The organism is Streptomyces sp. NPDC028910 (assembly GCF_055564955.1).
Window position 1 is genome coordinate 1 of sequence record NZ_JBVHVF010000008.1, and the last position, 229,739, is coordinate 229,739.

Consider the following 229,739-nt stretch of genomic DNA (forward strand, 5'->3'; position numbering starts at 1 on the left):
GCCCGGTTACATTCCGAACCCGGAAGCTAAGCCTTTCAGCGCCGATGGTACTGCAGGGGGGACCCTGTGGGAGAGTAGGACGCCGCCGAACAATCTTTCAAAGGACCCTTGGTCCAGCGTTCAACGCTGGACCAAGGGTCCTTTTTGTTTTTGATCTCTTTACGCCGAAGCGCGGCCATGGGTTGGTTGCGCGAGAATGACTAGCGGTACCCCGAAGACAGGAGTCACACCCATGTCCAACTCTCCCGACGATCGTCCGGAGCGCGAGCCTCGGCGCAACGACGGCGGTGACAGGGGCGGCTACCGCGGGGGCCGTGACGACCGTGGCGGCGACCGTCCCCCGTTCCGTCGTGACGACCGTGGTGGTCGGCCGACCGGTGGCGGTGGCGGCGGCTTCCGTCGCGATGACCGTGGCGGGCGTCCCGCCGGCGGTGGCGGCGGCGGTTTCCGTCGTGACGACCGTGGTGGCGACCGCCCCAGCTACCCCCGCCGTGACGACGACCGCGGTGGTCGTCCCGCCGGCGGTGGCAGCGGCGGTTTCCGTCGTGACGACCGTGGCGGCGACCGTCCCAGCTTCCCGCGTCGCGATGACCGCGGTGGCGACCGTCCGTCCTTCCCGCGTCGCGATGACCGTGGTGACCGTCCCTCCGGTGGCGGCGGCTTCCGTCGTGACGACCGTGGCGACCGTCCCTCCGGTGGCGGCGGCGGTTTCCGCCGTGACGACCGTGGTGGCGACCGTCCGAGCTTCCCGCGTCGCGATGACCGTGGCGGGGACCGTCCGTCGTACCCGCGTCGTGATGACGACCGTGGTGGTTTCCGCGGTGGTCGTGACGACCGTGGCGGCGAGCGTCCCAGCTACCCCCGTCGCGATGACCGTGGTGGCGACCGTCCGTCGTACCCGCGTCGTGATGACGACCGTGGTGGTTTCCGCGGTGGTCGTGACGACCGCGGTGGCGACCGTCCCAGCTACCCCCGCCGTGACGACCGCGCCGGCGACCGTCCGTCGTTCCGTCGTGACGACCGTGGCGACCGTCCCTCCGGTGGCGGCGGCTTCCGCCGTGATGACCGTGGCGGGGACCGTCCGTCGTACCCGCGTCGTGATGACGACCGTGGTGGTTTCCGCGGTGGTCGTGACGACCGTGGCGGCGAGCGTCCCAGCTACCCCCGTCGCGATGACCGTGGCGGGGACCGTCCCAGCTACCCCCGTCGTGACGACCGTGGTGGCGACCGTCCGTCGTACCCGCGTCGTGACGACCGTGGCGAGCGTCCCTCCGGTGGCGGCGGTTTCCGTCGTGACGACCGTGGTGGCGACCGTCCGTCGTACCCGCGTCGTGACGACCGTGGCGAGCGTCCCTCCGGTGGCGGCGGTTTCCGCCGTGACGACCGTGGTGGCGACCGTCCGTCGTACCCGCGTCGTGACGACCGTGGCGAGCGTCCCTCCGGTGGCGGCGGCTTCCGCCGTGACGACCGTGGCGGCGACCGTCCGTCCTACCCCCGTCGTGACGACCGCGGTGGCGAGCGTCCCAGCTACCCGCGTCGTGACGACCGTGGCGGCGACCGTGGCGGGTTCCGTGGTGGCCGTGACGATCGCGGTGGTGACCGTGGTGGCTACCGTGGTCGCGATGACCGCGGCGGCGACCGTGACTTCCGCGCGGACCGTGACCGGGACCCGGTCAAGCGGCTTCCGATCGACGAGGACGTCACCGGTTTTGAGATCGACGCCGATGTACGCCAGGAGCTGCTGAGCCTGCCCAAGGGCCTGGCCGAAGAGGTCTCCAAGAACCTCGTCATGGTCGCGCGGCTGATCGACGACGAGCCCGAGCAGGCGTACGCGTACTCGCGCATCGCCCTGCGACTGGCCTCCCGCGTCGCCGCCGTCCGCGAGGCCGCCGGTTTCGCCGCGTACGCCACGCAGAAGTACAGCGAGGCCCTCGCCGAGTTCCGCGCCGCCAAGCGCATGACCGGCTCGGTCGAGCTGTGGCCCGTCATGGCCGACTGCGAGCGCGGCCTCGGCCGTCCGGAGCGGGCGCTGGCCATGGCCGGTGAGCCCGAGGTGCAGAAGCTGGACAAGGCCGGCCAGGTCGAGATGCGGCTGGTCGCGGCCGGTGCCCGGCGGGACCAGGGGCAGCTCGAAGCCGCCATCGTGACCCTGCAGAGCCCGGAGCTGGCGTCCAACTCCATCCAGCCCTGGACCGCGCGCCTGCGGTACGCCTACGCCGACGCGCTGCTGGCGGCCGGTCGTGAGGACGAGGCGCGCGAGTGGTTCGCCAAGACCCTCGAAGCGGACAAGGACGGCGCCACCGACGCCTCCGACCGCCTCGCCGAGCTCGACGGTGTCGAGTTCGTCGATGCCGCGCTCGACCTGGCCGATGTCGACGTCGACGTTGACCTCGACCTCGACGAGGACGAGGACGAGGACGACGGTGCGGACGCGGCGGAGATCGCTGCGGCCGAGCGTGCCTCCGACGTCGCCGAGTACTACGACGAGGACGACGAGGAGTACGAGCCCCTGGAGCAGTCCGAGGCCGACGCCGATGTCGAGGACGACGAGCAGGACAAGGGCCGCGACAAGGCCTGAGGCACGGTCACGGTGAAGTGAGAAGGGCGGTACCCCGGTCGGGGTACCGCCCTTCTTCATGTCCGCGGGTTCAGTCCAGGCCCCGCAGGACCAGGCCGGTGGCCGGTTTCGGTCCGAAGGAGGTGGACTTCCGGGGCATGGTGACGCCCTGGCGGGCCAGGTCCCGTACGACTTCCTCCCGTACGGGATGCAGCAGGACCGCGGTGCCGCCGTGGCGTTCGGCCATGGCCACGGTGGACGCGGCGTCGTGGATGTACGTGATCTGGTCGGGGGTGTCCGGGACGTGCCAGAGGGCGTCGAGCAGGGTCGCGTGCAGGACGGTGGCGTCCAGCCGGCGCCAGGCCTCGGGGCGGTCGTGCCGGACCGTGCGGTCGAGGAGGGCCGGGTCGGGGTCGGTGACCAGGTGGAAGGTGCCGTCGCCGGTGAGGAGGAAGGCGTTGCCCCGTTCCGCCGCGTCCGCGAGGGCGTCCAGGGCCAGCGGGAGCGGCCCGTCGACCGGGCGCACCCGGAAGTGGCCGCCGAGGGCGGCCAGGGCGTCCGGGACCGGAAGGCGCCGCAGCATCCGGTGGATGGCGCGGACCTGGAGCGGGTAGCGGGCGGTGTCCACGAGGAGGACCAGGCCGAAGTCCCACGCGGTGGGGGAGCCGTGCTCCTCCTGGAGGCGCAGGTACGTCGCCCAGCGGTGGTGGCCGTCGGCGATGAGGGCCTGGCGGTGGCTGAGATCGGCCGTGACGGTGGCGAGTTCGGCCGGGTCCGTGATGGCCCACAGGCGGTGCTGGAAGCCGTCCTCGGTGGTGGTCGACAGGAGGGGGGCGCGCTGGGCGGTCCGCTCGACGACCGATGTCGCGCCCGAGCCCGGGTCGTCGCCCCGGTAGGTGAGGAGGAGGGGCTCCAGATTGGCGGAGGTGGCCCGCATCAGGCCCGCGCGGTCGGTGACCACCTCCGGCATGACGTCCTCGTGGGGGAGGACGATGCCCTCGTCGGCGGTGGACAGGGCGAGTGCGCCGATGACGCCGCGCTGCAGCAGACCGGCCTTGCGCTGTTCGTACACGTACAGCGCGGGCTCGGGATCGGCGCTGAGGATGCCCTCGGCGAGCCAGTCGTGCAGGGTGCGCGCGGCCTGTTCGTTGCGCGCTGCGGGAGTCCCCGCCTGGGGGAGGATCAGGCGGACGATGTTGTGCGGGTCGGCGGATTCGAGGTGGTCGACTCCGTCGGGTCGCACGACCACGTCGTACGGCGGCGAGGTGACGGCGGCGAGGCTGCCGACACGCTCGGGGACGTAGCGCAGGCCATGGAACGGGATGAGGCGCAGCCCATGGTCCGCGGTGCCAGATGTGGTCATTGGTGCATGGTAAAGCGCGTCTCGCCATGCGGGATGATCGGGGGAGTACGGAATCGGACAAGATCGAACTCCCCCAGCTACCGCTGGGAGGGGCCCCCAGGAGGAGCACAGGATGACCCGGCAGAGCAGGACCAGTCCCGCGGCGAGTGAGCGCAGTCTGCACCAGGCGTACGACACGGCCCTGCTCGACCTGGACGGGGTGGTGTACGCGGGCGGTCAGGCGATCGCGTACGCCGTGGAATCCCTTGCCGCGGCCCGGGCGGACGGGATGCACCTCGCGTACGTCACGAACAACGCGCTGCGGACCCCGGACGCGGTCGCGCGGCACCTGAGCGAGCTGGGCATCCCGACGGAGGCGGGCGAGGTGATCACTTCGGCGCAGGCGGTGGCCCGGCTGATCGCGGAGCAGGTGGAGCCGGGGTCCAAGGTGCTGGTGATCGGCGGGGAGGGGCTGCGGGTCGCGCTGCGCGAGCGTGGGCTGGTGCCGGTGGAGTCGGCCGACGAGGAGGGGCTCGCGGCGGTCGTCCAGGGGTACGGGGGTCCCGACCTGGCGTGGGGGCGGTTCGCGGAGGCCTCGTACGCGATCAACCGCGGGGTGCCGTGGTACGCGTCGAACACCGACCTGACGATCCCGGGGGCGCGGGGCATCGCGCCGGGCAACGGGGCCGCGGTGGAGGTCGTACGGATCGCCACGGGCGCGGAGCCGCAGGTGGCGGGCAAGCCGCTGCCCCCGATGCACCGGGAGACGGTGCTGCGGACCGGGGCGCGGCGGCCGCTGGTGGTCGGGGACCGGCTGGACACCGACATCGAGGGTGCTTTCAACGGGGACGTGGACTCGCTGCTGGTGCTGACCGGGGTCACGGACGCGGAGCAGCTGGTGCGGGCCGAGCCCAGGCACCGGCCGACGTACGTGGACCGGGACCTGCGGGGGCTGCTGACCGGTCAGCCGGCGGTGGAGCCGGCCGCGGAGGGTTTCCGCTGCGGCGGCTGGACCGCGGTCGCCGGGGACGGGGGCGTGCTGGAGCTGCGAGGGGAGGACGGGGATCCGGTCGACGGGCTGCGGGCGCTGTGCGCGGCGGCCTGGACGGCGGCCGGGGACGGGGTCTGCACGCTGGACGCGGCGAAGGCGCTGGCCAGGCTTGGTCTTTAGGCCCCTTCGGGGAACCGATAGGCGTGCAGGGTAGGCTAACCTAACCTGCGTGTTGGTCGAGAGTCCTCCTGAACCCGAACCGAGTACGGCGGCCGCGGCGCGGGCCGCCGTCACCGCCGCCGCGGCCCGTCCGCGCCGTGCCCCGCGCGTCGCCGGTCTGCTCGCCGCCCTCGCGGTGCTGGCGCTGATCGGGGTCCTGAGCATCGCCGTGGGCGCCAGACAGATGCCCCTGGACGAGGTCTGGCACGGCCTGTTCGACTACGCGGGGACGTCCTCCGACGTGGTGGTGCGGGACCTGCGGGTCCCGCGCACGCTCCTCGGACTGATGGTCGGGCTCGGACTGGGCCTGTCCGGTGCGGTGATGCAGGCGCTGACCCGCAACCCGCTGGCCGAGCCCGGCATCCTGGGCGTCAACGCCGGCGCCGCGGCGGCCGTGGTGTCCGCGATCAGCTTCTTCGGAGCGAGCTCGCTGAGCGAGTTCGTGTGGTGGGCCTTCCTCGGCGCCGCAGTCGTCTCGGTCGTCGTGTACGTGCTCGGCGGCAGCCGCAGCGCGACGCCGGTGCGCCTCGCGCTCGCCGGTACGGCGGCCAGTGCGGCCCTGGTGGGCTACATCAACGCCGTGCAGCTGATGGACAGCAAGGCGCTGGACAAGCTGCGCTTCTGGACGGTGGGTTCGCTGGCCTCGGCCAACATGGACACCGTCCGGCAGGTGGCCCCCTTCCTGCTCGTCGGCGCGGTGCTCGCGCTGTCGCTGGGCCGGCCGCTCAACGCGATGGCCATGGGCGACGACACGGCGCGGGCGCTCGGCGCCCACCTGACGCGCACCCGGATCGGCGCCATGCTCGCCATCACCCTGCTGTGCGGGGCGGCGACCGCCGCGTGCGGGCCCATCGTCTTCATCGGGCTGATGATCCCGCACCTCGTCCGGGCGTTCACCGGCCCCGACGTGCGCTGGGTGCTCGCGTACTCGGCCGTCCTGTCGCCCGTACTGCTGCTCGGCGCCGACGTCCTCGGCCGTGTCGTCACCCGGCCCGCCGAGCTGCAGGTCGGCGTCGTGACCGCGCTCATCGGGGGCCCGGTCTTCATCTACCTGGTACGGCGCAAGAGGATGGCCCAGCTGTGACCGTGACCGCCAAAGCCCGCCGGCTGAGCCTGCCCGGCGGGATATCGCTGCGCGTCGAGGGGCGCGCCCTGGCCGTCGGGGTCCTGCTCGCCGCCCTGGCGCTCGCGCTGGCCGTCCTGCTCATCGGCACGGGCGACTTCCAGATCGCGCCGGGGGACGTCGTACGGACCCTGCTGGGCAACGGCACCCCCGCCAACGACTTCATCGTCAACGACCTGCGGCTGCCGCGGGTCCTGGTCGCCCTGCTCGTCGGCGCGGCCCTCGGGATGGCCGGAGCCGTCTTCCAGTCCGTCTCCCGCAACCCGCTCGGATCCCCCGACCTGCTGGGCTTCGGGTACGGCTCGGTCGTGGGCGCGCTCGTCGTCATCATCGTGTTCAAGGGCGGCGCCACCGAGGTGGCCGTCGGCGCGCTGCTGGGCGGCCTGCTGGCCGGAGCCGTCGTCTACCTGCTGGCGTACAAGCAGGGCATCCAGGGCTACCGGCTGGTGCTCGTCGGCATCGGCGCCTCCGCCATGCTGATCGCCGTGATCCAGTACCTGATCACCAAGGCCCAGATGATCGAGGCCACCCGCGCCATGGTCTGGCTGACCGGCTCGCTGGCCGGCCGGGACTGGGCGCAGGTGTGGCCGCTGCTCGCGGTCTGCGCGGTGCTCTTCCCGCTGGTCCTCGGGCAGGGCCGGGCGCTGCGGATGATGGAGATGGGCGACGACGCCGCGTACGCCCTCGGGGTACGGGTGGAGCGCACGCGCCTGCTGCTGATGCTCGCGGCGATCCTGCTCACCACCGCCGCGAGCGCCGCGGCCGGGCCCATCAGCTTCGTCGCGCTGGCCGCGCCGCAGCTGGCCCGGCGGCTGACCCGCTCGCCCGGCGGGAACCTGCTGACCGCCGCGCTGATGGGCTCGGTGCTGCTGATGGTGTCCGACTGGGCCTCGCAGCGGGCCTTCGGCGCCGACCAGTTGCCGGTGGGCGTGGTGACCGGGCTCGTCGGCGGTGTCTATCTGCTCTGGCTGCTCGTCACCGAGCGCAAGGCGGGACGTATATGAACCTCAGGAGTGACCAAGTGCAGCGGCTGACCGCGCAGAACGTGACCCTCGGCTACGACCGGCGGATCATCGCCGAGAACCTCTCGGTGGAGATCCCCGACAACTCCTTCACGGTGATCGTCGGCCCGAACGCGTGTGGCAAGTCCACGCTGCTGCGGGCGCTTTCGCGGATGCTGAAGCCGACGGTGGGGCGGGTGCTGCTGGACGGGCAGGCGATCGGGTCGCTGCCGGCGAAGAAGGTCGCCCGGACGCTGGGCCTGCTGCCGCAGTCCTCGATCGCGCCGGACGGGATCACGGTGGCCGACCTGGTCTCGCGCGGCCGGTACCCGCACCAGGGGCTGCTGAGGCAGTGGTCGGCCGAGGACGAGCGGGTCGTGAACGAGTCGATGGCCTCGACCGGGGTCGCCGAACTCGCGGACCGGGCCGTGGACGAGCTGTCGGGCGGGCAGCGGCAGCGGGTGTGGATCGCGATGGCGCTGGCGCAGCAGACGCCGCTGCTGCTGCTCGACGAGCCGACGACGTACCTGGACATCCAGCACCAGATCGACGTGCTGGACCTGTGCGCGGAGCTGCACGAGACGCGGGGGCGGACGCTGGTGGCGGTGCTGCACGATCTGAATCACGCGGCGCGGTACGCCACGCATCTGATCGCGATGCGGGGCGGGGAGGTCGTGGCCGAGGGGGCGCCGGGGGAGGTGGTGACGGCGGAGCTGGTGGAGCAGGTGTTCGGGCTGCGCTGCCAGGTGATCTCCGATCCGGAGACGGGGACGCCGTTGGTGGTTCCGGCGGGGCGGAAGTCCCGTGCGGGGGCTCGCGCCGGCGTGTAGCGGGTGCGGCGGCGTTGCCGGGGGCTCTGCCCCCGGGCCCCCGCGCCTCAAACGCCGGCGAGGCTGAAAGATCGGGGCTCCGCCCCGGACCCCGCGCCTCAAACGCCGGCGGGGCTGGAGGCTAGAGGAGGCTCTTCAGGCGGAGGAGGTCGCGGAAGCCGGCTTCCAGTTTTACTCGGCCGGAGGCCCAGGCCTTGGCGAACTTCAGTTCGCCCGCGACCAGGGAGACGAGGTCGTCGCCGGTCATCGCGAGCCGGATCTCGGCCTTGCCGGCGGGTGGGCCGGGGGCGACCGCGTCCACGCGGATGCGGCCTCCGTCGAGGCGGCCCGTGAACGTCTGGTCCAGGTCCGTGATGTGGCAGCTCAGGGAGCGGTCGAGCGCGGTCGCGCCGCGCACGTCGCCGTCGGCGCGAGCGAGGTTGCCGGAGAGGTGGTCGAGTGCTTCGCGGCACTCCTGGATCGTAGCCATCGTGATCACGACCGTACCGCAGAGCCATGCGTGGTCGCGGGGCGCTACGGGGTAGCGTCGGGGCATGACCGACGAAGCTACCGAAGCCCCGGGCGAAGCCGGGGCCGGGCCCGCCGGGCCCGTGGCGCTGGGCGTCGTACGCACGCCCACCGGGCACGCCGGCGTGGACGCGCACCTGGCCCGGCTGGCGGACGCGGACCACCTCGCGGCGGGCGGACACGTCGAGGTGTACGAGGATGTCCACAGGGGGCTGCGCGAGGCGCTGACCGCGCTGGACGCACCGCCCGTCCCCGGACCGTACGAAAACAGGAGCTGAACCGAACGTGGCAGGAGTGGCACGCCGCCGCCTGGACGCCGAACTGGTACGCCGCAGCATGGCCCGCTCGCGCGAGCACGCCGCGCAGCTGATCGCCGCGGGCCGGGTGACCGTGGGCGGCACCACCGCGACCAAGGCCGCCACCCAGGTCGAGACCAGCGCGGCTCTGGTGGTGCTCAAGGACGACAGTGATCCCGACTACGTCTCGCGGGGCGGCCACAAGCTCGCGGGGGCGCTGGCGGCCTTCCAGCCGCAGGGGCTGCGCGTCGAGGGCCGCCGGGCGCTGGACGCCGGCGCCTCCACCGGCGGGTTCACCGACGTGCTGCTGCGCGCGGGCGTGTCCCACGTCGTGGCCGTCGACGTCGGCTACGGGCAGCTCGCCTGGTCGCTGCAGAGCGATGACCGGGTCACCGTGAAGGACCGTACGAACGTCCGCGAGCTGACGGTCGAGCAGATCGACGGGATTCCGGTCGACCTGGTCGTCGGTGACCTGTCCTTCATCTCCATCGGGCTGGTGCTGCCCGCGCTCGTACGGTGCTGCGCGCCGGACGCGGACCTGGTGCTGATGGTCAAGCCGCAGTTCGAGGTCGGCAAGGACCGGCTGGGCAGCGGCGGTGTGGTGCGCAGTCCGGAGCTCCGGGCGCAGGCCGTGCGTGAGGTCGCGGCGCAGGCGGCGAAGCTGGGTCTGGGCGTTCTCGGGGTGACCGCGAGTCCGCTGCCCGGGCCGTCGGGAAATGTCGAGTACTTTCTGTGGCTGCGGGCGGGGGCACCGGCACTCGACCCGGCGGATGTTGACCGTGCAGTGGCGGAGGGGCCGCAGTGACAGATTCATCAGCTACATCGGGGTCGGTTTCGGGGTCGGTTTCGGGTTCGGATTCCGTGACGGGGCGGACCGTCTTCCTGCTCGCGCACACCGGGCGGCCGGCGGCCATCCGCAGTGCCGAGCTGGTCGTGAAGGGACTGCTGCGGTGCGGGCTGGGCGTACGCGTCTTCGCGCACGAGGCGGCCGACCTGCCGCTGCCGCGCGAGGTGGAGCTGGTCACGGAGTCCACGCCGGGGGTGCTCGACGGGTGCGAGCTGCTGATCGTGCTGGGCGGGGACGGGACCCTGCTGCGCGGTGCGGAATTCGCGCGCGCCTCGGGGGTGCCGATGCTGGGCGTCAACCTGGGCCGGGTGGGGTTCCTCGCCGAGGCCGAGCGCGACGACCTGGACAAGGTCGTGGACCGGGTGGTGAGCCGCTCGTACGAGGTCGAGGAGCGGATGACCCTCGACGTGATCGTGCGCACGAACGGCGACGTGGTCCACCAGGACTGGGCGCTCAACGAGGCCGCGGTCCAGAAGGTGTCCCCGGAGCGGATGCTGGAGGTGGTCCTGGAGATCGACGGGCGCCCGGTGTCCGGCTTCGGCTGCGACGGGATCGTCTGCGCGACTCCGACGGGCTCGACGGCCTACGCCTTCTCCGCGGGCGGGCCGGTGGTCTGGCCGGAGGTGGAGGCGCTGCTGATGGTGCCGATCAGCGCGCACGCGCTGTTCGCGAAGCCGCTGGTGACCTCGCCGAACTCGGTGCTGGCGGTGGAGGTGCAGACCGGCACCCCGCACGGGGTGCTGTGGTGCGACGGCCGGCGCATGCTGGAGCTGCCGTCCGGGGCCCGGGTGGAGGTCCGGCGGGGGGCGGTGCCCGTGCGGCTCGCCCGGCTGCACCACGCCGTCTTCACGGACCGGCTCGTCGCGAAGTTCGCGCTGCCGGTGTCGGGTTGGCGTGGGGCACCTCACTAGGACCCTGCCCGGGTGTCCTGCCCGACCGCCTCATTAGCACATCCGTTCGGAGAACTCGGGACGGGTGACGTCACATGGCACCCGTGAAACCTCGGTATCGTCGTCCCGTGCTTGAGGAGATGCGGATACGGTCGCTCGGGGTCATCGACGACGCGGTGGTCGAGCTGTCGCCCGGTTTCACCGCGGTGACCGGCGAGACCGGCGCGGGCAAGACGATGGTCGTCACCAGCCTCGGGCTGCTGCTCGGCGGTCGCGCCGACCCGGCCCTGGTGCGGATCGGGGCCAAGGCGGCGGTGGTCGAGGGCCGCATCGTCATGCGCCCCGACGCGCCGGCCGCCGTACGCGCCGAGGAGGCCGGGGCCGAGCTCGACGACGGGGCCCTCCTGATCAGCCGGACCGTGTCCGCCGAAGGGCGTTCGCGGGCCCACGTCGGCGGCCGTTCCGTGCCCGTCGGGCTGCTCGCCGAGCTCGCGGACGACCTGGTCGCCGTACACGGGCAGACCGACCAGCAGGGCCTGCTGCGCCCGGCCCGGCAGCGGCAGGCGCTCGACCGGTACGCCGGGGACGCCGTCGCCGTCCCGCTGGAGAAGTACGCGGCCGCCTACCGGCGGCTGCGCGCGGTCGCCGTCGAACTGGAGGAGATCACCACCCGGGCCCGGGAGCGGGCCCAGGAGGCGGACCTGCTGCGCTTCGGACTGGACGAGATCGCGGCCGTGGAACCGGTGGCCGGCGAGGACACCGAGCTGGCGGCGGAGGCGGAGCGGCTCGGACACGCGGAAGCCCTGGCCTCGGCGGCGCAGGTGGCGCACGCCGCGCTCGCGGGCAATCCCGAGGACCCGGAGGCCATCGACGCGAACATGCTCGTCGCGGGCGCCCACCGGGCGCTGGAATCCGTACGGTCGCACGACCCGGCGCTCGGCGCGCTCGCCGAGCGGATCGGGGAGCTGGGCATCCTGCTGTCCGACGTGGCCGGCGAGCTGGCGGGCTACGCCGACGACCTCGACGCCGATCCGCTGCGGCTGGCCGCGGTGGAGGAGCGGCGGGCGGCCCTGACCCAGCTGACCCGCAAGTACGGCTCCGCGGGCACCGTGGACTCCGTACTGGAGTGGGCCGAGCAGGGCGCGGCGCGGCTGCTGGAGCTGGACGGCGACGACGAGCGGATCGCGGAGCTGACCGCCGAGCGGGACGGGCTGCGTTCCGAACTCTCGCTGCTGGCGCAGGCGTTGACGGACGCCCGGGTGGAGGCGGCGACACGCTTCGCCTCCGCGGTGACGGAGGAGCTGGCGTCGCTGGCGATGCCGCACGCACGGGTGACGATCGACGTCCGGCAGGCCGAGGACCCAGACGGCGTGGACGTGGACGGCCGGCCGGTCGCCTACGGTCCCTCGGGCGCGGACGAGGTCGAGCTGCTGCTGGCCCCGCACCCCGGTGCCCAGCCGCGGCCGATCGCCAAGGGCGCCTCGGGCGGTGAGCTCTCCCGGGTGATGCTGGCCGTGGAGGTCGTCTTCGCGGGCTCCGACCCGGTGCCCACGTACCTCTTCGACGAGGTCGACGCGGGAGTCGGCGGCAAGGCGGCGGTCGAGGTGGGCCGGCGGCTGGCGAAGCTGGCCAGGTCGGCGCAGGTCGTGGTCGTCACGCACCTGCCGCAGGTGGCGGCCTTCGCGGACCGGCAGCTGCTCGTCGAGAAGACCAACGACGGCTCGGTCACCCGCAGCGGGGTCACCGTCCTGGAGGGCGAGGCCCGGATCCGCGAGCTGTCGCGCATGCTGGCGGGGCACGAGGACTCGGTCTCGGCGCGGGCGCACGCCGAGGAACTGCTGGAGGCGGCGCGCGCCGACGCGTGAGGTGACGGCGCGACAGGCAGACAGGGCCCGGGAGGGCCTGGGACGGCCTGGGACGGCCAGGGAGGGCCCGGGGCGCACCGCGCTCCGGGCCCTTCGCCGTGTCCGCGCCCGCCGCGCGCAGGCGCCGGGGTGACGCGGCGATAGGCCGTGTGGGTGAGCATGAGGGGTATCCGGCGGTATCTCGTACGGGATCCGCACCCGTATGGTCCCGGAACGCGCGTGCGGACTGGCATTCTTGGCGACGTCTCTGACTCCCTCACCCTGGAGCTTCGGCCCGTGAGCAGCTCCCCGGTCTCCACCTCCGCCCCGGCCCAGCCCTACGGGCGGCCGCCGCTGCGCACCGTCCAAGTACTCGGCGGCGGTGCGGGCGCGGGCAGCAGCGCCCACGTGCGGTCGCTCGCGACCGGGCTCGCCGCGCGCGGGGTACGGGTCACGGTGTGCGCGCCCGTCCAGGCGGAGGGGGAGTACGACTTCACCGGCGCGGGGGCGCAGTTCGCGCCCGACGCGGTGAGCGTGCTGCGGGCCGCGTGCGCCGGGGCGGACGTCGTCCACGCGCACGGGGTACGGGCCGGGCTGCGGGCCGCGCTGGCCATGCGGGGGCGCCGGGTGCCGTTGGTGGTGAGCTGGCACGGCGACGGCCCGACGGCCGCAGGTGCGCTCGGGCGGCTGAGCCGGATGCTGGAACGGCACGTGGCGCGGGCCGCGGCGGTGGTGCTCGGGGCCTCCTCGGACCAGGTGGACCTCGCGCGGCGGCGGGGCGCCAGGGACGCGCGGCTGGCACCGGTGGCGGTCCCCGCGGTTACGGAGCCGGCCGCGGATCCGGACAAGGTGCGGGCGGAACTGGGCGCGGTGGAGCGGCCGTTGCTGATCGCGGTCGGGAGCCTGGTGCCGCACCGGGGGTACTCCCTGCTGCTCGACGCCGCGCGGGAGTGGCGGGAGCTGGACCCCGTACCGCTGCTGGTGATCGCGGGGGAGGGGCCGCTACGGGCCGAGCTGGCCCGGCGGATCGAGGCCGAGGGGCTCCCGGTACGACTGCTGGGGCGCCGCCGGGACGCGGCGCAGCTGCTGGCGGCGGCGGACGTGGCGGTGCTGGCGAGCCGGTGGGAGGCGCGGGCGTTGCTGGCGCAGGAGGCGCTGCGGGTGGGTGTGCCGTTGGTGGCCACGGCGGTGGGGGGCGTGCCGGAGCTGGTGGGGGAGGGGGCGGTGCTGGTCCCGTACGGGGACCCGCGGGCCCTCGCCTCGGCCGTGACCGGCCTGCTGGCGGATCCCCAGCGGCGGGCCGAGCTGGCGGCGGTGGGGCGGGCGCAGGCCGCGACGTGGCCGTCCGAGGACGACACGGTCGCGCAGGTCCTGTCCGTCTACGACGAGTTGATGGAACGGGGCCGCCGGTAGCGGGCATCCAGCCCCGCCGGCGTTTGAGGCGCGGGCGCGGAGCGCCGTAGGGGGTCTGGGGCGGAGCCCCGGGGAACGGGGGAAGGGCGGGTAGGGGACAGCCCCGCAGGGCGCCACTGCCGGGGCTCCGCCCCGGACCCCGCGCCTCAAACGCCGGCGAGGCTGAAGGAGGCAGGGGAAGAGCCCCGCAGGGCCACCCACTCGCATCTGGCGGGCGGCGGTGGCAGGATCCCGCCCGAGGCCCGACGGACGGAGTCCGGCGCAGCGGCGCGAAGCCGGAGAGGCCCGCCAGGGCCGAGCCGTGCGAGCGGCGCGTTCAAGAAGAGACCACGTGGCGGCGGGCGCGGAGGGCCAGGCTGAGGGAGAGGACCGTTTCGGGGTCGTCCAGGTCCGTGCCCAGGAGTTCCGAGATGCGGGCCAGGCGGTTGTAGAGGGTCTGGCGGTTCAGGTGGAGTTCACGGGCCGTCTCCGCCTTGCGGCCCGCATGGGCCAGGTACGTCTCCAGGGTGGGGAGCAGCGGCGGGCGGGAGGTCGTGTCGTGGGTGCGGAGGGCGCCGATCGCGCGGTCCACGAAGGCCGCCAGGTCAGGGTGTTCGCGCAGCCGCCACAGGAGGAGGTCGATGTCCAGCCTCCTCGCGTCGTACCAGGGCCGGGCCGGCAGGCCGTGGGCGGCCGTGGCGGTCTCCGCCGCGTGGCGCAGGCCCGCCGAGGCGGCCGCCCAGCCGCCCGCGACGCCGACGACCACGGCCGGCGGGGCGGCGGCGCGGTCCAGCCCGGCCCGTTCCACGCCCGCCCGCAGCGCGCCCGCGACCCGGTCCGCCACCGCCGTACGCTCCGACTCCGCGCGCAGGGACACGAGCAGCGGGACGCGGCCTTCGACCGGGCGCACGCCCAGCAGGACCGGGACCCCGACGGACGCCAGTTCCTCCAGGACCGCCCGGGCCAGCACGGCCCAGTTGCCGGACGGGCCGAGGTCCGAGGAGAGCCGCATGACCACCGGCAGCAGCGGACCGCCGCCCGGCTTGAAGCCCAGGACGCGGGCCTGCGCCGGGGCGTCCTCCGCGGAGATGCGGCCCTCCGCGAGGTCCGTCAGGAAGTCGCCGCGGCCGCGCGCCGCCAGCTCCTCCTCCTGCCGCGCCTGCATCAGGACCACGGCCAGCACGCCGGCCGTGCGTTCAGCCGCCATCCGGTGCACCGGGAGCAGCGGGGCCGAGACCCCGACGAGTACCACCCGGGCCCGGACCGAGCCCGTGCCGTGGCCCCCGCCCGGTACGTCGACGACCACCGTGTTCGCCGACGGCTCGGCCTCGCGCTGGCCCCGTAGGCCCTCCCACACCTGGAGCGGGTCCGCGCCCGCGTTCCCGGCCGAGCTGCCGGCCGCGTACAGCAGCTGGCCGTCGGGCGTCTCCAGGAAGACCGGGTTCGCCGTGAAGTCGGCCAGGATCCGCAGGACCTGCGGGATGCCCCCGCCGCCCAACAGGGCCTCCGTACAGCGCCGGTGGACCTCCTCGGCCCGCTGCAGCAGTGCGTAGTGGTGGTTGACGATCTCGGTGTGGACCTCCTCCGTGACCGTCACGAAGGGGACCTCCCGGTGGAGCTGGACCAGGGGGAGCCCCGCCGAGCGCGCGGTCTCCACGATCGTCGCCGGCAGCCGGGTGAAGCGCGGGCCCAGCTCGACCACCAGCGCGGCGATCCCCCGGTCCGCGAGGCGGCGTACGAAGGCGCGCTGCTCGGCGGGCCGGGTGCCGAGGCCGAGACCCGTGGTCAGCAGCAGCTCGCCGCCCTTGAGGAGGGAGGCGATGTTCGGTACCTCGCCCGCGTGCACCCAGCGGACGGTCCGGCCCAGGCGGTCGGCGCAGGCCATCACCTCCGGCAGCCCGCTGCGCAGCCCCGGCAGTTCCAGTGCCCGCTGAACCGTGATCCCGCCCTGGTCGTCCATATCGCGCGACGGTACCGGCCCGTCTCTTCCGAACACATCACCCACCGGTTACAAGTGTGGCGCGGCCCGACAACTCGTCGTCTTCGCAAGGTGATTATCGGACCACGTGCCGATTGTGGTCTGCGTCACGCGGGGAGAGAGTGGGCGCCCTCCACACAGAAGAGGACGCAATGAGCAGAGACATCACCGGCAGGTCGCCGCAGACGCCAGAAACCCCGCAGGTCCAGCGGCTGAAGGCCAACTCGGTCGGGCTGGTCGGCGTCGTGTTCATGGCCGTCGCCACCGCCGCCCCGATCACCGCGATGACGGGCAACCTCCCCATCGCGGTCGGCTTCGGCAACGGCACCGGCGCTCCCGCCGGTTACCTCTTCGCGACGGTGGTCCTGACCGTCTTCGCGGTCGGCTACGTCGCCATGGCCAAGCGGATCACCGCCGCCGGCGCCTTCTACGGATACATCTCGCACGGCCTCGGCCGCATCGCCGGAATGGCGTCCGGGATGCTCGCCGTCCTCGCGTACATCGTCTTCGAGGCCTCGATCGTCGGGGTGTTCTCCTACTTCGCCAAGACCACCGTCCACGACCAGCTCGGCGTCGACCTGCCCTGGATCGTCTACGCCGCGGGCATGCTGGCCGTCACCGCCGCCCTCGCGCACTTCGACATCAACCTCACCGCCAAGGCGCTCGGGGTGATGCTCGTCGCCGAGATCGCCGTGCTGTTCGCCGTCGCCACCGCCGTCCTGATCGCCGGCGGCGGCCCGGAGGGCATCCCGCTCGAACCCGTCAACCCGAAGAACGCCTTCACCGGCACCTCCGCCGGGCTCGGCCTCTTCTTCGCCTTCTGGTCCTGGGTCGGCTTCGAGTCCACCGCCATGTACGGCGAGGAGTCCCGCGACCCCAAGCGGGTCATCCCCAAGGCCACGCTCATCTCCGTGGTCGGCGTCGGCCTCTTCTACATCTACGTCTCCTGGATGACGATCGCGGGCAACGGCCTGGCGAAGTCCGCCGAACTGTCCGCCTCCACGAACCCCCTCGACCTGTTCTTCGCCCCCACCGAGACCTTCATCGGCGCCTGGGCCGTCGACGCCTTCCAGTGGCTGCTGCTCACCGGCTCCTTCGCCTGCGGCATGGCCTTCCACCAGTGCGCCGCCCGCTACCTCTACGCCATCGGCCGGGAGGGCTTCCTGTCCCCGAAGCTCGGCCGCACCCACGCCAAGCACGGTTCGCCCCACGTGGCCTCGGTCGTGCAGACCGCCATCGCCACCGCGCTCGTCGGCGGCTTCTGGCTCACCGGGCAGGACCCGTACCTGCACCTCTACACGCTGCTCGCGATCCTCGGCACGATGGCGATCCTGATCGTCCAGACGCTGTGCTCCTTCGCCGTCGTCGGCTACTTCCGCAAGAACCACCCGGAGGACCGGCACTGGTTCAAGACGACGACCGCGCCCCTGCTCGGCGGTGTCGGCATGATCGCCGTCGTGGTCCTGCTGGTCCTCAACATGGAGACCGCGGCCGGCAGCGCGGCCGGTTCCGTCTTCTTCACGCTGATCCCGTGGATCGTGGGCGCCGTCTTCCTCGGCGGCCTCGGCCTCGGCCTCTGGCTCAAGGCGAAGGCCCCCGAGCGCTACGAGATCATCGGCCGGATCGTCCTGGAGGACGCCGCCGAGCGCCCCGGCGACGACGACGCCGACGCTGCCGCCCTGCCGGACCGGGCCGCTGCCCCGTCCGACCCGACCGCCCCGTCCGACCCGACCGCCGCGAACGTCTAGGAGCCCCCGCCATGGCCCGTACGCCTGTCATGCACGCCCTGAGCCGGCTCGCCGCCGAGCACGCAGCCGCCCGGCGGCTCGCGCTGCCCGCCGCCGAGGTCCGCGGCTCCACCCGCCGCGAACTCCTCGGGCGCGCCGCCGCCCTGGGACTCGGCACCGTCCTCGCCTCCTCCGCGACGCCCGCCCACGCCGTGGGGGCCGCCCCCGCCAAGAGGCCCGTCGGCCCCGCCCGCGTCGCCGTGATCGGCGCCGGCATCTCCGGCCTGACCGCCGCCCTCACCCTGCAGGACGCGGGTGTCGCCTGCACCGTCTACGAAGCCAACCCGGCCCGCGTCGGCGGCCGGATGTGGACCCAGCGCGACCACTGGGCGTACGGCCAGACCTCCGAGATCGGCGGCGAGCTGATCGACACCAGCCACAAGAAGATCCTGGAGCTGTGCCGACGCTTCAATCTGCCCACTGAGGACTTCCTCGGCGGCGGCCCCAACGGGGCCGAAGAGGTGCTCTGGTTCAACGGCGAGTACTACTCCCGCACCCAGGCCGACGAGGACTTCAAGGCCGTCTTCCAGGCCCTGCACCGCGACCTCCAGGAGGCCGGCGAAGTCACCTGGAACAGCACCACGCCCGCCGGGACGGCCCTCGACAACATGACCCTGTACGAGTGGATCGAGACCCGGGTCCCCGGCGGCCACGGCTCGCAGCTCGGCCGCTTCATCGACGTGGCCTACAACGTCGAGTACGGCGCCGAGACCGACCAGCAGTCCGCTCTCGCCCTGGTCCTCCTGATGGGCTACCAGCCCAACCCGGGCCGCTTCAACGTCTGGGGCCTGTCCAACGAGCGCTACCACATCACCGGAGGCAACGACCAGCTGCCGAACGCCATCGCCGCGGCCCTGCCCGCCGGTTCGATCGTGATGGGCCGCGAGCTGGTCGCCGTACGGGCCAACGCCGACGGCACTCAGACGCTGACCTTCAACGACTCGGGGTCCGTCCGGACCGCCGTCGCCGACCACACCATCCTGTGCCTGCCGCTGCCGGTCCTGCAGCGCATCGACACCTCGCAGGCCGGCTTCGACCCGCTGATGCGGAACCTGCTGCGCGACGCCCGGATGGGCTACTGCACCAAGCTCAACATGCAGTTCACCGCGCGGCCCTGGCGCGGCACCGGACCCTGGCCGGGGGTCTCCGCGGGGGACTGCTTCACCGACAGCGAGGTCCAGCAGACCTGGGACACCACCAAGGTGCAGCCCGGCACCGGCGGGATCCTCCTCCAGTACGCCGGCGGCGCCCTCGCCGGCTCGCTCACCCCGGCGACCCCCTTCGCCACCGAGGCCGACCCGTACGTACGGGCCCTCGCCGGCCGGATGCTGACCGGCATCGACGCGTTCTACCCGGGCACCAAGGCCGTCTGGACCGGCAGGGCCCAGCTGTCCGCCTGGCACCGCAACCCGTACTCGCTCGGCGCGTACTCGTACTGGCCCACCGGCTACCTGCACCGCTACGCCCAGTACGAGGGGACCGCACAGGGCAACGTCCACATCGGCGGCGAGCACTGCAGCTACGACTTCCAGGGGTTCATGGAGGGCGGCGCCACCGAGGGCGAGCGCGCGGCGCGGGAGGTGATCGCCGCCCTCGCCTGAGCGGCTGGGCGGCTGAGGGGCTGGGCGGCCCGGCAGGTCAGGTCAGGTCGGCCGGATGTTGTGGTTGAAGCGGAAGACGTTGTCCGGGTCGTACCGCCGCTTCAACGCCCCCAGCCGCCGCATGTTCTCGGCGCCGAGGCCCGAGACGATCCGGTCCGGGCCCTCGTCCCCCGTGAAGTTGAGGTAGACCGCGCCGGTGCTCCACGGCTGGACATCGGCGCGGACGTCCTTGACCCACTGCCGGACCCGGTCGTCGTCGGCCGGCTCCTCCCAGATGCCGAACGGGTGCACCGCCCAGGGCGAGTCGCGGAACGGCACCGGGTAGTCGGCCGGGCCGGAGGCGACGGCGCCGCCCTGCGGAAAGAGCACGTGCTGGGTGCCGGTCGGCACCGGCATGCTGTCGGCGCGGGCGCAGAAGACGTCCACGAACGCGTCCGGGACGCCGGTGAGGTACTCCGCCGACCAGTAGTTCCGCATGCCCGCCGGGTCGTCGATCATGCACTGGAGATCGGCGTACGGGATGGCCGTGACGATCTCGGACTCGTGGGGGATCGCCAGCAGCGGCTCGGCCAGCTCGCGCATCTCCTCCTCGGGGCCCGCGTACGTCAGCAGCGCGCCGGCCAGCAGCAGGCCGACCAGGTGCGGCGGCACGAACTCCTCGGGCGGGCCGGTCAGGTAGAGGGCGGCGCCGGAGGCCTCCGGCGGCCCCGACTCGATGACGTCCCGGTACGTACGGACCACCTCGGGCCCGCGCTCCGGCAGGTACAGCACGAACGCGATCGACATGACGGGCAGTTCGTGCAGCTTCAGGGTCAGCGAGGTGGCGACGCCGAAGTTGCCGCCGCCGCCGTGCAGCCCCCAGAACAGCTCCGGGTGGTCCTCGGTGGTCGCGTGGACCAGCTCGCCGTCCGCGGTCACCAGATCAACGCCCAGCAGATTGTCCACCGCCAGGCCGAACTTCCGGTCCAGCCAGCCGGTGCCGCCGCCCAGGACGAAGCCGCCGACGCCGGTGGTGGAGGCCCGGCCGCCGGTGGTCGCCAGCCCGTACGGCTGGCAGGCTCGGTCCAGGTGGCTCATCGTGGCCCCGCCCTCGATGTGCGCGGCCCCGGCCGCCGGGTGGACCGTCACCTCGTGCATCCGGCGCAGGTCCACGACGAGGCCGCCGTCGTTGAGGGACATCCCGGCCACGCTGTGCCCGCCGCCGCGCACGGAGACGTTCAGGTCCAGGTCCCTCGCGAAGCGCACGGCGGTCACGACGTCCTCCGCGCTCTCGCAGCGGGCGATGACGGCGGGCTTGCGGTCGATCATCGCGTTGAAGACCGTCCGGGCCTCGTCGTACCCCGGGTCCTCGGGGGCGAAGACCTCGCCGGACAGATCCTCGCGGAGCGCGGTCAGGGCCGCGCCCGCCTTCGAGAGGGGAGCCATGGCTGCCCCCTTCCACCGGACGCAGGGCGTAGGACCCTTCCAGCGTAGGCGGAGGCGATCACCGGGGCACGGCGAGATCCGGCACGCCCTGGCCCCCGCGCGCCCCAGCCCTAGCCGCCGTACGCCCCGCTCGCCGTCAGACGCAGGGCCGTGTCGATCAGCGGAACGTGGCTGAAGGCCTGCGGGAAGTTCCCGACCTGCCGCTGGAGCCGCGGGTCCCACTCCTCCGCCAGCAGGCCCAGGTCGTTGCGCAGTGAAAGCAGCCGCTCGAACAGCCGCCGCGCCTCGTCCACCCGGCCGATCATCGCCAGGTCGTCGGCCATCCAGAACGAGCAGGCGAGGAAGGCCCCCTCGTCGCCCTCCAGGCCGTCCACGCCGGCCTCCGCGCCCGCGGTCGGGTAGCGCAGGATGAAACCGTCGGGCGTGGACAGCTCGCGCTGGATCGCCTCGATGGTGCCGATGACCCGCTTGTCGTCCGGCGGCAGGAAGCCCATCTGCGGAATCAGCAGCAGGGAGGCGTCCAGCTCCTGCGACCCGTACGACTGGGTGAAGGTGTTGCGTTCCTTGTCGTAGCCCTTCTCGCACACGTCCTGGTGGATCTCGTCGCGCAGCTCGCGCCACCGCTCCAGCGGGCCGTCCGCGTCACCGCTCTCGATCAGCTTGATCGTGCGGTCCACGGCCACCCAGGCCATCACCTTCGAGTGCACGAAGTGGCGGCGCGGGCCGCGCACCTCCCAGATGCCCTCGTCCGGCTGGTCCCAGTGGGTCTCCAGATAGCGGATCAGCTTGAGCTGGAGCAGCGAGGCGTAGTCGCTGCGGGCCAGGCCGGTCATGTGGCCCAGGTGCAAGGCCTCGGTGACCTCGCCGTACACGTCGAGCTGGAGCTGGCCCGCGGCGCCGTTGCCGACGCGGACCGGGCTGGAGTTCTCGTAACCGGGCAGCCAGTCCAGCTCGGTCTCGCCGAGCTCCCGCTCGCCCGCGATCCCGTACATGATCTGGAGGTTCTCCGGGTCACCGGCCACCGCGCGCAGCAGCCACTCGCGCCAGGCGCGGGCCTCCTCGCGGTAGCCGGTGCGCAGCAGCGAGGAGAGGGTGATCGCCGCGTCCCGCAGCCAGGTGTAGCGGTAGTCCCAGTTGCGGACCCCGCCGATCTCCTCCGGGAGGGAGGTGGTCGGTGCGGCGACGATCCCGCCCGTGGGGCCGTACGTGAGACCCTTGAGCGTGATCAGGGAGCGGACCACGGCCTCCCGGTAGGGCCCGTGGTACGTGCACTGGTCGACCCACTCGCGCCAGAACTCGGCGGTCGCCTCCAGGGCCGCCTCGGCGTCGGGGGCCTCCGGCGCGCCGCGGTGCGAGGGCTGCCAGCTGATGCTGAAGGCGATCCGGTCGCCGGGCCCGACGGTGAAGTCGGAGTACGTCGTCAGGTCCTGGCCGTACGTCTGCGCCTCGGTGTCCAGCCAGACCGAGTCGGGGCCGGCGACGGCGACGGTACGCCCGTCGACCTTGTGCACCCAGGGCACGACCCGCCCGTAGCTGAAGCGCATGCGCAGCGCCGAGTGCATCGGGACGCGCCCGCTGACGCCCTCGACGATGCGGATCAGCTGCGGGGCGTGGTCCTCGCGGGGCGGCATGAAGTCGACCACCCGGACCTTCCCGCGCGGGGTGTCCCACTCCGACTCCAGTACCAGCGAGTCACCGCGGTAGCGGCGGCGGGTGGCGTACGGGGCCTCGGAGCCGGCCGGGAACGCCGGGCCGATCCGCCAGAACCCGTGCTCCTCGGTGCCCAGAATGCTCGCGAAGATGGCATGGGAGTCGAAACGGGGCAGGCACAGCCAGTCCACGGCCCCGTCCCGGCAGACCAAAGCGGCGGTCTGCATGTCCCCGATCAGTGCGTAATCCTCGATGCGCCCGGACACGTTGCTCTCCAGTCGAACGGCCACGTCCGCCCCGAAGGGCGCTTGCATTGCGCGGTTGCGCGGTCTCCTGTGTGTGGGGATCCCCGCGTGAGCCCATGATTCCGTATGTCGGCTCGGTTGGGCCGTCCGACGGACTGCCCGGCGGTGATGTGTGCAATATCCGAGCAGGATATGACGGCACCCTAGTGATCTCCTTAAGGGCGGCAGCAATGGGGCTCGGCCGAACGGGTGAGCTGCGGGTACGCCGGTCCGGTGCACTTCGCGGCCCCCGGGCGGGGCGCCCGCGCCGCGCGGCCGGAGGCGGACCGCCCCGGGCGCTGATAGGCTGGTACCCCGTGGACCGGTGGTCTGCCTGTGCGAATCAGGAGCCCCGAAACCGCAGCTTCGGCGCCCCCTGAGACCCTTCCGGATCGACGGAGACCGGCGCCGGACGCACTTCACTTCGCGACCACGGGAGCCCCCTCTTGGCGATGCCGCCCGCTGCTTTTCGAAACAGCACAGCCATGACGACCAAGCACATCTTCGTCACCGGGGGTGTCGCCTCCTCCCTCGGCAAGGGCCTGACGGCCTCCAGCCTGGGTGCGCTGCTGAAGGCGCGCGGTCTTCGGGTCACGATGCAGAAGCTCGACCCGTACCTGAACGTCGACCCCGGCACCATGAACCCGTTCCAGCACGGCGAGGTGTTCGTCACCAACGACGGCGCCGAGACCGACCTGGACATCGGTCACTACGAGCGCTTCCTCGACGTCGACCTCGACGGCTCGGCCAACGTCACCACCGGCCAGGTCTACTCGCAGGTCATCGCCAAGGAGCGGCGCGGCGAGTACCTCGGTGACACCGTGCAGGTCATCCCGCACATCACCAACGAGATCAAGCACCGCATCCGTCGCATGGCGACCGATGACGTGGACGTCGTCATCACCGAAGTCGGCGGCACCGTCGGCGACATCGAGTCGCTGCCGTTCCTGGAGACCGTCCGCCAGGTCCGCCACGAGGTCGGCCGCGACAACGTCTTCGTCGTGCACATCTCGCTGCTCCCCTACATCGGCCCGTCCGGCGAGCTCAAGACCAAGCCGACCCAGCACTCGGTGGCGGCCCTGCGCAACATCGGCATCCAGCCCGACGCCATCGTGCTGCGCGCCGACCGTGACGTCCCCACCTCCATCAAGCGCAAGATCTCGCTGATGTGCGACGTGGACGAGGCGGCCGTGGTGGCGGCGATCGACGCCAAGTCGATCTACGACATCCCGAAGGTGCTGCACACCGAGGGCCTGGACGCGTACGTCGTGCGCAAGCTCGACCTGCCCTTCCGGGACGTGGACTGGACGGTGTGGGAGGACCTGCTCGACCGGGTCCACAACCCCGACCACGAGGTCAAGGTCGCGCTCGTCGGCAAGTACATCGACCTGCCCGACGCCTACCTGTCGGTGACCGAGGCGCTGCGCGCCGGCGGTTTCGCCAACAAGGCCCGGGTCCAGATCAAGTGGGTCACCTCCGACGACTGCAAGACCCCGGCGGGCGCGGCGGCGCAGCTGGCCGACGTGGACGCGATCTGCGTGCCCGGCGGCTTCGGCGACCGCGGTGTCAACGGCAAGGTCGGCGCGATCACCTACGCCCGCGAGAACAAGATCCCGCTGCTCGGCCTGTGCCTGGGTCTGCAGTGCGTGGTCATCGAGGCCGCGCGGAACCTGGCGGGCATCGAGGACGCGAACTCCACCGAGTTCGACGCCTCGACCCCGCACCCGGTCATCTCGACCATGGAGGAGCAGCTGGCCTTCGTCGAGGGCGCGGGCGACCTGGGCGGCACCATGCGTCTGGGCATGTACCCGGCGAAGCTCGCCGAGGGCTCGATCGTGCGCGAGGTCTACGGCGACCAGGCGTACGTGGACGAGCGCCACCGCCACCGCTACGAGGTGAACAACGCCTACCGCGGCGAGCTGGAGAAGAAGGCGGGCATCGTCTTCTCCGGCACCTCCCCGGACAACAAGCTCGTCGAGTACGTCGAGTACCCGCGCGAGGTCCACCCCTACCTGGTGGCCACCCAGGCCCACCCGGAGCTGCGCTCGCGCCCGACGCGCCCGCACCCGCTGTTCGCGGGCCTGGTCAAGGCGGCCGTGGAGCGGCAGCAGTCCGCGAAGTGAGGGCCTGACCGCATAACGTAGGCAGCCGGGGCACGGATCGTGCCCCGGCTGTCGCGTTTTCGGGAAGGTATCGGCCATGGCCATGGGCAACGACATCGTGGACACACCGGAGTCGTGGGAGGTCATCGCTTCACGGACCCCGTTCCAGGGGGCGAAGACGGCGGTCCGCTCGGACCAGGTCCGGATGCCGGACCGGTCGGTGGTGCGCCGCGACTACCAGGCGCACCCGGGCTCGGTGAGCGTACTGGCCCTCGACGAGGAGCAGCGGGTGCTGGTCCTGCGGCAGTTCCGGCACCCGGTGCGGCGCCGGCTGTGGGAGCTGCCGGCGGGGCTGCTGGACGTGCCGGGGGAGAACCCGCTGGTCGCGGCGCAGCGGGAGCTGTACGAGGAGGCCCACGTCAAGGCGGGGGACTGGCGGGTGCTGGTCGACTTCTTCTCCTCGCCCGGCGGGTCCGACGAAGCTGTGCGGGTCTTCCTGGCGCGGGACCTGGCGGAGGCGGAGGGGGAGCGGTACGTGGTCTCCGAGGAGGAGGCGGACATGGAGATCGCCCGTGTTCCTCTCGGGGACCTGGTACGCGGGATCCTGGCGGGCGAGCTGGGCAATCCTGGGCTGGTGACGGGGGTGCTGGCGCTGTCCGCCGCCCTTGCCTCCGAGGGCGGCCTCGAAGCCCTGCGCCCGGCCCTGGCCCCCTGGCCGGCCCGCCCGTACGAGGCCTAGCCCCCGCGGCTCCGCCCCGCACCCCGCGCCTCAATCGCCGGCGAGGCTGAAAGACCGCCTCAAACGCCGGCGAGGCTGAAAGACCGCCTCAAACGCCGGCGGGGCTGGATTTTCCAGCCCCGCCGGCGTTTGAGGCGCGGGTCCGGGCGGAGCCCGGGAAACGGTGAAAGGGCGGGGAGGGGAGAAGCTCCGCGCAGCGGCAGGCCCGCAGACAGCGGACGGACCCCACGCACGCACGGGTCCCGCCAGGACACCGGACGAAGTCCGGCACCGCGGGCGAAGCCGGTTTCACGGCCGCCCGGGCCGGACCGCGCGAGCGGCGCGTGAATAAAGGCCCGCCCGGGCCGGGCCGCGCGAGCGGCGCGTGAAAAGGCCCGCCCGGGCCGGGTCGCGCGAGCGGCGCGTGAAAAGGCCCGCCCGGGCCGGATCAGGCGGGCGGCGCGTGGAAAAGGGCCCGCCCGGCCCGCGCCGTGCGAGCGGCGCGTGAAAAAGAGGACCATCTGCTGATCCGATTGGGGGATTTGTCCGCCGCGCTCCACACGGGTCGTCGCTCTGCGTGAACTACGCTCGCCATCCGAAGGCAGGGAGAGGAGCGGATCCGTGACGGATTTCGTCGGGCGGCGGCGTGAGCTCAAGGAGCTGCGCGAGGACATCGCACGGACCGGGCTCGACACCCTCTCGGGCCGCAAGGCCAAGGCGCCCCGGGCGCGGGTCCTGCTCGTCGCCGGGCGGCCGGGTTCCGGCCGTACCGCGCTCGCCGAGGCGTTCGCGCGCGAGGTCGCAGGGCAGTATCCCGACGGGGTCCTCCGGACCCGGCTCACCACTCCCGGCGGGCGGACCGTGCCCACCGAGCGGGCCGTCCGCGGCCTGCTGGAAGGGCTGGGGCAGCCCACCCCGCCAGGGGCCGGCGAGGACGAGCTGAGCTCGGCCCTGCGCACCGCGCTCGACGGGCGGCGGGTGATCATCCTGATCGACGACGCCGCCGACCCGCACCAGGTGGACGCCCTGCTGCCGGACACCCCCGAGTGCCTGGTCGTGGTCACCGCCGAAGGGCCGCTCACGGGGATCCCCGACGTGCGCCCCTGCACCCTCGGCGGGCTCGACACCCCCTCCGCCGTGGAACTGCTCGCGCAGCGCATCGGCGACACCCGCGTCACCGCCGACCCCCGCGCCGCCGAATCCCTCGTCGAGGAGTGCGGCGGCCAGCCCGCCGCGCTCGGCCTCGTCGGCGGGTGGCTCGCCGCCCGCCCCAAGGCCTCCGTCGCCGACGTGGCCAAGCAGCTGCACGACATGCCGGCCAGCGCCGGCGGCCCGCTCGGCCGGGGTTTCCGGCTCGTCTACGAGTCCCTGCCGCAGCCCGCCCAGCGGACCCTGCGGCTGCTGCCGCTCGCCCCCGCCGGCGTCGTCGACTCGCACACCGCCTCCGCCCTCGCCGGCTGCTCCGTGGCCGCCGCCCAGGCCACGCTGGACGATTTCGCCGCGCTGGGCCTCGTCCACCACGCCCAGGACGGCCTGTTCCTGCTGCCGGGTTGCCTCGCACCCCTGCTCCAGACGCTGCTGGAGGCCAAGGAGCGCCCCGCCGAGGTCCAGCTCGCCCGGGCGCGGATGCTGGAGCGCACGGTACGGCTGCTGCACTCCTGCCGGGCCATGGCCGCGGTGGAGGGCGACGCCGGCCTCGACCCCGAGGTCCGGGAGGTGCTGGACGGCCTGCCGCGCGCCCTGCGGTTCCCCGACCGGCGCGCCGCCGCCACCTGGCTGGACACCCGGCTGCCCGCGCTCACCGCGGCCGCCTCCCTCGCCGTGGCCGACGGGGAGCTGGACACCCTGGCCCGCCGGCTGGTCGCGGCCCTCGTACGGGCCCTCGCGGAGCACCGGGGCACCGCCGAGGCCGCTCCCGAGCTGTACGGGCTGCACCGCCTGGTCCTGGACGTGGCCGAGCGCCGCGACCTGTACCGGGAACAGGCCGCCGCGCTGCTGAACCTGGCCGACCTGGACGCCGAGACCGGCCGGACCCTGGAGGCCCTGGAGCGCTACCGGGCCGCGCTGGACGCCGGAAGGGCGGCGAACGATCCGTACGCGACCGGCCGCGCGATGGAATCCGTAGGGGGTGCCTATCAGGAGCTGGAGGACTGGCACCGGGCTTCCGACTGGTTCGGCCGGGCACTGTCCCAGGCCCTCGCGCGGGGGGAGCGCGCGGACGAGGCCCGGCTGTACGGACGGCTCGGGAACGTGCACACGTACGCGGGCCGGTACGGGGACGCGCTGCGCAGCTGGCGGGCCGCCGCCGCGGGCTACCGGAGGCTGGCCGATGTCCCGGGCCAGGCAAAGGCGTTGAGCGAAATGGCGCGGGTCCAGGAGTACGCCGGCCGGCCCGAGGAGTCGCTGCACACCTGCCGCGAGGCGGTGGAGCTGGCGCGCAGGGCGGGGGACCAACGACTTCAGGCCGCGCTGCAGGTCCGGCTGGCCGACACGCTGGACCGATTGGGAGACCCCGCAGCTGCCAGGCTGCACCGCTCCGCAGCCGACAGATTGCTGGGAGACGACCCCGCAGCCTGCGAAATCCGCAGTGATTCCGACTGAGATTATTTGTTTGCAAGGCTAGACAGCGACTCATCCTTCATTAGACTGGCTTCACCACGTCATCTCGTGGTGCATCCCGTTGCGCGTTCTTGTGGGCGGGTATGTATGGAAGTGCCCCGAAATATTCCCTGAACCAAGGACCGTGATCGACGATGAAGGTCGGCATCCCCCGCGAGGTCAAGAACAACGAGTTCCGGGTCGCCATCACGCCCGCAGGCGTGCATGAGCTGGTCCGTAACGGCCACCAGGTCTTCATCGAGCAGAACGCCGGTGTCGGCTCCTCGATCACGGACGCCGAGTACGTCTCCGCCGGTGCCGAGATCCTCGGTACCGCCGACGAGGTGTGGGCGACCGCGGACCTGCTGCTGAAGGTCAAGGAGCCCATCGCGGAGGAGTACCACCGCCTCCGCAAGGACCAGACCCTCTTCACCTACCTGCACCTGGCGGCCTCCCGCGAGTGCACGGACGCCCTGCTGGAGTCCGGCACCACCGCCATCGCGTACGAGACGGTCGAGCTCGCCAACCGCGCGCTTCCGCTGCTCGCCCCGATGTCCGAGGTCGCGGGCCGCCTGGCCCCGCAGGTCGGCGCCTATCACCTGATGCGCTCGGTCGGCGGCCGCGGCGTCCTCCCGGGCGGCGTCCCCGGCACCCACGCCGGCGAGTGCGTCGTCATCGGCGGCGGCGTCTCCGGCTGGAACGCCGTGCAGATCGCCGTCGGCATGGGCTTCCACGTGACCCTGCTGGACCGCGACATCAACAAGCTCCGCGAGGCCGACAAGATCTTCGGCACGAAGATCAAGACGATCGTCTCCAACGCCTACGAGCTGGAGAAGGCGGTCATCGAGGCCGACCTCGTCATCGGCGCGGTGCTGATCCCGGGTGCGAAGGCCCCGAAGCTGGTCACCAACGAGCTCGTCGCCAAGATGAAGCCCGGAAGTGTCCTTGTCGACATTGCGATCGACCAGGGCGGCTGCTTCGAGGACTCCCGTCCGACCACCCACGCCGAGCCGACCTTCCAGGTCCACAACTCGGTCTTCTACTGCGTCGCCAACATGCCGGGCGCGGTGCCGAACACCTCCACCTACGCGCTGACGAACGCCACGCTGCCCTACATCGTGCAGCTCGCGAACCTCGGCTGGGTCGAGGCGCTGCGTCGTGACCCCGCACTCGCGCTGGGCCTCAACACCCATGACGGCCAGGTCGTTTACGGCCCGGTCGCCGAGGCCCACGGCCTCGAGACCCTCGAGCTGAGCACGCTGCTCGGCTGAGTCGTCAACGACTGACGTCAATCTCACGTATCCGGCCGGACCTTGCCCACAAGGTCCGGCCGGACGCGTTTGCGAGGTGCCCCGAGACCCCGCTCAACTCGCCTCGAACGTAACCCTTTAACCCTTTCGCGCACCCGCGAAACTTCGCAGCGACAGCTCGCACGCCCTTGACAGAGTGGTGTTCGGTTGCCGACACATCGTGCCGGGTCCGGCGGATTGTGTTGCCGCTGAGTGGTGACACGCCATAGAGTCGCCAACCGTCGGCATGGTGCCACGCTGACCTATCGATAAGTGTCCTGGTCACGTCCGAGGAGGTAAGACGACTTGTGAATGAGTCGACATTTGCTCCTGGGGGTGGTCGAGCAGGGATGCCTGAGCGGGGCGAAGGCCCTACCGGGCTCGAAGCTGTCGGCTCCGTCGCAGTACGCACCTTCGCAAACCACCAGCACATGACGACGCCCCAAAAGAGCATGGACGGCCTAGACGTGAACTCCAGGGCCGGCGACCTGAGCGGCGAAAAGCCCACTGGTTTCGCCGACTACGACAATGTGCCCGAGGGGCACTTCTACGACCCCGACGCGGAGTACGAACCGGACCCCGAGTACGCGGCCACCCTCGCCCCCGACGCTGCCCGCCAGCGCCGTGAGCGGATCGGCCCGACCGGACGCCCGCTCCCGTACTTCCCCATCCCGGGTCCGCTGACCGACCACGGTCCGGCGAAGATCATCGCGATGTGCAACCAGAAGGGCGGCGTGGGCAAGACCACGTCGACCATCAACCTGGGCGCCGCGCTCGCCGAGTACGGGCGCCGTGTGCTGCTCGTCGACTTCGACCCGCAGGGCGCGCTGTCCGTGGGCCTCGGCGTGAACCCGATGGAACTCGACCTGACGGTCTACAACCTGCTCATGGAGCGGGGCATGTCGGCCGACGAGGTGCTGCTCAAGACCGCGGTCCCCAACATGGACCTGCTGCCGAGCAACATCGACCTGTCCGCTGCGGAAGTGCAGTTGGTCAGCGAGGTCGCGCGCGAGTCCACCCTGCAGCGGGCCCTGAAGCCCCTGATGGCCGACTACGACTACATCGTGATCGACTGTCAGCCCTCGCTCGGTCTGCTGACCGTGAACGCCCTGACGGCGGCTCACAAGGTCATCGTCCCGCTGGAGTGCGAGTTCTTCGCGCTGCGCGGCGTGGCCCTGCTGACCGAGACCATCGAGAAGGTGCAGGAGCGGCTCAACCCCGAGCTGGAGCTCGACGGCATCCTCGCCACGATGTACGACTCCCGTACGGTGCACAGCCGCGAGGTGCTGGCGCGCGTCGTCGAGGCCTTCGACGACCACGTCTACCACACGGTCATCGGCCGGACGGTGCGCTTCCCGGAGACCACGGTCGCCGGTGAGCCGATCACGACGTACGCCTCCAACTCCGTCGGCGCCGCCGCGTATCGCCAGCTCGCCAGGGAGGTGCTCGCCCGGTGTCACGCCGAGTGAGTCTGCCCGGAGCCGACGAACTGTTCCGTACGACCGGGGGGATGGCGCTCCAGGCGTCCTCGCCGCGGCGCGGGGTCGAGGAGGCACCCGCCGCGGAACACTCGGCCGCCTCGGCCGAGGGGTCGGCGGGGGAGGGCCGCAGCCGGGAGGCTGAGGCCGGTACGGAGGCCGGCGGGCCGGTTGGGCCCGGTGGGTCCGGCGGGCCCGGTGTGGGGCAGCAGCGGCGACCGCAGGAAGGTTCTGCCAGCCCGGCGGGCCCGGCCGGCGCGGGCCGGCGGGGCAAGGGGCAGGGCCGGGGTGCGAACCGGCGGCCCAGCGGCCGCGAACGGCACGACGAGAAGATCACGGTCTACGTCTCCGCCGAGGAGCTCATGGACTTGGAACACGCGCGGCTGGTGCTGCGCGGGGAGCATGGACTGGCGGTCGACCGCGGCCGGATCGTCCGCGAGGCGGTGGCGGTGGTCCTCGCCGACCTCGAATCCCGCGGCGACGCGAGCATCCTCGTCCGCAGACTCCGCGGCCGCTGACCGCCCCACGGCCCGCTCCGTAGCCTGCGGCCTGCTACGCAGCCGACGGCCTGCTGGAGCGCCGCGACACGGTCCAGGCGGCGCCCGGGCCCGTCCGGGCCCGGCACGGCACCCTCTCCCGAGCCGCTTACGCGTCGCTGCCCTCCGCCTCGCGATGGACCTCGGGGGAGCCTCCACGCGGGTCTCCGGAGGAAGGCGGCGGGCGAGCCGCGGGCTCACCGGCACACCTTGCCGGTCACGGCACTAGGCTGCTCGTGGCCGCGTGTCACCCCGCCCGGCCGCCCCTACGCCGCCCCGCACCACCTGGACCGCGATGCCCCCGAAAGACGACGCCGCCCGCCCCCGGGTCCGCCGGACCCTGGGCCGCGGCCCCGGGGCAGGGCCTGCCGCACGGCCCGTGTCGCGCGAGGAGGCCCCCTCCCCCACCCTTGACGCGCCGACCGCGCCCCCGGAGCCCGGAACCGGCCCCGACTCCTTCCAGGACCGGACGACCTCCACAGCAGCCGACCCCGCCGCCGGCGACCCCTCCGGGGCCCCCGCCCCCAACGGTGGCGACGGCTCGGAGGGCTCGGCCCCCGCCGACCGGGCCGGGGTGCTGGATTCCGCCGAGCCCGCCGGGGACGATCGGGCGCGGGCCTTCGCCACCGCTGACTTCGCCGGCGGCACCCCGGCCGGGGTGCCGGACACCGCGGACCCCGCCGGTGGCGACCGGGCCTGGGAGCCCGATACCCCTGACCCTGTCGGTGGCGTCCGGGCGGAGGGCTCCGGTACCGCTGGCTTCACCTGTGGCGGCCGGGCCGGGGCCCCCGACACCGCCGCTGGCGGGGCCCTGCGTACAGCCGAGCCTGCCGGGGACGACCGGGCGCGGGCCTTCGCCACCGGTGACTTCGCCGGAGGTAACGCGGCCGGGGTGCCGGACACTGCGGGCCTCGCCGGTGGCGACCGGGCCGCGGCGCCCGACGCCCCTGACCCTGCCGGTCGCGGCCGGGTGGAGGGCTCCGGTACCGCTGGCTTCGCCGGTGGCGGCCGGGCCGGGGGTCCCGACACCCCTGCCCCCGCCGGTGGCGGCCGGGCGGAGGGCTCCGGTACCGCTGGCTTCGCCGGAGGCGACCGGGCCGGGGCGCCCGGTACTGCTGGCCCCGCCGGAGGCGATGGGCGGTTTACGTTGCGGCTTGCCAATTTCGAGGGGCCGTTCGATCTGCTGCTCCAGCTGATCTCGCGGCACAAGCTGGACGTCACCGAGGTCGCGCTGTCCAAGGTCACCGACGAGTTCATGGCGCACATCCGGGCCATGGGGGCCGACTGGGACCTCGACCAGACCACCGAGTTCCTCGTCGTGGCCGCCACCCTCCTCGACCTGAAGGCCGCCCGGCTGCTGCCGGCCGCCGAGGTCGAGGACGAGGCGGACCTCGCCCTGCTGGAGGCCCGGGACCTGCTCTTCGCGCGCCTGCTCCAGTACCGCGCGTACAAACAGATCGCGGAGATCTTCGAGCGGCGCGCGGAGACCGAGGGCAGGCGCTACCCCCGGACGGTGGGGCTGGAGCCGCACCACGCCGACCTGCTGCCCGAGGTCGTCATCAGCATCGGACCGGAGGGCTTCGCCCGCCTCGCCGTCAAGGCCATGCAGCCCAAGGCCAAGCCGCAGGTGTACGTGGACCACATCCACGCACCCCTCGTCAGCGTGCGCGAGCAGGCCGGCCTCGTGGTGCGCATGCTGAAGGCACGCGGCGAGGCCACCTTCCAGGAGCTCACCGAGGACGCCGAGGACACCCTCACCGTGGTCGCGCGCTTCCTGGCCCTCCTGGAGCTCTACCGGGAGAAGGCGGTCATCCTCGACCAGGAGGAGGCCCTGAAGACCCTCACCGTCCGCTGGAGCGGCGGGGACGGCGACGGCATGCCGACGGTGACCGACGAGTTCGACCAGATCGTGGAGGCGAAGGATTGAGCAGCGAAGCGAGCGCGGTGGCCGCGCTGGAGCTGAAGCCGGCCCTGGAAGCCGTACTCATGGTCGTGGACGAGCCCGCGACCGAGGCGCACCTCGCCAAGGTGCTGGAGCGCACCCCCCGCGAGGTCGCGGACGCGCTGCGTGAGCTCGCCGACGAGTACACGGCCGCGCGCAGGGGTTTCGAGCTGCGGCTGGTCGCGGGCGGGTGGCGGTTCTACACCCGGGCCGAGTACGCGCCGGCCGTCGAGGGCTTCGTACTGGACGGCCAGCAGGCCCGGCTGACTCAGGCGGCCCTGGAGACCCTGGCGGTCGTCGCGTACCGCCAGCCGGTGAGCCGGTCGAGGGTCTCGGCGGTCCGCGGAGTGAACTGCGACGGGGTCATGCGGACCCTCCTCCAACGCGGTCTGGTGGAGGAGGCGGGGACGGAACCCGAAACAGGTGCGATCCTATACAGGACGACGAACTACTTTCTGGAGCGGATGGGCCTGCGCGGCCTGGACGAGCTCCCGGAGCTCGCGCCCTTCCTCCCCGAGGCGGACGCGATCGAAGCTGAGACGCAAGAAGGTGTGCCGTCGTTCGATCCGGACGCACCGGACACCGATGAAGACGACAAGACGACGGAACTTTGATGCGAAGCAGCGGCAACGGCAACGGTGGCAACAGGAACAGCAGCGGCGGTGGCGGCGGCGGGCGCGGTAACGCCCGTGGCGGCGCCGGCGGCGGTGGTGGCTACCGCGGCGGCTCCGGCGGTGGCTCCGGCTCCGGCGGCGGTTACCGCGGTGGCTCCGGTGGCGGCAGCTCCAGCGGTGGCGGCGCCCGGGGCGGAAGCTCCGGCGGCGGTTACCGCAGCGGCGGCGGCTCCGGCGGCGGCTACCGCAGCGGCGGCGGCTCCGGTGGCGGCTACCAGGGCGGCGGCTCCGACTCGCGCGACCGCGAGCAGGCACCCCGCATCCGCAACCCGCGCCCCGAGGAGCGCCGCTACGACGTGGGCCCCGAGGGCGAGCGCAGCGGGCGCGGTGGCCCCAAGGCCGGTGGCGGCGGCGCCCGCGGTGCGGCTGACGGCGGCCGGGGCGGTTCGGGTGCCCGTGGCGCCGCGGCCCGCGGTGGCGCCAAGGGTGGTCCCAAGACCTCCAAGACCCCCGGCATCGGCGGCGCCGGCGGCCCGCGCCGCGGTCCGGGCAGCCGCAGCGGGCAGTCCCGTCCGCGTGAGCTGGACGCGCGGATCGAGGAGCGCGTGCGCGACCGGTACGCCGACAAGCCCGTGATCAAGACCCCCAAGACCTTCCCGGGTGCCGAGGAGGAGGGGGAGCGTCTGCAGAAGGTGCTCGCCCGCGCCGGCATGGGTTCGCGCCGCGCCTGCGAGGAGCTCATCGAGCAGGCCCGTGTCGAGGTCAACGGCGAGATCGTGCTGGAGCAGGGCAAGCGCGTCCTGCCGAAGGACGAGATCAAGGTGGACGGCCTGACCGTCGCCACCCAGTCGTACCTGTTCTTCGCGCTGAACAAGCCCGCCGGTGTCGTCTCCACGATGGAGGACCCGGACGGCCGCCAGTGCCTGGGCGACTACGTCACCAACCGTGAGACGCGTCTCTTCCACGTCGGCCGGCTCGACACCGAGACCGAGGGCATCATCCTGCTCACCAACCACGGTGAGCTGGCCCACCGCCTCACGCACCCGAAGTACGGCGTGAAGAAGACGTACGTCGCCGCCATCACCGGCCCGCTGCCGCGCGAGATCGGCAAGCGGCTCAAGGACGGCATCGAGCTGGAGGACGGCTACGCCCGTGCCGACCACTTCCGTGTCGTCGACCAGGTCGGCAAGAACTACCTGGTCGAGGTCACCCTCCACGAGGGCCGCAAGCACATCGTCCGCCGCATGATGGCGGAGGCCGGCTTCCCGGTCGAGAAGCTCGTACGGACGTCCTTCGGGCCGATCGAGCTGGGCGACCAGAAGTCCGGCTGGCTGCGCCGCCTGACCAACACCGAGGTCGGCATGCTGATGCGCGAGGTCGGTCTGTAGTACCCCCAGTACCCCGTACGCCCAGTACCGCCCGCCCGTTCCCGGGTGAGGGAAGCCCGCAGTGCCTCACGGCGCTGCGGGCTTTTGCCTTGCCCGGCGGCCCCGGCACTGTTTATAGTCAACCTGACTATTAAAGGGGGTCGGCATGAGCCGGACCGGGTACGCGGGCCCGTACGACCCGTCGGCCTTCGAGCCGTTCGCGGTGACCGTCGACCTGGCCGTGTTCACCGTGCGCCGCGGAGCCCTGCACGTGCTGCTGATCCGGCGCGGCCAGGAGCCGTACGCGGGGGCCTGGGCGCTGCCCGGCGGGTTCGTCCTGCCCCGGGAGTCCGCGGAGACAGCCGCGCGCCGCGAACTGGCCGAGGAGACCGGTCTGTCGGAGCGGGTCGTGGCGGCGCTCCACCTGGAGCAGCTGCGCACGTACAGCGAGCCGGACCGGGATCCCCGGATGCGGGTGGTCTCGGTGGCCTTCACGGCGCTCGTGCCGGACCTGCCGGAGCCGGCGGCGGAGGGCGGCGGGGACGCGGCGCACGCCCGCTGGCTGGCGCTGGGGGAGGTCGCGGACCTGGCCTTCGACCACGCGGTGATCCTGGCGGACGCGCGGGAGCGGATCGGCTCGAAGCTGGAGTACACCTGCCTGGCCACCGCGTTCTGCCCGCCCGAGTTCACCCTGGGGGAGCTCCAGCGCGTCTACGAGACGGTCTGGGACACCGCCCTCGACCGCCCCAACTTCCGCCGCAAGGTCCTCGCGACGCCGGGGTTCGTCGAGGCCGTTCCGGGCGCTGCCCGGCTGACCGGGGGCCGCGGCAAACCGGCGGCCCTCTACCGGCCCGGACCGGCCACCACGCTCCATCCCCCTCTGCTCCGACCGGAAGGAACCACCCGATGACGAAGCGAGCCGCGACGGGCGCGCTGATCGGCCTGGCCCTGGGCGACGCCCTCGGCTTCCCGACCGAGTTCAACGACGTGCCGTCGATCCTGGCCAAGACGGGCCCGTGGCGGGAGATGCCGCTGCCCCGCCCGGCGATCGTCACGGACGACACCCAGATGACCCTCGCCCTGGCACGCGGCATACGGACGGCCATGGACCGGGGCCGGGTGGGACCGCTGCGCCTCGCCCGCCCGGTCCGGGAGGAATTCGTCGACTGGTACCACTCGCCGGAGAACAACCGCGCCCCGGGCAACACCTGCCTGCGGGCCTGCTCCCTGCTGAACCACCCGGAGCGGGACTGGCGGGACGCCAGCCAGATCGGCTCCAAGGGCTGCGGGGCCAACATGCGGGTGGCCCCGGTGGGGCTGGTGCCGGGCTGGACGGAGGAGGAGCGGGCGGGCGCGGCCCAGCTCCAGTCGGCCCTCACCCACGGCCATCCGACGGCGCTCGCGGCCTCCGACCTGACGGCGCGGGCGGTGTACCTGCTGGCCGCGGGCACCGAGGTGACGGGCCTGGTGGGCCACCTGCGCTCGTACGCCCTGGAGAACCGCACCCGCTACCACGAGCGCTGGCTCGGGGACCTCTGGCAGCGGAGCGCCTCCGACGCCTCGCCGGAGTCCTTCATCGCGCGCGGCTGGGACGACTGCCTGGCGGTCCTGGACCGCCTGGCGGCCGCGCTGCGGTCCCCCTCCCCGGAGACCGACCCCTGCCTGACCACGGGCGACGGCTGGATCGCCGAGGAGGCCCTCGCCACCGCGCTGCAGTGCTTCCTCCTCTTCCCCGAGGAGCCCCTGCTGGCCCTGCGCCGCGCGGCCTGCACGGCGGGCGACTCCGACTCCATCGCCTGCCTCGCCGGCGCCTTCGCCGGAGCCCACCTCGGCGCGGACGTCTGGCCCCGCGACTGGGAGGGCCGCATCGAGTACCGCGACGAACTCCTGGCCTTCGGCGCCCTCTGGGACGCGTGACCCATGCTGGACGCACTGAGTCTCGACCTGACCCCCGTCGTGGCGGAGCAGCCCGACCCGTTGCTCTTCGCCACGGTCTCGGGCGCCCACCTGTACGGTTTTCCGTCCCGGGACTCCGACATCGACCTGCGGGGCGCCCACCTCCTCCCGGCGCGGGCCCTCCTGGGCCTGCGCGAACCGGAGGAGACCCGCACCCGCATGTGGGACCGGGACGACGTGGAGATGGACCTCGTCACGCACGACCTGCGCAAGTTCGTCCGCCTGATGCTGAACCGCAACGGCTACGTGCTGGAGCAGCTACTCTCCCCGCTCGTGGTGCACACGACGCCGGCGCACGCGGAGCTGATCGCGCTGGCCCCGGGCGTCCTGACCTCCCACCACGCCCACCACTACCGGGGCTTCGCCAACACCCAGTGGCGGCTCTTCGAGAAGGCCGCCGAACTCAAGCCGCTGCTCTACGCGTTCCGGGCCCTGCTCACCGGCATCCACCTGATGCGGTCGGCCGAGGTGCAGGCGCACCTGCCGACCCTGCTGGCCGAGGTGCCGGAGGCACCCTCGTACCTGGCCGCCCTGATCGAGGCCAAGGTGGCCGCCGAACACGGGGGCTACGAGGGTCCGGCCGTCGGCGGGGTGCGGGAGGACTTCCAGGCACTGCACGCGGTGCTGGACGCGGCGCAGTCCGGCTCCGCGCTGCCCGAGCACGGGTCGGCGTACGACGCGCTCGACGAGTTCGTCGTACGGCGGCGCGTGCTACGCGGCTGACGCGCGGCGGGTGCGGACGAGGAAGTCCTGCACGCGGGCGCGGTCCGGTTCCGCGGACAGGGGAGTACGGGCCAGGGCCGTCTCGGTCTCCTCCTGGAGGCGGGTCATCCAGGCGTCGACCTCGTCCCAGGTGAGCTCCCCGCGGCGGACCGCGAGGAGGCGGTCGCGGTGCGGGCGGGCGTCGATGGTCAGGCGGCCCGTGCGCAGGAGGTCGCGGCAGGACAGCAGCAGGCGCAGCAAGTGCATGGCGTGCTTCCAGCGCGGGGCGCCGTGGACGCGGACGTCCGCGAGGAGTTTGCCGCGCTGGGAGGCCGCGTACCGGCTGAAGCTGGTGTGGGCCCGGCGGGAGAGGAAGGCCCCGCGCAGGGAGATCAGTTCCTCGCCGACCGGGGTCAGCACCTCCACCAGCGGGGAGTGCAGGCACTCCAGGACGTTCGGGTTGGCCCGCAGGGCCAGTTCGCAGAAGCGCTCCAGCTCCCAGGAGAACTGCTCGTCCCGCGGGCCCTCCACGTGCGCGGGGGGCTTCTCGAACCGCCAGAACAGCGGGGTCGGGGCGAGGTAGACACCGCGCCGGTCGGTGTCGCTCGCCTCCGTCGCCAGCCCGAACGCCCGGGAGCCCATCACGCACCGGTAGACCGTGTGGTCCCGTACCAGCGTCAGATCGTCCATCCGGGGAGGGTATGCAGCACGCCCCGCGCTAGGCCAGCGAGATACTGCCGTCCGCCGCGACCTTGATCTCCTTCTCCGGCAGCGGGCGGGTGGCCGGTCCCTTGACCACCGCGCCGTCCGCGACCTGGAAGGTGCTCTGGTGGCAGGGACAGTCGATGGTGCCGTTCGCCACCTTGTTCACGAGGCAGCCCTGGTGGGTGCAGACCGCCGAGAAGCAGCGGAAGGACCCGGCCGTGGGCTGGGTGATCACGAGCTTCTGGTCCTTGAGGATCGTGCCGCCGCCCACCGGTACGTCCGCCGCCTTGGCGATGGCCGCCGAGGCTCCCGCGCCGGTGTCCGGGGCGACGGGCGGGGTGGCCGGGCCGCTCGGCTCGTTCCGGGGGGCCTTCTCGCCGTCACCGTCACCGCAGGCGGTGAGCGCGCCTCCGGCCAATGCGGCCGCGCCGGCCGCCAGTACCGTGCGCCGGGCGGTGTGCGTGGGGTCGCTCATGAGGGTCTCCTCGCTTGTGGCCGGATGGGGCGAGCAGCATCCTGGCCTGCGACCGGCTCCAGGAGAAGCTTGCCGCGCCGTTTCACCGGCCCGGTTGCCATGGGGCCAGTGAGGCAGGACTGCCCGGTGTGCGTACGACTTCCCACACGTGGACCACGGCGTCCCGGTTCAGCGGACCGTGGACGTGCGGGTAGCGGCCGCCCGATTCACCCTCCCGGCGGACCTCGTGGGCCAGTGCGGCCTCGTCGAGCTCCACCGCGAGCAGGGTCCCCGGCACCCCGCGGTAGTGGGCGTCGGCGATGTCGAGCGCCGTCGCACGGTCCGCCGAACAGTGCACGAAGCCCTCGGAGTCCAGCGAGGGCGGGGCGTACGGGAGCTCGGGCGCGGCGGTCCAGTCGGCGAGGGGGACGATGTGGAAGATCATGCCGATCGTTCTACCCCAGCGGCCGCGCACGGCCGCGCCAGGCGGCGGCGAAGATGCCGTCCGGTCGGCTGGAGGACATCATCGAGCAGCAGAACCGGTAGCAGCCGCCGCGCGAGGCCCGGCCGATGCCGATGTCCACCGGACGGGCCGCCGGGCCCTCGCGCCGTACGGGCTGGCTACCCTGGCCAGGCAGTCCCGTCGCCGTGCCGTACGCAACCCTGGAGCGCCCCGTGAGAACCGCCGTCGTCATCGGAACCGGACTGATCGGCACCTCCGCGGCGCTCGCGCTGTCCGCCCGCGGGATCACCGTGCACCTCGCCGACCACGACCCGGCCCAGGCCCGTACGGCGGCCGCCCTCGGCGCCGGCACCGACGAGGCGCCGCAGAGCCAGGTCGACCTCGCGATCGTCGCCGTGCCGCCGGCCCACGTGGCCACGACGCTGGCCGACCTGATCGGACGCGGGGTGGCACGGGCGTACGTGGACGTGGCGAGCGTCAAGGGCGGGCCGCGGCGGGAGCTGGCGGCGCTCGGCGTGGACGCCACCGCGTACATCGGGACGCACCCGATGGCCGGCAAGGAGCAGTCGGGACCGCTCGCCGCCACGGCGGACCTCTTCGAGGGCCGGCCATGGGTGCTGACCCCGACCCCGGACACGGAGCACGAGGTGCTGAACCTCGCGCTGGAGCTCGTGGCCCTGTGCCGGGCCGTACCGGTGGTGATGGACGCGGACGCGCACGACCGGGCGGTGGCGCTGGTCTCGCACACCCCGCAGCTGGTCTCCAGCATGGTCGCGGCCCGGCTGGAGGACGCCGACGAGACGGCGGTCCGGCTGTGCGGGCAGGGCATCCGGGACGTGACCCGGATCGCGGCCTCCGATCCGCGGATGTGGGTGGAGATCCTGTCGGCCAACCCGGGGCCGGTGGCGGACGTCCTCGCCGGGATCGCGGCCGACCTGGAGGAGACCGTGGAGGCGCTACGGGGCCTCCAGTCGGCCGACGTGGAGAAGCGGCGCGGCGGCGCGGCGGGCATCGAGGACGTGCTGCGGCGCGGGAACGCGGGCCGGGTGCGGGTGCCGGGCAAGCACGGCGCGGCGCCGATGGTCTACGAGACGGTGGCGGTGCTCATCTCCGACCAGCCGGGGGAGCTGGCGCGGATCTTCGCCGATGCGGGACGGGCGGGGGTCAACATCGAGGACGTGCGGATCGAGCATGCGACGGGGCAGCAGGCGGGGCTCGTGCAGTTGATGGTGGAGCCGCGGGCCGTGGCCGGCCTCACGGCCGAGCTGCGGGAGCGGGGCTGGGCGCTGCGGCAGCAGTAGCGGGTCGGGCGGGGCACCGTTGCCGGGGGCGCCGCCCCCGGACCCCCGCGCCTCAAACGCCGGCGGGGCTGGAGTTGCGCGGCGGGGCTGAAAGATCGGGGCTCCGCCCCGGACCCCGCGCCTCAAACGCCGGCGGGGCTGGATTTGCGCGGCGGAGCTGGATTTGCCGGGCGGGGTCGGGGGGTGTTCGGGGCCGGTAACCTTGGGGAGGGGCGCTTTGCCGCGCCCGGACACGTACGCGCAACCAGGAAGGTGCCCGCACCGTGGAAACCGTAGCTCCGTCCGCCGTGATCGTCGCCATCGACGGTCCCTCCGGCACGGGCAAGTCCAGCACCTCCAAGGCCGTGGCCGCCAAGCTCGGGCTGCGCTACCTGGACACCGGTGCCCAGTACCGGGCCATCACCTGGTGGATGATCACCAACGGTGTCGACACCGACGACCCGCAGGCCATCGCGGTCGCCGCCGGCAAGCCCTCCATCGTGTCCGGCACCGATCCGGCCGCGCCCACCATCACCGTGGACGGACTCGACGCCGCGGGGCCGATCCGGACCCAGGAGGTCACCTCCAAGGTCAGCGCCGTCAGCGCCGTCCCCGAGGTGCGCACCCTCATCACCGAGCTGCAGCGCTCCATCGCCGCCCAGGCGGCCGAGGAGGCGGAGGGCATCGTCGTCGAGGGCCGGGACATCGGTACCACCGTCCTGCCCGGCGCCGACCTCAAGGTCTTCCTGACCGCCTCCGCCGAGGCGCGCGCCGCCCGGCGCAACGGAGAGCTCCGCGGCAAGGAGGCCGCCGGTCTCGCGGCCACCAAGGAGGCGCTGATCAAGCGCGACGCGGCGGACTCCGGCCGCAAGACCTCCCCGCTGGCCAAGGCCGGCGACGCCGTCGAGGTGGACACCACCGAGCTCACGCTCGACCAGGTCATCGAGTGCATCGTGACCTTGGTGGAAGAGAAGCGGGCGGGCCGCAAGTGAGCGAAGCGCCCTCCCTCAAGGGTGCGGCGGTCGGCAGGCGCATCGGCGTCGGGCTCATGTACGGGCTGTGGAAGCCGCGCGTGCTCGGTGCCTGGAAGGTGCCCGTCTCGGGCCCCGTCATCCTTGCCGTGAACCACTCCCACAACATCGACGGCCCCATGGTCATGGGCACCGCGCCGAGGCCGCTGCACTTCCTGATCAAGAAGGAAGCGTACGTGGGCCCGCTCGGCCCCTTCCTCGAAGGGATCGGGCAGGTCAAGGTCGACCGCGCCGGCGTCGACCGGACGGCGATAAGCCGCGCGCTCGGCGTGCTCGACAATGGAGGGGCCCTGGGGATATTTCCCGAGGGCACCCGCGGTGAGGGAGACTTCGCCTCGCTGCGCGCGGGTCTGGCGTACTTCGCGGTCCGCAGCGGCGCGCCGATCGTGCCCGTCGCCGTCCTCGGCAGCACCGAGAACCGCGGAAAGCTGATCCCGGGGCTGCCGCCCTTCAAGAGCCGGGTCGACGTCGTCTTCGGCTCGGCCTTCGACGCGGGCGACGGCACCGGCCGCCGTACCCGTACCGCGCTGGACGAGGCCACCGTACGCATCCAGGACCGGCTGACCGCCCACTTGGCCGACGCGAAGCGCCTCACCGGGCGCTGAGCGAGACTTGACCTAGTAGTGGAACCGCGCTGCGCGGGCACCACCGATCACCACGAACGACGAGGAACGGACTTCATGAACGACCAGCACGACCACGGAGCACTTGGCGATGCCGAGTACGCGGAGTTCATGGAGCTCGCCGCGGAAGAGGGCTTCGACATCGAGGACGTCGAAGGCGCGATCGAGGCGGCGGGTCACGGGCCGCTGCCCGTCCTCGCCGTCGTCGGCCGCCCGAACGTCGGCAAGTCCACCCTGGTGAACCGGATCATCGGCCGCCGCGAGGCGGTCGTCGAGGACAAGCCCGGCGTCACCCGCGACCGCGTCACGTACGAGGCCGAATGGGCCGGCCGGCGCTTCAAGGTCGTCGACACCGGCGGCTGGGAGCAGGACGTCCTCGGCATCGACGCCTCCGTCGCCGCCCAGGCCGAGTACGCCATCGAGGCCGCCGACGCGGTCGTCTTCGTCGTGGACGCCAAGGTCGGCGCCACCGACACCGACGAGGCCGTCGTCCGCCTGCTGCGCAAGGCGGGCAAGCCCGTCGTCCTGTGCGCCAACAAGGTCGACGGCCAGAGCGGCGAGTCCGACGCGGCCTCCCTGTGGTCGCTGGGCCTCGGCATGCCGCACCCGGTCTCCTCGCTGCACGGCCGCGGTACCGGCGACATGCTCGACGCCGTCCTGGAGGCCCTGCCGGAGGCCCCCGCGCAGACCTTCGGCGCCGCCGCCCCCGGCGGCCCGCGCCGCATCGCGCTGATCGGCCGCCCCAACGTCGGCAAGTCCTCGCTGCTCAACAAGGTGGCGAAGGAGGACCGCGTCGTCGTCAACGAGCTGGCCGGCACCACCCGCGACCCGGTCGACGAGCTGATCGAGCTCGGTGGCATCACCTGGAAGTTCGTCGACACCGCCGGCATCCGCAAGAAGGTCCACCTTCAGCAGGGCGCCGACTACTACGCCTCCCTGCGTACGGCCGCCGCCGTCGAGAAGGCGGAGGTCGCGGTGATCCTGATCGACACCACCGAGAACATCAGCGTCCAGGACCAGCGCATCATCACGATGGCCGTCGAAGCGGGCCGCGCGATCGTGATCGCGTACAACAAGTGGGACGAGCTCGACGAGGAGCGCCGCTACTACCTCGAGCGCGAGATCGAGACCGAGATGCAGCAGGTCTCCTGGGCGCCCCGGGTGAACGTCTCGGCGCTCACCGGCCGCCACATGGAGAAGCTGGTCCCGGCGATCGAGACCGCCCTCGCGGGCTGGGAGACGCGCGTCCCCACCGGTCGGCTGAACGCCTTCCTCGGTGAGGTCGTCGCCGCCCACCCGCACCCGATCCGCGGCGGCAAGCAGCCCCGCATCCTGTTCGGTACCCAGGCGGGGAGCAAGCCGCCGCGGTTCGTCCTCTTCGCCTCCGGCTTCCTGGAGCACGGCTACCGGCGCTTCATCGAGCGCCGGCTGCGCGAGGAGTTCGGCTTCGAGGGCACCCCGATCCACATCTCGGTGCGGGTGCGCGAGAAGCGCGGCGCCCAGCACAAGAAGAAGTAGCCGCGAGGCGCCCCGTCAGGGTCAGTAACCTCGGCGCGGAGCGGGCGGCAGGGCCGCCGGGACGTGTGTCATCCCGGTCTGGTGCTGCCGCCCGCCGGCGTATCCGGGGCTGCCCGCGTACGAGTACGCCGGCTGCGGCTGCGGGGTGTACGAGGGCTGCCAGGCGTCGGTCTGCTGCCATGCGGAACCGTTCCAGCCGCTGCCGTACGCGCTGCCGCCGGTGGAGGCGCCCCCGTAGGAGAAGGCCGTGAACCCGAGGTCCTCCTCGCCCGTACGGTCGCCCGGCAGGGCCCGGAAGGCGCGCAGGTACTCCGAGTACAGCGTGTCGTAGATCGGGGTGTGCGAGACGGCCGGAGAGCTGTCCCGGTCGCGTGCCGGGCGCATCGCGGGGACGGTGCTCGGATAGGACGGGGCGCGGGAGGAGTCGTATGAATGCACGTATCAGCCAACGAAACCGGCGCCCTGCGGATGCGGGGTGACGGGGCAGGAAACGCAGATCGCCGGGGGTGCGCGGGACGGACCGCACACCCCCGGCGCACGCCGCCCGGCCCCCTCGGCGGGGGCTGAGCGGCCTTGAGGCCGCTTGGGCGGCCGTTCCGGGTCCGGCTGGGGATCAGGCGCCGGGCGTACCCGCCAGGGGCATCGCGGCGGCCACGAGCTTGCCGGCGGCGGCGGCCTTGTCCAGCGCGTCGCGCAGCAGGTCCTCACGGGGCTGCTGGCCGATGGAGCCGACCGGCGCGGCGTAGATGAGCACGCGCTGGGTCTTGTTGACGGCGGCCCGCCAGCCGTCGGTGACCGACAGCGCCTGGTGCGCCTGCCACCAGGCGACCTGGCCGCCGCCCTCGGTGCCCGGCTGCAGAACGGCGTGCAGCTGGCCGCCGGCGAGCAGGACCGACCAGCCGCCCAGGGTGGTGGGGAGCTCGGCGGTGTCGGTGACCGGGATGAAGCCCTGCTCGATGAGGAGCGGCAGGAAGTCGTCACCGGGGCCGTCGCTGCCGGGGCGGGCGATCGGCGCGGTCGGCTCGACGACCAGGGCGGGGTGCAGTTCGCCGCCGATCAGGATCAGGCCGCTGGTGATGCCGAGGACGGCCTGGCCGCCGGGCACGTTCTGCGGGACGTTCGCGCCGGCCGAGGCAGCGGCGGGGGCGGCGGTGGGGGCCGGGCTGTCGCCGGTGATGCTGCGGACGGCTCCCTGGAGCTGCTCCTCGGAGACGGAGACGACCTGCGAGGGGATGCAGGCGGCGTGGGCGAAGGCGAGGACGGCGGTCTCCTCGCCGACGAACAGCACCGTGCTGGTGCGGTCGCTCTCCGGGTCGCCCGGGGTGCGGCAGGAGGTGCAGTCGTAACTGCGCGGCGCGTCGTCGCCGACGAGCAGCCTGTCGGCTTCTTCGTCACCGATCTCGGCACGTACCTCATCACTGACGTCGAGCATGCGCGGCACGGGGTGACTCCTCGGCATAGGTGCGGGTCCGGGGGGCTCCCGGCTCGCCGGGCTCAACGGGGCAGTGGCGGCCCGGGTCACGCCATTGGAGGGAACGGATTCGAACCGGGCCCCCGGAAGAGTGAACCGTCCGACCGGAGCTTTCCTTTCGTGCCAACTCTTTTCTGGTTGTGCGCAGTTGATGGTCGGGTGTGCTCGTCTGGTCCGGGGTGACGGGTCGGCCGACCGGGTGGGGCGCCGTGACCAGCCGCGTGGTGGGCCGAGAAGGCGACGGGCGGCTGCGTAGCGTGACCCGATGCCCAACCTCCGGATCCGCCGGTCCGCCGGTGCAGCCGCCGCCACCGCTGTCGCCGTGCTGGTGCTCGCACTCCCCAGCGGCGTGGCGGCCTCGGCGCCGCCGCCTCCCGCGCCCGGGCCGGCGGGGGCGGCGCACCCCGGCTCTCCGGGTGTGATCGGGGACGGGCCGGGGGACTGCGGACCGGGCGGGGAGTGGCCCTGGGACTGCGTGGCCGACTGCGAGAGCGGCGGCCGGTGGGCCGTCAACACAGGCAACGGCTTCTACGGCGGGCTGCAGTTCCGGCAGCCGACGTGGGAGGAGTACGGCGGACTGGCGTTCGCGAAGCGGGCCGACCTGGCGAGCCGCGGGCAGCAGATCCGGGTCGCCGAGGACGTCCTCGACCGGCAGGGGTGGAACGCGTGGCCCGTGTGCTCGAAGAGGTACGGGCTGGCGGGGCGGATGCACCCGGTGCGGGCGGGGGACACGCTGGTGTCGATCGCCCGCGAGCACCGGGTCCGGGGCGGGTGGCGGGCGCTGTACGAGGCGAACCGGGCGCTGATCGGGCCGAGGCCGGGAGCGATCGCGGTGGGCATGCTGCTGGCCGTGCCGGAGCCCGCCCCGGAGCCGTCCGCTCCGCCGGTTCCGGCCGGGCCGAAGCCCCCGTCCCCCACGGTGCCGTCCCCCGCCGCGCCGACGCCGACGCCTCCGCCGGCTAAGGCTCCGACCCCGGCGCCGGCCGCTGCGTCGCCTCCCCGCTGAACACCAGCCGTCCGCGCGTTGCGCGATGCCGTGAAGACGCTGACTCTGGAAGCATCGAGCCGACGCGCTCGCTCGGACACCGGTGGTGAGCCAGATGGTCCAGAGCAGACACCCACGTGCCACCGCCTGGGCGGCGGCCGCAGTCCTGCTGGTCGTACCAGCCGTCACGGGATGTTCCGGAGACTCGGACCGGGGAGGACAGGGAGCCACGGGCCTGCCTCCCGCCGTGGCCCCCGTCACGCCGACCACCGACGGCCCCACGGCCCCCGCCGACCCCGAGGCCGCCAAGGAGCGGATCGAGGAGAACTGGACCACCGCCTTCGACCCGGAGACCTCCACGGAGGAGAAGGTCAAGGTGCTGGAGCAGGGCGACAGGCTCGCGCCGCTGCTGGTCCGCTTCGCGGCCGATCCCAACGCGGCCAAGGCCTCCGCCGAGGTCAGGGACATCGCCTTCACCTCGCCCACCGAGGCCCGGGTGACGTACGACCTGCTCGTCGACGGCTCCCCCGCACTGCCCGGCAGCAAGGGGACCGCGGTGCTCGAGGACGGAGTCTGGAAGGTGTCGGCCAAGACGCTCTGCGGGCTCGTCGAGCTCAGCGGCCATGCGGCGCCGGCGCCGTGCTGAGACCTGCTGCTCGCGGCGCTGCTGACGGCGAGTGCCGCCTGCGGGAGCCGACTGCCCGAGGCGCGTTCTTCAATGGCACGGCCCTCGACGGCACGGTCCGCCCCGCGCCGAGCCCGTCCGGGTCGGCGTCATCGCCAGCGTCACCAGTCCCGTCGGCGGTGACGCCTTCACCGGCCCCGGTGAAGGAGCCCGCGCGTACTTCGCCGCCCTGAACGCCCGTGGCGGGCTCGGCGGCTGGGGCGGCACCCTCTGCAACGGCACCGAGGTGTACCGGTACTTCAAGCACGAGCAGGGCACCCGGACGGCGACCGTGCTCTCCTAGGAGGCGCCCCGGCCGCGCTGGCAGACTCGGGGGATGCTCGATACCTCCGCACGACTGCTGCGCCTGCTGTCACTGTTGCAGGCCCGCCGCGAATGGACCGGGGCCGATCTCGCGGACCGCCTCGGGGTCACCGCGCGGACGGTCCGGCGCGATGTGGACCGGCTGCGGGAGCTGGGGTATCCGGTGAACGCCAGCCCCGGCACCGGGGGCGGCTACCAGCTGGGGGCGGGGGCCGAGCTGCCGCCGCTGCTGCTGGACGACGACGAGGCCGTGGCCGTCGCCGTCGGGCTGCGGACCGCCGCCGGAAACGGGGTCGAGGGGATCGGGGAGGCCTCCGTACGGGCCCTCGCGAAGCTGGAGCAGGTGCTGCCGTCGCGGCTGCGGCGCAGGGTGTCCGCGCTCAACGAGTTCACCGTGCCGATGCTGCGCGGGGCCCAGCGGTCCACCGTGGACGCCTCGGTGCTGACCGAGCTGGCCTCCGTCTGCCGGGACGGCGAGCGGCTGCGCTTCGCGTACCTGGACCACGAGGGCAACGTCAGCCGCCGCACCGTCGAGCCGCACCGGCTGGTGTGCACCGAGCGGCGCTGGTACCTGGTCGCCTGGGACGTGGACCGGGAGGCGTGGCGGACCTTCCGCGCCGACCGGATCGAGCCCAGAGCGCCGCACGGACCGCGCTTCACTCCGCGCCCGCCGCCGGCCGAGGACCTCGCCGCGTACGTCTCGCAGGGCGTGTCGCAGGGGGTGTACGCCGCCCGCGCGGTGGTGCGGCTGAAGGTTTCCGCGCAGGAGGCGGCGGGGGTCATCGGGCCGAGCGACGGAGTCCTGGAACCGGTCGACGGGCAGAGCTGCCTGCTGCGCACCGGGGCGGTGAACCTGGACGTTCTGGTGATTCACCTCATGTTGCTCGGTTGTGAGTTCGAAGTGGTCGAGCCGCCGGAGCTGACGGATCGGATCAGGGCCGGGCGCGATCTCCTGGCGAGGGCTGTGGACCCGGCGAAGTGAAGGAAATGTAGGGGACCTGAGGGGGATTCAGCTGGTCTGGTCCATGGGGCTCGTGGCAATGTCCGACAGGAATTGCGCGGTAACTCGGCGGAAATCCCGAACCGGCTGTTCGCCGGGCGTGTCGCGGACCGGAAAACAATTTGCGACTGTAGATATTCTGTGACACAAGCGTGACCCGGGACGGACGAACGTCCAGGCGTGGCGCTGACGAACGACGAAGGCGGGCCGGGTCAGTGACCCGGCCCGCCTTCGTCTCGCGGGGTGAGGTGGTGCGTACCGCCCCCGCGGTGGGAGCGTCAGCCGCCGGCGACCGGGCGTGCCGCGGTCCCCCGGGCGGTGGCCCGCTCGGTGTGCACCGGGCGGCGGCTGCCGACCGGGGTGACCGGGGTCCGCTCGGAGCGGATCAGGTGCGGCCGTCCGGCCGGGTGCGTGGCGGGCCGCGGCGCCGGGGTGTGCCCGAGGGCGCCGCCGGCCGGGGCGGGGATCACGACCGGCTCCTCGACGGTGTCGGCGACGCGCCGGAGCTGCCACTTGCCGCCCGCCGAGAGCAGCGGGGTGAGCGCGGAGACGACCGGCGCGGGCATCCGCCCGGTCTCGGCGCGGCGGCGCAGCAGCTCGCGGACGTCGAAGACGTAGGCCTCGGCCCGAGCGATGAGCGGCTCGAACCAGGGGAGGGCCAGCAGGATCAGCAGGCCCGCGGACCAGCCGAGCAGGACATCGCTGACCCAATGCGTACCGAGGTACACGGTGGTGGCGCCGACGCTCAGCGAGACGACCGCGGACACCACGGACAACACCCGCCGGGTGACCACGGTCGAGGCCAGGTAGGCCAGGATTCCCCAGGTCACGACGGCGTTGGCGGTGTGGCCGGAAGGGAATATATCGCCGCCCGCGAAGAGTTCGGCGGATCCGATCTCGGTGGCGTAGTGCGGGCCGAGCCGGCCGAGGCCGAGCTTGACGGACCCGACGGTGACGTTGAGCAGCAGCAGCGCCACGCCGAGGGTGATCAGCGGGCGCAGGGTGTGCTGGCGCCAGGAGCGCCAGCCGAGCCAGGCGGCGACCATGACCGCGGTGGGACCGCGCTGGCCGAGCACGACGAGGTAGTCGAGGAAGGCGTGCAGCTGCGGCCACTGTTCGTAGGGCCGGAAGAACATGACCTGCCAGTCCAGGCGGACCAGCCAGGAAGTGGTCAGTACGGCCACCACGATTGCGAGATAGAAGACGAGGGTCGATCCCAGGAGTACGACGCGATGCCGGCTCATCTGCGGGGTTTGCAGATGAGCCGGTCGCTCTGGTTCCCGGTCCAGCCGGGCGAAGACCCGCTCCAGACGGGTCAGGATTTGGTCGGTACGCACTCAATCGACGTTACCGCGCGTCGATGGTCGGCCCGGGCGAATCGCGGGCTTTGTGATGACCATGTGATGTGGAGTTGGTCTCACGCGGAACTTAATTCCCGGTATTCAGGCTGCGGTTGGACCCGTTTTGATCCACCGTCCCGGCAATTCCTTCGACCACTTACCCGGGATTTATTGCCCCACGTCATTTCCTTTGCCGAACGGTGGCTGGAAATGATCCGTTCCGTGATGTCGGTGCTCTAGGGAGGACCCGAGCCGTTCAGCCAGAACGCCCCGTAGAGCGCCGAAGCCAGGGCCGCCGCTGCCAGCACCAGGGCCGCCCGCCGGGTCCGCCACCGGGCCAGCGCCACCGCCGGCGGCAGCAGCAGCGGGAAGGCCGGCAGCAGCAGCCGGGGCTTGGAGCCGAAGTAGCCGGACGCGCACAGCGCCAGCGCCACGACGATCCCGCAGTACACGAGCAGCGGCGCCGGCTGCCGCTGCCGTACGCACTGCCCGTACAGCCACAGCACCAGCACCACCCCCGCGATCAGCCCCACCCCGGCGAGGAAGGCGGACGAGGCCAGCTTCGCCCCGATGAAGCGGGCGAAGGCCCAGCCGCCGTCGAAGCCGTTGCCCCAGCCGGCCTGCACGTCCAGGTACCCGAGGAGCCCGCCCCCGGTGCGCGCGCCGACCCACAGCACGTACGCCGCCATCCCCATCGGAGCCAGCAGCGCACCCGCCACCACCCGCCAGGACCGCTCCCCGCGCCGCCAGGCCAGTACGGCGGCCACCCACACCGCCGCGACCACCGCCGCGCCGACCGGGCGGGTCAGTCCCGCCCCCGCCGCGAGCAGGCCTGCCGTCAGCCACCGGCCGCGCAGGGCCCCGTACAGCGTCCAAGCGGCGAGTGCGGTGAACAGCGACTCGCTGTACGCCATGGACTGCACGATCCCGACGGGCAGCGCCGCCCACACCGCGACGGCGAGCACCCCGGCCCGGCGGCCGTGCAGCAGATCGGCCACCGCGAAGATCCCCCAGGCCGCGGCGAGCCCGGCGACCGCCGACACCACCAGGCCGGCGGAGCCGTACGAGAGTCCGGTCGCCGCCGACACCAGCCGTTCCAGCCACGGCAGCAGCGGGAAGAAGGCCAGGTTCGAGTGAACGTCACCGTTCGGGAGGACCACCTCGTAGCCGTACCCCTCGGCGGCGATGCGGGCGTACCAGAGCGAGTCCCAGCGCGCCGACAGCAGCGTGTGCGGGCTGCTGCCGACCACCGCACCCCACACCCCGAGCACGGTCAGCCCGAGCAGCCGGACCGCCGCGAACACGGTCAGCGCGGGCGCGGCCCGGCGAAATCCAAGATCTTTCACGGGCATGATTATCGGTGGCGCCGGACCCTGGCCGGGGCCGGGGACCACGGGCCGTGAGCGGGCGTGTACGCGGGGGAGGATGCGGGTGGGGGGAGTGGCGTACGACACACGGGGGCCGTCGCGGGGATGAGAGCTTGGCCACGTGTCGGACAGACGAACTCGCGTACGCTGACCGTTCACTCGCGTGTCGATGCCGGACCCCGTTGGACGCCGCACAGCGCACCACCCCCCGTGGCTCCACAAGACGCTGGTCCGCCGAGCGCGAGGGATCACCTGGGAGGTACATGCATGTCGGGGACGAACGCGGCCGGGGTCGGAACCCCTTCCCCCTGGCAGCGGCTCAGCGCGGCTTCCGGCGGGGCCAACCGCTGGGTCGTCCTGGCGGTTCTCTGCGTCAGCCTGGTCCTCGTCGCGCTCGACGCGACGATCCTGCACGTCGCCGTCCCCTCCGTCACCGAGGACCTGCGCCCCGGCCCGATCGAGCTCCTGTGGATCGTCGACGCCTACCCGCTGGTCTGCGCCGCGCTGCTCATCCTCTTCGGCACCCTCGGTGACCGGGTCGGCCGCCGCCGCGTCCTCCTCCTCGGCTACGGACTCTTCGGCGTCGCCTCCGCGATAGCCTCGCTCGCCGACAACGCCCAGGTCCTCATCGCCGCGCGCGCCCTGCTCGGCATCGGCGGCGCGATGATCATGCCCGCCACCCTGTCGATCCTGCGCCAGGTCTTCCCCGACCGGCGGGAGCGGGCGGTGGCCATCGGCATCTGGACCGCCGTCGCGGCGATCGGCGCGGCCGGCGGCCCGGTCCTCGGCGGCTTCCTCGTCGAGCACTTCTGGTGGGGCTCGGTCTTCCTCATCAACATCCCGCTGATGGCGCTGATCCTGCCGCTCGGGCGGTGGCTGCTGCCGGAGTCGCGCGGCACCGCGGACGGGCCGTGGGACGTGCTCGGCGCGCTGATGGCCGCCGCGGGTGTGCTCGGTTCGGTGCTCGGGATCAAGCGGCTGGGCGCCGAACGCCAGCTCCTCGATGCCGAGGCGCTGGTCCCTCTGCTGGTCGGGGCGGCGCTGCTCGTGCTGTTCGTACGGCGGCAGAAGCGGCGCGCGCACCCGCTGATCGACATGCGGATGTTCTCCCGTGTCGCCTTCTCCACCTCGGTGGGCTGCATCGTGCTCGCCATGCTGGCGCTCGTCGGCCTGGAGCTGATCGCGGTCCAGTACCTCCAGCTCGTGCTGAAGCTCAGCCCGCTGGAGACCGGCCTGCGGCTGTTGCCGCTGACCTTCGCCGCTATGGCCGCGGGCGCCACCGGGTCGTACACCCTGGGCCGGGTCGGGCCGCGCGCGATGGTCTCGCTGGGCTTCCTGCTGACGGCCTTCGCCGTGCTGCTGCTGACGCTGATGGGCCAGCAGGACCGGCCGCTGCTGCTGACGGTCGGTTTCATCCTGCTCGGCTTCGGGCTGCAGACGACGCTGTTCGCCGCGTACGAGTCGATGCTGAGCGAGGCCCCGGCGGCCACCGCGGGCGGCGCGGCGTCGATCGGCGAGACCTCGTACCAGCTGGGCGCGGGCATCGGCATCGCGCTGCTGGGCAGCGTGATGAACGCGGCGTACCGGCCGGGGCTCGTGGGGGTGCCGGGGGTTTCGGCGGCGGACTCGGCGGGCGCCGCGAACTCTCTGGGCGAGGCCTACCAGATCGCCGCGGGGCTCGGGGGGCCGGCGGGGGCCTCGCTGTACGCCGCGGCGCGGCACTCCTTCGTGCACGGGCTGCACGTGACGCTGCTGGTGAGTGCGGGGCTGCTGTTGGCGGGGGCGGTGATGGCGCTGAAGCTGCCGCGGGCGATGGACTGTGGGGCGGGGGAGAGTGCCGAGGTGGAGGCGGAGGCGGTCGTGGTGCGGTTGCCCGTGCAGGCGGCCGGGGAGCAGCGGGCGGCTTCGGTGGAGAGTGCGACGCGCTGACCGCGTGCGGTGTGGTGCGGTGCGGCGCGGCGCCGTTGCCGGGGGCGCTGCCCCCGGACCCCCGCGCCTCAAACGCCGGCGGGGCTGAAAGATCGGGGCTCCGCCCCGGACCCCGCGCCTCAAACGCCGGCGAGGCTCGATTTGCCCGGCGGGGCTGAGAGATCGGGGCTCCGCCCCGGACCCCGCGCCTCAAACGCCGGCGGGGCTGGATTGGTGCGGCGGGGCTGGGTTGGGGCGGGCGGGGCTGGATTTGGGGGGCGGAGGCGCATAGCGTCGGCTGGGCGTGAAAACTTGCGCTGCTAGGTTCTGTCTCAGGCCGCCGGGAGGCCCAGTGTCCGCGTTCCTGCCCCATGATCCGCTCGGGCTCGACGAGCTCCTCGGGCCCGAGGACCTCGCCGTCCGGGACACCGTTCGCCAGTGGGCCGCCGACCGGGTGCTGCCGGACATCGCCCAGTGGTACGAGAGCGGCGAGCTGCCGGCGATCCGGGAGCTGGCCCGGGAGCTCGGTGCCATCGGGGCGCTCGGGATGTCCCTCCAGGGCTACGGATGTGCCGGCGCCAGCGCCGTGCAGTACGGCCTCGCCTGCCTGGAGCTGGAGGCCGCCGACTCCGGCATCCGCTCGCTGGTCTCCGTACAGGGGTCGCTGGCGATGTACGCGATCTGGAAGTACGGCTCCGAGGAGCAGAAGCAGCGCTGGCTGCCCGGCATGGCCGCGGGCGAGCTGATCGGCTGCTTCGGGCTGACCGAGCCCGATGTGGGATCGGACCCCGCCGCGATGCGGACCTACGCCAAGCGCGACGGCGGCGACTGGGTGCTGAACGGGCGCAAGATGTGGATCACCAACGGTTCCGTCGCGGCGGTCGCCGTCGTGTGGGCGCAGACCGACGAGGGGATCCGCGGATTCGCGGTGCCCACCGACACCGCCGGGTTCTCCGCGCCGGAGATCAAGCACAAGTGGTCCCTGCGGGCCAGTGTCACGAGCGAGCTCGTGATGGACGACGTGCGGCTGCCGGCCGACGCGGTGCTGCCGGAGGTCACCGGGCTCAAGGGCCCGCTCGGCTGCCTCAGCCACGCGCGGTACGGGATCATCTGGGGATCCATGGGCGCGGCGCGCGCCAGTTTCGAATCCGCCCTCGACTACGCGAGGACGCGGGAGCAGTTCGGCAAGCCGATCGGCGGCTTCCAGCTCACCCAGGCCAAACTGGCGGACATGGCCCTCGAACTCCACAAGGGCATCCTGCTCGCCCACCACCTGGGCCGTCGGATGGACGCGGGCACCCTGCGGCCGGAGCAGATCAGCTTCGGCAAGCTCAACAACGTCCGCGAGGCCATCGACATCTGCCGTACCGCGCGGACCATCCTCGGTGCCAACGGGATCTCCCTCGAATACCCCGTCATGCGGCACGCCACCAACCTCGAATCGGTCCTCACCTACGAGGGCACCGTCGAGATGCACCAGCTCGTGCTGGGCAAGGCGCTCACCGGGCTCGACGCCTTCCGGTGAGGGCCCTGCCTAGCTCTGGTTGAAGAAGTCGCGCGAGCGGCCGCCGGGCTCGCCGCTCACGATCTGGGTGTCGGCCGGGGTCAGCAGGAAGACCCTGGTCGCCACCCGCTCGATCGAACCGCGCAGGCCGAAGGTCAGACCGGCCGCGAAGTCGACCACGCGCTTGGCGTCGCCCGGGTCCATCGACGACAGGTTCACGATCACCGGGACCCCGTCGCGGAACAGCTCGCCGATGCCCCGCGCGTCACGGAAGCCGTCCGGGGTGACCGTCGCGATCCGACGGCCGTGCTCCACGGCCGACTCGGATGCCACCTTGACCCGGGGGTCGGTCACCCACTGCTCGCCGGGGCCGGCCACCGAACCCTGCGCGGCCTCCGCGTAGTCGTCGTCGTAGTAGCGCTCGTCGTCGCTGTCCTCCACGAGACCCAGCCAGGCACTCGCCTTGCGCACCGAACCCATGGACTGCCTCCTTTCACCGCGGTCAGTCTGTCTTCTCTCCGCTGCCCCTATGCTCGTCCATGATGCTGACAACGCGCCAAGTGGATAGTCGCCGCGCAGGGGTTTCGTGACGGTACTGGTGCAGAACATCCGTTGCACGGTCAAGGGTCCTGGTGGCTACCACTGCTGACTGAGTGAAAATACGACCGCCGCCGCCGTGCGGGTGAGCGATGGGGACGTACGGGTGAAAGACGCGGGTCGATACGATGCCCCGCAGGTACGCGTACGACACACGGGGGAAGCAGCTTGTTCGGCATCGTCAGACCTTGCACGCACCGGCTGGGGGAGCGGTTCAAGGCGGAGTGGATGGCCCATCTGTGCGGGCTGTGTCTGGCACTTCGGGGGGACCACGGACAGTTCGCCCGGATCGTCACCAACTACGACGGGCTGCTCGTATCCGTTCTGACGGAGGCTCAGGCCGGTCCCGCGCCCGGTGCCCGGCGCACCGCGGGGCCCTGCCCCCTGCGCGGCATGCGCACCGCCTCGGTGGCCCGGGGCGAGGGTGCGCGGCTCGCGGCCGCCGTCTCGCTCGTCCTCGCCTCCGCGAAGGTGCGCGACCACGTGGCCGACCGCGACGGGCTGTTGGCCCGCGCCCCCATCGCCGCGGCCGCCCGCAAGGTGGCCCGCGGCTGGGACCGGGCCGGTGCCCGTACGGGGGCCTCGCTCGGCTTCGACACGGCGGTGCTCGTCGACGCCGTGGACCGGCAGGCGGGCATAGAGACGCTGGCGGGCCCCGGCACGCCGGTGCTCGTGGTGACCGAGCCGACGGAGACGGCGACGGCCGCCGCCTTCGCGCATACCGCGCAGCTGGCCGGACGTCCAGGCAACGCCCCCGCGCTGGCCGAGGCGGGCCGCTACTTCGGGCGGCTCGCGCACCTGCTGGACGCGGTGGAGGACCAAGGCGCCGACGCCGCGGCGGGCGCCTGGAACCCGCTCACCGCCACCGGGACCTCGCTCACCGAGGCCCGCAGGCTCTGCGACGACGCCCTGCACGGCATCCGGCTCGCGCTGCGCGAGGTCGAGTTCGCGGACGCGGGGCTCGCCCACCGGCTGCTCGTGCACGAGCTGCGCACCTCGGTGGACCGGGCCTTCGGGACCAGCAGCTGCGGCCACACGGCGACCGCCTCGGCCGGTCAGGGCGGCGGCCCGTACGCGGGCGGCCCGTACGCGGGCGGCCCGCACACGGTCGACAACCCCTACGGCGCGACGCCGTACGGTGCGAATCCGTACGGCGGGAACCCCTACGGCGGCAACCCCTACGCCCCGGGAGCCCCCCAGGCCCCCGGCGGGCCGGGCATGCCGCCGCCCATGGGGCCCGGCGGTGGCGGCGGCGGTGGCGGCGGTCTGCCCCCGCAGCGGCCGCGGCGCGGGCTGCTCGCGGGCTGCGCGGTGGCCATCGGGCTGTTCTGCACCTGCCAGATGTGCTGCACCGAGTACGAGGGTCCGTGGTCGCGCCAGCGGCGCGAGCCCCTCTGCGACGCCGGTGACTGCTGCGACGGGTGCGACTGCTGCAGCAACTGTGGCTGCGATGGGTGCTGCTGCTGCCCCTGCGACGGCTGCTGAGGTCCTTTCAGATCGCACAGGTCCGGACGGCGTACGCGGGGATTCCCGTCCGGACCGGCGTGGAAGGGTTCAGCGGCATGAACGATGACGCGGACGATCCGCACGCCACCCGGCGCCGCACGGGGCACCCCTACCCGGAAGGTCGAATTCCGGCCGTTCCGGGGCGCTGGCGCACGACCGGGGCCGGTGTGGCGCTGACCGTACGCGTCGCCGACCCCGGCTTCCCTTTCCCGAAGCGCGACATACCGGGCGCGCGGGGCGCGATCACCGCTGCCGCTCCAGGCGGCGGCGGGCGAGCGGCGGCTGAAAGGCGCTCTTGCGACCGGTAACCGACGACAGGACACTCCCGACAGCGCTTGTCAGGGGCACGGCCAAAGTTTATGCGCCCGCCGTGCCCCCGGCTGCGCCTCACGGGCTCTGGCACCCCCACATCCGCCGGGCCCCCGACCCTCTCCAGGAGGACGAGAAGTGAGGATCAAGCGCATGACCCGTACCAGGCTGCTCGCGGTGGCCACCGGCCTGGCCGCCGCCGCAGCGCTCGCCGTCCCCACCGCTGCGAGCGCGGACGCACAGGACGGCGGTTTCAGTGCCGCCCAGCTCGCCTCGGCCGGCGCAGCCGTCCTGCGCGCCGACGTCGCGGGCACCGCCTGGCACACCGACCCCGCCACCGGGACCCTCGTGGTCACCGCCGACTCCACCGTCCCCGCCGCCGGCATCGCGAGAATCAAGCGTGAGGCCGGAGCCGAAGCCGGAGCGCTGCGCATCGAGCGCATCCCCGGCAAGCTCACCAAACTGGTCTCCGGCGGAGACGCCATCTACGCGTCGAGCTGGCGCTGTTCCCTCGGCTTCAACGTGCGCAGCGGCAGCACGTACTACGCCCTGACCGCCGGGCACTGCACCGACGGCGCGGGCACCTGGTGGAGCAACTCCGCCCGCACCACCGTCGTCGGCTCCACCGTCGGTTCCAGCTTCCCGACGAACGACTACGGTCTCATCAAGTACGCCAGCAACTCGCCGGTGCCCCCCGGGACCGTCGGCGGCCAGGACATCACCAGCGCGGTCAACGCCACCGTCGGCATGGCCGTGAAGCGGCGCGGCTCCACGACCGGCACCCACAGCGGATCGGTGACCGGTCTCAACGCCACCGTCAACTACGGCGGCGGCGACATCGTCTACGGCATGATCCGCACCAACGTGTGCGCCGAACCCGGCGACAGCGGCGGCCCGCTCTACTCGGGCACCCGCGCCGTCGGCCTCACCTCCGGAGGCAGCGGCAACTGCTCCTCGGGCGGGACGACCTTCTTCCAGCCCGTGGTCGAGGCCCTCAACGCCTACGGGGTCAGCGTCTACTGACGGTGGCGCACGCGCCCCCGTTCGCACCCTGGACGTCCTCCCGCCTTCTGGGAGGATGTCCAGGGTGTCCGCGTCCATGGGGGAGCAGGTCTCTGTATGAAACGCATCGGCGTGACCGGGCACCGGTCCCTTCCGGACTCGGTGCTCGGCCATGTGGAGAGCGGCCTGCGGGCCGTACTGGACGGCCACGAGGGGCCGTTGGAGGCCTTCTCCAGCCTCGCCGAGGGGGCGGACCAGCTGTTCGCCGCCATCGCGCTCGAATACGGCGCGTGCCTCACCGTGGTGGTCCCCAGCGAGGACTACGAGGAGGCCTTCGAAGACGCCGGGGCCCTGGCCCGCTACCGGCGGCTCAAGCTCCGGGCCACCGAGGAGATCCGGATGGGCTTCGCCCGCTCCACGGACGAGGCCTACTACGCCGCCGGCACCTACATCGCCGAATCCTGCGACCGGCTCGTCGCCGTCTGGGACGGTCTGCCCGCCCGCGGGCACGGCGGCACCGCCGAGATCGTCGCCTACGCGCGGGCGCTCGGCAAGCCGGTCACCGTCATCTGGCGGGCGGGCGTGACCCGGGACTGAGCCACGCCCCTTACGGGCCCCGCCTCCTCAACTGCTGTGCCGGGCCAGCCAGTCCGTGTGCTGCGGAGAGACGTACCGCTCCGTCTCGTACACCGACGAAGGCCACTGGGACTCCGTGATGGTCGTCTGCATCACCACCATCATCGTCGCGAGATCCTGCTCGATCAGGGTGTGCGCCTCGATCAGCGGATGGTGGCGGCGCACCTCGTTCCAGGCGATGCCGGCCGCCGCCGCGGCGCTCAGCAGCCCGGTCAGCTTCGGGCCCGGACCCGACCCGAACGACCCCAGCAGCGCGAACAGCAGCGCCAGGCAGGTCAGCAGGACGATCGTCCACGACCACAGGTTCGTCGCCCGCCGGGACACCTCCGTCCGCCGCCGGTACCAGTTGCGCTGCTCGATCAGCCGGTCCCGGACGTACGTCTCCCGCCGCACCTGGTAGTCCATGCCGCGCAGCCGCTGCATCGCACCGGTGATCTCCCCGCCCTCCGGGACGGTCCCGGCGGTCCGCGGATCCTCCCAGCCCATCTTCCGCAGCTCGTCCAGGCCCGCCTCCAGCCGGGTACGGTACGTCGCCTCGGGAGCGGCGACCTCACTGCCGAACGGCGCCCCGTGCACCGCGTACCGCCAGGCCAGGGACTTGATGAACTCCGCCGCGCTGCGGTTGAGCTGCCACTGCGGGCGGGCCCGGCGCCTGGTCGCCCGCATCCCCACGCCGAGCACCCCCGCGTACGCGAGCACGCTCAGCAGCCCGAAGAGGTGCAGCGAGCCCAGCTCGGGCCCCGAGGGCAGCGCGGCGGCCGCGGCGGCGGCGACGAGCAGCAGCAGCTGGGCCCGCGTGGCCTGGGTGGACTCCCGCTGCCGGGAGATCGCCGCCTGGTCGGTGTGGTGGAAGAGGGCCGGCAGGTCCTCGTTTCGAAAGGTCATGCTGTCGGTCACAACAACGCCCCCCTGATGTCGGGTGGCGGGCGGCGGGACCCCCGTCGTCGCGAGGGCCCCGCCGTCCTCCGTCGGATCACACGGCGAGAGGCTCCAGATCGCGGTGGATCCGCCGCTCGTCGCGGGCGTAGCGGGTCAGGCTGTGCTCCTCGCCGAGCAGCCGGGTCAGCTCGGCCACCGCCTCCGCGCGCACGCGGGCCGCCTCCTCCTTGCGGCCCATCGAGTCCAGGCTGACCGCCATGTTGGAGGCGCTCGCCAGGGTTTCGGGATGGTGCGCCCCGAGCGCCTCGCGCAGCCGCATCACCGCGAGGCGCTCCAGCTCCAGGGCGCCTTCCGGATCCCCCAGGTCGGCCCGGGTGTTGGCCAGGTTGAGGTGGGCGAAGACCGTGTGCGGATGGTTGTCGCCGAGGACGTCCCGCATCAGCCGGATCGTCTGGCGCAGCATCGTCTCCGCCGTCTCCGCCGCGCCCGTGCCCCAGTGGAAGACCGCCAGGTTGTTGACGGCCGCCAGGGTGTACGGGTGCCGCTCGCCCGGCACCTTCATGTACTCGTCCACCACTTCCTGCGCCAGGTCCCGCGCCCCGCCCGGATCCCCGGTCGCGAACAGGTCCGAGGCCAGGTTCAGCTCGCAGGACAACAGGTCCGGGTTGACGGAGGTGTACTTGGCCCGGTAGCGGGCCCGGGTGGCCGTGGTCAGCCGGAAGGCGTCCTCCAGCTGGCCCGCCCGGCGCAGCGACACCGCCAGGTTCTTCGCGGCCGACAGGGTGCCGGGGAAGGCCCGTCCCAGCGTGCGCTTGTAGGTCTCGTACGTCCGGCTGAGCAGCTGTACCGAGTCCTCGTACCGGCCCACCTCGCGCAGGTCGCGGGCCAGGTTCTGGGCGGAGGACAAGGTGTACGGGTGCTCCGGGCCGAGCACCTCCGTACGCAGGTCGTGCACCTCCTGGTCGATCTCGCGGGCTCTGGTGTACTGGCCGACCAGCCGCAGGTTCAGCGCCAGGTTGTTCGCGGCGGCCAGGGTGCGCGGGTGGGCCTCGTGGAAGATCTGGCTGAAGCCCTCGTGCGCGTCGGTCGCCAGCTCCATCGCCTGCGTGTAGTGGCCGAGCGCGCCCAGGGTGTTGGCGAGGCCGCTCATGGTCATGTAGGTGTGCGGGTGCGAGGGGCCGAGCACCGCCCGCTGCCGCTCCAGGGTGACCTCGTCGAGCTCCTTGGCCTCCACGAACCGGCCCTGCGAGCGCAGGATGTTCGACAGGTGGAAGCGCAGGTACAGGTACTGCAGATCGTCGTTGCCGAGCATCTCCTTCCACGCCTCGCGCAGTTCCTCGCCGAGCTGGTAGGCGGCCTTGAAGTCGCCGCGCTTCCAGAGATAGCGCACCCGGTCGATCAGCAGCCGGCGGGTCTCCGGCTCCTTGCAGTACCGGGCCTCGGACGGGGTCAGGTGCGACCAGATGGTGTTGAACCGCGGCCAGGTCTCCGGGTTGTCGATCGGCTCGTCGTCGTCGGGCCGGGCGCCGGCCAGGATCCGGTGGACGGCGTGCCGGGCCTCCCGCTGCTCCTCCTCGCTCAGCTGGGCCCGGATCACGGCCTGGACCAGCCGGTGCACCTGGATGCTGTTGCTGACCTGGTCGACCTTGGCCAGGGCGAACCGGCCGATCTCCCGGATCACCCGGCCGAGCACCAGCTTCTCCTGCAGCGAGGAGTCGTAGGGCTTGAGGGCGTCGATCATCTCCTTGCTGTAGAGCAGGTTCGCGGAGATCGGTTCCGGCGCGAGGAAGGCGCAGAGCTGGAGCAGCCGGACGGCGGCCGGGGAGCGGGACTGCAGCCGTTCTATGGAGATGTTCCACGTGGCGGCCACCGGCTCCGGGTAGCCCGGCGGCTGGTTCAGTGCCAGGACGCGGGCGGCCTGCTGGGCCAGCTGCTCGAGGTACGCGGACACCGGGGTCGCGGTCTCCGCGATCCAGGCGCCCGCCTGCTCGACGGCCAGCGGCAGGTCGCCCACCGCCACCGCCACCTGCTCGGCGTCGTCCTTGCTGAGCCCCGGAGCCCGGCGCTGGAGGTGCTCGATGGACTCCTCGCGCAGGAACACGTCCACCGGGAGCGCGTCACCGTACTGGGACCAGGACTGGTTGCGGGAGGTCACCAGCACATGGCCCGGGCCGCCCGGCGGGAAGAACCGCTTGAGCGTCTCGGGATCGTCCGCGTTGTCGAAGACCAGCAGCCAGCGGGCGGAGGGAACCCCGCGCCGCAGCAGGTCGATCGCCTCCTGAGAGGCGGCCGCCATGTCCTCGCCGGTCTGCGCCCCCAGGCGTACGGCCAGCTCCGCGAGGGCCGCCACCACGTCGTCGGTCTGCTCCGAGGAGATCCACCACACCAGGTCGTAGTCGGCCATGAACCGGTGGACGTACTCCAGCGCCACCTGCGTCTTGCCGACACCGCCGAGACCGAACAGGGTCTGCGGCTGCGGAAGCACCACGGCCATGCCGCCGCCGAGCTGGTCGCGCATCCGCTCCAGCACGATGCTGCGCCCGGTGAATCCGGGGTTGCGGGGCGGCGCGTTCCAGATCTTCGGGACGGTCCCCGGGAAACGGGGGCCGGGCTGGGAGGCGGTGCCGACGCTGTCGGGCAGGGCCATGGGCCGCTCCACCGCGCGCAGCAGGGCGGCGGTGGCGTGCACCTCGTCGAGCCGGAAGAGGTCCACCGGATTGCGGTCGATGTAGGGCGTGGAGAGCCGTACGTCACCCACCCGCAGCGGCACCAGGTGGCGCCGGCCCCCGGTCGGGTCCTCGGCCGCCGCGCGCTCCCACACCTCCACGGCCCGGGCGGACTTGAGGTAGGCCGTGGACAGGAGCACCACGGTCCGGGCGGCGGTGTCGAGGCTGAGGCCCGCGCCGCCCAGGGTGTCGCCGGAGGTGCCCGCGCCGGTCGTGGCCGGCGGCCGCTCGGCCGAGACGTCCTTGGGCACGACCCGGAAGCCGGCCCGGGTGAGCACCGACTCGATCCAGTCGGCCCACATCCGGTTCTCGGCGACGTAGGACAGGAAGAGGTCGGCGGGCAGCGCCGGGCGGCGCCGGGTGAAGGCGTCCCTGATGCGCAGGCGGACCTCGTCGCCGATGGCAGGCATGGAGGTGATCTCGCCCTCGGTGACCACCGTGGTGAGCCGCTCGAAGGCGGAGAGCAGGGAGTTGGTGAGTCCGGCCTCGTCGCCGAAGGTCGCCAGCGTCTCCTCGTAGGCGTAGTAGGGCCGGTACGGGATCTCCACCGCGCCCCAGTACGAGGTGAGCTCGTCCCCGACCAGGCCGTTCGGGAAGCGGTCGAACTTGATCCGGGCCAGCGCGCGGCCCGCGTCGGCCTTCTCCTTCTCGCCCTCGTCGATGCGCATCGGGACCGGGTAGATCTTGATGCCGCGGTCGTTGAAACGCTCGTCGATCTGGCGGGCGACGGACGCGGCGCCGTCGATGGACTGGTCGGACAGGGTGAAGCAGTCGACGAGGACGTCCGGGAGGTGGACGGTGCAGATGTCCGCGATGTCGGAGAGACCGGTGCGGCTGTCGATCAGGACGTAGTCGTAGTTCCTCTTCATGTCGGCGCGTAAGGCGTCGAAGAAGAGCCCGCCGCCGAGGCGGTCGTAGAAGTTGTCCCAGTCGAAGGTGGAGACGGTCGCGGAGTACTCGCGGTTCTGCCGGCCCGCCGAGACGAAGTCCAGGGTGCCGCCGTCCGGGAACTCCCAGCCGTGGGTCTCCGGGGTGAGCGAGACGGCGTGCGGCTGTATCCGCGCGTAGTCCTTGTGCCAGTCGTCGGGGCGCTGCACCGGACTGGTCGCGGCCCAGGCGTACTCACTGATCAGGTCGATGACCCCGGTGGTGGCGCCGAGCGTGGAGGGGTCCAGGAAGGGGTGGAAGAAGCGGTGCAGGCCGGGCGCCTCCAGGTCCCAGTCCACGGCGAGGACCCGCTTGCCGTTGGCCGCCAGGATCCAGGCCGTGTTGGCCAGCGCCATGGTGCGGCCCGTGCCGCCCTTGTACGAGTAGAAGGTGACGATGCGTCCGTCACGGCTGTCACTGTCACGACTCGCTGTCATCCGCGTCCCCCCGGTCGGTGTCGTTGTCGTCGTTGTCGTGGAGGCCGGCGTCGGGCGGGAACGGAACACGCGGCGGTGGCGGCGCGGGCGGCCCGTTCATCCCCATCGGCCCGAGCAGCCGGGGCCGTTCGGTGGTGTCGCCCTTCGGCGGGTACGGCTGGGCGTGTCTGAGGAACTGCTGGGCGGCGGCCTCGACCACCTGCGGCAGGATCTGGCCGAGGGTCTCCATGTTGGCCACGCCGTTGGCGGCGGCCCGGCAGGCGGCCCGGCCCTGGCTCATCGTCCTCGGCATGGTCTCCTCCAGCCGGTCGGCCAACTCGCTCTCCTTCGACCGGCTCTGGTGGTCGTAGCGGTTCCACGGCACGACCACGTTGATCCACGGCCGGGGGTCCCTGTCGAAGGCGGCCAGGCGCTGGCGCCGCTGCTCGTCCTCCACCGCCCAGCGGTCGACGATCAGGATCTCCGGCCGGGTCGGCAGCTGCTTGCTGTCGACGTGCCCGGCCTCGTCGTCGAAGGAGGACATGGTCGTCTGGTAGTTGAGGTTCTTGACCAGGTCCTCGGCGACGTAGGCGATGGGCCGCTGGGCGACCGGATGGTACGGATTCCACTCCAGCGCGGTGTCCCCGTAGTACTCGGGCGTGCGGCCCTCCGGCAGATCGTGCCGGGTGGCGGCGGCCACGGTCACGTGCAGGGAGCGGGCGGGGCTGCCGCTGGCACCGAAGGCGCTCGGCACGTTCCGGTAGTCCAGCGGGCGGATGGGGTCGAGGTGGACGGTCTCGGCGACCTGGACGATGCGCCGGGCGAGCTCGTACACGGCCTGCTCGTACTGGTCGGCGTAACCGCGCAGTTTGATCAGGCCGTACAGGCCGTCGGTGACGTAGCGCTCGCCGAAGGTGTTGTGGTTGAACTGCAACCGCTCGGCCGGACCGGGCAGTTGCTCCGCGGGCACCGGCACCCATAACGCGGGCACGATGGCCTCGGCCTGCTTGTTGCTCACCGCGCCGTGCCGGATGGCGCGCTGCGCGAAGGCGAACCACTCCTTCCCGCACATTTCGCTGGCGAAGTAGCGCGGCGAGAACAGGGGAACGAAGACCCGGCAGTTGGCCAGTGCCCGGGCGAGCCGTTCGGACCAGCCCTCGCCGCTGCGTATCTCCCGGTCCATGAACCCGACGTCGTACCCGGCGCGCAGATCCGTCAGCGCCATGACATGACCGCAGAGGTCACGGAAGAGGCGCTCGACCCACATGTCGGGATCGGGTCCCCCGGCCCCGAACCTCGGTGTATGCGCATAACTAAGAAAAAAGTACGGCTCCCCTGATGCGGGCACACGACCCCCGTCCCGAAGATGCGAGCGAAGAAACATCATTCCGGAGCTGCTTCGCCACATCCCCTCATCGTTCAGTCAATCAGCGTCTGTTTTCGGTCATCCACTCAAGAGCGTGATCGACGGCATCCGGGAGGGAGAACAGCACGGTCGACGCCCCTCCCACCCGCCCCCTGCGCACCCGGGATTCCGGGAACGTCCTGCCGATCTCCGCGAAATCGCTGTCGTCCAGCGCGACGTCCTCGTACGCGGTCCACTCCCCCTCCTGCTGAGGCCCCTGCCGCCCCTCCGGAAGGTTCACCTTCACCACACACTCGTACATGCGCAAGGGGGGCTTCGGAATTCGATACTCCGCGAGATGGAAAGCGGTGCAGACCGAAAACCCCACATTGATCATGAGTACCTGCCCGCCCTCCCAGCACAGCTTTCCCAGGGGTGACTCCTCACCCAGGTGGCTTTCGAGACGGTGCCCGGAGCAGAGCCGCCGCGCGTCCGCGCCGACGGCGGCGAAGGACGTCTGCGGGTGGGCGCTGCGCGCGGCGCCCGGGGCGGTGCGGACGGCCTCGGCGAGGGAGCCCATGCCCTGACTCGGGGTGCTCGCCGGGTCGAAGGCGGGCATCCGGTCGCGGAAGGCCCGCACCTCGGACTCGTCCAGGCCGGCGATCCGCTCCAGATGGGCGCGGGAGGTCCTGGAGTTCTCCGGGGTGAACGTCGGGACCACCAGCGTGCCGCGCGGGCCGAGAACGCCCGTCAGGGCGTCGCGCAGCTGCTCGGCGCGCAGCCCGGTCCCGCCCAGGGCGCAGTGCACCATGAGCCGCATCCCGGGCCGGACCCCGAGCAGCCGCAGCTGCACGGCCAGCTGGAGGGTCCCGGCGCCGCGGCGGGCCCGGCGCGGCCCGGCGGGGTCCGGCGCCGCGGCGGGAGCCGTCACGCGTCGACCGTCTTCAGCTCGTAGCGGAGCTCCGCGACGAGGCGCTTGCCGGTGATGGTCAGTTCGGCCGCCTCCGAGAGGCGGTCCAGGGCCTGGTGGATGCGGTCCGAGCCGCCCGGCTCGCGGGCCGCCGTGGCCCGCCGGTACGCCTCCACCGCCACCCGCTCGTGCACGTCGGCCAGCAGCCGGGACACCGGGACCGGGTGCTCCCGCCACGGCGAGGGGTGCTGCCACTCCCCGTCCAGCGCGTACAGGTCGGCCACCTCGGTCAGGGCCCGCAGCCGGGTCCGCCGCCGCCCGGTCAGCAGCGCGAGCGCGGTCTCCCGTACCCCCGCCGCGTACGGCACCCCCAGCGCCCCCGGCCCGTGCCGGCCCGCCTCGCCCCAGCCGCCGGCCCGCGGGCCGCCCGCGAGCGGAGTCAGCGTGGTCAGCCCGACGGCCGCCGCCCGGGCGAACTCGGGCACCGCCTTGTGCAGCAGCGCCCACGCCCGGCCCAGCCTGCCCCGCCACTCCTCGGCCTCGCCGGCGCCGAGGCGGAGCCTGGGCGGGCGGGCGAAGCAGTTGCGGTAGGGGTCGAGGTCCTCCAGCGCCACCGGGGCCGCGTCCGGCCCGGGCGACCAGGTGCGTACGGGCTGCCAGCGGGCGTCACCCGCGGCGGGCCCGAAGCGGTGCTCGGCGCGTCCGTCCCGTACGGCGTACCCCTCGTCGGTGACCCGCAGCGCGGCCCTGCCCTCCGTGCCGGGCTCGCCGAGCCGCAGCAGCCCCAGCGTCGGCAGGTACACCTCGCCGTCCCGGTAGGCCACCTCGGCCGGCAGGTCCAGCCCGCCGCGCAGTACGGCCGCGACGGCCAGCGCGGTCAGCCGGCGCGCGGCCTCGGGACCGTCCGGCCTGCCGTCCCGGGCGGCGTCCAGTGCCGCCAGCACCCAGGTCCGGGTGAAGGGGTGGTCCAGTACGGCGTCCAGCGCGTCCACGCCCGCGTCCCCGGCCTCCTCCACCGCGGCCAGCAGGTCCCAGGCGCGAGCCCAGTCGGGCTCGGCCGCGAGGTCCGCGTGCAGCCGGGCCAGCAGGATCCGGGTCAGCTCCTCCTGGGAGCGGGCGAGTTCGGCCGGGTCGGACAGCTGCGGCGCGGTGTCCCGAAGTGCCGTACGCCCCTCGACCCCGTCCACGAGCTCGCGCAGGTCGGTGCAGTACACGGAGGGGTTGCCGAAGCCCGCGGCGGCGTTCCCGGGGTCGCCCCCGTCCCGGTAGCGGTGGGTGTAGAGCCCGCCTCCGCACGAACGTACGACGGGGCAGCGGCGGCACGAATCGCTGACGCCCGCGAGGCCCAGCTGCCGTGCGCGGACCCCGGGATGGGCCGCGACCTGGTCCAACGTATGGTCGAAGACGTTGAACCCGGTGGCCGCGGCCCCCTCGAAAGCGCTCTTGAGCGAGTCCACCTGCTCCAGGGTCCCGTCGGTCTCGACGACGACGAGGTCCGTGGGCGCGAGGCCGAGCGACTCGGTGAGGCTGGGTCCGCCGCGCAGGGTGGAGAACAGGGACTCGAAGAGCCGTACGGGCACCGGGCGTCCGAGGCGCTCCCAGTGGTCGAAGACCCGCAGGAGCCAGCGCGCGTACGCGTCGGGGGCGCCGTCGGGACGGGCCGGGGGCGTCTCCCAGGTGGCGTGCGGGAGGAGGAAGTCCACGCGCGGGGGTTCGAGTTCGACGAGCGCGTCCAGTACGGCGACGGGGTCGTTGGCCACGTCCACGGTGCAGAGCAGACCCTGGTAGAGGTGGCGGTAGGGCTCCGAGCGGAGCAGCGCGACGGCTGCCAGGACCAGCGGGTGGCTCGTACGGCCGTCCGCGAAACGGCGGTGGCGGTCGTTGGCCGCGCGGTCCCCGTCGAGGGAGATGCCGACCCCTACGCCGAACTCGTCGAAGAGGTCCAGGTAACGGGTGCTGAGCTGGAGCCCGTTGGTGTGGATCCGCAGATCGAGGGCGGCGATCCCGGTCAGCGCCCGGCTGAACTCCTCGCACACGAGGCGGAGCCGGGCGGTGCCCGCCAACAGGGGTTCCCCTCCGTGGAGAATCACCGTGACGGAGGGGAGTGCATGGTCACGGGCATGTTCGGCGAGCCGCGACGCGGTATGTGAAATGACCTCGGGGGAGATCACTTTAGGCCGGGCTCGCCAGCTCTGATCTGCGTGTTCGTAGACATAGCAATGATCACAAGCAAGATCGCATCTGCTGTGAACTTTCAGGACGATCTCGCTGAATGCGATCAGGCCGGTCATTCCACCAGTCTAGAGCGCTTACTTCGGTGTCAGAGCGCGGAGTTGAAGATGGGTGCCTGAACCATGCGACCCGATTCGGCCGGCAGCACGCGACCGAGCGTCGTGGCCGCGGACGCGGTGTGGACGTCGATCTTGGTGAGCGGGACCCGGCGGGCCTTGACCGTGCTGGTCGCGGGGGTTGCGGAAGTGTTCACGACACCGTCCTTGGGGGAGCCATGTGGAATGGGCATGTGAATGACAACAGCGACGCGCTGCCGTCAAGCGTGGACTTTACTCGGCCACACCCCATTGGCAACCGAGACATGACGCCTGGTCAACCGTTCTATAGCAAGCGCGGCGTATTTCCCGAGGTGGCCCGTTCCGCCGTTCGCCGGACGGCAAGATCCATTTCTCCCGGCGCGCCGGAACCCGGGGTGGCGGGGGCGGCTACGCGGGCTGCTGTTCGCTGAGTCCGGGCGCGGGCGCGTCGCGCAGCAGCCAGTTCAGTACGTCGGGCAGCGCGCGCAGGGCCGCGAAGTGCGCGGCGGCCGGCTCGATCGTGGTGGTGGCACCCGGGATGCGGCGGGCCAGCCAGCGGGAGTGGCCCACGGGGGAGAACACGTCGAGCTCCCCGTGCCAGATCAGCACCGGGCAGCGGATGTCGGCCGGGTCGAAGCCCCAGGGGCGACTGAAGGCGAGGACGTCGTCGATCCAGCCGTAGGCCGAATGGCGCAGCCCTTCACGGTAGTTGCGCAGCAGCATCGACCGCAGGCCGGCGTCCGCGACGATCATGCGGTCGTTGTCGGTCAGCTCCCGGCGCAGTTCGTCCAGCAGCCGTCCGGGGTCCTTGCGGATGCCGTCGGCGCGCGGGATCAGCCGGGCCGCCAGCTCCTCCGGGTCGGCGGAGGCGGTGGTGTACTCCTGCACGTTCGACGCGGCCATCCCGGCGAACCAGTCCAGGTCCTCCGCGTCCCGCGGGGCCAGGCCGACCATCGCCGCGGTACGGGTGACCCGGTCCGGGAGCAGGGCGGCGCAGGCGAGGGCTCCGGCGGCGCCGCCGGAGCGGCCGGCCACCGCGAAGGTGTCCAGTCCGAGGGCGTCGGCGACGGCGGCCACGTCCTGGGCCACGTCGGCGACGGTGCGGCCCGGGTGGCGGTCGGAGCCGCCGTAGCCGGGTCTGTCGTAGGCGATGAGCTGCATCCGGCGCTGGTAGAGGACCATGCCCCGGGGGGCCGGGCCCAAGCGGCTGCCCGGCATGCCGTGGAGCAGGAAGACGGGCTTGCCGTCGGGATCGCCCCAGCGCTCCACGGTCAGAGCGCGCCCGTCCGCTGTGCGCACCTGATGGCGCACGCGCTCCCTCCTTCACGTTCGATGCGGGTCGTCACGGCGATTGTGCTCGCTGGGGGAGGAGCGCGGTAGGGCGCACTTCGCGCGCACTTCTCGTGAGGGCTTTCACGAGGGCCCAGGGGTCTTTGGCCCTTCCCCGTGTGCCCAGGTCAAGACGGTGGCCTGGGGGCGTGAACGCGTGTGAACGGCCGTTCGACCGCCAGGAAAGGGCCGGCCGCCGAGCGGGCCCGCTCCAGGGCCCGGGTGCGGTCCGCGCCGCGCTGTCCGGGCGTTCACCGGGTGTCGCTTCCCTCGCCCGCGAAGCGGGGTACGGAGGGCGCGTCGGGGAGCCCGCTGCCCACGGCGGCCCCCGGCCGGCCCTTGCGGAACACCGCGCAGGCCACCGTGACCGCCGAGCCGGCCACCGCCCAGGCGGCCAGCACCAGCATCGGCCCGCCCGCGCCGTTCCCCTTGAAGTAGGAGAGGGAGCGCGCGGCGTACGTACCGGCGCCCGGCGGCAGGGCGGGGCCGATGGCCTGCCAGAACGGCGGCAGCAGGGGGTACGGGTAGGCGCCGCCGGCGCTCGGGTTGCCGAACACCACCACCAGCAGGATCGCGAGGCCGATGCCGACCACGCCCGCCAGCCCCTGGAAGGCGAGGGTGATCGCGCCGACCGCGAAGACGACCAGGGTGCCCAGCCCCCACAGGCCCATGATGCCGCCGGGCAGCGCGCCGAGGACCGGGCCCGCGATGACCGTGCCGAGCAGCCCGGCGGCGATCGAGTACGCGAGCAGCGCGCCGAGCCGGATGACGGCGCGGGCCGGGTTCGCCGGCCGGGCGCCGGCGCTGATGGCGAGGATGGCGGCGCACAGGTAGCCGCCCACGCACCAGCCGACGACCAGGTAGAAGGAGCTCAGGCCGCGACTGTCGCCCTCGTCGGCCGGGGCCACGTCGGTGACCAGCAGGCTGCGCCCCCGGGCCTTCTCGGCGCGGCCCATGATCTCTTCCAGGGCCTGGGACAGCGAGGCCCCGGCGCCGGAGGCGACCAGCAGCCGGTCGGTCGTGCCGGCCGGGTCGATGATCAGCGCGCCGTCGACGTCCCGGTTCCTGACCTGGTCGAGCGCCTCGGCCTCGTCCTTGACCACGCGCGGGTCGAGCGGCTTGCCGGGCAGGGCGCCGAGCTGCCTCGCGGACTGTTCGGCCGCCGGTGCGAGGGGGGCGGCCACGGCGATCGGGATCTCGCTGGGCTTCGGATGGTGGAAGGCCCCGATGTACGAGGTGACGAAGGCGAGCTGGAGGGCCAGCACCCCCAGGACCAGCAGGGCGGCCCGGGTGGTCACGGCGTCCTTGATCTCGGCGAGGAACCCTTCGGACGGGCCTGCGGCGGGGCTCTCGGTGTGCTGGGTCATGTTTCACACGCTCGGCGTACCGGGGGCAGGGCGCAGCAGGGGTGGACCGAACGGATGACCCTCTGAAGTGCGGCGGAGCGCACGAGAGGGTCGAACAAGTGTTTCGCACGGGCATTCGATTTGCTCTATGGTGGAGAGCGGGGGGAGGTGAAGAAGAGCGTGTGGGGACTACGAGCGAAGCAGGAGGCCGCGGGTGCCTGGTTTTACGCATCTGCACACCGTTTCGGGGTTCTCCATGCGCTACGGAGGCTCGCACCCGGAACAGCTGGCGGAGCGTGCCGCCGAGCGGGGCATGGACGCCCTCGCCCTGACCGACCGCGACACCCTGGCGGGCACGGTGCGGTTCGCGAGGGCGTGCGCGAAGGCGGGGATCCGGCCGCTGTTCGGAGTGGACATGGCCGTATCGCCCGCGGGGTCGCCCGCCGGGTCGCCCGCGGCGGGCCCGGCCGGGTCGGGGGGCTCGACCGGGGCCGGCGCGGGCGGCGTGCGGGCGGGCGACCGCGCGGGTGACCGGGCGGGTGACCGGGCGGGCGACCGTGCGGTGCTCTCGCGCTCCACGCGTGCGCCGGGCGGCTCCGGGAACGGCGAGGCCTCCTACCGGCGGCGCACCCCCGTCAAGGGCGGGGCCTTCCTGGACGAGTCCGCCCCGCGGGCCGTCTTCCTGGCCCGCGACGGGGCCGCCGGGTGGGCCGAGCTGTGCCGGATGGTCACCGCCGCCCACGCGGAGGCCGCCGAGGTCCCGCTCGTTCCCTGGAGCGCCCTGCGCGGGGAGGGCGTCATCGTCCTGCTCGGGCCCGGCTCCGAGGTGGGGCGGGCGCTCGCCGCGGGACGTCCCGACCGGGCCGCCCGGCTGCTCGCGCCCTGGCGGGAGATCTACGGCGATTCCCTGCGGCTGGAGGCCGTCCACCACGGCCGCACCGGCACCGGACCCGGCTCCCTGCGGCTGGCCGCCCGTACCGTCGGCTTCGCCGCCGAACAGGGCGTCCGGGCCGTGCTCACGAACGCCGTCCGCTACGCCGACCCCGGCCAGGGCCCGGTCGCCGACGTCCTCGACGCGGCCCGCCGCCTGGTCCCCATCGACCCCCGGGGACCCCTCGACACCGGCGAACGCTGGCTCAAGGCGCCCGCCGCCATGGCCGAGGCCGCCGACCGGATCGCCCGGGCGGCCGGCCTGCGCCCCGCTGACGCGCGCGGCCTGCTCGCGGAGACCCGGCGTACCGCCGAGGCCTGCGCGGTGGACCCCGAGGACGACCTCGGCATGGGCTCCGTGCACTTCCCCGAGGCCCGGCTCGTCGGCGCGGCGCACCGCAGCGCCCAGCGGGTCCTCGCCTCCCGGGCCTCGGCGGGCATGGTGCTGCGCGGCTACGCGGACGACCCGGCGTACTGGGAGCGGATGCACCACGAGCTCGACATCATCGCCTACCACGGATTCGCCTCGTACTTCCTGACGGTCGCCCAAGTCGTGGACGACGTCCGGGAGATGGGCATCCGGGTGACCGCCCGCGGCTCCGGCGCCGGCTCCCTCGTCAACCACCTGCTCGGCATCGCGCACGCCGACCCCGTCGCGCACGGCCTGCTGATGGAGCGCTTCCTGTCCAAGCGCCGGCGCGTCCTGCCCGACATCGACATCGACGTGGAGTCCGCCCGCCGCCTGGAGGTCTACCGGCGGATCATCGACCGGTTCGGCGCCGAGCGCGTCGCCACCGTCTCCATGCCCGAGACCTACCGGGTCCGGCACGCCATCCGCGACGCCGGCGCCGCCCTGTCCATGGACCCGGCCGTCACCGACCGGCTCGCCAAGGCCTTCCCGCACATCCGGGCCCGCGACGCCCGCGCGGCGCTGGAAGAACTGCCGGAACTGCGCGGCGTACGGGAGGAGTCGCACGGCCGGCTGTGGGAGCTCGTCGAATCGCTGGACGCGCTGCCGCGCGGGATCGCCATGCACCCGTGCGGGGTGCTGCTCTCCGACGCCACCCTGCTCGCCCGTACGCCGGTGGTTCCCACCAGCGGCGAGGGCTTCCCCATGTCCCAGTTCGACAAGGACGACGTGGAGGAGCTCGGGCTGCTCAAGCTGGACGTGCTGGGCGTGCGGATGCAGTCCGCGATGGCGCACGCGGTCGCGGAGATCCGGCGCGGTACGGGGCAGGAGCTCGACCTGGACGACCCGGCGCAGGTACCGCCGGGCGACGGGGCCACGTACGAACTGATCCGCTCGGCCGAGACGCTGGGCTGCTTCCAGATCGAGTCCCCGGGCCAGCGGGACCTGGTCGGGCGGCTGCAGCCGTCGACCTTCCACGACCTGGTCGTCGACATCTCGCTGTTCCGGCCGGGACCGGTGGCCGCCGACATGGTGCGGCCCTTCATCGCGGCCCGGCACGGGCGGGCGCCGGTCCGCTTCCCGCACCCGGACCTGGCGGAAACGCTGCGCGAGACGTACGGGGTGGTGGTCTTCCACGAGCAGATCATCGAGATCGTGCACGTCATGACCGGCTGCGGGCGGGACGAGGCGGACCGCGTGCGGCGCGGGCTGTCCGATCCGCAGTCGCAGGCGCGGATCAAGGTCTGGTTCGCGGCGAAGGCGGCCGAGCGCGGCTATCCGGTGGAGGTGATCGCCCGGACCTGGGAGATCGTGGAGGCCTTCGGCTCGTACGGCTTCTGCAAGGCGCACGCGGTGGCCTTCGCGGTGCCCACGTACCAGTCGGCGTGGCTGAAGGCGCACCACCCGGCGGCCTTCTACGCCGGGTTGCTGACCCACGATCCGGGGATGTACCCGAAGCGGCTGCTGCTGGCGGACGCGCGGCGGCGGGGCGTGCCGGTGCTGCCGCTGGACGTGAACCGGTCGGCGGTCGCCCACCGGATCGAACTGGTGTCCGACGCCTCCCGGGCGGTGTGGGGACTGCGCCTCGGCCTGTCCGACGTGCACGGCATCAGCAAGACGGAGGCCGGCCGGATCGAGGCCGGACAGCCGTACGCCTCCCTGCGCGACTTCTGGGACCGGGCGCACCCGGGGCGCCCGGTCGCCGAACGGCTGGCTCAGGTCGGGGCGTTGGACGCCTTCGGCACCAACCGGCGTGATCTGCTGCTGCACTTGGCGGAACTGCACGGCGCGCAGCGGGCGGCGGGGGTGCGCGGGCCTCAACTCCCCCTGGAAGGCGGTCGGTCCACGGCCTGCGTCGGGCTGCCCGACCTGACCGAAGCGGAACGGCTCAGCGCCGAGCTGGGAGTCCTCGGCATGGACGCCTCGCGGCACCTGATGGCGGACCACCACGCCTTCCTGGCCGAGCTGGGAGTCGTCCCGGCGCGGCGGCTGCGCGATGCCGGGCACGGGCAGACGGTCCTGGTCGCGGGAGCCAAGGCGGCCACCCAGACCCCGCCGATCCGGTCCGGGAAGCGGGTCATCTTCACGACGCTGGACGACGGGACGGGCCTGGTCGACCTGGCCTTCTTCGACGACAGCCACGAACGGTGCGCGCACACCGTCTTCCACTCCTTCCTGCTGCTGGTACGGGGCGTCGTGCAGCGGCGGGGCCCGCAGAGCCTGAGCGTGGTCGGGGCAGCGGCGTGGAACCTGGCCGAGCTGGTGGAACTGCGGGCGGCGGGCGGCCTGGACGCGGTCGCGGCCCGCCTGGCCGCCTCCGGCGGTGGTGACGGTGAGGGTGAGGGTGACGGCGGTGAGGGTGACGGCGGCGCCGGCGCGGCCGACGGCGCAGTCGCGGCGGGCGAGCGGGGACCCGGGCGCACGATCCGCATGCCCACGGGGTACGAGATGAACCCCTGGGCCGACCTCCAGCCGCCGGGCACCGGCCCCGCGACCGGCCGCAAGCTGTGGCACTCCAGCCCGGGGAGCGCGGGATGACCTCCGGCCGGGGTACAGGTGCGCGGGGCGGATTCGGCGCGGCCGCAGCCGCGGGAGCCGGCGGCGCCGGCGGCCTGTGGGGGCCGGCCCCCGGACCCGGGCTGCCCGACCCGGCCGCATCCGAGTCTTCCCCGGCTTCCCCGGCTTCCCCGGCTTCCCCGCGGGCGGCGACAGGCCGGGCCGTGATGTGCCTGCGGCTGCACCCGGCCGACGGCGGGGTGCTCGGGGCGGACGCGTACGCCGGGGTGCTCGCGCTGCTCGGCGGGATCACCCCGGCCGTGCAGGCCCTTCCGCCCGACGCGGCCCTCGCCGATGTCCGGGGCGCGCTGCGGTACTTCGGCTGGGACGCCGGCCGGCTGGCCGCCGTGATCCGGGTCCGGGCCCTCGCCCTGTACGGCGTGGACGCCGCCGTCGGCGTGGCCGGCAACCCCATGCTGGCCCGGGCGGCTGCCCGCGAGGCCCGGCCCGGGGCGACCCTGGTGATCCCCGAGGAGCCCGCCGCCGTACGGGACTTCCTGGCCGCCAAGCCCGTCACCATCCTCGACGGGGTCGGCCCCAAGGCCGCCCGCACCCTGTGCTCCTACGGCCTCGACTCCGTCGGCCGGGTCGCCGCCGCCCCGCCCGCCGCCCTGCGGCGGATCCTCGGCGCCCGGCTCGGCCGCGAGGTGCACGAGCGCGCCCTCGGGATCGACCGGACCCCCGTCCGGCCCGGCGCCGCCGCCCGCAGCATCGCCGCCGAGCGGCTCTTCGACCGGGACGAGCTGGATCCCGTACGGCACCGGCGGGCTCTGCTCTCGCTGACGGAGGAGCTCGGCGCGAAGCTTCGTACACAAGAACAGGGCCAAGAACAGGGCCAAGAACAGGGTCAGGGCCAGGGGCAGGTCTGCCGCGCCCTCTCGCTCACCGTCCGCTGCGCCGACCGCACCACGCTCACGCGGACCCGCACCCTGGCCGAACCCACCGCGCACTCGGCCGCCCTGACCGCCGCGGCCTACGTCCTGTACGAGGGCCTCGGCCTGCAACGGGCCCGGGTGCGCGCGCTGTCCCTGCGGGCCGAGGACCTGACCTCGGCCGAGCGGGCCGCGCGGCAGCTCAGTCTCGACCCCGCGGACGAGAAGGCCCGCCGCCTGGAGGCCGTCACCGACCGGGTCCGGGCGCGCTTCGGACCGCACGCCATCGGCCGCGGCACGCTGGCCGCCTGACGGGGAGTCGGACGCCGGGATCGGACGACGCGCGAGTTTTTACCGACGCGTAACTTCCCTGTGTTGCTACTCACCCGTAATTTAGCGGCAGCAGCTCCCCCATGTGATCCGGATCACGGGACGAACCCCCACGCCTCATCCCCTTGAGCCGACCCGCAAGGAGATCACACGATGCTGCCCTGGAGACGCCTGCTCCGCCCGCTGGCCGTCCTCACCCTCACCGCCGCCGCACTCGTCGCCCCCACCGGCGCCGCGCAGGCCGCGTCCGCCCCCAGCAGCGGCTGGAACAACTGGTCCTGCAAGCCGTCCGCCGCGCATCCGCGCCCCGTCGTCCTCGTGCACGGCACCTTCGGCAACTCCGTCGACAACTGGCTCGGCCTCGCGCCGTACCTCGTGCACCGCGGGTACTGCGTCTACTCGCTCGACTACGGTCAACTGCCCGGCGTGCCCTTCTTCCACGGGCTCGGGCCCATCGACAAGTCCGCCGAACAGCTCGACGTCTTCGTCGACAAGGTGCTCGCCGCCACCGGCTCCGCCGAGACCGACATCATCGGGCACTCACAGGGCGGCATGATGCCGCGCTACTACCTGAAGTTCCTCGGCGGCGCCGACAAGGTCAACGCGCTGGTCGGACTCGCCCCCGACAACCACGGCACCGACCTGCTCGGATTCACCAAGCTCCTGCCCTACTTCCCCGGGGCCGCGGACCTGATCAGCGCCGCGACCCCGGGGCTCGCCGACCAGATCGCCGGATCCGCCTTCCAGCAGAAGCTGAACGAGGGCGGGGACACCGTGCCCGGGGTCACCTACACGGTGATCGCGACCAAGTACGACGAGGTGGTGACGCCGTACCGGAGCGCCTTCCTGGACGGGCCGAACGTACGCAACGTCGTCCTCCAGGACCTGTGCGTCCTGGACTTCTCCGAGCACGTCGCCATCGGGCTCACCGACCGGATCGCCTGGCACGAGGCGCTCAACGCCCTCGACCCGGCCCACGCCGAACGGACCACCTGCGCGTCGGTCTTCGACTGACCGGCACAGGCGGTCCGGGACGTGACCCGGGCGTGTCCTAGCGTCCGCGGCGGCCCGTCGTCACACGGCGGCGGGCCAGTCCGAACAGCACGGCCGCGCCGACGGCCAGGGCGCCGGCCCCGGCGATCGCGATCGTCGGGGTGGCGCCGCTGCCGCCGGTCTCCGCGAGGTTGTGGTTCTGCGGGGCCGGCGCGGTGGCGGTGGTGATGGCCGTCGGCGCGGCCGTGCTGCCGTTCGTCTTCGGGTCGTTGTCGCCGTGGCCGTTGTGCTCCACCGTGGACTTGTCGGCGCCGTCGGCGATCTGCTGGTCCGTCGGGGCCGAGGGGGCGGTACCCGTACTGGGCTTCGCGCTCGGCTTGGCGCTGGGCTTGGTGGTGCCCGTTCCGCCGGCGGCGGCGCCGGAGCCACCCCCGTTGTCCTTGCCGAAGACCACGTCCGAGCAGGTGTAGAAGGCCTCGGGGCTGTCCGAGCGCTGCCAGATGCTGTAGATCAGGTGGCGGCCGGACTTGTTCGGGACGGTCCCGGAGAAGACGTAGTCGCCGTTCTGCATGCCAGGGTCGGTGGCCTTCGCGAACGGCTCCGGCTCCAGGTCGGACCACTTCAGCGGCTTCGTCGGGTCGTAGCCGTCCTTCGTCACGTACAGCTCGAAGGAACCCCTGTGCGGGGCGGTGCCCTTGTAGCGGAAGGTGTGCGCGCCGGCGGACATCGGACTGGCCGGCCAGTCGGCGCGGGCCAGGTCCAGACCCAGGTACTTGTCGTTGCCGGCGGAGCAGAGCTGGCCGTTCGGGATCAACGCCCGGTGGTTCCCCGCCGCGTTGGCGATGTTCACCGCGTTCCAGTCGTAGAACGCCTGCGACCCGCTCGCCCCGACCGCCGCCTTGCACGCCGCCGACCGCGGGGACTCCGGACCCTCCGCGTAGCACGCCGCCACCCGGCTGACCGGGTCCGTCATCGACCCGTGGGCGGCCGCGGGAGCGGCGGCGTACGCGGCGATCGCGAGCGGGGCGAGGCCGGCGGAGGCGATACCGGTCAGCGTCACGGTACGGCGGCGTGCGGGCATGGGTGGATCTCCTTCGGGCACACGGCAGAGGTGAGCCAGCGGACAGGGCGGTGCGGCGCCGCCCCCCGGCGGCGCCGTTTCCGGCCCCCCGCTGGCTCAGCCAAGCTAGCCGCCCCGACCACGGGTTTCGCCACGTCCGGGCCCCCGGAGCGGATCCTTAGGGTCCTCTTAAGGCGGCCCTAAGCGAGCGCACAGACAACCCCGCCGCTTACGCGAGGAGCGCGCCCAGGCCGGCCGCCGAGCGGGCCTGGTCGTCCAGCGCGTCGAGGGCGCGCACGGCCTGGGCGGCCGCCTCCGGGTCGCTCGTGGCGAGCCCGCTCGCGGCGAACTCGTCCTCGTCCAGCCGCAGTACGGAGGTCCCGTCCGCCGAGACCCACAGGTCGAGGTCCAGGTCCTCCACGAGGATCTCCCCGCTCCGCACCAGCGCCGGGCGCGTGACGTCGCAGTACCAGCCCTTGAGGACACCGTCGCCGGTCCACACCTCCTTGACGGCGTACCAGCGCGTCCGCCAGAAGTGCTCGACGAAGACGTCGCCCGGCTCGAAGCGGACGAAGCCGAAGTCCCGTACGCCCTCGGCCGCCCAGGGGGCGCGCACGGAGATCCGGTCGCCGTCGTCGGCGACCTGCGCCGCCGGATAGCGGATCTTGGTCCGGCCGGCCTTGGTCAGGACGACGGTCAGCTGCTCGGTCACGCTCTCTCCAGTCTCTTCGTGTAGCGCGTCTCGGTCGCGCAGATCTCGTATCCGAACCACTCGTTGATGGCGAGCATCGGGCCGTTGCCGGCGTCGTTGCCGGTGAAGGCCTCGGTGTACCCGGCGGCGCGGGCCCGGTGCAGGGACGCCGTCTTGGCGAGCTTGGCCAGGCCCCGGCCGCGCAAGGCGCGCATGGTGCCGGTCATCGCCGAGGCGTAGCGGGTGGCGCCGTCGGTCTGGGCGGCGGTGAAGGCGGCCACCGCGCCGTCGACCAGCACGACGGTGGTCAGCTCCTTGTCGAGGGAAGGGCTGTTCCAGGTGTGCGCGAGCCAGTCCTCGTAGTCGTCGAAATCGCAGGCCACGTCGCCCGGTTCGTCGGCGGTCGTCTCCGCGTCGGCCTCGAAGAGCGGACGCGGGTCGGCGGCGAAGGCGGAGCCGGGCCGCAGCTCGACCCCGGCCGGGAGGGACTGCGGGAGCGCGGGCAGCGTGGCCGCCGCCAGGTCCAGGCGCAGGAAGTGCGCGGAGCGGCTGGGGCGGTAGCCGCGCCGCTCGGCGAAGGCGCGAGGGGCGGGCTCGTCGAGGACCCAGGCGTACGCGTCCACCGCGCCCCGCGCGGCGAGGTGCTCCTCGGCGGCGCGGAGCAGGAGACGGCCGGCGCCGAGGCCGCGGTGGGCGGGGTCGACGTAGGCGTTCACGTACGACTGACCGGGCTCCGGGCTGTCGTGGGCGATGCCGACCTGGGCGGTGCCGATGACGCGGCCGTCGGCGGTCTCGGCGACGAGGAGGCGGTAGTGCTTCGCGGGGTGGGCGGAGGAGAGCTCGAAGGCCACGCCCCGGATGGTGGTGATCATGAAGGGCAGGGCCGCGCGACGTACCCGCACGACGGCCTCCGCGTCCGAAGGGTCGTTCGGGCGGAGGTCGCGGATCAGAACGGTCATGCCGCAGACGCTACGGGCGCCCGCGTGCCCCACGCCTCCCAATTAACCCGCGATGGGGGACAATCACCCCCGTGACCTCGACGAATCTGAAGATCACCCTCAACGGCTCGGCCGGCTCGGCCGCCCCGTACGAACAACTGCGCGCGCAGATCGCCGACCGGGCCCGGTCGGGGAAGCTGCCGGCGGGCTTCAAACTGCCGACGGTACGTGGGCTGGCGGAGGAGCTGGGGCTGGCCGCCAACACCGTCGCGAAGGCGTACCGGGCGCTGGAGGCGGACGGGGTGATCGAGACGCGGGGCCGGCACGGGACCTTCGTCGCTGCGGCGGGGGACGCGGCGTCCCGCGAGGCCGCCTCCGCCGCGCAGGCGTACGCGGAACGGGCGCACCGGCTGGGGCTGACGGAGGCCGAGGCGCTGGCCGCCGCCACCGACGCCCTCCGGGCCCGGTACGCCGCCAAGTAGCCCTCCGCGGCCGCCTCCCGCCGGGGCTCCGCCCCGAGCTTCGCCGTGCGGCGCCGTTGCGGGGGCTCCGCCCCCGAACCCCCGCGCCTCAAACGCCGGCGGGGCTGAAGGCTAGAGGTAGAGGCCCGCCTCCGGGGAGTGCGGCTGCGGGGGCAGGACGGCCGCCGGGCCCGTGCCGCGCCGCAGGGCGAAGAGCTCCGCCAGGCTGGCGCCCTCGCGGGAGACGCCCTCATCGGTGCCCAGCCAGTCCACCGCCTCCCGGTGCGTCAGCCGGCCGACCTCGATGCGGGCCAGGCAGCGCCCGGGGCGGACCACCGCCGGGTGCAGGCGTTCCAGGTCCTCGTTCGTCGTGACGCCCACCAGGACGTTGCGGCCCTGGCCCAGCAGACCGTCCGTCAGGTTGAGCAGGCGGGACAGGGCCTGGCCCGCCGTGTGCCGGGCCTCGCCGCGGATCAGCTCGTCGCAGTCCTCCAGCAGCAGCAGCCGCCACCGGCCCTTCGCCGTGCCCTCGTCCTCCCCGATCGCGATGTCCATCAGGTAGCCCACGTCGTTGAACAGCCGCTCCGGGTCCAGGACGCAGTCCACCTGGCACCAGTCCCGCCAGGACCGGGCCAGCGTGCGCAGGGCCGAGGTCTTGCCCGTGCCCGGCGGGCCGTGCAGCAGGAGCAGCCGGCCCGCGATGTCGTCCGGGGTCACCTTCATCAGCCGGTCCATCGCCCCTGCCACCGGCGCGGTGTAGTTGGCCCGCACCTCCGCCCACGTCCCGGCCGCGATCTGGCGGGTCGTCCGGTACGGGCCGCGGCGCGGGGAGACGTACCAGAAGCCCATCGTCACGTTCTCCGGCTGCGGTTCGGGCTCGTCCTGCACCCCCTCCGTGGCCTTGCCGAGCACGCTGGAGGCCAGTTCGTCGCTGACCGCCGTCACGGTGACGTCCGCGCCCCGGCTCCAGCGCGAGACGAGCATGGTCCAGCCCTCGCCCTCGGCGAGGGTGGCGCTGCGGTCGCTGTCGCGCGCCGAGCGCAACACGGTGGCCTCCGGCGGCAGGAGGGTCGCCGCCGCCTTGACCCGATCGATCGACACGCTGTGCGAGTACGGCTGTTCACCGGAGGCGAACCGGCCGAGGAACAACGCGTCGACGACGTCCGACGGCGAATCGCTGTCGTCGACGTTGAGCCGGATCGGCAGCGCGTCATGCGGGTTGGCTGGCATGGCGCCCATGATCCGGCACACCGTGCCCCCGTGCACCCGTGTTTCGCCGGATCGGGTGCCCAGTTCCCTCTTCAAACGCATGGGGAGTGAAGATTCGGCCCGCGACTCTGCTCTGAACATTCTTGGCATGGACACTTCCAGCCAGCGGCGGCTGCTTGTACCACGGACTCAGGAGTAACCCCCACAAGGAGCCGCACACATGAGCATGAGACTGTCGCGCTTCGCTGCCCTGACCTCCTCGCTGTTACTCGCCGCGGGCGCCACCCTGTTCGGCGCCGGCCAGGCGGCCGCCGCCCAGGCCGACTTCGGCTACGTCGCCCTCGGTGACTCGTACTCCTCCGGCGTCGGCGCCGGCAACTACGACAGCGCGAGCGGCAACTGCAAACGCACCGCCCGCGCCTACCCGGCCCTCTGGGCCGCCGCCCACTCCCCCCAGACCTTCTCCTTCACCGCCTGCTCGGGCGCTCGCACGGGCGATGTCCTCGCCAACCAGCTCGGCCCGCTCAACTCCGGCACCGACCTGGTCAGCATCACCGTCGGCGGCAACGATGCCGGATTCTCCGACGTCATGACGACCTGTGTGCTCCAGTCCGAATCCACCTGCATCAGCCGCGTGAACCAGGCCAAGGCCTACGTGGACTCCACCCTTCCCGGTCAGCTCGACCAGGTCTACAACGCCATCGACAGCCGGTCGCCCGCCGCCCGTGTCGTCGTCATCGGCTATCCCCGCTTCTACAAGCTGAACGGCACCTGCACCACCGGCCTGACCGAAGGCGAACGCGCCGCCATCAACGGCGCCGCCGACCACCTCAACGCCGCCATCGCCAAACGCGCCGCCGACCACGGCTTCGCCTACGCCTCGGTCGTCGGTGCCTTTACGGGCCACGAGATCTGCTCCGGCAGCGCGTGGCTGCACAGCGTCAACTGGCTGAACATCGGCGAGTCGTACCACCCGACGGCCGGCGGACAGTCCGGCGGCTACCTGCCGGTCTTCACCAACGCGGCCTGATCCGCCTGATCCACCTGATCCGCCTGATCCGGCTACCCCGACTGCTCCGTCTGCCCCGACTGCTCGGGCTGCTCGGCCGCGGGGGTCCCCGGAGCACTCGCCGTCGGCGAGGGCGGTGACGCACTCGCGCCAGGGGAGGTGGCCCCGCCCGTCGGGGTCTCCTTCTCGCACGTCACGGAGGTGGTCACCCACTGCGTGGCCACCTCCGCGGGCCCCCGCACCTCCAGCCGGACCGCGTCGCCGAAGGTCGCGTCCGGCACGTGCGTGAGCTCGCTGTGCTCCAGCCGCCGGCTCCTCGGGCCGCCCTCCTCGTAGGTGACGGACTGCCAGTCGGGACCGGAGGTACGCCCGCTCCGCGTGGCCCAGCGGTACTCCAGCACGACCGGGGTGCGCTCCACCTCGACGGTCGCGGTGAATGCGGGCGCCCGCCCGGCGGGCGGCGGGCAGCTGCCGCTGTACGTGGAGCGCACGGTGTCGACGTGGACCGCGAGGCGCTGTCCAGCGCCGGCCGAGGTGGGGGCCGAGGACGAAACCGGGGTGGACGGGGTCGCCGAGGGCGTCGTGGTGACGGTCCGCGCGGGGCCGGCCGAGCCCGTAGGAGCGCCGCCCCCGCCGCCGTTCGTCTTGTCGCGGTCCTTCAGCAGCAGCCACCCCAGCGCGGCCAGGGCCAGCAGCAGCACCACGACCCCGATGGTCAGCACCAGCCCGGCCCGGCTCGGGCCGGCCACCGGCCCGGGTGCGGGCAGCGGCGGCGTGGGCTGCCCGTACGGTGCCCCCTGCGCGCCCTCCTGCCGGCCCCCCTGCGGGTGCCGCGCGGTGGCCGTCGGCGTGTCCGGCCCCACCGCCGCCCCCGCCGCGAACCCCGCCGCCGGTCCCGACACCGGCCCGCCGGAGGCCCGTACGGCCCCGCCCGCGCCCACCACCCGTAGCATCCGGGCCGCCTCCGCCGCGGACAGCCGCTCGGCCGGGTCCTTGCGCAGCAGTCCCTCCAGTACGGGCTCCAACGGCCCGGCCCGGTGCGGCGGCGGCAACTCTCCGTCCACCACGGCCCGCAGGGTGTCCAGCGCAGTGGCCCGCCGGAACGGCGAGACGCCCTCGACGGCGGCGTAGAGCATGACCCCGAGCGACCACAGGTCCGACTCCGGGCCCGGCTCACGCCCCAACGCCCGCTCGGGCGCCAGGAATTCGGGCGAGCCGACCACCTCGCCGGTCATGGTGATCGCCGAAGAGCCCTCCAGGGTCGCGATCCCGAAGTCGCTGAGCACCACCCGGCCGTCGTTGGCGATCAGCACGTTGCCCGGTTTCACGTCCCGGTGCAGCACCCCGGAGTCGTGCGCGGAGCGCAGCGCGGCCAGGACCTGCTCCCCGATGTGCGCGGCGCGCTGCGGGGTCATCGGCCCCTCCGCCTCCAGTACGTCGGCCAGGGACAGCCCGCGCACCAGCTCCATCACGATCCAGGGCCGCCCGCCGTCGGAGGCCACGTCGTAGACCGTGACGACCCCGCGGTGCGCGACCCTGGCCGCCGCCCAGGCCTCCCGCTCCAGCCGCCGGTACATCCGCCGCAGTTCGGCGGGCTCCAGCCCGGCCGGCGCCCGTACCTCCTTGACGGCGACGTCGCGGGCCAGCACCTCGTCCCGGGCCCGCCACACGACGCCCATCCCGCCGCGTCCGATCGGTTCGAGCAGCCGGTAGCGGCCCGCGACGACACGATCGGAGCCCGATTCCCCATCAGCGCCGGCCTCGTTCCCACTCACGCGCGCCCCCTGTGTGATCCCGTGCGCCGATGTGTCATCAGGTGATCACTCCAAGTTAGCGCAGTGTGGGCCAAGTGGCCCCTCTCGTGACGCGGCTCGGATGGAGGCCTTCCACAGCGTGATCTCTGTGCGGAGAGTGACGGTCGACTCCGCTGAGTAACCGTCAACTCCCCGTCGCCACAGGGGTAATTCACACCACCGGGATACCCGAGCGCGACGCCGGGGCGATAGGGTTAACCTGCCCGGGCCGGGTGCCCTCGTACGGGTGGGGAGAGAACATGGAACAGATAGCAATGCGCAGCAGGCCGCCTCGCGTGCCTGCCATCACCTGCGGCAGCAGTGCGACCAGCTCGCGCCTCGACCGCCATCTCGCCGTGCTGGGCGGACCTGCCGTCCCGCGCCGGGAGACCGCCGAGGCGACGCTGCTGATGCGCGAGCTCACCTCCCGCGACCACACGCACCGTCTGCGGAGCCGGAGCGCGCGCGTCTCGCTCTTCGCGCCGCTGCGCCGCCTGCGTCGCACGCTCTTCGGCAGCCGCCGTTCGTAACCGTCCCCGTACCGCGGCCGTTCGCCTTCTGGGCCTCCGGCCTCCCGGCCCCTACGCGATCACACCGTCCCGGCGCAGTTCCGAGATCTGCGCGCCCGCCATCCCCAGGGCGCGCAGCAGGGACTCGGTGTGTTCGCCCAGCGCGGGCACCGCACCCATGTGCGGTGCCGCGCCGCCCGGCAGCCCGATCGGCGGCAGCAGGGCCCGCAGCGGACCGGCCGGTGACCCCACCTCCCGCCAGCGGTCCCGGGCCGCCAGCTGCGGATGCCCGGCCAGTTGGGCCACCGAGTTCAGCCGCGCGCAGGCGATGCCCGCCGCCTCCAGCCGCTCGATCGCCTCGTCCGCGCCCAGCCGGCCCAGTGCCTGCGCCACCACCGCGTCGGTCTTCTCCCGGTTCCCGGTGCGCGCCCTGTTCGTCGCGTACGCCGGGTCCTCTGCCAACTCAGGCTGTTCCAGCACCTGTTGTGCCAGCCGACGCCACTCCCGGTCGTTCTGCACCGACAGCAGCACGCGGTCCCCGTCGGCCGTCGGATAGGCGTCGTAGGGCGCGATCACCGCGTGCGCGAGACCGGTGCGTACGGGCTGCTCCCCGCCGTGCATCGTGTGGTGCAGCGGGTGCCCCATCCATTCGGCGAGCGCGTCCAGCATGGACACCTCCACCCTGCCCCCGCGCCCGGTGACCCCGCGGCGCAGCAGCGCGGCCAGGACCCCCGAGAAGGCGTACATGGCCGCCGCGATGTCCGCCGCCGGGATCCCCGCCTTGACGGGCTGCTCCGGGGTGCCGGTCACCGACACCAGCCCCGCCTCGCACTGCACGAGCATGTCGTAGGCGCGCTTGTGGGCGTACGGGCCCTCGGCGCCGTAGCCGGAGACGTCCACGGCCACCAGCCGCGGGTAACGCGCGCACAGCGCGGCCGAGTCGAGCCCGAGCCGGGCGGCGGCTCCCTGCGCCAGGTTCTGCACGAAGACGTCGGCGCCGGCCAGCAGGCCGTGCAGCACCTCGCGGCCGCGCGCGTCCTTCAGGTCGAGCGCGAGCGACTCCTTGCCCCGGTTCGCCCAGACGAAGTGCGAGGCGAGGCCCTGCGCGGCGGTGTCGTAGGCACGGGCGAAGTCGCCGCCGTCGGGGCGCTCGACCTTGATCACCCGGGCGCCGAGATCGGCGAGCTGGCGGGTGGCGAAGGGGGCCGAGACGGCCTGTTCGACGGCGACGACGGTGATGCCGGCGAGGGGGAGGGGGTCGGGCTGGTGCGTGTCGGTGTCGGTGCTCATGACAGGCGTGCCTACCTGCTCCCACCCCGCTTTGTCACTAGGGGGCGGGAGAACGGCCCGGCAGAATCGGCGGAGTGAGCCGAGTCGGCGGAGTCGGCGGAGTCGGCGTAGTCAACGACGTCCGCTCAGCCCAGGCCGCGCGCGAACCGGCGCGTGGCCAGCGGCACGAAGAGCGCGAGCAGTACGAGCGACCACAGGAGGGCCCCGGCGACCGGGTGCGCGGCGGGCCAGGCGGCGCCCGTCCCGGCCCCCGCTCCGGCGTTCCCGCACAGCTCGCGCACGGCGGTGGCGACGGCGCTGATCGGGTTCCACTCGGCGACCGCGCGCAGCCACCCGGGCAGCCCGGCGGTCGGCAGGTACGCGCTCGACAGCATCGGCAGGACGAAGGTGGCGCTGCCGAGCTGGCCCGCCGCCTCCTCGCTCCTGCTCAGCAGCCCGAGGTACGTGCCCACCCACGCGGTGGCGAAGCGGAACAGCAACAGCAGGCCCAGGGCCCCCAGCGCGCCGGGCAGACCGTTCTCGATCCGCCAGCCCATCGCCAGCCCCACCAGCATCAGCGGCACCATCGATACGCCCGTGGTGAGCAGGTCGGCCGCCGTCTGCCCGAGCGGGACGGCGGTGCGGCTCATCGGCAGGGTCCGGAAACGGTCCATCACCCCGCGGTGCGCGTCCTGCGCGGCCGTGAACATGCCGGTCATCAGGCCGTTCGCGGCGGTGGCGGCGAGCAGCCCCGGGACCAGGAACTCGCGGTACTCGGCACCCGGCATGGCGAGGGCGCTGCCGAAGACGTAGCCGAAGAACAGCAGCATGGTGATCGGCATGGTCTGGGTCAGGATCAGCAGCGCCGGGGCGTGCCGGGCCTTCTGGAGCTGGCGGGTGAGGACGGCCCCGCCGTCGGACAGCAGGGTGCTCATGCCGCGTGCTCCTTTTCGTTCCCGGTGGAGTGTGTGGAGTGCGTGGAGTGTGTGGAGTGTTCCGTGTACGGGGGCTGTTCCGTGGCGGTGCGGACCCGGGTGAGGCGCAGGAACACCTCGTCGAGGGTGGGCGGGCGCAGGCTCGCGTCCGTGACCGGGACCCCGGCGGTGTCGAGCTCCCGGATGATCCGGGGCAGGGTCAGGCCGGCGTCGAGGACGGTCGCGCCGACGGTCAGCCGCTCCTCGTCGACCACGGGCCGGCCGCCGGTGAGCTGGTCGAGGACCACGGCGGCGCCCGCGAGTGCCCCGCGGGCGGTGACGGCGACCTCGGCGTAGGCGCCGATCCGGGACTTGAGTTCGGCCGGGGTGCCGGTGGCCGCGGCCCGGCCGCTGTCGATGACCACGATGTCGTCGGCGAGCCGGTCGGCCTCCTCCAGGTACTGGGTGGTGAGCAGCACCGTGGTGCCCTCGTGGGCGAGCGCGCGTACCGCCGTCCAGATCTGCTCGCGGGCCGCCGGGTCCAGGCCGGTGGTGGGCTCGTCGAGGAACAGCACCCGGGGGCGGGTGATCAGCCCGGCGGCCAGGTCCAGGCGCCGCCTCATGCCGCCGGACCAGGTGGAGGCCATCCGGTCGGCGGCCTCCCCGAGCCCGAAGCGCTCCAGCAGCTCGTCGGCGCGGGCCCGGCCCGCGGAGCCGCGCAGTCCGGCGAGCCGGGCGAAGAGCCGGAGGTTCTCGCGGCCGGTCAGGTCCCCGTCGACGGAGGCGTACTGGCCGGTGACACCGATGGCGCGGCGGACGGCGGCGGGCTCGCGGGTGACGTCGTGGCCGGCGACGAGGGCGCGGCCCCCGGTGGGTGCGGTGAGCGTGGTCAGGATGCGGACGGCGGTGGTCTTGCCCGCGCCGTTGGGGCCGAGGAGGCCGCAGACCGTGCCCTCGGGGACGGCGAGGTCGAGGCCGCGCAGGGCATGGACCTCCCCGTAACTCTTCTCCAGCCGCTCACTAAGTACAGCGTACGTAGTAGTCATGTGCGACACCGTACCTCACTACGTACGGTGTACGTAACTAAGATGGTGGCGAGACGACGAGGTGATCTGAGCGATGACAGCCGGCGGGCGACCCGCTGAACCCGAAGTGATCTGGTCCCGCCCCCAGCGGGCCGGCCGCGGCCCCAGGCCCGCGCACAGCCGCGAGTCGATCGCGTCCGAGGCGGTGAAGATCGCCGACGCGGAGGGGATCGAGGCCGTCTCCATGCGGCGCGTGGCGGCCGGGATCGGCGCGGGGACGATGTCCCTCTACAACTACGTACCGCGCAAGGAGGACCTGTACGAGCTGATGGTCGACGCGGTCAGCGGGGAGTACGAGTTCCCCCCGCCGACCGGTGACTGGCAGGCCGACCTGCTGGCGCTGGCCCGCCAGACGCGGGCGCTGATGCACCGCCACCCGTGGCTGCCGGGCCTGCTGACCCCGGTCTACGGCTTCAGCCCGAACGCCCTGCGCTACCTGGAGCACAGCCTGGACTGCCTGGCGCCGCTGGAGGTGGCGGACGCCGAGAAGCTGGAGCTCGTCGCCGCGATCAACGGCACGGTCGCCACGTACGTGGGGGGTGAGCTGGCGCTGGCCGAACGGGCCCGGTCGCTGCCCTGGAGCGAGGAGGAGGAGCAGGGCGTACGGGCGGCCTGGCTCGGGTCCTGCCTGGCCACCGGGCGGTATCCGAGGCTGGCGGCGGCCCTGGCGGGCGGTGGCCCGGTCCCCGGTACGGGTCTGGACATGGACGCGGTCTTCGACCGCTCGGTGTCCCGGCTGCTGGGGGCGTGGGCTCCGTAGGGCCGCTCTTCGTGCGGCCGTTGCTCACGGGCCCGCTCCTCGTCAGGCCTTCAGAGGAGCGCGAACTGCCCGCCCGGGCCCTCCTCCTGGTGGTCCAGCACCGAGGCGGGGCGCCGGGCCCAGCCCGGCGGCGGCAGCACCCCGGCCGCGCGCAGCCCCTCCGTCGACAGGCCCGGACCGGGCTCGAACGCGGCCCGCTCCGGGGCCAGATCGGCCAGCAGCGCCAAGGTGGTCACCAGCGCGAGCAGCTCCGAGGTCCAGCTCTGCGGCCACTCGGCCGGACCCAGCGCCTCCAGCCCCTCGGCGCCCGGGCCGCGGTGCGCGGTGCGCGCGGCGAACCAGGCCTCCAGCACCCGCGCGCCCTGGGCCTCGTACTCCCAGGCCCCGGCCGGCACGGGGGAGACGGTCCCGCTCCCGAGGCTCAGCGTCTCGCTCCCGGCGTCGTACGAGAGCCCGTGCGGCCACGCCCCGACCGCCGAGCGGACGTACGGGCGGCGCCCGCCGGGCAGCCGGGGCGGCTCACCGCCGCGCGCCCCGCGCAGCTGGACGCCGAGCAGGCGGTGCCCGAGCTCCAGGCCGCCCCGCCAGCGCGCGGAGTCGGCGGCGAGCGGGACCTCGTACCCCCCCGGCCCCGGGCGGCCCGCCACGAGGATCCAGCACAGGACGTCCTCGGGCGTGACCCAGCCGCCGTAGCGCTCGCCGAGCAGGGTCAGCAGGCCGGGGGCGAGATTCGGCTCGGCGCCGCCGGGGCGCCGGTGCAGCGGGCGGATCCGCCCGAGCCGGCCGGCCGGGAGGTGCGCGCTGACCAGCGGCTCCGGGATCTCGACGAGGAACAGCTGGTGCTCGTCCCGGACCCGCCACAGCTCCGGGCGGGCCATGTCGATGAGCCGCTGGTCGGGCAGCAGCCACTGCTCGTCGAAGGGCTCGCGCAGCACCCGTACGGGATCGGGGCAGGGGCCGGGATCGTCGGCGAAACGGGTCGTGGCCGCCGAGCGCTGGCCGGGCAGCGCGGCCGCGCCGGCAGCGGGCGTGCGGCTGCGGCTCGGGCGGAACAGCCGCTCCCGCTCGGCCCCTTCGGAGCCGGTCAGGGCGGACCAGCGGGCGCGCAGTGCCGCCGGATCGGGTGCGACCACCCAGTCCCGGCCCAGGCGCAGGCCGCCCACGGCCCAGGGCATCAGATCGTCCAGCAGCGGTACGTCTTCGCTCACGCCGCCGATGGTAGCGACGGCATCCGGTGGGCGGGCTGCGTCCAGGCCGAAGAGCTACGCTCCTTATGTGCGCATACGTACGGTATCGACCGAAGAGAGGAAACGGTCATGAGCCAGTACGACGAATACTCGACTCCCTCGCAGGCCGAGGGCGAGCGCCTCGACGAGGACATGGACGAGAAGCAGCGCAAGGAGCGGCACCCGCAGACGACGCGGACCACACCGTCCCAGGCGGAGGGTGAGCGCACCAAGGAGGACGACGAGAAGAAGTGACGCCGGTCAGTGCGCGTCGACCGTCACGGTGAAGGAGAACCGGTCGCCGCGGTAGCGGATCCGTGCCACGTCCACCACCCGGCCGTCCTCGTCGTACGTGACGCCCGTGTAGTGCAGGATCGGGCTGAGCAGCGGGACCTGGAGCAGCTCGGCCGTCTCCGGGTCGGCGAGCCGGGCCTCCACCGTGTCCGTGATCCGGCTGATGCGCACCCCCACGACGTCCCGCAGCACCTTCGTCATCGGCCAGCGTTCGAGATCGGCGAGGTCGACCGCCCCGGCGAACTCCGGGAGGACCGCGTTCTCCACCCAGTTCGTCGGCTCGCCGTTCTCGCGGTCGTGGCGCAGCCGCCGGTACGTGACCACCTCGGGCGTGTCCGGGAAGTGCTCCAGCAGCTCCCCGGACACGGCGGTCCGCCCGTGGCCGAGGATCGTCGTGCGGTCGCCCGACTGCTGGGCCACGATCGCGTCGACCGAGCCCAGCAGCCGGACGGGGGCGCTGCGCAGGGCGCCCGGCTCGATGAAGGTGCCGCGCCGCCGGTGCCGGCTGATCAGGCCCTCGCCCTCCAGCTCCTTGAGCGCCTGCCGCATGGTCAGCACACTCACCCCGTAGTGCTCGGCGAGCTGCTCCTCGGTGGGCAGGCGCAGCGAGGCGTCCGGGGTGCGCCCCAGTATCGAGGCGCGCAGTGACTGCGACACCTGATACCAGAGCGGCAGCTTCCGGTTGAGTACCAGCGAGTCGGGAGCGAAGGCGGTCACGGGTGGATCTCCGAACGGCTGGACAGGGGTGACGTGCGGCGCATGCAGCGTATGCAGCGCGGGTCAGGGACGGAAGTGGCGCTGCAGACCCTGCCACACGTCGTCGTAGCCGCGCTGGAGGTGATCGGCGCCGGCCGCCTGGGCGGTGGCGGTGACCGGCCAGCGGGTCTCGAACATGAAGGCCAGGCCGTCGTCGATCTTCTGCGGCTTCAGCTCGGCGGCACTCGCCCGGTCGAAGGTCTCCCGGTCGGGGCCGTGGGCGGACATCATGTTGTGGAGCGAGCCGCCGCCGGGGACGAAGCCCTCGGCCTTGGCGTCGTAGGCGCCCTCGATCAGGCCCATGTACTCGCTCATCACGTTGCGGTGGAAGTAGGGCGGGCGGAAGGTGTCCTCGCCGACCAGCCAGCGCGGGGCGAAGACCACGAAGTCCACGCCCGCCAGGCCCGGGGTGTCGGAGGGCGAGGTCAGGACCGTGAAGATCGACGGGTCGGGGTGGTCGTAGCTGATCGAGCCCAGGACGTTGAAACGGCGCAGGTCGTAGACGTAGGGGACGTGGGTGCCGTGCCAGGCGACCACGTCGAGCGGGGAGTGGTCGTAGGTCGCCGACCAGAGGTTCCCGCAGAACTTGTTGATCACCTCGGTCGGGCGCTCGCTGTCCTCGTACGCGGCCACCGGGGCCTGGAAGTCCCGTGCGGCGGCGAGGCCGTTGGCGCCGATCGGGCCCAGGCCGGGCAGCTCGAAGGGCTGGCCGTAGTTCTCGCAGACGTAGCCGCGGGCGGGGGCTTCGCCGGTGTCCAGCAGCTCGACGCGGAAGCGGACGCCGCGCGGGATGAGGGCCACCTCGCCCGGCCGGGCGGCGAGCAGGCCCAGTTCGGTGCGCAGGAGCAGTCCGCCGCGCTCGGGCACGATCAGCAGCTCGCCGTCGGAGTCGCTGAACACCCGGTCCGTCATGGACGAGTTGGCGGCGTAGAGGTGGATGGCCATGCCGGTGCGCTGGGACGCGTCGCCGTTGCCGCCGAGGGTCCACAGGCCGGCCAGGAAGTCGGTGGCGGGGGCCGGGTCGGGCAGCGGGTTCCAGCGGAGCCGGTTCGGGTCCGCCGGGACCTCGGTGAAGGGCGCGGTGCGCAGGGCCCCGTTGTCGATCCGGGTGAACGGCGGGTGCGCGGCCGAGGGGCGGATCCGGTAGAGCCAGGAACGGCGGTTGTGGCTGCGGGGCTCGGTGAAGGCGCTGCCGCTGAGCTGCTCGGCGTAGAGGCCGAGGGGGGCGCGCTGGGGCGAGTTCCGGCCGAGCGGCAGGGCGCCGGGGACGGCCTCCGAGCTGTGCTCGTTGCCGAAGCCGGTGAGGTACTCCAGTGCCTCCGCCGTCTTCCTGGCCTGTTCGCTGCCGCCGGCCTGCTCGCTCATGTGCTGCTCCCGCTCCGTCGAAGGAATCCTATGGTCGACAGTAGGATTCCGCGGCCCGCGCGTCAACGGGGCGCAGGTCCGGGGATGGGAGCGGGGGAGCGGATTCGCGCAGAGGGGGATCCGAAAAGATGAACAATGCTCTACTCTCACGCGCATGTCGTGGACCCGCAGGTTCCCTGCCGTGCCGGCGGCGCTCCTCGCCGCCCTCCTCGCCCTCCTGACCCTCTTCGTCGCCGCACCCGCCGCCCGCGCGCACGAGGAGCGTCCGATCACCCTCCCGGACGGCTCCGGATCCGTACCCGAGTACCGCGGGGCGGAGCCCGACCTGCTCGTCTGCAAGACCGACCGGCCCGCCTTCGAACGCCGGATATCCGCCTTTCCGGAGGAGCTCAGGCAGCGCAACCTCGCCCTCTACGAGCGGTGCGAGAAGAGCGGCTACCGGCACCTACAGGAAGCCGTCGACGCCGTCGACCGGCCCGGGATGAACATCGCGGTCCTCCCCGGCCTGTACGAGGAGGAGCCCTCGCTCCCGAAGCCGACGGGGGAGTGCGCCGCACTGAAGGCCCCCGAGTCCTCGCTCGGCTACCAGATCCTGTCGTACGAGCAGCAGGAGCGGTGCCCGCACAACCAGAACCTCGTCGCGATCCTCGGCAAGAAGAACCTGCAGATCGAGGGCACGGGCGCGTCCCGACTGGACGTGGTCTTCGACGCCAAGTACCAGAAGCTGAACGCCATCCGCGCCGACCAGTCCAACGGCATCTACTTCCGCAACTTCACCGCCCAGCGCACCACCTTCAACTCGCTGTACGTGCTGGCGGGCGACGGCTTCGTCATCGACGACGTGCTGACCCGCTGGAACGACGAGTACGGCTTCCTGACCTTCGCCAGCGACCACGGCCTCTACAAGAACTGCGAGTCGTACGGGAACGGCGACTCCGGCATCTACCCCGGCAGCGCGTCCAACATCAACGACGGCCGCGGCTACGAGGTCCCCCGCTACGCGATCGAGATCACCGGCTGCCGCAGCCACCACAACATGGTCGGCTACTCCGGCACCGCGGGCGACTCGGTCTGGGTGCACGACAACGAGTTCGACCAGAACATGGGCGGCGCCTCGATGGACAGCGCCTTCCCCGGCCACCCCGGACTCCCGCAGAACCACGCCAAGTTCGAGCGGAACCTGATCCACGACAACAACCAGGACTACTACCGCCACGTCGCCGACGGCACCTGCGCCAAGCCGCCGATCGAGCGCGGCTACGAACGCGGCGTCGTCTGCCCGCAGATCTCCATGCCGCCGGGCACCGGCATCATCACCGCGGGCGGCAACTGGAACCTCTACGAGAACAACTGGGTGTACGGGCACCAGCGCGCCGGCTTCTTCCTCAGCGCCGTCCCCGCCTTCATCCGCGGCGAGGAGGAGTGGTCGAAGCAGACGGACACCTCCCACCACAACCGGTACGCCGGGAACGTCATGGGCAAGGACAAGTCCGGCGCCGACCGCCCCAACGGCATGGACGTGTGGTGGGACGGCCAGGGGAGCGGCAACTGCTGGCAGGACGGTCCCGACGGCTCCACCCCCGGCACGGTCCCGCAGTGCGGGGACCGCCGGGGCGAGATCTCGGGCGCGTCGGCCCGCCTGATCGGCGAACCGGTCAAACTCGTCCAACTCCTCGTCTGCGCCGACTACAACGTCCAGGCGCGCAAACTCCCGGCCGGCTGCGACTGGTACGGCGCGCGCGGCCTGGAGCGGGTGGAGACCCAGCTGGCGCTGGCCGTGGCGGCGGTCCTGCTCCTGGTCGGCGGGGTCCTGTGGTGGCGCCGCCTGCGCGCTTCCCGCCTGGGCACCGTGGCCTCGTTCCTGGGCCTGGCGGGTCTGGCCCTCGACGTGGCCGGCTCCACCATGGGCTTGACCGCCACTTTCGTCCCGGCCCTCGCCCTCCTCTGCCTCGGCCTGTGGTGGACGGGCGTCGGCCTGGTACTGCGCCCCACCCGCCCCTGGCTGGCCCGCCTGACCCTGCTGCTGGCCGGGCTCACCCTGCTGGACGCCTTCGACAAGGTGGTCCTGATGATCCCGTGGACCCCTCTGAGCCCCGCCTGGGTACGAGCCCTGGTGGTCGTGGCCTGGGTCCTGTGGGCAGTGGTCGCCTCGGCCCGCCCACAATCCCCACCCCCCCACGCCGCCCCCACGGCCGACGACACCCCCGCCCCACCCGCCCCCACCCCGCCCCTCCGCCCCACAGCCCCCAATCCCCCGCCAAACCCCACCCCATAACCCACTCACGCCGGTCCGGCCCGCCGCCCGACAGGCCCAGGGCCCCACCCCATAACCCACTCGCCCCGGCCCGGCCACCGCCCGACAGGCCCCGGGCCCCGAACCCCACTCCCCGTGACCGGCAGGCCCCGGCCCGACCTCCGCGCGGCAGCCCCCGAGCCGCCGGCGAGGCGACGGGACCCCGCACCCTGACCGGCAGGCCCCGGCCCGGCCTCCGCGGCGCAGCCCCAAGCCGCCGGCGAGGCGACCGGACCCCACACCGTGACCCGCAAGCCCCGCCCCGACTTTCGCGGCGCAGCCCCGAGCCCCCTTCCAGGCGCCCCGACCACAGGAGGCCAGCCGTGACCGACCGGCCCGACGACCGGCCCGATGACCGCATCCGGTGCGATGTCTGCGGTACGCCGCCCCGCGCGGCCCGCAGGTCCCGCCGAACCGCCCGCGCCGCGGCCCTGCTCGCCCTCGCCCTGCTCCTCGCGAGCGGTGCGGCGACGGGCTGCGGCGGGCGGGCCACCACCCACCACAAGCCCGGCACCAGCCACGAAGAGGCCTCCGGCAGCGTGGGCACCCTGCTCGCCGCCTCCGACGGTGCGGGCCACCGGCTCCGCGAGGTCCCGGCCCAGAGCGCGCCCGAGGTCCAGTTGACCGTCCGCCCGGATTCCGAAGACGGCTGGAACCTCCAGCTGACGGTGAAGAAGTACCGCTTCACCCCCGACAGCACCGGCGGCGCCGCCCTCCCGGGCGCCGGCCACGCCCACCTGGAGCTCGACGGACGCAAGCTGGCCCGGTTGTACGGCCCGTGGTTCCACCTGCCCGCCGCGCAGGTCCCCCAGGGCGCGCACACCCTGACGGTCCGTCTCTACGCGGACGACCACACCGTCTGGGCGGTCTCCGGCAAGCCGGTCGAAGGCACGGCCCAGCTCACTGCGGCCGCCCCGGGCCCGCCGGGCGGCCACAGCCACGGCGACAACCAGCCGAAGCCAACGGCCCCACAGACGCCGGAGCAGGAGCTGACCGACCGGACGGTCACCATCACCGTCCGGGACGGCAAGGTCAGCCCCGCCCCCGCCCGCACCGAGCTGCGGCGCGGCGAGCGGGTCGCCCTGCGCGTCACCAGCGACCGCGCGGACACCCTGCACGTCCACGGCTACGACAAGGAACTCGCCCTGCCCGCAGGCCAGGAGGCCACCCTGATCCTGACGGCCGACCGCACGGGCCTCTTCGAGGTCGAGACCCACGAGTCCCGCCTCGTCCTGACCCAACTCCTCGTCCGATGACCCCGCGCAGGGCCCTGCCCCCGCCAGCGCCCCCGATCGCCACCACGGCCTGGACCCCGCCCTGGCCCGAGGCCTGGCCCGCGCCCGCGCCGGCCGTCTCCTTCCGGTCGCCCGGACTCGGGCCCGAGTCCGGGATGCCCGACCAAGTCGTGGGCGGGACGCCGCCCGCGCCGGGCCGATGGTGAGCCCCGTCGGGCCGGGTCCTGCCCCGGGCGTCGGCGGTGGCGGGCACGGCCAGGGCGTGGTCCTTCACCCGGCCGATCCGTTCACCGCGCTCGCGCACGGGATCGGCTCCCAGCACGATCTGCCGATCTCTCCCTTCTACGCCTTCGCCGGCGCCTTCGCCGCGCTGTTCGTCTCCTTCCTCGCACTCGGCCTGCTCTGGTCCACCTCCCGCTTCCGCGGAGAGCGCTCGGGACTCGCCCTGCCCGGCGCCCTCCAACGGGTGGCCGACGCGCCGGCCACCCGTACCACCCTGCGCGGACTGGGACTCGCCGCCGCCCTCGCCGTCCTGCTCCACCTCCTCCTCGGTCCCGACGACCCCGCGCGCAACCCCGCTCCCGGCGCCGTCTACGTCCTCCTCTGGGTCGGACTCGTCCCCGCCTCCCTCCTCCTCGGCCCCGTCTGGCGCCTGCTCAACCCGCTCCGCACCCTGTACCGCCTGCTCTCCCGCGCCCTGCCCCGCCCGCGCGGCCCCGGCCGCCCGCTCCCCGCCCGGCTGGGGCAACGGCCCGCCGCCCTGGGGCTGTTCGGCTTCACCTGGCTCGAACTCGTCTCTCCTGCTCCCGCATCCACCACCACCCTCCTCATCGCCCTCACCCTCTACACCACCGCCCAGCTACTGCTCGCCGCCCGCTTCGGCGAGCGCTGGTTCGACGACGGAGACGCCTTCGAGGCGTACTCCGCCCTCCTCGCCCGGCTCTCCCCCCTCGGCCGTCGCAGCGACGGCCGCCTCGTTCTGCGCAACCCCTTCCACGGACTCGACGCGACACCCGAGCGGCCCGGACTCGTCGCCACCGTCTGCGTCCTGCTCGGCTCCACCGCCTACGACGGCTTGTCCGACAACCCCTCATGGATCAACGTCCTACAGACCTCCCCCCTCGGCCGCACCCCCACGGCCACGCTCGGACTGCTCGGTTCCATCGCCCTCGTCGCCACCCTGTACTGCCTCTGCGCCTCGGCCACCCGCCTCGTCAGCGGCCCGCACCCCGGCCCGCTGACCGCCTTCGCGCACTCACTCGTCCCGATCGCCCTCGGCTATCTCATCGCCCACTACTTCTCCCTCCTGGTAGTCGAAGGACCACGCACAGTAAGCATGGCACTCGGCACTGACAACGCCCCCGAACCCGCCCCGCCCCTGGGCCCCGGGGCCCTCGCCGCCCTCCAGGTCATCGCCGTCGTCACCGGTCACGTGCTCGGCGTCGTCGCCGCGCACGACCGCTCCGTTCGCCTCTTCCCGCCCGCCAGGGCGGTGGCCGGCCAACTGCCGCTGCTCGCGCTGATGATCACCTACACCATCGGGGGACTCGGCCTCCTGCTGAACTGAGGCCGCCGCCGAACCGATGAGCGAGGAGCGGCATGATGGACCCCGTGCCTCCCGCCCACCCCCTGCGCCGTACGCCGATCCAGCAGCGCAGCGCCGACCGGCTCGCCCGGATCCTCGACGCCTGCGCCGAGCTGCTGGACGAGACCGGGTACGAGAACCTCAGCACCCGCGCCGTCGCCGTGCGCGCCGGCGTGCCGATCGGCTCCGTCTACCGCTTCTTCGGCAACAAGCGGGCCATGGCCATCGCCCTCGCCCACCGCAACCTGGACCGGTACGTCGACGGCATCGCGGCCCGGCTCGCCGATCTCCCGGTCACCCACTGGCGGCCCGTCGTGGACGCCGTACTCGACGAGTACCTGGCCATGAAGCGCAGCGTGCCCGGCTTCGCGCTCGTCGACTTCGGCGTGCCGGCGCCGCCGCCCGAGGGTCCGGAGTCCGACCCCAACCACGAGGTCGCCGCCCACCTGACCCAACTGCTCTCCGCACATCTCGGCCTGACGCCCGACGCCGCTCTGGAGCGGGCGGTCCTCGTCGCCGTCGAGGCCACCGACGCACTGATCCAACTGGCCTTCCGCACCGATCCCGCCGGGGACGCCGGCATCGTCGCCGAGACCCGCGCGATGATGCACGCGTACCTGGCCCGCGTACTGGACTGACTCCGCCCCGCTCCCCGCCCCGCTCCCGCCCTGACCGTCCAGACCCGGTCCCGCCGAACCCTCCCCTCCGTGCCTACCGGTCGGTATGCTCGGAGCGCCCCGCGTGCCCGTGCCGCAGCCTGCCGCCCTGGAGGGCCCATGCCCCGCACCGCCCTGCGCATCTGTCCCCTCTGCGAAGCCACCTGCGGCCTCACCCTCACCATCGAGGGCGGCGCCGTCACCGGCGCCCGCGGCGACCGGGACGACGTCTTCAGCAAGGGCTTCATCTGCCCCAAGGGCGCCGCCTTCGGACAGCTCGACGCCGACCCCGACCGGCTGCGCACGCCGCTGGTCCGCCGCGACGGCCGGCTCCGGGAGGCCACCTGGGAGGATGCCTTCGACGCCATCGCCGCCGCCGTCCCCGCACTCGTGAGGGAGTACGGTGCCCAGTCGGTCGGCGTGGCCCTCGGCAACCCGAACGTCCACACCATGGCCGGCGCCCTCTACCCGCCGCTGCTCCTGAAGGCCCTTGGCACCCGGAACCTCTTCACCGCCAGCACGCTCGACCAGATGCCCAAGCACGTGTCCAGCGGGCTGCTCTTCGGTGACCCCTTCGTCATCCCGGTCCCGGACCTCGACCGGACCGACTTCCTGCTGCTCCTCGGCGCCAACCCGGTCGAGTCCAACGGCTCCCTGTGCACCGCCCCCGACTTCCCCGGCCGGCTCAAGGCCCTGCGCGCCCGCGGCGGCACCCTGGTCGTCGTCGACCCGCGCCGCACCCGCACCGCCGCCCTCGCAGACCGCCACCTCGCGCCGCGCCCCGGCAGCGACGCACTGCTGCTCGCCGCCCTCGCGCACACCCTGCTCGCCGAGAAGCTCGCCGCCCCCGGCCGGCTGGAGGAATGGACCGAAGGCCTCGGGGAACTCGCCGCCGCCCTCGGGAGTTTCACTCCTGAGGCCGTGGCCCCCGCCTGCGACCTCCCGGCCGGCGAGATCCGCACCCTCGCCCGCGAGCTCGCGGCCGCGCCCACCGCCGCCGTCTACGGGCGGATCGGCAGCTGCACCGTCGAGCACGGCACGCTCGCCAGCTGGCTGGTCGACGTACTGAACATCCTCACCGGCAACCTGGACCGGCCGGGCGGCGCCCTCTTCCCGCTCCCGGCCGCCGGCCCGCGGCCCCGCCCCGCCGGGCCCGGCAAGGGCTTCGCGGTCGGCCGCTGGCACAGCCGGGTCAGCGGCCACCCCGAGGTCAAGAGCGAACTGCCCAGCGCCGCCCTGGCCGAGGAGATCGAGACCCCGGGGGAGGGACGGATCCGGGCCCTGATCGCCATCGCCTCGAATCCCGTCCTGTCCGCACCCGACGGCGACCGGCTCGACCGGGCGCTGGCAGGCCTGGACTTCATGGTCTCGGTCGACCCGTACCTGAACGAGACCTCGCGCCACGCCCACGTCGTGCTGCCCCCGCCGCCGCCCTCGCAGAGCGCGCACCACGACTTCGCCTTCAACGGCTTCGCCATCCGCAACCAGGTGCGCTACACCCGCGCCGCCGTCCCCCTCGAGGCGGGCCTTCTCGACGAGTGCGAGATCCACGCGCGCCTCGTCCTGGCCGTCTCCGGCCTGCACGGCTCGGCCGGACCGGAGGCCGTCGACGAACTGGCCGTACAAGGCGTCCTGGCCAAGGAGACCGCAGACCCGCACTCCCCACTGCACGGGCAGGACCCGGCGCGCCTCGCCGGCCTCCTCGCCGGCGAATGCGGCCCCGAGCGCCGCCTCGACCTGATGCTCCGATTCGGGCCCTACGGAGACCGGTTCGGCGCCGCGGCCGAGGGAGAGCTCAACCTGGAGCGGCTGCTCGCACACCCGCACGGCATCGACCTGGGCCCGCTGCGGCCCCGGCTCCCGGGCGTGCTGAAGACCCGCAGCGGCAGGATCGAGCTGCTCCCGGACCTGATCGCGGCCGAGCTCCCCGGGCTGCGCGCGGCGCTCGCCGATCGCCCCGCCGCCCTGGTGCTCGTGGGCCGCCGCCATCTGCGGTCCAACAACAGCTGGTTGCACAACGTCCCGGCCCTCACCGGAGGTTCCAACCGCTGCACCCTCCACGTCCACCCCGAGGACGCCGGCCGACTGGGCCTCACCGACGGCGGGCGGGCCCGGATCACCGCCGACGGCGGCAGCCTGGAGGTGCCCGTCGAGGTCACCGACGCCGTACGCACCGGCGTGGTGAGCCTTCCGCACGGCTGGGGCCACGACCGTTCCGGGACCCGGCTCGCGGTGGCCTCCGCCGCGCCCGGCGCCAATGTCAACCAGCTGCTCGACGGCACCCGGCTCGACCGGCTGTCCGGGACGGCGGTGCTCAACGGCTTCCCCGTCGAGCTCACACCCCTTCCCTGAGCTGGGGTTTTGCTCGTATTGCTCACGCGTGGACGTCTTGTTGGCGCAAGGAGGCGGCACCTACCTTCCCCACATGCTGACCTTCCTCGGCTTCGCCATGATCGCGACCTTCCTGGTTCTGATCATGATGAAGAAAATGTCGCCCATCGCGGCGCTCGTCCTCATCCCCGCACTCTTCTGCGTCTTCGCGGGGAAGGGCGCGCACCTCGGCGACTACGTCATCGAAGGCGTCGGCAAGCTCGCACCGACCGCCGCCATGCTGATGTTCGCCATCGTCTACTTCGGCGTGATGATCGACGTCGGCCTCTTCGACCCGATCGTGCGCGGCATCCTGCGCTTCTGCAAGGCCGACCCGATGCGGGTGGTGGTCGGCACGGCCGTCCTCGCCGCGATCGTCTCGCTCGACGGCGACGGTTCGACCACCTTCATGATCACCGTCTCGGCCATGTATCCGCTCTACAAGCGGCTCGGCCTGAGCCTGGTGGTCATGACCGGCGTCGCGGCCACGGCGAACGGTGTCATGAACACCCTGCCCTGGGGCGGCCCCACGGCCCGCGCCGCGACCGCCCTCAAGCTCGACGCCGCCGACATCTTCGTCCCGATGATCCCGGCCCTCGCGGTGGGCCTGCTCTTCGTGTTCATCCTGGCGTACGTCCTCGGCCTGAAGGAGCGCCGCCGGGTCGGCATGCTGGTACTGCCCGGCCAGGCCGAGCCGGTGACCGCCGAGGAGGAACTGGTACCGGCCGCCCCCGGCACGGCCGCCGCGGTCACCGCCACGTCCACCTCCACCTCCACCTCTGCCGCCTCCACCTCCCCCTCTGCTTCCACCTCCGCCACTTCCCCCTCTGCCACCACTCCCTCCGCCCCGCAGGGGAGCGGATCCGCCCCCACCCCCGGCGCCGCCCCCGCGGACGGTTTCCAGGGCCTCGACCCCCACCGCCCCACCCTGCGCCCGCGCCTCTACTGGTTCAACGCCGGCCTCACCGTCGCGCTCCTCACCGCGATGATCATGGAGCTGCTCCCCATCCCGGTGCTGTTCCTGCTCGGCGCCGCCCTCGCCCTCACCGTCAATTTCCCGCACATGCCCGACCAGAAGGCCCAGATCGCCGCCCACGCCGACAACGTCCTGAACGTCGCCGGCATGGTCTTCGCCGCCGCCGTCTTCACCGGAGTCCTCACCGGCACCGGCATGGTCAAGCACATGGCCGACTGGCTCGTCGCCGCCATCCCCGACGGCATGGGCCCGCACATGGCGCTCGTCACCGGACTGCTCAGCCTGCCGCTCACCTACTTCATGTCCAACGACGGCTTCTACTTCGGCGTCCTGCCCGTCCTGGCCGAGGCCGGCGCCGCCCACGGGGTGTCCCCCCTCGAGATCGCCCGCGCCTCCCTCGTCGGGCAGGCGCTGCACATGTCGAGCCCGCTGGTTCCGGCCGTCTACGTCCTCGTCGGCATGGCCAAGGTGGAGTTCGGCGACCACACCCGTTTCACCGTGAAATGGGCGGCCCTGACCTCCCTCGTCGTCCTCGCCGCGGGGATGCTTTTCGGCATCATCTGATTCCGGCCTCCCCTGGCCGCGAAAAACTACCGGCGCTAGTTTGTAGGGTGTTCGCGAGGTCAGGTCCACGCGCTGGTGCGCACTCGGGAGGAATGCCATGAAGGCCCACGACGGGATGTACATCGACGGCGCGTGGCGCCCCGCCGCCGGACCGGACCGGATCGAGGTCGTCAATCCGGCCGACGAGCAGGTCATCGCCTCGGTCCCGGCCGGCACCGGCGAGGACGTGGACGCGGCCGTACGCGCGGCCCGCGCCGCCCTTCCCGGCTGGGCGGCCACAGCGCCGGCCGAGCGGGCCGCCCTGATCGGCGCGCTCCGCGACGTGCTGCTGGCCCGCAAGGGCGAGATCGCCGAGACCATCACCGCCGAGCTCGGATCCCCGCTCGCCTTCGCGCGGACCGTCCACGTCGGAGCGCCGATCGCCGTGGCCGCCTCCTACGCCGAGCTCGCGTCCTCGTACGCCTTCGAGGAGCGCATAGGGAACTCCACCGTGCTGCTGGAGCCGGTCGGTGTGGTCGGGGCCATCACGCCCTGGAACTACCCGCTGCACCAGATCGTTGCCAAGGTGGCGCCCGCTCTCGCCGCCGGCTGCACCCTCGTCCTCAAGCCGGCCGAGGACACCCCGCTGACCGCACAGCTCTTCGCCGAAGCCGTGCACGAGGCGGGCATCCCGGCCGGAGTCTTCAACCTGGTGACCGGTACCGGCCCGGTCGCCGGGCAGGCCCTGGCCGCGCACGAAGGAGTCGACCTCGTCTCCTTCACCGGCTCGACCGCCGTCGGCAAGCAGATCGGCGCCACGGCCGGCGCCGCCGTCAAGCGGGTCGCCCTCGAACTGGGCGGCAAATCGGCCAATGTCATCCTGCCCGGGGCCGACCTGGCCAAGGCCGTCGCGGCAGGCGTGGGCCATGTCATGACCAACACCGGCCAGCGCTGCAACGCGCTCACCCGGATGCTCGTCCACCGGGACCAGTACGAGGAGGCCGTCTCGCTCGCGGCCGCCGCCGTCGCCACGTACCCCACCGGCGACCCCCGCGAGACGGGTACCCGCGTCGGCCCCGTCGTCAACGCCAAGCAGCACGAACGGGTCCGCGGCTACATCGCCAAGGGCGTGGAGGAAGGCGCGCGCCTCGTCGCGGGCGGGCCCGACGCGCCGCACGAGCAGGGGTACTTCGTCGCCCCGACCGTGTTCGCCGATGTCACACCCGACATGACCATCGCCCAGGAAGAGATCTTCGGCCCGGTGCTGTCGATCCTCCCGTACGAGGACGAGGAGGAGGCCCTGCGCATCGCCAACGGCACCATCTACGGCCTGGGCGGCGCCGTCTGGGCCGCGGACGAGGCGACGGCCGAGGCCTTCGCGCGCCGTATGGACACCGGGCAGGTGGACATCAACGGCGGCCGCTTCAACGTGCTCGCGCCCTTCGGCGGCTACAAGCAGTCGGGTGTCGGCCGCGAGCTGGGCCCGCACGGCCTGGCGGAGTACCTCCAGACCAAGTCCCTGCAGTTCTGAAGATCTGAAGACGGAGAGACGATCATGGTCCGCGCCGCCATCCTGCCCGCCGTCGGAGCCCCGCTGGAGATACGGGACATCGTGCTGCCCGATCCCGGCCCCGGGCAGGTCCGCGTGCGGCTCGCCGCAGCCGGGGTCTGCCACTCAGACCTCTCCCTCACCAACGGCACCATGCGGGTCCCCGTGCCCGCCGTCCTCGGCCACGAGGGCGCGGGCACGGTCCTCGCCGTCGGCGAGGGCGTCACCCACGTCGCCCCCGGCGACGGCGTGGTGCTCAACTGGGCGCCGTCCTGCGGGCAGTGCCACCACTGCGCCATCGGAGAGGTCTGGCTCTGTGCCACAGCGCTCACCGGGGTCGGGGCCGTCCACGCGCACGACGCGCACGGCACCGAACTGCACCCCGGACTGAACGTGGCCGCCTTCGCCGAGGAGACCGTCGTCGCGGCGAACTGCGTGCTGCCGGCGCCCGCCGGGATCCCGCTCGCCGAGGCCGCCCTGCTCGGCTGCGCCGTCCTCACCGGCTACGGGGCCGTCCACCACAGTGCCCAGGTCCGCCCGGGCGAGTCGGTGGCCGTGTTCGGGGTCGGCGGCGTCGGCCTGGCCGCCCTCCAGGCCGCCCGGATCGCGCAGGCGGGCCCGCTCATCGCCGTCGACGTGTCCCCGGCCAAGGAGGAACTGGCCCGCGCGGCCGGGGCCACCGAGTTCGTGCTCGCCTCCGACACCACCGCCAAGCAGATCCGCGCGCTCACCGGCGGGCAGGGCGCCGACGTCGCCGTCGAGTGCGTCGGCCGGGCCGAGACCATCCGCGGAGCCTGGGAGTCGACCCGCCGCGGCGGCCGCACCACGGTCGTCGGCATCGGCGGCAAGGAGCAGCAGGTCACCTTCCACGCCCTGGAGATCTTCCACTTCGCCCGGACCCTCACCGGCTGCGTCTACGGCAACAGCGACCCCGCCCGCGACCTCCCGGTGATCGCCGAACACGTCCGCGCGGGCCGCCTCGACCTCGGCACCCTGGTCACCGACCGCATCACCCTCGAGGACATCCCGGCCGCCTTCGACGCCATGCTGGCGGGCACGGGCGGGCGCTCCCTGGTGCTCTTCTAGCCCTCGCAGGCCTCGCTGGCCCGCGCCGCGGTGATCGACTCGGTGTCCTCGTGCGTCAGGTGGTCCCCGTCTCCCGCAACGCCTCGTACTGGAGGGCCAGCCCGTCCAGCAGCGCCGCCAGGCCCGTCTCGAAGGCGCCCTCGTCCACCTCGTGCTGCCGCTCGGCCAGCAGGTGGGCCTGGCCCAGGTGCGGGTAGTCCGCCGGGTCGTATGCCGCGCGGTCGTCCACGAAACCCCGGGCGAAGGAGGCCATCGCCGAGCCCAGGATGAAGTACCGCATCAGCGCGCCGATCCGGGTCGCCTGGGACGGGGGCCATCCGGCAGCCGTCATCCCGCCGAACACCGCGTCCGCCAGCCGCAGTCCCGCCGGGCGACGGCCCGGCCCGCGCGCCAGCACCGGCACGATGTTCGGATGGTCCGACAGGGCGTCGCGGTACGAGTGCGCCCACGCGCGCAAAGCCGCCCTCCAGTCCCGGTCACCGTCGAACATCGACAAGTCGACCCGCGCGCTCACCGAGTCCGCCACCGCGTCCAGGATCTCGTCCTTGGTGCGGAAGTGGTTGTAGAGCGAGGGCCCGCTGACCCCGAGCGCGGCCGCCAGCCGCCGCGTCGAGACGGCCTCCAGCCCCTCCGCGTCCACCAGCGCGCCGGCCGCCTCGACGATGCGGTCCCGGCTGAGAAGGGGCTTGCGCGGTCTGGCCATGCGCCACATAGTAGGGCCTGCCCGCCATAAACTACCGGTGCTAGTTAACGGGGCCGGTTCCCACCCGGAGGTGCCTGGTGAATCTGGAGCTGAGCGAGGAGCAGAGCGCCGTACGCCGGCTCGCCCGGGAGTTCACCGAGCGCGAAGTCGTCCCGTACGCCGCCGAGTGGGACCGCGCCGAGAGCGTGGACCGGGCCATCGTGAAGAAGCTCGGCGCGCTCGGCTTCCTCGGACTGACCGTCCCCGAGGAGTACGGCGGCTCCGGCGGCGACCACCTCGCCTACGTCCTGGTCACCGAGGAGCTCGGCCGCGGCGACTCCGCCGTGCGCGGGATCGTCTCCGTCTCCCTCGGCCTGGTCGCCAAGACCATCGCCGCCTGGGGAACCGAGGAGCAGAAGCACGCCTGGCTGCCCCGCCTGTGCTCCGGCGACGCGCTCGGCTGCTTCGGACTGACCGAACCCGGCACCGGATCCGACGCCGGCAGCCTCACCACCCGTGCCCGGCGCGCGGGGGACTCGTACGTCCTCGACGGAAGCAAGATGTTCATCTCCAACGGCACCTGGGCCGATGTGGTGCTGCTCTTCGCCCGCACCAACGAGGAGCCCGGCCACCGCGGAGTCTCCGCCTTCCTCGTCCCCACCGACACCCCGGGCCTGACCCGCCGCGAGATCCACGGCAAACTCGGCCTGCGCGGCCAGACCACCGCCGAACTCGCCCTCGACGGCGTCCGCGTACCCGCCTCCGCGATGCTCGGCCCCGAGGGCAAGGGCTTCTCGGTCGCCATGTCCGCCCTCGCGAAGGGCCGGATGTCGGTCGCCGCCGGCTGCGTCGGCATCGCGCAGGCGGCACTGGACGCGGCCGTCTCGTACGCCGCCCAGCGCGAGCAGTTCGGCAAGCCGATAGCCCAGCACCAGCTGGTCCAGGAGCTCATCGCCGACATCGCGGTCGACGTGGACGCGGCCCGGCTGCTGACCTGGCGCGTCGCGGACCTGATCGACCGCGGCCGGCCCTTCGCCACCGAGTCCTCCACCGCCAAGTTGTTCGCCTCCGAGGCCGCGGTGCGCGCCGCGAGCAACGCCCTCCAGGTGCACGGCGGTTACGGATACATCGACGAGTACCCGACCGGCAAGCTGCTGCGCGACGCCCGCGTGGCGACCCTGTACGAGGGCACCAGTCAGATCCAGAAGCTGCTCATCGGCCGTGCCCTGACCGGAGTTTCAGCCTTCTGAGCCGATCTCCCGAGCTGCCCTCCCCGAGCCGCGCTTCCGGGCAGGCCTGAGTAAGTACCGGGATGAGTACGTACGCGGATGTGCTCCGCCGCCTTGCGCCCGATGCTCGACCCATGAACGAGACACCGGTCAAGCAGCAGAGCACGGGGGCGTACTACGGCCAGGCCGTCGCCTCCTTCGGCATCGCCATCGGCGCCGTGGCCGTGGGGATCTACAACATGGAGGTGGACGGCTGGGTCCGCGCCTTCCTCGGCATCGCGGTGCTCTACCTCACCACCTCGGCCTTCACCCTCGCCAAGGTCATCCGCGACCGCCAGGAGGTCACGCAGATCGTCAGCCGGGTGGATCAGGCCAGGATGGAGAAGCTCATGGCCGAGTACGACCCCTTCTCGCCGAAGTAGCCGGCTCGGCACCCTAAGCGCTTGCTCACCCTCCGGTAGGGTGTTCACTCCCACACGGTGAAGAGGTGAGTGAGCGATGGACAGCGCGGAGGAGACGGTCGGCGGCTACCAGCCGTGGTCCGAGGTCACCCCCGACGCCGCACGGCGGCTGCTCGTCGCCGCCGTCGACGCCTTCGCCGAGCGCGGGTACCACGCCACCACCACACGCGACATCGCTGGCCGGGCCGGTATGAGCCCCGCCGCGCTCTACATCCACTACAAGACCAAGGAAGAGCTGCTCCACCGGATCAGCCGGATCGGCCACGACAAGGCCCTCGAGATCCTGACCACGGCGGCCGACGGTCCCGGCGGCGCCGCCGAGCGGCTCGATGCCGCCGTGCGGTCCTTCGTACGGTGGCACGCGGCGCATCACACCACCGCGCGCGTGGTCCAGTACGAGCTCGATGCTCTCGCTCCGGAGCACCGCTCCGAGATCGTGGCGCTGCGCCGGCAGAGCGACGCCGCCGTGCGCCGCATCCTCTCCGACGGGGTCGCGGCAGGGGAGTTCGACGTCCCCGACGTGCCGGGAACCACCCTCGCCGTCCTGTCGCTGTGCATCGACGTGGCCCGCTGGTTCAACGTGGCCGGGCAGCGCACGCCCGACGAGGTCGGCGCGCTCTACGCCGACCTCGTGCTCCGCATGGTGGCCGCGCGACAGCGCCCTCAGAAGTAGTAGCGCGACACCGACTCCGCCACGCACACCGGCTTGTCGCCGCCCTCCCGCTCGACCGTGACCGTGGCCGTGACCTGTACGCCGCCGCCCGCCTCCGCGACCTCCGTGAGCACGGCGGTGGCGCGCAGCCGCGAACCGACCGGCACCGGCGCCGGAAAACGCACCTTGTTCGCCCCGTAGTTGAGGCCCATCCGCATGCCCTCGACCCGCATGACCTGCGGCACCAGGGTGGGCAGCAGGGACAGCGTCAGATAGCCGTGCGCGATGGTGGAGCCGAAGGGCCCGCTCGCCGCGCGCTCCGGGTCCACGTGGATCCACTGGTGATCGCCGGTGGCGTCCGCGAAGAGGTCGATCCGCTTTTGGTCCACCTCCAGCCACTCGCTGGGACCGAGCGGCTCGCCGATCCCGGCGCGCAGTTCCTCGGCGGACGTGAAGACCCTCGGCTCGGCCATGCCCTGCTCCTGCCTCTCGCGGACAACTGACGACTGACTGCTGACTGATCGATCGGCTGACTGATTGATCGGCTGACTGATGTGGCGACGAATAAGCGCTTGCTCAGCATGCTGGGACCGTATGTGTATGTCAACGGACCGCCGACTACCCTCGGCCGGGTGCCGCAGATTCCCGAGAACATCCACGAGCTCACCGTGGGCCAGCTGTCCGCCCGTAGCGGCGCGGCCGTCTCCGCGCTCCACTTCTACGAGTCCAAGGGCCTGATCAGCAGCCGCCGCACCTCCGGCAACCAGCGCCGCTACACCCGCGACGCCCTGCGCCGGGTGGCCTTCGTGCGCGCGGCCCAGCGCGTGGGCATCCCGCTGGCCAGCATCCGCGAGGCACTGGCCCAGCTCCCCGAGGAGCGCACCCCCAACCGCGAGGACTGGGCCCGCCTCTCCGAGGCCTGGCGCACCGAACTCGACGAGCGGATCACCCGACTCGGCCGCCTGCGCGACCACCTGACGGACTGCATCGGCTGCGGCTGCCTCTCACTGGAGACCTGCGCGCTCTCCAACCCGGACGACGCCTTCGGCGAACGGCTCACCGGCTCCCGGCTGTAGGCGGTGCAACGGCTGGAGCGGCGGCCGGATGTGCGGCGACGGCGACCGCAGCGGGTGTCTCCCGCCCCGGAAGCAGTTCCAGCGCCGCCGCCACCAGTTCGGCATTCGACCGCGTCGGCCGCCCGTCCGGCAGGCGCATGACGTCTCCTACGCCGGTCCGCGCGCCCGTACCGCACCGTGCGGCCAGCCGCAGTACCGGCCAGGCGGCCGCCTCCCGCCCGTACAGCACCACCGCCACCGGCGGCAGCCCGCGCAGCCCAGCCACCAGAGCCGGATCGGCCTCCGCGAGCTCGGCCACGAGCCGGACCCGCCCGGGATCGCGCACCGGCCAGGCCAGGAACCGCGCCATCGGCTCCGGCCCGGCCCGTCCGCCCAGCGGCACCACCGCGTCCACCGCGACACCCCGCGCCAGCAGGGCCTGCGCCAGCTCCCCGGCCCCCGGCTCCGCGAAGTGCACCACCGCCCGGTCCGGCAGCACGGTCCAGGAGCGCACCCGCTCCAGCCGCCCCCCGGGATCGGGCTCGGCCCCGATGCTCGCGCACACCGACAGGGGTACGCCGACCCCGGCGCGCCGCAGCACGTCCAGCACCGGCCCGACCACGCGCGGCGAGAGGCTCTCCCGCCCGCACGGGGTCCGCGGGTGCACCAGTACCTCCCCGGCCCCGGCGTCGACCGCCCGCGCGGCCGACTCCGCCAGATCCTCCGGCGACATCGGCACGGCCGAGCCGTCCGCGGCGCTCCGGGAGCCGTTCAGGGACACCGACACCGACACCGACACCGACACCGACACCGACACCGACACCGACACCGACACCGACACCGACACCGACAGCGGCACATGCACAGGCACCGAAACCGTCACCGGCACCGACAGCGGGCGCTTCACGCGGCCCCCGCCGAGGGGGTGTCCGCCAGGGCCGGTCTCGGCACCACGATCCCGCAGCCCGCGCACACCGGCCCGTCCCATGCCCACGCGCCCTCCCAGGGGCCGACCGGAGCCACCGCCGGCCACCGCAGCTCGGTGTCCCCGCAGACCGGGCACGCCGTCCCCGGCTCCGACTCCAGCGCCCGGACCAGCCGCCGCAGCACCTCGCCCAGCGCCCCCTCCGGCCGCACTCCCGGATCGGCGCACCGCACCACCGCGTCCCCGCTCCCGCCCCACGCCCACTCAGGCCGGCGCAGCCCGTGGTGCTTCTCGCGGCGCCGCCGTTCCGCGAACTGGCGCTCGTACTCCAGCCAGACCGCCCGCGCGTCCTCCAGCTCCTCCAGTGCGGCCACCAGCCGCAGCGGATCGGCTCCCCGGTCCTCGGGGGCGATCCCGTGCCGGTCGCACAGGTGCCACCACGTGGCCCGGTGCCCGTACGGCGCGAACCGCTCCAGACAGCGGCGCAGCGAATGGCGCCGCAAGGCCCGGTCGTTGCGCGCGTCGCGCACCTGGTAGGCCAGACTCCGGAATCCCGCCATCACACCATCACCTCCGCCGATGTGCCCAACATGCCCGGCCGGGGCCGGGCGCATGCGGGGGCGGTCGAGGCGTGCGGGTGGCACATGGCCGGAAGTCAGCGCCCCATGCGCCCCGCGGCCACCACCACCCGGGCCAGTTCGGCATGGCAGATGTCGCTGTGCGCCCCCGAGGGGGCTCCGCCGCGCCGGACCACGGAGCCCGCGTCCACACTGACGCAACCGGCCGCGGGCACCCCCTCGCGCAGGACGGTGTCGAGGCTCAGCCGCGGCGCACCCGGCACGGCCTGCACCCCGTCGTGCCCGATCGCGCCCCACCGCTCGTCGAAGCCGAGCAGACCGGCCGAATCCCCTGCCATCCGCGAGGCCAGCGGATAGAACACCTTGAGGGCCGAGTCGTGCGGGGAATGGCAGGCCACCACCGGTCCGTCGACCCTGCGCTGGAGGCCGCGCAGGGCGCCGCCGCTGCCCCTGTCGTGCGGCAGCCGGTCGGCGAACGCGTAGTGCGAGAAGGCGCCCTGGAGCAGGGTCACGGATTTCACGTACCGGGCTCCGTCCGGCACCGCGCGCAGCGAGAAGGACACCACGCGCGCCCCGAAGCTGTGTCCGATCAGGTGGAAGCGCAGCGCCGGGCGGCCTCCCGCCAGCTCCGCCAGCACCGGGCCGAGGCCGCGCTCGCCGACCACCCCCGCCCGCTTCTTCATCTTGTAGTACGTCGCCTGCCGCAGCAGTTCCTTGGCGCCGCCCCACAGGCCGCGCAGCCCGCCGCCGACGCTGAGGCCCGGCTCGCCGGTGCTCGCGGCCGGCGCGCCCGCCTGGACCAGGGCGTGGGTGAGGGCCCGGCACACCTCCAGCACGTCGTCCGTGAAGATCCGGGGCACTGCCGGCACCGCCGCCGTGGACACCGCGTCCAGCCCGGCCAACTCCCGTACGAGCGCACCGAACTCGATGAAGGCGTCCGCCGAATCCGGCCGCTCCTCCAGCAGTTCCGCCACCCGCTCCAGCTCCGCCCGCCGCCCCGGCCAGAACTCCCCCAGCGCCTGGCGGGTGACGGGGTCCAGGGCCGTACCGAAGCCGGGTGCCGCGAGTGCGCCGGGCGCCTCGAAGTCCGGTATCGGCTCGTCGGAGAACCGCATCGCGGGCCATACGACACCCACGTAGCCCAGGCGTACCTCCGGCCCCACCAGTCCCGGGAAGGGGGCGAAGAACCGGTCGTAGAGCCGGGTCGCGGTGGACCGGTCGCTGTTCCAGCCGTGTGCGAAGACCAGCAGGTCCGTGGCCTCCATCCGGGCCACCGCTCCCTGCGTGGCCCGGTCCACGTCCCCTTGGGAGTCGAAGGTCAGCTCCGCGTACGGCCCGACGCCGATCCCGCCGGCGACCGCGGCCCCGAGCCCGCTGGCCAACGTGGCGCCGACCCCGCCGGCGACCGTGGCCCCGAGCCCGCTGGCGAACTCGGCCCCGGGCCCGAGCGCGATCCCGGACCCGGCCCCCGCCCCGCCCCCGATGCCGGCCCCGTTCCCCGTCCCGTTCCCCGATCCGCCACCGATCTCCGCCATGACGTCCCCCTTCACACCGCGCCTCCGGTGCAGTCAGCATCCTGCTGCCGCGCCCGCCCGGCCAGCCCCCTGACGCGGTGGGCTCACGCGTAGAGCAGGTACTCCCGGCGCACCGCCTCGAACCGCGCCAGCCCCGCCGCCCAGTCGCCCGCGATCTCCTCCACCCCGGCCCCCGCGTCCACCAGCCTCCGCACCCGGTCCGAGCCGGTCAGCCGGTCGATCCAGTGGTCCGCGCGCCAGCCGAATCCGCTCCACGACCGCCGCGCGGTGACCAGCAGCCCGATCCCGGCCCGTACCGGGTCGAAGGCCTCCCGGTCGTGCACGATCAGCCGGACCCCGCCGCACACCTTTCCCACGTGCTTGGAGAAGGCGGGCGTGAAGTACGCCTCCCGGAACCACACCCCGGGCAGCCCCAGCGCGTTCGCCGCCTCCGCCCACCGCCGGTCGATCCCCTCCGCGCCCACCACCTCGAAGGGCGTGGTCGTCCCGCGCCCCTCCGAGAGGTTCGTCCCCTCGAACAGGCAGGTGCCGGCGTACGCGAGGGCCGTGTCGGGAGTGGGCATGTTCGGGCTCGGCGGCACCCAGGGCAGCCCGCTCTCCTCGAAGAAGGACTCCCGCCGCCACCCGGACATCGCCACCGTCCGCAGCCTGACCGGTCCCCGTGGAAACGATGCGCCGGTCAGGAACTCGCCGTTGAAGAGCCGGGCCAGTTCAGCCGCCGTCATCCCGTGGGCGAGCGCGATCGGCTCCCGGCCCACGAAGCTCGCGTACGGCCTCTGCAGCACCGGCCCCGCGGCCCGCCGGCCGCCCACCGGATTCGGCCGGTCCAGCACCACCACCGCCTTGCCGGCGAGCGCGGCCGCGCGCATGCAGTCGTAGAGGGTCCAGATGTAGGTGTAGAAGCGCGCCCCGACGTCCTGGATGTCGAAGACGACGGTGTCGATCCCGGCCGCCGTGAACACGTCCGCGAGCCGCTGCCCGCTCTTGTCGTACGTGTCGTACACCGGCAGCCCGGTCGCCGGATCCCGGGAGGACCCCTCGGAGCCCCCCGCCTGCGCGGTCCCGCGGAAGCCGTGCTCGGGCCCGAACACCGCGATCAGGTCCACCCGTTCGTCCGCGTGCAGTACGTCGACCAAGTGCCGGGCGTCGGGCGTGATCCCGGTGGGATTGGTGACCACCCCGACCTTCTGGCCGGCCAGTACGGCGTACCCGTCCGCGGCGAGCCGCTCGAAGCCGGTACGCACCCGGCCCGCGGCCCGCGGCGCGACGGCCGCGACCCCCTCTGCCGCTGCGGGAGCTGAGAGCGGCCCGGCGGCCCCGGCGGCCCCGGCCGGCCCGGCCGCCCCCGCCCCCAGGGCGCCCATCGATCCCACGGCCCCCGCCAGCCCCAGCACCACCCCGCGTCGCGACAGCGTCATCCGGCCACGCTACGAGGCGCCCCCCTTCCGCCCGGACATACCGACTGGTTAGTCTGCCCGCCATCGGCACATGAGCCATCCGGCATCCGGCCGCACGAGAGGTGATCCCCGTGAGCGCGTACCAGGACCAGCGAGTCGTCGTCACCGGCGCGGGCGGCGGAATCGGCGCCGCCCTCGCCCACCGCTTCGCCGCCGAGGGCGCCACGGTGGTGGTCAACGACCTCGACCCGGCCAGGGCGGCCGCGGTGGCGGGCGGGATCGGGGCCCGGGCGATCCCGCTGGCGGGCGACGCCTCGGCGATCGTGGACGAGGCCCGCGAGGCCCTCGGTGGGACGGTCGACGTCTACTGCGCCAATGCCGGACTCGCCTCGGGCGGCGACGCCTTCGCGGACGAGTCCGTCTGGGAAGCGGCCTGGGACACCAACGTCATGGCCCACGTCCGCGCCGCCAGACTGCTGCTGCCGGACTGGCTGGAGCGGGAGAGCGGCCGCTTCGTGTCCACGGTCTCCGCCGCCGGGCTGCTGACCATGATCGGGGCGGCCCCGTACAGTGTCACCAAGCACGGTGCGCTCGCCTTCGCGGAATGGCTCTCGCTGACCTACCGCCACCGCGGTGTCCAGGTCCACGCCATCTGTCCGCAGGGGGTGCGCACCGACATGCTGACCGCCGCGGGCTCGGCGGGCGAACTCGTCCTCGCGCCGACCGCGATCGAGCCGGAAGCGGTCGCGGACGCGCTGTTCGACGGCATGGAGAAGGGCCGGTTCTTGATCCTCCCGCACCCCGAGGTCGCCGACTTCTACGCCGCCCGCGCCACCGAACCGGACCGCTGGCTGAGCGGCATGAACCACCTCCAGCAGAAATGGGAGACCCGGTGACCCCCTCGTACGCCGCCAAGCCGTGGCTGGGGCTGCTCGCCCCGGCCCAGCGCGCGCCCGTAGCACCGCCGCCCACCGTGCTGCACGCCTTTCGCGAGGCCGTCGCCAAGGCCCCCGAGCGCACCGCGCTGGCCTACTTCGACGGCCGGATCGGCTACGCGGAGGCCGACGCGCTCTCCGACTCCGTGGCCGGCCACCTCGCGGCGCGGGGCATCGGCCGCGGGGACCGGGTCGCCGTCATGCTGCAGAACACCCCGCACTTCGTGTTCGCCGTCCTCGCCGCCTGGAAGGCCGGGGCCGTGGTCGTCCCGCTCAACCCCATGTACAAGTCGGGCGAGGTCGGGCACATCCTGCGCGACTCCGGGGCCGTCGCGCTGGTCTGCGACGGCCGCGCGTGGACGGCGTACCTGCGCGAGGCCGTGCAGGGCAGCGCCGTGCGGACCGCCCTGACCACCTCGGACCTGGACTTCCAGACCCGCAACGACCCGCGCCTCTTCGGCCCGCCCCCCGCGGCGGCCCCGCCCCTCACCGCCCCAGATCCCGCGGCCCCCGCGGCCGGTCCCGCCGCCCCCGCAGCTGGTCCCGCGGCCCCCGCGGCCGATCCCGCCGCCCTCACGGCCGGTCCCGCGGCCCCCGCAGCCGTTCCTGCGGCCCCCGCGGCCGATCCCGCCGCCCTCACGGCCGATCCCGCCGCCCCCGCAGCCGATCCCGCCGCCCCCGCAGCCGATCCCGCGGCCCCCGCAGCCGACCCCGCCGCTCCCACGGCCGGTCCCGCCGCCCCCGCGGCCCGTCCCGCCAGCGCCCCCTCGGGCCCCGACGTCGCCGACCTCGCCGCCGTGGCCCGCCAGGGGCACCCCGCGCCGGACGGGCCGCACCTCACCGCCGCCGACACCGCCCTCATCAGCTACACCTCCGGCACCAGCGGCACCCCCAAGGGCGCGATGAACCCGCACGGCGCGCTCACGTACAACGCCGTACGGCAGGTCACCTCCCACCCCCTCCCCGAGGGCGCCACCTACTTCGCCCTCGCGCCCCTCTTCCACATCACCGGCATGGTCTGCGAGCTCGCGGCCTGCCTCGCCAACGCCGGCACCCTGGCCCTCGCCCACCGCTTCGACGCCGGCGTCGTCCTCGACGCCTTCCTCGAACACCGCCCCGCCTACACCGTCGGCCCGGCCACCGCCTTCATGGCCCTCGCCGCCCACCCCGGCGTCACCCCGGACCACTTCGCCTCGTTCGAGGTCGTCTCCTCCGGCGGCGCCCCGCTCCCGCCCGCGCTCGTCGAGCGCCTGCGCGCCGCCTTCGGCTTCTACCTCCGCAACGGCTACGGCCTCACCGAGTGCACCGCCCCCTGCGCCAGCGTGCCCGTGCACCTCGAAGCCCCCGTCGACCCCGCCTCCGGCACGCTCTCCGTGGGCCTGCCCGGCGCCGACACCGTCGTCCGCATCCTCGACGAACAGGGCGCCGAGGTGCCCTTCGGCGAGACCGGCGAGATAGCCGTCCGCGGCCCCCAGGTCGTGCCCGGCTACTGGGGCCTGCCCGCCGACACCACCAAGGCCTTCCCGGACGGCGAACTGCGCACCGGTGACGTCGGATTCATGGACCCGGACGGCTGGCTCTACGTCGTCGACCGCAAGAAGGACATGATCAACGCCTCCGGCTTCAAGGTCTGGCCGCGCGAGGTCGAGGACGTGCTCTACACCCACCCCGCCGTCCGCGAGGCCGCCGTGGTCGGCGTCCCCGACGCGTACCGCGGGGAGAGCGTCAAGGCGTACGTGAGCCTGCGCCCCGGCACCTCGGTCGAACCGGAGGAGCTCTCCTCCTACTGCGCCGCGCGCATCGCCGCGTACAAATACCCGCGCCAGGTGGAGATCCTGCCTGTCCTTCCGAAGACGACCAGTGGCAAGATCCTGCGACGGGAACTGCGCGACCGCGGCTGAAAACAGTCGGACGGTCGTACAGCTGGTCGCAGTGACCAGGCAGGAACAAGGAAGGGAAGGTCAGCGCCATGGCGGCCAGGACCACGGAACCCGCAGGCACGCACGAAGCCCCGGTACCGCAGCGGCTGCTGGCCGTCGCCACCCGGCTGTTCGCCGAGCGCGGCTACGACCGCACCTCGGTCCAGGAGATCGTCGAGGCGGCCGGGGTCACCAAGGGCGCCCTCTACCACTACTTCGGGTCCAAGGACGACCTGCTGCACGAGGTGTACGCGCGGATGCTGCGCCTGCAGCAGCAGCGGCTCGACGCGGTGGCCGGATCCGACGCGCCCGTCGAGGAGCGGCTGCGGGCGGCGGCCGCGGACGTGGTCGTCACCACCATCGAGAACCTCGACGACGCGATGATCTTCTTCCGGTCGATGCACCAGCTCAGCCCGGAGAAGTTCAAGCAGGTACGGGCGGAGCGCAGGCGCTACCACGAGCGCTTCCGCGCGCTGGTCGAGGAGGGCCAGCGCACGGGCGTGTTCTCCAGCGCCACCCCCGCCGACCTGGTGGTGGACTACCACTTCGGGTCCGTGCACCACCTGTCCACCTGGTACCGGGCGGACGGCCCGCTCACCCCGCAGCAGGTCGCCGACCACCTCGCCGACCTGCTGCTGCGCGCGCTGCGCCCGTGAGGGAGTCCAGCGCGGGGTACCGGGCGGGGGCTGCACAGGACGAGGTCGTCGAGGCGGCGGCGGGCCGCGCCACCGCCCCTCCCGTCTGAGCCGGGATCAGAGGGCCTCAGCCCAGGTACGGCTTCAGCTCCCGCCGTGCCAGCGACCGCTGGTGCACCTCGTCCGGCCCGTCGGCCAGCCGCAGCGTCCGCGCCGCCGCCCACAGCTCGGCCAGCGGGAAGTCCTGGCTCACCCCGCCCGCGCCGTGCAGCTGCACCGCCTGGTCCAAGATCCCCACCACGGCCCGCGGGGTCGCGATCTTGATGGCCTGGATCTCGGTGTGCGCGCCCCGGTTGCCGACCGTGTCCATCAGCCAGGCCGTCTTCAGCACCAGCAGCCGCAGCTGCTCCACCGTGACCCGGGCGTCGGCGATCCAGTTCTGTACGACGCCCTGGGCGGCCAGTGGCTTGCCGAAGGCGGTACGTTCCACCGCCCGCCGGCACATCAGCTCGATGGCCCGCTCCGCCATGCCGATCAGCCGCATGCAGTGGTGGATGCGGCCCGGGCCGAGCCGGGCCTGGGCGATGGCGAAGCCGGTGCCCTCCTCGCCGATCAGGTTCGCCGCCGGGACCCGCGCCCCGTCGAAGACCACCTCGGCGTGGCCGCCGTGCTCGTGGTCCTCGTACCCGTACACCGTCATCGCCCGGCGCACCTCGACCCCCGGGGTGTCGCGGGGGACCAGGATCATCGACTGCTGGCGGCGCGGATCGGCGCCGTCCGGGTCGGTCTTGCCCATCACGATGAAGATCTTGCAGTCCGGGTTCATCGCCCCCGAGATGAACCACTTGCGGCCGGTGACCACGTACTCGGCCCCGTCGGCGGACCGCTCGATCCGCGTCTCGACGTTCGTCGCGTCCGAGGACGCGACCTCCGGTTCGGTCATCGCGAAGGCGGAGCGGACCTCCCCGGCCAGCAGCGGCTCCAGCCACTGCTTCTTGTGCTCCTCGCTGCCGAACTGGGCGAGCAGCTCCATGTTCCCGGTGTCGGGGGCCGCGCAGTTGGTCGCCATCGGCGCCAGGTGCGGACTGCGGCCGGTGATCTCCGCCAGCGGGGCGTACTGGAGGTTGGTCAGCCCGGCGCCGTGCTCGACGTCCGGCAGGCCGGGCTGCTTCGCAAGGAAAAGGTTCCACAGGCCCTGGCGGCGCGCCTCGGCCTTCAGTTCACCGAAGACGGCCGGGGTGTCCCAGGGCGAGGCCAGCCGCGCGCGCTGCTCGGCGGCGACGGGCTCCGCCGGATAGACGTACTCCTCCATGAACGCGAGCAGTCGCTCGCGGAGTTCCTCGGTCCGGGCGTCGAATGCGAAATCCATGGGTGCGTGCCTCAGCCTTCGTGGAGGTTCTGGAGGTCCTGGAGAGTGGTCAGTCCGTGCTCGATGAAGACCGGAACCAGCTCGCCGATCCGGTCGAAGCCCGCACCGACGGTCTGCCCGAGCGTGTAGCGGTAGTGGATGCCTTCGAGGATCACCGCGAGCTTGAACCAGGCGAAGGCCGTGTACCAGGCGATGGCGCCGGTGTCCCGGCCGGAGCGGGCGGCGTAGCGCTCGACCAGCTCGGCGGGCGTCGGATGGCCCGGCGCCCCGCTCGTCGTGCTGACCGGAGATTCGGTCAGGCCCAGGTCCGAGCTGTACATCACGAGCAGCCCGAGGTCGGTCAGCGGATCCCCGAGCGTGGACATCTCCCAGTCCAGCACCGCCCGGATCGTGTCGTCCGGGCCGCCGATCAGGACGTTGTCGAGCCGGAAGTCCCCGTGCACCACGGTCGCGGCGGGGGAGTCGGGCAAGGTCCGCCCGAGGGCGCCGTGCAGCTCGTCGATCCCGGCGAGCTCCCGGCCCCGGGAGGCCGCGAGCTGCTTGCCCCAGCGGCGCAGCTGCCGGTCGAGGAAGCCCTCGGGCCGGCCGAAGTCGCCCAGCCCCACCGCCTCCGGGTCCACCGCGTGCAGCTCGACCAGGGTGTCCACCAGGCCGAGCACCGCCCGCCGGGTGCGCTCCGGGCCGATGGCGGCGAGCTCGCCGGCCGTCCGGTACGGGACCCCGTCCACGTACTCCATCACGTAGAACGGCGCCCCGAGCACGGCCTCGTCCTCGCACAGCAGCACCGGCTCGGGCACCGGCACGGCCGTGCCGTGCAGCGCCTCGATCACCCGGTGCTCGCGCCGCATGTCGTGCGCCGTGGCCAGCACGTGGCCCAGCGGCGGCCGGCGCACCACCCAGCGGGCGGTCCCGTCGGTGATCTCGTACGTGAGGTTCGACCGGCCTCCTTCGATCAGCCGGCCGCGCAGCGCCCCGGCCACGAGTCCCGGCCGCGCACGGTCGAGATGACCGCGCAGCCGCTCCAGGTCCAGGCCGCGCGGGTCGGCTGGGGCTGAGGTCATGGTGCGCACCTCCGTGCGGAGTCGTCGAGGGAAGAGCGGCGGTACGTCGACGCACCGCCGCAAGACATCATGCCGACCAGTCGGTATGCCGTCCAGAGCGCGGGCCGAAGGAAAACCCTCCGCCCGGCGACGTCACGCGTGACAGAGGATCGGCGTTCCGCCGTTCATCACCGTCATGTCCCTCAGGACCGCCAGGATGTCCAGCGCCGCGCCCTCCGGTTCCCCGGCCAGTTCCGCGTACGCCCGGTGCACGTTCGCCACCAGCCGCTCGCTCTCCCGCCACGCGGCGAACTCGCCGAGATCGGCCTGCCGGGCCACCTCCAGCGGGGTCAGCCCCTTCGCCCGCCCCTCCCGGGCGAGTTCGGCCACGTACCGCAGATAGCGCTCGGTGGTCTCGTAGGCTGAAGAATCGGTCAGGGGCCCGTGACCCGGTACGACGGTCTCCGCGTCCAGTGAGCGCAGCAGCTCCAGCGCCCGCAGGGAGCCGGCGAGCGAGCCCATCGCCAGGAACGGCGTCCCCCCGGCGAAGATCAGGTCGCCGGTGAAGACCACGCGCTGCCGGGGCAGCCACACGATCGAGTCCCCGGTGGTGTGGGCGACACCCGGGTGGATGACCTGCACCTCCGTCCCGCCGACGTGCAGGGTCACCCGGTCGCTGTACGTCAGATCGGGAGCGGTGATGTCTATCGCGCCGAAGTCCGTCGCGGGCCAGATCAGCTCCAGTTGGTGCCCGGCGGCGAGTTGCTCGGCCCGCGCGTTGTCGTGCCCGAGGATCAGCGCCCCGGGGGTGAAGACGCCGTTGCCGTACGTGTGGTCGCCGTGGTGGTGGGTGTTGACGACGGTGCGGGGGAGCGGCACCCCGGCCGCCGCGACCGCCTCGCGCAGCGCCAGGGCCCGCCGCTCGGTGGCGGCGGTGTCGATGAGCAGCGTCCGGTCTCCGTCGCTCACGAAGCCGGCGTTGTTGAGGCACCAGCCGCCGTCCGGCTGGACATAGGCGTACACTCCCGGCGCGGGCTGGACGACGTAGGGCTCTTCGACGGGCATCTGCGCTCTCCCCGGGTCGCTTTGACGGTCGGTCGGCATCCTGCCAGCCGTCGCCGCGCCGGGGGAGAGCGGGTGCGATTCCTGACCGGACCTTCAGTCAGGGGTGGCGCCGGTCGGTGAGGGCGCCTGTTTCGTGAGGCGCCGGTCAGTGGTCGTCGTAGTGCCCGTCGTGCTCGGCGTGCCGGTGCCCGTCGTGCACGTAGTCCACGTGGTCACCGTGCCGGACCGCGTCGTGCCCGCAGTCCGCGCTGTGGGCGTGCGTGTGGCCGTCGTGCGCGGTGTGCCCGGTGGGCTCGCACTCGTCCCAGTGCCCCGAATGCTCCCTGTGCAGGTGCCCGTCGTGCGCGTAGTCGACGTGATCGCCGTGCGAGAGCGCCCGGTGCCCGCAGTCCGGGCCGTGGGTGTGCTGGTGCGTGGGGTGTTCCAGGTGCAAGGTCGTCATGGGGGCGAGATTAGTGCGGATCACCCGGTATCGCCCGTTCTGTCCGAGTGGCGCGGCAGGCGGAGCAGAATCCTCCGACCGGCTCAGACGATCACGGCCATCGCGAACACCGCCAGGCCCACCGTGCACGCCACCGCCGCCAGGGCCGCCCCCGGCGCGAGCCCCGGCGGCCGGCCGACCGCCAGCGCCCGGATCCGCCGGTGCGCGACCCACAGGAACACCAGCCAGACCAGCGCGATGACCGCCGCCCCGGCCACCTCCAGCGGAGCCCCGGCCCCGCGCAACGCCTGCCGCAGCGCGAGCACCGCCACCACCGAGGAGGCCAGCGTCGTACGCCGCCACGCGAGCCGGGTCCGCTCGGGCTGCAGTCCGGCATCACGGTCCATGCCGGAACGGCTCACCGCCCCGCCGTCCAGCCCAGCAGCACGACCGCCACCATCGTCACCGCGACCAGCCCCACGCCCACGCTCAGCACCACCGGGAACCGCGACAGCGGCAGATCCTCACCCCGCCGCATCGCCCGCTCGCACCGCACCCAGTGGTTCACCGCCCGCAGCGCGCAGGCCGCACCCACCGCGAGCAGCGCGAAGGCCATCCCGACCCGCACCCCCCACCGCAGGTCCGGCAGGAACTGGTCGACCGCGAAACCGCCGCCCACCAGGGCCAGCGCGGTCCGGATCCAGGCCAGGAAGGTCCGCTCGTTGGCCAGCGAGAAGCGGTAGTCGGGGGTCTCGCCCTCGTCCCTGAGCCGCGATGGCACGAACCAGAGGCGCACGTCCTTGACGAAGTCGATCACCCGCTCAATCTACTGGCCGCGCTCCCGGAACTCCCGCAGTCGCCGGTACGCCTCCAGCCCGTCCGGCACCCAGGCCCACCCCCCGCCCTCGATCCGCCGGTCCAGCTCCTCCTGCGTGAGGTAGGTGTGCCAGTCGACCTCCGACACCTGCGGGGCCACCGGCAGCTCGCACCGCACCTCGTGCACGTACGACCACCAGGCCCCGCCCGGACCCTCGTACAGGAACTTGAACAGCGGCGCGGGCTGCGGCAGCCCCCGCACGCCCAGCTCCTCCTCCGCCTCCCGCAGCGCGGCCTGCGCGTAGCTCTCGCCGGCGCCCAGCACCCCGCCCACGAACATGTCGTAGTGCGAGGGGAAGACGAGCTTCGACGCGGTCCGCCGGTGTACGAAGATCCGCCCCTCCGCGTCCCTCGCCTGCACGAACACACAGCGGTGGATCAGCCCGCCGGCATACACCTCGCCGCGCGGGGCCCGCCCCACGACCCGGTCGTCCCGGTCCACCACGTCCAGTACTTCATCAGCGGCACTCACACAGGTCATCCAACCACCGCTGTTGACTGGTTACCGCTCCGTAGCCAAGGATCTGCCCCACCACCGACGGAGGACGGGTACACGCATGACGTACGACGCAGACGCGATCGTGATCGGAGCCGGGCTCGCGGGTCTCGTGGCCACCGCCGAGCTCGTCGACGCGGGCCGCAAGGTCATCCTGCTCGACCAGGAGCCGGAGCAGTCCATCGGCGGTCAGGCGCACTGGTCCTTCGGCGGGCTGTTCTTCGTGGACTCGCCCGAGCAGCGCCGGATGCGGATCAAGGACAGTCACGAGCTCGCCCTCCAGGACTGGCTGGGCACCGCCGGATTCGACCGCGAGGAGGACGCCTGGCCGCGCCGCTGGGCCGAGGCCTACGTCGACTTCGCGGCCGGGGAGAAACGCTCCTGGCTGCACGCGCGGGGCGTCCGCTTCTTCCCCGTGGTCGGCTGGGCGGAGCGCGGCGGCTACGACGCCAACGGCCACGGGAACTCCGTCCCCCGCTTCCACATCACCTGGGGCACCGGCCCCGGCCTGGTGGAGCCCTTCGAGCGGCGCGTCCGGGCCGGGGTGGCCCGCGGCCTGGTCCAGCTGAGGTTCCGCCACCGGGTCACCGGGCTCAGCGCCACCGCCGGCGCGGTGGACACCGTGACGGGCGAGATCCTGGAGCCCTCCGGCGCCGTACGGGGCACCGCGAGCAGCCGCGAGGTCACCGGGGCCTTCTCCCTGCGGGCCCAAGCCGTGATCGTCACCAGCGGCGGCATCGGCGGCAACCACGACCTCGTACGCGCACAGTGGCCCGCCCGCCTCGGCACCCCGCCGCAGCGGATGCTCTCCGGGGTCCCGGCGCACGTGGACGGCCTCATGCTCGGCATCGCGGAGGCGGCCGGCGCCAGCCACATCAACAAGGACCGGATGTGGCACTACACCGAGGGCATCGAGAACTGGAATCCGATCTGGGCCCGGCACGGCATCCGCATCCTGCCCGGCCCGTCCCCGCTGTGGCTGGACGCGACCGGCAAGCGGCTGCCCGTACCGCTCTTCCCGGGCTTCGACACCCTCGGCACCCTCGACCACATCATGAGGACCGGCCACGACCACACCTGGTTCGTGCTCAACCAGCGCGTGATCGGCAAGGAGTTCGCCCTCTCCGGCTCCGAGCAGAACCCGGACCTCACCGGCAAGTCCATCCGCGACGTCATCACCCGCGCGCGCCAGGCCGTGCCCGCCCCGGTCAAGGCCTTCATGGACAACGGCGCCGACTTCGTCGTCGAGCGGGACCTGTCCGCCCTGGTGCGCGGAATGAACGCGGTGACCAAGGAGGACCTCCTCGACGAGGCCACCGTCCGGGGCGAGATCGTGGCCCGCGACCGGGAGATCGCCAACCCCTTCACCAAGGACCTCCAGGTGACGGCCATCCACGGCGCCCGCAGGTACCTGGGCGACAAGCTGATCCGCACGGCCGCCCCGCACCGGATCCTCGACCCCGGCGCCGGGCCGCTGATCGCGGTACGGCTCTCGATCCTGACCCGCAAGTCCCTGGGCGGACTGGAGACCGACCTCTCCTCACGCGTCCTGACGGAGGCGGGCGAACCACTGCCGGGCGTCTACGCGGCCGGCGAGGCGGCCGGATTCGGCGGCGGCGGAGTCCACGGCTACCGGGCCCTGGAGGGCACCTTCCTGGGCGGGTGCGTCTTCTCGGGACGCGCGGCGGGCCGCGCCGCCGCCGGGGCGATCGGCTGACGGGTTCCCGTGGCCGACACTCCGCAGGGGGTCAGGCCAGCCGCTCGGTGACCCGGAGCCGCTCCGCGACGACCAGGGTGTCGTCGTCGACCGTGAACCCCGGGTCACCGAGCACCGCGCGCATCGGCTCGCCGTGCCAGAACCCCTCGTGTGCCGTGCGCCATTCGGCCACTGACGCGAACCCCTCGCCCTCGTCGAGCGCGTGCGGCAGCCCGACGTCGGCGAGCCGCAGCACCTCCACGGCCGTCACCTCCACCACCGCCACCCCCTGCTCCCCGGAGTCGACCAGCAGGAACCGGGCGCCGGGCTCCGGCAGCGGCTCGGCCTCCGCCTCGTACGCCGCGAGCAGGCCCGTGGTGCTGGTCTTCGCCCCGCTCAGGACGGCCGCGACCAGCTGATCGCGCAGCGGACCGGGAAACCCCATCAGATACGGGGGCAGATCATCGTGTGCAGTCATGGGTTCAGCCTAAGGCGCCGTTCCGACGACCTCCCAGAACCGGCACAACCACCCCAACTCACACCGGCACCCCAGCAGTTGAAACCCGCCACGCACTGGACTGGACCTTGACTCGGAGCTGTGCGTACCGCTTTGCTGTGCGTGATCACCGGTGTGCTCACCGGCACGATCCCCCGACCATCCGGCCGAACCGCACGCGTGCGCCCTGCGCGCGTTTCGGCCGCCGCTGACCCTCGTCCACCCGCGTCCTGGAGGGAAACCCGCGGATGTCCCCGCCTCCGCCGCCCCTCGGCCGCGCCCGCAAGCGGGACGCCCAGCTCTTCGACCCGGCCCTCTGCGACGCCGAACTCGTCGACGTGCGCTCCCAGTTCACCCAGGGCCGCTGGTCCAGAGCCCGCTCCCTCCTCGTCGGCACCGGCGACGACTGGGACCGCCGGGGCCACCGCGTCGTCGTCCTCGCCCAGACCCCGGCAGCCACCGCCTGGGCCGGCGAATGGCTGCTCGCCGAACCCGACAGCGCCGACGCCGCCACCCTCCTCGCCTGCGCCGCCGTCTTCACCGCCCTGCGCCGCAAGGGCACACCGGCCGCCGCCGAGGAAGCCTGCCGCCGGGCCGCCGCCCTGCTCCCCGCCGACCCCACCCCCTGGCTGGGACTGCTCCTCCTCTCCCGTGCCTTCGGCACCGAGGAGGAGTTCAGCCGCCACTTCGACCAGGTCCGGGCCCGCCACCGCGAGCACCACCACGCCCACCACCTGATGGTCGCCAAACTCGCCGAACGCGCCCTCGCCGCCGGCCAGGACCCCCTCCACGAGGTCTACGACTTCGCCGCCTGGGCCGCCGAGGAGTCCCCGGCCGACTCCCCGCTCGCCGTGCTTCCCGTTGTCGCCCACGCCGAGCGCTACCGCGTGCTCGCCGCCACCCACGGCCACACCCCCGAAGGCGCCGCCGCGCACTGGGCGGGCCGCCGCGCCCGCCAGGTCCTGCGCTCCGCCTTCGACTGGTGGCTGGAATGGGAACGCGACGACCACCCCCGCAACCGGGTCGACCTCAACTTCCTCGCCCACGCCAAACTCTGCGAGGGCCGCCCCGCCGAGGCCGCCGCCCTCTTCCACCGCATCGGCAGCCACGCCACCCGCGCCCCCTGGTCCTATCCGGACCGGGACCCGCAGAAGGCCTTCCTCGCCGCGCGCAGCGTCGCGCTCGGCACCGCCTGACGTCCCCCGGCCCGGCCCGACGCCCTACTCCGCCCGACGCCCCCCGAAGACGCCCCGCCCCCCGAAGACGCCCCGCCCCCGAGAAACACGCGCCCCCGAAAGGACGCCGCCATGCCGACGGGCAGATCCACCACGCTCCAAGACCCGGCCGAGATCCGTACGTACAAGGGCCAGGACCGGGCCCTGCGCGCCGACCGCCTCGGCACCGCCGGCCTGCTCCTCTCCGTACTCGCCGCCAGCGCGCCCCTGATGGTGGTCGCCGGTGTCATGCCCACGACCTTCGGGGTCATGGGCATCGTCGGCCAGCCGCTGCTCTTCGTCATCCTCGGCGCCGTCCTCGCGCTCTTCAGCATCGGCTACGCCGAGATGAGCCGGCACGTCCACAACGCCGGCGCCTTCTACGCGTACATCGCCCGCGGCCTCGGCCCCACCGCCGGCGCGGGTGCCTCCCTCGTCGCCCTCGTCGCGTACAGCGCCATGCAGGTCGGCGTCTACGGCATCCTCGGCTTCGAGATCTCCGGCCTCTTCGCCACCTACCTGGAGATCGAACTCGCCTGGTGGATACCGGCCCTCCTGGCCGTCGCCGTGACCGGCGCACTCGGCTGGCTCAAGATCGACCTGAACGCCAAGGTCCTGGGTGTCCTCCTCCTGGTCGAGTGCGCCCTCGTCGTCGCCTTCGACCTCGCCGCCCTCACCAAGCCCGGCCCCGAGGGCCTCTCGCTCCACGCCTTCAACCCCGAGACCCTCAGCGGAGCCGGCTTCGGCACCGCGCTCTGCTTCTGCATCGCCGCCTTCGTCGGCTTCGAGCAGTCCCCGGTGTACGCCGAGGAGACCAGCAAGCCGCACATCGTCGTCTCCCGGGTGATGTTCCTGGCCGTCGGCTTCGTCGCGCTCTTCTTCGCCCTCAGCGCCTGGGCCCTCACCGTCGCCACCGGCCCCTCCGAGGTCGTCAGGACCTCCGCCGAGGCCGGCCCCGGCCTGCTCTTCCAGCTCACCGAGAGCCGCCTGGGCGCCACCTTCACCGACGTCCTGCACGTCCTCTTCGTGACCGGCATGTTCGCGGCCATGCTCAGCTTCCACAACGTGGTCGCCCGCTACGCCTTCGCCATGGGCCGCGAGGGTCTGCTCCCGGCCGCCTTCGGCCGCACCAACGCCGGCACCGGCGCCCCCGGCACCGGCTCCCTCCTGCAGACCGGCGTCGCCGCCCTCGTCGTGATCGCCTTCGCGCTCTCCGAGGACAAGGCACCCGCCGACCCCGCCCTCGAAGTGCAGCTCCCCGACCCCACCGCCCCCGTACTGCACCTGTTCACCTGGATGGGCAGCGTCGGCGCCCTCGGTGTGACCCTCCTCATGTCCGCCGCCTCCTTCGCCGTCATCGCCTTCTTCGTCCGCCGCGGCACCGCCCGCGCCCAGGTCTGGCGGCTCGTCGCGGCAGGAGCCGCCGGTCTCGCGCTGCTCGCCATCGCCGCCTACACCGTCAAGGACTTCGGCGTCCTGGTCGGCGCCGAGAAGGGCTCCGCGCTCAGCTGGGTCCTGCCCGGCATCATCGCCGCCGCCGTCGTGACCGGCCTGGCGTACGGAGCGGTGCTGCGCCGCAGCCGCCCCGAGGTGCACGCCCGCATCGGCCTGGGCAACGAGGCCTTCCGCCTCGACCAGGCGGCAGAGGCCACCCCGGGCGACTGACCTCGCTTTCCAGCGCCGACGAAGCCCCCGACGCCCGTTTCCAAGGTCGTCGGGGGCTTCGGTGCGTGGAGGGCGATTTTGGCGGGTGGCGGAGCCTCATGGTCTCCTGGGGCGACCCAAACCACCCGGATCGCGCCACAGGGGACACCACCCAGCTCCCCTGTGAGCGGTCCGGGCCTGCCTTGTCCCACCCACGAAGGCGAAGTCCTACATGAGTGACCTGAGTGAGCGCACCTTGACCGAGGCCCCGGCCCCGGCGTCCTCCCACCACGTCGACGCCGGTGACGAGGGCTACAGCAAGGACCTCAAGTCCCGCCACATCAACATGATCGCGATCGGCGGAGCGATAGGCACCGGCCTGTTCCTCGGCGCCGGCGGCCGCCTCGCCGGAGCGGGCCCCTCGCTCGCGATCGCCTACGCGGTGTGCGGAGTCTTCGCCTTCTTCGTCGTCCGGGCGCTCGGCGAACTCGTCCTCTACCGCCCCTCCTCCGGTGCCTTCGTCTCCTACGCCCGTGAGTTCATGGGCGAGAAGGGCGCCTACACGGCCGGCTGGCTGTACTTCCTGAACTGGTCCACGACCACCGTGGCCGACATCACGGCCGCCGCGACCTACGCCCACTTCTGGTCGATGTTCACCGACGTCCCCCAGTGGGTCCTCGCCTTCATCGCACTCGCCATCGTGCTCACCGCCAACCTGATCTCGGTGAAGTACTTCGGCGAGATGGAGTTCTGGTTCTCGGCGGTCAAGGTCGCCGCCCTGGTGGTCTTCCTGATCGTCGGCATCTGGCTCGTCGCCACCAGCCACGAGATCGGCGGCCACACCCCGGGCCTCGCCACCATCACCGACAACGGCGGCATCTTCCCCACCGGCGTCCTCCCGATGCTCCTCGTGATCCAGGGCGTGGTCTTCGCGTACGCCTCCGTCGAGCTCTGCGGAGTCGCCGCGGGCGAGACCGAGAACCCCGAGAAGATCATGCCGAAGGCGATCAACTCGATCATGTGGCGCGTGGGCCTCTTCTACGTCGGCTCGGTCGTCCTCCTCGCCCTCCTGCTGCCCTACACGGCGTACTCCTCCGACCAGAGCCCCTTCGTCACCGTCTTCGACAAGCTCGGCGTCCCGGGAGCCGCGGGCGTCATGAACCTGGTCGTCCTGACCGCGGCCCTCTCCAGCCTGAACTCCGGCCTCTACTCCACCGGCCGGATCCTGCGCTCGATGGCCATGTCCGGCTCCGCCCCGCGGTTCACCGCCCGCATGAACAAGGGCAAGGTCCCCTACGGCGGCGTCCTCTTCACCGCCGCCTTCGGCCTGGCCGGCGTCGCCCTGAACAAGTTCATGCCGTCCGAGGCCTTCGAGATCGTCCTCAACTTCGCCTCGCTCGGCATCCTCGGCACCTGGGCGATGGTGATGCTCTGCTCGCTGCACTTCTGGCGCCGCGCCCAGCAGGGCAGCCTGGAGCGCCCGTCCTACCGCCTGCCCTGGGCCCCGTACACCCAGCTGATCACGCTCGCCTTCCTCCTCACGGTGCTGGTCCTGATGTGGTGTGACGGCGGAGTCGGCCGCACCACGGTCATGTGCGTCCCGGTCATCGCCGCCGCCCTGGTCGGCGGCTGGTTCCTGGTCCGCGGCCGAGTGGCCGAAATCGCCGCCTCCCGCGACTGACCCCCACCCGGCCAGGAGGCCCCCGCGCGGGAGCGGGATACCGTCCCGCGCGAGGGCTCGGGTTCCAACCGGTTCGGAGCATGCAGGAGACCCCGTCGGCGTCTGGCCATCAGACCTGTCCGGTCGGCATCGACCGTCCCCGGTACATCCGTCATCAGCCCAGGTAGGGTCAACTTCCGAGATCCTTAACGACACCTGCAGCCCCGGAGGTCCCCCAGTGACGCCAGCAGCCCGGCAGCCCGCACCCAAGCCCGGCCCCCCGCCGAGCCGGGAGCGGTGGTTCCAGCCGAGGCGCTCGGGCTTCCAGTGGGAGCAGGACGGACTCGACCACATCCGGCAGTTGATGCCGAAGACCGAGCCCTATCGCGCGTGGGCGACCTTCTCGTTCACCGCCGCCTCCGGTCGCATCAACGAGTGCGATCTGCTGATCGCCGTACCCGGTGGGCTCTACCTCCTGGAGCTCAAGGGGCACCCCGGCCAGGTCGTCAACCACGGGGACACCTGGCAGTTCCACGCGGACCGGGTGCGCACACTCAAGAACCCGCTGCATCTCACCGACCTCAAGACCAAGGAGCTGAAGAACCAGCTCGAACGGGCCGCCCGCGCCGACGGCAAGGATGCGCGGGATGTGCCGTTCATCAAGCCTGCCGTCTTCCTGCACTCGCCGGGACTGGTCAGCGGACTCGACGAATTCCAGCGCACCGGCGTCTACGGCCTGAACGACGGTTCCAGTGGGCTCGCGAAGATCTGGGACGACCTCCTCGGGCTGCCCCCCGAGCGCGAGAGCTGGCGCATCACCCCGCGCACCAGCCACCTCCTCGAACAGTGGATGCAGCGCATCGGCATCAGCCACTCCGTCGCCCACCTGAGATTCGGCGACGACTGGAAGCTGGAGCCGCGCGCCCTGGACGTCGGCCCCGGCTGGGAAGACCGCCTTGCGGTGCGCGACGACGGACTGGTCCAGGAGGAGGGCCGGGTACGCATCTACCTCGTCGGCCAGGCGGTCGGCGAGGCGGAGAAGCGTGCCGCCGACCGGGCCGCGCGCCGCGAGTACCAGGTACTCCAGGGCATCAACCACCGGGGCATCGCCCAGGCCGCGCAGATCCGCGAGCATCAGGGCGGCCCGGCAATTCTCTTCCGGCACCGCCACACCGACCTGCGCCTGGATGCCTACCTCGACGCGTACGGGGGCCGCCTCACCCCTGAGATGCGCCTCGACCTGGTCCGGCAGCTCGCCGAGGCCGTGCGCTACGCACACAACCGCTCGCTCTACCACCGTGCACTCGCTGCCCGCTCCGTCTACGTGTCGGCACACCAGGACGGCTCCGACCCCGTCGTCCGCATCACCGACTGGCAGACGGCCGCCCGCGACTTCGAGACGAGCGGCCTGACCTCCCTCGCAGGTACCGCGCTTGACGCCGGCCTCATCACGGACGCCGCCCGCGTCTATCTGGCTCCGGAGACCGATCAGGAGTTCGCCGACCCGGTCGACCTGGACATCTTCGGCCTCGGCAGCCTCGCCTACCTGCTGCTGACAGGCGAGCCGCCGGCTGACCGGCGCAGCGCGCTGATCGACCGGCTGGCCGCCGAGGGGGGCCTGCACCCGTACGCCGTCGCCGACGGCATCTCCGCCGCCCTCGACGACCTGGTGTTCCAGGCGACCCGCGCCGACATCAACGATCGCGTCGACTCTGCCGACCGCTTCCTCGACCTCCTTGACCAGGCCGAGCAGGACTCCGCCGTCCCCGAACAGCCGGGGCTTCCGGCCGCCGACCCGCTCACCGTGCTGCCTGGCCAGCCCCTCGACGCCGTCTGGACGGTCAAGCGCGTACTCGGCACCGGCGCCACCGCCCGTGCCCTGCTGGTCGAAAGGGAAGTAGAGGATGCGGAAGGACCGGACGGGGAGCCGGTGCGGGAGCAGCGCGTCTTCAAGGTGGCGCTCGACCGGCAGAAGGACGCCCGCCTCTTCGCGGAGGCCCGGGCACTGAAGGAGATCGGCGGCGGCAGGATCGTACGGCTCCTGGAAGAGCCCCGCGAGCTGGCCGGGCACACCCTCCTGGAGATCGAGTACGCGGGTGAGTCGAGCCTCGGCGCACGACTGCGCGGCGAGGGCAGGCTCACGTACGACCAGCTGGAGCGGTACGGAAACGACCTCTTCCTCGCCCTCGACCAGCTGGCGGCGAAGGGGGTTCGGCACCGCGACATCAAGCCGGACAACCTCGGCCTCTACAAGCGCAGCGACGGTTCCTGGCAGCTCATGCTGTTCGACTTCTCCCTCGCCGACGCCCCGGACCGCGACATCAGCGCGGGCACCCGCGGCTATCTGGACCCCTTCCTCGGCGACACCCGCCGCTCCCGCTTCGACGACCACGCCGAGTGGTACGGCGCCGCCGTCACCCTCCACGAGATGGCTTCCGGCGAGCGTCCCGTCTGGGGCGACGGCCAGATCGACCCGCGCACCGTCACCGACGCCGAGCTGTACGTCGCAGGCGAACTGTTCGAGCCCGACCTGCAGGACGGTCTCACTGCCTTCTTCCGGCGCGCCCTCCACCGGGACCTCGACCGCCGTTTCGACAGCCTGCAGCAGATGCAGGACGCCTGGCGGCAGCTGTTCCGTAACGCCGATTCGACGCGGCCGGCAACGACCCCCGCCACCGTCGGCGCCGGTATCGCCACCGCAGACGAGGCACGTGAACACGCGGCGGCCGCGGCCGAGTTGACGACTGCCCTGGGTCCTGCAGGTCTCTCGCCGCGCGCTGTCTCGGTCGCGGCAGGCCTGGGAGCCACCACCGTCGGCGCCCTGCTCGATATCCCGCCGCACACGATCTCCCGCGCACGCGGCGCCGGAGCCCTGGTCCGCAAGGAGCTCAACCGCCGGCACAAGCAGTGGACGGCCCTGCTGCGCCGGCCCGCCTCGACGGCCGCCCCCGCGGGCCTGGGCGCCCTGGACGACGCCCTCGGCGTCCGGCACGAATCGGTGGACGCGCTCGCCGCCCGCCTGGAACCGGGCCCCGCGCGCAAGGGAAACCTCCGTCCAGAGGTCGTCCGACTCACCCTGGGCCTGCACGACACTCAGGACCTCGGGCTGTGGCCCGCACAGGTCGCCATCGCCAAGAAGATGGACACCAGCCAGGCCACGGTCTCCCGGCACCAGAGCGCCGCCGTCGACGAATGGGCCGAAACCCCGTGGATCTCCCAGATCCGTGACGAGCTGGTCCAGATCCTCGCCGAATCCGGCCGGGTGATGACCGTCGACGAGGCGGCCGCCGAACTCCGCGTCCGCCACGGTGCGGGCGGCGACACCCCGGAGCGGACCCTCGTGAAGGCGCTCGCCGTGGTACGGGCCGCGGCCGAGACGGAAGCCCGCCGGCGCGGCGACGACGCCGAGGGGGAGGGCGACGAACCGCGCCTGGCGATCCTGCGTCGCGGAACGCGCGTACTGCTGGCACTCGACTCGCTGCCCGGCACCGACGACCCGACCCCGCCGGAATTGGCCGATCACGCCGCCGCCCTCGGGATCGCGGCGGAGGACCTCGCCGGCCGCGATCCGCTGCCCGGCCGCGCGACCGTCGTCCGCGAGCTGCGCGCCGTTCAGGCTCCGGAGGGAATGGCGCCGATTGCCGACACCCGCCTGGTGGCCCTCGCGGCGGCCGTCGCCACCGGTGTCGCGGCCTCCCCTCGGCTGGAGCTGTACCCGACGAGTCTCGAACTCGCCCGCGCGCTGCGCATTTCGCAGGCGGCCGCCGGAGTCAGACGCGATCTGGGCATCTCGGCCGGCGAACTCCTCGCCCGCGTCCAGGCCCGCTTCCCCTCCCTGGGCGCCGGCGACGAGCCCACGCACGTCGAGCTGGAGGAGGCCCTGCGCGAGGCACAGTTCCCGCTGTCCTACTCCCACGACCGCAAGCGATTCTTCCCGCCTGCGGTGGAGGCGGGACACTGGCCGAGCTCCACGTACACGCGCACCAGCGTGCTGGTCGCCGAGGCGCAGGTGGCGGTGGCCACGGGACGCGACCCGCAGACGGTGCTGCGCGCCCGGCTGGACGCCTCGGCACGCCGCGGCGGCTTCCTCGCCCTTACCCTGAAAGCTGCGGAGCTCCCGGGCGCGGCCGAGGCCCTGGCCGCCGAGTTCCCCGTCGTACCGGTAGACCTCAACGCCGAGCTGCTGACCGTGTTCCGGGAACTGGTGGAGGAGCGGGGCAAGAACTGGACGGCGGTGCTCCGTGCAGACACCAGGTTCACGGAAACCGGTGAACTCGGCGCGGCCCTGCGCTCGTACACGCAGGTGGTGGCCGAGCGCCTGGCCGAGCGCCTGAGGGTGGCGGCCGAGGCCTCGGGGACCAAGGCGGTCCTCTTCGTCCACAACGCCGGTCTCCTGGCCCGCTACTGGGACGGCGGCGGCCGGGAGCTGCTGTCCGCGCTGCAGCAGTCGGCCCGCCGTCCGGCGGATCTCCCGCACGGCCTGTGGTGGTTGTGTCCGATGGAGGATCCGAAGCAGACACCATCGCTGGACGGCCGCACGGTGGAGGTCGTGGACCGGGCGACCGAATGGGCTGTGCTGGACCGACTGTTCCTGAAGGAGCTGCGGCAGGGGTCCTGAGGTGCGAGGGGGCTGCCTCCTTCTGGAGGCGGCACCCTAAGATCAGGCTGTGCCTCAGACTTCGAAGGAAGACCACTACGCGGGCGCCGCGTTACGACACCACTATGACGCCGTCTACTTGCACGACGACGGCCGACTGCCCAACGCGGACCACCATTTCGGCTTCGCCGTGGAATGTGCGCTGAAGAGTCTGATGCTGCGCTACACCAAGGTATCGGTGGCTCCGATCAAGCCGGGTGGACAGCCGACCAACAAGCCGTACATCCCCCAGCAGAACGGGAAACCGCGGTTCGTCGAGCATCTTCCGGAGGCCTGGTCGGACACAGGAGACGTCATATCCGATGCCACGCTCCTGCTCCGCGGACGCACCGGAAGCGTCCTGTCTGCAATCCTGGCGGCAGAGGCGCCGTTCGCCACCTGGAGCGTGCACGACCGCTACAGTGACGGGTCCTCCGTGATCGAGGCCGATGTGCGAGCCCGCCGCGCCGCATCCGAACAGATCCTCGGCCTGCACGAGCAGGCACTCATCGACGGAGTACTCACGTGACCCTCCCGCCCGATCCGGTCCGCTTCGACGCGGCGCGCCCCCTCGCGCTCGCCGTCGCCCACGACGCGGCCGCATCCGGTGTCGACGCGCTCCTCGTACGGGACATCTTCGGCCGGTTCTCCCTGCTCCTGGACGACCGGCCCGGAAAGATCGACGGTAGCGTTACTGAGGCCTGGCGTGAGCAACTCACCAGCACCCTCGGCCGGTACGCAGCGGACCGCCCTCTGCTCCTCGCCTCCGGCCTCTTCCAGCCGGACGCGTACTTCGCCTCGCCCCGGGCGGTCGCCGAACTCGGTTACGCTGCCGGCCCGGACCAGGGCAGCATCCGCTGGCTCGACAACACCGTCGTCGGCGAGGACTGGGCGAAGGTGAGCACCCCCGAACCGGAGTCCGGGGGAGTACGTACAGCTCGTACCGCGCTGTACGGCTTCAAGGGTGGTGTGGGCCGCTCGACCGCCACTTTCATGCTGGCCAAACACCTCGCCGGCCAGGGTAACTGCGTCCTGGTCGTCGACCTCGACCTGGAGTCGCCCGGCGCGGGCCCTCTGCTCGTCGCCGAAGAGCAGCTACCCCAGTACGGGATCATCGACCAGCTCGTGGAATCGGCGCTGGGTAACGAGGAAGGCCTCGACCTCGTCGCGCAGGCCACCCACTTCCAGCTCCAGAACAACGGCGAGCTCTGGGTGGCCCCCGCCCGCGGCCGAGGAACGCCCGGCACGGAGTACGCGTACGTCGACAAGCTCAACCGTGTCTATGCCGACGTGCCAGGACATGGCCAGGGCGGCTTCGCGGACCGCCTGGAGGCGGCGGTCCGCGCCTGCGAGGACGCGGTCGCCAGGGAAAGTCGCCGCCCCGACGTCGTACTCCTCGACAGCCGGGCGGGTATCCACGACATCGCCGCCGTCGCGATCTCACGCCTCTGCGACCTCGCGCTGCTCTTCGGCAGCGACAACGGCCAGACGTGGGCCGGCTACCGCGACCTCTTCATGGCCTGGCGTTCCTCGGGGCAGGCGCCGGAAATCCGGGAGAAGCTGCGGATGGTCGCCTCGATGGTCCCGGACTCCGACCGTCCGGCTTACCTGGAGGCGTTCCGGGACCATGCTTGGGAGTGCTTCTCCGTCCTCTACGACGATCTCGTCGATGGCGACACGGGCTTCAACCCCAGCCCGGAGGACGGCTCGGCGCCGCACTCGCCCATTCCGATCTTGTTCGCCATCGAACTCGTCGGCCTCGACGCTGTCTCGACGCCCGGCTGGGACAATCGTGCGTTCGTTCAGGCCGCGTACGATTCCTTCCTGAAGACTGCCACCCGCCTGATGATCGAAGGACCGCGATGACCGCCCCGCTCGAGGCCGAGGACTACCGGAACCTGCTGGTTTCCGCGCTGCCCCCCGCGCAGGACGCCGACACGGTCGAACCGACGCTCTCCAACCTCTTCACCCCGGACACCCACCGCCTTGCCCTCCACGTGGACACCACCGTGGTGCGGGGCGGCCGTGGCGTGGGTAAGACCTTCTGGTGCCGGTCCCTGCTCGACGATCAGTTGCGGGACGTCGCTGCGGAGGAGTACCGCATCGAACGGCTCCGGCACCTGAAGGTCTCGCCGGGATACAGCGCGGTGCTGGACCCCGACCTGTACCCGGGCGCAGGCGAGCTGGCCAGTCTCGTGGACGGCGAGGGTGGCGTGCGTGCCTACGACCTGTGGAACGCCGTGCTCCTCGTGGCACTCGGACAGCCCGAGCTCCAAGGGAACATGGAGTGGAAGGACCGCATCGCCTGGGTGAAGGCCAACCCGGGAGCGCGCGACCGGACCATCGCCCAGGCCGACAAGCAGGCACAAGCTGACAAGATCACGCACCTCGTCCTCTTCGATGCTCTGGAGCACCTCCACCGGGATCGAGTCCAGGCCGACCGGCTGGTCGCGGGCATCCTTCAGCTGGCTCTGGAGATGCGGCTGAGCACCAGGAACATCAGGTGCAAGATCTTCATCCGGCCCGACATGTTCGACGGGGCGCTCCTCCATTTCCCAGATGCCTCAAAGCTGACGTCGAACGCCGCCAGCCTGCAGTGGACGACCACCAACCTGTACGGCCTCTTCTTCCACTACCTTGGCAACCACGACAGCGAAGAGTCCGAGAGCTTCCGCTCCTGGACCGGCGGCTGGACCGAGCACGCGGGGCGGCATCTGTTGCCCTCCACCCTGCTCGGCGACGAGCAGATCCAGGCCGAAGTCTTCAACGTGCTGGCAGGACCGTACATGGGGGCGAATTACCGGAAGGGCATCACCTACACGTGGCTGCCCAACCACCTCATGGACGGCGTCGAGCAGGTGAGCCCGCGCAGCTTCCTCAACGCCCTGGGCATGGCCGTGCACGAGACGCGCGGTAAGTATGCGGGGCATGAGTACGCCATCCACCACGAGGGCATCCGGCGAGGAGTGCAGTCCGCCTCACAGACCCGCGTCGGTGAAATCCGCGAGGACATGCCGTGGGTGCGCACCGCCATCGAGCCGCTGGACGGCCAGCAGGTGCCGATCGACGAGGCGCTCGTGCTGGACTTGTGGGAAGAGTCGGATCTGACGGTCACCCTGCAGCGGGAGGCGGCGCGTGCCAATGCGGGCGGGAACGGCGCGGAGGTCCGTACCGGACCGCGGTACCCGGACGACTACCTGCGCCTGATCGACGAGCTGATCGCCCTCGGTGTCATGCGGCGCCGCAAGGACGGCCGGATCGACCTGCCGGACGTGTACCGGATTGCCTTCTCCATCGGGCGCAAGGGCGGAGTACCGAAGGTCCGCTCGTAGCCCCCTGCCCTCCCGGGCCCCGCAGCCCCTCGGATATTCGCCAGGCCGGACGAAAAGCACCGCTGGCCTGGCAGGATAGACGGGACGTGCCGTTTTGTGGTGGCACGCGGCAACGGGTGGGACGAAGGAAAGGCGCCGCTGGTGGACAAGGCCGCACTGCTCAAGGATCTGCAGAAGCAGGTGGGAGCCCTTGAGGACGACCTGCGCGGTCGGACGGACTCGGTGGAGGAGTTCCGAGCGGCGCTGAGGAGCGAGTACGAGTCCGCCTACGGAGCCCAGCGGACCGCCGCCCCGTACGAGACATGGCGCGACGAGCGGGTGACGCAGGTCGCGGCGGCGTGGGTGCTGGCCTGTGTTTTTGTCCGGTTCTGCGAGGACAACGGTCTGATCCCCGACGCGTGGCTGTCGGGACCGGGGGAGCGGCTCCCGGAGGCGGAGGATCGTCACGCGGCGTACTTCCGTGCTCACCCGGAGCGCAACGACAGGGACTGGCTGGTGTCCTCGTTCGAGGCGCTGGCTGAGAGCAACCCGACGGTGGCCGGTCTCTTCGACCGTGACCACAATCCGCTGTGGGAGCTGACGCCCGGGTACGGGATGGCGAGCGGGCTGCTCGCGTTCTGGCGCGAGCGGGGCGCGGACGGCGAGGTCCGTTACGACTTCACGGACGCGGAACTGGACACCCGGTTCCTGGGTGACCTCTACCAGGACCTGAGCGAGCACGCACGGAAGACGTACGCGCTGCTCCAGACGCCGGAGTTCGTGGAGGAGTTCATCCTCGACCTGACGCTGGAACCGGCGGTGGAAGAATTCGGCCTCGACCCGGTGTGGAAGCACAAGCCGGCGGGGTGGGACGGGGACGACCCGATCGCGCGGGGGCTGCGCTGCATCGACCCGGCGTGTGGCTCGGGCCACTTCCTGCTGGGCATGTTCGAGCGCCTGCTGGCGAAGTGGCGCGAGGCGGAGCCGGGCACCGATAACTGGGTCCTGGTCCGCCGCGCCCTCGACTCCGTCCACGGCGCCGACAAGAACCCCTTCGCGGCGGCGATCGCCCGGTTCCGACTGCTGGTCGCTGCGCTGAAGGCCTGCGGGGTGCGGGAACTGGGGCGCGCGCCGGAACTGCCGATCCACGTGGCGGTGGGGGACTCGCTGCTGCACGGGCGGGATGCGGGGCGTAAGGAGGACGTGCTCCCTGACTTTCTGCTGGGAGGGGACAGGGCGTTCCTGTACCGCACGGAGGATGCGGCGGAGTTCGCCGAGCGGGTAGATCTGCTGGGGCGCGGAAGCTACCACGTGGTGGTGGCGAACCCGCCGTACATCACGGTCAAGGACAAGCAGGAGAACGAGAACTACCGGAGCGTCTACTTTTCATGCGCGGGCAAGTACGCCTTGTCAGTGCCGTTCGCCCAGCGGATCTTCGAGCTGGCCATCCGTGCGGGCGGTGACGAACGCAACGGCGGCTTCACGGGGCAGATCACGTCGAACTCCTTCATGAAGCGCGAGTTCGGGAAGCCACTGATTGAGTCCTTCTTCCACGGCGGCGATTACAAAGATCCGCAGGCGAAGCGGAAGCGGGATTTTTCGGGTGTCGAGCTGTCGCACGTCATCGACACGTCCGGTGCCTACATTCCGGGGCATGGGACGCCGACGGTGATCCTGGCAGGGCGAAACCAGGTGGCGCGCCAGGTGAACCCGATTCGGGCGGTCCTGGGGGTTCGGGGGGAGCCCAATCAGCCGGTGGACCCGGCGCGAGGACAAGTTTGGCGGGCGATTAAGGACCAAGTGGGAACGCCAGGGAGCGAGTCTGAGTGGGTGTCCGTTGAAGCTGCTGAGCGTGGGCGCTTCGCCACATTCCCGTGGTCCCTGAGTGGTGGCGGCGCTGGTCACGTGCTGGCGGAGGTGGAAGCGAGCAGAAGGAACCGGCTTAAGGACGTCATCGACTCAAGCGGCTTCCACGTCATCCTCGGTGACGATGACGTTTTCGCTGCGGAAGAAGTGCCCACGCAATGGAAGCGGGCGGCGGTCGAGCATCGTGGCTTGGTCACGGGGGACGTCCTTCGTGACTGGCACCCGGACTCGACGGCTGTTCTCTGGCCCTATGAAGGCCAGGATGCTGTTCTGGCTCTGCAAGGCACGTCTCTCTTCTGGCCCTACCGGAGCGTGCTGCGTGCTGGGCTGACATTCGGCAAGACTAGGGAAGAGCGAGGGATGGCCTGGCATGAGCACATCATGTTGTCCTGGGGCAGAACGAATGCGGCCTATCTCCTTTCGTTCGCGTTTGTGGCGACGCACAACCACTTTGTACTGGACCGGGGCGCGAAGGTGTTCAAGCATTCCGCTCCCGTGATCAAGTTGCCGGAAGGCGCTACAGAGGAGCAGCACCTGGAACTGCTGGGGGTGCTGAACTCGTCGACGGCTTGCTTCTGGCTCAAGCAGGTGAGTCAGGCGAAGGGGGGCACCGACAACTCCAGCGGAGGCGGTAATCGGTGGACTCCTGAAGCTTGGATCGATCGCTATGAATTCACGGGAACCAAGCTCCAGGAGTTCCCTCTTCCCGCCGAGTTGCCGCTCGAACTAGGACGTTCCCTCGATTCGCTCGCGCAGAAGCTGGCAACTCAAGAGCCAGCTGCCATAGCTCGATTCGGGGCGCCTACCCGCAGCCGACTCGACGAGGCTCGCAATGTGCACGACCACATCCGCGCTCGCATGCTCGCACTCCAGGAGGAGCTCGACTGGAGTGTGTACGGTGCATACGCTCTGCTGAGCGCCAGTGAAGTGGCGCGCGCGACCGTCGGGCAGCCCGACGATGGAGCCGAAGTCGCCCTAGGCGAGCGCGCATTCGAGATCGTGCTCGCTCGAAAGGTTGCTGCCGGCGAGGCTGAGACTGCCTGGTTCGAGCGGCACCGCTCCACACCGATCACCGAGATCCCCGACCACTGGCCGGACGACTACAAGGCCGTCGTGCAGGCCCGGATCGACCTCATCGAGTCCCGTAAGGACATCGCCCTCATCGAGCGGCCCGAATGTAAGCGCCGCTGGGCCTCCGAGACCTGGGAGAAGAAGGAGAACGCTGCTCTCCGCGCCTGGCTGCTCGACGCCTGCGAGCGCGAGGACCTGTGGTTCGCGAACCGCGACGGCTTCCGGCAGCCCCGGACCCTCACCGTGTCCCAGCTCGCCGACGCCCTCCGCAACGACGAGGACGTTCAGTCCGTCGCCGCGCTCTACGCCGCCGACCACCTCGGCAAGCGTGATGCCTCCCTCGCGACCGTCCTCGCGGACGTCATCGCCGCCGAACACGTCCCGTACCTCGCCGCCCTGCGCTACAAGGACTCCGGTCTCCGCAAGCGCACCCAGTGGGAGAAGACCTGGGACCTCCAGCGCGAGGAGGACCGGACCGGTGAGCGGCTCGACATCCCCGTACCGCCGAAGTACAGCTCCGCCGACTTCCTCAAGCAGTCGTACTGGTCCCACCGCGGCAAGCTCGACGTCCCCAAGGAACGCTTCATCTCCTACCCCGACGCCGGCCCCGACTCCGACCCGACGATCCTCCTCGGCTGGGCCGGCTGGGACCACAAGGACCAGGCGCAGGCCTTGATCAACCTCGTCAACGACCGTACGGACGAGGCGGGCTGGGATACCGAGCGCATCACCCCGCTCCTCGCCGGCCTCCACGAGGTCATGCCCTGGGTCCACCAGTGGCACGGCGAGTTCGACGAGGAGTGGGACGGGACCCCGTCCGAGGAGTACCAGGCCTACCTCGACGAGCAGCGCGGCAAGCACGGCCTCTCGGCCGATGATCTGACCGCCTGGCGCCCCGAGAAGAAGGCGCGGGGCGGCGGTCGCCCCAAGAAGGCCGAGTAGTGAGATGGTGGGGTCCGCTTCCTCAGTGAAGGACAGGAAGCGGACCCCACCGTCGTTCGGTGCCGCACTGCGAACGCGATGAAGGCGGCCCGGCGTCCCGGACAAGGAACCCCGCCCTGCGCCGGGGCAAGCTCTACGCTTTCGACGCCGGCGCCGCTGCTGTGGCTGCTCTTGATCCAGGCCAGGTCGCCATCGGCTGCCGGAGTCGTCCACCCTCATAGCTCTCCCAGCAACTTCTCGATGTGCGCCAGCGATGCACGCCGGGTCAGCGCCTGCGCTCGAATGATCCCGTAGCGCATTTCACGCGAGCGCCGGTTTCAGACCGTGAGCAGGGGGCTGTCCTCCTGGACTCCACGTCGGTGTTCCTCCGCTGCCCAGGCGTCTCGATCAAGGTGACCGGCCCACCCAGCCACGCGTGATCGTCACAGGACCTCGGCATGACTTGGATCTCGACGTTTCGGGCATGGCTGACCATCAGGATCTGTTCCGGCTTGCCTCCATCGATGGGGCGGTGGAGCGCCACTTCCTCAATGACGAGTTCATCAGTGGTGCCGACCTTCGGAGGAGATCTCTTGCGGGGCAGGCCGGGCAGCAACCCGCTGCGCGATGGTCGCTGAGGAGGGGCCGCCACATCGCGAAGTCCGCCCGCGCGTACTCCGCTCTCTACAACAGCCCCGGCAGGGCGTGCTTCGCCTAGACATGCAGCTCCACGGCCTCCGCCTCACGTCGAGCCGCATCCCGGAAGACGGCGGGACGCGCGTCGGGCCTCCTCCTTCATCGCCCGCAGGACGCCACCTGCCCCCACGACCTTGTCCACCTCGTCGATCATCTTCGGCTGCCGAACCCGACGCCCCTGCTCGACCGACGCGACGAGCCCCTCCCCGTACCCGACGTGCCCGGCCACCTCCACCTGCGTGAGCCCGCAGCCTCCAGGAACAGCTCATCTGACGTCCGAAGCACCGCAGGAACGCCAGCCCGGAGTCCTCGTGCCGTCCTCAGCTCCAGCTTCCGTCCCCATTGCCGCACCCCATCCACGCGCAGTCACCCCCCGGCCGCTCACGTTAGGCGCGCCACAGCACCAGCTGCCGCTGGAACGGGCAGAGATCCGCCGTGTGAGTGCCGTGGTCACGGTCTCGGCGTACCCGCCCACAGCTCCGCCATCGCCGACGTCACCGCATAGCTGCACTCATCCGCGACCTCGGCCCACAGCAGCGGCCAGTTGCCGCGCCCCCGCCGCTCGAAGGTCCACCGGCTCAGGTATGACAACCGTCCGCGCAGCTCGTCCCGCGTCACGCCCAGCTCCGGCAGCAGCCCGGTCGCGGTGACCGGGACGTTAGGAACCCGGGACAGGACGTCGAGCAGATCGGCGACCGTGCGCAGAGAGGCAGACTCCGAACGGCTCAGCTCGGCCAGTTCGGCGGCGGTCCACCGGATGTGGGGCTTGGTCCCGCCGCTGGGGGCGGTGTCAGTGAAGCGGTTGTGGAGAAGAGTGCTGGTCATGGATTCCTCGGGTCGTCGTGGATTCGGGACGGTTCGCAACTGACGGACGGACGACGGCCGGACGCGCAGACGGAGGAGGTGGCTCCCCTGCCTCACCACAGCAGTCCGCTTGCCTTCCAACAAGCCCACTGCTGTGCCCAGTCCGCCCGGTGGCGCCCCTCGAAGCGGCTCAGCCGCGCCCGCCATTCCCCGTCCGCGTACCCGAGCGCGTCCTCCGCCGCGTATCCCTCCGCGCTCTCCGGCGGGCGCTGCCACCCCCGGTCCCGCACGTACGCCACCGCCGCCCGGAACGCCTCCGGGTGCGACCGTTCCGCCCGCAGATGCGCGTGCAGCACGGCAGAGAAGACCGGGGCCAGCGCATCCGACAGCGGCCACAGCGTCGAGAGCACCACCCGCACCCCGCGCGCGTGGAACGCCGTATCGAGGGTCCGGCAGCGCTCCAGCCCCAGGCGGGTGGAGGTGTGGGTGCCCGAGGAGCAGTTGGCCAGGACGGCCAGTTGCGCGGCGTCGAAGTTCCCCTCCCGCAGGACACGGCCCAGCGTGAGACGCCCACCGTACGGATCGGGGACCGAGGCGTCGGCCCCGGCGGACAGCCGTAGGCCGCTCGCGTACGGGTCGGCGGCCGTCTCACCGTGCGAGGCGATGTGCAGCGTGCCCGAGACCCGGCCCGCGGCCAGGGCGGCAGCAGGGGTGGCCGCGAACCCCGTGTACGTGTCCAGTCCGGCCCGGTACAGGCGGCCCAGCACCGCCGCCTCCGTCGCCAGCCCGCGCAGATCCTCCCCGTACGCCACGAGCGCGGGCGGAGCTGGCAGCAGCAGCGGGCGGCGGGCCAGCGCGGTGAGCGAGGCGAGCGACGGCGCGTACGAGACGGAGTCGAAACAGTCGGCCAGCACCCGGTCCGCGCCCAGTGATGGGACCGGCACCGCGTGCAGCGGGAGCAGCGCGAACAGGCTGGAGGGGCTGAGCACGAGGTGGCGTACGCCCTCCTCCCGCAGTGTTTCCGCCAGGCGCTCCACCAGCGGCGCGAGCAGCAGGCCGGCCGCACGGAGCAGCTCGCCGGGATAGCCGTCGCGCACCCACCGCGTCGTCAGCCGGGCGAGCTCCTCCACGTGGAAGTCGGGCACCGGAACAACGCCCGAGCGCGCCGACCCACCGGCCGTGCGCGCCCACAGCACGCGCACACCATCCGCGCCCAGCAGCAGGTGCACCAGAGCCCGGTCGTCCGCGCCGAGGACGGACAGCTCCCGCGCGAGCCCTGCCGACGGTCCCGCGTCGGGCGGCGGCCCCGCCAGCGAGCGGACCTCCAGCCCCGCCCACTGCAGGTCCACCTGGAGACGATGGGGGAGCGGCCGATCCGGCGATCGGTACCGGCGTTCCGCTCGCTCGACCCGAAGCCGCTCCTGCCTGCGCAGCGCGTGACGCAGCGGGGTCCGTCGCTCCCGTGCGACGCCGGGCAGGCCCTCCAGCAGGTCCAGGGTCTCCGCCAGATCCCGTGACTTCACCCGGTCCGCTGCGCGGAACTCGCCAGCGGGATCGGTACGCGGCGGCAGGACGCGGCTCAGATCGCCGTGCCGGCCCAGCGCCTCCTCCAGAGCCGAGCCCGCTGTGCTCACCACCTCCGGCGGGAACTCCACCAACAGCGTGCGGCGCACCTGCGGCAACCCTTCGTCCCCCTCGATGTGCAGCACATCGAGACGCGCGCACCCGACCCGGACGGCGAGTGCCAACTCGGCGGTGTCCCACGGCTCGTACAGGTCGTACGTGTACGAGAACTCCACCGGACCGGCCTTCGGGACGGCCTGCGGGAACGACACCGTGAAGACGGCGAAGCGGTTCTCGCGGAGGGTGAAGGAGACCAGCCGCCCGAGGCGGGTGGCATCGCGCGGGCGCCATACCGCGTCCCGCTGGAGCGGGCTGTCCACGCTCCCGTACCACCACGGGACCGTGCCGAGCACCCGGCGGCCCTGCTCCTCACCGCCGTACAGCAGGGCGAGGCACATCCAGCCCGGCGCCTGCGGGAACGCCATGCCGCTCTGAGCCCGCCACGGTGCTCCGGCCTGGCTCGCGCCGAGGCCGGGAACGGCGAGCGGCGGCCGGGCCGCGCTGAACAGGCCGGCGAGGGCCCGGTCGTGGGCGGGCCGGGGCTGCGCAGGGACCAGCGGCAGGCCGCTCGGCGGGCCCCACGGGGTGTCCGCGTCAGGGGCGAGGTCCCGCCGCCGGCACCAGGAGGCGAGCAGCGCGTCCCGGCGGGCAGCCAGCGCGGGCCGCAGCAGGGCGGGGGAGGGGCGGGCGCGGACCATCCGCATGATCAGGCGCGTCGCCTCCGTGAGGTCGCGGCTGCTCGGCGGGCGGTGGCCGCCGAGCGCGACTAGGGGGCGCAGCAGTTCGTTGATCTGCTGAGTGCTCCACGCCTCGGTAGCCCGTAAGGCGATCGTGAGCACCAGCAGCGCGCCGGGCAGCACACCGCTGCCGTCCTGCCACGCCTCCAGCCGCTCTGCGAGCCCACGGTCGTCCGACAGTAGATCCCGGATCTCTTCCGCCCCGGCGTCGAGCCCGTCAGGGGAGGCCGCCGAGACGGCCGAAGAGCCGTCGGACAGCTGGTCGTACCAAACCACGCGCCACCCCTCATCCCCGCCTCGCCTCGCCTCGCCTCGGATGATCTTCACCTGATCACCCAAGCCTGGCAATGCCATCAGCCCATACGAATCCGACAGCAGGCGCCGCCGCCCCGACAACGAGTAGCCGCCCCGGCCGCACACCTGTCGTTGCCGTGCCCCGTCCGCCACGGTCATGGGGAAGACGGTGTGGGCGTGCTTCTCGGCTACACCCGGCCGGTAATCGCCGCAACCGCAGGCGATCTTTCTCCGCACAGGTAGGGACAGCCCGGTGAGCTGGCAGGATAGAGGGCGAGGTGTGGGGTGCGCGGGAGCGGTGCGTCCGCGGTGTGAAGAGGAGTGAGTGCGGCCAATGGCGACGAGCGAGACCGTCCTGCGGGATGTCATCGACATCAAGGAAGACGTCCATGCAGGTGACTACAAGGTCGAGCTGTCGGGCGGCTTCACCGAGACCGCGGCCCGTGTCGACGAGTACGTGGTCACGGACCAGCTGCAGAAGGCGTTCCGCGACGCACTCGGCATCGTCCGCGGTGCCGTCCGCGGAGGCAACTCGTACGCCGCCTACCTCCACGGATCCTTCGGTGCCGGTAAGAGCCACTTCCTGACCGTCCTCCACGCGATCCTCAACAACGACTCCGCCGCCCGGTCCAAGCCGCGCCTGCAGGAGGTCATCGCCGAGCACGACGACTGGCTGCGCGGCAAGCGGTTCCTCATGGCGCCCTACCACCTCGTCGGAGCGGCCAACCTCGACTCCGCGCTGCTCGGCGGCTACGTCGCCACCGTCCGCAGGCTTCACCCAGAGGCACCCACCCCGGCCGTCTATCGCTCCGACTCGATGCTCGCCGACGCAGCCCGGCTGCGCACCAGCATCGGCGACGACGCCTTCCTCAAGCTGCTTCCCGCCGTAGAGGCCGCCGCGTCGGCGGCGGCCGACGAGGACGACGAACTGGAGGTCATCGGCGCCGCGAGCTCCTGGTCGGCCCCCGAACTCGACCGGGCGTTCTCCGCGCCCGCCGGGAACGCAGACCGCGACCGGCTGGTATCCGCGCTGCTGTCCGGTCCCATGGCCTCCTACGCGGAAGGCGCACGGGGCGACGCACAGGCGTTCGTACCGCTGGAGAACGGCCTGGCGATCATCAGCAAGCACGCCAAGTCGCTTGGCTACGACGGGATCGTGCTCTTCCTCGACGAGCTGATCCTCTGGCTCCAGGCCCACATGTCGCAGCGCGAGTTCGTCAACTCGGAGATCGGCAAGCTGGTCAAGCTGATCGAGTCGTCCGACAGCGACCGGCCGGTGCCGATCGTCTCGTTCATCTCCCGTCAGCGTGACCTGTCCCAGCTGGTCGGCGCCGACGTCATGGGCGCCGACGTGAAGAACATGGAACAGCAGGTCCAGTACCTCTCCGAGCGCTTCGACACCGTGAGCCTTGAGGACCGCAACCTCCCTGAGATCATCAAGAACCGCGTCCTGCGGCCGCGGCCGGGTCAGGAGCACGTCCTCGCCGGGGCCTTCTCCGATCTGGAGACTACGAACCCGCAGGTCAAGGATGTACTGCTGGACGCCAACGGTGCCACGCACGCAGACTGGGCCGACTTCAAGGCCGTCTATCCGCTCTCGCCGGCCCTGCTGAACGTCCTGGTCGCGCTCTCCGGCGCGCTCCAGCGCGAGCGGACCGGTCTCAAGCTCGTCCAGCAGCTGCTGGAGCGGTCGGCCGGTGCTCCGCTCGGCAAGCTCATCCCGCTCGGCGACCTGTGGGACGTACTGGTGGACAGCACGGGAGCCGCCTTCACCGACCGGCTGCGCAGCGAGGCGGAGGCGGCCCAGCGCTTCCACGCCAAGGCGCGCGCGCACCTCCTGGGGAAGTACGGCTCCGAGGACAACGAGAAGTTCATCGCCGACGACCGCTTCGTCAAGACGCTGCTGCTGGCCGCCCTCGCCCCGGACGTCCCGGCGCTCAAGCGGCTCACCGGCTCCCGGCTCGCCGCCCTCAACCACGGATCGGTGCGCTCGCGCACCGTTCAGCCGGGCTCCGTAGCCATCACTCGTATGCGCGAGCTGCAGGCCGAGTTCGGCGAGATCCGCTCCGACGGTGACCAGGACCCCGTCTTCACCCTTCACCTGTCCGACCTGGACATCGAGCCGCTTCTCGACGCCGTCGCCGAGGAGGACCGTCCCGGCGCCCGCCGCATCTGGGTTCGCGATCAGCTGTGGAAGGCCCTCGGGCTGAACGACACCGGCGCCTTCGTCTGCGAGCACGAGGTCGTCTGGCGCGGCACGCGCCGCACCGCGGAGTTCGTCTTCGAGAACGTACGAGACCGGGCGCAGCTCTCCGACGAGCAGTTCACCCCTGGAGTCGAGGGGCGGATCAGGTTCATCCTCGACTACCCCTTCGACGACGGCGAGCACTTCCCCAGCGACGACTTCAACCGTGTCGAGGAACTGCGCCGCGACGGGCTGGAGCAGCCCACCTTGGTGTGGCTGCCGTCTTTCTTCTCCGATCAGAAGAAGGCCCAACTCGGCCGCCTCATCAAGATCAATTACCTGCTGGAGCGGGACCGCCTCGACGACTACGCCGGACACCTCGGCTCCGACGACCGGGCCCGGATCCGCCATCAGCTGGCGGCCACCCGCGACAACCTCACCTCCACCCTCACCGCTGCCCTCGGCCAGCTCTACGGCATCGCGGGGGTCGACGAGGGCAGCGTCTCCGTCGAGGTCACCGAGGGCCGCCACCTGCTCTCGCTGCTGCCCGCTTACGGAAAGCCGCAGCCCCAGGGCGGCAAGTCCTTCAAGGACAACCTGCTGCACCTCGCCGACGGCATGTTCGGTGCCCTCTACCCCAAGCACCCCGACTTCGACCGGCTGCGCGAGCGCAAGCCCGTCTCGCCCACCGAACTCAAGACCGCCCTCACCTGGATCGGGCGGGCCATGGACGACGGCAGGCGGGTCGAGGTCGACAGCCACCAGCTGAAGACCGTCAAGAAGATCGTCGAGCCGCTGGAGCTCGGCCAGGTCCACGACGGTCCGCTGGTCCTGCGCAACGAATGGCGTACCCGCATCGACCAGGCAGCGGCCCAGCACAAGGCCGGCCCCGACCTCGCCGTCGAGGACATCCGAGAGTGGATCTCCAAGGACCTGGGCTGGACCGGCCTCGACAAGACCATCTCGAGCCTCGTCATCGCCACGTACGCGCTCCTCGGCGACCGGGCCTGGATCTACCACGGCAGCCCTGTCAGCCAAGCCCCCGAACTGTCGGCCATCGGCGCCGGATACGCGCTCCGCGCCCAGCCGCTGCCGAGCGAGGAGGAGTACGCGACCGCCCGTGATCGGGCCGCGAAGATCTTCGGCATCCCGGTGCCGCCCTCGCTCTTCGCCCGGAACATCAACAAGCTGCACTCCGGAGTGAAGGACGCCGTCGGGGCATACGAGACGGCAGTGGGCGGGCTGCGCAAGTCCCTGGACAAGCACGCCGCCGCCCTCGGTATCGATGAGGGCCCGAGCGACCGCACCACCGCGCTGCGTGACGCCGCCGACCTGCTGGCCCGCCTCGGCCGGCAGCACGACGCCACCGCTCTGGTACGCGAGCTCGCCACCGTGTCGTACACCACTACCGATCAGGTGCTTTCCACCAGCATCACCGCAGCCCCCGACGTGCTCACCGCACTTGACCGGGCGGACTGGACCCTGCTGCACAGCGTGCGGGGCTTCGTCGGACGGCCGGACGGTATCGGTGATCGGGCCGAGCGACTGGTCGAGAAGATCGCCGACGCGGCGCGGGTGAGCGAGTTCGAGAAGTCGCTCGTACCCGTGCTCGGGGACCTGCGGGACGAGGCGATCGCGATCGTCAGCGACGCCGCACGCCTCGCGCAGGTAACGCAGCCGGTGGAAGTGACGACGCCCCAGCCCCCCGTGGTGCCCGTACAGCCCGCTGAGTCCGCGCAGGAGAAGACCGCCGACGACGTACCGCTGACGGACCACGGAAACCCGTCCGTCCCCTCCACCCCGCCCGTACGCCGCCGGGTCGTCCACCTCGTACCGACGAAGGTGGAGAGTGCGCTCGCCAAGGAGATCGGCACCCTGCGCGACGAGATCCGCGCCTACTCCGAAGCCCACCCCGGCGTGACCGTCGAGATCAGCTGGCAGGTGGTGCCGGCGACCCCGCAGTCCCCGACCGTCGGTGAGAACGTCTGATGCCCGTCCGACCCGTGGTGGGCCGCCGAATCATCGAGGCCCTGCTGGACACCGAACTCGCGCGCGGGAGCGACCGGCGCCTCGTCCTCGTCAACGCGCGCTACGAGAGCGCAGGTGCGGAGGACGAGTTCACCGCGAAGATCGGTGGCCGACAGCGCCGAGTCCAGGTCACCGACCAGGACTCGGTGCTCGGCATCGCCGACGCCTGGGAGCGCCTGCGCGCCCGGGACACGGACGCCCTGGTCGTCGTCACCAGCGGTGTCCCGACCGAACAGCTCGGCTGGGACATCAAGGCACACGCCGTGAGCCGCCGCACGCTCACCGTCGACCGGGCCGAGATCGTCAAGCAGCTCTTCGGTGCCACCGACCTCGACCCGCGCGTGTATCGGGAGAGCTGGCTGCTCGACGCCCTACTGGAGGCCGAGCCCGCCGATGGCTGGCCGCGCGCCGGAACCGTCCTCACCCTCGACACCGCCATCCGAGCCCTCGTCGCCACCCGCCTGGGCCTGGGGGACTCGGCGGCGGACTCCTGTGACCTCGACACGGACACCCTCCTCGCCTGGTCCCGCAGCACGGCCGGCCCCACCCGGTACACCGAACTGCCGTCCGCCGAACGCGAAGGTATCGCGCTCTGGCTGGCGCAGACCGTCGGCCCCGCCGTACCCACCTTCCTCGCTCTCGTCGCCGACGGACGCGGCCGGGACGCGATGGCACTGGGAGCCCTCGCCTCCGTGGTCCGGGCCCCGGGTGCCTCTGACGCAGCCAGCTTTGCCCTCGGTACTCTCTTCGGCACTGCCCTGAAATCCTTCGACGACCTCGCGCCGTTCAGCAACGCCGTCACCGGAGTACTGGCCCGCTGGATCAGCGAGGCCGAAGGAACAGGCCCACAGCGGTCCGACGCCCGCGAGCGGGTCTTCGCCGTACTCGACCAGGCCGACACACTCGCCCACGAAGCGGGGCTCGGCGGCGCTCTCGGCGAGGACCGGCTGCTGCCCTCCGGCTTCCGAGCCCGGCTGCGCACCTTCGCCGCCGGACTCGACCGGTCACCCGGCGAAGCCGAAGCCGGACTCCAGCGTCTCGACGAGCACCAGCTGTCCGGGCTCTACGAGGAGAGCACAGCGGCGGCCCGGATGGCGGTACGCGTGGTGCGCTGGCTCGCCGCCCCCGCACCGATGGTGGAGTCGGTCCCCCAAGGGGTGCGCGAGCACCTCGCGTCCTGGGGCTGGGTCGACCGCGCCCTCTCGGTCCTCGCCGAAGGAGACCCTGAGCGGGACCCGGTCCTGGGGCAGGCGTACCACCGTCTGATAGGAGCCGCCCGGGCCCGGCGGGAAAGGATCGACGAGCAGTTCGCGGCGAGGCTGGCCGCGTGGACGGAGTACGCCTGTCAGCAGGCCCGCGGTGGCGCCCTGCTGATCGAGGACGTCCTGGCCAAGGCTGCGGCGCCGCTCGCCCTCGACGCCTCCCGGCCGCTGATTCTCGTGCTCGATGGAATGAGTTCTGCCGTCGCCGCACAGCTCGGCGCCGAGCTGGACCGGCGGGTGTGGACCGAGATCGTTCCCAAACCCGAGGCGGAAGGCGGCCCGGTACGCCAGGCCGCCGTCGCCATGCTGCCGACCGTCACCACCATCAGCCGCGCCTCGCTGCTCAGCGGTACGCCCACAAGCGGCGGTCAGTCAGTCGAGGACGCGGGCTTCGCCGCCTTCTGGAGGCGGCGGCACAGGTCCGCCGTCCTGTTCCACAAAGGTGAGTTCGAAGGGGAGGCAGGACACCGCCTCGCCCCCGAGCTGCTGGACGCGCTCGCCTCGGACAAGGTCGTGGCCGTCGTTCTCAACACCATCGACGAAGCGCTCGACCACGGGCAGCAGGGCACACGCACCAGGTGGCACCTCAAGGACGTCAACAAACTGCCCGATCTACTCAACGCGGCCCGTGACTACGGCCGTCCGGTCCTGATGGTCTCCGACCACGGCCACGTCATCGACCGCACTCCGGCCGGGCAGGGACCGGTCTCCGCACCCGGCGCTGAGTCGGCCCGGTGGCGGACCGGCCTGGCGGTGGACGGCGAGGTGGTCCTCTCCGGCCCACGAGTCCTGGAAGGCGGCGGCACGGCCGTCCTCCCCTGGCGGGAGGACATTCGTTACACGCCCCGCAAGGCCGGCTACCACGGCGGGGCCTCCCTCGCGGAGGTGACCGTCCCGGTGATCACGCTGGTGCCGTCCGCGGAACTCATTCCCACCGGCTGGACGATCTTGCCAGCCGAGGACATCGCGCCCGCGTGGTGGCGCTCCCGTACGGTTGCCGCCGAACCGGAGACCGATCGGACGGCAGCCAAGAAGACGCGCAAACCCGCGCCCGTCGAGGACGAAGAGGGCCTTTTCGCCCGACGCGAGGTGGTCACGGGGGTCAGTACGCTCGGCGAGAAGGCCGTGGCCACCGCCCAGTTCAGGGCTCAGCGCGAGTTTGTCCGGCACGCCCCGTCCGAGACGGCGGTCGCAGCCGTCCTCGACGCGCTTGCCGAGGCCGGCGGGAAACTGTCGCCCGGCGCCGTAGCGGCGGCCGCGCAGACGGCCACGGGCAAATCGCAGCGGAACCCCGAGAGGTTCGTCACCGTACTCCAGCGGCTCCTCAACATCGACGGCTACGCGGTGGTCAGCCTCATCGAGGCGGGCCGGACCGTAGAACTGAACAAGACGCTGCTCGAGCAGCAGTTCTTCGGGACGGAACAGCGATGACGCATCCTCAGGAGGTCAGCGCGGCCCGGCGGCGGGACGTGGTCGACGCGCTCCGCCGCGGCACCGTTCCCCAGGCCGGGCTGGACCTCTTCGCGGTCGGCCTGGACCGGTTCACGGCTGCCCTCGACGACGATCTGGCAACTGCTGCACGTGGTGGCGCCGCGTTCCACGCGATCCGCGGCGAGTACGGCTCCGGCAAGACGTTCTTCGCCCGCTGGCTCGCGGAGCGCGCCAAGCGGGCCGGCCTCGCGACCAGCGAAGTGCAGATCTCGGAGACGGAAACTCCGCTGCACCGTCTGGAGACCATCTACCGCAGGCTCACCGAGCGATTGACCACCGCTACGCATCAGCCAAGCGCTCTTCGCGCCGTCATCGACTCGTGGTTCTACACGCTGGAGGAAGAGCTCCTCGACGAGGGCAAGATCGACGAGGACGACGAAGAGGCCCTGGCTCAGGCCGTGGACGAACTGATGGAGCGGCGGCTAGCGGACGTCGCTCGTACGACGCCTGCCTTCTCTGCTGCCTTGCGCGGCTATCGCCAAGCCGTGTCCGCCAGCGACGGAGCCACCGCCGAGGCCTTGATCGCCTGGCTCGGCGGACAGAAGTCGGTGGCAGCCTCCGCCAAGCGTGCGGCGGGCGTACGAGGCGACCTCGACCACTTCGCGGCCCTGGGCTTTCTCCAGGGTCTGCTGACCGTCCTGCGCGACTGCGGTCACCCTGGCCTGCTCCTCGTACTGGACGAGGTCGAGACGCTGCAGCGCGTGCGCGGGGACGTCCGCGAGAAGAGCCTCAACGCCCTGCGACAGCTCCTCGACGAGATCGACGCCGGGCGCTTCCCCGGGCTGTTCCTCGTCATCACCGGCACCCCTGCCTTCTACGACGGACAGCAAGGCGTCCAGCGCCTGCCACCGCTGGCCCAGCGGCTCGCCACCGACTTCACCACCGACCCGCGATTCGACTCCCCCAGGGCGGTCCAGCTGCGCCTGCCGGGTTTCGACCTGGCTGGACTCGGTGAACTCGGCCGCAACGTCAGAGAGGTGTACGCGGGTGTCGCCCGCCACCCGGCGCGCGTTTCCGAGCGGGTGGACGATGTCTACCTCGGCGAACTGGCCACGGCGGTCACGGGCGGTCTCGGCGGCAAGGTGGGCGTTGCCCCCAGGATCTACCTGCGCAAACTGGTGGCCGACGTATTGGACCGGGTCGACGAGCACGAGGACTTCGACCCGCGCCGCCACTACGCACTCACCGTCCGCAGCTCGGAGCTCAACGACGTGGAACGCAACGCGGCGGCAGGGAACGCGGATGACATCGAGCTGGAGCTGCCGTGAGCCCGGTCGACGACCTTGATCCGGTGCTGACGCATCACATCGTCAACAGCCTTGGGTGGAAGGGGCTCAGGCCGCTCCAGGAATCGTCCATCGAGCCGCTGATGGCCGGTGAGGACGCCGTTCTCCTCGCGCCGACGGCCGGCGGCAAGACGGAGGCCGCGGCCTTCCCACTGCTGTCCCGGATGACGAGACAGGGCTGGAAGGGCACGTCGGTCCTCTACGTCTGCCCGCTGAAGGCCCTGCTCAACAACCTCCTGCCCCGCCTCGAAACGTACACGGGATGGATCGGTCGCACCGCGGCCCTGTGGCACGGAGACGTGGCCGCTGGCCGCCGCCGGCGCATCCTCAGTGAGCGACCTGATGTCCTGCTCACAACCCCCGAGTCGCTGGAGGCGATGCTGGTCAGTGTCAATGTCGACCACAGGACCTTCTTCGCCGGACTGCACACCGTCGTGGTCGACGAGGTCCACGCCTTCGCGGGGGACGACCGGGGATGGCACCTGCTGGCAGTCTTGGAACGCCTCCAGCGTGTCGTAGGTCGCCCTGTGCAGCGGGTCGGGCTCTCGGCGACGGTCGGCAACCCGGAGGAGCTGCTTCACTGGCTGCAAGGCTCCGCGGCAGGCACGCGGCCCGCTCGCGTCGTTGCCCCGCATCTTGCCGACCCGGTTCCTTCCGGGCCGCCCCCCGGAGATGTGCAACTGGACCACGTGGGTTCTCTCGACAATGCAGCCACTGTCATCGCTGCCCTTCACCAGGGCGAGAAGCGCCTGGTGTTCTGCGAGGCCCGGCGTACTGTCGAGGAGCTGGGTGAGAAACTGCGGCTGCGAGGCGTGACGACCTTCCTCTCCCACGCATCCCTGTCTCTGGACGAACGCCGCCGCGCTGAGGAGGCGTTCGCCGAGGCACGCGACTGCGTCATCGTCTCGACCAGCACGCTGGAACTCGGCATCGACGTAGGCGACCTCGATCGGGTCATCCAGATCGATGCCCCGGCCTCGGTGGCGTCGTTCCTGCAGCGGCTCGGACGCACCGGACGGCGGGCCGGCACCACGCGTAACTGTCTCTTCCTCGCCCTGAGCGAAGAAGGCCTGCTCGCAGCAGCCGCACTGCTCCTGCAATGGTCCCGTGGCTGGGTCGAACCGGTCATCGCTCCGCCCGAGCCGCGCCACATCGTCGCCCAGCAGCTACTCGCGCTCTGCTTGCAGGAACACCGGGTCGGCGACCAGGTCTGGCAGCAATGGTGGAACGGCCTGGGCCTGTTCGGCAGCGGGGCGGAGCCGATCGTGCGCCACCTGGTGGACAACGGCTACCTCGACCAGGACGGCGGCATGTTGTTCATCGGTCCGGAAGCGGAACGACGCTTCGGTCACCGGCACTTCATGAACCTCACCGCAGTCTTCACCGCCCCTCCGGAGTTCACCGTCCTCAACGGCCGTACTGAGATCGGCAGGACCGATCCCGACCTGCTGACCGAGGAGGTCCAGGGGCCGCGCAAGCTGCTGCTCGCCGGGCGTAGCTGGCTCGTGACGTACATCGACTGGAGCCGCAAGCGCTGTTTCGTCGAGCCCGCTGATGGAGGCGGTAAGGCGAAATGGAGCGGCTCGGGATTCCCCCGGGTCGCATCCTTCGAGCTCACAAGAGCGATGCGGGATGTCCTGCTGGGTGTGGACCCCGAGGTCACACTCACGAAGCGAGCGGTTGCCGCACTCGAAGAGGCCCGAGAGCGGTACCTGGAGTACGTACACCCGGGCGGCACGCTGATCAGTCGCCGAGGTGAAGGGGACGTCCGTTGGTGGACGTGGGCGGGCCACCGGACCAACGCGACCCTCGCCTCGACACTCTCATCGGTGACGGCTCCGGGCCAGCGCGTGACCGACCAGTGGATCCGGCTCCGCGAGGACGTCACCGCCCAGCAGTGGAGGTTGGCGGCGACGGAAAGCGTCGGGATGCTGTGCCTGCCGGAGGTGAGCGAGCGTGCCGTGCGGGGCCTTAAATTCTCGGAGGCACTGCCGCCGCGCCTGGCTCAGGCCACGCTCGCGGCACGGCTCGCCGACGAGGACAGTGCGCGCAGGGTATTGGGGGAATCTGCCAGGTTCGTCGTCAAGGCAGACTGGGCATGACGCATCCGGCTTGGGAAAACAGGGCGAGCCGTGACCTGATGGTCACGGCTCGCCCAAGCCTTTCGGCCAAGTGTCCGAGGGGGGACTTGAACCCCCACGCCCGATAAAGGGCACTAGCACCTCAAGCTAGCGCGTCTGCCATTCCGCCACCCGGACAAGGTGTCTGTCTCGCGTCCCTCGCGGGCCGTTCCGACGTGGAAAACATTACCAAACATTCCGGGGTCCCCGATCACACCCCCCTGGCGGCCGGGATCGCCCTTGGGGACGGCGGCCCGAGGCGGGAGGATGGGGAGGCAGTCGGTACCGATCAGTGGGAGGAAGCAGCGTGAGCGAGTCGAGCGCGGGCAGGACCGTCTCCGGCGAGGACGAGGTCGTCGACCTCTGCCGGGACCTCATCCGGATCGACACCAGCAACTACGGAGACCACTCGGGCCCGGGGGAGCGCAAGGCGGCCGAGTGGGTCGCCGAGAAGCTCGCCGAGGTCGGGCTGGAGCCGCAGATCTTCGAATCGCACAAGGGGCGCGCCTCGACCGTGGCGCGGATCGAGGGAGAGGACCCCTCCCGGCCGGCGCTGCTGATCCACGGGCACACCGACGTGGTTCCGGCCAACGCCGCCGACTGGACGTACGACCCCTTCGCGGGCGAGATCGCCGACGGCTGTGTGTGGGGCCGCGGCGCCGTCGACATGAAGGACATGGACGCGATGACTCTGGCCGTCGTACGCGACCGCATGCGCAGCGGGCGCAAGCCCCCGCGGGACATCGTGCTGGCCTTCCTCGCCGACGAGGAGGCCGGCGGCATCTACGGGGCCCGGCACCTCGTCGACAAGCACCCCGGACTGTTCGAGGGCGTCACCGAGGCGATCGGCGAGGTCGGCGGCTTCTCCTTCACGGTGAACGAGAACCTGCGGCTCTACCTCGTGGAGACGGCCCAGAAGGGCATGCACTGGATGCGGCTCACGGTGGAGGGCACCGCGGGCCACGGCTCCATGACCAACAACGACAACGCCATCACGGAGCTGTGCGAGGCCGTGGGGCGGCTCGGCCGCCACCAGTGGCCGGTGCGCGTGACCAAGACCGTACGGAGCTTCCTGGACGAGCTCTCGGACGCGCTCGGCACCCCCCTGGACCCGGACAACATGGACGCCACGCTCGCCAAGCTCGGCGGCATCGCCAAGATGGTCGGTGCGACGCTGCGCAACTCGGCCGCCCCGACGATGCTCGGCGCCGGCTACAAGGTCAACGTCATCCCCGGCCAGGCGACGGCCCACGTCGACGGCCGCTTCCTGCCGGGCTACGAGGACGAGTTCTTCGCCGACCTGGACCGGATCCTCGGCCCGCGCGTGAAGCGGGAGGACGTACACGGCGACAAGGCGCTGGAGACGGACTTCGACGGCCGGCTGGTGGACGCCATGCAGGGCGCCCTGAAGGCCGAGGACCCGATCGCGCGCGCGGTCCCGTACATGCTCTCCGGCGGCACGGACGCCAAGTCCTTCGACGACCTCGGCATCCGCTGCTTCGGCTTCGCGCCGCTGCAGCTGCCGCCGGAGCTGGACTTCGCCGGGATGTTCCACGGCGTGGACGAGCGGGTGCCGGTGGACGGACTCAAGTTCGGCGTGCGGGTGCTCGACCGGTTCATCGACAACGCCTGAGATTCGGGAACGTGTGCGCATTTCACTGAGAAGAGTGAATGCACTCATACGCTCGTAGCCCCGGTGATCCCTCCTCGTTACAGGTGTTGCGGTCCGCGGCTGGGACCGCATTGCCTACTAGGAGGAACAATGATCAAGAAGGTTGTCGCCGCTGCGGCTGCCACTGGTGGCCTGGTGCTCGCGGGTGCCGGTCTGGCCCACGCCGACGCGGGCGCCCAGGGTGCGGCCATCGGTTCGCCCGGTGTCCTGTCCGGCAACATGCTGCAGGTCCCCGTTCACATCCCCGTGAACGTGTGCGGCAACACGGTCACCATCATCGGCCTGCTGAACCCGGCCTTCGGCAACACCTGCGTCAACGCCTGACGCGTCTGAAGTCTTGGGCCCCGGAGCGCATTCCAGCGCTCCGGGGCCGCTGGGCATTCCAGCCCGATCGATCATCTTCGGCGCACCGGCAGGGGAGCCGAAGCGCCGACGCACACACCAGGGGACGAGTTCACGATGCGACGACCGGTACAGGTCACCAGGAAGACCCTGATCACGATGGCGGCCGCGGGGGGTGTCCTCGCGATGGGCGGAGGTTACGCACACGCGGACTCCGGAGCCTCCGGCCAGGCCGCGAATTCCCCGGGCGTGGCGTCCGGGAACAATGTCCAGGCTCCCGTGGACGCACCGGTGAACGTGTGCGGCAACACGGTCAACATCATCGGCCTGCTGAACCCGGCCTTCGGGAACGGCTGTTCCAACGGTGCGGACCGCGGGGGCGAGCCGGGGAACCCCGGCCAGCCCGGTAACCCGGGCAACCCGGGCACTCCGGGTCACCCTGGAAACCCGGACAATCCGGGTCAACCTGGGAACCCCGGAAACCCCGGTCACCCCGGAAACCCCGGCACACCGGACCACCCCGGAAACCCCGGCACCCCCGGTACTCCGGGCCACCCCGGAAACCCGGGAGGCGGCGACGACGAACCGTGCGACGACCACCCGGAGCACCCGGATCACCCGGACACGCCCCGCACGCCGGACAAGCCCGTTGCCCCGGGTACGGACACCCGCCCGGACCCGGGCCCGGTCACGCCGGTCACGCCCGTCACGCCCGTCACGCACCCCGCCCAGGGGCCCGGCGTGAGCGTCGCCGCCCCCGCCCCGTCGGGACCGGCGGTTCTCGCCGCGACCGGTGGCGCTGACGTCCTCACCGCGGGCCTCCCGCTCGCCGGCGGCCTGCTGCTGGCGGGCACCGTGCTCTACCGGCGGGCCCGCAACGCCGCCTGACGGCTGTTCACGACGCGGGCCCCGCCCCCGGGGCCCGCGTCACCAGGTCGCGCGGACCTGGCGGATGATCCGGCGGCGCAGTCGCACACGGCGGCTGCCGTCCCGGTGCAGGCTCAGCCGGTCGAGTTCCCAGTTCCCGTACTCGGCATGATCGGTCAGCAGGCGGGTCGCCTCCTTGCGAGGAACGCCGCGGGGCACGTACACGTCGACAAATTCGTATTCCGGCATCGCATCTATTGTGCGGGCAGAGCCCAGGTACGGATAGCGTCTCCTCTATGTCTGATGCCGCTCTGCCCACTGTTGCCGAGGTACGCGCCGCCGCCGAGGCGGTCAAGGCCGCGCTCGACCGCCACCTCGCCGCGGTCGAGCGCAGGATCGGGGACGAGGACCCGGACGTCTACGCCGCGTTCAACGAACTCGCCGCCGCGGCCGAGGAGTACGACGAACTCCTCTACGACCGCTACGACGAGGTCACCCCCTTCGAGATCCCCACGCCCGAGGACGCCGTCCCGTACACCGGGCCCGCCGAGCCCGCCGCCTTCAGCGTGCTCATCCGCCGCGACTACGCCGTGGTCGAACCGCAGCGGCTGATCGCCCAGGCCGAGCGGATCGCCGCGCACGACCGGGACGCCGAGCTCGTCCCCGACAGCGGCACCGCCGACGCGCTGGGCGTCCTCTTCGGGGAGTACGAGCCCGACGAGATCGCCTCCCGCTTCAAGGACTTCGGGCTGGAGGAAGGTGATTCCACGCTCTGGATCGCGGCCTCGGAGGAGATGGCGGAACCGGGGGAGTGGCTGAACTCGCCCTTCGGGCACATCGATCAGCAGGACGTCCTGCACCGGTTCGACGTCAGCTCCGTCTTCGACGAGGACACCGACGAGTTCGACGAGGACGAGGACGAGGACCGGCACGACAGCGACGACGAGGACGAGACCGCCCAGCCGGGGCTGGCCCCGGCCTGATCGCGGCCCGACGCCTGCCGGAGGAACACCGTGGGCCCCGCCCCGCCCCATGGGACGGGGCGGGGGCCACGGGCAGGGCCTACGCCGGCTGCTCGCCCGCCGCCGCGAGCGCGGTCAGCAGACCCGTCAGCCGGGTCGTACGCGGCTTCGGCAGCACTTCCGCCACCGCGCGCGCCAGCGCCTGGTCGACGCCGTGCACGATGGACAGGTGCCGCTCGGCCCGCCCGAAGGCCGTGTAGACCCAGTCCCGCGACAGGGCCTGCGCCGCGTCCCCCGGCAGCACCACGACCACGGCCGGCCAGCGCGTGCCCACGGCCTGGTGCGCCGTCACCGCCCAGCCATGCCGCACCTGCGACTCCACCAGCTCCTTCGGTACGACGACCCGTACGCCCGCGCGGTCCAGGTGCAGCCCCTGCGCGTCGGCCGACACCACCCGGGCCGGCAGCGCCCGCCCCGGGGACGGCACGTGGACGACCCGGTCACCGGGATCGAAGCCGCCGAACCGGCCGGGACCTGGGTTGAGCCGCTCCTTGAGGGCCGCGTTCAACGCCCGGGTCCCCGCGGAGCCGCCGTGCCCCGGGGTGATCACCTGCACGCTGTCCGCCGGGATCCCGAAGGCCCGCGGCACCGACTCGGCCACGAGTTGGACGGCCCGGTGCACGGCCTCCCCGGCGTCCCGCACCGGGACGATGACGACCTCCTTGCCGGGGGCGTCGACCTGGTTCAGCTCCCCGATGCCGACCCCCGAGACGAGTTCGCCGAGGGGACCGGGGTCCGGGGTGCGGGAGACCACCTGGGGGCAGGTACGGGCCGCCAGCACATCGGCGAACACCCGTCCGGACCCGGCGGATCCGAGCACTCCGGGGTCGCCGGAGAGCACCAGCCGGGCCCCGTCCGGGACGGATTCCACCAGCGCGGCCGCGGTCTCCACGTCCAGCTGCGGCGCGTCCACCACCACGAGCAGGTCCAGCGCGAGCTGCCCGTCCGCGTCCCGCCCGGGCCCTTCGGCCCCGGACAGCAGCCCCGCCACGGTCACCGAGTCCGGGCCGCCGGGGGCGTGCGCGGCCAGGCAGGCGCGCAGGCCCAGCTCCCGGGCCGCCGCCACCAGGGCGAACGGCTCGGCGCGGGCGGCCTCGCCGCCGGTGTGCGTGACCAGGCCGTGGCCCGCGACCGTACGGATCAGCTCGGCGGCGGACGGATTCGGCGCGGCCGCGGCTGCCTGCTCCCAGTCCGCCGGGCCTTCGAAGGTGTTGGCGAGCCGGGCCAAGCCGTCGGCCAGGCTCTCCTCGGCCATGGCGGACCCTTCCAGGCCCACCAGGATCCTCCCCCGGACCTCCTCCGGGGGGACCCCCGGGGGCTGTTCCGTACCTTCGGCGTATTCGGCGTATTCACCGGCCTGCGGGCCGAGGGGCTCGTGGAAGACCAGCACCGAGCCCTCGGCGATGGCCTGTTCCAGGGCCCCGGCCGGATCCGGTACGCCGTACTGGGCCAGGGCCTTCTCCAGAACCGGCGCCTCCAGCGCGGTGTGCCCCTTGAGCCCGGCCTGGGCCAGCAGCCAGCCCACCAGGACGGCGGTGCGGCGCTCGTCCCCCGGACCGGCCTCGGGGCCCAGCAGGGCCCGGGCGAAGCCGTCCGCCTGGGCCGGGCGCACGGCGGGGACGGCCAGCAGCCGCCAGGGGTTCTCGGCGAGCTGTTCGGCGGCGCCCTCGCCCAGGGCCGCCGCGGCAGCGCCGGCCAGGGCCTCGGGGGCGCCACCGCGGGCCAGTACGGCCCGTACGCCGTCTACGGCATCGGCGGAGGGAGCCGCAACGGCCGCCGCCGGGACGGGAGAGTGCGGTGCCGGCGGCGCGGGGGCCGCCTTGCGGGGCGCGGCCGGGGCCTCGTCGAAGTACACGGCGGGGGGCTTCGCTCCGCTCTCCACGGCCCGGACGGCGGCCAGCAGGTCGGCGGCCTTTCCGCTGAGCTTCGCCCCCGCCTCGACGGGTCCTTCCCGCTCGGCCTTGCGCCGGGCGATCCGTTCCCGCTCGATCTTCTGCGCGGCCAGCTCGGCCTGGGCCTCGCTCAGCCCGGTGCCAGCAGCGGGCTCAGCAGGCGCGGCGGGCTCGGCCCCGGCCCCCCCGTCACCGGCCCCACCTTCATCGGAGGCCTCGGCTTCGCCGTGCGCGGAGCCGTCCGGCCCCTCGTCCGGCCCCTCGACCGGCCCTGCGGGGCTTTCCCCCACCGCGCCCCTTCCCGAAACCGGGGCTCCGCCCCGGACCCCGTCGGCGTCCTCGCCCGGCGCCTGCGGCGCGGCCCCGGCCGGTACGTCCGGCTCCTGCGGGGCAGCGGCGGCCCGTACCTGCGCTTCCTCCGCGGCGGCGGCATCGGCTTGGCGGTCCGTACTCACAGCGTGCTCCAGTCCTGATCGGGGTAGCGGTGCACCGGAGCCGAAACATCGTCCAGCGCCCGGCAGATCTCCTCGGGAAGACTAAGGGCCTCCACCGACAACGCCGCCGCGAGCTGCGCCGATGTCCGCGCGCCCACGATCGGCGCGACCACCCCCGGCCGGTCCCGGATCCACGCCAGGGCCACCTGGAGCGGGGTCACGGCCAGCCCCTGGGCCGCCGTCGCCACGGCGTCCACGATCCGGCCCGCCGCCTCGTCGAGGTACGGGTCCACGAAGGCGGCCAGGGACTCCGAGGCCCCCCGGGAGTCCGCCGGGGTGCCGTCCCGGTACTTGCCCGTCAGCACCCCGCGCCCCAGCGGGGAGGAGGGCAGCAGACCGACGCCGAGGTCCAGCGCGGCCGGCAGCACCTCCCGTTCCACGCCCCGCTGGAGGAGGGAGTACTCCATCTGCGTCGAGGCGAGACGGGTCCGTATCCCGGGGGCCGCGAGCTGCCAGGTCGCCGCCTTCGCCAACTGCCAGCCGCAGAAGTTCGACACCCCCGCGTACCGGGCCCGGCCACTGCTCACGGCGATGTCCAGCGCCTGCAGGGTCTCCTCCAACGGGGTCCCGGGATCGAAGGCGTGCACCTGCCAGAGGTCCACGTAATCGGTGCCCAGCCGCTCCAGCGAGGCGTCCAGGGCGGCGAGCAGGTGCCCCCGCGAGCCGTCGAACCGCCGGTCCGGGTCCGGCACGCCGCCCGCCTTGGTCGCGATCACCAGGTCCCGGCGCGGGACGAGTCCGCCCACCAGTCGCCCGAGGAGGTACTCCGCCTCGCCGTCGCCGTAGACGTCGGCGGTGTCGACGAGCGTGCCGCCCGCCTGCCAGAAGGTCTTCACCTGCTCGGCGGCGGCTTCCTCGCCGGTGTCGCGGCCCCAGGTGAGGGTGCCGAGGCCGATCCGGGAGACGCGCAGTCCGGTGCGGCCGAGATGCCTCTGCTCCATGAGCGCTGAGACTACTGGGGCGCTGACGTGAAGGACCCTGGCGCGCTACAGTCCCCGCAGACCTACGTTACTGATCGGTAAACCGGTAAGGGGACGACACATGCGGCTCGGCATCAATCTCGGTTACTGGGGCGCGGGCATGGACGCCGACAACCTCGCCGTCGCCCAGGAGGCCGACCGCCTCGGCTACGACGTCTGCTGGGCCGCCGAGGCTTACGGATCCGACGCCCCGACCGTGCTCGCCTGGGTCGCCGCCCAAACCGAGCGCATCGACGTGGGCTCGGCGATCCTCCAGATCCCGGCCCGGCAGCCCGCGATGACCGCCATGACCGCGGCCACCCTCGACTCCCTCACCAAGGGCCGCTTCCGGCTCGGCCTCGGCGTCTCCGGCCCCCAGGTGTCCGAGGGCTGGTACGGCGTCAAGTTCGACAAGCCGCTCGCCCGGACCCGTGAGTACGTGGAGATCGTCCGCAAGGCGATGAGCCGCGAGCGGCTCTCGTACGAGGGCGAGCACTGGACCCTGCCGCTGCCGGGCGGCCCGGGCAAGCCGCTCAAGCTGACCGTGCACCCCGAGCGCGAGCACATCCCGCTCTACATCGCCGCCATCGGACCGAAGAACCTCGAGCAGACCGGGGAGATCGCCGACGGCGCACTGCTGATCTTCCCGGCCGCCGAGCACCTGGAGGCCACCGCGCTCACCCACATCCGGGCGGGCCGCGAGAAGGCCGGACTGACCATGGACGGCTTCGACGTCTGCCCGACCGTGCCGCTGGCCGTCGGCGAGGACGTGAACGCGCTCGCGGACATGTTCCGCCCGTACACCGCCCTGTACGTGGGCGGCATGGGCAGCCCGAAGCAGAACTTCTACAACCAGCTGGCCCGGCGCATGGGCTACGAGAAGGAAGCCGCCGAGATCCAGGACAAGTACCTGGCGGGCGACAAGGACGGCGCGGCCGCGGCCGTCCCGCACTCGCTGATCGACTCGACCACGCTGCTCGGCCCGGTCGGGCGGATCGCGGACGGGATGCGGGCCTACGCGGAGGCCGGGGTCACCACCCTCACGCTGGCCCCGGCCGGATTCACCCTGGACGAGCGGATCGCCGCACTGCGCGCCGGCACCGAGGCGCTGGAGCTCGCGGGAGTGGCCTGAACCGCGGACACGGGCCCTGCGGCCGTGGTGGGGGCTCGGGGGTCTTCCCCGCCACGGCCGACACAGCCAACAACGCTCCGGGCGCCCGCCAGGTTACGCGTGGCGGTCCATCCGCTCGTTTCCTTCATTCGGACGAGTAACGCGACCTATCGGTTGCCCGCCCCGCCCACCGGCGTTTGACTCGTCGCATGCTCTCTGCCCGCAGCCTGTTCCAGGAGATCGTCGACAACGACGACTCCTTCCAGCTGTTCTGCTCCATCGCCGCCAGCGGGGAGACCCAGGGCGGCTGGGAGAACGCCCGTATCGCGGCCCTGGTGCCGGACGCCATGCGCGACCTCGCGCCCAAGATCACCCGACATGGCGCCGACGAGGACAAGCACGGCCGGATCTTCCAGGCCCTGCTCCGCAAGCGCGGCCTGCCCGCCGTCCCGGTACCGCCCGAGACCGACTACACGATGCTGCTGGAGCGCCGCGGCATCGGCCTCGCGCACGACAAGCTGCGCCGCGAGGAGGCACTGACCGAGGAGGACATCGTCGTCTACCTCGCGCACAGCCGCGTCACCGAACAGCGCGCCGCCGACCAGATGGACATGCTGGTCAAGTACTTCGGCGACCACCCGGAGGTGGGCAAGGCCATCCACATGATCAGCAACGACGAGGACAACCACCTCGCCTACTGCCACGAGGAACTGCTCCGGCTGGCCCGTGCGGGCCACGCCCGGACCATCCACCGGGTGCTCCGGGAGAGCGCGCTCGCCGAGATCGGCGTCTACCGCGACGTGAGCCTCGCCGTCATGGACCACATGGGACGGCTGCTGCGCTGGCCCACCCCGAAGGCGGCCGCGCTCGCCGCCGGCATCCGCGGGATGTACGCGTACGAGCGGTTCAGCGGCTGGCACCGGATGGTGAGACTGCGGATGCCGGAGCGCCGCGACGCGCTGGGCGGCGCGCCGAGCACCGCGCCCGAGTTCGCGTAGCGGTGCGGGGGCCGTTCACGGCACCGGCCCCCGCAGACAGGACCGGACCGGACCGGACCTACAGCCAGCCCCGGCGCTTGAACATGCGGTGCAGGCCCAGGCACAGGGCCGCCATGAGCACGACCACCGCCGGATAGCCCCAGGTCTGCCGCAGCTCCGGCATGTCGTCGAAGTTCATCCCGTAGATCCCCGCCACCATCGTGGGGACGGCCGCCATCGCCGCCCAGGCCGAGATCTTGCGCATGTCGTCGTTCTGCCGGACGCCCATCTGCGCGAGGTGCGCCGCGAGCGCGTCCGACAGCAGCCGGTCCAGGCCCTCGATGTACTCGTTCGCCCTCGTCAGGTGGTCGGCGACGTCACGGAAGAACGGCTGGGCGTGCTCGTGGACGAAGGGCACCTGCCCGAAGGCGAGCCGGTCCATCGGCTGGAGCAGCGGGCTCGTGGCCCGCCGGAACTCCAGCACCTGCCGCTTGAACCCGTAGATCCGGGCGGCGGTGTTCTTGCTGTCCGAGGCGTTCGGGGCGAAGACGTCGGCCTCCAGCTCCTCCAGGTCCGCCTGGAGCTCGGCCGCCACCTCGATGTAGTGGTCCACCACCGCGTCGGACACCGCGTACAGCACCGCCGTCGGGCCGTGCCGCAGTACGTCGGGCTCCTGCTCCAGCCGGCGGCGTACGGCGGCCAGCGGGGCCCCCTCGCCGTGCCGGACCGTGACGACGAACGAGTCGCCGACGAACACCATCAGCTCGTCCGTGGTCACCGTGTCCGCGGCCTCGTCGTACACCACCGGCTTCAGGACGACGAACAGCGAATCGTCGTACACCTCCAGCTTCGGGCGCTGGTGCGCGGTGAGCGCGTCCTCCACCGCCAGCGCGTGCAGCGCGAACTCCTGGCGGACGTGGTCGAATTCCTCCGCCGACGGCTCGTGCATGCCGACCCAGAGGAAGGCGTCACCGGTCGCCCGCGCCTCGTCGAGGGCATCCGAGAAGTCTTCCGGTCCCTCGGTGCGGCGGCCGTCCCGATAAATCGCGCAGTCCACAATCACGCGGCGCATTCTTCCCTGCCCACGGCCCGCCCGCACGCCCGCGTCACGGCATACGCTGGCCTCCATGGCCACGCTGATCCTCGTACGACACGGGCGGTCCACCGCCAACACCGCTGGGCTGCTCGCCGGATGGACCCCGGGAGTGGCCCTCGACGAGCGCGGCGCCGAGCAGGCCGCCGCGCTGCCCGGGCGGCTGGCGGGGGTGCCGCTCGCCGCAGCCGTCACCAGCCCGCTGCAACGCTGCCGGGAGACCCTCGCACCCCTGATGGCCGCCAGGCCGGAGCTGGAACTGCACACCGACGAGCGGATCGGCGAATGCCACTACGGCGACTGGTCGGGCCGCAAACTCTCCGAACTCTCCGACGAACCGCTGATGAAGATCGTCCAGCAGCACCCGTCGGCGGCCGCCTTCCCCGGCGGCGAGTCCATGCGCGCCATGCAGGCACGCGCCGTGGACGCCGTACGGGACTGGAACGCGCGGATCGAGGAGGAGCACGGGAGCGACGCCGTCTTCCTGATGTGCTCGCACGGAGACGTCATCAAGTCCCTTGTCGCGGACGCGCTGGGCATGCACCTGGACCTCTTCCAGCGCATCCACGTCGACCCCTGCTCGGTGACCGCCATCCGGTACACGCCCACCCGGCCGTTCATGTTCCGGCTCGGCGACACCGGGGACTTCGGCTCGCTCGTACGCCGTCCGGCCGCACCGGAACCCGTCGCGTCGGACAAAGAAGCCGAAGACGCGGGGAACGCGGTCGTGGGGGGCGGCGCGGGCGCGGCCTGATCGGGCGGCGCAGTAGGGTGGACGGGCCAACACAAGGGCGCAGACCTGCCCCTGCCGCCGAGACTTGGAGACTGGACGTGCCCCGTCAGGTGTTCCTCTACGACCCCCCGGACCGCTTCGTGGCCGGCACGGTCGGTCTGCCGGGGCGCCGTACGTTCTTCCTGCAGGCCTCCGCCGGCCCCCGCGTCACCAGCGTCTCCCTGGAGAAGACCCAGGTCGCCGCGCTGGCGGAGCGGATGGACGAGCTGCTGGACGAGGTCGTACGGCGGACCGGCGGCAATGCCCCGGTCCCGGCCGTCGCCCCCGCCGAGGCCACCGACACCGCACCGCTGGACGTCCCGGTCGACGAGGAGTTCCGCGTCGGCACCATGGCCCTGGCCTGGGACGGCGAGGAACAGCGGATGATCGTCGAGGCCCAGGCGCTGGTGGAACTCGAAGCCGAGTCCGACGAGGACCTCGCCGAGGCGGAGGAGCGGCTGCTCCAGGACGAGGAGAACGGCCCGCCGATGCTGCGGGTCCGCCTCACCGGCGCACAGGCCCGGGCCTTCGCCAAGCGGGCCCTGGACGTGGTCAACGCAGGGCGCCCGCCGTGCCCGCTGTGCAGTCTGCCGCTGGACCCGGAGGGGCACGTGTGCCCGCGCCAGAACGGCTACCGGCGCCAACCGTGACGGACCTGGGGGAGTACGAGGAAATGCTCGCGAAGGGCGAGCTGACCGTCGTCGGCCGGATCCGCGAGGCGTCCAATGCCGTCCTGCTGTGCAGTGTCACGTACGACGGTGTGAGCGCCGACTGCGTGTACAAGCCGGTCAAGGGGGAACGGCCGCTGTGGGACTTCCCCGACGGGAACCTCGCCCAGCGGGAGGTCGCCGCCTACCTGGTCTCCGAGGCCACCGGGTGGGGCCTGGTGCCCACCACCGTGCTGCGCGACGGACCGTACGGCGAGGGCATGGTCCAGCGGTGGATCGACACCCCGGAGGGCGGGGCGCCCGGCGCCGAGCTGCTCGCGCTCGTCGAGGGCGAGGAGGCGGGGGAGGGCTGGAAGCCCGTCGCCCTCGCCGAGGTCGGGGAGGGCCGCACCGCCCTGCTCGTCCACGCCGACGACCCGCGGCTGCGCCGCCTCTCCGTACTCGACGCCGTGATCAACAACGCCGACCGCAAGGGCGGCCACCTGCTGACCGCGCCCGACGGACGGCTGTACGGCATCGACCACGGCGTGACCTTCCACGCCGAGGACAAACTGCGCACCCTGCTGTGGGGCTGGGCCGGGGAGCCGCTGACGGACGAGGCGCGCGAGGTGCTGGGCGGGCTGGCCGCCGAGCTGGCCGAGGGAGCCCCCCTCGCCACCCGACTGGCCGAACTGATCACGGCGGCCGAGCTGGCCGCCGTACGGGCCCGAGTGGGGCACCTGCTGCGCACCGGAACCCATCCGCTGCCGTCCGGGCAGTGGCCGGCGATCCCCTGGCCACCGGTCTGAACCGGCCATCGGCCACACGCACAGAACCGGCCCGATCGCAAGAGTGCCGATCAAGACAACAGTGCAGGTCCGGTTCGTTTCCGGAACATCCGTCCGGTTAGGCTCGTGGCATGCATGCCTGGCCCGCTTCTGAGGTCCCCGCCCTTCCTGGCAAGGGCCGCGACCTCCAGATCCACGACACCGCGACCCAGGGGACGATCACCCTCGACCCCGGTCCCGTCGCCCGTATCTACGTCTGCGGCATCACCCCGTACGACGCGACCCACATCGGTCACGCGGCGACCTACAACGCGTTCGACCTCGTACAGCGCGTGTGGCTCGACACCAAGCGCCAGGTCCACTACGTCCAGAACGTCACGGACGTGGACGACCCGCTCCTGGAGCGGGCGCTGCGCGACGGCCTCGACTGGACCGAGCTGGCGGAGCGCGAGACCGCGCTCTTCCGCGAGGACATGACGGCCCTGCGGATCCTGCCGCCGCAGCACTACATCGGAGCGGTCGAGGCCATACCCGGCATCGTGCCGTTGGTCGAACGGCTGCGGGACGCGGGCGCCGCGTACGAGCTCGAGGGCGACGTCTACTTCTCGGTCGAGTCCGACCCGCACTTCGGCGGGGTCTCGAACCTCGACGCCGAGGCGATGCGGCTGCTCTCGGCGGAGCGGGGCGGCGACCCCGACCGACCGGGGAAGAAGAACCCGCTGGACCCGATGCTGTGGATGGCCGCGCGTCCGGGCGAGCCGAGCTGGGACGGCGGCTCGCTGGGCCGCGGCCGGCCGGGCTGGCACATCGAGTGCGTGGCGATCGCCCTGGACCACCTGGGCATGGGCTTCGACGTCCAGGGCGGCGGGTCGGACCTGGCGTTCCCGCACCACGAGATGGGCGCGTCGCACGCGCAGGCGCTGACGGGCGAGTTCCCGATGGCCAAGGCGTACGTGCACGCCGGCATGGTGGCGCTGCACGGCGAGAAGATGTCGAAGTCGAAGGGCAACCTCGTCTTCGTGTCGGCGCTGCGGCGCTCCGGAGTCGACCCGGTGGCGATCCGACTGGCGCTGCTGTCGCACCACTACCGGGCGAACTGGGAGTGGACGGACGCGGTGCTGGCGGATGCGGAGGCCCGGCTGGAGCGCTGGCGCGCGGCCGTGTCCCGGCCGGACGGCCTGCCGGCCGACGCGCTGGTGGAGGAGGTCCGCGAGGCCCTCTCCCGCGACCTGGACGCGCCTGCCGCGCTGGCGGCCGTGGACCGCTGGGTGGACGCCCAGAACGCCTCGGGCGGCGACGACGAATCGGCCCCGGGCCTGGTCTCCCGCACGGTGGACGCCCTCCTGGGCGTGGCCCTGTAACCAGCGGCGCCGCTGCCGGGGGCTCTGCCCCCGGACCCCCGCGCCTCAAACGCCGGCGGGGCTGAAAGATCGCCTCAAACGCCGGCGGGGCTGGATTTTCCAGCCCCGCCGGCGTTCGGCATCCCGCCGGGCGAAGCCAAACCCAGCCCCGCCGGCGTTTGAGGCGCGGGGTCCGGGGCAGCGCCCCGGGAAGCGGCCCGCACGGGCTACACCTCCGGGGGCTCCGGCGGGGTGTCGTCCTCCGGCGGCGTCACGGCCGGGGGCTGCGGCTCCTCCGCAGAGGGGTCCGGCTTGCGCTTCGGGGGGCGGGTCAGGCCGCTGGAGGTGTCCCGCAGGTACGACCCGTCACCCGGCTCGCCCCCCGCGGCGGCGGAAGGGTCGCGCCGCCGCAGGTACCGCTCGAACTCCCGCGCGATCGCGTCGCCCGACGCCTCCGGCAGGTCCGCCGTGTCCCGCGCCTCCTCCAGCGTCTGGACGTACTCCGCCACCTCGCTGTCCTCGGCGGCCAGTTGGTCCACGCCCAGCTGCCACGCCCGCGCGTCCTCCGGCAGTTCGCCCAGCGGGATCCGGATGTCGATCAGGTCCTCCAGCCGGTTCAGCAGCGCCAGCGTCGCCTTCGGGTTCGGCGGCTGCGACACGTAGTGCGGCACCGCCGCCCACAGCGACACCGCGGGGACACCCGCGTGCGTACAGGCCTCCTGCAGGATCCCCACGATGCCGGTCGGGCCCTCGTACTTGGTCTCCTCCAGGTCCATCGTCCGCGCCAGGTCCGCGTCCGAGGTGACCCCGCTCACCGGCACCGGCCGCGTGTGCGGCGTGTCCCCGAGCAGCGCGCCCAGGATGACCACCATCTCCACGCCCAGTTCGTGCGCGAAGCCGAGGATCTCGTTGCAGAACGACCGCCACCGCATGGACGGTTCGATCCCCCGGACCAGCACCAGGTCCCGCGGTTTGGCGCCGCCGATCCGGACCACCGACAGCCGCGTCGTCGGCCACGTGATCTTCCGTACCCCGTTGTCCAGCCACACCGTCGGCCGGTTGACCTGGAAGTCGTAGTAGTCCTCGGCGTCGAGCGCCGCGAACACCTCGCCCTTCCACTCCCGGTCCAGGTGTGCGACCGCACCGGAGGCCGCGTCACCCGCGTCGTTCCAGCCCTCGAACGCGGCCACCATGACCGGGTCGATCAGCTCGGGCACGCCCTCAAGCTCGATCACCCAGGTCTCCTTCCGAAGTTCCCTTGCGTACGTGGGTCAGCCTAAGCCTTGATACGACACCAGCCACAGCCCACGACAGAGGGGCGGTTCCCCTCGGAACCGCCCCTCTTCCCCACCTGCGGGAGAGCTATGCCCGGTGACCCAGCATCTCCTCGACCCGGGCGCGCACGGCCGCGTCGTCCAGGCCGCGGATCGTCACCGTCGTACGGCGGCGCAGCACGTCGTCGACCGTCTCGGCCCACTCGTTGTCCCGGGCGTAGGCGACCTGCGCCCAGATCTCCGGACCGTCCGGGTGGATGCGCTCGGCCAGCGCCGGGTCCTCGTTCGCGATCCGCGCGATGTCGAAGGCGAGCGAACCGTAGTGCGAGGCCAGGTGGCGCGCGGTCAGCGGGTCCATCCGGCTGCCCGGCTCGCGGTCCACCAGCAGCCGGTGCGCGACCGCGTTCGGGTTGGCGACACCGGGCAGCGGGACCCGGCGCACGAGGGACTTCACCGGCTCCATGTCCTCGGTCAGAGGGCTGCCCGGGAGCTTCGCCAGCTTGTCCATGACCACCCGGCCGATGTGGCGGTACGTCGTCCACTTGCCGCCGGCCACCGACAGCATGCCGCCGGCGCCCTCGGAGACCACCGTCTCGCGCTTCGCCTTCTCCACGCCGCCGGGGCCGCCGGGCAGCACCCGCAGGCCCGCGAAGGCGTACGTCATCAGCGAGCGGTCCAGGTCCGCGTTCTTCACCGAGAAGGCCGCCTCGTCCAGGATCTGCTGGATGTCGGACTCGGTGGCGCGCACGTCCGCCGGGTCGCCCTCGTAGACCTCGTCGGTGGTGCCCAGCAGCAGCTGGTCCTCCCACGGCAGGGCGAAGGTGATGCGGTACTTGTCGATCGGGGTGGCCATGGCGGCCTTCCACGGCGACTTGCGCTTCATGACGATGTGCGCGCCCTTGGAGAGGCGGATCGACGGCATCGAGTGCTTGTCCTCCATGCGCCGCAGGTGGTCCACCCACGGGCCGGTGGCGTTGAGCACGACCCGCGCGTCGACCCCGAACTCGGTGCCGTCGAGACGGTCCTTGAGCTCGGCGCCGGTGACCCGGCCCCGCGTCTTGCGCAGCCCGGTGACCTCGGCGTGGTTGAGGACGACCGCGCCGGACTCGACGGCCGCGCGGACCGTCATGACGGCGACGCGGGAGTCGTTCATCTGGTGGTCGTAGTAGACCGCGACGGCCTTGAGGTTGTCCGTCTTCAGGCCCGGGTTGTCGGCGGCGGCACGGGCCGGCGATATGACCTTGCCCATGCCGTCGCCGAAGGCGGAGAGCGCCGAGTACGCGAACACGCCCGCGCCCAGCTTCGCCGCGCCGACCGGACCGCCCTTGTAGACGGGCAGGTAGAAGGTGAGCGGGTTGACCAGGTGCGGGGCCACGTCCTTGGCCAGCACCCGCCGCTCGTGGTGGTTCTCCGCGACCAGCTTGACCGCACCGGTCTGCAGGTAGCGCAGGCCACCGTGGACGAGCTTGGATGAGGCCGAGGAGGTGGCGCCGGCGAAGTCGCCGGCGTCCACCATGGCGACCCGCAGACCCGACTGCGCGGCGTGCCAGGCCACCGAAGTGCCCAGGATTCCACCGCCGATGACCAGCAGGTCGTACGTGGCCTTCGCCAGCTGCTCACGGGTCTCGGCGCGGCTCGCGTTCGAGCCGGCGGTCGGGTGCGTGCCCAGTGCGGGAACGCTCTGCAGGCTGCTCATATCTCGTGACTCCTACTTACTCGTCGATTGCGCCGGCCGTGCGGTCAGCTGGCGTCTTCGTCGTCGACCCAGCCCATCGACCGCTCGACGGCCTTGAGCCAGCTCTTGTACTCGCGCTCCCGCTGCTCGGCGGGCATCCGCGGGGTCCACTCCGCCGCGCGGCGCCAGTTGGCGCGCAGGGCGTCGGTGTCGGGCCAGAAGCCGACGGCCAGGCCGGCGGCGTAGGCGGCGCCGAGGCAGGTGGTCTCGGCGACCATCGGGCGCACCACGGGGGCGTCCAGGAAGTCCGAGAGCGTCTGCATCAGCAGGTTGTTGGAGGTCATGCCGCCGTCGACCTTGAGGGCCGCGAGCTCGACGCCCGAGTCCTTGGTCATGGCGTCGGTGATCTCGCGGGTCTGCCAGGCGGTGGCCTCCAGGACGGCACGGGCGATGTGCGCCTTGGTGACGTACCGGGTGAGGCCGGCGATCACACCGCGGGCGTCGGAGCGCCAGTACGGGGCGAAGAGACCGGAGAAGGCGGGCACGAAGTAGGCGCCGCCGTTGTCCTCGACCGAGGAGGCCAGGGTCTCGATCTCGGCCGCGGACTTGATCAGACCCATCTGGTCGCGCATCCACTGGACGAGCGAGCCGGTGACGGCGATGGAGCCCTCCAGCGCGTAGACCGGCTTCTGGTCGCCGATCTGGTAGCCGACCGTGGTCAGCAGGCCGCTGTAGGAGTTGATGATCTTGTCGCCGGTGTTCATCAGCATGAACGTGCCGGTGCCGTACGTGGACTTCGCCTCGCCCTCGGCGAAACAGGTCTGGCCGAAGAGGGCGGCCTGCTGGTCACCGAGCGCCGAGGCGACCGGGACACCGGCGAGGACGCCGTCCTTGACGTGGCCGTAGACCTCGGCGGAGGACTTGATCTCCGGGAGGACGTTGAGCGGCACGTCCATGGACTCGGCGATGCGCTCGTCCCAGGCCAGGGTGTGCAGGTTCATCAGCATGGTGCGCGAGGCGTTGGTGACGTCGGTGACGTGCACACCGCCCTGGGCGCCGCCGGTGAGGTTCCAGATGACCCACGAGTCCATGGTGCCGAAGAGGATGTCGCCGGCCTCGGCGCGCGCCCGCAGGCCCTCGACGTTGTCGAGCAGCCAGCGGACCTTGGGCCCGGCGAAGTAGCTCGCCAGCGGCAGGCCGGTCTCGCGGCGGAAGCGGTCCTGGCCGACGTTGCGGCCGAGCTCCTTGCACAGGGCGTCGGTGCGGGTGTCCTGCCAGACCAGCGCGTTGTGGACCGGCTCGCCGGTGTGGCGGTCCCACAGCAGGGTGGTCTCGCGCTGGTTGGTGATGCCGATCGCCTTGACGTCGGCGGCAGTGATCTCGGCCTTGGCGATGGCCCCGGCGACGACCTCCTGGACGTTGGTCCAGATCTCGGTGGCGTCGTGCTCGACCCAGCCCGGCTTCGGGAAGATCTGCTCGTGCTCCTTCTGGTCGACGGCGACGATGCGGCCGTCGCGGTCGAAGACGATGCAGCGGGAGGAGGTGGTGCCCTGGTCGATCGCGGCGATGAAGGGGCCGGTGCTGCTGGTCATGGTGGCTGCTCCTGGGAAGTCCGGTGGGCGAACGGCTTAGACGAACGCGAGGTTGTAGATACCCGCGGCGAGGGCGCCGCCGATCAGCGGGCCGACGACGGGGATCCAGGCGTATCCCCAGTCGGAGCCGCCCTTGTTCGGCAGCGGCAGCAGCGCGTGGACGATGCGCGGACCCAGGTCGCGCGCCGGGTTGATGGCGTAGCCGGTCGGGCCGCCGAGCGAGAGGCCGATGCTGACGACGGTCAGGGCGACGATCAGACCGCCGAGGGTGCCGAGGCCCTTGCCGTCGTCGTTGAGGCCGAAGGCGAGTACCGCGAGCACGAGCACCAGGGTGCCGATGATCTCGGTGGCGAGGTTCTGCCACACGTTGCGGACCTCGGGGCCCGTGGAGAAGATGCCGAGCACCGGGCCGGCATCCGGCTCCGTCTTCTGGTCGACCAGGCCCGCGTGCTCGGACTTGGCGGCCACGATCTCCGGATCGGTGAGGTGGGCCTGGAACTGGCCGTAGTACGCCACCCAGGCCAGCGTGGCGCCGATCATGGCGCCGAGCAGCTGGCCGGCGAAGTAGACCGGAACGTTGCCCCAGTCGCCGTCCTTGATCGCGATACCGACCGTGACGGCGGGGTTGAGGTGGGCGCCGGACAGGGTGCCGGTCATGTAGACGGCGGTCATGACCGCGAAGCCCCACCCGAAGGTGATCGCCAGCCAGCCCGCGTTCTGCGCCTTGGAGCGCTTGAGCACGACGGCGGCGACCACGCCGGCGCCGAGAAGGATGAGTACGGCAGTACCGATGGTCTCGCCGATGAAGATGTCGGAGCTGGACACCCGCGACTCCTTTGTCTTACGTCCAGGGGTGGGCGGACACCGGGTCCCTCCGGTGGTTCCGCGCACTCGGTGAGTGCTGCACCGGTCCTTGGCTCGTCGCATCCTAGCGCGTATTGCCGTCAGGTGTTCGACAATGCCGACCGGTGAACGGCAGTTTTCCGCCCAGGTGAAGAACGCGTCAAGGGCTGGCCAGGCCAAAGTGTCGGATCGTTACCACTAGGTACGATCGCCCAAATCAAGCCATTCCATGGTCGAGATATGGCGAAAAGTGGGCAGAAAGTGGCTACGAAGGGGCCATCACCTGCTAAAGGGAGCTCAGAACCGGCCCGCACCGAGATCGCGTGAAACCGCGCGCGCACAGTCCCGTACCGACGCCACGAGGGCCGGGTGGGGCTCTCCGGCCTCCCCGCAGACCCGCTCCACGGCGCCCGCGACCGCCACCGCGCCGACCGGCATCCGCCGCCGGTCGTGGATGGGCGCCGCCACCGAGGCGATGCCCTCCCAGGTCTCCTCGACGTCCGCGGCCCAGCCGCGCGCCCGGGTCATCCCCAGGATCTCCTCGAAGCCCGCGCCGTCCGTGACCGTACGGGGAGTGAACGCCTCGCGCTCCACCTCCAGCGCCTGCGTGTGCGCGACCGGGTCGTACGCCGAGAGCACCTTGCCCAGCGCGGTCGAGTGCAGCGGCTGCATGGCCCCGACCTCCAGCACCTGACGGCTGTCATCGGGCCGGAACACGTGGTGCATGATCAGCACCCCGCTCTTGTGCAGCACCCCCACGTACACGCTCTCGCCGCTCGCCCGGGCCAGGTCGTCCGTCCAGACCAGGGCGCGGGCGCGCAGCTCGTGCACGTCGAGGTAGCTGTTGCCCAGGCGCAGCAGCTCCGCGCCCAGCTGGTAGCGCCCGGAGGCCGGGTCCTGCTCCACGAAGCCCTCGGCCTGCAACGTTCGCAGGATGCCGTGGGCCGTGCCCTTGGCCAGGCCCAGGGAAGAGGCCACGTCGGAGAGCCCCAGCCGGCGCTCGCCGCCCGCCAGGAGCCGCAGCATCGCAGCGGCTCGTTCGAGCGACTGGATGTTCCGTGCCATCGCGCAGCCTCCTGCTGACCGTGCTGTCATCTACTGACTATGGTGACGTGGTTCGACAATGCTGAACAGTATCGGTCGATGCCGACCTGGTGCACCGTCGGGGAACCCAGCGCCGTACCGTCGCCGGGACACCCTGGCAAGCCCCCGCCACAGAATGCAGTCCGCCACGTGGGACACCCGCACCGGGGCTGGTACCTCGCGGTTACGCTGGCCGCGTGCACCCTTGAAGACCGAGAGGGTGCAAAGCCGACAGCCGTCGCATCCCAGGGAGCACCACCATGGCTTCGTTGCCCAACCCGCCCGCCGACACCCAGACCCGGGCCGATGCCCTCCGAGAGGCGCTCGCCACCCGCGTGGTCGTCGCCGACGGAGCCATGGGAACGATGCTCCAGGCGCAGGACCCCTCGATGGAGGACTTCCAGCAGCTCGAAGGCTGCAACGAGGTCCTCAACGTCACCCGCCCCGACATCGTGCGCACCGTGCACGAGGCGTACTTCTCCGCGGGCGTGGACTGCGTCGAGACCAACACCTTCGGCGCGAACTTCGCCGCGCTCGCCGAGTACGACATCGCCGACCGGAACTTCGAGCTGTCGGAATCCGGCGCCCGCATCGCCCGCGAGGTCGCCGACGAGTTCACCGCCTCCACCGGCCAGCAGCGCTGGGTCCTGGGCTCCATGGGCCCCGGCACCAAGCTGCCCACGCTCGGCCACATCACCTACGCGAAGATCCGCGACGCCTACCAGATCAACGCCGAGGGCCTGCTCTCCGGCGGCGCCGACGCGCTGCTCGTCGAGACCACCCAGGACCTCCTGCAGACCAAGTCCTCCATCATCGGCGCCCGCCGCGCCATGGAGGCGCTCGGTGTCACCGTCCCGCTCATCTGCTCCGTCACCGTCGAGACCACCGGCACCATGCTGCTCGGCTCGGAGATCGGCGCGGCCCTGACCGCGCTGGAGCCGCTGGGCATCGACATGATCGGCCTGAACTGCGCCACCGGCCCCGCCGAGATGAGCGAACACCTGCGCTACCTCGCGCGCAACGCCCGCATCCCGCTCTCCTGCATGCCCAACGCCGGCCTGCCGGTCCTGACCAAGGACGGCGCGCACTACCCGCTGACCGCCCCCGAGCTGGCCGACGCGCAGGAGACCTTCGTCCGCGAGTACGGACTCTCCCTGGTCGGCGGCTGCTGCGGTACGACCCCCGAGCACCTGCGCCAGGTCGTGGAGCGGGTCCGCGGCACGGCCGTCACCCAGCGCACCCCCCAGCCCGAGCCCGGCGCCGCCTCCCTCTACCAGACGGTGCCGTTCCGCCAGGACACCTCGTACATGGCGATCGGCGAGCGCACCAACGCCAACGGCTCGAAGAAGTTCCGCGAGGCCATGCTGGAGGCCCGCTGGGACGACTGCGTGGAGATGGCCCGCGACCAGATCCGCGAGGGCGCCCACATGCTCGACCTGTGCGTGGACTACGTGGGCCGCGACGGCGTCGCCGACATGCAGGAGCTCGCCGGCCGCTTCGCCACCGCCTCCACGCTGCCGATCGTCCTGGACTCCACCGAGGTTCCCGTCCTCCAGGCGGGCCTGGAGAAGCTGGGCGGCCGCGCGGTCATCAACTCGGTGAACTACGAGGACGGCGACGGACCGGAGTCCCGCTTCGCCAAGGTCACCCGCCTGGCCCAGGAGCACGGCGCCGCGCTGATCGCGCTGACCATCGACGAGCAGGGCCAGGCCCGCACCGCCGAGCACAAGGTCGCCATCGCCGAGCGCCTGATCGAGGACCTCACCGGGAACTGGGGGATCCGCGAGTCGGACATCCTCATCGACACCCTGACCTTCACCATCTGCACCGGGCAGGAGGAGTCCCGCAAGGACGGCATCGCCACGATCGAGTCGATCCGCGAGCTCAAGCGCCGCCACCCGGACGTACAGACCACCCTCGGCCTGTCCAACATCTCCTTCGGCCTCAACCCGGCCGCCCGCGTGCTGCTGAACTCGGTCTTCCTCGACGAGTGCGTGAAGGCCGGCCTCGACTCCGCGATCGTCCACGCCTCCAAGATCCTGCCGATCGCCCGCTTCGACGAGGAGCAGGTCACCACCGCCCTCGACCTGATCTACGACCGGCGCAGCGAGGGCTACGACCCGCTGCAGAAGCTGATGGCCCTCTTCGAGGGCGTCAACACCAAGTCGCTGAAGGCCGGACGGGCCGAGGAACTCCTCGCGCTGCCGCTGGACGAGCGGCTCCAGCGCCGCATCATCGACGGCGAGAAGAACGGCCTGGAGGCCGACCTCGACGAGGCCCTCCAGACCCGCCCCGCCCTCGACATCGTCAACGACACCCTCCTGGAGGGCATGAAGGTCGTCGGCGAGCTCTTCGGCTCCGGCCAGATGCAGCTCCCCTTCGTCCTGCAGTCCGCCGAGGTCATGAAGACGGCCGTCGCGTACCTCGAACCGCACATGGAGAAGACCGACGACGAGGGCAAGGGCACGATCGTGCTGGCCACCGTCCGCGGCGACGTCCACGACATCGGCAAGAACCTCGTCGACATCATCCTGACCAACAACGGCTACAACGTCGTCAACATCGGCATCAAGCAGCCCGTCTCCGCGATCCTCGAAGCCGCGCAGGAGCACAAGGCCGACGTCATCGGCATGTCCGGCCTGCTCGTCAAGTCGACCGTGATCATGAAGGAGAACCTGGAGGAGCTGAACCAGCGCAAGCTGGCCGCCGACTACCCGGTCATCCTCGGCGGCGCCGCCCTCACCCGCGCCTACGTCGAACAGGACCTCCACGAGATCTACGAGGGCGAAGTCCGCTACGCCCGCGACGCCTTCGAGGGCCTGCGCCTCATGGACGCCCTCATCGCCGTCAAGCGCGGAGTCCCCGGCGCCACCCTCCCCGAACTCAAGCAGCGCCGGGTCGCCAAGCGTGACACCCCCCTGCTCCAGGCGGAGGAGCCCGAGGAGCCGGGCGGCCGCTCCGACGTCGCCGTCGACAACCCCGTCCCCACCCCGCCCTTCTGGGGCACCCGGGTGGTCAAGGGCATCCCGCTGAAGGACTACGCCTCCTGGCTGGACGAGGGCGCCCTCTTCAAGGGCCAGTGGGGCCTCAAGCAGGCCCGCGCGGGCGGAGCCACGTACGAGGAGCTCGTCGAGAGCGAGGGCCGTCCGCGCCTGCGCGGCCTCCTGGACAAGCTGCACACCGAGAACCTCCTCGAAGCCGCCGTCGTCTACGGGTACTTCCCCTGCGTCTCCAAGGGCGAGGACCTGATCATCCTGGACGAGCAGGGCAACGAGCGGACCCGCTTCACCTTCCCGCGCCAGCGCCGCGGCCGGCGCCTGTGCCTCGCGGACTTCTTCCGCCCCGAGGAGTCCGGTGAGACCGACGTGGTCGGCCTCCAGGTGGTCACCGTCGGCTCGAAGATCGGCGAGGCCACGGCGAAGCTGTTCGAGTCCGACTCCTACCGCGAGTACCTGGAGCTGCACGGCCTGTCCGTCCAGCTCGCCGAGGCCCTGGCCGAGTACTGGCACGCCCGCGTCCGCGCCGAGCTCGGCTTCGGCGGCGAGGACCCGGACAAGGTCGAGGACATGTTCGACCTCAAGTACCGCGGCGCCCGCTTCTCCCTCGGCTACGGCGCCTGCCCCGACCTGGAGGACCGCGCGAAGATCGCCGACCTCCTCCAGCCGGAGCGGATCGGCGTCCACCTCTCGGAGGAATTCCAGCTCCACCCGGAGCAGTCCACCGACGCCATCGTGATTCACCACCCCGAAGCGAAGTATTTCAACGCACGCTGAGGTCCGCCGACGTACACTTGTCGGTCCCATACAGGCCGGTCGCCTGTTCCCGGGCCAGAACCCCGGGAAGAGGTGACCGGCCTTCTCGTCCCTTCTGAGAGGTGTGCGCATGACAAGCACCGTTCCCGGCCCCGTCGCCCGTACGGCCGACGACTCGGCCCTCCAAGCGGTGCTGCTCGACATGGACGGCACCCTCGTCGACACCGAGGGCTTCTGGTGGGAGATCGAGGCGGAGATCTTCCACGAGCTCGGGCACCGGCTCGACGAGTCCTGGCGCGACGTGGTCGTCGGCGGCCCGATGACCCGCAGCGCGACCTTCCTGATCGAGGCGACCGGCGCCGCCATCGGCCTCGCCGAGCTGAGCGTCCTGCTCAACGAGCGCTTCGAGGCCCGCATCGCCGACCGGGTGCCGCTGATGCCGGGCGCCGAGCGGCTGCTGAGCGAGCTGGCCCGGCACAACGTGCCCACCGCCCTCGTCTCCGCCTCCCACCGGCGGGTCATCGACCAGGTCCTGCTCAGCCTCGGCCGCGACCGCTTCACGATGACGGTCGCCGGTGACGAGGTGGTCCGTACCAAGCCGCACCCCGACCCGTACCTCTTCGCCGCACGGTCGCTCGGCGCGCACCCCTCGCGGTGCGCGGTCATCGAGGACACCCGCACCGGTGTGGCGGCCGCCGAGGCCGCCGGCTGCCGGGTCGTGGCCATCCCCTCGGTCGGCGTGATCGAACCGGCCCCGGGGCGTACGGTCGTCCGCTCGCTGGAGGACGTGGACCTGGCCTTCCTGCGCTCCCTCATCGTCCCGATGAACTGACCGGGACCACCGCCCCCACCCACACGGCCGGCCCCGCCGGCCCCACCGGCCCGCTCCGCGCCGGCATACACCGACACACACCGGCATAGACGGACACTCACGGACACCTCCCGCGCACGCTCCGTACCGAACGGAACGCCTGCCGGATCAGGATCCTGCGGAAGAATCTTCCGCCGAGGGCCCTGGAGGCTGAAATTCCATCCCCTCCAGGGCGGTTGCTCAGGGTGACCTTCGTCACCCGCCAGACCCCCGACGGGCCCACCCCCGACCTCCTGCCCCTTCCCTTGTGTCCGGATTGATCAGCCCCTGACCGAATCTGCGGGGCCCTGCGCGTGAACAGGCAGTTCGCTCCCATCACGGTGCGATTACGCCCCAAGTCCGGCCAGTTCCAGCCATCCCGCCCCGGGCCACTAGTGTCGGGGCGGGCACTGCGCCGCACCTCAGCCGCCCCGGCACACACCCCTGTGCCGGGACCGCGTGGACCGATCGTCACTACACCGGCCCGATCGTTCCGCCCTGAACGGGCGACCGCCGCGAAGTGCCCTTTACACCGCTTTGAGCAAGCGCCGGTCACAGGGAGTACTTCCAGCATGAACCGCAAGACCATGGTGCTGACGGCCGCGGCCGGACTGCTCACCCCCACACTGGCGGCCTGCGGCAGCGCCAGCGGCGGAGGAGCGGGATCCGGAGCGATCGTCGTCGGCACCACCGACCGGTTCGAGGCCGCAGACTTCGCTCCCGCCCCCTTCGACCCGGCCTACGCCTACGACGCCGGCGCCTGGAACGTCCTGCGCCAGACCGTCCAGACGCTGATGCACACCCCGCGCGGCGGCGGCCAGCCCGTCCCCGAAGCGGCCTCCGCCTGCCGCTTCACCGACGCCGGCAACGAGAGCTACCGCTGCACCCTGCGCCCCGGGCTCAAGTTCGCCAGTGGCGACCCGCTCACGGCCAAAGACGTCAAGTTCTCCATCGACCGCGTCCGCGCCATCAAGGACGAGAACGGCCCGTCCTCGCTGCTCTCCACCCTCGACAACGTCGAGGTCCAGGGCGCCGACACCGTCGTCTTCCACCTGAAGACCCCCGACGCGACCTTCCCGCACAAGCTCTCCACCCCCGCCGCCGGCATCGTCAGCGAGAAGAACTACGACGCCAAGAAGCTCCGCGAGGGCTTCGCCGTCGACGGCTCCGGCCCGTACACGATGAAGGCCGAAGTCAAGGACAACCAGCTCGTCCGCGCCGTGTTCACCAAGAACCCGCACTACAAGGGCGACCTCAAGCTCAAGAACGACAAGGCCGAACTGCGCACCTACCCCGACTCCGCGGCCATGGGCAAGGCGCTCACCGACGGGAAGATCCACATGGTCTCCCGCACCCTGTCGCCCACCCAGATCAGCGAGTTCTCCGCCAAGCCCCCCAAGGGCGTCAAGCTGGTCCCGATGCCCGGCCTGGAGATCCGCTACCTCGGCTTCAACACCGAGGCACCGGTCGTCAGGGAAAAGGCCGTACGCCAGGCCCTCGCCGCCGCCGTCAACCGGGACGCCCTCATCTCCAAGGTCTACGGCAAGGCCGCGCAGCCGCTCTACTCACTGGTCCCCACCAGCGTGAACGGCCACGTCAACTCCTTCTTCAACAAGTACGGCGAGGCCAACACGCCCAAGGCCGCCGCCCTGTTGAAGGAGGCCGGGATCAAGACCCCGGTCAAGCTGACCCTGCACTACACCAACGACCACTACGGCGACGGCACGGCAGCCGAGTTCGAGGCTCTGAAGGCCCAGCTCAACTCCACCCAGCTCTTCGACATCACCGTCCAGGGCAGCGAATGGTCCGACTTCCGCCCCGCGCAGAAGAAGGGCGACCACGCCGCCTACGGGCTCGGCTGGTTCCCCGACTACCCGGACGCCGACAACTTCCTCGCCCCGTTCCTGGAGCAGGACAACTTCCTGGGCACGCCGTACGCCAACAGCACGGTGCGCACCAGGCTCCTCCCCGAATCCCGGCGCGCGGCCGACCGTAACATCGCCCTCCCCGCGATCACGGAGATACAGGACATCGTCGCCGAGGACGTGCCCGTCCTGCCTCTGTGGCAGGGCAAGCAGTACGTCGCCGCACGCGACGGGATCACCGGAGTGGAGTGGTCGGTCAACGCCATCTCCGACCTCCAGCTGTGGGAACTCGGCCGCGGTGTCAGCGGCTGACAACGGCACCAACCGGCAGCGGGTTCCGCGGGCCGGCGCAACGAAACAGTTCGACTGTGAAGGACGTTCGCGTGATGAGACGTAACCAGTGGTTGGCGGCCCCGCTCGGCGCAGCCACCGCCGCCGCGCTGCTCAGCGGTTGCGGTTCGACGGATGGCTCCAATGCCGGCGGCGGCAAGGGCGTGGTCATGGGCATATCCGACAAGGTGAAGTCCACCGACCCGGCGGCGGGCTACGACCCCGGCTCCTGGCTGCTCTTCAACAACGTCTTCCAGTCGCTGCTGAGCTTCCCCAAGGGCGGTACCACCCCCGAGCCCGACGCCGCGCAGAGCTGCGGCTTCGAGGGCGGTGACAGCAAGCTCTACAAGTGCACCCTGCGGTCCGGTCTGAAGTTCAGCAACGGCCACAGCCTCACCTCGAAGGACGTCAAGTTCTCCTTCGAACGCACGCTGAAGATCAACGACGAGAACGGCCCGGCCGTGATGCTCTCGTCGATCGCGGGCATCGACGCCCCCGACGACAAGACCGTCATCTTCCGCCTCAAGACGTCCGACGCGACCTTCCCCAGCAAGATCGCCTCGGGTGCGGGCTCCATCGTCGACCACAGCGAGTACCCGGCGGACAAGCTGCGTACGGACAACAAGGCGATCGGCTCCGGCGTCTACAAGCTGGACGCGTTCAGCGACAAGAGCGCCACCTTCTCCGTCAACGACTCCTACAGCGGCAAGGCCAAGGCCAAGAACACCGGCGTCACGCTGAAGTTCTTCAACGGCGACCAGGCCGGCCTCAAGACGGTCCTGGAGAGCGGGGACGTGGACTTCGCGTTCCGCGGCCTCGCCGCCAAGGACATCGCCGCCCTCGCCTCGACCAAGACCGGCGACAACAAGGTCGACGTCGTCCAGGGCACCGGCGCCGAAGTCGAGCACATGGTCTTCAACATCAACGACCCCGTCGCCGGCAAGCTCCCCGTCCGCAAGGCCATCGCCTACCTCGTGGACCGCGAAGCACTCGTCAAGGACGTGTACGCGGGCACCGCCACCCCGCTCTACTCCATCGTCCCGACCGGCATCGCCGGACACACCACGGCGTTCTTCGACCGCTACGGCGGCAGCCCGCAGCCCGAGAAGGCCAAGGCCGTCCTCAAGGCCGCCGGCATCAACGGCAAGGTCAAACTGACCCTGTACTCCACCCCGACCCGCTACGGCCCCTCCACCGACCAGCAGTTCGAGGTCATCGCCAAGCAGCTCAACGACAGCGGGCTCTTCGAGGCCGACGTCAAGTCCGTGGAGTTCGAGCAGTACGAGAAGGACATCCAGGCCGGCAAGTACGGCGTGTACGTCAAGGGCTGGGTCCCCGACTACCCGGACGCCGACAACTTCACGCAGCCGTTCTTCGGCCCGGGCAACGTCCTGAACAACAACTACGAGAACAAGGAGATCAACGGGACGATCATCCCGTCGACCTCCGCGAAGTCCGACCGCACCGCGGCCAACACGGACTACAACCGGCTCCAGGACATCGTCGCCGACGAGATCCCGCTCCTTCCGCTCTGGCAGGGCAAGCAGTACGCCGTCACCCGCCAGAACGTCAACGGCCTCCAGTGGTCCCTCGACGCCTCGACCGTCTTCCGCTTCTGGGAGATCAGCAAGGGCTGACCCCCTTTTTTTTGGGGCTCGCTCGCCTCCGGGGGCGCTGATGTCGGCTCCAGGAGGGCGTACGTCCTCGAAAACCGCTCGTTCCTCGCGGTTTTCTCCGGGCGTTCGCCCTCCTTCGCCGACGCGCCCCCTTCGGCTCACTCGCCCTGTGCGGCCTCCGGCAGGGTCTAGTGCTGTGGCCGGAAAGGTTTGCCGGGTCGCGGCGTCCGGTGCGGTGGATCGCAAGGCGGAGGACCGCGGCTCGTACTGGACGTACTTGCGCGGTCCGACAACGCCGCGAGGTGCCGTGCCGGGCGCCGTGACCCGGTGAACCTTTCCGGTCACAGCACTAGTTGGAGCCGGGACGCACCAGACCGCTCTCGTACGCGTACACGGCCGCCTGGACCCGGTCCCGCAACCCCAGCTTCGTCAGCACGTGCCCCACATGCGTCTTGACCGTGGTCTCGCTCACGAACAGGTCCGCCGCGATCTCCGCGTTCGACAGGCCCCGCGCCACCAGCTTCAGCACCTCCACCTCACGCTCGGTCAGCGTCCCCAGCGTGTCCGGGACGCTCTCCTCACCCGACGGCAGGTGCCCCGCGTACTTGTCCAGCAGCCGCCGCGTGATGCTCGGCGCGAGCATCGCCTCGCCCCCCGCCACCACCCGGATCGCCTGCACCAGCTCATTGGCCGGCGCGTCCTTCAGCAGGAACCCGCTCGCCCCCGCCCGCAGCGCCTCCACCACGTACTCGTCCAGGTCGAACGTGGTCAGCACCAGCACCTTCGCCGGCCCGTCCCGGCCCGGACCGGTGATCTGCCGGGTCGCCTCCACCCCGTCCATCCGCGGCATCCGGATGTCCATCAGCACCACATCCGGCTGCAGCGCCCGCACCTGGTCCAGCGCCTGCAGACCGTCCCCGGCCTCACCGACCACCGCCAGGTCCTCCTCGGCCTCCAGGATCATCCGGAAACCGGTGCGCAGCAGTGGCTGGTCGTCGACCAGAAGGACGCGGATGGCCACGGGGTCTACCTCGTATTCGTCGGACGGCTTCGGCGGACGCCGCCCATTCTGCCCTGGCCGGACGCTCAGGAATCGGCCGGCCGAGCCGTCTCCACCGGCGCCGCCTCCGCCGCGGGCTTCGGGATGATCATCAGAGGATAGGCCGGGGGAGTCCCGCCGAACTCGGGACACACCGCCCGATGATCACACCAGCCGCACAGCTTCGTCGGCCGCGGCCGCCACTCACCCGTCCGCGTCGCCTCCCGGATCGCCTCCCACAACGCGAGGAGCTTGCGCTCCACCCGCTCCAGATCCGCCACCACCGGGTCGTACGTCAACACGTCCCCGCTGCCCAGATACACCAGCTGCAGCCGCCGGGGCACCACCTGCTTCAGCCGCCACACCACCAACGCGTAGAACTTCATCTGGAACAACGCACCCTCGGCATACTCCGGCCGCGGCGCCTTGCCCGTCTTGTAGTCGACGATCCGCACCTCACCCGTCGGCGCCACGTCCACCCGGTCGATGATCCCCCGCAACCGCAGCCCCGACTCCAGCTCCGTCTCCACGAAGAACTCCCGCTCCACCGGCTCCAGCCGCGTCGGGTCCTCCAACGTGAACCACCGCTCCACCAGCGCCTCGGCCTCCGTCAGCCACCGCGCCAGCCCCGCCCCCTCGTCACCCTCCGGGAACAGCTCCGCCAACTCCGGCCTCGCCTCCAGCAGCCGATCCCACTGCCCCGGAATCAACGCCTTCGCCCGCGGCGCCGTCCGCTCCACCGCCGGATCATCGAAGAGCCGCTCCAGCACGGCATGCACCAGCGTCCCGCGGGTAGCCGCCGCACTGGGCTTCTCCGGCAGCTTGTCGATCACCCGGAACCGGTACAACAGCGGGCACTGCATGAAATCGCTCGCCCGCGAAGGGGAGAGCGAAGCGGGCGCCACAGCGCTCGGCGCGTCGGCATCGGCTGCGCCTGGCACAGCACCGGGGCTCGTCGTCATGCACGAAACCCTACGACCCGCCACCGACAGCACGCGCATACCATCGACGCCAAGACCCCGCACCCTGCATGATCGGAGCAACACCACCCGCTCCAGCACACAACGCCACACACGATCAGCACCCCACTCGAAACACCAGCACCGAACGAAGGACAGCCGTGGCAGACACCGACGAAACCGGCGAGCGCCCAGGCCGGCGCTCCGGACCGGGCGGCGGAATCCTCATGGGCCGCCCCTTCGGCGTGCCCGTCTACGTCTCACCCAGCTGGTTCCTCGTCGCCGCCCTCATCACCTGGGTCTTCGGCGACCAGCTCGACCGCGTCCTGCCCGACCTCGGACCCGTCCGCTACCTCGTCTCCCTCTTCTTCGCCGTCGCCTTCTACGCCTCCGTACTGGTCCACGAACTCGCGCACACCGTCGCCGCCCTCCGCTTCAAACTCCCCGTGCGCCGCATCCAGCTCCAGTTCTTCGGCGGAGTCTCCGAGATCGAAAAGGAATCCGAGACCCCCGGCCGCGAATTCGTCCTCGCCTTCGTCGGCCCCCTGCTCTCCCTCCTCCTCGCCGGAGCCTTCTACCTCGGCATGAAAGCCGTCGACCCGGCCACCGTCCCCGGCGTCCTCCTCGCCGGCCTGATGATCTCCAACCTCCTCGTCGCCGCCTTCAACCTGCTCCCCGGCCTCCCCCTCGACGGCGGCCGCATGCTCCGCGCCCTCATCTGGGGCATCACCGGCAAACCCATGGCCGGCACCGTCGCCGCCGCCTGGGTCGGCCGCGCCCTCGCCGTCGCCGTCCTCCTCGGCCTGCCCCTCCTCACCCACACCGGACTCCTCGGCAACAGCACCCAGGAGATCGGCGGCATGGACACCGTCATGGACGCCCTGCTCGCCGCCATCCTCGCCGCCATCATCTGGACCGGCGCCGGCAACAGCCTGCGCATGGCCCGACTGCGCGAACACCTCCCCGAACTACGCGCCCGCACCCTCACCCGCCGCGCCATCCCCGTCGAGAACGCCACCCCCCTCTCCGAAGCCCTGCGCCGCGCCAACGAAGCCGGCGCCCGCGCCCTCGTCATCGTGGACGGCCACGGAGACCCCACCGCCATCGTCCGCGAGAGCGCCATCGCCTCCGTCCCCGAACACCGCCGCCCCTGGGTCGCCGTCAGCACCCTCGCCCAGGACCTCACCGACGGCATGAAGGTTTCCGCGGATCTCACCGGCGAAGAACTCCTCGACCGCCTCCGCGCCACCCCCGCCACCGAATACCTCGTCCTCGAACCCGGCGGCGAGATCTACGGCGTCCTGTCCACCCTCGACGTCGAAAAAGCCTTCGTGAAGGCCATGGCGCGGCCCCAGTCCTGAAGCCAATACACTGGTCACATGTCCGAACCGACCGGTGCCGCCCGCCGACGCGGGCCCTTCGAGGTCGGGGACCAGGTTCAGCTCACCGACCCCAAGGGCCGCCACTACACGTTCACGCTCGAAGCCGGGAAGAATTTCCACACCCACAAGGGTTCCTTCCCGCACGACGAGCTGATCGGTGCTCCCGAGGGCAGTGTTGTCCGCACCACGGGCAACGTCGCGTACCTCGCGCTGCGCCCCCTGCTCCCCGACTATGTCCTGTCCATGCCCCGCGGCGCCGCCGTGGTCTACCCCAAGGACGCGGGCCAGATCCTGGCCTTCGCCGACATCTTCCCCGGCGCCCGCGTCGTGGAGGCAGGCGTCGGCTCCGGCTCCCTGAGCAGCTTCCTGCTGCGCGCCATCGGCGACCAGGGCATGCTCCACAGCTACGAGCGCCGCGCGGACTTCGCCGAGATCGCCACGGCCAACGTCGAGCGCTACTTCGGCGGCCCCCACCCCGCGTGGCAGCTCACCGTCGGCGACCTCCAGGACAACCTGTCCGACAGCGACGTCGACCGCGTGATCCTCGACATGCTCGCCCCCTGGGAATGCCTGGAGGCCGTCTCCAAGGCACTCGTCCCCGGCGGCATCCTCTGCTGCTACGTGGCCACCACCACCCAGCTCGCCCGGACGGTCGAATCCATCCGCGAGTTCGGCTGCTACGCCGAGCCGCAGCCCTGGGAATCGATGATCCGCAACTGGCACGTCGAAGGCCTCGCCGTCCGCCCGGACCACCGGATGATCGGCCACACCGGCTTCCTCGTCACCGCCCGCCGCCTCGCGGACGGCGTCGAGCCCCCGCTGCGCCGCCGCCGCCCCTCCAAGGGCGCCTACGGCGAGGACTACGAGGGCCCCGGCAGCGACCGCTCCGCGTAACGGCACGGCCGACCCAACACGACGGCGCTGTGGCGCAGTTCCCCGGACGATCCGGGAACTGCGCCACAGCGCCTCTTCGTTGTCCGGGTACCGGCGGCCGGTACCCCACCGCGGGTACCCGGCGGCCCAGCCGGTCCGGCCCCACCGGACCCGGCCGTTCCACCTCCGTGTGAGGTGTGGCACGATGCTGGCTCCCCGTCACCCGTCACCCGTCGCACAGGAGACACCCCGAGTGCAGCACAGCCCCGCCCAGCTGGCGCCGACATCGGAAACCCTGGCGCACAGCGGCACCAGGCCCATCCACTGGCTCGCCACGGCCACCGCCATGGCCGCCGTCATAGCCGCAGCGGGACTCGTACAGCCGGCCACCGGCACCGCCGCGGCCACGGCAGCCCCCACCGCGAACGGCCCCCGGGCCGCCGCTCCCGACGCGACCGCGGTCACCTACCCCCTCGACTGCAAGGGCGCACCGCACACCGTCACCACCACCGCCCAGGGCGACCTCGACGGCGACGGCCGCCCCGAGACCGTGGCCGCCGTCCGCTGCCAAGCCGGCTCCGGCACCCCACCCCACGCGATCTACGTACTCACCCAGGACCCGACCACCCACAACGCCCGCCCCCGCGTCGTGGCCACGCTGCTCGACACCCCGCAACGCCAGACCGCCACGGAACTCACCGTGCGCGACCGAGTCGTCACCGCGAGCCTCCTCGGCTACTCCGCACCCGAGATCCCGCGCTGCTGCCCCGACAAGAAACAGCTTGCCAAGTGGCGCTGGGCCGACGGAAAATTCCGCCAGGAGCTGACGGACCCGGCCGCCAGGAGTGTTTGAAACGTCACTCCGCGTCGGGGCCGAACACTTCCACCCTGTCCGAAACGCGCCTTACGTGAATACAGTCCCCCGGACATTCCTTCGCCGAGTCGACCACGTCCTGGAGCAGCGTCAGCGGAACCGGAGCGGTCGCCCCCGCCTCCTGCAGCAGCTCGTCCTCCGCGCTCTTCACATACGCCAGACCATCGATGTCCAGCTCGAACACCTCAGGCGCGTACTGCGCGCAGATGCCGTCCCCGGTGCACAGGTCCTGATCGATCCAGACCTCGAGCGCCTCGCCGGCCTCGTCGGCCACGCCCGTCGGAGCCTCCTGCTGCACGGTCATATCTCCTGCCGTTTCCTGCGCTGAGTGATCCATCCCGATCACAACTCGCAGCAAGTCGCGCGAGCCCTGACGGGTGTTGAACACTTCGACCTTACAACCGGCTGCTTCCCGAGTTTGATGGGTGGGTATTTCCTTGGCGTGAGGGAGTACGCAAGGGTGAAGATCGGACACACCTCTACCGTCTTTGTGATCTAGGGGTTTCAATCACCACCAGCCCAGGTAGGGTCAGGAAGCGTCCAGCTCCCCTTGGAGGAGGTGAGGACCGTGGCAGCCCACGACGACGACATCAACCGCGGCATCCGGCCCGGGCGAGGGTCTGAGGACCCCGCCGGCCAGGTTGCCTATCTCGAGCAGGAAATCGCCGTCCTGCGACGTAAGCTCGCCGACTCTCCGCGACACACGAGGATTCTCGAAGAGCGGATCGTCGAGCTGCAGACAAATCTGGCCGGCGTCTCCGCACAGAACGAACGACTCGCGAATACCCTCCGTGAGGCCCGCGACCAGATCGTGGCCCTCAAGGAAGAAGTCGACCGGCTCGCACAGCCGCCGGCAGGCTTCGGTGTCTTCCTGCAGGCCAACGAGGACGGCACCGTCGACATCTTCACCGGAGGCCGAAAGCTCCGCGTGAACGTCAGCCCCAGCGTCGACCCGGAAGACCTCCGGCGCGGCCAGGAAGTCATGCTCAACGAGGCCCTCAACGTGGTCGAGGCCATGGAATTCGAGCGGGCCGGGGACATCGTCACCCTCAAGGAGATCCTCGAGGACGGCGAGCGCGCCCTGGTCGTCGGCCACACCGACGAGGAAAGGGTGGTGAGGCTCGCCGAGCCGCTCCGGAACATCACCATCCGCGCCGGCGACGCCCTCCTGCTCGAACCCCGCTCCGGCTACGTCTACGAGGTCGTCCCCAAGAGCGAGGTCGAGGAACTCGTCCTCGAAGAGGTCCCCGACATCGACTACGACAAGATCGGCGGCCTGGGCGACCAGATCGAGCTGATCCGCGACGCCGTCGAGCTCCCGTACCTCTACCCGGACCTGTTCAAGGAACACGAACTGCGCCCCCCCAAGGGCATCCTGCTCTACGGCCCCCCCGGCTGCGGCAAGACGCTCATCGCCAAGGCCGTGGCCAACTCCCTTGCCAAGAAGGTCGCCGAGGTGACCGGCCAGCCCGCCGGGAAGTCGTACTTCCTGAACATCAAGGGCCCCGAGCTCCTCAACAAGTACGTCGGCGAGACCGAGCGGCACATCCGCCTCGTCTTCCAGCGTGCCCGGGAGAAGGCGAGCGAGGGCACCCCCGTCATCGTCTTCTTCGACGAGATGGAATCCCTCTTCCGCACCCGCGGATCCGGCGTCAGCTCGGACGTGGAGAACACCATCGTCCCGCAGCTCCTCGCCGAGATCGACGGCGTGGAAGGCCTCGAGAACGTCATCGTCATCGGCGCCTCCAACCGCGAGGACATGATCGACCCGGCCATCCTGCGCCCCGGCCGCCTCGACGTGAAGATCAAGATCGAGCGCCCGGACGCCGAAGCCGCGAAGGACATCTTCGCCAAGTACCTCAAGGCCTCCCTGCCCCTGCACGCGGACGACCTGTCCGAACACCAGGGCTCCACGGCCGGCACCGTCCACAGCATGATCCAGACCGTCGTCGAGCAGATGTACGCCGAAACCGAGGAGAACCGCTTCCTCGAGGTCACGTACGCCAACGGCGACAAGGAAGTCCTCTACTTCAAGGACTTCAACTCGGGCGCGATGATCCAGAACATCGTGGACCGTGCGAAGAAGATGGCGATCAAGGCCTTCCTCGAGCACAACCAGAAGGGCCTGCGGGTCTCCCACCTCATCCAGGCCTGCGTGGACGAGTTCAAGGAGAACGAGGACCTGCCCAACACCACCAACCCGGACGACTGGGCCCGCATCTCCGGAAAGAAGGGCGAGCGGATCGTATTCATCCGCACCCTCGTCACCGGAAAGCAAGGCGCGGACAGCGGACGCTCCATCGACACGGTGGCCAATACCGGTCAGTACCTCTGATAGGCGGAGCGGCTGCGGATGCCCTCCCCGGGCATCCGCAGCCGACTGCTTTACCCGGAGTACCCGACTGCTATACCGGCCGCTTTTCAGCCGGTGACAAGGCACATCCAATGACGGAAATGATCTCCCCACGAGCGCGCAGTGGTTCTAGGCTCTTCCGTACCGCCGGACGCGCAGTGCGGGGACGGGCACCGCACAGGCATACGCACCGGAGCACCAGCGGTACTTGAGCGCCGCTCCCGAAGGGGAGCGCCGCCGGGCAAGGAGGGCCGCATGACCGTACGGCGAGTAATGGGGATCGAGACGGAGTACGGGATCTCTGTCCCCGGGCACCCGAACGCCAATGCCATGCTCACCTCGTCCCAGATCGTCAACGCCTACGCGGCGGCGATGCACCGGGCGCGACGTGCCCGCTGGGACTTCGAGGAGGAGAATCCGCTGCGGGACGCCCGCGGCTTCGACCTCGCCCGCGAGGCCGCCGACAACAGCCAGCTCACCGACGAGGACATCGGCCTCGCCAACGTCATCCTCACCAACGGCGCACGGCTCTACGTCGACCACGCGCACCCCGAATACAGCTCACCCGAGGTCACCAACCCGCTCGACGCCGTCCTCTGGGACAAGGCCGGCGAGCGGATCATGGCCGAGGCCGCCGTACGGGCCGCCCAGCTCCCCGGCGCCCAGCCGATCCACCTCTACAAGAACAACACCGACAACAAGGGCGCCTCCTACGGCACCCACGAGAACTACCTGATGAAGCGGGAAACCCCCTTCTCGGAGATCGTGCGCCACCTGACCCCCTTCTTCGTCTCGCGACAGGTCGTGACCGGCGCGGGACGCGTGGGCATCGGGCAGGACGGCCGCGACCACGGCTTCCAGATCAGCCAGCGCGCGGACTACTTCGAGGTCGAGGTCGGCCTGGAGACCACCCTGAAGCGGCCCATCATCAATACCCGGGACGAGCCGCACTCCGACGCCGAGAAATACCGCCGCCTGCACGTGATCATCGGCGACGCCAACCTGTCCGAGATCTCCACCTACCTGAAGCTCGGCACGACCGCGCTTGTCCTGTCCATGATCGAAGACGGGTTCATCAACGTCGACCTGGCCGTCGACCAGCCCGTACGCACCCTCCACCAGGTCTCCCACGACCCGGACCTGGGGCACCTCATCACGCTGCGCAGCGGCCGGACGCTGACCGCCGTACAACTCCAGATGGAGTACTTCGAGCTGGCCCGGAAGTACGTGGAGGAGCGTTTCGGTTCCGACGCGGACGACCAGACCAAGGACGTGCTGACCCGCTGGGAGGACGTGCTGGGCCGGCTGGAGAGCGACCCGATGAGCCTGTCGGGAGAGCTGGACTGGATCGCGAAGCGGGAGATCCTGGAGGGCTACCGGCGCCGGGACGCGCTGGGCTGGGACGCGGCGCGGCTGCACCTGGTGGACCTCCAGTACGCGGACGTACGGCCCGAGAAGGGCCTCTACAACCGCCTGGTGGCCCGCGGCAAGATGCAGCGGCTGGTGCGGGAGCCGGACGTGGAGCGGGCCCAGAGCAAGCCGCCGGAGGACACCCGGGCGTACTTCCGGGGGCGCTGCCTGGAGCAGTACGCGGACGACGTGGCCGCGGCCTCGTGGGACTCGGTGATCTTCGACCTCCCGGGGCGTGACTCGCTCCAGCGGGTCCCGACGCTGGAACCCCTGCGGGGGACCCGCAACCACGTCAAGGAGCTCCTGGACCGCTGCCGTACGGCGGAGGACCTGGTCCGGGTGCTTTCGGGGCAGTGAGGGGGCCTGAAAGGCGTCCGGCCCGGGAATCATGAAGAGAACCGCACGTTATGAAAGTGCGGGGACGAATGTCGGACCCTCCTTGTAGGGTCGGACGTAGGGTCTGATCTTGAGGGATCCCGAATCCCGGGGTCCCTCGATGTGAGCGTGCGAACCGAGCGGGGTGAGGTAGACATGGCGACCAAGGACACCGGCGGCGGACAGCAGAAGGCGACGCGCTCGACCGAGGAGGTCGAGGAGGCGGCGGTCGAGGAATCGACCGACCTCAAGGAGCGCCAGGAAAAGCTCTCCGACGACGTCGACTCCGTACTGGACGAAATCGATGATGTGCTCGAGGAAAATGCCGAGGACTTCGTTCGGAGTTTCGTACAAAAAGGCGGCGAATAGCCTTCGAATCCAAGGTGAATCCGCCAGGCTGGGGCCATGTCCAACGGTTCCAAATTGTGTCGTGGTTGCGGCCGCGATGTGCCCCTGAGCGGATTCGCCTCGGATCGCAATCGAGGGGACGGTCTCCAGACCAGATGTCGCGAGTGTGTGGCGGCGTACAGCGCCGATCACTACAGGCGACGTCAGGCGGCCAGAGGCAAGGTCGTCAAGGAGAAGGTGGAAGTCCCGCAGGGATGGAAGCTGTGTCGGCAGTGCGGTGAGATCAAGCCGCACAGCGACTGGCACAAGAACGCAACAGCTTCTGATGGGCTGTCTACACGGTGCAAGGCCTGCCGGGCCGTTCAGGGTCGGGCGGGTCACCTCAAGCGTTCCTACGGAATGACGGAGGCTGAGCGCGACGCGATGATCGCAGCGCAAGGCGGCGTTTGCCTCATCTGTCTGAAGGCTCCAGCCGTGCATGTGGATCATTGCCACACCACGGGTAAGGTCCGAGGCGTACTGTGCTTCAACTGCAACACGGCCATCGGCAAGTTGGGTGACGATCCTGACGCTGCCCGTCGGGTCGTCTCATATCTGGAGGGACACGCGTGGAAGCCAACAATCGTGGCACAGGGCGTCTACCGGCAGCCTTCCTGACGCCGGGGTCGTCGTCCTTCATGGACTTCCTGGGCGCGCACTCGCCCGAGATGCTGCCCGGCAACCGCAAGCTGCCGGAGGGTGTCGTCGAGGCGCCGCACGGGACGACCATCGTCGCCGCCACCTTCCCCGGTGGGGTCGTGCTCGCCGGTGACCGGCGGGCGACCATGGGGAACATGATCGCGCAGCGGGACATCGAGAAGGTGTTCCCGGCCGACGAGTACTCCGCCGTGGGCATCGCCGGTACGGCCGGCCTGGCCGTGGAGATGGTGAAGCTGTTCCAGCTGGAGCTGGAGCACTTCGAGAAGGTGGAGGGGACGACCCTTTCGCTGGAGGGCAAGGCGAACCGGCTGTCCACCATGATCCGGAGCAATCTGGGCATGGCGATGCAGGGGCTGGCCGTCGTACCGCTGTTCGCGGGGTACGACGAGGCCATGGAGAAGGGCCGGATCTTCTCGTACGACGTGACCGGTGGCCGCTCGGAGGAGCACGGTTTCGCCGCGACCGGTTCCGGTTCGATCTTCGCCCGCGGTTCCATGAAGAAGCTGTACCGCGACGACCTGACGGAGCAGCAGGCCACCACGCTGGTCGTGCAGGCGCTGTACGACGCCGCCGACGACGACTCGGCGACCGGTGGTCCGGATCTGTACCGCCGGATCTTCCCGATCGTCACCGTCATCACCGACGAGGGCTTCCGCAGGCTCAGCGAGGAGGAGTCCTCGGAGCTCGCGCGGGCCATCACGGAGCGGCGCATGGAGCAGCCCGACGGGCCGCGCGCGGCCCTGCTCTGATCACTCCTCGTCTCCTCGTCGCCCAGAAGAAAGGGACGGAAAGCCGGTGTCGACTCCGTTCTATGTGTCACCCCAGCAGGCCATGGCGGACCGGGCGGAATACGCCCGGAAGGGCATTGCCCGTGGTCGCAGCCTTGTCGTGTTGCAGTACGCCGACGGCATCGTGTTCGTCGGTGAGAATCCGTCCCGTGCGCTGCACAAGTTCAGTGAGATCTATGACCGGATCGGTTTCGCGGCCGCCGGTAAGTACAACGAGTACGAGAACCTGCGGATCGGTGGTGTGCGGTACGCGGATCTGCGGGGGTACACCTATGACCGTGATGATGTGACGGCCCGTGGGCTGGCGAACGTGTACGCGCAGACGCTGGGCACGATCTTTTCGAGTGCGGGTGAGAAGCCGTACGAGGTGGAGTTGGTCGTCGCGGAGGTGGGTGCGACGGCTGCCGGGGATCAGATCTATCGGCTTCCGCATGACGGGTCGATCGTGGATGAGCACGGTTCGGTCGCGGTGGGTGGCAATGCCGAGCAGATCAGTACGTTCCTTGATCAGCGTCATCGGGACGGGATGACTCTGTCGGAGGCGTTGAAGCTGGCGGTGCAGGCGCTGTCCAGTCAGGCGAACGGTGCGGAGAAGACGATTCCGGCGGAGCGGCTGGAGGTGGCGGTGCTGGACCGGACGCGGGCGCAGCAGCGCAAGTTCAAGCGGATCCGGGGTCGGCAGTTGGCGCGGTTGCTGGAGGCGGATGTGCCGGCGGCGGCGCAGGCGGATGCGGTGTCGAATGACGAGGCCGCGGAGGACGACGCGGAGTAGTCCGTACGTTGCGTGGTGCCCCGGTCTGCCGTTTTCGGTGGGCCGGGGCTTCGTCGTGTTCGGGGTCAGGGGGTGGGGGCGGGGCCGGAGGAGTCGCGGACGATGAGGTGGACGGGGATGTCGGGGGCGGTCCAGGGGGTGCCTTCGAGGACGGCGAGGAGGGCGGTCATGCCTTGTTCGCCGACGCGTTCGGCGGGGAGGTGGACGGTGGTGAGTTCGGGTTCGACGGCGGTGGCGAGGGCGAGGTCGTCGAAGCCGGTGACGGAGAGGTCCTCGGGGATGCGCAGGCCGAGGCGGCGGGCGGCCTTGCAGGCGCCGGCGGCGAGGATGTCGTCGTCGCAGACGATGGCGGTGGGGCGGTCCTGGGGGGTGGCGAGGGCGGTTTCCATGGCCGTGCGGGCGCCGTCGACGGTGAGGGGGGACCGTACGGTGCGCAGCTGGGTGTGGGGGCCGAGGAGGGTGGTCAGGGCTTGGGCGCGGGTGTCGAAGGTCCAGGAGTCGACGGCGGAGGCGATGTGGAGGAAGCGCCGGTGGCCGAGGGTGAGGAGGTGTTCGGTGATCTGGCGCATGCCGTCGGCCATGGCGAGGTTGACGTGGGCGGCGGCGCTGCCGGCGGCGGGGTCGCTGTCGAGCATGACGAGGGGGAGGGTGTCGCCGCCGATGGCGTGGAGGGCGTCGGCGGCCATGGAGGAGGCGATGACTCCGTCGAGTGCGGCGCGGGCTGAGGCGAAGGGGTCGCGGGCGGGGCCGGTGCCGTCGGGGGAGGGGTAGAGGACGACGCCGAAGCCGTGTTCGGCGGCGACGCGGGCGGCGCCGGTGTAGACGCGGGCGAAGAATTCGTTGGTGAGGGCGGGGACGACGAGGAGGGCGGTGCGGGTGGAGCCGAGGCGGAGGTTGCGGGCGGCGAGGTTGGGGCGGTAGCCGAGGCGGGTGGCGGTTTCGCGGACGAGGATGGCGGTGCGTTCTGAGACACGGCCGGGCCATTTGTCGCCGAGGACGAGGGAGACGGTGGCCTGGGAGACCCCGGCGGCGGTGGCCACGTCGCGGCTGGTGGGTCTCGTCACAGGTGGCTCCTGAAGTGCGAGGTCGGCGGTGGTGGGGGTGTGTGCGGGGTGGACCGCTGGACTGTGGCCATGGTACGTATGACCCGTCACGTTATACGTATTACCCCGGCGGGTTCGGGGCTGAAGGGGGCGCACATGGCCGCGGGATACGCGGAGCTGCTCGGGACCCGGCATGCCGCGAGGCTGCTGGTGGGCACGCTCATAGGGCGGCTGCCGAACGCGACCGCTCCGATCGCGATCGTGCTGTTCACGCGCGCCGAGGGCGGCAGCTACAGCCTCGCGGGGGCGCTGGCCGCCGCGTACGGGCTGGCCAACGCGGTGGGGCAGCCGCTGCTCGGCCGGGCGGTGGACCTGTTCGGGCAGCCGCGGGTCCAGCTGCCGGCGGCGGTCCTCTCCGCGCTCGGGATGGTGTGGCTGGCGCTGGTGGGCACGGGGTCGGCGGTGGCCGCGTATGCCGCGGTGGTGGTCGCCGGGCTCTTCACGCCCCCTCTGGAGGGCGGGCTGCGGGCTCTGTGGCCGGGCGTGCTGGGGGGCCGGGAGGAGAAGGTGCACGCCGCGTACGCGATGGACGCGGTGGCGCAGGAGGTCATGTTCACCGTCGGTCCGCTGCTGGTGACGCTGTTCGTGGCGCTGTGGTCGCCGGCCGGGGCGCTGCTGGCCATCAACGCGGTCGGGGTGCTGGGCGCCCTCTCGGTGGTGGTCAGCGAGCCGTCCCGTACGTGGCGTTCGGCGCCGCGGGAGGCCCACTGGCTGGGCGCCCTGCGGTCGCGGGGGCTGCTGGCGCTGCTGGGTGCCTTCTTCTTCGTGGGTACGGCGCTGGGCTCGATCACGGTGGCTGGTGTGGCGTACGCGGACGATCACGGGAACCAGGCCGTGTACGGCTGGCTGATGGCGGCGCTCGGGCTGGGCGCGCTGATCGGTGGTGTGGTCTACGGGGCCCGGCAGTGGGCGGGTGCGCCCGAGCGGCGGCTGCGGATGCTGGTGGCGTTGCTCGCGCTCTGTTACCTGCCGTTGATGCTGACTCCGGAGCCGGTGGCGATGACGGCCCTGGCGGCGCTCTCCGGTGTGTTCCTGGCGCCCGCGCTGGCGTGTGCGTTCATCGTGGTGGACCGGCACGCTCCGGCGGGCACGGTGACGGAGGCGTTCTCGTGGCTGGTGACCTTCTTCGGGGTGGGGGCGGCCATCGGCACGGCCGTCGCCGGTCCGGCGGTGGAGCTGGGTGGTACGGCGGCGGGTTTCGGTGTGGCGAGTGTCGCGGGCGGCGCGGCGCTGCTGGTTCTGATGGTCACTCAGCGGGTGCTGGCGACTGCCGGTCCGAGCCGTGCGGTGGCTGGTTCGTCCGGGGGAGTGCCGGGCGGTTCCCGCGACGTGCCGTCCGGGGCGCCGTCGGCTGGCTGATCCGTGGGCGTGTCGGACGGGCTCGGCGGCCCGTCCGTGGGCGTGTTCTTCGGCCGCTCGTCCGAACTGATCGAAACGGCGCTCCCGAACCCGGTTTCAGAAGAGGGCAGAAGGCGTAATGTTCAGTCATGGACCGCCGCATTTTCGGGCTGGAGAACGAGTACGGCGTCACGTGCACGTTCAGGGGACAGCGCCGACTGTCTCCTGACGAAGTGGCGCGCTACCTCTTCCGCCGTGTTGTGTCATGGGGCCGCAGCAGCAATGTCTTCCTGCGGAACGGCGCCCGCCTCTACCTCGACGTGGGTTCGCATCCGGAATATGCAACTCCCGAATGCGACAACGTGACCGAACTGGTCACCCACGACAAAGCAGGCGAGCGCATTCTCGAAGGACTGCTCGTCGACGCCGAACGCCGCCTGCACGAGGAGGGAATCGCGGGCGACGTCTACCTCTTCAAGAACAACACCGACTCGGCGGGCAACTCGTACGGCTGCCACGAGAACTACCTGGTGGCCCGGCACGGGGAATTCTCCCGCCTGGCGGACATTCTCATTCCGTTCCTTGTCACGCGGCAGCTGATCTGCGGCGCCGGCAAGGTGCTGCAGACCCCGCGGGGTGCGGTCTACTGCGTGAGCCAGCGGGCCGAGCACATCTGGGAGGGCGTCAGTTCCGCCACGACGCGCTCGCGGCCGATCATCAACACCCGGGACGAGCCGCACGCGGACGCCGAGCGCTACCGCCGGCTGCACGTGATCGTGGGCGACTCGAACATGTCCGAGACGACCATGCTGCTCAAGGTCGGGGCCACCGACCTGGTGCTGCGCATGATCGAGGCGGGCACGGTGATGCGGGACCTCACCCTGGAGAATCCGATCCGGGCGATCCGCGAGGTCAGCCACGACACCACGGGTCAGCGCAAGGTGCGCCTGGCGAGCGGCCGGGAGGCCTCGGCGCTGGAGATCCAGCGGGAGTACTACGACAAGGCGGTGGACTTCGCCGAGCGCCGGGGGATCCGTACCGGCGTGGTGGACCAGGTGCTGGAGCTGTGGGGCCGCACGCTCGACGCGATCGATGAGCAGGACCTGGACCGGATCGGGACCGAGATCGACTGGGTCATGAAGTACCAGCTGATCGAGCGGTACCGGGCCAAGCACAACATGACCATGTCGAATCCGCGGGTGGCTCAGATAGACCTCGCGTATCACGACATCCATCGCCGGCGCGGTCTGTACTACCTGCTGGAGCGCAAGGGGCAGGCGGCGCGGATCTGCAACGACCTGAAGATCTTCGAGGGCAAATCGGTGCCCCCGCAGACGACGCGGGCGCGGCTGCGCGGCGACTTCATCCGCCGGGCGCAGGAGCAGCGGCGGGACTTCACGGTCGACTGGGTGCACCTGAAGCTCAATGATCAGGCGCAGCGGACGGTGCTGTGCAAGGACCCGTTCCGGTCGGTGGACGACCGGGTGGAGAAGCTGATCGCGGGCATGTAGGAGCGCGGTGTGACGTCGCACTCGTCACCGGGGCCCCGTACGTCTCTCGTACGGGGCCCTGTGCACGGCTTAGAGTGGCGGGCGACCGCCTTGCCGTCTGAGATCTGAGGAACCCGTGCGCCGACTTGCCGGCCTGCTTGTCGTACCCCTTCTGCTGCTGACGACAGCAGCCTGTGGCGACGACAGCGGCTCCGACTCCGCCCAGATGAAGAACGGGGTGCCCGCGATCACCAAGGGTGCCAAGTTCGGGGAGACCCCCACCCTGTCGAAGGGGAAGGGCGGGCCGCCCAAGGAGCTGAAGGTGGTGACCATCAGCGAGGGCGCCGGGCAGGTGCTGAAGAAGGGCGACCTCGCGCAGGTCAACTACCTCGGCCAGGTGTGGGACGGCAAGGAGCCGTTCGACCAGAGCTTCGGCAAGCCCGCGCCGTTCGACCTGACCATCGGGGCCGGCGCCGTCATCAAGGGCTGGGACCAGGGCCTGGAGGGCCAGAAGATCGGCAGCCGTGTCGAGCTGGTGATCCCGCCGGAGCTCGGCTACGGCGAGCAGGGTTCGCCCCCGAAGATCAAGCCGAACGCCACGCTGGTCTTCGTCGTGGACATCGTCAAGGGTGCCACCGTCCCGGCCTCGGCCACGGGCAAGGAAGTCGCCCAGGACAACAAGGACCTGCCCAAGGTCGGCACGAACACGGACGGCAAGGAAGTCTCCGTGACCGTCCCGAAGGACACGGCCGAGCCGGCCAAGCTGGTGTCGAACTACATCCTGGAGGGCGACGGCCCGGCGGTGAAGGACACCGACAAGGTCGTGGTCAAGTTCAACGGCAAGACGTGGAAGGACGACAAGTCCTTCGAGAGCACGTACGGCACCGATCAGACGGTGACCTGGCCGCTGGAGCAGCTCTCGGTCCAGGGCCTGAAGGACGGCATGATCGGCAAGAAGGCCGGCAGCCGCATCCTGCTGGTCATCCCGCCGGACATGGCGTTCGGTGACAAGGAGCAGGGCACCATCCCGGCGAAGTCGACGCTGGTCTTCAGCCTCGACATCCTCGCGGTGATGTAAGACTGTTCCGGTTGACCGATTCGTACGTATGAGGAGCAGTTCCGTGAGCGACAAGCTCGAGAAGCCCGAGATCGACTTCCCCGAGGGCGAAGCCCCCAAGGACCTCCAGATCGAGGACATCTGGGTCGGCGACGGCGCGGAGGCCAAGAAGGGCGACCGGGTCTCCGTCCACTACGTGGGCGTGGCCTTCTCCACCGGCGAGGAGTTCGACGCCTCCTGGAACCGCGGCTCCGCGCTGCAGTTCCAGCTCGGTGTCGGCCAGGTCATCTCCGGCTGGGACCAGGGCGTCCAGGGCATGAAGGTCGGCGGCCGTCGCAAGCTGACGATCCCTGCGCACCTGGCCTACGGTGACCGCGGCGCGGGCGGCGCGATCGCCCCGGGCGAGACGCTGATCTTCGTCTGCGACCTGGTCAAGGTCGGCTGATCCGGACATCCGTGATCACAAGAGGGGCCCCCGCCGTCCGGCGGGGGCCCCTCGCTTTTGCCCGGGCGCGCCGGGGCGGTACGGTCAACGGTCACGGGTCCGTCCTCCGCCGTAGCGGTCGCGGCGCGTGTGACGGTGCGACGGATGTGTACGCGGAGAAGGGCGGAAGGGCGTCGATGGCGATTGCCAAGGCCGAGCGGCTGATGAATCTGGCGCTGTGTCTGCTGGGGACCCGCCGGCCGCTCAGCAAGCGCGAGTTGCGCGGTTCCATCGAGGCGTACATGGAGGCCGGCAACGACGAGTCCTTCAACCGCATGTTCGAGCGGGACAAGGACGATCTGCGCGAACTGGGCCTGGTCATCGAGACGGTGGAGAACCTGGAGGGCGAGACCGGCTACCTGGCCCGCCGGGACAGCAACCGGCTGCCTCCCGTCTCCCTGGACGCCGAGGAGGCCGCCGCCCTGGGGCTGGCGGCCAAGGTCTGGCAGCAGGCGCGCCTCGCGGGAGCCGCCAGCGGCGCCCTGCAGAAGCTGCGCGCGGGCGGGATGCCCGAGGCGGGGGACCCGTACGAGGGACAGCACAGCGCCATCGAGCCGCGCATCCCGGTCCACGAGGCGGCGTTCGAGCCGCTGATGCTGGCCTGCCGCGACCGCCGGCCGGTGGTCTTCGACTACCGCAAGTCCACCGCCGCCCGGCCCGAGACCCGTCAGGTGGAGCCCTGGGCGCTGGAGTGCTGGCGCGGCCACTGGTACCTGGCCGGTTACGACCGCGACCGCGGGGCGGAGCGGGTGTTCCGGCTCTCGCGGATCACCGGAAAGGTCCGCTCCCGGGTGGGCAAGTACACCGCCGAGGTGCCCGACGTGGTGACCGTACGGGAGACCGTGGCGAGCTGGGCCGGGGAGAGCGCGGACCGTTCCGCACTGATCCGGCTGCGTGCCGGGGCGGGGTACCCGCTGCGGGCCAAGGCCACCGCGGTGCGTGAGGGCGGGGACGGCTGGGACGAGCTGGAGATCCCGTACGGGCACGGGCTGGACGCCTGGCTGGTGGAGTTCGGGCCCGACGTCGTCGTGGTCGGGCCCGCCGACCTCCGGGCGGACGTGGTGGACCGGCTGCGGGCCGTCGCCGGGGCCTGAGGGGAGCCCGGCCGGGGCCCGGCCCCGGGGCCCGCCCGGGTTCGACCCGGGGGTTCGATCCGGGTTCGACCCGGGGGTTCGATCCGGGGTCGACGGGCCGCGCCGCCGGACCGCCGCCGCCGCACCTTCCGGCGGCGGCACCATTGAGACATCGCGACATCCAAGACGTGCCCGTGCCCTGAGGGGGAGACGTACCAGCATGGCTGCCAACGCCATCGACCAGACCCGCCGGATGCTGTCCCTGGTGACGTACCTGCGCGAGCGCCCCGGTGCGCACGTCGCCGACGTCGCGCGCGCCTTCGGCATCACCGAGGACGAGCTGATCTCGGACCTCGACGTGCTGCCCATGTGCGGGACCAGCTTCCGGGGCGGGGACCTGCTCGACATCGACACCGACGGGGAGCGCATTTGGTGGCGCAATCCCGACGCCTCGGGGGAGTCCACCGCCGAGCCGCTGCGGCTGGCGGCCGACGAGGCGACCGCGCTGCTGGTCGCGGCGCGCGCGGTGGCGACGCTGCCCGGGCTGCGCGAGAGCGACCGGGACGCCCTGCTGCGGGCCACCGCCAAACTGGAGGCGGCCGCGGGGGAGGCGGCCGGGGCCAGCTCCCGGCTGTCGGTGACCTTCGAGTCCGAGGGCGGGGTCTTCGCCGACGTCGACCGGGCCATCGCGGAGCGCCGGCGGCTGTGGCTGCGCTACTACTCGCCCGCGCGGGACGAGCTCACCGAGCGCAAGGTCGACCCGATCCGGCTCTTCGCGGTGGGGCACACGTACATGGAGGGGTGGTGCCACCTCTCCGAGGCCCGGCGCACCTTCCGCCTCGACCGGGTCGCGGAGATCCGGCTGCTGGACGAGCGGGCCGAGCCGCCCGCCATCGAGCCGCGCGACCTGTCCGAGGGGCTGGTCCAGCCGGCCGCCGAGGACCCGGAGGTCGTGGTCGAGGTGGGTCCGGGCGGGCGCTGGGTCGCCGAGTACTACCCGCACGACAGCGCGGAGGAACTGGCCGGGGGCGGCCTGCGGATCACCCTGCGCAGCCCGGACCCGGCCTCGCTGCGCCGGCTCGCGCTGCGGCTGGGCCGCGAGGGGCGCATCGTGGCCCCCGCGGAGCTGGCGGACAGCGCGCGCAGGGCCGCGCGGGAGGCACTCGCGGGATACGGGGAAAAGGTCTGAGGGGAACGCGGTCGATGTCGCCAACGTCCGGGCCCGTCGCCTTCAAGGCCTCCTGTCCCGACTGCCGCGCCCGCTTCGAGCTCGACGCGGGCGCCCTGCGGCTGGCCATCGGCGGCAGCCGGCGGACCACCTTCTACTCCTTCACCTGTCCCGAATGCGGCGCCGCCGTACGCAAACCAGCCGGTGAGCGCATCGTGGAACTGCTGACCGGCGGTGGCGTGAGCACCCTGCGCAGCATCTGAGGCGGCCGGTGGCCTAGGCTCGGTCCATGCTGTGGCCGATGTTCGCAATTGCCCTGGGGTTCCTCGCAGTCGCCGTGCTCGGGGTCCTGTCCGTGCGGGTCCACGTGGAGGTGCGCAGACTCGCCGCCCAGGTCGCGCAGGCGAGCCGCCGGATCACCGACGCCTCGGGGGACCTGGAGCGGGCGGCCGCCGACCTGGCCCGGGCGGGTCGCGGCGTGCGGCCGTAACCGGCCCGGACGCAAGCGGGGAGTCGCCCGGGGATTGCCGGGCGTTAACCCCCTGGGGTTACGATCCTCGGTAGACACAGTCCTTGGCGCCCGTCCGGTGTGCTGCGAACCTCGGAGAAAAGGAAGATACCTATGTTCGGCAACCTCAGGGGTTGGGAAATCTTCGTCATTCTCGGAGTCATCATCCTGCTGTTCGGCGCCAAGAAGCTCCCGGACATGGCCCGCTCGCTGGGCAAGTCGGCCCGCATCCTCAAGAGCGAGGCCAAGGCCATGAAGAAGGACGGCGAGTCCGAGGACGCGTCCACCGCCGCCACCGCCGCGGACCAGTCCGCGCAGCAGCCCGTCGCCCCGCGCACCATCCAGGCCGCGCCCGGTGACGTCAGCAGCTCCCGGCCGGTCAGCGAGCCGAACCGCACCGCCCAGGGCTGAGACCCGCCGTACACGCCAGTCATCTGTAACGAGACAAGGGACGTGGGTTGCTCAAGTCTGCCCGCAAGCAGGGGAAAGCGGACAAGGACGCCGAAGGGCGGATGCCTCTTGTCGAGCACCTGCGTGAGCTGAGAAACCGTCTGCTGAAGTCGGTCCTGGCGATCCTCCTGATCACCATCGTGTCGGCCTTCTTCTACAAGGACCTCATCGACTTCATGCTGAAGCCGATGCTGGACTCCGTGGGCTGTACCGACGGGGTGGTCTCGCAGCGCAACGGCCGTCCCTGCGCCGACATGACCGTGAACGGCCTGATCGCGCCGTTCTCGATCGCCCTCAAGGTCTCGCTCACCGCCGGTGTGGTGCTCTCCGCACCGGTGTGGCTCTACCAGCTGTGGGCCTTCACCGCCCCCGGCCTGCACAGCCACGAGAAGAAGTACGCGATGAGCTTCGTCGCGGTCGGCGCGCCGCTCTTCGCCGCCGGCGCGGTGCTCGCGTACAAGATCCTCCCGCAGACCGCGATGGTCCTGCTCGACTTCACCCCCGACCACGCCCGCAACCTGCTGCCGGTCGACGACTACCTCGACCTGATCACGCGCATGGTCGTGGTCTTCGGCCTGGCCTTCGAGCTGCCGCTGCTGCTGATCCTGCTCAACATCACCGGTGTGCTCACCGCGAAGCGGCTGGGGGGCTGGTGGCGTGCCATGGTCCTCGGCATCACCGTCTTCTCCGCGTTCGCGACGCCCACCGGTGACCCGCTGACCATGCTGTCGCTGGCCGTCCCGATCGTGGCCCTCTACTTCATCGCGCTCGGCGTCTGCCTGGTCAACGACCGCAGGCGGCGGCGCAACGACCCCGACGCGGCGCTGGACGACGACGAGGCCTCCGAGCTGGACCTCACCCCGTCGAAGATCGGTGAGCTGGACCCGGTCCCGGCTCCCGCCGCGCTCCCCGGACAGGCCGACGGCGGACGCGGGCGGATCAACGGTTACGACGACGCGACCTGACCGGCGCCGCCAGGACGGCGAGCCGCCGGGGAGGCTTCCGGTGACCGCGCGGTGGGTGCCGGGGGCGGTCCGGCCGCTCACTTAAATGATCGCGACTGTTGTCAGAGGTGGCGGGTAGGCTCGAAACAAGATGACCGAAGAACTCTCACCCGCCGAGCGGTACGCCGCTGCCCGGATCCGCGCCGCCGAAGAGGCCACCGCCCTGGCCCCCTTCCGCGAGCTGTACGAATTCGATCTGGACCCGTACCAGGTCGAGGCCTGCAAGGCACTGGAGGCGGGCAAGGGCGTCCTCGTCGCCGCCCCGACCGGCTCGGGCAAGACGATCGTCGGCGAGTTCGCCGTGCACCTGGGCTTCCAGCAGGGCCGCAAGTGCTTCTACACGACGCCGATCAAGGCGCTGTCGAACCAGAAGTACGCCGACCTCGTCAAGCGCTACGGCGCCGACAAGGTGGGCCTGCTGACCGGCGACAACAGTGTGAATGCCGAGGCGCCGGTGGTCGTGATGACCACCGAGGTGCTCCGCAACATGCTGTACGCGGGCTCGCAGTCGCTGCTGGGCCTCGGCTACGTCGTGATGGACGAGGTCCACTACCTCTCCGACCGGTTCCGCGGAGCCGTCTGGGAAGAAGTGATCATCCACCTGCCCGAATCGGTGACCCTGGTGTCACTGTCGGCGACCGTGTCCAACGCCGAGGAGTTCGGCGACTGGCTGGACACCGTGCGCGGGGACACCGAGGTGATCGTCTCCGAGGAGCGGCCCGTACCGCTGTGGCAGCACGTCATGGCCGGCCGCCGGATCTACGACCTCTTCGAGGAGGAGTCCGACCACGGAGGCCGCGGCTCCGCGCGCCGGGAGGTCAATCCCGACCTGCTGCGCATGGCGCGCGAGGAGAACAGCCGCACCTACATCCCGAAGGACCGGCGGCGCGGCAGGATGCTCCGCGAGGCCGACCGCGAGCGCGAGCGGCGCTCCCGCGGCCGGATCTGGACCCCGTCCCGCCCCGAGGTGATCGCCCGCCTCGACAACGACGGGCTGCTGCCCGCCATCAACTTCATCTTCAGCCGGGCCGGCTGCGAGGCCGCGGTCCAGCAGTGCCTGTACGCGGGCCTGCGGCTCAATGACGAATCCGCGCGCCTGAAGGTCCGCGAGATCGTCGAGGCGCGCACCGCGACCATCCCCGCCGAGGACCTGCACGTCCTGGGGTACTACGAGTGGCTCGAAGGCCTGGAGCGGGGCATCGCCGCGCACCACGCGGGCATGCTGCCCACCTTCAAGGAGGTGGTGGAGGAGCTGTTCGTACGCGGTCTGGTGAAGGCCGTCTTCGCCACCGAGACCCTGGCGCTGGGCATCAACATGCCCGCGCGCACGGTGATCCTGGAGAAGCTGGTCAAGTGGAACGGTGAGCAGCACGCCGACATCACCCCCGGCGAGTACACGCAGCTGACCGGCCGGGCCGGGCGGCGCGGCATCGACATCGAGGGCCACGCGGTGGTGCTCTGGCAGCGGGGCATGGACCCGGTGGGGCTCGCCGGGCTGGCGGGTACCCGTACGTATCCGCTGCGCTCCAGCTTCAAGCCCTCGTACAACATGGCCGTGAACCTGGTCAGCCAGTTCGGGCGGCACCGCTCGCGCGAGCTGCTGGAGACCTCCTTCGCGCAGTTCCAGGCGGACCGCTCGGTCGTCGGGATCTCCCGGCAGGTGCAGCGCAACGAGGAGGGGCTGCAGGGCTACCAGGAGGGCATGACCTGCCACCTGGGGAACTTCGAGGAGTACGCGCAGCTGCGCCGCGACCTCAAGGACCGTGAGACGGAGCTGGCCAAGCAGGGTGCGGCCCAGCGGCGGGTGCAGGCGGCCAGTTCGCTGGAGAAGCTGAAGCCGGGCGACATCATCCACGTGCCGACGGGCAAGTTCGCCGGGCTCGCGCTGGTCCTGGACCCGGGTGTGCCGGCCGGGCGGGTCAACGGGCACCGCGGGTACGAGTACGCGGAGGGTCCGCGTCCGCTGGTGCTCACCGCCGAGCGGCAGGTCAAACGGCTCGCCTCGATCGACTTCCCGGTTCCGGTGGAGGCCCTCGACCGGATGCGGATCCCCAAGACCTTCAACGCGCGCTCGCCGCAGTCCCGTCGGGACCTGGCGTCCCAGCTGCGGACCAAGGCCGGGCACATCGCGCCCGAGCGGCGGGGCCGCGGCCGGGCCGCGGCGGCCGACGACCGCGAGATCGCCCGGCTGCGGGCCGCGCTGCGGGCGCATCCCTGCCACGGCTGCGACGAGCGCGAGGACCACGCCCGGTGGGCGGAGCGCTACCACCGGCTCAAGCGGGACACCGTGCAGCTGGAGCGGCGGATCGAGGGCCGGACGAACACCATCGCCCGCACTTTCGACCGGATCCACGCACTGCTGACCGAGCTGGACTACCTGCGCGAGGACGAGGTCACCGTGCACGGCAAGCGGCTCGCCCGGCTGTACGGGGAGCTCGACCTGCTGGCCTCCGAGTGCCTGCGCGCCAGGATCTGGGAGGGTCTGAGCCCGGCCGAACTGGCCGCCTGCGTTTCGGCGTTGGTGTTCGAGGCGCGGCAGTCCGACGACGCGGTGGCGCCGAAGGTGCCCGGTGGCGCGGCGAAGGAGGCGCTGGCCGAGATGGTCCGCATCTGGGGCCGGCTCGACGCGCTGGAGGAGGAGCACCGCATCAACCAGGCGGAGGGCGTGGGCCAGCGCGAGCCGGACCTCGGCTTCGCGTGGGCGGCGTACCAGTGGGCCTCCGACAAGAGCCTGGACGAGGTGCTGCGCGAGGCGGAGATGCCGGCGGGCGACTTCGTGCGCTGGTGCAAGCAGGTCATCGACGTGCTGGGGCAGATCGCGGCGGCGGCCCCTTCGGCCTCCGGCGACAGCGGGAGCACGGTGGCGCGAAACGCCCGCAAGGCCGTGGACGCACTGCTTCGGGGTGTAGTGGCCTACAGCTCGGTCGGCTAGAGCCTTTTGGATCTTCCTCCAAAAGAAGGGCTGGCTTGATCTGACCTCTTGCCATGATCGAATCGGCGTGCTTTGTGCGACGATCGGTTCATGAGTGGCGGAGCAGACGAAGGGCCGAGACGGGTCGGTCGGCCGCGCGCCGACCAGCTGAGACCGGAGAGCGGCCGGCCGCCGCGTGAGGAACTCCTCTGCGCGGCGGCCGAGTTGTTCACCGTTCAGGGATACGCGGCGACCACCACGCGGGCGGTCGCCCAACGGGCCGGAATGCGCCAGGCCACGATGTACCACTACTTCGGCGGCAAGGAGGAACTCCTCGCCGAGCTGCTGGAGTCCACGGTCGCACCCTCGCTGGTGCTGGCCCGGCAGTTGCTCGCCGATGTCCGGCGGCCCGCCGCGCGGCGGCTGTGGGAGCTGTGCCGCTCCGACGTGCTGCTGCTGTGCGGGGGCCCGTACAACCTGGGGGCGCTCTACCTGCTGCCCGAGGTGGGCGGCCCCCGCTTCACGCAGTTCCGCCGGATGCGCGCGGACCTCAAGGACGCCTACCGGGTGTTGCTCGACGGGACCTGCGTCGGCGCCGAACTGGCCGCCGACCGGGCGGGGCTGGCGCTGCGCAACGACCTGGTCTTCGGGCTGATCGAGGGCGTCATGCTGATCCACCGCTCCGCTCCGGCCCGCCCGGTGGCGGCCTTCGCGGAGGCCACCGCCGACGCGGCGCTGCGGATCGCGGGCGTCGGCCTTCGCGACGACTAGGGGGTGTCCGGGCGACCGGACGGCTGAGTGCCCGTGCCGGCCTCCCAGCCGGCGCGGTCGTGCCAGGCCTGGAGGGTGCGGGCGCTCTCGAAGCGGTGCACGGCCCCGGTGACCGGGTCGGTGAACGCCAGGACCCGGGCCAGGAGTTGGAGGGGCCGGCGGTAGTCGTCCGGGGCCGGATCTGTGACGTGCGGATACACCGGGTCGCCGAGGATGGGCAGGCCCAGACGGTTCATGTGCACCCTCAGCTGATGGGTGCGGCCGGTGTGCGGGGTCAGCCGGTAGCGTCCCAAGCCGCCCTCGGTGTCGGTGAGTTCGATCAGACTCTCGGCGTTGGGCGAGCCGCCGGGCACCTCGGTCGCCGCGATGACCCCGCGGGCCTTCTCGATCCGGCTGCGGACCGTGCGGGGCAGGTCGAGCCCCGGATCGTGGGCCGCGAGGGCCTCGTACTCCTTGTGTACCTCGCGCCGCTGGAAGAGGAGCTGGTACGCGCCGCGGTCCTCGGGCCGGATGCTGAACATCACCAGTCCCGCCGTCAGCCGGTCCAGGCGGTGCGCCGGGCTGAGCGCGGGCAGGTCCAGCTCCTCGCGGAGCCGGGCCAGGGCGGTCTCGGTGATGTGGCTGCCGCGCGGGGTGGTCGCCAGGAAGTGCGGCTTGTCCACCACCAGCAGGTGCGCGTCGCGGTGGACGACGGAGATCGGGAAGGGCACGGGCGGCTCGGGCTCCATGTCCCGGTGGAACCACAGGTAGGCGCCCGGCTCGTACGGATCCGTCGCGTGCAGGACCCGCCCGCCGGGGCCGAGGACCCGGCCGGCGGCAAGCAGGTGCGCGATGGACCCGGCGCCGCGGGTGCCGGCGTAGCGCGCGGCGAGGTAGCCGCCGAGATCCGTCCACGTTCCGTCCGGGTCCGGTGGCAGGCGCAGCCGGACCGGGTCGATGCCGGCGACCTGGGGGAGGGGCGAGGGGGGTGACTGGGCTCTGCGTCTCATCTCGGGGACAGGCTATGCGGCTACTGCTCGGTGAAGGTGCCCAGGCGGTTGGCGTCGAGGTACTCGACGCGGAAGGTGCCGTCGGTGAAGAACACCCCGGTGCGGCCGATCGCGTTCTCGCCCCTCGTCTCGAAGCTGAAGGTGTCGCCGTCGTAGTGCGTGAGCGGATAGCGCTGGGGCTTCGGGCCGAGGGAGAGGGTGAGCGCGCCCTTGTCGTCGGCGGTCACGGTGGCCTTGCCGTAGTAGGGGTTGTCGTAGGTGCCGGTGTACGCGGCGCTGTCCTGGGCCGGCTTGGCTCCGGCGGGCGGGTGGGCGTAGTCGGTGGGGGAGCGGCCCACATTGAGCTCCTGCTCGTACAGGGTCGAGATCAGGGGGAGCCAGTCGGTGGTGGCCTTGCCGTGCTCGGCGAAGTCGAAGAAGTTCAGGGCGACGGTGTCGGCGACGCCGACCGGCGCGCCGTTGGTGAGGACGACGATGCCGAGCTTTTCCAGCGGGAGCATGGTGACGTTGGTGTTGGCGCCGAGTTCGAAGCCGCCGGAATGGCTCAGGCGCAGCCGGCCCGCGCTGTCGTAGGAGACGTTCCAGCCCAGGCCGTAGAAGCCGGTGCGGTTGGCGGGCGGGGTGGGCGGCTGCGACAGGATCTGCGGGAAGTGGGTGGCGGCGAGGGTGTCGGCCGGGATGATGCGCTTCTCATCGAGGGTGCCGTCGGCGAGCTGGAGCCGCAGCCAGCGGGACATGTCGCGGGCGGAGGAGCTGACCCCGCCGGCCGGCGCCTGGGCGTCGGGGTTGCGGACGAAGCGGGGGCTCCAGGTGCCGTCCGGGTTCTTCACGTGGGTGGCCGCGTGGTTCGGGGCTCGCTCGAACGCGGAGAACTCGGTGCTGCTGCTGGTCATTCCGGCGGGCTTGAACAGGACGTCCTCGGAGAGCTTCTGCCAGCTGGTGCCCTTGGCGCGGGCCACGGCCTCGGCGGCGGCGGTGAGGCCGAAGTTGGTGTAGGCGTAGCTCGCGCGGAACGGGGTGAGGGGCTCGAAGCGGAGGTGGTCCAGGATGTACGCCTGGTCGTAGCCGAGGTCTTCGAGGAGGTCACCGGCGTGGTCGGGGAGGCCGCTGCGGTGGGAGAACAGGTCGGCGGTCGTCACGTGACCGGAGACCCAGGGGTCCTTCAGGGAGAACCCGGGGAGCGCGGTGTGGCGGCCCCACTCGCCGGGCTCGGTGACGGCGCCGGCCACGATGGTGGAGGAGATCGGCTTGGAGACGGAGGCGACCTGGAAGACCGTGTCCGGGTCGACCTTCGCGGTCTCGCCGGTACGGCGGATGCCGTAGCCCTTGATGTGGACGACCTCGTCGTCGTGGACGACGGCCACGGAGACGCCGGGGACGCCGGTGCGGCGCATCAGGTTCGCGATGTCCTGGTCGAGGTGGGCGACGGCCTTGTCGACGGCCTCGTCGGTGATCTGCGGTTTCGGCGCGGGGGGCGGGGAGGGGGCGGCGCTGGCCGCTCCCGTGGCCAGCAGCACGGCGGTCCCGGCTGCCCCGATTGCGCGGAGCGTACGCATGCGTCCATTGTCCCGCCGGTGCGCGGTCCCCGCGCGGGCGGAGGCACGGTGCGGCGTTGTTGCCGGGGCGTTGCCCCGGACCCCGCGCCTCGAACGCCGGCGGGGCTGGATTGGGCCGGGTAGGGCTGGGTGGTGCGGCGGGCAAGCCAGACCGTAGGGCGGGGGCAATGGCGGACGGCATCAGCCGAAACCAGCCTCGCCGGCGTTTGAGGCGCGGGGTTGGGGGCGGAGCCCCAGGGCGACGGCGGCAGGAGGCTACGCGGCCGCGGCGCGGTCCTGTTCGGCTTCGATCGCCGCGTTCCAGTCGCGCTTGATCGCGCGCCAGCCCTCGTCCGTCTCGCCCAGGCGCCAGTAGCCCGAGATCGACAGGCGTTCGCGCGGGATGCCGCGCTCCAGGCGCAGGTGGCGGCGCAGGTCCTTGACGAAGCCGGCCTCGCCGTGGACGAAGGCGTGGACGTCGGTGGAGGGGAATTCCAGGGAGGTGACCGCCTCCACCAGGGCCTCGCCGATCGGGCGGCCGGCGCGGTGGAGCCAGACCGGGACGACGCCGGCGGGGGTGGCGATCTTCAGTTCGTCGGCCGGGCCGTCGATCTCCACGATGGCGTGGACCACGGCGCCCGCCGGCATCCGCTCCATCGCCGCGGCGATGGCCGGCAGCGCGCTCTCGTCGCCGACCAGCAGGTGCCAGCCGGCCACCGGGTCCGGGGCGTACGCCCCGCCCGGGCCGAGGAAGCGGACGAGCTCACCCGGCTGGACCCGGGCCGCCCACGGGCCGGCCAGGCCCTCGTCGCCGTGGACGACGAAGTCGAGGGTCAGCTCCAGGTGCGCCGGGTCCCAGTTCCGTACGGTGTACGCGCGCTGGCGCGGCCACTGCGCGCGCGGGAACTCGGCGCGGATCTGCTCCAGGTTCCACGGCGCGGGGTAGGTGACGCCCTCCGGGGAGAAGAGGATCTTGATGTAGTGGTCGGTGAACTCGCCCGCACCGAAGTCCGCCAGGCCCTCACCGCCCAGCACGAGCCGCACCATGTGCGGTGAGAGCCGCTCGGTGCGTACGACGACTGCGGTGCCGACGGTGCGGGCGCGTCCTTCTGCCACGGTGTCTCCCCTGACTCCCCTGAAACTTAGCCTTACCTAAGTTAGCACCTCAGTGGCGCAGCGCACTGCTCAGGCGAGTGACTGCTCCCCCCAGACCCCACCGATGGGCTAGTGCGTCGACCAGTTCCGGTTGTGCCGGGGCCGCCGGCAGGGCCGGGTCGAACGGCGGCAGCGGGACGTCCGAGGCCACCTGGACCACCTTCGGTGCCACCGCCAGATACGGCCGGGACTCGTCCAGCCGCTTGCGCTGGGTGAGGGTCAGCTTCGACTTCGGGTCGTCGATCGCCGCGACGATCCCGGCCAGGGAGCCGTAGGCGTCGAGGAGCTTGGCCGCCGTCTTCTCGCCGATGCCGGGAACGCCCGGCAGGCCGTCGCTCGGGTCGCCGCGCAGCAGCGCCAGGTCCGCGTACCCGGGGCCGTCAACCCCGTACTTCTCCCGCAGCCACGCCTCGTCCGTCACCTGCAGGCTGCCCACGCCCTTCAGGGGGTACAGCACCCGCCGCTGCCGGGCGTCGTCGACCAGCTGGTACAGGTCCCGGTCACCGGTGACGATGTCCACCGGGCCGGTGGCGCGCGCGGTGAGCGTACCGATCACGTCGTCCGCCTCGTATCCGGCGACCCCCACCCGGGCGATGCCGAAGGCGTCCAGCGCCGTCTCGATGATCGGCACCTGCGGGGCGAGCGTGTCCGGGATCTCCTCCAGGTCGGGGCCGGTCTCGTGCTCGCGCGCCACCCGATGGGCCTTGTACGAGGGGATCAGCTCCACCCGCCAGTGCGGCCGCCAGTCGGCGTCCATGCACGCCACCAGATCGTCCGGCCGGTGGTCCTGGACGAGCCGGCCGATGAAGTCCAGCAGCCCGCGCACGGCGTTGACCGGGGTGCCGTCAGGGGCCTTCACGGAATCCGGCACACCGAAGTAGGCGCGGAAGTAGAGGGAGGCGGTGTCCAGGAGCATCAGGCGTCGTGTCGTCACGGAGTCGATGATGCCGCAACGCGTCCCGGGGGTGTCTCGGCCGCCGGGACACCCCCGGGGCCGCGCCGGAGACGGCCGGCGGGCCGCCACGGACAGTGAGCGGACGGGCACGGGAAGGGCCGTGCACGCGAAACCGGAGGCGGTTGCTGCGTAAGGTGCTTACAGCACACCGATGTGCGACAGATATGGGGAGGGCAGCCCCGACATGAACGACAGGGACGGCACGGACGGCACTGACGGCCTGAGCGGCAAGCTGGACGACAGGGACGACAAGAGCAAGGACAAGGACGGCAAGGAACCGCTGCGGGTGGGCGTGGCCGTGCGCAAGCGGCGCCGCGCGCTGCACCTCACGCTGGCCGCCGTGTCGGCGCGCAGCGGTCTGTCGGTGCCCTTCCTGAGTCAGATAGAGAACGAGCGGGCCCGGCCCAGCATGCGGTCCCTGGAGCGGGTCGCGGACGCGCTGGAGACCACGGCCGTCGAACTGCTGGCCGCTTCCGACACCGCGCGCACGGTGGCCCTCGTACGGGCCGGAGACGAGTCCGGGCTGACCCCGGCCCCGGGCGTACGGGCCCTCGTACGCGGTCACCACCAGCTGCACGCGCTGGAATTCACGGGGGACCAGGACGCCGGACGCGAGTACCAGCACCGCAACGACGAGCTGATGTACGTGGTCGAGGGCGCCTGCCAGGTGGAGGCGGAGGGGCGGGCGTACCGGCTGGAGAGCGGCGACGCGCTGTTCCTGTCGGGGGGCGTGCGCCACCGCTGGCGGGCCGTCACCGAGGACACCCGGATCCTGGTGGTCGCGGTGGGCGACCACATCCACGCGACGTCCGAACCCCCGTCGCCGGGGCGCTGAGCGGCGTGCGTCGGGTCGTGTCGCTGGTCCCGTCGCTGACCGAGGCGGTGGCCGTGAGCGCGCCGGGGCTGCTGGTCGGGGTCACGGACTGGTGCACGCACCCCAAGGACCTGGGGAGCGCGGTGCGGATCGGGGGGACGAAGAACCCCGACGTACGGAAGATCGCCGGGCTCCGCCCGGACCTGGTGATCGCCAACGAGGAGGAGAACCGGGCCCCGGACCTGGCGGCGCTGCGCGCGGCCGGGGTGGAGGTGCTGGTCACCGAGGTACGGGACCTGCCGCAGGCGCTGCGGGAGCTGGACCGGGTGCTCGTGGGGGCGCTGGGGCTGGCGAGGCCGGGGTGGCTGGCGGACGCCGAGGCCGCGTGGGCCCGGGTGGAGCCGGTCGGTGCGCTCACCGCCTTCGTGCCGGTGTGGCGACGGCCGTGGATGGTGCTGGGGCGGGACACCTTCGCGGGGGACCTGCTGGCACGGCTGGGGGTCCGCAACGTGTACGCCGGGCACCGCGAGCGGTATCCGCGGGTGCCGGTGGAGGAGCTCGCCGCCGGCGGCTGCGATCTGGTGGTGCTTCCGGACGAGCCGTACCGCTTCTCGGCCGAGGACGGGCCGGAGGCCTTCCCGGGGCTGCCCGCCGCGCTGGTCAGCGGGCGCCACCTCACCTGGTACGGGCCCTCGCTGACCGAGGCCGCCGCGGTTCTGGCCAAATCCCTGCGAGAGGCCGCGTAGGCCCTGTCCGGAGGAGCGGCCTGCGGCCTGCGGCCGGGTCAGCCGTCCGCGGGGGCGTCGGCCTCCCATCGCAGTAGGTCTCCCGGCTGGCATTCGAGGGCCTCGCACAGCGCCGCGAGCGTCGCGAAGCGCACCGCCTTGGCGCGGCCGTTCTTGAGGACCGCCAGGTTGGCGGGGGTGATCCCGACGCGTTCGGCCAGCTCGCCCACGGACATCTTCCGCCTCGCCAGCATCACGTCGATGTCGACGGCGATCGGCATCAGATCACCTCGTCCAGCTCGGCCTGCATCCGCGCCGCCTGGGCGAGCAGCATCCGCAGCACGAGCACGATGAGCGCGACCCCGAGGACCGCCACGACGACCCCGCAGATCAGCAGGACCACGCCCGGGGCGACGGCCTCGCCCGGCGCCAGGACCACCGCGAACGCGAACACCAGGAGGGCGGCCGCCACGAACGCGCCGATCACGACGTCCACGTACCGGAAGGCGGCGTGGGAGAAGACCGTTCCGCGGCGCACCATCGTCACCAGCCGCCATACGCAGACCAGGACCACCTGGGCCGCGACGACACCGAGGACCGTGATCACGAGGACCGGGGTGCGCAGGTGCGCGACCTCGGCGGTGAGCTCCCGCATGTCGATGGCCAGCAGCGGCACCATCACCGCCTGCACGAACACCGAGCCGGCCAGCAGCACCACCAGCACGGCGCGCAGCGCGAGCACTGTCAGCTTTCCCATCATCTCTCCCTCGGTCGAGCAACGATGGAAATCTATCGAGATTCGATAGGTGTGACAAGCCCCGTACGAGACGGCTCAGCGGGGAGCGGACAGGAGGCGGCCCGTGGACAGGCCGTGCAGGGTGCGGGCGGCCGCCAGCAGCCAGGCGGTCACCAGCGCGAGGAAGAGCGCGGTGGCGAGCCAGGCGAAGGCCGTCAGGCCGGTGTGGTGGGCCAGGCCGGTGGCGCCGGTGACGCAGGTGCCGAGGGGAAAGGTCAGCGCCCACCAGGTCATGGCGAAACCCATGCCGTGACGGGCCGCCCGGAGCAGCATGGCCGCGGCGAGGGCCAGCCAGAGCAGCGCGAAGCCCATCACGGGGACCCCGTAGACGACGGCGAAGGCGCTCAGCGCTCCGGCGTAGGGGGCGCCGATCGACTGGTGGGCGACGTCGGCGAGCTGGTTCACGGCGGTGGTGGACTGGCCCAGGGGGCCGAGGACCAGGAAGAGCGTGGGCGTCAGGGCCAGGGGGAGGGGGCCACCGACGATCAGCCGGCCGAAGATCAGGGGGAGCATCAGCAGGGTGGCGAGCAGGCTGATGCCGAACATGGCGTAGCAGGCGAGCAGCAGGGCCTCGCGGGGCTGGCCGGCCGGCAGGTGGGGGATCAGCAGCGGGCCCACGGCGGCGGAGACCATCGGGGCGACCAGGGGGAGCAGCCAGACGGGGGTGGCCTGGCGGGGCTCGACCTTGTGGCGTACGACCATCAGGTAGGGCACGACCACGGCCATGACCAGGCCTATCGCGGTGCCGGCGGTGAAGAGGGCGGCGTCCACGGCGACGGCCGCGCCGGTCCCGATGAGGTCCTTGCCGACGATGAGGGTCCCGGCGCCCACGGCCAGCAGCGCCATCGAGAGGCAGCCGTAGAAGGGGGCGACGGCGGGATCGAGGAGGTGGGCGCGGGCCTGGTCGCGGTGGTGGAGCCAGTGGCCGGCGCGGGCGGTGAGCAGGACGGCGAGGACGGCGGCGGACAGCGCCCAGACGAGCTGGCAGGCGACGCGCTGGCCGGGGAGCTGGTACGGGAGGGTGGCGCCGGCGTTGGCGATGATCGCCGTGCCCATGACGGAGGCGTACCAGTTGGGGCCGAGGTGCCGGAGCGCGGGGGCCTTGTGGGCGCGGGGCGCGGGCTCGGTGAGGGTGCGGGGTCGCACGAGGGTGGTGGCCATGGATCCAGCGTCGTCCCAGGTGGGAGCGGGCGGCAGAGGCCATCTTCCTATGAGGCCATAAACTGATGTTATGGGTGAAGAGGAGTGGGTTCCGCTGGCGCACCGGGTGCCGGACCTGGGCGCGCTGGAGCTGCTGCTCGCGGTCGCGCGGGTCGGCAGCCTGAGCGGCGCCGCCCGGCGGCTGGGGATCACGCAGCCCGCGGCGAGCAGCCGGATCCGGGCGATGGAGACGCGGCTCGGCGTGGCGCTGGTGGACCGGTCGCCGCGGGGGTCGACGCTGACGGCGGAGGGTGCGCTGGTCACGGACTGGGCCCGGCGGGTGGTGGAGGCGGCGGAGGCCTTCGACGCGGGGGCGCAGGCGCTGAGGGGGCGGCGGGACTCGCGGCTCCGGGTGGCCGCCAGCATGACCATCGCGGAGTACCTGCTGCCCGGCTGGCTGATCGCGCTGCGCGGGCAGCGGCCGGACACGGCGGTGTCGCTGCACGCGGGGAACTCGGCGGTGGTCGCCGAACGGGTCCTCGCGCACGAGGCCGACCTCGGCTTCGTGGAGGGGCTGACGGTGCCGGAGGGACTGGACTCGGCGGTGATCGCGCAGGACCGGCTGGTGGTGGCGGTGGCGCCCGGGCACGCGTGGGCGCGGCGCTCGCGGGGGGTGGAGGCGGCGGAACTGGCGGCGACGCCGCTGATCCTGCGGGAGCGGGGGTCGGGGACGCGGCAGGTGCTGGACGCGGCGCTCGCCGGGTGCGGGGGGCTGGCGGCGCCGCTGCTGGAGCTGGCCTCGACCACGGCGGTGAAGGCGGCGGCGCTGAGCGGCGCCGGGCCGTGTGTCCTGTCGGAGCTCGCCGTGGGGGACGAGGTGGCGGCGCGGCGGCTGGTGGAGGTGCCGGTGTCGGGGGCCGGGCTGGGGCGGGCCCTGCGGGCGGTCTGGCCGGGGGGCTCGCGCCCGGCGGGTCCGGCGCGTGATCTGCTGTCGCTGACGCGGGGGAAGGCGTAGCTGCGGATTCGGGTGCGGCGCGGTTGCCGGGGGCGCTGCCCCCGGACCCCCGCGCCTCAAACGCCGGCGGGGCTGAAAGAGCGCCTCAAACGCCGGCGGGGCTGAAAGAGCGCCTCAAACGCCGGCGGGGCTGGGGTTTGGCCCGGCGGGGCTGGGTTTGGCCGGGCGGAGCTGGGTTTGGCCGGGCGGGGCTGGGTTGGCCGGGCGGGGCTGGTTTGGCCGGTGGGGCTGGATGTGGTCAGGCCACCGGGACCGCCGCGCGGGCCATGGCCGCTTCGATCAGGGACGACATCACCCTCGTGTCCTTGTCCCGCTCCGGGTGCCACTGGACGCCCAGGACCCAGCGCGCCGGGTCGGGCAGTTCGATCGCCTCCACCGTGCCGTCGACCGCGTGGGCCGAGACGACCAGGCCGTGGCCCAGGCGGTCGACGGCCTGGTGGTGGTAGGTCGGGACCTGGGCCTCCTCCGGGACCAGCGCCGCGTACCGGGTGCCCGGGACCGGGCGGACCGGATGCCAGGACGTGCCGCCCGGGGTGTCGACGTGGCCGTCGATGTGCTGGATCAGCGTGCCGCCCAGGACCACGTTCAGCGCCTGCATGCCCCGGCAGATGCCCAGCACGGGCACGTCCGCCTCCAGTGCGGCCGCGATCAGGGCGAGCTCCCAGTGGTCGCGCACCGTCGCGGGGTCGCCCGTACGGGGGTCGCGTGCGGCGCCGTAGTGGACCGGGTCCACGTCCGGGCCGCCCGCGACGACCAGGCCGTCCACCCGGCTCAGCACCTCCGCCGCCGATCCGGGTTCGTCCGGGGGGAGCAGCACGGCCGCGCCGCCCGCCGCCTGGACGAGTTCGTAGTACCCGGTCGGTACCAGGGACGTCGGGAGGTCCCAGACCCCGTAGCGGGTGGATTCCTCGACGTAGGTGGTGATGCCGATGAGCGGCCTGGGCACGTTCTTTACCTCCATGGCGGGTCGAGACGGTCGGGAGTCGAGACGGTCGGGAAAGGATCTCAGTCGCGGGTCAGTTCCGCCTCGGCTTCCGCGAGGGCCGCGAACTCCTCCTCCGGGGCGGAGGCCACGAGGTGGTGCCGACTGTAGATCGCGAAGTAGGCGAGGGCGACGGCGTACACGGCCAGTGCGATGAATGCCGCGTCCTTGTCCACCAGGAAGGTGGCGACCAGGGCCGACAGGGCGAGTGTGAAGGCCACCGAGGAGGTCAGGACCCCGCCCGGGGTGCGGTACGGGCGCTCCAGATCCGGCTCCCGGCGGCGCAGCACGATGTGCGAGAGGGCCATCAGGGCGTAGGAGATGGTCGCGCCGAAGACCGCGATGTTGAGCATGCGGGCGCCGTCGCCGCTGGCCGCGGCCAGGGCGAAGCCGATCGCGCCGGGGATGACGAGACCCAGGTACGGGGCCTTGCGCTTCGAGGTGAGCGAGAGGAAGCGGGGCAGGTAACCGGCCCGCGAGAGGGCGAAGAGCTGGCGCGAGCCCGCGTAGATGAGCGAGAAGAAGGAGGCCACCAGGCCGGCCAGGCCGGCGTAGTTCACGAAGCGGCTCAGCGCGGTCGGGCCGCCGTCCCCCTCCAGGGCCACGACCAGCGGGTTGCCCGCGGCTTTGACGGCGTCGGCGCCCTGGGCGCCGGTCGCGGCGAAGAAGGTGATCAGCGCCAGCAGGGCGAGGACGCCCATGGAGAGGGAGAGCGCCTTCGGCATGGAGCGGACCGGATCCTTCGCCTCCTCGGCCGCCAGCGGTACGCCTTCCACACCGAGGAAGAACCACATGCCGAAGGGGAAGGCGGCCCAGATGCCCAGCAGGCCCAGCGGCAGCCAGGAGTTCGAGCCGAGCGCGTCCGCGTCCACCGGGATGTCGTTCAGGCCGCCTGCCTCGAACTCGGTGAAGGCCCCCACCGCGAAGATCAGCAGCGCGGCGACGGCGATGGCGGTCACGACGAGGCTGAAGCGGAGCGCCTCACCGACGCCCCAGAGGTGGACGCCGATGAAGATGACGAAGCAGCCGAGGTAGACCGGCCAGCTGGAGGTGAGGCCGAAGAGGCCGAGGGACTCGACGTAGTCGCCGATGAAGATGACGATCGCGGCCGGGGCCAGGATGTACTCGATGAGGATGGCGGTGCCGGTGAGGAAGCCGCCCCAGGGGCCCAGCGCGCGGCGGGCGAAACCGTAGCCGCCGCCCGCCGTCGGCAGGATGGTGGACAGCTCCGCGAGGGAGAAGACCAGGCAGGCGTACATCGCGCCCATGAGGACGGTGGCGATGGCGAGGCCGCCGAAGCCGCCCTTGGCGAGGCCGAGGTTCCAGCCGGAGAAGTCCCCGGAGACGACGTACGCGACGCCGAGACCGGTGAGGAGCAGCCAGCCGGCGCTGCCGCGGCGCAGCGTGCGGCGTTGCAGGTAGTCGTCGCCGCCCTCGGGGGATGTGGTGGGTGCGGGCGCGGCTGTCAGCCGTGCCTCGATGTCGTCGGCCATCGTGCGCTCCTGCCTCAGGGCAATGGTTGTGGGGCGTACCTTTGCCGTAGTGGAGGGGAGCGCGCAAGACCTCTGCGTTAAACAGAAGTTACGAATGCCTCCCGCCCCTTGGAGCCCCGGCCCCCGGCCCCCCATCCCCCGGCCCCCCGGCCCCCCGGTTCCGCTCAGGCCAGGAAGCCCCGCAGCAGCGCCGCCGTGCCGCAGCAGTGCTCGCGCATCGTCTCGCGCGCCCCGGCCGCGTCCCGTTCCAGCACCGATTCCACCAGCGCGGTGTGCTGCTGCTGCGAGTGCTCCAGGTTGCGCACGAGCAGCGGGATGCAGTCCAGCAGGTCGTTGACGGTGGCCCGGACGGCCGCGTACTGGGCCGTCAGGGTGGCGGATCCGGCCAGCTCGCACAGGGTGAGGTGGAAGAGCGTGTCCTGGCGGCGATAGTCGGCGAGCGGGGCGTCGTGGGTGGCCCCCAGCGCGCCGAGCAGCCGTTCGGTGCCCTCCTCGGTCAGCCCCTGGGAGGCGCACAGCCCGGCCGCCCCCACCTCCAGGACCTCGCGGAAGCGCAGGACGTCCTCGATGTCCACCCCCGCGACGCGCCGGCGCAGCTCCTCCTCGGCGCCGCCGGCCGGGGTGTCGGGGCGGGGCAGCACAAACGTTCCGCCGTACCGACCGCGCCGCGACTCCACCAGTCCCTGGTCCTGCAGTACCTTCAGCACCTCGCGCAGGGTGACCCGGCTGATCCCCATCCGCTCGGCCAACTCGCGCTCGGGAGGCAGCCGTTCGCCGCCCGGCACCAGGCCCAGCCGGACCACCTGGAGGATCTGCTCCAGCGCCTCCTCGAAACCGTTGCCCGCCCGCACCTGCCGCAGCACCGGATTCAGCCGCCGTGCGGCGTCGCCCTCGCTCGCCGTCTCGGTCATCTCGGCTCCTCCCCTTCCCAAGCAATGGTTCTATTCAATACCTTAGGCCTCCTCGGCTCACCGAAGGAGAGATTCCCGTGGTAGACCGCAAGCCGCCGCTCGCGCCCGAGGAGCTCCGCTCCCTCGTCGCCAGCGGTGAGATCGACACAGTCGTCCTGGCCTTCCCCGACATGCAGGGGCGGCTCCAGGGCAAGCGGTTCGCCGCACAGTTCTTCCTCGACGAGGTCCTCGAGCACGGCACCGAGGGCTGCAACTACCTCCTCGCCGTCGACACCGACATGAACACCGTCGACGGGTACGAGATGTCCTCCTGGGACCGGGGCTACGGCGACTTCGCCATGCACCCGGACCCCGCCACCCTGCGCCGCATCCCCTGGAACCCCGGCAGCGCCTTCCTCATGGCCGACCTCGCCTGGAACGACGGCTCGCCCGTCGTCGCCGCTCCCCGGCAGATCCTGCGCCGCCAGCTGGAGCGCCTCGCCGAGCACGGGTACACCGCGATGGTCGGCACCGAGCTGGAGTTCATGGTCTTCCAGGACACCTACGAGCAGGCCTGGAACTCCCACTACCGCGGCCTGACCCCCGCCAACCAGTACAACATCGACTACTCCGTCCTCGGGACCGGCCGCGTCGAACCCCTGCTGCGCCGCATCCGCAACGAGATGCAGGCCGCGGGCCTGATCGTCGAGTCGGCCAAGGGGGAGTGCAACCTCGGCCAGCACGAGATCGCCTTCCGCTACGACGAGGCGCTGACCACCTGCGACCAGCACTCCGTCTACAAGACCGGGGCGAAGGAGATCGCCGCCCAGGAGGGCGTCTCGCTCACCTTCATGGCCAAGTACGACGAGCGCGAGGGCAACTCCTGTCACATCCACCTCTCGCTCAATGACGCCGACGGACGCAACGCGATGGCCGGAGACGGGCCGGGCGCCATGTCACCGGTGATGCGGCACTTCCTGGCCGGCCAGCTCGCCGCGCTGCGCGACTTCTCCCTTCTCTACGCCCCGAACATCAACTCGTACAAGCGTTTCCGGCCGGGATCCTTCGCGCCGACCGCCGTCGCCTGGGGCGTCGACAACCGCACCTGCGCGCTTCGGGTCGTCGGCCACGGCCGCTCCATGCGCTTCGAGAACCGCCTCCCCGGCGGGGACGTCAACCCCTACCTCGCCGTGGCCGGTCTCGTCGCCGCAGGGCTCTACGGCCTGGAGAACCGCCTGGAGCTGCCCGAGGCGTGCGCCGGCAACGCCTACACCGCCGACTACGCGCACGTGCCCGCCACCCTGCGCGAGGCCGCCGAGCTCTGGGAGAACAGCGAGATCGCCAAGGCCGCCTTCGGCCCCGAAGTGGTCGCCCACTACCGCAACATGGCCCGCGTGGAACTCGACGCGTACGACTCCGCGGTGACCGACTGGGAGCTGCGCCGCTCCTTCGAACGCCTCTGATCCCCGCCGAACCCCCGGGATCCGCGGGATCCCCCACCTTCGAACGACTGTGAGGCACCACGTGTCCGATGTGCTGGCCCCCTTCAATCTCAAAGTGTTGAATCCGGCCACCGAGGAAACCGTCGCCATCGTCCCGGCCGCCACACGGGACGACGTCGACGCCGCCGTCGCCCGGGCCGCCGCGGCCCAGCGCGCCTGGGCGGCGGCCGCCCCCGCCGACCGGGCCCGGCTCCTGCGCCGCTTCGCCGCGGTCGTCGACGGGCACATCGAGGAACTGGCGCAGCTGGAGGTCCGCGAAGCCGGCCACACCATCGGCAACGCCCGCTGGGAAGCCGGCAACGTCCGCGACCTCCTCGACTTCGCCGCCGGGGGAGTGGAACGGCTCTCCGGCCGTCAGATCCCCGTCGCCGGCGGCATCGACGTCACCTTCCTCGAACCCCTCGGCGTCATCGGCGTGATCGCCCCCTGGAACTTCCCCATGCCGATCGCCGCCTGGGGCCTGGCCCCGGCCCTCGCCGCCGGCAACGCCGTCCTCCTCAAGCCCGCCGAGACCACCCCGCTGACCGCGCTGCGCCTCGCCGAACTCGCCCTCGAAGCCGGGATCCCCGAGTACCTCTTCCAGGTGCTCCCCGGCCGCGGCGACGTCGCGGGCGACGCGCTCGTCGAACACCCCGGCGTGGCGAAGATCGTCTTCACCGGGTCCACCCGCGTCGGCAAGCAGATCATGGCCAAGTGCGCCGACCGGGTGAAGCGCGTCACCCTCGAACTCGGCGGCAAGAGCCCCAACATCGTCTTCGCCGACGCGGACCTGGAGGCCGCCGCGGCGGCCGCCCCGATGGCCTTCCTCGACAACACCGGCCAGGACTGCTGCGCCCGCACCCGGATCCTCGTACAGCGCTCCGCCTACGACCGCTTCCTGGAGCTCGTCGCCCCCGGCATCGCGTCCGTGGCCGTGGGCGACCCGCTCGACGAGAAGACGCAGATGGGCCCGCTGATCTCGCGGACCCAGCTGGACCGCGTACGGTCCTACGTCACCGACGACCTCACCGCGATCCGCGGCACGGCCCCCGACGGCCCCGGCTTCTGGTACCCGCCGACCCTCGTCACGGACGTGGCCCCCACGGCGCCCGTGGCCGCCGAGGAGGTCTTCGGCCCGGTCGCCGTCGTCCTGCCCTTCGAGGACGAGGAGGACGCCGTACGCCTGGCCAACGCGACCGAGTACGGCCTGTCCGGCTCGCTCTGGACCCGCGACATCGGCCGGGCGCTGCGCGTCTCGCGGGCCGTCGCCGCGGGCAACCTGTCCGTCAACTCCCACAGCAGCGTCCGCTACTGGACCCCCTTCGGCGGCTACAAGCAGTCCGGACTCGGCCGCGAGCTCGGACCCGACGCCCTCACCGCTTTCACCGAGACCAAGAACGTCTTCATCAGCACGGAGGCCTGATCCGCATGTCGAACGACAAGAACGAAGAAATCGTCTGCCGCCGCCTCGTCGGCCGCACCGCCGTCATCACCGGAGCCGGCAGCGGCATCGGCCTCGCCACCGCCCGCCGGCTGGCCTCCGAAGGCGCCCACATCGTGTGCGCGGACATCGACGAGACGGCCGGCAAGGCCGCCGCCGAGGAGGTGGGCGGCACCTTCGTCCAAGTCGACGTCACCGACAAGGAACAGGTCGACGCCCTCTTCAAGACGGCCTACGACACCTACGGCTCCGTCGACATCGCCTTCAACAACGCGGGCATCTCGCCCCCGGACGACGACTCCATCCTCACCACCGAACTCGACGCCTGGCGCCGGGTGCAGGACGTCAACCTCACCTCCGTCTACCTGTGCTGCAAGGCTGCCCTGCCCTACATGCGCGAGCAGGGCCGCGGCTCGATCATCAACACCGCCTCCTTCGTGGCCATCATGGGCGCCGCCACCTCCCAGATCTCCTACACCGCGTCCAAGGGCGGCGTACTGGCCATGTCCCGCGAGCTCGGCGTGCAGTTCGCCCGCGAGGGCATCCGGGTCAACGCCCTGTGCCCCGGGCCCGTCAACACCCCGCTGCTCCAAGAGCTGTTCGCCAAGGACCCGGAGCGCGCCGCCCGCCGCCTCGTGCACATCCCGCTGGGCCGGTTCGCCGAGCCCACCGAGATCGCCGCCGCCGTCGCCTTCCTCGCCAGCGACGACTCCTCCTTCATCAACGCCACCGACTTCCTCGTGGACGGCGGCATCTCCGGCGCGTACGTGACCCCGCTGTAGGCCTCCCCCCCCATCCAGCGGACAGCCGGGGGAGAGTACGCCACGACGGGCTACGTCGGCCCGATCACAGGAACGTACGGCCCTCGCCCCGGTACGTCGGGGCGGTGGCCGTCACCCGGTCGCCCTCCACCAGGTGCAGCGTGTCGAAGCGCTCGCACAGCTCGCCTGCCTTCGCGTGGCGGAACCACACCCGGTCGCCGATCAGCAGATCGTCGGCCGGGCCGCCCAGCAGCGGGGTCTGCACCTCGCCGGCGCCCTCCTGGGGGTCGTAGCGCAGCCCCTGGGGCAGATACGGAACCGGCAGCCGGTCCGCGCCGGCCGCGCCCGAGGCGGGGTAGCCGCCCCCGAGCACGGTCACCACGCCCACACCGGGCCTGCGCACCACGGGCTGGGCGAACAGCGCGGCCGGACGCCCGCTGAAGGAGGTGTAGTTGTCGAAGAGCCGGGGCACGTAGAGCCCCGACCCGGCGGCTATCTCCGTCACCGCTTCTTCGGCGGCGGTCTGCTGCACGCTGCCGGTCCCGCCGCCGTTGACGAACTCCAGATCCGGTACGACGGCCCGCACGGCCCGCACCACCGCGGCCCGCCGCGCCGCCAGCTCCTTGCGGGCCGCGCTCTGCATCAGCCGGATGGCCCGGGAGCGCAGCGGCCGGCCGGCCAGCGCGTCCCCGACCCCGGCGACGTGACCCTCGTACGCCATCAGCCCGACCACCCGGAATCCGGGCCGGGCGGCGACCGTACGGGCCAGCTCGGCCAGCTGGCCGGGCTCGCGCAGCGGTGAGCGGCGGGCCCCGACGCGAACCCTGCCGCCGAGCAGGTGCAGCGCGGTGTCCAGCTCCAGACAGACCCGGATCTCCTCCGCGCCCCCGTCCCGGGCCCCGTCGATCAGCTCCAGCTGCGCGGGATCGTCCACCATCACCGTGACCGCGCCGGCCAGCTTGGCGTCGTTCGCCAGCTCACCGAAGCCGCCCCGGTCGGCGGAGGGATAGGCGAGGAGCACGTCCTCGAACCCGGACCGGGCCAGCCAGAGCGACTCGGCGAGGGTGTACGACATGATCCCGGCGAACCCCGGCCGGGCTAGCACCCGTTCGAGCAGCGCACGGCACCGGACCGACTTGCTGGCGACCCGGACCGGCTTCCCGCCGGCCCGGCGCACGAGGTCGTCGGCGTTGGCGTCGAAGGCGTCGAGGTCCACGAGGGCCAACGGCGCGTCCAGGTGCGCGGTCGCCCGGTCGTACCGGGCGCGGTCGGCGGCGGGGGAGTTCATGGGCGGCAGCTTGCCAGAGGTCTCTACCGCTGGGTAGAGGCCCACAGCCCCCACCCAGCCCCACCTCCGGCCGTACCCGAGGCGCCGCCCGCGACCCACGACCCGGCCAGCCCCCGGCCGGGGCCGTCCTACGCCCCCGGCGAGGTCCCACCGGCCCGAACCGACCCCGGCCTCCTCCCGAAGCCGGGCCGGGCCACCACCCCGCACCGGGCCGGGGAGTCACCGCCCCGGCCTGGCCGGGTGCCGCCGTCGGTGTTCGCGGGTAGGCGGCGTGCTGGTGCCGGGCTCGGGCCGGGGTGGGGTCGGGCGGCTGGCTCGGGTCCAGCCGGGGCACCGATCCAGGGCTCGGCCGTTGGCTCCGCCGGGCGGCCGGCGAGGACCCCGTAGAGTACGGGGAGGCAGCCGTACGGAACGGGGGGCGGAGCCGCCGGATGACCACGACGACACCGCGGACCACGATCCTGGGCGAGCCCGATCCACCCCCGCCGCCCGCGCACGCGCCACCGCGCCGCAGCCCCGGCCGGGTCCTCGCCGCCGTGCTCTGCTTCCTCCTCGGCGGCGGCCTCGTCGGCGGAGCCGCCGTCACCACCTGGGCCGAACACCGCGCCGCGCACCGTCCCCTGGCCGCCGACGCCGCCTACCGCAAGGCCGAGTCGCTGTGGCGCGCCGCCCCCGTGGACAGCCTCCTCCCGCCCGTCCTGACCGGGCCCGCGGCCGGCCCCGGCGGCGCCGACCGGACCTGGACCCGCATCGCGCTCGCCCCCGACGCCGAGTGCTCGGCCGCCCTCGCCGCCGACTGGCAGAGCCTGCTGGCCGCCACCGGCTGCACCCGCGTGCTCCGCGCCACCTACACCGACGCCACCCGCAGCTCCCTGATCACCGTCGGCATGGTCTTCACCCCCGCCGACGCCCCCGCGATGACCGCGCTCACCGGCCGGATCACCGCCCCGCCCGCGTACGGATTCGCCGACGCCCAGCGCGCCGCCTGGGCCGCGTCCGTACGCGACGAGGCCCCCGTCGTCGTCTACGCCGTCTCCGCCTTCGCCGACGGCCGCCCGCTGGACGCTCCCCGCCCCGCCGAGGACCTGATGAAGAAGGACGCCACGGGAGCCGTCGCCCAGGCGGGCCTCGGCCACGAGGCCCGGGCGGTCGCCGACCGCATCGGGCACGGCGTGGCGCTCCTCGCCGCTCCGCCCGCCACGCCTGCTCCGCCCGCCCCGGAGGCCACGCGATGACCCGTCGACCGTTCCGGCGGCCTCGACAACTCCCAGGGCGGCCACGGGCGTTCGGGCAGGGCGCCGCCACCCTGATCACCGCCGCCCTCCTCGCGACGGCCACCGCGCCCCCGGCCGCCGCCGACGCCATCCGGGACCGCCAGTGGGGCCTCCTGGCGCTGCGGGCCGAGGAGGCCTGGGGCACCACCCGGGGCGACGGGGTGACCGTGGCCGTCCTGGACACCGGTGTCGACGCATCCCACCCCGACCTCGCCGGGCAGGTCCTCGAAGGCACCGACCTCATCGGCATGGGCGCCGGCCGCGGCGACCGCTCCTGGGCCCGTCACGGCACCGCCATGGCGAGCATCATCGCCGGGCACGGCCACGGCCCCAGCCGCGGCCAGGGCGTCCTCGGCGTCGCCCCGCAGGCGCGGATCCTGCCCGTCCGGGTGATCCTCGAGGAGGGTGACCCGGGCCGCGCCCAGGCCCGCGACAGCAAGGGCGGCGCCCTCGCCGAGGGCATCCGCTGGGCCGCGGACCACGGCGCCGACGTGATCAACCTGTCCCTCGGCGACGACAGCGACTCCGCCCACCACGAGGCGGGCGAGGACGAGGCCGTCCAGTACGCCCTCGCCAAGGGCGTGGTCGTCGTCGCCTCCGCGGGCAACGGCGGCGAGACGGGCGACCGCGTCTCCTACCCGGCCGCCTATCCGGGGGTCATCGCCGTCACCGCCGTCGACCGCCGCGGCAAGAAGGCCAAGTTCTCCACCCGCAACTGGTACGCCACCGTCAGCGCCCCCGGAGTCGACGTCGTCATCGCCGACCCCGACCGCTCGTACTACGAGGGCTGGGGCACCAGCGCCGCGGCGGCCTTCGTCTCCGGAGCCGCCGCCCTCGTCAAGGCCGCGCACCCCGACCTGTCCCCGGCCCAGATCAAGAAGCTGCTGGAGGACACCGCCTCCAACGCCCCGGCCGGCGGCCGCGACGACGCCCGCGGCCACGGGATGGTGGATCCCGCCGCCGCCCTGCAGGTCGCGGAGGCGATGCGGCCCGAGGCTCCGGTGCCCGCTCCCGCCGCGGCCGAGCGCCCGTACTTCGGCCCCGGCCCCGAGCCGGTCCGCCCGCCCGAACGGGGCGCCCGGCTCGGCGCCCCGGCGGCCGCGGTCGCGGGGGCGGCGCTGCTCGTACTGGCCGCCGTACTGGCGCGGCGCCCGCGACGGGGCACCCGGGGCCGCTAGCCCTGTCCGGGCCTAGCGGCCCCGTGCCAACCCCTCACGGCGCCGTCGCGCCCGGCACAGTAGGGTCGGGTAACTGTGGCGAACATGGCGAACAAGAACATTCCCGACCCGGGTTTCTCCGACGACGACGGCTCGGCCGATCCCCGGCTGACCGCGGCCCTGGCCGCCTGGGCCCAGGACAGGGCGAAGGAACCGGAGGTGCTGGCCGCGCTCAAGGACGCCCGCCTGCTGGTCCCGGTGGTCGCCGTCCTCGGCGAGGTGGAGACCGACCCGGAGACGGGCCTCAAGCGCGAGAAGACCAGCGACATGGCCGTCCCCACCCTGCGGGCCGGCGACCGGCGGGCCCTGCCCGCCTTCACCTCGATCGCCTCGCTCGCGCTCTGGGACCCGGCGGCCCGGCCGGTGGCGGTCCCGCTGCACCAGGCCCTGGCGGCCGCCGCGCACGAGAAGGCCGACACCGTGGTCCTGGACCTCGCCGGCCCCGTCCCTTACCAGCTCACCGGCTCCGCGCTGCGCGCACTCGCCGAAGGCCGTACGGACGCGGGCCCGCTGGCCGATCCCGCCGTACGGGAGGCCGTACGGGCCGCCGTGTCCGCGGAGCCGGCCGTGCTGCGCGCCCACCTCGGCCCGGGCGGCGCGGACGCCGACGGCACCCTCGCGATCGTGCTGGCCGCCGACGCGCAGGCCCCCGTGGCGGCCCGCCGCGTCGCCGAGGCACTGGCGGCGGACACCACCCTGCGGGCCCGGCTGGTGCGCGGGCTGGACCTGGCGCTGCTGCCGTCGGACGCGCCGGCTCCGCCCGGCGAGCCGCTGTTCACCCGCTGAGGGACGAGGAGAGGCGGGGGGGGGGGGGGGGGGGGGGGGGGGGGGGGGGGGGGTGGGGTTGGGGGGGGGGGGGGGGGGGGGGGGGGGGGGGGAGGGGGGGGGGGAGGGGGGGGGGCCCGTTCCCACACCCCCTGCTTTCGGTGG

General features: G+C 72.1%; 192 protein-coding genes, 1 tRNA gene, 1 rRNA gene and 2 pseudogenes. 120 read left to right on the plus strand and 76 right to left on the minus strand.

Features of this window, described 5'->3' with window-relative positions:
- The 3 genes and pseudogenes from rrf to ACZ4TV_RS12860 all read left to right on the plus strand — a co-directional run.
- Positions 1-91, plus strand: a 5S ribosomal RNA gene (gene rrf, locus ACZ4TV_RS12850); the annotation flags it as partial.
- A 513-nt stretch (positions 92-604) separates the two neighbouring features.
- Positions 605-1,414, plus strand: a pseudogene (locus tag ACZ4TV_RS12855) (hypothetical protein); the annotation flags it as partial.
- 327 nt (positions 1,415-1,741) lie between these two features.
- Positions 1,742-2,578 carry a tetratricopeptide repeat protein gene (locus tag ACZ4TV_RS12860; protein ID WP_468134089.1) on the plus strand — a complete coding sequence of 279 codons (837 nt, stop codon included), beginning with the start codon at positions 1,742-1,744 and terminating at the stop codon, positions 2,576-2,578.
- A 70-nt stretch (positions 2,579-2,648) separates the two neighbouring features.
- Here the strand turns inward: ACZ4TV_RS12860 and ACZ4TV_RS12865 are convergent, their stop codons facing one another.
- On the minus strand, positions 2,649-3,920 hold the full coding sequence (locus ACZ4TV_RS12865; RefSeq protein WP_468133747.1) for a DUF1015 family protein: 1,272 nt from the start codon (positions 3,918-3,920) through the stop codon (positions 2,649-2,651).
- 112 nt (positions 3,921-4,032) lie between these two features.
- On the opposite strand from ACZ4TV_RS12865, the gene ACZ4TV_RS12870 reads away from it, so the two are divergent.
- From ACZ4TV_RS12870 to ACZ4TV_RS12885, 4 genes are read left to right on the plus strand one after another with little or no spacing between them, the layout of a single operon-like run.
- Positions 4,033-5,070 carry an HAD-IIA family hydrolase gene (locus tag ACZ4TV_RS12870; RefSeq protein ID WP_468133749.1) on the plus strand — a complete coding sequence of 346 codons (1,038 nt, stop codon included), beginning with the start codon at positions 4,033-4,035 and terminating at the stop codon, positions 5,068-5,070.
- Positions 5,071-5,119: 49 nt separating this feature from the next.
- On the plus strand, positions 5,120-6,193 hold the full coding sequence (locus ACZ4TV_RS12875; RefSeq protein WP_468133751.1) for a FecCD family ABC transporter permease: 1,074 nt from the start codon (positions 5,120-5,122) through the stop codon (positions 6,191-6,193).
- On the plus strand, positions 6,190-7,236 hold the full coding sequence (locus tag ACZ4TV_RS12880) for a FecCD family ABC transporter permease (protein WP_468133753.1): 1,047 nt from the start codon (positions 6,190-6,192) through the stop codon (positions 7,234-7,236). The genes ACZ4TV_RS12875 and ACZ4TV_RS12880 overlap by 4 nt, the downstream gene beginning before the upstream one ends.
- Positions 7,237-7,253: 17 nt before the next feature.
- Entirely contained in the window at positions 7,254-8,063 is an 810-nt protein-coding gene (locus ACZ4TV_RS12885; RefSeq protein WP_468134091.1) for an ABC transporter ATP-binding protein, read from the plus strand.
- A gap of 121 nt (positions 8,064-8,184) precedes the next feature.
- Here the strand turns inward: ACZ4TV_RS12885 and ACZ4TV_RS12890 are convergent, their stop codons facing one another.
- Positions 8,185-8,532 carry an SCP2 sterol-binding domain-containing protein gene (locus tag ACZ4TV_RS12890; RefSeq protein WP_468133755.1) on the minus strand — a complete coding sequence of 116 codons (348 nt, stop codon included), beginning with the start codon at positions 8,530-8,532 and terminating at the stop codon, positions 8,185-8,187.
- Positions 8,533-8,596: 64 nt separating this feature from the next.
- On the opposite strand from ACZ4TV_RS12890, the gene ACZ4TV_RS12895 reads away from it, so the two are divergent.
- From ACZ4TV_RS12895 to ACZ4TV_RS12915, 5 genes are all read left to right on the plus strand, one after another.
- The gene (locus ACZ4TV_RS12895) at positions 8,597-8,848 is read left to right on the plus strand and encodes a hypothetical protein (RefSeq protein WP_468133757.1); all 252 of its coding nucleotides are present in this window, start codon (positions 8,597-8,599) and stop codon (positions 8,846-8,848) included.
- Between the two features lie 7 nt (positions 8,849-8,855).
- Positions 8,856-9,671, plus strand: coding sequence for a TlyA family RNA methyltransferase (locus ACZ4TV_RS12900; protein WP_468133759.1), 816 nt, complete (start codon positions 8,856-8,858; stop codon positions 9,669-9,671).
- Between the two features lie 56 nt (positions 9,672-9,727).
- Complete coding sequence (locus tag ACZ4TV_RS12905) at positions 9,728-10,624, plus strand: NAD kinase (protein ID WP_468133761.1); 897 nt, start codon at positions 9,728-9,730, stop codon at positions 10,622-10,624.
- Positions 10,625-10,743: 119 nt separating this feature from the next.
- Complete coding sequence (gene recN, locus ACZ4TV_RS12910) at positions 10,744-12,468, plus strand: DNA repair protein RecN (protein ID WP_468134093.1); 1,725 nt, start codon at positions 10,744-10,746, stop codon at positions 12,466-12,468.
- Positions 12,469-12,744: 276 nt separating this feature from the next.
- A complete protein-coding gene (locus tag ACZ4TV_RS12915) occupies positions 12,745-13,860 on the plus strand; it encodes a glycosyltransferase family 4 protein (protein WP_468133763.1) in 1,116 nt (371 codons plus the stop codon).
- A gap of 316 nt (positions 13,861-14,176) precedes the next feature.
- Here ACZ4TV_RS12915 and ACZ4TV_RS12920 read toward each other — a convergent pair whose 3' ends face one another.
- Entirely contained in the window at positions 14,177-15,799 is a 1,623-nt protein-coding gene (locus tag ACZ4TV_RS12920; RefSeq protein ID WP_468133765.1) for a PucR family transcriptional regulator, read from the minus strand.
- A 170-nt stretch (positions 15,800-15,969) separates the two neighbouring features.
- Here ACZ4TV_RS12920 and ACZ4TV_RS12925 point away from each other — a divergent pair, with 170 nt between their 5' ends.
- Entirely contained in the window at positions 15,970-17,565 is a 1,596-nt protein-coding gene (locus ACZ4TV_RS12925; protein WP_468133767.1) for an APC family permease, read from the plus strand.
- An 11-nt stretch (positions 17,566-17,576) separates the two neighbouring features.
- A complete protein-coding gene (locus ACZ4TV_RS12930; RefSeq protein ID WP_468133770.1) occupies positions 17,577-19,205 on the plus strand; it encodes a flavin monoamine oxidase family protein in 1,629 nt (542 codons plus the stop codon).
- A 42-nt stretch (positions 19,206-19,247) separates the two neighbouring features.
- Here the strand turns inward: ACZ4TV_RS12930 and ACZ4TV_RS12935 are convergent, their stop codons facing one another.
- Positions 19,248-20,630, minus strand: coding sequence for an FAD-binding oxidoreductase (locus ACZ4TV_RS12935; protein ID WP_468133772.1), 1,383 nt, complete (start codon positions 20,628-20,630; stop codon positions 19,248-19,250).
- 110 nt (positions 20,631-20,740) lie between these two features.
- Entirely contained in the window at positions 20,741-22,594 is a 1,854-nt protein-coding gene (locus ACZ4TV_RS12940) for a glycoside hydrolase family 15 protein (RefSeq protein ID WP_468133774.1), read from the minus strand.
- A 422-nt stretch (positions 22,595-23,016) separates the two neighbouring features.
- On the opposite strand from ACZ4TV_RS12940, the gene ACZ4TV_RS12945 reads away from it, so the two are divergent.
- The 12 genes from ACZ4TV_RS12945 to ACZ4TV_RS13000 all read left to right on the plus strand — a co-directional run bounded on the left by ACZ4TV_RS12945 (position 23,017) and on the right by ACZ4TV_RS13000 (position 37,887).
- Positions 23,017-24,687: a CTP synthase gene (locus tag ACZ4TV_RS12945; RefSeq protein ID WP_468134095.1), complete on the plus strand. Its 1,671-nt coding sequence runs from the start codon at positions 23,017-23,019 to the stop codon at positions 24,685-24,687.
- Positions 24,688-24,769: 82 nt separating this feature from the next.
- A complete protein-coding gene (locus ACZ4TV_RS12950) occupies positions 24,770-25,405 on the plus strand; it encodes an NUDIX domain-containing protein (protein ID WP_468134097.1) in 636 nt (211 codons plus the stop codon).
- Between the two features lie 600 nt (positions 25,406-26,005).
- A complete protein-coding gene (locus ACZ4TV_RS12955) occupies positions 26,006-27,985 on the plus strand; it encodes a tetratricopeptide repeat protein (protein WP_468133776.1) in 1,980 nt (659 codons plus the stop codon).
- A gap of 152 nt (positions 27,986-28,137) precedes the next feature.
- Positions 28,138-29,253 carry an alanine dehydrogenase gene (ald, locus tag ACZ4TV_RS12960; protein WP_385394579.1) on the plus strand — a complete coding sequence of 372 codons (1,116 nt, stop codon included), beginning with the start codon at positions 28,138-28,140 and terminating at the stop codon, positions 29,251-29,253.
- A 368-nt stretch (positions 29,254-29,621) separates the two neighbouring features.
- Positions 29,622-30,740, plus strand: a complete 1,119-nt coding sequence (locus tag ACZ4TV_RS12965; RefSeq protein ID WP_468133778.1) for a ParA family protein — start codon at positions 29,622-29,624, stop codon at positions 30,738-30,740.
- Positions 30,725-31,267 carry a hypothetical protein gene (locus tag ACZ4TV_RS12970; protein ID WP_468133780.1) on the plus strand — a complete coding sequence of 181 codons (543 nt, stop codon included), beginning with the start codon at positions 30,725-30,727 and terminating at the stop codon, positions 31,265-31,267. Before ACZ4TV_RS12965 ends, ACZ4TV_RS12970 begins: the two co-directional genes overlap by 16 nt.
- A 313-nt stretch (positions 31,268-31,580) precedes the next feature.
- Complete coding sequence (locus ACZ4TV_RS12975) at positions 31,581-33,212, plus strand: segregation and condensation protein A (protein ID WP_468133782.1); 1,632 nt, start codon at positions 31,581-31,583, stop codon at positions 33,210-33,212.
- On the plus strand, positions 33,209-33,841 hold the full coding sequence (gene scpB / locus ACZ4TV_RS12980) for an SMC-Scp complex subunit ScpB (RefSeq protein WP_468133784.1): 633 nt from the start codon (positions 33,209-33,211) through the stop codon (positions 33,839-33,841). The genes ACZ4TV_RS12975 and scpB overlap by 4 nt, the downstream gene beginning before the upstream one ends.
- Positions 33,841-35,229 (plus strand): pseudouridine synthase, encoded by a 1,389-nt coding sequence (locus ACZ4TV_RS12985; protein ID WP_468133786.1) that lies wholly within the window; start codon positions 33,841-33,843, stop codon positions 35,227-35,229. The genes scpB and ACZ4TV_RS12985 overlap by 1 nt, the downstream gene beginning before the upstream one ends.
- Positions 35,230-35,374: 145 nt before the next feature.
- Positions 35,375-36,118 (plus strand): NUDIX hydrolase, encoded by a 744-nt coding sequence (locus tag ACZ4TV_RS12990; RefSeq protein ID WP_468133788.1) that lies wholly within the window; start codon positions 35,375-35,377, stop codon positions 36,116-36,118.
- Positions 36,115-37,125 carry an ADP-ribosylglycohydrolase family protein gene (locus ACZ4TV_RS12995; protein WP_468133790.1) on the plus strand — a complete coding sequence of 337 codons (1,011 nt, stop codon included), beginning with the start codon at positions 36,115-36,117 and terminating at the stop codon, positions 37,123-37,125. Before ACZ4TV_RS12990 ends, ACZ4TV_RS12995 begins: the two co-directional genes overlap by 4 nt.
- Before the next feature lie 3 nt (positions 37,126-37,128).
- The gene (locus tag ACZ4TV_RS13000) at positions 37,129-37,887 is read left to right on the plus strand and encodes a nucleotidyltransferase domain-containing protein (protein ID WP_468133792.1); all 759 of its coding nucleotides are present in this window, start codon (positions 37,129-37,131) and stop codon (positions 37,885-37,887) included.
- On the opposite strand, the gene ACZ4TV_RS13005 is transcribed toward ACZ4TV_RS13000, so the two are convergent.
- The 4 genes from ACZ4TV_RS13005 to ACZ4TV_RS13020 form a co-directional block, all read right to left on the minus strand.
- Positions 37,876-38,556 (minus strand): nucleotidyltransferase domain-containing protein, encoded by a 681-nt coding sequence (locus ACZ4TV_RS13005; protein WP_468133794.1) that lies wholly within the window; start codon positions 38,554-38,556, stop codon positions 37,876-37,878. The two genes, ACZ4TV_RS13000 and ACZ4TV_RS13005, sit on opposite strands and share 12 nt — an antisense overlap.
- 28 nt (positions 38,557-38,584) lie before the next feature.
- Positions 38,585-39,046 (minus strand): Rieske (2Fe-2S) protein, encoded by a 462-nt coding sequence (locus tag ACZ4TV_RS13010; RefSeq protein ID WP_468133796.1) that lies wholly within the window; start codon positions 39,044-39,046, stop codon positions 38,585-38,587.
- Between the two features lie 82 nt (positions 39,047-39,128).
- Complete coding sequence (locus tag ACZ4TV_RS13015; RefSeq protein ID WP_468133798.1) at positions 39,129-39,470, minus strand: DUF952 domain-containing protein; 342 nt, start codon at positions 39,468-39,470, stop codon at positions 39,129-39,131.
- Between the two features lie 10 nt (positions 39,471-39,480).
- A complete protein-coding gene (locus ACZ4TV_RS13020; protein WP_468133800.1) occupies positions 39,481-39,720 on the minus strand; it encodes a hypothetical protein in 240 nt (79 codons plus the stop codon).
- Here ACZ4TV_RS13020 and ACZ4TV_RS13025 point away from each other — a divergent pair.
- The 4 genes from ACZ4TV_RS13025 (at position 39,701) to der (ending at position 43,940) form a co-directional block, all read left to right on the plus strand.
- Complete coding sequence (locus tag ACZ4TV_RS13025) at positions 39,701-40,789, plus strand: prephenate dehydrogenase (protein ID WP_468133802.1); 1,089 nt, start codon at positions 39,701-39,703, stop codon at positions 40,787-40,789. The two genes, ACZ4TV_RS13020 and ACZ4TV_RS13025, sit on opposite strands and share 20 nt — an antisense overlap.
- A 263-nt stretch (positions 40,790-41,052) precedes the next feature.
- The gene (gene cmk, locus ACZ4TV_RS13030; protein ID WP_468133804.1) at positions 41,053-41,760 is read left to right on the plus strand and encodes a (d)CMP kinase; all 708 of its coding nucleotides are present in this window, start codon (positions 41,053-41,055) and stop codon (positions 41,758-41,760) included.
- A gap of 56 nt (positions 41,761-41,816) precedes the next feature.
- Positions 41,817-42,404 carry a lysophospholipid acyltransferase family protein gene (locus ACZ4TV_RS13035; RefSeq protein WP_468134099.1) on the plus strand — a complete coding sequence of 196 codons (588 nt, stop codon included), beginning with the start codon at positions 41,817-41,819 and terminating at the stop codon, positions 42,402-42,404.
- Between the two features lie 75 nt (positions 42,405-42,479).
- On the plus strand, positions 42,480-43,940 hold the full coding sequence (der, locus tag ACZ4TV_RS13040) for a ribosome biogenesis GTPase Der (protein ID WP_468133806.1): 1,461 nt from the start codon (positions 42,480-42,482) through the stop codon (positions 43,938-43,940).
- A gap of 21 nt (positions 43,941-43,961) precedes the next feature.
- Here the strand turns inward: der and ACZ4TV_RS13045 are convergent, their stop codons facing one another.
- A complete protein-coding gene (locus ACZ4TV_RS13045) occupies positions 43,962-44,378 on the minus strand; it encodes a hypothetical protein (protein ID WP_468133808.1) in 417 nt (138 codons plus the stop codon).
- Positions 44,379-44,553: 175 nt separating this feature from the next.
- Positions 44,554-45,381 (minus strand): hypothetical protein, encoded by an 828-nt coding sequence (locus ACZ4TV_RS13050; RefSeq protein ID WP_468133810.1) that lies wholly within the window; start codon positions 45,379-45,381, stop codon positions 44,554-44,556.
- 295 nt (positions 45,382-45,676) lie between these two features.
- Between ACZ4TV_RS13050 and ACZ4TV_RS13055 the strand changes: the two genes are divergently transcribed.
- The 4 genes and pseudogenes from ACZ4TV_RS13055 to ACZ4TV_RS13070 all read left to right on the plus strand — a co-directional run bounded on the left by ACZ4TV_RS13055 (position 45,677) and on the right by ACZ4TV_RS13070 (position 48,366).
- A complete protein-coding gene (locus tag ACZ4TV_RS13055) occupies positions 45,677-46,417 on the plus strand; it encodes a LysM peptidoglycan-binding domain-containing protein (RefSeq protein ID WP_468133812.1) in 741 nt (246 codons plus the stop codon).
- A 226-nt stretch (positions 46,418-46,643) separates the two neighbouring features.
- Positions 46,644-47,042: an MTB12 C-terminal domain-containing protein gene (locus ACZ4TV_RS13060; RefSeq protein ID WP_468133814.1), complete on the plus strand. Its 399-nt coding sequence runs from the start codon at positions 46,644-46,646 to the stop codon at positions 47,040-47,042.
- A gap of 3 nt (positions 47,043-47,045) precedes the next feature.
- Positions 47,046-47,361: pseudogene (locus tag ACZ4TV_RS13065) on the plus strand (hypothetical protein); the annotation flags it as partial.
- Between the two features lie 36 nt (positions 47,362-47,397).
- On the plus strand, positions 47,398-48,366 hold the full coding sequence (locus ACZ4TV_RS13070; RefSeq protein ID WP_468133816.1) for a helix-turn-helix transcriptional regulator: 969 nt from the start codon (positions 47,398-47,400) through the stop codon (positions 48,364-48,366).
- Positions 48,367-48,662: 296 nt separating this feature from the next.
- Here ACZ4TV_RS13070 and ACZ4TV_RS13075 read toward each other — a convergent pair whose 3' ends face one another.
- Complete coding sequence (locus ACZ4TV_RS13075) at positions 48,663-49,721, minus strand: phosphatase PAP2 family protein (protein WP_468133818.1); 1,059 nt, start codon at positions 49,719-49,721, stop codon at positions 48,663-48,665.
- A 239-nt stretch (positions 49,722-49,960) separates the two neighbouring features.
- Positions 49,961-51,076, minus strand: coding sequence for a hypothetical protein (locus tag ACZ4TV_RS13080; RefSeq protein WP_468133820.1), 1,116 nt, complete (start codon positions 51,074-51,076; stop codon positions 49,961-49,963).
- A gap of 282 nt (positions 51,077-51,358) precedes the next feature.
- On the opposite strand from ACZ4TV_RS13080, the gene ACZ4TV_RS13085 reads away from it, so the two are divergent.
- Complete coding sequence (locus tag ACZ4TV_RS13085; protein ID WP_468133822.1) at positions 51,359-53,020, plus strand: MFS transporter; 1,662 nt, start codon at positions 51,359-51,361, stop codon at positions 53,018-53,020.
- Positions 53,021-53,351: 331 nt separating this feature from the next.
- On the plus strand, positions 53,352-54,524 hold the full coding sequence (locus ACZ4TV_RS13090; protein WP_468133824.1) for an acyl-CoA dehydrogenase family protein: 1,173 nt from the start codon (positions 53,352-53,354) through the stop codon (positions 54,522-54,524).
- Between the two features lie 9 nt (positions 54,525-54,533).
- Here ACZ4TV_RS13090 and ACZ4TV_RS13095 read toward each other — a convergent pair whose 3' ends face one another.
- The gene (locus ACZ4TV_RS13095) at positions 54,534-54,983 is read right to left on the minus strand and encodes a cell division protein SepF (RefSeq protein ID WP_319731194.1); all 450 of its coding nucleotides are present in this window, start codon (positions 54,981-54,983) and stop codon (positions 54,534-54,536) included.
- Positions 54,984-55,268: 285 nt separating this feature from the next.
- On the opposite strand from ACZ4TV_RS13095, the gene ACZ4TV_RS13100 reads away from it, so the two are divergent.
- From ACZ4TV_RS13100 to ACZ4TV_RS13110, 3 genes are all read left to right on the plus strand, one after another.
- Positions 55,269-56,585, plus strand: coding sequence for a DUF5685 family protein (locus tag ACZ4TV_RS13100; RefSeq protein ID WP_468133827.1), 1,317 nt, complete (start codon positions 55,269-55,271; stop codon positions 56,583-56,585).
- 468 nt (positions 56,586-57,053) lie between these two features.
- Positions 57,054-57,938 carry a S1 family peptidase gene (locus ACZ4TV_RS13105; RefSeq protein ID WP_468133829.1) on the plus strand — a complete coding sequence of 295 codons (885 nt, stop codon included), beginning with the start codon at positions 57,054-57,056 and terminating at the stop codon, positions 57,936-57,938.
- Positions 57,939-58,034: 96 nt separating this feature from the next.
- Complete coding sequence (locus tag ACZ4TV_RS13110) at positions 58,035-58,514, plus strand: hypothetical protein (RefSeq protein WP_468133831.1); 480 nt, start codon at positions 58,035-58,037, stop codon at positions 58,512-58,514.
- 27 nt (positions 58,515-58,541) lie between these two features.
- On the opposite strand, the gene ACZ4TV_RS13115 is transcribed toward ACZ4TV_RS13110, so the two are convergent.
- The 8 genes from ACZ4TV_RS13115 to ACZ4TV_RS13150 form a co-directional block, all read right to left on the minus strand.
- Positions 58,542-59,438, minus strand: a complete 897-nt coding sequence (locus ACZ4TV_RS13115; RefSeq protein ID WP_468133833.1) for a DUF4231 domain-containing protein — start codon at positions 59,436-59,438, stop codon at positions 58,542-58,544.
- Positions 59,439-59,526: 88 nt separating this feature from the next.
- Complete coding sequence (gene fxsT, locus ACZ4TV_RS13120) at positions 59,527-63,522, minus strand: FxSxx-COOH system tetratricopeptide repeat protein (RefSeq protein ID WP_468133835.1); 3,996 nt, start codon at positions 63,520-63,522, stop codon at positions 59,527-59,529.
- On the minus strand, positions 63,506-64,885 hold the full coding sequence (locus ACZ4TV_RS13125; protein WP_468134101.1) for a TIR-like protein FxsC: 1,380 nt from the start codon (positions 64,883-64,885) through the stop codon (positions 63,506-63,508). The genes fxsT and ACZ4TV_RS13125 overlap by 17 nt, the downstream gene beginning before the upstream one ends.
- Before the next feature lie 43 nt (positions 64,886-64,928).
- Positions 64,929-65,666 carry an AAC(3) family N-acetyltransferase gene (locus ACZ4TV_RS13130; RefSeq protein ID WP_468134103.1) on the minus strand — a complete coding sequence of 246 codons (738 nt, stop codon included), beginning with the start codon at positions 65,664-65,666 and terminating at the stop codon, positions 64,929-64,931.
- A gap of 107 nt (positions 65,667-65,773) precedes the next feature.
- Entirely contained in the window at positions 65,774-68,047 is a 2,274-nt protein-coding gene (fxsBH, locus tag ACZ4TV_RS13135; RefSeq protein WP_468133837.1) for a radical SAM/SPASM protein FxsBH, inactivated beta-hydroxylase extension form, read from the minus strand.
- 29 nt (positions 68,048-68,076) lie between these two features.
- The gene (locus ACZ4TV_RS13140; protein ID WP_468133839.1) at positions 68,077-68,241 is read right to left on the minus strand and encodes an FxSxx-COOH cyclophane-containing RiPP peptide; all 165 of its coding nucleotides are present in this window, start codon (positions 68,239-68,241) and stop codon (positions 68,077-68,079) included.
- 232 nt (positions 68,242-68,473) lie between these two features.
- Positions 68,474-69,376: an alpha/beta fold hydrolase gene (locus ACZ4TV_RS13145; RefSeq protein ID WP_468133841.1), complete on the minus strand. Its 903-nt coding sequence runs from the start codon at positions 69,374-69,376 to the stop codon at positions 68,474-68,476.
- A 269-nt stretch (positions 69,377-69,645) separates the two neighbouring features.
- Positions 69,646-70,761 (minus strand): DUF3533 domain-containing protein, encoded by a 1,116-nt coding sequence (locus ACZ4TV_RS13150; protein ID WP_468133843.1) that lies wholly within the window; start codon positions 70,759-70,761, stop codon positions 69,646-69,648.
- 193 nt (positions 70,762-70,954) lie between these two features.
- Between ACZ4TV_RS13150 and ACZ4TV_RS13155 the strand changes: the two genes are divergently transcribed.
- The 3 genes from ACZ4TV_RS13155 to ACZ4TV_RS13165 all read left to right on the plus strand — a co-directional run bounded on the left by ACZ4TV_RS13155 (position 70,955) and on the right by ACZ4TV_RS13165 (position 76,851).
- On the plus strand, positions 70,955-74,617 hold the full coding sequence (locus ACZ4TV_RS13155; protein WP_468133845.1) for a DNA polymerase III subunit alpha: 3,663 nt from the start codon (positions 70,955-70,957) through the stop codon (positions 74,615-74,617).
- Positions 74,618-74,802: 185 nt separating this feature from the next.
- Positions 74,803-75,819 (plus strand): DinB/UmuC family translesion DNA polymerase, encoded by a 1,017-nt coding sequence (locus tag ACZ4TV_RS13160; protein ID WP_468134105.1) that lies wholly within the window; start codon positions 74,803-74,805, stop codon positions 75,817-75,819.
- Positions 75,820-75,990: 171 nt separating this feature from the next.
- Positions 75,991-76,851: an esterase/lipase family protein gene (locus tag ACZ4TV_RS13165; protein ID WP_468133847.1), complete on the plus strand. Its 861-nt coding sequence runs from the start codon at positions 75,991-75,993 to the stop codon at positions 76,849-76,851.
- Positions 76,852-76,888: 37 nt separating this feature from the next.
- On the opposite strand, the gene ACZ4TV_RS13170 is transcribed toward ACZ4TV_RS13165, so the two are convergent.
- The 3 genes from ACZ4TV_RS13170 to ACZ4TV_RS13180 form a co-directional block, all read right to left on the minus strand.
- Positions 76,889-77,911 carry a lytic polysaccharide monooxygenase auxiliary activity family 9 protein gene (locus tag ACZ4TV_RS13170; RefSeq protein WP_468133849.1) on the minus strand — a complete coding sequence of 341 codons (1,023 nt, stop codon included), beginning with the start codon at positions 77,909-77,911 and terminating at the stop codon, positions 76,889-76,891.
- Positions 77,912-78,119: 208 nt separating this feature from the next.
- Complete coding sequence (locus ACZ4TV_RS13175) at positions 78,120-78,602, minus strand: ribonuclease FAU-1 family protein (RefSeq protein ID WP_468133851.1); 483 nt, start codon at positions 78,600-78,602, stop codon at positions 78,120-78,122.
- Positions 78,599-79,540, minus strand: a complete 942-nt coding sequence (locus ACZ4TV_RS13180) for a GNAT family N-acetyltransferase (RefSeq protein WP_468133853.1) — start codon at positions 79,538-79,540, stop codon at positions 78,599-78,601. Before ACZ4TV_RS13180 ends, ACZ4TV_RS13175 begins: the two co-directional genes overlap by 4 nt.
- A gap of 71 nt (positions 79,541-79,611) precedes the next feature.
- On the opposite strand from ACZ4TV_RS13180, the gene ACZ4TV_RS13185 reads away from it, so the two are divergent.
- Positions 79,612-80,001 carry a GntR family transcriptional regulator gene (locus tag ACZ4TV_RS13185; protein ID WP_468133855.1) on the plus strand — a complete coding sequence of 130 codons (390 nt, stop codon included), beginning with the start codon at positions 79,612-79,614 and terminating at the stop codon, positions 79,999-80,001.
- 111 nt (positions 80,002-80,112) lie between these two features.
- Here the strand turns inward: ACZ4TV_RS13185 and ACZ4TV_RS13190 are convergent, their stop codons facing one another.
- The gene (locus ACZ4TV_RS13190; protein WP_468133857.1) at positions 80,113-81,210 is read right to left on the minus strand and encodes a DUF5925 domain-containing protein; all 1,098 of its coding nucleotides are present in this window, start codon (positions 81,208-81,210) and stop codon (positions 80,113-80,115) included.
- Between the two features lie 205 nt (positions 81,211-81,415).
- Between ACZ4TV_RS13190 and ACZ4TV_RS13195 the strand changes: the two genes are divergently transcribed.
- A complete protein-coding gene (locus ACZ4TV_RS13195; RefSeq protein ID WP_468134107.1) occupies positions 81,416-82,219 on the plus strand; it encodes an SGNH/GDSL hydrolase family protein in 804 nt (267 codons plus the stop codon).
- Between the two features lie 32 nt (positions 82,220-82,251).
- Here the strand turns inward: ACZ4TV_RS13195 and ACZ4TV_RS13200 are convergent, their stop codons facing one another.
- Entirely contained in the window at positions 82,252-83,877 is a 1,626-nt protein-coding gene (locus ACZ4TV_RS13200) for a serine/threonine-protein kinase (protein ID WP_468134109.1), read from the minus strand.
- A 374-nt stretch (positions 83,878-84,251) separates the two neighbouring features.
- Between ACZ4TV_RS13200 and ACZ4TV_RS13205 the strand changes: the two genes are divergently transcribed.
- Positions 84,252-84,521, plus strand: a complete 270-nt coding sequence (locus ACZ4TV_RS13205) for a hypothetical protein (protein ID WP_468133859.1) — start codon at positions 84,252-84,254, stop codon at positions 84,519-84,521.
- Positions 84,522-84,572: 51 nt separating this feature from the next.
- On the opposite strand, the gene ACZ4TV_RS13210 is transcribed toward ACZ4TV_RS13205, so the two are convergent.
- The 3 genes from ACZ4TV_RS13210 to ACZ4TV_RS13220 form a co-directional block, all read right to left on the minus strand.
- Entirely contained in the window at positions 84,573-85,790 is a 1,218-nt protein-coding gene (locus ACZ4TV_RS13210) for a CaiB/BaiF CoA transferase family protein (protein ID WP_468133861.1), read from the minus strand.
- A 125-nt stretch (positions 85,791-85,915) separates the two neighbouring features.
- Positions 85,916-86,704 (minus strand): ABC transporter permease, encoded by a 789-nt coding sequence (locus tag ACZ4TV_RS13215; protein WP_468133863.1) that lies wholly within the window; start codon positions 86,702-86,704, stop codon positions 85,916-85,918.
- Positions 86,701-87,729, minus strand: a complete 1,029-nt coding sequence (locus ACZ4TV_RS13220; RefSeq protein WP_468133865.1) for an ATP-binding cassette domain-containing protein — start codon at positions 87,727-87,729, stop codon at positions 86,701-86,703. The genes ACZ4TV_RS13215 and ACZ4TV_RS13220 overlap by 4 nt, the downstream gene beginning before the upstream one ends.
- Before the next feature lie 73 nt (positions 87,730-87,802).
- Between ACZ4TV_RS13220 and ACZ4TV_RS13225 the strand changes: the two genes are divergently transcribed.
- On the plus strand, positions 87,803-88,528 hold the full coding sequence (locus ACZ4TV_RS13225) for a TetR/AcrR family transcriptional regulator (RefSeq protein WP_468133868.1): 726 nt from the start codon (positions 87,803-87,805) through the stop codon (positions 88,526-88,528).
- A gap of 50 nt (positions 88,529-88,578) precedes the next feature.
- Here the strand turns inward: ACZ4TV_RS13225 and ACZ4TV_RS13230 are convergent, their stop codons facing one another.
- A complete protein-coding gene (locus tag ACZ4TV_RS13230; protein WP_468134111.1) occupies positions 88,579-89,703 on the minus strand; it encodes a type ISP restriction/modification enzyme in 1,125 nt (374 codons plus the stop codon).
- A gap of 141 nt (positions 89,704-89,844) precedes the next feature.
- On the opposite strand from ACZ4TV_RS13230, the gene ACZ4TV_RS13235 reads away from it, so the two are divergent.
- A complete protein-coding gene (locus tag ACZ4TV_RS13235; protein WP_468133870.1) occupies positions 89,845-90,009 on the plus strand; it encodes a hypothetical protein in 165 nt (54 codons plus the stop codon).
- 6 nt (positions 90,010-90,015) lie between these two features.
- Here the strand turns inward: ACZ4TV_RS13235 and ACZ4TV_RS13240 are convergent, their stop codons facing one another.
- Both ACZ4TV_RS13240 and hmgA read right to left on the minus strand, forming a co-directional pair.
- Positions 90,016-90,765 (minus strand): GntR family transcriptional regulator, encoded by a 750-nt coding sequence (locus tag ACZ4TV_RS13240; RefSeq protein ID WP_468133872.1) that lies wholly within the window; start codon positions 90,763-90,765, stop codon positions 90,016-90,018.
- Between the two features lie 63 nt (positions 90,766-90,828).
- Positions 90,829-92,169 carry a homogentisate 1,2-dioxygenase gene (hmgA, locus tag ACZ4TV_RS13245; RefSeq protein WP_468133874.1) on the minus strand — a complete coding sequence of 447 codons (1,341 nt, stop codon included), beginning with the start codon at positions 92,167-92,169 and terminating at the stop codon, positions 90,829-90,831.
- A gap of 154 nt (positions 92,170-92,323) precedes the next feature.
- On the opposite strand from hmgA, the gene ACZ4TV_RS13250 reads away from it, so the two are divergent.
- From ACZ4TV_RS13250 to ACZ4TV_RS13285, 8 genes are all read left to right on the plus strand, one after another.
- On the plus strand, positions 92,324-94,444 hold the full coding sequence (locus ACZ4TV_RS13250) for a right-handed parallel beta-helix repeat-containing protein (RefSeq protein ID WP_468133876.1): 2,121 nt from the start codon (positions 92,324-92,326) through the stop codon (positions 94,442-94,444).
- 449 nt (positions 94,445-94,893) lie between these two features.
- Positions 94,894-95,718: a cupredoxin domain-containing protein gene (locus tag ACZ4TV_RS13255; protein ID WP_468134113.1), complete on the plus strand. Its 825-nt coding sequence runs from the start codon at positions 94,894-94,896 to the stop codon at positions 95,716-95,718.
- 241 nt (positions 95,719-95,959) lie between these two features.
- On the plus strand, positions 95,960-97,264 hold the full coding sequence (locus tag ACZ4TV_RS13260) for a hypothetical protein (RefSeq protein WP_468133878.1): 1,305 nt from the start codon (positions 95,960-95,962) through the stop codon (positions 97,262-97,264).
- A 35-nt stretch (positions 97,265-97,299) separates the two neighbouring features.
- Positions 97,300-97,920, plus strand: a complete 621-nt coding sequence (locus tag ACZ4TV_RS13265) for a TetR/AcrR family transcriptional regulator (protein WP_468133880.1) — start codon at positions 97,300-97,302, stop codon at positions 97,918-97,920.
- A 138-nt stretch (positions 97,921-98,058) separates the two neighbouring features.
- Positions 98,059-100,290, plus strand: coding sequence for a molybdopterin-dependent oxidoreductase (locus ACZ4TV_RS13270; protein ID WP_468133882.1), 2,232 nt, complete (start codon positions 98,059-98,061; stop codon positions 100,288-100,290).
- A gap of 73 nt (positions 100,291-100,363) precedes the next feature.
- A complete protein-coding gene (locus ACZ4TV_RS13275; RefSeq protein ID WP_468133884.1) occupies positions 100,364-101,848 on the plus strand; it encodes a CitMHS family transporter in 1,485 nt (494 codons plus the stop codon).
- 97 nt (positions 101,849-101,945) lie between these two features.
- Positions 101,946-103,358: an aldehyde dehydrogenase family protein gene (locus tag ACZ4TV_RS13280; RefSeq protein WP_468133886.1), complete on the plus strand. Its 1,413-nt coding sequence runs from the start codon at positions 101,946-101,948 to the stop codon at positions 103,356-103,358.
- 24 nt (positions 103,359-103,382) lie between these two features.
- On the plus strand, positions 103,383-104,462 hold the full coding sequence (locus tag ACZ4TV_RS13285; protein ID WP_468133888.1) for a Zn-dependent alcohol dehydrogenase: 1,080 nt from the start codon (positions 103,383-103,385) through the stop codon (positions 104,460-104,462).
- Positions 104,463-104,517: 55 nt separating this feature from the next.
- Here the strand turns inward: ACZ4TV_RS13285 and ACZ4TV_RS13290 are convergent, their stop codons facing one another.
- Positions 104,518-105,174 carry a TetR/AcrR family transcriptional regulator gene (locus ACZ4TV_RS13290; RefSeq protein WP_468133890.1) on the minus strand — a complete coding sequence of 219 codons (657 nt, stop codon included), beginning with the start codon at positions 105,172-105,174 and terminating at the stop codon, positions 104,518-104,520.
- 68 nt (positions 105,175-105,242) lie between these two features.
- Here ACZ4TV_RS13290 and ACZ4TV_RS13295 point away from each other — a divergent pair, with 68 nt between their 5' ends.
- The 3 genes from ACZ4TV_RS13295 (at position 105,243) to ACZ4TV_RS13305 (ending at position 107,507) form a co-directional block, all read left to right on the plus strand.
- Positions 105,243-106,394, plus strand: coding sequence for an acyl-CoA dehydrogenase family protein (locus tag ACZ4TV_RS13295; RefSeq protein ID WP_468133892.1), 1,152 nt, complete (start codon positions 105,243-105,245; stop codon positions 106,392-106,394).
- 113 nt (positions 106,395-106,507) lie between these two features.
- A complete protein-coding gene (locus ACZ4TV_RS13300; RefSeq protein ID WP_468133894.1) occupies positions 106,508-106,795 on the plus strand; it encodes a YiaA/YiaB family inner membrane protein in 288 nt (95 codons plus the stop codon).
- Between the two features lie 76 nt (positions 106,796-106,871).
- Positions 106,872-107,507, plus strand: coding sequence for a TetR/AcrR family transcriptional regulator (locus ACZ4TV_RS13305; RefSeq protein ID WP_468133896.1), 636 nt, complete (start codon positions 106,872-106,874; stop codon positions 107,505-107,507).
- On the opposite strand, the gene ACZ4TV_RS13310 is transcribed toward ACZ4TV_RS13305, so the two are convergent.
- Complete coding sequence (locus tag ACZ4TV_RS13310; RefSeq protein ID WP_468133898.1) at positions 107,498-107,959, minus strand: MaoC family dehydratase; 462 nt, start codon at positions 107,957-107,959, stop codon at positions 107,498-107,500. The genes ACZ4TV_RS13305 and ACZ4TV_RS13310 overlap by 10 nt on opposite strands.
- Before the next feature lie 159 nt (positions 107,960-108,118).
- Here ACZ4TV_RS13310 and soxR point away from each other — a divergent pair, with 159 nt between their 5' ends.
- Positions 108,119-108,562, plus strand: coding sequence for a redox-sensitive transcriptional activator SoxR (soxR, locus tag ACZ4TV_RS13315; protein WP_468133900.1), 444 nt, complete (start codon positions 108,119-108,121; stop codon positions 108,560-108,562).
- Here the strand turns inward: soxR and ACZ4TV_RS13320 are convergent.
- The 4 genes from ACZ4TV_RS13320 to ACZ4TV_RS13335 form a co-directional block, all read right to left on the minus strand.
- Positions 108,543-109,412: a 3-keto-5-aminohexanoate cleavage protein gene (locus tag ACZ4TV_RS13320; RefSeq protein ID WP_468133902.1), complete on the minus strand. Its 870-nt coding sequence runs from the start codon at positions 109,410-109,412 to the stop codon at positions 108,543-108,545. The two genes, soxR and ACZ4TV_RS13320, sit on opposite strands and share 20 nt — an antisense overlap.
- 32 nt (positions 109,413-109,444) lie before the next feature.
- Positions 109,445-110,026 (minus strand): hypothetical protein, encoded by a 582-nt coding sequence (locus ACZ4TV_RS13325; protein WP_468133904.1) that lies wholly within the window; start codon positions 110,024-110,026, stop codon positions 109,445-109,447.
- A gap of 95 nt (positions 110,027-110,121) precedes the next feature.
- A complete protein-coding gene (locus ACZ4TV_RS13330) occupies positions 110,122-111,579 on the minus strand; it encodes a serine-threonine protein kinase (protein WP_468133906.1) in 1,458 nt (485 codons plus the stop codon).
- Positions 111,580-111,662: 83 nt separating this feature from the next.
- Positions 111,663-112,997 carry an exo-beta-N-acetylmuramidase NamZ family protein gene (locus ACZ4TV_RS13335; protein WP_468133908.1) on the minus strand — a complete coding sequence of 445 codons (1,335 nt, stop codon included), beginning with the start codon at positions 112,995-112,997 and terminating at the stop codon, positions 111,663-111,665.
- Positions 112,998-113,098: 101 nt separating this feature from the next.
- Here ACZ4TV_RS13335 and ACZ4TV_RS13340 point away from each other — a divergent pair, with 101 nt between their 5' ends.
- The 3 genes from ACZ4TV_RS13340 (at position 113,099) to ACZ4TV_RS13350 (ending at position 116,486) form a co-directional block, all read left to right on the plus strand.
- Positions 113,099-113,872, plus strand: coding sequence for an SDR family oxidoreductase (locus ACZ4TV_RS13340; protein WP_468133910.1), 774 nt, complete (start codon positions 113,099-113,101; stop codon positions 113,870-113,872).
- Positions 113,857-115,812, plus strand: a complete 1,956-nt coding sequence (locus ACZ4TV_RS13345) for a class I adenylate-forming enzyme family protein (protein WP_468133912.1) — start codon at positions 113,857-113,859, stop codon at positions 115,810-115,812. Before ACZ4TV_RS13340 ends, ACZ4TV_RS13345 begins: the two co-directional genes overlap by 16 nt.
- Positions 115,813-115,880: 68 nt before the next feature.
- The gene (locus tag ACZ4TV_RS13350; protein ID WP_468133915.1) at positions 115,881-116,486 is read left to right on the plus strand and encodes a TetR/AcrR family transcriptional regulator; all 606 of its coding nucleotides are present in this window, start codon (positions 115,881-115,883) and stop codon (positions 116,484-116,486) included.
- A gap of 106 nt (positions 116,487-116,592) precedes the next feature.
- Here the strand turns inward: ACZ4TV_RS13350 and ACZ4TV_RS13355 are convergent, their stop codons facing one another.
- The 7 genes from ACZ4TV_RS13355 to ACZ4TV_RS13385 form a co-directional block, all read right to left on the minus strand.
- Positions 116,593-117,834: an acyl-CoA dehydrogenase family protein gene (locus tag ACZ4TV_RS13355; protein WP_468133917.1), complete on the minus strand. Its 1,242-nt coding sequence runs from the start codon at positions 117,832-117,834 to the stop codon at positions 116,593-116,595.
- A gap of 11 nt (positions 117,835-117,845) precedes the next feature.
- A complete protein-coding gene (locus tag ACZ4TV_RS13360; protein WP_468133919.1) occupies positions 117,846-118,895 on the minus strand; it encodes a phosphotransferase family protein in 1,050 nt (349 codons plus the stop codon).
- A gap of 132 nt (positions 118,896-119,027) precedes the next feature.
- Positions 119,028-119,939: an MBL fold metallo-hydrolase gene (locus ACZ4TV_RS13365; protein ID WP_468133921.1), complete on the minus strand. Its 912-nt coding sequence runs from the start codon at positions 119,937-119,939 to the stop codon at positions 119,028-119,030.
- Positions 119,940-120,084: 145 nt separating this feature from the next.
- On the minus strand, positions 120,085-120,381 hold the full coding sequence (locus ACZ4TV_RS13370) for a hypothetical protein (protein ID WP_468133923.1): 297 nt from the start codon (positions 120,379-120,381) through the stop codon (positions 120,085-120,087).
- 83 nt (positions 120,382-120,464) lie between these two features.
- A complete protein-coding gene (locus ACZ4TV_RS13375; protein ID WP_468133925.1) occupies positions 120,465-120,767 on the minus strand; it encodes a DUF202 domain-containing protein in 303 nt (100 codons plus the stop codon).
- 11 nt (positions 120,768-120,778) lie between these two features.
- Positions 120,779-121,177, minus strand: coding sequence for a YidH family protein (locus tag ACZ4TV_RS13380; protein ID WP_468133927.1), 399 nt, complete (start codon positions 121,175-121,177; stop codon positions 120,779-120,781).
- A gap of 9 nt (positions 121,178-121,186) precedes the next feature.
- Positions 121,187-121,708 (minus strand): NUDIX hydrolase, encoded by a 522-nt coding sequence (locus ACZ4TV_RS13385; protein WP_468133930.1) that lies wholly within the window; start codon positions 121,706-121,708, stop codon positions 121,187-121,189.
- Between the two features lie 85 nt (positions 121,709-121,793).
- On the opposite strand from ACZ4TV_RS13385, the gene ACZ4TV_RS13390 reads away from it, so the two are divergent.
- Positions 121,794-123,449 carry an FAD-binding dehydrogenase gene (locus ACZ4TV_RS13390; RefSeq protein WP_468133932.1) on the plus strand — a complete coding sequence of 552 codons (1,656 nt, stop codon included), beginning with the start codon at positions 121,794-121,796 and terminating at the stop codon, positions 123,447-123,449.
- Positions 123,450-123,480: 31 nt separating this feature from the next.
- On the opposite strand, the gene ACZ4TV_RS13395 is transcribed toward ACZ4TV_RS13390, so the two are convergent.
- Positions 123,481-123,906 carry an ASCH domain-containing protein gene (locus tag ACZ4TV_RS13395; RefSeq protein ID WP_468133934.1) on the minus strand — a complete coding sequence of 142 codons (426 nt, stop codon included), beginning with the start codon at positions 123,904-123,906 and terminating at the stop codon, positions 123,481-123,483.
- Between the two features lie 266 nt (positions 123,907-124,172).
- On the opposite strand from ACZ4TV_RS13395, the gene ACZ4TV_RS13400 reads away from it, so the two are divergent.
- The 8 genes from ACZ4TV_RS13400 (at position 124,173) to pglX (ending at position 140,268) form a co-directional block, all read left to right on the plus strand.
- Positions 124,173-125,120 carry a hypothetical protein gene (locus ACZ4TV_RS13400; RefSeq protein WP_468133936.1) on the plus strand — a complete coding sequence of 316 codons (948 nt, stop codon included), beginning with the start codon at positions 124,173-124,175 and terminating at the stop codon, positions 125,118-125,120.
- 111 nt (positions 125,121-125,231) lie between these two features.
- The gene (locus tag ACZ4TV_RS13405; protein WP_468133938.1) at positions 125,232-126,803 is read left to right on the plus strand and encodes an APC family permease; all 1,572 of its coding nucleotides are present in this window, start codon (positions 125,232-125,234) and stop codon (positions 126,801-126,803) included.
- 211 nt (positions 126,804-127,014) lie between these two features.
- Positions 127,015-128,463, plus strand: coding sequence for an amino acid permease (locus tag ACZ4TV_RS13410; protein ID WP_468133940.1), 1,449 nt, complete (start codon positions 127,015-127,017; stop codon positions 128,461-128,463).
- Positions 128,464-128,680: 217 nt separating this feature from the next.
- Positions 128,681-133,060, plus strand: coding sequence for a BREX system serine/threonine kinase PglW (gene pglW / locus ACZ4TV_RS13415; RefSeq protein ID WP_468133942.1), 4,380 nt, complete (start codon positions 128,681-128,683; stop codon positions 133,058-133,060).
- Between the two features lie 49 nt (positions 133,061-133,109).
- A complete protein-coding gene (locus ACZ4TV_RS13420; RefSeq protein ID WP_468133944.1) occupies positions 133,110-133,607 on the plus strand; it encodes a hypothetical protein in 498 nt (165 codons plus the stop codon).
- Positions 133,604-134,944 carry a KGGVGR-motif variant AAA ATPase gene (locus ACZ4TV_RS13425; protein ID WP_468133946.1) on the plus strand — a complete coding sequence of 447 codons (1,341 nt, stop codon included), beginning with the start codon at positions 133,604-133,606 and terminating at the stop codon, positions 134,942-134,944. Before ACZ4TV_RS13420 ends, ACZ4TV_RS13425 begins: the two co-directional genes overlap by 4 nt.
- Positions 134,941-136,410, plus strand: a complete 1,470-nt coding sequence (locus ACZ4TV_RS13430) for a hypothetical protein (RefSeq protein WP_468133948.1) — start codon at positions 134,941-134,943, stop codon at positions 136,408-136,410. Before ACZ4TV_RS13425 ends, ACZ4TV_RS13430 begins: the two co-directional genes overlap by 4 nt.
- A 99-nt stretch (positions 136,411-136,509) precedes the next feature.
- Complete coding sequence (gene pglX / locus ACZ4TV_RS13435; RefSeq protein ID WP_468133950.1) at positions 136,510-140,268, plus strand: BREX-2 system adenine-specific DNA-methyltransferase PglX; 3,759 nt, start codon at positions 136,510-136,512, stop codon at positions 140,266-140,268.
- A gap of 265 nt (positions 140,269-140,533) precedes the next feature.
- On the opposite strand, the gene ACZ4TV_RS13440 is transcribed toward pglX, so the two are convergent.
- Complete coding sequence (locus tag ACZ4TV_RS13440; RefSeq protein WP_468134115.1) at positions 140,534-140,791, minus strand: Scr1 family TA system antitoxin-like transcriptional regulator; 258 nt, start codon at positions 140,789-140,791, stop codon at positions 140,534-140,536.
- Between ACZ4TV_RS13440 and ACZ4TV_RS13445 the strand changes: the two genes are divergently transcribed.
- Positions 140,732-140,965 (plus strand): hypothetical protein, encoded by a 234-nt coding sequence (locus ACZ4TV_RS13445; RefSeq protein ID WP_468134125.1) that lies wholly within the window; start codon positions 140,732-140,734, stop codon positions 140,963-140,965. The two genes, ACZ4TV_RS13440 and ACZ4TV_RS13445, sit on opposite strands and share 60 nt — an antisense overlap.
- A 24-nt stretch (positions 140,966-140,989) precedes the next feature.
- Here the strand turns inward: ACZ4TV_RS13445 and ACZ4TV_RS13450 are convergent, their stop codons facing one another.
- The 3 genes from ACZ4TV_RS13450 to ACZ4TV_RS13460 form a co-directional block, all read right to left on the minus strand.
- The gene (locus ACZ4TV_RS13450; protein ID WP_468133952.1) at positions 140,990-141,178 is read right to left on the minus strand and encodes a hypothetical protein; all 189 of its coding nucleotides are present in this window, start codon (positions 141,176-141,178) and stop codon (positions 140,990-140,992) included.
- A 215-nt stretch (positions 141,179-141,393) separates the two neighbouring features.
- Entirely contained in the window at positions 141,394-141,768 is a 375-nt protein-coding gene (locus tag ACZ4TV_RS13455; RefSeq protein WP_468133954.1) for a hypothetical protein, read from the minus strand.
- Positions 141,769-141,860: 92 nt separating this feature from the next.
- Positions 141,861-144,383, minus strand: coding sequence for a CHAT domain-containing protein (locus ACZ4TV_RS13460; RefSeq protein WP_468133956.1), 2,523 nt, complete (start codon positions 144,381-144,383; stop codon positions 141,861-141,863).
- Positions 144,384-144,735: 352 nt separating this feature from the next.
- Between ACZ4TV_RS13460 and ACZ4TV_RS13465 the strand changes: the two genes are divergently transcribed.
- The 4 genes from ACZ4TV_RS13465 to ACZ4TV_RS13480 are packed head-to-tail and all read left to right on the plus strand — an operon-like array spanning position 144,736 to position 154,755.
- Complete coding sequence (locus ACZ4TV_RS13465) at positions 144,736-148,575, plus strand: BREX-2 system ATPase PglY family protein (RefSeq protein ID WP_468133958.1); 3,840 nt, start codon at positions 144,736-144,738, stop codon at positions 148,573-148,575.
- The gene (pglZ, locus tag ACZ4TV_RS13470) at positions 148,575-151,307 is read left to right on the plus strand and encodes a BREX-2 system phosphatase PglZ (RefSeq protein WP_468133960.1); all 2,733 of its coding nucleotides are present in this window, start codon (positions 148,575-148,577) and stop codon (positions 151,305-151,307) included. The genes ACZ4TV_RS13465 and pglZ overlap by 1 nt, the downstream gene beginning before the upstream one ends.
- Positions 151,304-152,635 (plus strand): BREX system ATP-binding protein BrxD, encoded by a 1,332-nt coding sequence (brxD, locus tag ACZ4TV_RS13475; RefSeq protein ID WP_468133962.1) that lies wholly within the window; start codon positions 151,304-151,306, stop codon positions 152,633-152,635. Before pglZ ends, brxD begins: the two co-directional genes overlap by 4 nt.
- A complete protein-coding gene (locus tag ACZ4TV_RS13480; RefSeq protein ID WP_468133964.1) occupies positions 152,632-154,755 on the plus strand; it encodes a DEAD/DEAH box helicase in 2,124 nt (707 codons plus the stop codon). The genes brxD and ACZ4TV_RS13480 overlap by 4 nt, the downstream gene beginning before the upstream one ends.
- A 71-nt stretch (positions 154,756-154,826) precedes the next feature.
- Here the strand turns inward: ACZ4TV_RS13480 and ACZ4TV_RS13485 are convergent.
- Positions 154,827-154,911: transfer RNA gene (locus ACZ4TV_RS13485), tRNA-Leu, on the minus strand.
- 169 nt (positions 154,912-155,080) lie between these two features.
- Between ACZ4TV_RS13485 and ACZ4TV_RS13490 the strand changes: the two genes are divergently transcribed.
- From ACZ4TV_RS13490 to ACZ4TV_RS13500, 3 genes are all read left to right on the plus strand, one after another.
- Positions 155,081-156,406 carry a M20/M25/M40 family metallo-hydrolase gene (locus ACZ4TV_RS13490; RefSeq protein WP_468133966.1) on the plus strand — a complete coding sequence of 442 codons (1,326 nt, stop codon included), beginning with the start codon at positions 155,081-155,083 and terminating at the stop codon, positions 156,404-156,406.
- A 129-nt stretch (positions 156,407-156,535) separates the two neighbouring features.
- Positions 156,536-156,769 carry a chaplin gene (locus ACZ4TV_RS13495; RefSeq protein WP_468133968.1) on the plus strand — a complete coding sequence of 78 codons (234 nt, stop codon included), beginning with the start codon at positions 156,536-156,538 and terminating at the stop codon, positions 156,767-156,769.
- Positions 156,770-156,904: 135 nt separating this feature from the next.
- The gene (locus tag ACZ4TV_RS13500; RefSeq protein WP_468133970.1) at positions 156,905-157,675 is read left to right on the plus strand and encodes a chaplin family protein; all 771 of its coding nucleotides are present in this window, start codon (positions 156,905-156,907) and stop codon (positions 157,673-157,675) included.
- A 39-nt stretch (positions 157,676-157,714) separates the two neighbouring features.
- Here ACZ4TV_RS13500 and ACZ4TV_RS13505 read toward each other — a convergent pair whose 3' ends face one another.
- Positions 157,715-157,903 (minus strand): DUF5703 family protein, encoded by a 189-nt coding sequence (locus ACZ4TV_RS13505; RefSeq protein ID WP_073774709.1) that lies wholly within the window; start codon positions 157,901-157,903, stop codon positions 157,715-157,717.
- A gap of 47 nt (positions 157,904-157,950) precedes the next feature.
- On the opposite strand from ACZ4TV_RS13505, the gene ACZ4TV_RS13510 reads away from it, so the two are divergent.
- A complete protein-coding gene (locus tag ACZ4TV_RS13510) occupies positions 157,951-158,637 on the plus strand; it encodes a hypothetical protein (RefSeq protein WP_468133973.1) in 687 nt (228 codons plus the stop codon).
- 79 nt (positions 158,638-158,716) lie between these two features.
- On the opposite strand, the gene ACZ4TV_RS13515 is transcribed toward ACZ4TV_RS13510, so the two are convergent.
- Both ACZ4TV_RS13515 and ACZ4TV_RS13520 read right to left on the minus strand, forming a co-directional pair.
- A complete protein-coding gene (locus ACZ4TV_RS13515) occupies positions 158,717-161,035 on the minus strand; it encodes an ATP-dependent DNA helicase (RefSeq protein WP_468134117.1) in 2,319 nt (772 codons plus the stop codon).
- Positions 161,020-162,003, minus strand: a complete 984-nt coding sequence (locus ACZ4TV_RS13520; RefSeq protein WP_468133975.1) for an aldo/keto reductase — start codon at positions 162,001-162,003, stop codon at positions 161,020-161,022. Before ACZ4TV_RS13520 ends, ACZ4TV_RS13515 begins: the two co-directional genes overlap by 16 nt.
- A gap of 100 nt (positions 162,004-162,103) precedes the next feature.
- Here ACZ4TV_RS13520 and ACZ4TV_RS13525 point away from each other — a divergent pair, with 100 nt between their 5' ends.
- Positions 162,104-163,153 carry an LLM class F420-dependent oxidoreductase gene (locus tag ACZ4TV_RS13525; protein WP_468133977.1) on the plus strand — a complete coding sequence of 350 codons (1,050 nt, stop codon included), beginning with the start codon at positions 162,104-162,106 and terminating at the stop codon, positions 163,151-163,153.
- Positions 163,154-163,341: 188 nt separating this feature from the next.
- Positions 163,342-164,130, plus strand: a complete 789-nt coding sequence (locus ACZ4TV_RS13530; RefSeq protein ID WP_468133979.1) for a ferritin-like domain-containing protein — start codon at positions 163,342-163,344, stop codon at positions 164,128-164,130.
- Positions 164,131-164,188: 58 nt separating this feature from the next.
- Here ACZ4TV_RS13530 and corA read toward each other — a convergent pair whose 3' ends face one another.
- The gene (gene corA, locus ACZ4TV_RS13535) at positions 164,189-165,181 is read right to left on the minus strand and encodes a magnesium/cobalt transporter CorA (RefSeq protein WP_468133981.1); all 993 of its coding nucleotides are present in this window, start codon (positions 165,179-165,181) and stop codon (positions 164,189-164,191) included.
- A 55-nt stretch (positions 165,182-165,236) separates the two neighbouring features.
- On the opposite strand from corA, the gene ACZ4TV_RS13540 reads away from it, so the two are divergent.
- The 4 genes from ACZ4TV_RS13540 (at position 165,237) to mshC (ending at position 168,770) form a co-directional block, all read left to right on the plus strand.
- Complete coding sequence (locus ACZ4TV_RS13540) at positions 165,237-165,956, plus strand: histidine phosphatase family protein (protein WP_468133983.1); 720 nt, start codon at positions 165,237-165,239, stop codon at positions 165,954-165,956.
- Positions 165,957-166,033: 77 nt separating this feature from the next.
- Complete coding sequence (locus tag ACZ4TV_RS13545) at positions 166,034-166,624, plus strand: DUF3090 domain-containing protein (protein WP_468133985.1); 591 nt, start codon at positions 166,034-166,036, stop codon at positions 166,622-166,624.
- Positions 166,588-167,430 carry an SCO1664 family protein gene (locus tag ACZ4TV_RS13550; RefSeq protein ID WP_468133987.1) on the plus strand — a complete coding sequence of 281 codons (843 nt, stop codon included), beginning with the start codon at positions 166,588-166,590 and terminating at the stop codon, positions 167,428-167,430. The genes ACZ4TV_RS13545 and ACZ4TV_RS13550 overlap by 37 nt, the downstream gene beginning before the upstream one ends.
- A gap of 110 nt (positions 167,431-167,540) precedes the next feature.
- The gene (mshC, locus tag ACZ4TV_RS13555; RefSeq protein WP_468133989.1) at positions 167,541-168,770 is read left to right on the plus strand and encodes a cysteine--1-D-myo-inosityl 2-amino-2-deoxy-alpha-D-glucopyranoside ligase; all 1,230 of its coding nucleotides are present in this window, start codon (positions 167,541-167,543) and stop codon (positions 168,768-168,770) included.
- 206 nt (positions 168,771-168,976) lie between these two features.
- Here mshC and ACZ4TV_RS13560 read toward each other — a convergent pair whose 3' ends face one another.
- The 5 genes from ACZ4TV_RS13560 to ACZ4TV_RS13580 all read right to left on the minus strand — a co-directional run bounded on the left by ACZ4TV_RS13560 (position 168,977) and on the right by ACZ4TV_RS13580 (position 175,198).
- On the minus strand, positions 168,977-169,984 hold the full coding sequence (locus tag ACZ4TV_RS13560; RefSeq protein WP_468133991.1) for a PAC2 family protein: 1,008 nt from the start codon (positions 169,982-169,984) through the stop codon (positions 168,977-168,979).
- Positions 169,985-170,111: 127 nt separating this feature from the next.
- A complete protein-coding gene (locus ACZ4TV_RS13565; RefSeq protein ID WP_468133993.1) occupies positions 170,112-171,719 on the minus strand; it encodes a glycerol-3-phosphate dehydrogenase/oxidase in 1,608 nt (535 codons plus the stop codon).
- Positions 171,720-171,763: 44 nt separating this feature from the next.
- On the minus strand, positions 171,764-173,290 hold the full coding sequence (gene glpK, locus ACZ4TV_RS13570) for a glycerol kinase GlpK (protein ID WP_468133995.1): 1,527 nt from the start codon (positions 173,288-173,290) through the stop codon (positions 171,764-171,766).
- A 36-nt stretch (positions 173,291-173,326) separates the two neighbouring features.
- Complete coding sequence (locus ACZ4TV_RS13575; RefSeq protein WP_468133997.1) at positions 173,327-174,115, minus strand: MIP/aquaporin family protein; 789 nt, start codon at positions 174,113-174,115, stop codon at positions 173,327-173,329.
- A 315-nt stretch (positions 174,116-174,430) separates the two neighbouring features.
- A complete protein-coding gene (locus tag ACZ4TV_RS13580) occupies positions 174,431-175,198 on the minus strand; it encodes an IclR family transcriptional regulator (RefSeq protein ID WP_468133999.1) in 768 nt (255 codons plus the stop codon).
- A gap of 278 nt (positions 175,199-175,476) precedes the next feature.
- Here ACZ4TV_RS13580 and metH point away from each other — a divergent pair, with 278 nt between their 5' ends.
- The 4 genes from metH to ACZ4TV_RS13600 all read left to right on the plus strand — a co-directional run bounded on the left by metH (position 175,477) and on the right by ACZ4TV_RS13600 (position 183,650).
- Positions 175,477-178,989 (plus strand): methionine synthase, encoded by a 3,513-nt coding sequence (gene metH / locus ACZ4TV_RS13585; RefSeq protein WP_468134000.1) that lies wholly within the window; start codon positions 175,477-175,479, stop codon positions 178,987-178,989.
- A 109-nt stretch (positions 178,990-179,098) separates the two neighbouring features.
- On the plus strand, positions 179,099-179,800 hold the full coding sequence (locus tag ACZ4TV_RS13590) for an HAD family hydrolase (RefSeq protein WP_468134002.1): 702 nt from the start codon (positions 179,099-179,101) through the stop codon (positions 179,798-179,800).
- A 590-nt stretch (positions 179,801-180,390) separates the two neighbouring features.
- Positions 180,391-181,995 carry an ABC transporter substrate-binding protein gene (locus tag ACZ4TV_RS13595; protein ID WP_468134004.1) on the plus strand — a complete coding sequence of 535 codons (1,605 nt, stop codon included), beginning with the start codon at positions 180,391-180,393 and terminating at the stop codon, positions 181,993-181,995.
- A 71-nt stretch (positions 181,996-182,066) separates the two neighbouring features.
- A complete protein-coding gene (locus ACZ4TV_RS13600) occupies positions 182,067-183,650 on the plus strand; it encodes an ABC transporter substrate-binding protein (RefSeq protein WP_468134006.1) in 1,584 nt (527 codons plus the stop codon).
- A 328-nt stretch (positions 183,651-183,978) separates the two neighbouring features.
- On the opposite strand, the gene ACZ4TV_RS13605 is transcribed toward ACZ4TV_RS13600, so the two are convergent.
- The gene (locus ACZ4TV_RS13605) at positions 183,979-184,650 is read right to left on the minus strand and encodes a response regulator (protein WP_468134008.1); all 672 of its coding nucleotides are present in this window, start codon (positions 184,648-184,650) and stop codon (positions 183,979-183,981) included.
- Between the two features lie 65 nt (positions 184,651-184,715).
- A complete protein-coding gene (locus ACZ4TV_RS13610) occupies positions 184,716-185,630 on the minus strand; it encodes a RecB family exonuclease (protein WP_468134010.1) in 915 nt (304 codons plus the stop codon).
- Between the two features lie 68 nt (positions 185,631-185,698).
- Here ACZ4TV_RS13610 and ACZ4TV_RS13615 point away from each other — a divergent pair, with 68 nt between their 5' ends.
- The 3 genes from ACZ4TV_RS13615 (at position 185,699) to ACZ4TV_RS13625 (ending at position 188,735) form a co-directional block, all read left to right on the plus strand.
- On the plus strand, positions 185,699-186,988 hold the full coding sequence (locus ACZ4TV_RS13615) for a site-2 protease family protein (RefSeq protein WP_468134012.1): 1,290 nt from the start codon (positions 185,699-185,701) through the stop codon (positions 186,986-186,988).
- Positions 186,989-187,006: 18 nt separating this feature from the next.
- Positions 187,007-187,903 carry a tRNA (adenine-N1)-methyltransferase gene (locus ACZ4TV_RS13620; protein ID WP_468134014.1) on the plus strand — a complete coding sequence of 299 codons (897 nt, stop codon included), beginning with the start codon at positions 187,007-187,009 and terminating at the stop codon, positions 187,901-187,903.
- A 232-nt stretch (positions 187,904-188,135) separates the two neighbouring features.
- Entirely contained in the window at positions 188,136-188,735 is a 600-nt protein-coding gene (locus ACZ4TV_RS13625; RefSeq protein ID WP_468134016.1) for a hypothetical protein, read from the plus strand.
- 4 nt (positions 188,736-188,739) lie between these two features.
- Here the strand turns inward: ACZ4TV_RS13625 and ACZ4TV_RS13630 are convergent, their stop codons facing one another.
- On the minus strand, positions 188,740-189,060 hold the full coding sequence (locus ACZ4TV_RS13630; protein ID WP_468134018.1) for a ferredoxin: 321 nt from the start codon (positions 189,058-189,060) through the stop codon (positions 188,740-188,742).
- A 264-nt stretch (positions 189,061-189,324) separates the two neighbouring features.
- Here ACZ4TV_RS13630 and arc point away from each other — a divergent pair, with 264 nt between their 5' ends.
- From arc to prcA, 6 genes are all read left to right on the plus strand, one after another.
- Positions 189,325-191,091, plus strand: a complete 1,767-nt coding sequence (arc, locus tag ACZ4TV_RS13635; protein WP_468134020.1) for a proteasome ATPase — start codon at positions 189,325-189,327, stop codon at positions 191,089-191,091.
- Positions 191,092-191,364: 273 nt separating this feature from the next.
- Entirely contained in the window at positions 191,365-192,876 is a 1,512-nt protein-coding gene (gene dop, locus ACZ4TV_RS13640; protein ID WP_468134022.1) for a depupylase/deamidase Dop, read from the plus strand.
- Between the two features lie 174 nt (positions 192,877-193,050).
- On the plus strand, positions 193,051-193,263 hold the full coding sequence (locus tag ACZ4TV_RS13645) for a ubiquitin-like protein Pup (RefSeq protein WP_030233608.1): 213 nt from the start codon (positions 193,051-193,053) through the stop codon (positions 193,261-193,263).
- Positions 193,264-193,665: 402 nt separating this feature from the next.
- Positions 193,666-193,899 carry an endonuclease VII domain-containing protein gene (locus ACZ4TV_RS13650; protein ID WP_468134119.1) on the plus strand — a complete coding sequence of 78 codons (234 nt, stop codon included), beginning with the start codon at positions 193,666-193,668 and terminating at the stop codon, positions 193,897-193,899.
- Positions 193,851-194,690: a proteasome subunit beta gene (prcB, locus tag ACZ4TV_RS13655; RefSeq protein WP_468134024.1), complete on the plus strand. Its 840-nt coding sequence runs from the start codon at positions 193,851-193,853 to the stop codon at positions 194,688-194,690. Before ACZ4TV_RS13650 ends, prcB begins: the two co-directional genes overlap by 49 nt.
- 46 nt (positions 194,691-194,736) lie before the next feature.
- Positions 194,737-195,501, plus strand: a complete 765-nt coding sequence (prcA, locus tag ACZ4TV_RS13660; RefSeq protein WP_468134026.1) for a proteasome subunit alpha — start codon at positions 194,737-194,739, stop codon at positions 195,499-195,501.
- Positions 195,502-195,566: 65 nt separating this feature from the next.
- On the opposite strand, the gene ACZ4TV_RS13665 is transcribed toward prcA, so the two are convergent.
- The gene (locus tag ACZ4TV_RS13665; RefSeq protein WP_468134028.1) at positions 195,567-196,565 is read right to left on the minus strand and encodes a LacI family DNA-binding transcriptional regulator; all 999 of its coding nucleotides are present in this window, start codon (positions 196,563-196,565) and stop codon (positions 195,567-195,569) included.
- 135 nt (positions 196,566-196,700) lie between these two features.
- On the opposite strand from ACZ4TV_RS13665, the gene ACZ4TV_RS13670 reads away from it, so the two are divergent.
- From ACZ4TV_RS13670 to ACZ4TV_RS13725, 12 genes are all read left to right on the plus strand, one after another.
- Positions 196,701-197,963: an MFS transporter gene (locus tag ACZ4TV_RS13670; RefSeq protein ID WP_468134030.1), complete on the plus strand. Its 1,263-nt coding sequence runs from the start codon at positions 196,701-196,703 to the stop codon at positions 197,961-197,963.
- Between the two features lie 128 nt (positions 197,964-198,091).
- Positions 198,092-199,453, plus strand: coding sequence for a Pup--protein ligase (pafA, locus tag ACZ4TV_RS13675; protein WP_468134032.1), 1,362 nt, complete (start codon positions 198,092-198,094; stop codon positions 199,451-199,453).
- 115 nt (positions 199,454-199,568) lie between these two features.
- On the plus strand, positions 199,569-200,510 hold the full coding sequence (locus ACZ4TV_RS13680; protein WP_468134034.1) for an FKBP-type peptidyl-prolyl cis-trans isomerase: 942 nt from the start codon (positions 199,569-199,571) through the stop codon (positions 200,508-200,510).
- Positions 200,511-200,538: 28 nt separating this feature from the next.
- Positions 200,539-200,934, plus strand: coding sequence for an FKBP-type peptidyl-prolyl cis-trans isomerase (locus tag ACZ4TV_RS13685; protein WP_468134036.1), 396 nt, complete (start codon positions 200,539-200,541; stop codon positions 200,932-200,934).
- A 176-nt stretch (positions 200,935-201,110) separates the two neighbouring features.
- Positions 201,111-202,067, plus strand: a complete 957-nt coding sequence (locus tag ACZ4TV_RS13690; RefSeq protein ID WP_468134038.1) for a helix-turn-helix transcriptional regulator — start codon at positions 201,111-201,113, stop codon at positions 202,065-202,067.
- 199 nt (positions 202,068-202,266) lie between these two features.
- Positions 202,267-203,235, plus strand: coding sequence for a helix-turn-helix transcriptional regulator (locus ACZ4TV_RS13695; protein WP_468134040.1), 969 nt, complete (start codon positions 202,267-202,269; stop codon positions 203,233-203,235).
- A 14-nt stretch (positions 203,236-203,249) separates the two neighbouring features.
- Entirely contained in the window at positions 203,250-203,477 is a 228-nt protein-coding gene (locus ACZ4TV_RS13700; protein WP_030011077.1) for a CpXC domain-containing protein, read from the plus strand.
- A gap of 26 nt (positions 203,478-203,503) precedes the next feature.
- The gene (locus ACZ4TV_RS13705) at positions 203,504-203,704 is read left to right on the plus strand and encodes a hypothetical protein (protein WP_468134043.1); all 201 of its coding nucleotides are present in this window, start codon (positions 203,504-203,506) and stop codon (positions 203,702-203,704) included.
- A gap of 132 nt (positions 203,705-203,836) precedes the next feature.
- Positions 203,837-204,133 carry a Sec-independent protein translocase subunit TatA gene (tatA, locus tag ACZ4TV_RS13710; RefSeq protein ID WP_468134045.1) on the plus strand — a complete coding sequence of 99 codons (297 nt, stop codon included), beginning with the start codon at positions 203,837-203,839 and terminating at the stop codon, positions 204,131-204,133.
- A 47-nt stretch (positions 204,134-204,180) separates the two neighbouring features.
- Positions 204,181-205,137 carry a twin-arginine translocase subunit TatC gene (tatC, locus tag ACZ4TV_RS13715; protein WP_468134047.1) on the plus strand — a complete coding sequence of 319 codons (957 nt, stop codon included), beginning with the start codon at positions 204,181-204,183 and terminating at the stop codon, positions 205,135-205,137.
- Between the two features lie 130 nt (positions 205,138-205,267).
- Positions 205,268-208,108 (plus strand): DEAD/DEAH box helicase, encoded by a 2,841-nt coding sequence (locus tag ACZ4TV_RS13720; RefSeq protein WP_468134049.1) that lies wholly within the window; start codon positions 205,268-205,270, stop codon positions 208,106-208,108.
- A 90-nt stretch (positions 208,109-208,198) separates the two neighbouring features.
- Positions 208,199-208,858: a TetR/AcrR family transcriptional regulator gene (locus ACZ4TV_RS13725; RefSeq protein ID WP_468134051.1), complete on the plus strand. Its 660-nt coding sequence runs from the start codon at positions 208,199-208,201 to the stop codon at positions 208,856-208,858.
- Here ACZ4TV_RS13725 and ACZ4TV_RS13730 read toward each other — a convergent pair.
- The 4 genes from ACZ4TV_RS13730 to ACZ4TV_RS13745 all read right to left on the minus strand — a co-directional run bounded on the left by ACZ4TV_RS13730 (position 208,855) and on the right by ACZ4TV_RS13745 (position 213,453).
- The gene (locus tag ACZ4TV_RS13730; protein ID WP_468134053.1) at positions 208,855-209,847 is read right to left on the minus strand and encodes an RluA family pseudouridine synthase; all 993 of its coding nucleotides are present in this window, start codon (positions 209,845-209,847) and stop codon (positions 208,855-208,857) included. The two genes, ACZ4TV_RS13725 and ACZ4TV_RS13730, sit on opposite strands and share 4 nt — an antisense overlap.
- 20 nt (positions 209,848-209,867) lie before the next feature.
- A complete protein-coding gene (locus tag ACZ4TV_RS13735; RefSeq protein ID WP_468134055.1) occupies positions 209,868-211,403 on the minus strand; it encodes a serine hydrolase in 1,536 nt (511 codons plus the stop codon).
- Positions 211,404-211,658: 255 nt separating this feature from the next.
- Entirely contained in the window at positions 211,659-212,498 is an 840-nt protein-coding gene (locus ACZ4TV_RS13740) for a siderophore-interacting protein (protein WP_468134057.1), read from the minus strand.
- A 49-nt stretch (positions 212,499-212,547) separates the two neighbouring features.
- Positions 212,548-213,453 carry a 5'-3' exonuclease gene (locus ACZ4TV_RS13745; protein ID WP_468134121.1) on the minus strand — a complete coding sequence of 302 codons (906 nt, stop codon included), beginning with the start codon at positions 213,451-213,453 and terminating at the stop codon, positions 212,548-212,550.
- Between the two features lie 223 nt (positions 213,454-213,676).
- Between ACZ4TV_RS13745 and ACZ4TV_RS13750 the strand changes: the two genes are divergently transcribed.
- Together ACZ4TV_RS13750 and ACZ4TV_RS13755 are read left to right on the plus strand one after the other, a co-directional pair.
- Positions 213,677-214,327, plus strand: coding sequence for a helix-turn-helix domain-containing protein (locus tag ACZ4TV_RS13750; RefSeq protein WP_468134059.1), 651 nt, complete (start codon positions 213,677-213,679; stop codon positions 214,325-214,327).
- On the plus strand, positions 214,324-215,052 hold the full coding sequence (locus ACZ4TV_RS13755; RefSeq protein ID WP_468134123.1) for a helical backbone metal receptor: 729 nt from the start codon (positions 214,324-214,326) through the stop codon (positions 215,050-215,052). The genes ACZ4TV_RS13750 and ACZ4TV_RS13755 overlap by 4 nt, the downstream gene beginning before the upstream one ends.
- A gap of 38 nt (positions 215,053-215,090) precedes the next feature.
- Here the strand turns inward: ACZ4TV_RS13755 and ACZ4TV_RS13760 are convergent, their stop codons facing one another.
- The 3 genes from ACZ4TV_RS13760 to ACZ4TV_RS13770 all read right to left on the minus strand — a co-directional run bounded on the left by ACZ4TV_RS13760 (position 215,091) and on the right by ACZ4TV_RS13770 (position 216,988).
- Positions 215,091-215,312, minus strand: a complete 222-nt coding sequence (locus ACZ4TV_RS13760) for a helix-turn-helix domain-containing protein (protein ID WP_468134061.1) — start codon at positions 215,310-215,312, stop codon at positions 215,091-215,093.
- Entirely contained in the window at positions 215,312-215,788 is a 477-nt protein-coding gene (locus ACZ4TV_RS13765; protein WP_468134063.1) for a DUF2975 domain-containing protein, read from the minus strand. The genes ACZ4TV_RS13760 and ACZ4TV_RS13765 overlap by 1 nt, the downstream gene beginning before the upstream one ends.
- 75 nt (positions 215,789-215,863) lie before the next feature.
- The gene (locus tag ACZ4TV_RS13770; protein ID WP_468134065.1) at positions 215,864-216,988 is read right to left on the minus strand and encodes a TDT family transporter; all 1,125 of its coding nucleotides are present in this window, start codon (positions 216,986-216,988) and stop codon (positions 215,864-215,866) included.
- Positions 216,989-217,058: 70 nt separating this feature from the next.
- Here ACZ4TV_RS13770 and ACZ4TV_RS13775 point away from each other — a divergent pair, with 70 nt between their 5' ends.
- Positions 217,059-217,982, plus strand: a complete 924-nt coding sequence (locus ACZ4TV_RS13775) for a LysR family transcriptional regulator (RefSeq protein WP_468134067.1) — start codon at positions 217,059-217,061, stop codon at positions 217,980-217,982.
- Between the two features lie 238 nt (positions 217,983-218,220).
- On the opposite strand, the gene ACZ4TV_RS13780 is transcribed toward ACZ4TV_RS13775, so the two are convergent.
- The 3 genes from ACZ4TV_RS13780 to ACZ4TV_RS13790 all read right to left on the minus strand — a co-directional run bounded on the left by ACZ4TV_RS13780 (position 218,221) and on the right by ACZ4TV_RS13790 (position 221,368).
- Positions 218,221-218,928: a gamma-glutamyl-gamma-aminobutyrate hydrolase family protein gene (locus ACZ4TV_RS13780; RefSeq protein WP_468134069.1), complete on the minus strand. Its 708-nt coding sequence runs from the start codon at positions 218,926-218,928 to the stop codon at positions 218,221-218,223.
- A gap of 59 nt (positions 218,929-218,987) precedes the next feature.
- Complete coding sequence (gene eat, locus ACZ4TV_RS13785; protein ID WP_468134071.1) at positions 218,988-220,457, minus strand: ethanolamine permease; 1,470 nt, start codon at positions 220,455-220,457, stop codon at positions 218,988-218,990.
- Between the two features lie 164 nt (positions 220,458-220,621).
- Positions 220,622-221,368, minus strand: a complete 747-nt coding sequence (locus tag ACZ4TV_RS13790) for a FadR/GntR family transcriptional regulator (protein ID WP_468134073.1) — start codon at positions 221,366-221,368, stop codon at positions 220,622-220,624.
- Positions 221,369-221,445: 77 nt separating this feature from the next.
- Here ACZ4TV_RS13790 and ACZ4TV_RS13795 point away from each other — a divergent pair, with 77 nt between their 5' ends.
- The 3 genes from ACZ4TV_RS13795 to ACZ4TV_RS13805 are packed head-to-tail and all read left to right on the plus strand — an operon-like array spanning position 221,446 to position 225,051.
- On the plus strand, positions 221,446-222,810 hold the full coding sequence (locus ACZ4TV_RS13795) for a glutamine synthetase family protein (protein ID WP_468134075.1): 1,365 nt from the start codon (positions 221,446-221,448) through the stop codon (positions 222,808-222,810).
- Positions 222,811-222,859: 49 nt separating this feature from the next.
- Positions 222,860-224,251 carry an aldehyde dehydrogenase family protein gene (locus tag ACZ4TV_RS13800; protein WP_468134077.1) on the plus strand — a complete coding sequence of 464 codons (1,392 nt, stop codon included), beginning with the start codon at positions 222,860-222,862 and terminating at the stop codon, positions 224,249-224,251.
- 5 nt (positions 224,252-224,256) lie between these two features.
- Positions 224,257-225,051 (plus strand): 3-oxoacyl-ACP reductase, encoded by a 795-nt coding sequence (locus ACZ4TV_RS13805; RefSeq protein WP_468134079.1) that lies wholly within the window; start codon positions 224,257-224,259, stop codon positions 225,049-225,051.
- Positions 225,052-225,115: 64 nt separating this feature from the next.
- Here the strand turns inward: ACZ4TV_RS13805 and ACZ4TV_RS13810 are convergent, their stop codons facing one another.
- Positions 225,116-226,318, minus strand: coding sequence for an amino acid deaminase/aldolase (locus ACZ4TV_RS13810; protein ID WP_468134081.1), 1,203 nt, complete (start codon positions 226,316-226,318; stop codon positions 225,116-225,118).
- Positions 226,319-226,749: 431 nt separating this feature from the next.
- Between ACZ4TV_RS13810 and ACZ4TV_RS13815 the strand changes: the two genes are divergently transcribed.
- The 3 genes from ACZ4TV_RS13815 to ACZ4TV_RS13825 all read left to right on the plus strand — a co-directional run bounded on the left by ACZ4TV_RS13815 (position 226,750) and on the right by ACZ4TV_RS13825 (position 229,595).
- On the plus strand, positions 226,750-227,553 hold the full coding sequence (locus tag ACZ4TV_RS13815) for a hypothetical protein (protein ID WP_468134083.1): 804 nt from the start codon (positions 226,750-226,752) through the stop codon (positions 227,551-227,553).
- Entirely contained in the window at positions 227,550-228,770 is a 1,221-nt protein-coding gene (gene mycP / locus ACZ4TV_RS13820) for a type VII secretion-associated serine protease mycosin (protein ID WP_468134085.1), read from the plus strand. Before ACZ4TV_RS13815 ends, mycP begins: the two co-directional genes overlap by 4 nt.
- Positions 228,771-228,854: 84 nt before the next feature.
- On the plus strand, positions 228,855-229,595 hold the full coding sequence (locus ACZ4TV_RS13825; protein WP_468134087.1) for an SseB family protein: 741 nt from the start codon (positions 228,855-228,857) through the stop codon (positions 229,593-229,595).
- Positions 229,596-229,739 lie beyond the last annotated feature (144 nt).

Excerpts from the sequence above, each read along its gene's own strand:
- ACZ4TV_RS12865 (WP_468133747.1), bottom strand. The coding sequence starts at position 3,920 with ATGACCACATCTGGCACCGCGGACCATGGGCTGCGCCTCATCCCGTTC.
- ACZ4TV_RS12870 (WP_468133749.1), top strand. The coding sequence starts at position 4,033 with ATGACCCGGCAGAGCAGGACCAGTCCCGCGGCGAGTGAGCGCAGTCTG.
- ACZ4TV_RS12890 (WP_468133755.1), bottom strand. The coding sequence starts at position 8,532 with ATGGCTACGATCCAGGAGTGCCGCGAAGCACTCGACCACCTCTCCGGC.
- ACZ4TV_RS12895 (WP_468133757.1), top strand. The coding sequence starts at position 8,597 with ATGACCGACGAAGCTACCGAAGCCCCGGGCGAAGCCGGGGCCGGGCCC.
- recN (WP_468134093.1), top strand. The coding sequence starts at position 10,744 with ATGCGGATACGGTCGCTCGGGGTCATCGACGACGCGGTGGTCGAGCTG.
- ACZ4TV_RS12920 (WP_468133765.1), bottom strand. The coding sequence starts at position 15,799 with ATGGACGACCAGGGCGGGATCACGGTTCAGCGGGCACTGGAACTGCCG.
- ACZ4TV_RS12925 (WP_468133767.1), top strand. The coding sequence starts at position 15,970 with ATGAGCAGAGACATCACCGGCAGGTCGCCGCAGACGCCAGAAACCCCG.
- ACZ4TV_RS12930 (WP_468133770.1), top strand. The coding sequence starts at position 17,577 with ATGGCCCGTACGCCTGTCATGCACGCCCTGAGCCGGCTCGCCGCCGAG.
- ACZ4TV_RS12935 (WP_468133772.1), bottom strand. The coding sequence starts at position 20,630 with ATGGCTCCCCTCTCGAAGGCGGGCGCGGCCCTGACCGCGCTCCGCGAG.
- ACZ4TV_RS12940 (WP_468133774.1), bottom strand. The coding sequence starts at position 22,594 with ATGCAAGCGCCCTTCGGGGCGGACGTGGCCGTTCGACTGGAGAGCAAC.
- ACZ4TV_RS12945 (WP_468134095.1), top strand. The coding sequence starts at position 23,017 with ATGCCGCCCGCTGCTTTTCGAAACAGCACAGCCATGACGACCAAGCAC.
- ACZ4TV_RS12950 (WP_468134097.1), top strand. The coding sequence starts at position 24,770 with ATGGGCAACGACATCGTGGACACACCGGAGTCGTGGGAGGTCATCGCT.
- ald (WP_385394579.1), top strand. The coding sequence starts at position 28,138 with ATGAAGGTCGGCATCCCCCGCGAGGTCAAGAACAACGAGTTCCGGGTC.
- ACZ4TV_RS12965 (WP_468133778.1), top strand. The coding sequence starts at position 29,622 with ATGCCTGAGCGGGGCGAAGGCCCTACCGGGCTCGAAGCTGTCGGCTCC.
- ACZ4TV_RS12975 (WP_468133782.1), top strand. The coding sequence starts at position 31,581 with ATGCCCCCGAAAGACGACGCCGCCCGCCCCCGGGTCCGCCGGACCCTG.
- ACZ4TV_RS12985 (WP_468133786.1), top strand. The coding sequence starts at position 33,841 with ATGCGAAGCAGCGGCAACGGCAACGGTGGCAACAGGAACAGCAGCGGC.
- ACZ4TV_RS12990 (WP_468133788.1), top strand. The coding sequence starts at position 35,375 with ATGAGCCGGACCGGGTACGCGGGCCCGTACGACCCGTCGGCCTTCGAG.
- ACZ4TV_RS12995 (WP_468133790.1), top strand. The coding sequence starts at position 36,115 with ATGACGAAGCGAGCCGCGACGGGCGCGCTGATCGGCCTGGCCCTGGGC.
- ACZ4TV_RS13000 (WP_468133792.1), top strand. The coding sequence starts at position 37,129 with ATGCTGGACGCACTGAGTCTCGACCTGACCCCCGTCGTGGCGGAGCAG.
- ACZ4TV_RS13005 (WP_468133794.1), bottom strand. The coding sequence starts at position 38,556 with ATGGACGATCTGACGCTGGTACGGGACCACACGGTCTACCGGTGCGTG.
- ACZ4TV_RS13010 (WP_468133796.1), bottom strand. The coding sequence starts at position 39,046 with ATGAGCGACCCCACGCACACCGCCCGGCGCACGGTACTGGCGGCCGGC.
- ACZ4TV_RS13015 (WP_468133798.1), bottom strand. The coding sequence starts at position 39,470 with ATGATCTTCCACATCGTCCCCCTCGCCGACTGGACCGCCGCGCCCGAG.
- ACZ4TV_RS13020 (WP_468133800.1), bottom strand. The coding sequence starts at position 39,720 with ATGACGACGGCGGTTCTCACGGGGCGCTCCAGGGTTGCGTACGGCACG.
- ACZ4TV_RS13035 (WP_468134099.1), top strand. The coding sequence starts at position 41,817 with ATGTACGGGCTGTGGAAGCCGCGCGTGCTCGGTGCCTGGAAGGTGCCC.
- der (WP_468133806.1), top strand. The coding sequence starts at position 42,480 with ATGAACGACCAGCACGACCACGGAGCACTTGGCGATGCCGAGTACGCG.
- ACZ4TV_RS13055 (WP_468133812.1), top strand. The coding sequence starts at position 45,677 with ATGCCCAACCTCCGGATCCGCCGGTCCGCCGGTGCAGCCGCCGCCACC.
- ACZ4TV_RS13070 (WP_468133816.1), top strand. The coding sequence starts at position 47,398 with ATGCTCGATACCTCCGCACGACTGCTGCGCCTGCTGTCACTGTTGCAG.
- ACZ4TV_RS13080 (WP_468133820.1), bottom strand. The coding sequence starts at position 51,076 with ATGCCCGTGAAAGATCTTGGATTTCGCCGGGCCGCGCCCGCGCTGACC.
- ACZ4TV_RS13085 (WP_468133822.1), top strand. The coding sequence starts at position 51,359 with ATGTCGGGGACGAACGCGGCCGGGGTCGGAACCCCTTCCCCCTGGCAG.
- ACZ4TV_RS13095 (WP_319731194.1), bottom strand. The coding sequence starts at position 54,983 with ATGGGTTCGGTGCGCAAGGCGAGTGCCTGGCTGGGTCTCGTGGAGGAC.
- ACZ4TV_RS13110 (WP_468133831.1), top strand. The coding sequence starts at position 58,035 with ATGAAACGCATCGGCGTGACCGGGCACCGGTCCCTTCCGGACTCGGTG.
- ACZ4TV_RS13115 (WP_468133833.1), bottom strand. The coding sequence starts at position 59,438 with ATGACCTTTCGAAACGAGGACCTGCCGGCCCTCTTCCACCACACCGAC.
- fxsT (WP_468133835.1), bottom strand. The coding sequence starts at position 63,522 with ATGACAGCGAGTCGTGACAGTGACAGCCGTGACGGACGCATCGTCACC.
- ACZ4TV_RS13125 (WP_468134101.1), bottom strand. The coding sequence starts at position 64,885 with ATGTTTCTTCGCTCGCATCTTCGGGACGGGGGTCGTGTGCCCGCATCA.
- ACZ4TV_RS13130 (WP_468134103.1), bottom strand. The coding sequence starts at position 65,666 with ATGCGGCTCATGGTGCACTGCGCCCTGGGCGGGACCGGGCTGCGCGCC.
- fxsBH (WP_468133837.1), bottom strand. The coding sequence starts at position 68,047 with ATGACCGGCCTGATCGCATTCAGCGAGATCGTCCTGAAAGTTCACAGC.
- ACZ4TV_RS13150 (WP_468133843.1), bottom strand. The coding sequence starts at position 70,761 with ATGACCCAGCACACCGAGAGCCCCGCCGCAGGCCCGTCCGAAGGGTTC.
- ACZ4TV_RS13160 (WP_468134105.1), top strand. The coding sequence starts at position 74,803 with ATGTGCCTGCGGCTGCACCCGGCCGACGGCGGGGTGCTCGGGGCGGAC.
- ACZ4TV_RS13165 (WP_468133847.1), top strand. The coding sequence starts at position 75,991 with ATGCTGCCCTGGAGACGCCTGCTCCGCCCGCTGGCCGTCCTCACCCTC.
- ACZ4TV_RS13170 (WP_468133849.1), bottom strand. The coding sequence starts at position 77,911 with ATGCCCGCACGCCGCCGTACCGTGACGCTGACCGGTATCGCCTCCGCC.
- ACZ4TV_RS13180 (WP_468133853.1), bottom strand. The coding sequence starts at position 79,540 with ATGACCGTTCTGATCCGCGACCTCCGCCCGAACGACCCTTCGGACGCG.
- ACZ4TV_RS13190 (WP_468133857.1), bottom strand. The coding sequence starts at position 81,210 with ATGCCAGCCAACCCGCATGACGCGCTGCCGATCCGGCTCAACGTCGAC.
- ACZ4TV_RS13195 (WP_468134107.1), top strand. The coding sequence starts at position 81,416 with ATGAGACTGTCGCGCTTCGCTGCCCTGACCTCCTCGCTGTTACTCGCC.
- ACZ4TV_RS13200 (WP_468134109.1), bottom strand. The coding sequence starts at position 83,877 with ATGGGCGTCGTGTGGCGGGCCCGGGACGAGGTGCTGGCCCGCGACGTC.
- ACZ4TV_RS13205 (WP_468133859.1), top strand. The coding sequence starts at position 84,252 with ATGGAACAGATAGCAATGCGCAGCAGGCCGCCTCGCGTGCCTGCCATC.
- ACZ4TV_RS13210 (WP_468133861.1), bottom strand. The coding sequence starts at position 85,790 with ATGAGCACCGACACCGACACGCACCAGCCCGACCCCCTCCCCCTCGCC.
- ACZ4TV_RS13215 (WP_468133863.1), bottom strand. The coding sequence starts at position 86,704 with ATGAGCACCCTGCTGTCCGACGGCGGGGCCGTCCTCACCCGCCAGCTC.
- ACZ4TV_RS13220 (WP_468133865.1), bottom strand. The coding sequence starts at position 87,729 with ATGACTACTACGTACGCTGTACTTAGTGAGCGGCTGGAGAAGAGTTAC.
- ACZ4TV_RS13225 (WP_468133868.1), top strand. The coding sequence starts at position 87,803 with ATGACAGCCGGCGGGCGACCCGCTGAACCCGAAGTGATCTGGTCCCGC.
- ACZ4TV_RS13230 (WP_468134111.1), bottom strand. The coding sequence starts at position 89,703 with ATGCCCTGGGCCGTGGGCGGCCTGCGCCTGGGCCGGGACTGGGTGGTC.
- ACZ4TV_RS13235 (WP_468133870.1), top strand. The coding sequence starts at position 89,845 with ATGAGCCAGTACGACGAATACTCGACTCCCTCGCAGGCCGAGGGCGAG.
- hmgA (WP_468133874.1), bottom strand. The coding sequence starts at position 92,169 with ATGAGCGAGCAGGCCGGCGGCAGCGAACAGGCCAGGAAGACGGCGGAG.
- ACZ4TV_RS13250 (WP_468133876.1), top strand. The coding sequence starts at position 92,324 with ATGTCGTGGACCCGCAGGTTCCCTGCCGTGCCGGCGGCGCTCCTCGCC.
- ACZ4TV_RS13265 (WP_468133880.1), top strand. The coding sequence starts at position 97,300 with ATGGACCCCGTGCCTCCCGCCCACCCCCTGCGCCGTACGCCGATCCAG.
- ACZ4TV_RS13270 (WP_468133882.1), top strand. The coding sequence starts at position 98,059 with ATGCCCCGCACCGCCCTGCGCATCTGTCCCCTCTGCGAAGCCACCTGC.
- ACZ4TV_RS13275 (WP_468133884.1), top strand. The coding sequence starts at position 100,364 with ATGCTGACCTTCCTCGGCTTCGCCATGATCGCGACCTTCCTGGTTCTG.
- ACZ4TV_RS13280 (WP_468133886.1), top strand. The coding sequence starts at position 101,946 with ATGAAGGCCCACGACGGGATGTACATCGACGGCGCGTGGCGCCCCGCC.
- ACZ4TV_RS13285 (WP_468133888.1), top strand. The coding sequence starts at position 103,383 with ATGGTCCGCGCCGCCATCCTGCCCGCCGTCGGAGCCCCGCTGGAGATA.
- ACZ4TV_RS13290 (WP_468133890.1), bottom strand. The coding sequence starts at position 105,174 with ATGTGGCGCATGGCCAGACCGCGCAAGCCCCTTCTCAGCCGGGACCGC.
- ACZ4TV_RS13300 (WP_468133894.1), top strand. The coding sequence starts at position 106,508 with ATGAACGAGACACCGGTCAAGCAGCAGAGCACGGGGGCGTACTACGGC.
- ACZ4TV_RS13305 (WP_468133896.1), top strand. The coding sequence starts at position 106,872 with ATGGACAGCGCGGAGGAGACGGTCGGCGGCTACCAGCCGTGGTCCGAG.
- ACZ4TV_RS13310 (WP_468133898.1), bottom strand. The coding sequence starts at position 107,959 with ATGGCCGAGCCGAGGGTCTTCACGTCCGCCGAGGAACTGCGCGCCGGG.
- ACZ4TV_RS13325 (WP_468133904.1), bottom strand. The coding sequence starts at position 110,026 with ATGGCGGGATTCCGGAGTCTGGCCTACCAGGTGCGCGACGCGCGCAAC.
- ACZ4TV_RS13330 (WP_468133906.1), bottom strand. The coding sequence starts at position 111,579 with ATGGCGGAGATCGGTGGCGGATCGGGGAACGGGACGGGGAACGGGGCC.
- ACZ4TV_RS13335 (WP_468133908.1), bottom strand. The coding sequence starts at position 112,997 with ATGACGCTGTCGCGACGCGGGGTGGTGCTGGGGCTGGCGGGGGCCGTG.
- ACZ4TV_RS13345 (WP_468133912.1), top strand. The coding sequence starts at position 113,857 with ATGGGAGACCCGGTGACCCCCTCGTACGCCGCCAAGCCGTGGCTGGGG.
- ACZ4TV_RS13350 (WP_468133915.1), top strand. The coding sequence starts at position 115,881 with ATGGCGGCCAGGACCACGGAACCCGCAGGCACGCACGAAGCCCCGGTA.
- ACZ4TV_RS13355 (WP_468133917.1), bottom strand. The coding sequence starts at position 117,834 with ATGGATTTCGCATTCGACGCCCGGACCGAGGAACTCCGCGAGCGACTG.
- ACZ4TV_RS13360 (WP_468133919.1), bottom strand. The coding sequence starts at position 118,895 with ATGACCTCAGCCCCAGCCGACCCGCGCGGCCTGGACCTGGAGCGGCTG.
- ACZ4TV_RS13365 (WP_468133921.1), bottom strand. The coding sequence starts at position 119,939 with ATGCCCGTCGAAGAGCCCTACGTCGTCCAGCCCGCGCCGGGAGTGTAC.
- ACZ4TV_RS13370 (WP_468133923.1), bottom strand. The coding sequence starts at position 120,381 with ATGACGACCTTGCACCTGGAACACCCCACGCACCAGCACACCCACGGC.
- ACZ4TV_RS13375 (WP_468133925.1), bottom strand. The coding sequence starts at position 120,767 with ATGGACCGTGATGCCGGACTGCAGCCCGAGCGGACCCGGCTCGCGTGG.
- ACZ4TV_RS13390 (WP_468133932.1), top strand. The coding sequence starts at position 121,794 with ATGACGTACGACGCAGACGCGATCGTGATCGGAGCCGGGCTCGCGGGT.
- ACZ4TV_RS13395 (WP_468133934.1), bottom strand. The coding sequence starts at position 123,906 with ATGACTGCACACGATGATCTGCCCCCGTATCTGATGGGGTTTCCCGGT.
- ACZ4TV_RS13400 (WP_468133936.1), top strand. The coding sequence starts at position 124,173 with ATGTCCCCGCCTCCGCCGCCCCTCGGCCGCGCCCGCAAGCGGGACGCC.
- ACZ4TV_RS13405 (WP_468133938.1), top strand. The coding sequence starts at position 125,232 with ATGCCGACGGGCAGATCCACCACGCTCCAAGACCCGGCCGAGATCCGT.
- ACZ4TV_RS13410 (WP_468133940.1), top strand. The coding sequence starts at position 127,015 with ATGAGTGACCTGAGTGAGCGCACCTTGACCGAGGCCCCGGCCCCGGCG.
- ACZ4TV_RS13430 (WP_468133948.1), top strand. The coding sequence starts at position 134,941 with ATGACCGCCCCGCTCGAGGCCGAGGACTACCGGAACCTGCTGGTTTCC.
- ACZ4TV_RS13445 (WP_468134125.1), top strand. The coding sequence starts at position 140,732 with ATGGCTGACCATCAGGATCTGTTCCGGCTTGCCTCCATCGATGGGGCG.
- ACZ4TV_RS13455 (WP_468133954.1), bottom strand. The coding sequence starts at position 141,768 with ATGACCAGCACTCTTCTCCACAACCGCTTCACTGACACCGCCCCCAGC.
- ACZ4TV_RS13465 (WP_468133958.1), top strand. The coding sequence starts at position 144,736 with ATGGCGACGAGCGAGACCGTCCTGCGGGATGTCATCGACATCAAGGAA.
- pglZ (WP_468133960.1), top strand. The coding sequence starts at position 148,575 with ATGCCCGTCCGACCCGTGGTGGGCCGCCGAATCATCGAGGCCCTGCTG.
- brxD (WP_468133962.1), top strand. The coding sequence starts at position 151,304 with ATGACGCATCCTCAGGAGGTCAGCGCGGCCCGGCGGCGGGACGTGGTC.
- ACZ4TV_RS13495 (WP_468133968.1), top strand. The coding sequence starts at position 156,536 with ATGATCAAGAAGGTTGTCGCCGCTGCGGCTGCCACTGGTGGCCTGGTG.
- ACZ4TV_RS13500 (WP_468133970.1), top strand. The coding sequence starts at position 156,905 with ATGCGACGACCGGTACAGGTCACCAGGAAGACCCTGATCACGATGGCG.
- ACZ4TV_RS13505 (WP_073774709.1), bottom strand. The coding sequence starts at position 157,903 with ATGCCGGAATACGAATTTGTCGACGTGTACGTGCCCCGCGGCGTTCCT.
- ACZ4TV_RS13510 (WP_468133973.1), top strand. The coding sequence starts at position 157,951 with ATGTCTGATGCCGCTCTGCCCACTGTTGCCGAGGTACGCGCCGCCGCC.
- ACZ4TV_RS13520 (WP_468133975.1), bottom strand. The coding sequence starts at position 162,003 with ATGGAGCAGAGGCATCTCGGCCGCACCGGACTGCGCGTCTCCCGGATC.
- ACZ4TV_RS13525 (WP_468133977.1), top strand. The coding sequence starts at position 162,104 with ATGCGGCTCGGCATCAATCTCGGTTACTGGGGCGCGGGCATGGACGCC.
- ACZ4TV_RS13530 (WP_468133979.1), top strand. The coding sequence starts at position 163,342 with ATGCTCTCTGCCCGCAGCCTGTTCCAGGAGATCGTCGACAACGACGAC.
- corA (WP_468133981.1), bottom strand. The coding sequence starts at position 165,181 with ATGCGCCGCGTGATTGTGGACTGCGCGATTTATCGGGACGGCCGCCGC.
- ACZ4TV_RS13540 (WP_468133983.1), top strand. The coding sequence starts at position 165,237 with ATGGCCACGCTGATCCTCGTACGACACGGGCGGTCCACCGCCAACACC.
- mshC (WP_468133989.1), top strand. The coding sequence starts at position 167,541 with ATGCATGCCTGGCCCGCTTCTGAGGTCCCCGCCCTTCCTGGCAAGGGC.
- ACZ4TV_RS13565 (WP_468133993.1), bottom strand. The coding sequence starts at position 171,719 with ATGAGCAGCCTGCAGAGCGTTCCCGCACTGGGCACGCACCCGACCGCC.
- glpK (WP_468133995.1), bottom strand. The coding sequence starts at position 173,290 with ATGACCAGCAGCACCGGCCCCTTCATCGCCGCGATCGACCAGGGCACC.
- ACZ4TV_RS13580 (WP_468133999.1), bottom strand. The coding sequence starts at position 175,198 with ATGGCACGGAACATCCAGTCGCTCGAACGAGCCGCTGCGATGCTGCGG.
- metH (WP_468134000.1), top strand. The coding sequence starts at position 175,477 with ATGGCTTCGTTGCCCAACCCGCCCGCCGACACCCAGACCCGGGCCGAT.
- ACZ4TV_RS13590 (WP_468134002.1), top strand. The coding sequence starts at position 179,099 with ATGACAAGCACCGTTCCCGGCCCCGTCGCCCGTACGGCCGACGACTCG.
- ACZ4TV_RS13595 (WP_468134004.1), top strand. The coding sequence starts at position 180,391 with ATGAACCGCAAGACCATGGTGCTGACGGCCGCGGCCGGACTGCTCACC.
- ACZ4TV_RS13610 (WP_468134010.1), bottom strand. The coding sequence starts at position 185,630 with ATGACGACGAGCCCCGGTGCTGTGCCAGGCGCAGCCGATGCCGACGCG.
- ACZ4TV_RS13615 (WP_468134012.1), top strand. The coding sequence starts at position 185,699 with ATGATCGGAGCAACACCACCCGCTCCAGCACACAACGCCACACACGAT.
- ACZ4TV_RS13620 (WP_468134014.1), top strand. The coding sequence starts at position 187,007 with ATGTCCGAACCGACCGGTGCCGCCCGCCGACGCGGGCCCTTCGAGGTC.
- ACZ4TV_RS13630 (WP_468134018.1), bottom strand. The coding sequence starts at position 189,060 with ATGACCGTGCAGCAGGAGGCTCCGACGGGCGTGGCCGACGAGGCCGGC.
- dop (WP_468134022.1), top strand. The coding sequence starts at position 191,365 with ATGACCGTACGGCGAGTAATGGGGATCGAGACGGAGTACGGGATCTCT.
- ACZ4TV_RS13645 (WP_030233608.1), top strand. The coding sequence starts at position 193,051 with ATGGCGACCAAGGACACCGGCGGCGGACAGCAGAAGGCGACGCGCTCG.
- ACZ4TV_RS13650 (WP_468134119.1), top strand. The coding sequence starts at position 193,666 with ATGATCGCAGCGCAAGGCGGCGTTTGCCTCATCTGTCTGAAGGCTCCA.
- ACZ4TV_RS13670 (WP_468134030.1), top strand. The coding sequence starts at position 196,701 with ATGGCCGCGGGATACGCGGAGCTGCTCGGGACCCGGCATGCCGCGAGG.
- pafA (WP_468134032.1), top strand. The coding sequence starts at position 198,092 with ATGGACCGCCGCATTTTCGGGCTGGAGAACGAGTACGGCGTCACGTGC.
- ACZ4TV_RS13685 (WP_468134036.1), top strand. The coding sequence starts at position 200,539 with ATGAGGAGCAGTTCCGTGAGCGACAAGCTCGAGAAGCCCGAGATCGAC.
- ACZ4TV_RS13690 (WP_468134038.1), top strand. The coding sequence starts at position 201,111 with ATGGCGATTGCCAAGGCCGAGCGGCTGATGAATCTGGCGCTGTGTCTG.
- ACZ4TV_RS13695 (WP_468134040.1), top strand. The coding sequence starts at position 202,267 with ATGGCTGCCAACGCCATCGACCAGACCCGCCGGATGCTGTCCCTGGTG.
- ACZ4TV_RS13700 (WP_030011077.1), top strand. The coding sequence starts at position 203,250 with ATGTCGCCAACGTCCGGGCCCGTCGCCTTCAAGGCCTCCTGTCCCGAC.
- ACZ4TV_RS13705 (WP_468134043.1), top strand. The coding sequence starts at position 203,504 with ATGCTGTGGCCGATGTTCGCAATTGCCCTGGGGTTCCTCGCAGTCGCC.
- tatA (WP_468134045.1), top strand. The coding sequence starts at position 203,837 with ATGTTCGGCAACCTCAGGGGTTGGGAAATCTTCGTCATTCTCGGAGTC.
- ACZ4TV_RS13720 (WP_468134049.1), top strand. The coding sequence starts at position 205,268 with ATGACCGAAGAACTCTCACCCGCCGAGCGGTACGCCGCTGCCCGGATC.
- ACZ4TV_RS13725 (WP_468134051.1), top strand. The coding sequence starts at position 208,199 with ATGAGTGGCGGAGCAGACGAAGGGCCGAGACGGGTCGGTCGGCCGCGC.
- ACZ4TV_RS13730 (WP_468134053.1), bottom strand. The coding sequence starts at position 209,847 with ATGAGACGCAGAGCCCAGTCACCCCCCTCGCCCCTCCCCCAGGTCGCC.
- ACZ4TV_RS13735 (WP_468134055.1), bottom strand. The coding sequence starts at position 211,403 with ATGCGTACGCTCCGCGCAATCGGGGCAGCCGGGACCGCCGTGCTGCTG.
- ACZ4TV_RS13745 (WP_468134121.1), bottom strand. The coding sequence starts at position 213,453 with ATGCTCCTGGACACCGCCTCCCTCTACTTCCGCGCCTACTTCGGTGTG.
- ACZ4TV_RS13750 (WP_468134059.1), top strand. The coding sequence starts at position 213,677 with ATGAACGACAGGGACGGCACGGACGGCACTGACGGCCTGAGCGGCAAG.
- ACZ4TV_RS13760 (WP_468134061.1), bottom strand. The coding sequence starts at position 215,312 with ATGCCGATCGCCGTCGACATCGACGTGATGCTGGCGAGGCGGAAGATG.
- ACZ4TV_RS13765 (WP_468134063.1), bottom strand. The coding sequence starts at position 215,788 with ATGGGAAAGCTGACAGTGCTCGCGCTGCGCGCCGTGCTGGTGGTGCTG.
- ACZ4TV_RS13770 (WP_468134065.1), bottom strand. The coding sequence starts at position 216,988 with ATGGCCACCACCCTCGTGCGACCCCGCACCCTCACCGAGCCCGCGCCC.
- ACZ4TV_RS13775 (WP_468134067.1), top strand. The coding sequence starts at position 217,059 with ATGGGTGAAGAGGAGTGGGTTCCGCTGGCGCACCGGGTGCCGGACCTG.
- eat (WP_468134071.1), bottom strand. The coding sequence starts at position 220,457 with ATGGCCGACGACATCGAGGCACGGCTGACAGCCGCGCCCGCACCCACC.
- ACZ4TV_RS13790 (WP_468134073.1), bottom strand. The coding sequence starts at position 221,368 with ATGACCGAGACGGCGAGCGAGGGCGACGCCGCACGGCGGCTGAATCCG.
- ACZ4TV_RS13805 (WP_468134079.1), top strand. The coding sequence starts at position 224,257 with ATGTCGAACGACAAGAACGAAGAAATCGTCTGCCGCCGCCTCGTCGGC.
- ACZ4TV_RS13810 (WP_468134081.1), bottom strand. The coding sequence starts at position 226,318 with ATGAACTCCCCCGCCGCCGACCGCGCCCGGTACGACCGGGCGACCGCG.
- ACZ4TV_RS13815 (WP_468134083.1), top strand. The coding sequence starts at position 226,750 with ATGACCACGACGACACCGCGGACCACGATCCTGGGCGAGCCCGATCCA.
- mycP (WP_468134085.1), top strand. The coding sequence starts at position 227,550 with ATGACCCGTCGACCGTTCCGGCGGCCTCGACAACTCCCAGGGCGGCCA.
- ACZ4TV_RS13825 (WP_468134087.1), top strand. The coding sequence starts at position 228,855 with ATGGCGAACAAGAACATTCCCGACCCGGGTTTCTCCGACGACGACGGC.